We start from the raw sequence: 220271 nt of genomic DNA, 5'->3' as shown, positions 1-220271 counted from the left end.
AAGAATCACGACCTGTTCCACCACGACGTCTACCTGCGGACCGGCGATCTCGGGCGGATCGACGCGGACGGTTATCTCTGGATCACCGGACGTGCCAAGGATCTGATCATCCGCGGCGGGCACAATATCGACCCGGCGGAGATCGAGGAGGCGCTCTCCGGCCACGACGCCGTCGCCTTCGCCGGCGCGATCGGACAGCCTGACGCCCATGCCGGCGAATTGCCCTGCGCCTATGTGGAACTCGTCGACGGCGCCTCCGTGACCGCCGAGGAGCTCATGGCCTACGCCAAGATCCACATCCACGAACGCGCCGCGATCCCGAAACATATCGAGATCCTCGACGAGTTGCCGAAGACGGCGGTGGGCAAGGTCTTCAAGCCCGACCTGCGCAAGCGGGCGATCACGCGGGTCTACGACGATGCGCTCGAGAAGGCGGGACTTTCCACGCGTGTCGTCTCCGTCATCGACGACAAGAAACGCGGCCTCGTGGCACAGCTCGATCCGCAGACGCTGACGCAGGCCGATCGCGTGGAACAGGTGCTCGGGCAGTTCACGACGCCCTGGGAGCCGCGCCCGGAGTAACCCTTCCTTCCGACGGGGTCTGATGCTCCGGCGGATAAGCGGATGTTAAATATGGTTAACAAATGGAGATCGACGACATAAGAAAGGATGTGAAAATCGCATATATTTGACGCCTGTTAAACGATTCAGGCGTAAATCTGGTGACGTTATGCTGCTTGGTCTCATTATCTTCTCGATCTGCGTAGGCGCGATTGCTGCGCTGGTCGCCGTGTTCCTCGGTTATTCCTGGTGGGCTATCCTCTTGATTTACGCTGTGAGCACCTTCCTCGCCGGCACGACGCTGGCGGTGGTGCTCGCCGTGGCGCGGCTGGGCAGACGCAAATCCCGGCCCCGCGACACGTCCTCGGACGCCGAGGCGTCCGGCACCCGGTCCGGCCATCCCGAATCGCGCCGCTCCTGACCGTTTCGCTCCGCAAGAGCGGTCTCCCAAGGTCCCGGCGCCCCTTTCCCCTCCCCTCTGGCATCATGTGCCGTAACGTCATTTTCTCGATTTCCGCCGCGATTAACCCGGTCTCAACCTTTGGCGGCCATATTCGCCCTGTGATCGGCACCTGGCGTCCCGATACCGACATCGCTCCGACAGAAAGACAGGAAAAGGCTCATGGTCCTTGGTCAGACACTCATTTCCGTCCTCTTCGCAGCCGCCTTCTCCATCGCGGGCGGCGCCATCGGCATGCCGTTCCAGGTCGCAGCCCTGGCCTATCCGCTGGTGGGCGCCGCCACGCTGACGCTGCTCGTGACAGGCTGCTATGCAAGGCTGCGGGGGGAGAAGCTCGCAGCCTTCGGCCCGCCCATGTGAGTCCGCGCTGCCGGACCCGCTACCCCGCGCCCACGGCTCCCCCTGCCTCAGTCGCTCACGGCGGCGTCGGTGACGAGGCGCAGGCCGAGATGGGCGGGCGGGCTGCCGACGGCACAGCCCCCGCGCGCGGGATCGCGCACAAGAAACGGGATCGCCGCGACATGCTCCCCGCCGACGAAAAAGGCCGGGCACCGGTCCGGACCGGGCACCACGCCCCCGTCGCCGGCAAAACATTCCGACGTCCATTCCCACACCGACCCGTCGAGATCGGCGACCCCTTCCGGACTTACGGCGAAACTGCCGCTCGACCGCAGCCGCCGGGGCGCCAGGCCTTCGGTCAGATAGGCCGAGGCCCAGCTGAGCGCCGGATCGGTGAAGATCGGCTCCGGCGCCTCGGGGAGAACCTCCCTCGCCATGTGCTCCCATTCCGAAAGCGTCGGCAGGCGAAACGCATGGCGGCTGCGGCCATTGATCCACTCCAGGTACTGCATCGCGTCCACATGGCTCACCCCGGTCGCGGGCGTGAGCGCGGGATCGGCGCCCGCCGGTGCGCGGATGGCGAGCGCGCAGGCCCCGCTGTCGTGGCAGGCGCTCCATTCGGCGACCGTGACCTCGTATTTCTGGACGAAGATCCGGCGCCCGTCAGGCAGCACCACCGCATGTTCCGCCATCGCCGGCACATAACGCGGGTCGGGGCCGCGCAGGAACTCCCGCGCGACCCCGAGGAGGGCAGCCGCCGCCACGCAGAGCACCAGACCGGCGAGGGACAACCGAACGGCTCTCTTGCTGAAGGCGGACATGGCGCATGCCCCCGGCTCAGGTGTCCATGCTCCGCGGCGCGGCAACCTGTTCCATCAGGGAGTTGTCCCATTCGCCCTCGACGACGAAATGGGCAGTCGCGCCAAGCAGCGAGGCCTCGATGAGATTGTGGTTCACATAGGCATAGACCCCCGGCTGGCGGAACCGGTACATCGACGCCCCGGCGGAGCCGCCGCGGATGAACCAGCTTTCGAGCCCGGTCTGCGGCGCATCCGAGAACGACCCCGCCTCCCAGACGTAATCGCCGTGACCGCCGATCAGGTGCGGACGGGTGTCGCGATTGGCCTGGTTATGGATCATCAGCACCATGTCGCCCACCTTCGCGCGCAGGGCGTTCTCGCCGGTCAGCGCGCCCACCGATCCGTTGAAGACCGAATGCGTCGGCGTCAGCGTGCGCATCGCATCGAGGCTGTCGGCATAGTCGTCGCCCGCGAGCTCATAGGTCCTGAACGCGCCGGTTTCGTCGACCGGCAGGTAGAAATCCTGCTCCCCGATATAGGCGATGCTGTCGTAGACGAGCCGATTGCCGTCGCGGTCCTTCAGCCCGTCGCGGGGCAGCACCATCAACGCGCCGTTCATGCCATGGGTGACGTGATAGGGGATCATCGCCCCGCCCGGCGCGCAGTGATAGGTGAAGACGCCGGGTTTCGTCGCCTTCCAGCGCAACACGGTTTCCTCGCCGGGAAAGACATGGGTCAGCCCGCCGCCGCCCAGCGCCCCGGTCGAGGCGTGGAAGTCGATATTGTGCTCCATCATCGAGGCGTCGGGGTTGCGCAGCGTCAGCTCGACATAATCGCCCTCATGCACGATGACGAGCGGACCGGGCACGGAGCCGTTGTAGGTGAGCGCCCAGATTTCCGCGCCGGTGTCCTCGTCGACGGTCAGGAGCACCTCCTTCGTTTCCATGGTGATCTCGACGATCTTCGGTCCGCCCTGCGCCACCTGGTCATGGACCGGGGCAAAGGGCGGAGCGACGAGTTCCTGTTTCACGCGGGTATAACCCGACAGGTCGACCTGCGGTGCGGCGGCCTGCGCCTGTGCCTCGGCCTGAATGAATCGCGGGGCGACGGCACGGGACGCGGCGAGCGGCGCGGATTTGCGCACCGGCGCGGCCATGGCCGAATGCGCGCCGACCGCGGCGGCGGCACCGGCGAGCAGCGAACCGCGCAGCACATTGCGGCGGTTTGTCCTGACGAGACCGGGATTGATGTAACTGGTCATGTGACCCTCCAAGATATTCAGAGTTGTTTTTGTCTTGTGCGTAGGGTCGTTTTCGTTGTGGTTGTCGGAATGTGGTCAGAGATGGGAAAGCTGCGCCTCGAAGCGTTCCTTTGCCTTCTTCGGAACGCAGCCTTCGAGCAATCCCTCGGGCGCGGCGGCGGCATCGCCCACGGCGATGGTCATCACCATGCCCATGGCATAATGCGGCTTGCACATCACGGCATAGACGCCTTCGGTGTCGAGCGTGACGTCGAAAGCTTCGTTGATCTTCCCGCCGAAGGCGCTGGCGCCCTCCGGGATCATTCCGTCGAGGCTTTCGGCATTGTGGCCCTTGTCACTCGGCACGAAGCGGATCGTGTCACCCGGCGCGGCCTGAACGAAGGCGGGCTCGAAGACCATGCGGTCCTCGCCGCTCCTGTTGAGCATATGCACTTCGACGACGCCGGCGCTGGCGGCACTTCCCAGGAGTACGGCGACGAGGGTGGAAATCACGGGGCGGAACATGTTTTGTATCCTTTTCTTCCTATCCGTTCGCGCCCTGTATAGACCTGCGGCATATCGCGAATTTGCGTTGGCACAAACTTCGTGCAGTATTTTCGCGCCCGGCGGCGCAAGGAGGCGTTGGACGGGCGGACCTGGCTGTGCTTAGAGGGAGCCATGAACCCGACCAGCGCCCGCAAGACCCTGCCTCGCCTCGACGAGAGCCTCCTGAGCCACCTGCCGCCCTTTTCGCGGCTGGATCGGCGGCAGGTGCGCGAAATCCTCGATCTCGCAAGCGTCCGCCGCCTCGACGAAGGTGTCGCCGTGTTCGAGGAGGGCGCGCCGGCGGAGCGATTCTACATGCTGCTCGACGGCTATATCCGCGTGATGCGGATCACCCCGACCGGCGAGCAGGTGATCGCGCTGCATATTCCCGCCGGGCAGTTGTTCGGCATCGCGAAGGCGATCGGGCGCGACACCTATCCCGCGACCTCCGTCACCGCCTCGGAGGCGCTCGTGCTGAGCTGGCCGATGCGGGTCTGGGACGACTTCGTCGCCCGCTACGAGGGCTTCGCGACGGAGACTTACAAGACCGTCGGCCAGCGGCTCGGCGAGATGAACACCCGGATCGTGGAAATGGCGACGCAACAGGTGGAGCAGCGGGTCGCGAACGCGCTCCTGCGGCTCATCAACCAGACCGGTCGCAAGGTCGAAGGCGGGATCGAGATCGACTTTCCGATCACCCGCCAGGACCTGTCGGAAATGACCGGCACGACGCTGCACACCGTGTCGCGCCTGCTGAGCGGGTGGGAAAAGGACGGGATCGTCGCGAGCCGGCGCAAGCGGATCACGGTCACGGATCCGCACCGTCTCGTGCTCGTCTCGCAGGGGCACGCGCCGCGGTGATCGCGGCGGCCAGCGCGGCGGTGAAGGTCTCCCGCCCAAGGCGATATTCGGCACAGGCGTCGTCGATCGTGTGAAACGGGCTCACCAGGCATCCGACGCACAGCATCCTGTGACGCAGGAATACCTCCACGGTCGCGGGATGGCGCGCCATCAGTTCGGCAAGCGTGAGGTCGGGTGCGGTCAGGGCGTCATGCGGCATGGGACCTCCTCTCTTCGCACACCCTGCCACCGCGAAAGCGCCGGAACGTTGTGCTGGCGCAAACTTCCTCTCCGCCCCGCACGGTAGGGCTCGGGTCATCCGAAGACCAAGAGAGGCCCGACATGGCTGAGATTCTGACCAAGGCGCGCGCGCGCAACATCTTCTACGGAGGCTCCGTGTTCTTCGTCGTGGTGTTCATCGCGCTCACCGCACAGAGCCACAAATACATCGTGGACACGTCCACCGCCGGACTTCCGCTGACCGAGCAGGTCGCGCTCGGCAAGGCGGTCTGGGAACGCAATTCCTGCATCAACTGTCACACGCTGCACGGCGAGGGCGCCTATTTCGCGCCCGAAGTCGGCAATGTGATGACCCGCTGGGGCGTCGCCGACGACCCCGAAGGCGCCTTCGAAATCCTTCAGGGATGGATGGAGTCGCAGCCCTCCGGCATCGAGGGCCGCCGCCAGATGCCACATTTCGAGCTCACCGAAGAAGAGATCCGCGCCCTCGCGGAATTCCTGCGCTGGGCCGACCACACCGACACGCAAGGCTGGCCGCCGAACGAGGCAGGCTGAGGAGATCCCGATGAAATACCAGTCTCAATCCGTGGCGAAAGCCTATTTCTACTGTGCGATGGCGCTGTTCGGCATCCAGGTGCTCGGCGGGCTCCTCGCCGGCTGGATCTACGTTTCGCCCAACACGCTTTCCGAAATCCTGCCCTTCAACGTGATCCGCATGATCCACACCAACGCGCTGATCGTCTGGCTCCTGCTGGGCTTCTTCGGCGCGGCCTATTTCCTTGTCCCGGAGGAGGCCGAACGCGAACTCTTCTCCGTCAGGCTCGCCTATCTCCAGCTCATCATCCTGGTGGTCGGCACGCTCGGTGCGGTCCTCTCCTACCTCATGGGCATCCATGGCGGGCGCGAATTCCTCGAGCAACCGCTCTGGGTGAAATTCGGCATCCTCGTCGCCGCGGTGATCTTCCTCGTGAACATTTCCCTCACCGTCCTCGCCGGGCGCAAGACGGCGATCACCAACGTGCTGCTGATGGGGCTGTGGCTCCTGTCGCTCCTGTGGATCTTCGCCTTCATCAATCCCGAGAACCTGTCGCTCGACAAGATGTACTGGTGGATGGTCGTGCACCTCTGGGTGGAGGCCACATGGGAACTCGTGATGGCCGCGATTCTCGGCTACCTGATGCTGAAACTCACGGGCGTGGACCGCGAGGTGGTCGAGAAATGGCTCTACGTCATCGTCGCCACCGCGCTTTTCTCCGGCATTCTCGGCACCGGCCACCATTTCTACTGGATCGGCACGCCCGGCTACTGGCAATGGCTCGGCTCGGTCTTCTCCTGCTTCGAGGTCGTGCCCTTCTTCCTGATGATGTCCTTCGCCTTCATCATGGTCTGGAAGGGACGGCGCAACCACCCGAACAAGGCCGCGCTGCTGTGGTCGCTCGGCGCCTCGACGGTCGCCTTCTTCGGCGCGGGCGTCTGGGGGTTCCTGCACACGCTGCACGGCGTCAACTTCTACTCCCACGGCACGCAGATCACCGCCGCGCACGGCCACCTCGCCTTCTACGGGGCCTATGTCGCGCTGAACCTCGCGGTCTTCACCTACGCCATGCCGATGCTCAGGAACCGCGCGCCCTACAACCAGGTGCTCAACATGGCGTCCTTCTGGCTGATGACCGGCGGCATGGCCTTCATGACCTTCGTCCTGACCTTCGCGGGCACGATCCAGACGCATATGCAGCGCATCGTCGGCGCCTATTACATGGAGGTGCAGGACAGCCTGTCGGTCTTCTACCTGATGCGGTTCGGCGCGGGGGCCGCGGTGGTGATCGGCGCCCTGCTGTTCATCTATTCCCTCCTCGTCGTCCGCAAGCGCGAAATCATCGCGCCGGGCACCGCGACACCGCTGGCGGGAGAGTGAGAGATGAGCTTCGATCTGTCCCGGCCCCTGCCCTTCTACCGCCCGACCGGCCGCGAATGCGAGCTGTTCGAAACCGCCCATGATCACGGCCTGCCCCTTCTGCTGAAGGGGCCGACCGGCTGCGGCAAGACCCGGTTCGTCGAATACATGGCCGCGCGCCTCGGCAAGCCGCTCTACACGGTCGCCTGCCACGACGATCTGTCCGCCGCCGACCTGATCGGGCGCCACCTGCTCAAGGGCGGCGCGACGGAATGGGTCGACGGTCCGCTCACCCGCGCTGTGCGCGAGGGCGCGATCTGCTACCTCGACGAGGTGGTGGAGGCGCGCAAGGACGTGACCGTGGTGCTCCACCCGCTCACCGATTCACGCCGGACGCTCATGATCGACCGCACCGGCGAGGAACTCGCCGCGCCGCCGGGCTTCATGCTCGTGGCCTCCTACAACCCCGGCTATCAGAACGTGCTCAAGCGGCTGAAGCCCTCGACGCGGCAGCGCTTCCTGTCGCTCTCCTTCGACTTCCCGGCCGCGGAGACGGAGGTTTCCGTCATCGTGGAGGAAAGCGGCCTGCCCGCCGCCCGCGTCGCGCCGCTCGTCCGCCTCGCCGGGCACATCCGGGCGCTGTCGGGGATGGATCTCGAGGAAGGGGTCTCCACCCGTCTGCTGACCTATGCCGCGCGCCTCATGGCCGCGGGCATGGGTGTGGACGAGGCCCTCGACGTCGCGATCGTCGAACCGCTCAGCGACGAGCCGGACGTGCAGCAGGCGCTGCGCGACCTCATCGCCGCAGTCTATGGATAGGAGAGTGCCATGCGTCTGATGGACCTGATGGAACCGGAGGAGACGGTCGGCAATCTCTGGCACGGGCTGATCGAGGGGATGGGCGCGCAGCCGACTCACCCCGAGGCCGCCATGCGGCTCGCGGATCTGCGCCCGTCGCTCGCGCTGCTCCTGCGGGCCCTCGGGGCGCGTGCGGGCGTGGAGATCGTCGAGGCGCCCGCCACCCCCGTCCGCCATCGCACCGCATTGCGCCGCAGGATCGGATCGGGGCGCGAGAGCGAACATGTGGCGGCTTTCGACGGGGAGCGGTTGCGTCTTCCCCCATGTCTCGACCTCTTTCCCGAGGCACGGCTCAACCGCGCCGCCTATTTCTGGCTCACGGCCCTTGCGGCGGTGAGCGCGGAGGCTTTTCCCGACCTGCCCGAGAGCGACGGCCCTGCGATGGATTGCGCGCAGATCCGGGCCAATGCGTTCGCATGCGACCGCGCCTATCGTCTCTGTCCGGGGCTGCGGACCTCCTATCGCGATCTCGCCAGGCTGTCGCTCGCCCTGCGCACCGACCTGCCCCGCCCCGCAGCGGAAGCGGCGATGGAACAGGCCCTGCGCGACCAATTGGCGACCCGTCCCGGAGCAACGCAGCCCGCGGCGGAGACGGCCGGTCGCTACATGCCCCTCGCGCCCGTGCCGATCTGGCTGCGCTTTCTCCGCCGCGATGCGGGACCGGCCGCCGACGGGACCGAGGAGGAGGCCATGACGCCACCCCCGGCAATCGCGACCACCTCGCGCAAGCGGGCGACGCGCCGGGACCTCGACCAGACGCGCCGCAACGACGGCTTCATCATCCACCGTTTCGAAGCGATCCTGTCCTGGGTCGAGGCAATGAACCTCAATCGCTCCGTCGACGACGACGAGGACGACAACGCGGCCAAGGCTGCGGAGGACCAGGAGGAGATCGCGCTCACCCGCCACGACCGCAAGGCCGCGAGCCGGCTGAAGCTGCATCTCGACCTCTCGCCCGCCGACGCGCTGCACGAGGCGCTGGCGGGCTCCCATGTCTATCCCGAATGGAACCACCGCACGCGCAGCTACATGGAGGGCCATGTGCGTGTCCTCGACGCGCCTGCCCGCCCGGACGGCACCGGGAGCTTTCGCGCCGATCCCCGTCAGATCCGCGCCGTGCGGCGCCAGTTCGAAACCCTGCGCCCGCGTCGCCTGCTGCGCCCGCGCCAGGTCGACGGCAGCGAGATCGACCTCGACGCGCTGATCTGCACCCGCGCCGATCTCCTGGCCACGGGACGCGGCAGCGACCGGATCTGGCAGGAGGCACGGCAGGTGGAGCGCGACCTCGCCGTCGCCTTCCTCCTCGACACCTCGCGCTCAACGGAGGCCGCCATCGGCGACACATCGGTGATCGACGTGGCGCGCGCGGCGATGTCGGCACTCGCCTCCGGCCTCGATGCGGCGGGCGACCGCTTCGCGATCTGGGGGTTTTCCTCCCTGCGCCGCGACCGGGTGTTCCTGACGCGGGTGAAGGATTTCGCGGATCCGATGGGGGCGCCGGTGCTCGACAACATCGCCGCGCTGCGCCCCGGCCACTACACCCGCCTCGGCGCGGCGATCCGCCATGTGGGCGCGGAACTGGCCAGGGAGACGGCCGCGCGCCGGCTTCTCATCGTGCTGACCGACGGCAAGCCCAACGATCTGGATCATTACGAAGGCCGGCACGGGATCGAGGACAGCCACATGGCCGTGCGCGAGGCGCGCCGCGCCGGTCTCACGCTCCATGGCGTCATCGTGGACGAGGACGGGCAGGACTGGTTCGCGCGCATCTTCGGGCGCGGCGGCTTCACCCTCCTGCCCCATCCCGGACGCCTCACCCGCGCCCTCCCCGACATCTATCGCAGCCTCACACAGGAGACCTGACATGCGGCTTTTCATCTTCCTCGCCCTCCTCGCACCCGCCCCCGTCCTCGCCGCGTCCTTCGACCGGCCGATCCCGCAGGCGCAATCGGCCACGGCGGAACTCTGGTTCGCGCTGGCCTCGCTCGCGCTTTTCGCCGCGCTCGTGGCCGTCGCCCTTCTGGTCGCCCGCCGATGACCCGCCCCTGGTCACCCCTGCTGATCGCGCTCGTCCTCTATCCGTTCGGCTGGGGCGCGGCGGCGATCAACCTCTTCTTCGCCTCGCTCATCGGCTCCTGGCTCGGCACGCCGGTGGCCACGGCCCCCGTCGCGATCGGGTTCGGCGCGCTCGTCGCCCTGCCCGCGACCTATATATTCGCCTGTCACATCCGGCGCCTCATGGACGCCGCAGAGGCCTGAAAGGAATTCCCATGCCCGCTCTCACCTCCGCCGAACGCATGCGCCGCTGGCAAGGCCCCGCGATCCTGTCCTTCGGCTTCCGGCCCTTCTTCCTGTTTGGCGCGCTCTGGGCGGGGGTCGCGATGCTGCTCTGGATCCCTGCGCTGTCGGGCGCGCTCGACCTGCCCTCCCGGCTCGATCCGGTGAGCTGGCATGCCCATGCCTTCCTCTTCGGCTATCTCGGCGCGGTGGTCGCGGGCTTCCTGCTGACCGCCGTGCCGAACTGGACCGGCCGGCTGCCCGTCACCGGCGGTGCGCTGGCCGCACTCTTCGCGCTCTGGGCGGCGGGACGGTTCGGCATCCTCTTCTCGGGCCTTGTCCCCTTCGGCACCGTCGTCGCGCTCGATCTCGCCTTTCCGCTCGTGCTCGGCGCGCTGATCCTGCGCGAGATCGCGGCGGGAAAGAACTGGCACAACCTGCCGGTCCTCGGACTGCTCGCGACCTTCGCCCTTGCCGACCTCCTGTTCCTGCTCGAGGCGGCACGCGGCGGGGTTCCCGCCGACGGCGCCGGTATGCGGCTCGGCCTCGCCGCCGTCCTGATGATGATCGCGATGATCGGCGGACGGATCATCCCGTCCTTCACCCGCAACTGGCTTGCGAAGACACAGGATCCGGCCCGGCCCGCACCGCCGATGCAGCGGTTCGACAAGGCGGTGCTGCTCTCGACCCTGCCCGCGCTGGCGCTCTGGGTGGTGCGGTCGGACGCGCCGCTCACCGCGCTGGCGCTGATCGCGATCGGCGTGCTGCATCTGCTGCGCCTCGCCCGCTGGAAGGGCCCGCATACGCGCAGCGAGCCGCTGCTCGCCGTGCTGCATGTCGCCTATCTCTTCCTCCCGCTCGGCGCCTTCGCGGTCGCGGCGGCGATCCTCGCGCCCGCCGTCATCCAACCCACCGCCGCGCTGCATCTGTGGACGGCGGGCGCGGCCGGCGGCATGACGCTCGCAGTCATGACCCGCGCCTCGCTCGGCCATACCGGGCGCCCGCTGACAGCCTCGCGCATGACCTCGGCGATCTACCTGGCGATCCTGCTCGCAACCCTCCTGCGCGTCGCGGCCGGAATCGTGCCGCTGATGCTGCTCACCCATCTGTCGGGCGGATTCTGGTGCCTTGCATTCCTCGGCTTCGCGGCGAGCTACGGACCGATGCTCTGCACGCCGCGGCGGGCAAGGGCTGAGCGCGCCTAATCCTCGAGCAGGTGCTCGTAGCGCGCATCCGTCAGCGTCTTCATGAAGGCCACGAGCGCGTCGATGTCCCGGTCTTCGAAAGCCGGCCCGGTCTCGAGCTCCTCGAGCGACAGGTTCTCCGGCACTTCCGGCGGAAGGAAGGGCTCGCCGGTCTCGGGATTGATCTTCCGCGCCTCCGATTTCGTGTTGTAGGTGTTGTAGAACAGCACGACCGTGCGCAGATCCTCGAACACGCCGTTATGCATGTAGGGCGCCGTCACCGCCACATTGCGCAGCGTCGGCACCTTGTAGCGCCCGGAAAGGCCCGGCCGCCCCTCCACCGCCGCGTTCTGGCCGAGGCCGAGATCCACGAGCCCGACCCCGCCGTTCATCTCGCGCAGCCCCGTGTTCTCCGGCACGCCGATATTGTGGTATTCGTAATTGGTGAAGGTCTCCCCCTCCATCCCCGCGCGCGGGTTGAGCTGATGGCAGAGGTTGCAATTGGTGAACTGCTGGGAAAAGAACAGCGTCTCGCCCAAAAGCTCCTCGCGCGTCAGCTCCGCCTCGCCGCGCAGGTAGCGGTCATACTTGCTGTCGAAGGGCGAAAACAGGTCGGTGCGCTCGAAGGCGGCGATCGCCTTCGTCATCGCCGCATAGGCTTCGTCGTCGTCGTCGAAGATCTCCTCGCCGAACAGATCCCGGAAGGCCACGACATAGGCCGGGTTCTCCTCGAGCCGGTCGACCACATCGGCGGAGGAGGCCATGCCCATCTCGATCGGGTTGAGCGGCGGGCCGCCCGCCTGCTCCTCGAGCGTCGCCGCGCGCCCGTCGAGGAACTGCCCGCCGGCAAAGACACCTTCGGAGACCTCGGAGAAGACCGGCGCGAAATGCGCATAGGTGGCGGTGGGCGCGTTGCGGTCGCCCATGGACAGGCCGTCATCGCCAAAGGACGCGGGCCCGCGCGGGTCGGCAAAGGCGCTTTCGGGATCGTGGCAGGTGGCGCAGGACTGGGTCCGGTTCTTCGACAGGTTGACGTCGAAGAACAGCGCCTCGCCCAGATCCTCCAGCGTCGCAAGCTCCTCCGCCGCGACCGGCAGCGCCGCAAGCGAAAGCGGGAACAGGAGGGCGAGGGTCTTCATCGTCATCGTCGCGGGGGGCCTTATGCGGGACTTTGGCAAGCCACCATAACCGACTGTTTCGCTCAGACTTGGGCCCGGCGTCAATGGCACCGGGGCAAAACGTGATCGCCCCGCCCGCGACAGATTGTCAGCCCAGCGCCCCGCCGAAGGTGAAGCCGATGACCAGCAGCCCGCAGATCCGCGAGATCCGGTCCCTGACGGCGAAGACGATCGGATCGTCATCCATCTCCCCGCGATGGGTCGTCATGACGATCCAGCTCACCCAGAACAGGAGCACGAGACAGATGCCCCAGAGCGCTGCGGGATTGGCATAAAGCACGGCAACAGCGGGAGAATTCATGTAGAGCGCGAGAACGAGCACGGAGATATAGCCCGCGGCCAGCGCCATCTGCGAGATGATCGAAAGGTCCTCCACATGATAGCCGCGCCCGCTCGCGCCGAGCTTCCCGGCTTTCGCACTGTCCACGAGTTCCGCCTGCCGCTTGACCGCGGCGAGCGAGAAGAACAGGAAGATCGAGAAGGCAAGGAGCCACACCGAAAGCGGCACGGCGGCGGCCACCCCGCCCGCGATGAGGCGCATCGTGTAGAGCCCGGCGAGGACACAGATGTCGATCACCATGCGGCGCTTGAAATAGAGCGAATAGCCGGTGGTCATCGCGTAATAGCTCAGCATCACGAACAGGAACAGCGGCCCGAGCGCGAGCGACAGCAGGACACCCGCCGCGAACAATCCGCCGGCAAGCCATGTTCCGTGCGCAAGCGGCAGGCGACCCGAGGCGAAGGGCCGGTTGCGCTTGCGCGGATGGGCGCGGTCGGCGGCGAGGTCGAGCAGGTCGTTGAGCACATAGACGGAGGAGGCCACGAGCGAGAAGGCCGCGAAAGCCATGAGCGAAGCGAAAAAGGCACCGACGGTGAGCTGGTGGCCGAGCAGCATCGGAAGGAAGACGAGCAGGTTCTTCATCCACTGATGCGGGCGCAGCGCCTTCGCATAGGCGGCCGGATCGCGCCGTGCGGTGCCGATGTGCCCGACCTCGACCGGCAGCGCCTCCACCCGCCTCCGCAGCGCGGCCGGCGCGTTCACCGTCACCGCCCGTGCCGCGCCGGCCCAGACAGGGAGATCCGCCGCGTGATCGCCGAGGTAGACATAGCCGCCCGCGCCGTAGCGTTCCACGAGAAAGGCCGCCTTGTCCGCGCCCTTCAGGTTATGTCGGCCGTCGGAGGCATGGACTTCGTCGAACAGGCCGAGATGGGCCGCGATCCGGTCCGCGATCCCCCGATCCGACGCGGTGACGAGCGCGGTCGGACAGCCCTCGGCCCTTGCGGCGCGGAGGCAGGCGAGCACCTCCTCGTCATAGGGCAGGCTCGCGACCTCGACCGCGGAGGCCTCGGCGAGCGCGCGCTTGAGCGCCGCCTTCCCATGCGCCAGCGCGCGCAGCGTGCCGAGGGCGGACGGCCAGTCCTTCGAAGCGGCGGACCAGAAGCTTTCATGGAGCATATCCGACCGGACCAGCGTCCCGTCGAGATCCACCGCCAGAACCGGGCGGGGCAGGCCTGCATCGCTCACGTCGTCGTCCTCGCTTCCCCGCGCACCGTTTCCCGGCGCGCCCGTCTTTGGCGCGAGAATGCACAACCCGCACCGTCCCGCAAAGCGCGAAACGGCCGGCAGCCCGGTTTTCCCGCGCGAGAGGGACATATCCGTCACGCGGTTTCGGCTTGACCCTCCGCGCGCGCTGACATACCAACGACGACGACCGAGCGCGGGTATGGTGAAATGGTATCACACGAGCCTTCCAAGCTCTTGGTGCGGGTTCGATTCCCGCTACCCGCTCCACGGTCCCTTCCCCTTCCCTCTCCCCGGACATCCGCCGTCCCGACCCCACCGCGCCCGCGCGTGCTCATGTCCTCCGGGCCGAATACCGGGACACCGAAAATGGGCGGTTATCCTTGAAAAGGAGCTTCGCGTGGTGCCGCATGGTCAGCCGAGATGGTCTGTTTCCCGGTGACGATTGAACAGATCACCGATACAGCCTGCGGCCGCACCGAATCCAACATCATGAATGCGTCAGACGCCGCGCTTGCGGAAGGTGCCCACCGCCGTCGCGATCAGCTCGCCCGTCTCGTCGGTGAGCCGCCCCTCGGTGAAGAAGGTGCGCGCCCCGCCTCCGGTGCGCCGTCCCTCCGCGATGAGCCGCTGTCCCTTCGGCCGTGAGAGATAGTTGACGGTCATCGACAGGGTGAGCGTCATCTGCCGATCCTCGAGCCGTCCGGTATAAGCGCCCGAATATCCCATGGCGGTGTCGAGCATCGTGGCGTAGATGCCGCCATGCGGAATGCCGGAGCGATTCAGCAGGACGGGGGTGATCTCCGCCTCGACCTGCGCGAAATCCTCCGTCCAGGCGGTCTGACGGATGCCGAGATGCCGCAGGACGGCGGAAGGCTCTTCGATCCGGTCATCCCTGTCGTTCATATGTGTCGCTCCTACGCAAATTCATCGCCTGCGGTTCTCCGGCGGACAGATCTTCTGCCGCGGAAGCCCTCTCGGACCTTGCCACGCAAATGGCGGACCATCGGCGGCAACTTGCCGCGTGGCCCCGCGATCTGCAAGCGGGCAGCCTCAAAATGGCGCGACGCTCACCGCTGCGCCTTCCGCGCGATGTCGATCCGCGCCTCCATCATCGACATGGCCTTCAGGATCTCATGGCGCTGCGTGCGGTCCCCGGTTTCGCGCAACTCCGCACGCAGCCTGTCGAGCTCGCGCTTGAGCGACACGAATTCCGGCACGCCGCCGTTTTCCCGGATCACCCGGCTCAGCAGCGCATTCTCGGGATCCTCCTCACGCGGCAGCGGCTTGCCCGCGCCCGGCAGGTTGTCGAACTCGCCCCGCGCCTCCGCCTCGGCGATCTTCTGGTTGATGAGGTCGATCAGCGGATGGTCCATCACGCCTCCCGCGCCGCCCGGAACCGGGCGAGGCTTTCGGGCGGCCAGACCTCCTTCGGGGAATAGAAGCCCTCGAAGACGCGCGCGCCTTCGGGCAGCACGACCCAGGGCAGCTTCGTTTCCGTGAAGATGTGCACGTCCGGCACGATCCCGGCCCGCTCGTCCAGCACGCCCGCGCGGACGAAGGCGAAGGCCGCGCCCGAGCCCGCGTAATGCGACCAGAGCGCGACATGGCAGGTCGGACAGCGCGCGACCCTCTGGCCCTTGCCGGAATTGGACGGCGTCACGACCATTTCCGGCGCGCCGGAGACCATGGAGATTTCCGAGCTTTCCACGTAACAGTTCACCGCAAAGGCCGATCCCGTCTCCCTCTGGCACCAGGTGCAATGGCAACAATGCACGATCAGCGGCGGCGCCGTCACCTCGAACACGATCTCTCCGCAGGTGCAGCTCCCGCGCATGTCAGGCCTCCCATGGAAAACGCCCCCGATGATCGCGGGGGCGCGGGGAATTGTCCAGAGAGCGGCGCTCATCGCACGGTGATGCGGCCGTCCGTATAGGGTTCGTAGGGCGCGTTCTCGATAAGATAATCCGCCAGGACATCCGCGAGGTCGGGACCGAAGTCATAGGCATTCGCGGCGTCGATGAACATGGAATAGCCGTCGCCGCCGTTGCGCACGTAGTTGTTCGAGACCACGCCATAGGTGGCTTCGGGGTCGATCGGCTCGCCGCCGACCGTCACCTCGGAGATCCGGCTGCCCGCCTCGGCGGAGGGATCGACGGTATAGGACAGCCCCGCCACCTGCGCGAAGCGGCCTGCGCCCTCCTCCATCTGCGACGCACCGTTCTCGAGCGCCTCGACGACGGTCGCACCGCTCACCTCGAAGGTCGAGAGCGTGTTTTGGAAGGGCAGCACGGAGAGGATGGCGCCCATCGTCACCTCACCCGCGGGAATGGACGCGCGCAGACCGCCGCCGTTCTCGATCGCGATCTGGATCCCCTGGTCCTTCACCCGCTCGAGCATCGCATCGGCGACGAGCGTCCCCATCTCGCATTCGACCGCACGGCAGCTTTCCCGCGAGCCGTCGATCTCGGCGGCAGCTTCCGCCACCACCTTTTCCTTCAGCTCGTTGATCGGACCGGCCAGTTCGGCCACGCGCGCCTTGATCTCCTCGTCCTCGGCGACGGAGGCATCAAGCAGGATCGGCTCACCATTGACCGAGATCAGCGTGCCGACATCGTCGAAGGTCAGCACGAGATGGCCGAGATATTTCGAATAGGCATAGGCGGAAACCACCGGCACCTCGCCGACCATGGTCGGATAGGCCATCGCGCCCTCGATCTCGTTGGAGAAGAGCGTATGCGAATGCCCGCCGACGACCGCGTCGATCCCAGCGACGCTCTCCGCGATCGCAAGGTCCTTGGTCACGCCCACATGGGTGAGCGCGATGATCTTGTTGACGCCCTGCTCCTCGAGCGCGGCGACATCGGCGGCGAGGCTGTCGGCCTCGTTCTGGAAGATCACGTTCGGACCGGGGCTCGAGGTCTCGGGCGTGTCCACGGCGAGCGCGGAGATGATGCCGATCTTCTCGCCCCCCACTTCGAGGATCGTGTAATCCTCCACCTTGTCCTTGAGCACGTTCGACTGGCTCACATCGAGATTGCCGGAGATCACCGGGAACCCCACCGTGTCGATCAGCTTGAGCGTGCCTTCCGGACCGTCGTCGAATTCGTGGTTGCCGAGCGCCATCACGTCATAGCCGATCTTCTCCATCATCTCGGCTTCGACATCGCCCTTGTAGGTCGTATACATGAGCGAGCCCTGGTACTGGTCGCCCGCGTCGAGCAGGATCACGTTCTCCCCGTCGAGCTCGTCGCGCAGTTCGGAGACCTTCGTCGCGAGACGGGCGTAGCCGCCGAAACATTCCCCCGCCGCGTCCTCCTCCGCCGTGCAGGTGTTGTCATATGCGCTGATCGGCTCGATCCGGCTGTGCAGGTCGTTCGTATGCAGGACATGCAGCGTGTATTCCGCATGCGCCGCGCCGGCGAAAAGCGCCATGGAGGCGGAGGTCATAAGAAGAATGGTCTTGAACATGTCTGGCCCCTGTTGACTGATGCTCCAACCCTGACGAGAGTTGATCGCGGAGTCAAAGCCTCTGACCCGCCCCGGCGCGCAATCGTCGCGTGCCGGCGACCGGTGCCGGCCCACCGGGCAGGTCACGCCGGGGCGGCAATCCATCCGCCGACCACCGCATGCGCGAGATCGTCCGCCTCCGCCGGGTCGAAACGGCGCGTCAGCAGGCGCATCCAGGCCATTGCCACGACCGTCTCCGCGAGACGGCGGGAGTCGACGCCGGGGGCGAGCTCCCCGCGCGCCCGTGCCCGTTCGATCACCGCCGTCGTCGCCGCGAGCCGCTCGAGCCGGTACCCCTCGAGCGCCTCGGCCACGTCCGCGTCATATTGCGCCTCCGCGATGATCAGGGCGAAAAGCCCGCCTTCCGGCCGCGCCCAGAGCGAAAAGAGGTGGCGGTAGAAGGCTGCGACGGTGTCGATCAGGCTGCCCCCCTCCTCGTAGACGTAGCCGCCCTTCGCCCGCTCGTAGACCGCCACGATCAGCGCGCCCCGGTTCGGCCACCATTTGTAGAGCGTCGCCTTCCCCGCGCGCGCGCGTTTCGCCACCGCCTCCATCGTGAGGCCACGGGCGCCCTTTTCCGCGACCAGCGCCGCCGCGGCGTCCAGGATCGCGGCTTCGGTCGCCGGATTGCGCCGCGCACCGATCGAACGCCTCTGCGGCTTTGCACAGAGCCCTGTGTTGTTTGACACAGCTTTCCTCCCTTTACATATCGGAACGCATCGTTCATATGTGCCAACGAAACGCGCCGTTCCGTTTGGAGTACCACATGTCCGCGACCGCCGCCAGCCCGTCCCGAAAACCCTCCCGCCTCCGCTTTGCGCTTTTCGTGTTCGCCGGGGTGTATCCGCTCGTCACCTTCCTCATCTATGTGCTCGCGCCCTTCACCTCCGGCTGGGCGATCTGGCAGCGCAACCTCATCATGGTGCCGCTGATCGTGCTCGTGATGAATTTCGCGATCATCCCCTTCATCCACACCCGCTGCCGTCGCTGGATCTGAGGGCGCGCGCCCACATGCCCCATTGACCGCGCCTGCGCGACAGGGCATCCCGATCCCATGCTGATCTACAAAATCTTCCGCGCCCCCGAATGGGCGGCGATGCAGGCGGGCGGCGAAACCCTCGGCGCCCCCGTGGACCGCGCCGATGGCTATGTCCATTTCTCCACCGCCGCGCAGCTGCGCGAGACCGCCGCGAAATGGTTCGCGGAGGAAGGGAACCTCCATCTCCTCGCCGTCGAAAGCGACCGGCTCGGCCCCCATCTCAAATGGGAGCCGTCGCGCGGCGGGGCGCTGTTTCCGCATCTCTACCGGCCGTTGCGGATCGGGGATGTCGAATGGGTGAAACCCCTGCCCCTCGGCCCCGAGGGCCATGTCTTTCCCGAGGAGATCGCATGAGCCTGTTCGAACAGATCGGCATGACGCTCCTGCGCCGGGTCGATCCCGAACGCAGCCACGCGCTCGCTCTGGCCGCGCTGCGGGCAGGTCTCGCCCCGCTTCCCGGCCCCGTCAGCTCACCGCGGCTGAAGACGACGGTGGCGGGCATCGACATGCCCAATCCCGTCGGTCTTGCCGCGGGGTTCGACAAGAACGCCCAGGCGCTGCCACAGCTCGCCCGCGCGGGCTTCGGCTTTCTCGAGATCGGGGCAGCCACGCCGCGCCCGCAGGCCGGCAACCCGAAACCGCGCCTCTTCCGGCTCGGCGAGGACCGCGCGGTGATCAACCGCTTCGGCTTCAACAATGACGGAATGGAAGAAATCGCCAGCCGCCTCGCGCGCACGCGCAGCTCGGGACACCGGCTCGAGATCCCCGTCGGCCTCAATCTGGGCGCGAACAAGGACAGCTCCGACCGCGCCGCCGATTTCGCGCGCGTGCTGGCCCATTGCGGCAATTTCGTCGATTTCGCGACGGTGAACGTCTCCTCGCCCAACACGGAGAAGCTGCGCGATCTCCAGGGGCCGGAGGCGCTCGAGGCGCTGCTCGCGGGCGTGCTCGACGCGCGCGCGGCGCTCAACCGGGAGATCCCCGTCTTCCTCAAGATCGCGCCCGATCTCGGCGGTGCGGAGATCGCGGAGATCGCGGAGGTCGCGCGCAAGTCCGGCATCGACGGCGTGATCGCCACCAACACGACCCTGGCGCGCGACGGATTGAAATCCCCGCACAGGTCCGAGGCCGGCGGACTTTCGGGCGATCCCCTGTTCGAGAAATCCACGCGCGTGCTGGCGCAACTGTCCCGCGTCCTGGAGGGGGAGCTGCCGCTCATCGGGGTCGGCGGGATCTCCTCCCCGCTCGATGCCTATACGAAGATCCGCGCGGGCGCCGCGGCGGTGCAGCTCTATTCCGCGATGGTCTATCACGGCCTCTCGCTCGCCCCTCGCATCGCGCAGGGCCTCGACGACCTGCTCGCCCGCGACGGCTACGACACCGTCGCGGAAGCGGTCGGCACCAGGCGCGGCGACTGGCTCTGAGGCGCGCGCCTCAGACCGCCGCATCGCGTTCGAGGCCGGGATATTTCCACAGGAGCGTGCCCCCGCGCGCCACGTAACTCACCATGAGCGCGGCCCAGAGCCCGTGATTGCCCCAGAGCGGGACAAGCGCCCAGACCGCGGCGAGATAGGCCAGAAGCGACAGCGCCGCCATGTTGCGCATGTCGCGCGTGCGCGTCGCGCCGATGAAGACGCCGTCGAGCATCCAGGGACCGAGCCCCACGAGCGGCACGGCCACCATCCACGGCAGGTAGTCGCGGGCCACCTCGCGCACGCCGGGCGCGGTGGTCATCGTGTCGATGATCGCACCGCCGAAGCCCCAGAAGGCCAGCGTCATCACGCCCGCGCTCACCAGCCCCCAGAAGGAAGCCAGGAGCGCCCCGCGCCTCAGCCCCGCCACCGACCGCGCGCCGAACGCCTGGCCCACGATCGCCTCGGCGGCAAAGGCGAAGCCGTCGAGCGCATAGGCGGTGATGGAGACGAACTGCATCAGGATGTTGTTCGCCGCGAGGGTCACGTCGTCGAACCCGGCGCTGAAGAAGGTGAAGCTCACCATGATCCCCAGCAGCATGACCGACCGGATGAGGATGTCCGTGTTGACTCGCGCCATGTGAAGGAGCCGTGCCGCCGAAAGGACGAGCGCGCTGTCGCGCCAGGCGGGGTGGACAAAGGCGTCGCGGCAGAGCCAGAGCCCGAAGGCGGCACCCGAGCTCTCCGCGATCACCGTGGCGACGGCGACGCCCTGCACGCCCCAGCCGAGGCCGAGGACGAACCAGAGATCCAGCAGGATGTTGAACCCGTTCATCCAGAGCTGGAGCGCCAGCACCCCCCGCGTGCGCTCCTGCGCGATGAGCCAGCCGGTGAGGCCGAAGACGGCGATGTTGAACGGCGCCGACCAGATACGGATCGCGATATAGCTGCGCGCGAGCGCTTCGACCTCCTCCGAGGCCGGCGCCAGCCGGAAGGCGGCCCAGAGCACCGGCACCTGGAACAGGATGAGCAGGAGTCCGCCCGCGACGGCGGCGAGCAATACGCGGGTCAGGAAGGCGGAGACCTCCGCCTCGTCGCCCGCGCCGCGCGCCTGCGACACGAGCCCGGTCGTGCCCATCCGCAGGAAGCCGAAGATCCAGTAGATCGAGGCCAGGATCACCGAGCCGAGCCCCACCGCACCGATGGGCGCAGCCTCGCCCAACTGGCCGACGACGCCGGTATCGACCGCGCCGAGGATCGGGACGGTCGCGTTCGACAGCACGATCGGCACGGCGATGGAGAGGACGCGCCGATGGGACAGCGGGCGTGCTTCAGTCATCGGCAGGGAGCTGGTCGGGCATCAGGAAATGCCCCGTCGCCTGCACCGTCGGCCGCGCCCGGTTGTCCTGCCAGGCCTCGACCCGGACGGAGGCATAACGGCGGCCGGCGCGGGTGATCTCCGCCCGCGCATAGGCATCGCGCGGCAGGCCGGAGCGCAGGTAATCCACCGTGAGGTCGATCGTCTTCGGCAGGGCCGGCTGCGTCTCGAGCACCTCCCCCGCCTCGATCCGCGGCCAGATGACCGACCAGCCGAGCGAGATGATCGCCGTGACCTCGAGAAAGGCCGCGAGCGCGCCGCCGTGAAGCGCGGGCAGCAACGGGTTGCCGATCATGTCCGGCCTGTAGGGCATCACGCAGGTCAGCTCGTCGCCCCGCCGTTCGAAGGCGAAGCCCATGAACCGGATATAGGGCACGCGCTCCACCAGCGCCGCAAGCGCGGCATCGCGCCGTTCCTTGACGACCTGGACGGGTTCGGGCGTGCGCCGGCTCATCGCTTGCGCTCCACGGTGAAGGCCCCGGTGGCGGCGGCCACGGGCACGTCGGAGGTGCCGTCCGTGGCGGAGACGCGCACGAAGGCGACGGAACGGGTCATGTGGAAACAGATGCCATGCGCGGTGACGGTCGCGCCGGGACGGGCGCTGCGCATGTAGTCGATGCGCAGATCCAGCGTCGCGGTGGCGATGCCCGCGTTCGGATGGCTCATCACCGCCGCCCCCGCGCAGGTATCCATGAGCGCGGAAACCGCGCCCCCGTGGATGACCCCGGTTTCGGGATCCCCGATCAGCTCCGTGGAATAGGGCATGAACAGCTCCGCCTCTCCCTCCCCGATCGTGTCGAGCACGATCCCGAGCGCGCGGCAATGCGGCAGGTTGTCGATGAAATTCCGTGCGATTTTCGTGCGGTCGTCACTCATGGCAGAAAGGGGTCATTCCAGGCAGATCGGCCCCATAATGTGCCTTGCCGGTGCGGCTGCAAGGCTTAACTCCGCGAGTGAGACTTATTCTCAATTGACGTCGCGGAACGCCTCGGGCTTTGCCCCGCGACGCCCGCGCGCACGATCCCGGCCTTGATCCTCCGCCACGCGGTTCACTATGGTCTTCCTGACCTGCCGAATTGGGTTGCCAAACCGAATTCGCCCGTCTTAGGTGCCGCGTGAGGAGAGAAACAACGCATGTCCGACCAACGGCTCACCTTCAAGGAAATGTGCGCGGCCTTCGATGTGACCCCGCGCACCCTGCGGTATTACGAATATATCGAGCTTCTGGCGCCGGAGAAGGAAGGCCGTTCGCGGTTCTACACCCCGCGCGAGGTCGCCCGGATGACGCTGATCCTGCGCGGGCGCAAATATGGATTTTCGCTCGAGGAAATCCGGCAATGGCTGCTGATCTACGAGGAAAAGGGCACGCAGGCCCAGGCCCAGGCCTTCCTCGAGCTGGCCGACCGCCAGCTCGTCGCGCTCGAGACGCAGAAACACGAGCTCGAACGCGCCATCGCCGAACTGCGCGACCTGCGCGAGACGACCGCCCAGGCCCAGACGGAAAGCTGAGCGCCGGCCGCGGCGCCGCCCGGACCGGCCGCGGCGTGCCGGCCGGGACAGCAGACCTGAAACCGCTTTGAGACGGATTTTCCCGCGAAAACCGCCTGTGCGCTGAAACGCGCCCAAACCGTTTGCAACCATATTCTTGAATGTCTACCTTCTGGCTGACGAGCGGACCTCGTCGGACCGGGACGAAAAGAATGACGTCACGTTTCGATTAAAGAGGCGTTGCGGATCTGACTAGGATGGGCGCGAAGGCACTGCTTCGCGCCCCGAAGGCAGCTCGCATCGGACGGATCGTCCGGGCGGTTGTGCGGGATGCGGAGAAGGCCGGAAGATGACGAAAGAGGTGATGACCATCCGCGAAATGTGCGATGCGGTCGACGTGACGCCCCGCACGCTGCGCTTCTACGAAGCCAAGGAACTGCTCTTCCCGATCCGCGAGGGCCAGAAGAGGCTGTTCACCCCCCGCGACCGCGCACGGCTGAAACTCATCCTTCGGGGCAAGAGATTCGGCTTCGCCCTCGAAGAGATCCGGCAACTGCTCAATCTCTATTCCGAGGAGGATCGCGGACAGGCCCAGATGCGCGAGGCGCGCGAGGCCTGTCGGCAGAAGCTGGCGGAGATGGAAGTCCGCAGGACGGAACTTCTACAGGTCATGACCGAGCTTGAGGACGCGATCGACTGGGTGGAGACCCGGCTCGAGACCACGACATCCGCGGGGAAGGACGGCTGACCCTCTTTCCCCGCGCGAGACAGCAAAGGGAGAGACGCCATGCCGAGCTACACGGCACCGACCAAAGACATCCAATACGTTCTGCACGAGGTGCTGAACGTGTCCGGGTCCGACATTCCGGGCTATTCCGACCTCGAACCCGAGTTCACCGAGGCCATTCTCGAGGCCGCCGGACAGCTCGCCGCCGAGGTGATCGCGCCGCTCAACCCCGTGGGCGACAAGGAGGGCTGCACGCTGCAAAACGGCGTCGTCTCCACGCCGAAGGGCTTCCGGGAGGCGTTCGAACAGGTGAAGGAGGGCGGCTGGCCCGGCCTCGACATGCCGGAGGACTTCGGCGGCCAGGGCATGCCCTACCTCATGGGCACCGCGGTGGGCGAGATGTTCTCCGCCGCGGGCCAGGCCTTCACCATGTACCAGGGGCTCACCCATGGCGCGGCCTCCGCGATCCTCGTCCACGGCACCGACCAGCAGAAGGCGACCTACCTGCCCAGGATGGTCTCCTGCGACTGGACCGGCACGATGAACCTTACCGAACCGCATTCCGGCACCGATCTCGGCCTCATGCGCACGAAGGCGGAGCCGCAGGCGGACGGCAGCTACAGGATTTCCGGCCAGAAGATCTTCATCTCCGCGGGCGATCACGACCTGAGCGAGAACGTGATCCACCTCGTGCTCGCGCGGATCGCGGGCGGACCCGAGGGGATCAAGGGCGTGTCGCTCTTCATCGTGCCGAAATTCATGGTGAACGAGGACGGCTCCCTCGGCGCGCGCAACGGCGTCTCCGTCGGTTCGCTCGAGGAGAAGATGGGCATCCACGGCAACGCGACCTGCGTGATGAACTACGACGAGGCGACCGGCTACCTCCTGGGCGCCGAGCACAAGGGAATGCGCGCGATGTTCACGATGATGAACGAGGCACGGCTCGGCGTCGGCATGCAGGGCCTCGCCCAGGCCGAAGCCGCCTACCAGAACGCGGTCGCCTATGCGAAGGAACGGCTCCAGGGCCGTGCGGTGACCGGGGCCGAAAACCCCGACGGGCCGGCCGATCCGATCATCGTGCACCCCGACATCCGCCGCAACCTGATGGACCAGAAGAGCTTCATCGAGGGCGCGCGCGCCTTCATGCTCTGGGGCGCGCAGCTCATCGACCAGAGCCACCGCGCCGGCGACGCCGAGGCCGAAGGCCTCATCTCGCTGATGACGCCGGTGCTGAAGGGCTTCCTCACCGACAAGGGCTTCGAGGCGACGGTGAACGCACAGCAGGTCTTCGGCGGACATGGCTATATCGAGGAATGGGGCATGTCCCAGTTCGTCCGCGACGCCCGGATCACCCAGATCTACGAAGGCGCGAACGGGGTGCAGGCGCTCGACCTCGTCGGCCGCAAGCTGGCGCAGGACGGCGGCAAGCATGTCATGGCCTTCTTCGAGATGGTGAAATCCTTCTGCAAGGAGAATGGCGAAGGCGAGATGGCGGCGTTCACCGATCCGCTCAAGACCGCCTCGAAGGACCTGCAATCGGCGGGCATGTTCTTCATGCAGCACGGGATGAAAACCCCGAACGCGGCGCTGTCGGGCTCCTATGATTTCATGCACCTGTTCGGCTATGTCTGCCTCGGCCTGATGTGGGCGCGCATGGCCAAGGTCTCGCTTGCCGCGCTCGCCAACGGCACCGGGGAACGCGCCTTCCACGAGGCGAAACTCGCCACCGCCCGTTATTACATGGCGCGGCAACTGCCGATGACGGGCACGCTGCTGAAGCGGATCGAAAGCGGCGCCGATCCGGTCATGGCGCTGCCGGTCGAGGCGTTCTAGCCCCGGACCGGCCCGAGACGACGGCCCCTGCCCCTCGCGGGCGGGGGCTTCCCCTTTGCGGCCCCGCGCGGCCGGACATGACGGAGCGTAACCATGCCGAAGCGGTTCAGAATGACGCGGCGTTTTCCTGTATCCATGACCGAAGACGGCTATCGTCGGCTCAGACAGTTCTCGCGGGAGGCGGGGCTCGACGAGGGAGAGGCGCTGTCCTTCCTGTTCGAGAATTTCTCTTCCGTGACGGACGAGGAGACGCTGACGCACCGGCTGCGTCTGTTCAATTCGGAACTCGAGACGAGGAAGCGATGACCCGCACCGCGCGCCAGAACCGGACGGCCGTCCTGGAACGGACCGCGCGCCATGAGTATTTCAGGCAGCAAAAAGCCGCGATTGCGCCATCCGGCTCCGGCAGTCCGGGCTTTTTGCTGCTGGAAATACTCAAATTCGCCGCCTGCCACCCTAACTCTACCGGGACGGGGAAAGCGCGCCGCGCCATCCTGCCCGGCCGCACATTTCCCCATGATTTGTTGCCCGGCACCCCAGCAGGCCGGGCGTGAGGAGGAGAGAATGACCGACGCCTATATCTACGATGCCCTGCGCAGCCCGCGCGGCAAGGGGCGCAAGGACGGGAGCCTGCACGAGGTGACCTCCGCGCGCCTCTCCGCGCAGATGCTGAACGCGGTGAAGGAGCGCAACAATCTCGACGGGCATGCCGTCGAGGACGTGATCTGGGGGAACGTGACGCAGGTCGGCGAGCAGGGCGGCTGCCTTGCGCGCACCGCGGTGCTGGCCTCCGATCTCGACGAGCGCATTCCGGGGCTGGCGATCAACCGCTTCTGCGCCTCCGGCATGGAGGCGGTGAACCTCGCCGCCAACCAGGTGCGGGGCGGTGCGGGCATGGCCTATATCGCCGGCGGCGTGGAGATGATGGGCCGTGTGGCCATGGGCTCCGACGGGGCGGCGATCGCGGTCGATCCCTCCATCGCGATGTCCACCTATTTCGTGCCGCAGGGCATTTCGGCGGATATCATCGCGACGCAATACGGGTTCAGCCGCGACGATGCCGACGCGCTGGCGGTCGAAAGCCAGAAACGCGCCGCCGCGGCCTGGGAGGACAGGCGTTTCGCGAAGTCCATCGTGCCGGTGACGGATATCAACGGGCTTCCGATCCTCGACCATGACGAATACATGCGTCCGGGCACCGACATGCAGGCGCTCGGCAGCCTCAAGGCATCCTTCCGCGAGATGGGCGAGGTGATGCCCGGCTTCGACAAGGTGGCGCTGATGAAATACCCGCATCTCGAGAAGATCGAGCATATCCACCATGCGGGCAATTCCTCGGGCATCGTGGACGGGGCCGCGGCGGTTCTGATCGGCAACAGGGAGTTCGGGGAGAAATGGGGCCTGACGCCGCGCGCGCGCATCCGCGCGACGGCGAAGATCGGCACCGATCCGACGATCATGCTCACCGGTCCCGTGCCGGTGACCGACAAGATCCTGAAGGACAGCGGCATGTCGATTTCCGACATCGACCTGTTCGAGGTGAACGAGGCCTTCGCCGCGGTCGTGCTGCGCTTCATGCAGGCGTTCGACGTGGACAGCTCCAGGGTCAACGTCAACGGCGGCGCCATCGCCATGGGCCATCCGCTCGGCGCGACCGGTGCGATCATCATCGGCACGCTGCTCGACGAGCTGGAACGTTCGGGCAAGGGCGTCGGGCTTGCCACGCTCTGCATCGCATCCGGCATGGGCGCGGCCACGATCATCGAGCGCGTGTAAGGGGAGGACAGAGGCATGACCGATTTTCATTATGACGTGGACGCGGACGGCGTCGCGACGATCACCTGGGACATCCCGAACAAGTCGATGAACGTCCTCTCGATGGAGGGGATCGCGGAACTCGACGCCTGTATCGACAAGGCGCTCGGCGACGCGGCGGTGAAGGGGATCGTGATCACCTCCGGCAAGGACAGCTTTGCGGGCGGGATGGATCTCAACATCATCGCGAAGATGAAGGACGCGGCGGGCGACGAGCCGGCGAAGGGTCTTTTCGACGGGCTGATGAACATGCACGCGATCCTGCGCAAGCTCGAACGCGCCGGGATGGACCCGAAGACCAGCAAGGGCGGCAAGCCCGTGGCCGCCGCCCTGCCCGGCACGGCGCTCGGCATCGGGCTGGAGCTGCCGCTCTCGTGCCACCGCATCTTCGCCGCCGACACGCCGAAGGCAAAGATCGGCCTGCCGGAGATCAAGGTCGGCATCTTCCCCGGCATGGGCGGCACCACCCGCGTCTCGCGCCTCCTCGGCGCGATGGCGGCGGCCCCGATCCTGCTCGAGGGCAAGATGATGGACCCGGCACAGGCGAAGGGCGCGGGCCTCGTCCACGAGATCGTTCCCGCCGAGGCGCTTCTCGCGAAAGCGAAGGAGTGGGTTCTGACCGCGAAGGACGCCGACCTCGTGAAGCCCTGGGACCAGAAGGGCTGGAAGATGCCTGGCGGCGCGCCCTATCATCCGGCGGGTTTCATGACCTTCGTCGGCGCCTCCGCCATGGTCAACGGCAGCACGCAAGGCGTGTATCCGGCGGCGAAGGCCCTGCTCTCCGCGGTCTACGAAGGCGCCATGGTGCCCTTCGACACCGCGCTGAGGATCGAGGCGCGCTGGTTCACCCATGTGCTGATGAACCCCTCCTCCTCCGCGATGATCCGCTCGCTCTTCATCAACAAGGAGGCGCTCGAGAAAGGGGCGAACCGGCCTGACGTCGCGGACCAGACCGTGAAGAAGGTCGGCGTGCTCGGCGCCGGCATGATGGGCGCGGGCATTGCCTATGTCTCCGCCAACGCGGGCATCGAGGTCGTGCTGATCGACCAGAAGCAGGAGGCCGCGGACAAGGGCAAATCCTATTCCGAGGGCATTCTCGACAAGGGCATCAGCCGCAAGAAGGTGACGCCGGAGAAGAAGGAAGAGGTGCTCTCGCGCATCACCGCGACGACGGATCTCGCGGCGCTGGCGGGCTGCGATCTCATCGTCGAAGCGGTGTTCGAGGACATGGCCGTGAAGGCCGAGATGATGCAGAAGGTCGAGGCGATCGTGGGCGAGGACTGCATCTTCGCCTCCAACACCTCGACCCTGCCGATCACCGAGCTGGCGAAGGCCTCCGCGCGCCCGGAGCGGTTCATCGGCATCCATTTCTTCTCCCCCGTGGACAAGATGCTCCTCGTCGAAATCATCAAGGGCAGGAAAACCGGCGATGTCGCCGTGGCGAAGGCGCTCGACTACGTGCGTCAGATCCGCAAGACGCCGATCGTTGTGAACGATGCGCGCTTCTTCTACGCCAACCGCTGCATCATTCCCTATATCAACGAGGGTGTGCGCCTCGCCGCCGAAGGGGTGGAGCTGCCGCTGATCGAGAATGGCGCGAAGCTTCTGGGCTTCCCGCTCGGCCCGCTGCAACTCATCGACGAGACCTCCATCGACCTCGGCGTGAAGATTGCGAAGGCGACGCGCGCGGCCCTGGGCGACGACTATCCCGACACCGCCGTGGATGAGGTGATCTTCTGGATGGCCGATAAGGGGCGGCTCGGCAAGAAGGCCGGAAAGGGCTTCTACGACTATGACGGGAAGGGCAAGCGCCAGGGGCTCTGGCACGGCTTCACCGATGAATTCCCGACCGCCGATGTGCAACCCGAACTCGACGAGGTGCAGCAGCGCCTGATGATGGCACAGGTGCTCGAGGCGGTGCGGGCGCTCGAACAGGGCGTTCTGACCGACATTCGCGAGGGCGACGTGGGCGCGATCCTCGGCTGGGGATTCGCCCCGTGGTCGGGCGGGCCGTTCAGCTGGCTCGACATCATGGGCGCGGCACGGGCGGCGGATATCTGCGACAAGCTCGCCGCCACCCATGGCCCGCGGTTCGAAACCCCGAAACTGCTGCGCGAGATGGCGGCCAGTGGCGAGACCTTCTACGGCCGCTTCGGCACGGGCGTGGACAGCAAGGCCGCCTGATCGCGCTCGCGCGCGACATGCTCCGGGCCCTCCCCTGCCGGGGGAGGGCCTTTTCGTTCGGCGGCGGTCTACCGCTCCGGCGTGAAGGGCGCGAAGGCGTAGCCGAACCGCGCGATATCCTCGGCCGCGATCCGCGCCACGGTCTCCGCATCCCGGTCGGAATAGTAGCGGCGGAAATCGGCCTCCCGATCGGATCGGTTGCGCGCCTCGACGGGCGAGAGGTCGAAACCGAGATGCGTCCAGAGCGGGGCGAGATCCGCCTCCAGCGCCTCGAGCCGGGCATAGAGCGTGGCACGCTCCGCCCCCCGTCCGTCGCTGAGATAGGCGCGGTAGGGCACCGACAGCGCCCGCAGCGTCTCCGGCGCGTTCAGGAAATCGGTGAACGCGGTCGCCTTCGCGAGGCGCACCGCCGGATGATCCCAGCTCTGCGCCCGCAGCCAGCGGTAATAGGACACGGTCCGGTCCCATGGATTGCGCACGAGGGTGAAGACGAAATAGTCCCCGAATGCCTCCGGCGCCACCAGCCCCTCGATGTCGCGAAGCTGCGCATGCTTCCACAACCGCCCTGCGGCGGACAATCCCTTGACCCGTCCCCGCCGCTTCACCGCCTTCGGCGTATCGCCGATCAGGATGTCATCGGCCATCGCGCGCGCCTCGAGCGCCGCGGACAGGGCGGTGCCCCCGGTTTTCGGAATATGGACAAAGATGTAGCGGCGTCCGTGGGAGATGATCATGCCCCGACCCTACCCCCTCGCGCAGCGATTGTCGCCCCCGGCAATCCGCGATAGATTGTCCTTCGGACAGGCAAGAAAAGAGCAGCCCGCGCATGATCGCGCTCACCGAATTCGAACGGCTCGAAGCCACGGCGCTCTGGCGACCGGAGGGGCAGACCCAGCGCGTCGAGGTGATCGTCTCGGTGGGCGAGGCGACGCTGACGCTGAGCGACCTGAACGGCGGCGCGCTGACCCATTGGTCGCTCCCGGCGGTGAGCCGGATCAGTCCGGCCGGCGAACTGCCCGCGATCTACAGCCCCGCCCCCGACACCGACGAGCAGATCGAGATCGAGGACGATCTGATGATCGACGCGATCACGCGGATCCGGCGGGCCATCGACCGGGGCGGGCCGCGCCACGGCCGCCTGCGCGCTGCGATGCTTGGCGCGGTGGCGGCGGGCCTGGTGGCGCTCGCCGTCCTGTGGCTGCCCGACGCGCTGATCCGGCAGGCGGTGACCATCGTCCCCGCGGTGACGCGCGCCGAGGTCGGCGCCGGGCTGCTGGCGCGGATGAAGCGCCTGTCGGGCGAGAGTTGCGAGACCGCACAGGGCGCCCGCGCGCTCGACCGGCTGCGCGCGCGGCTGTTCACCGGCGGCGGCGGCCAGATCGTCGTATTGCGCAGCGGGGTCGCGGTGAGCCAGCACCTGCCGGGCCGGATCGTCCTGCTGAACCGCGCCGTGGTCGAGGATCACGAGGATCCGGACGTGACGGCGGGCTATGTCCTGGCGGAGATCCAGCGCGCCGCAGAGGAAGACCCGCTCGAACGGCTGTTGCAGGAGGCGGGCCTCTTCGCCACGCTGCGGCTCCTGACCACGGGACATATCTCCCCCGAGGTGCTCGACGCCCATGCCGAAAGCCTTCTGACCGCGCCGCTCGCGACGCCGGACACCGATGCGCTGATCTCCCGTTTCGCGCGCACCGAGGTGCACAGCGCCCCCTATGCCTATGCACGCGACATCACCGGCCAGTCCACCCTCGCGCTCATCGAGGCCGACGGCCTGCGGATCGAGACGTCCCGCCCGGTCCTGTCTGACGGCGACTGGGTGGCGTTGCAGGGGATCTGCGGCGGTTGAGCCTGCCCTGAAAAAAGAAATCCCCCGCCGGATGCGAGGGTTTCTTTTTGTTGTTCTGCCTCGTTAACTCAACGCTACTTGCGTGCGAATGCGTCCCCGTAGCCGGCCCCGCGGACCTGCGCCAAGGCGGACAGCGTCTGCTCGGGCCGGGCGAAAGGACCGGCCAGAACAATCTTCACGGGTTTCCCGCCGCTCCGCACCATCTGCGAGGACACCGGAAAGCCCAGGGCCGAAAGGCGCGCGATCGTGCGCTCGGCATTGGCAGGCTCGGCAAAAGCGCCGGCCTGGACGTAGCGCACGCCGTCCGGCGCCGCCTTCGGTTGCGCGAGCCCGGTCTGCCCCTGGAGAGGCGTGCGGATCGGTGCAACGGATTTCGTGGACACGCGCGTGGCGGCGTCCCCCGCCTCGGCTGTCGAGGCGTAGACAAGCGTGGTGCGCGGCCGTGCGGGAAGGCCGAAGAGCCATTCGAAGAAGCTGCGCTTGCGCGGCAGGTAGAGATCGTGTGCCGGCGTTGTCTGCGACCAGATCCGCGCCTGTTCCGCATCGCCATGGGCCGTGCGCGGTCCACGATGGGGGTTGAGGCGCCCATCTGCCCAGGCCGGCGAATAGCCCGCCGGCACCGTCACGGGAACCGGGTTCGGCAACACGTACCGGCCAGCGCTCGACAGGCGCCCGACCTCCACCGGGCTGTGCGCCCGGATATAGGCGGAGGGGTGGACCGACTGGGGTCCGCAGCGGACCTTGTAGCGGCCGTTCGTGTTCATGTATTGCGCCGCCGCGGCCCCGAGCGCGGCGCATTGCGCCTCCGCGGCTTCCACGCTCGCGAGGGCAAGGGGTTCGGCCGCCGGCTGCGGCGCGACGACCGGCGCCTGCGCAACCGCCACACGCACGAGCGTCGGCTCGGTCGTGGTCAGCCGCCCGCCATCGGCAGTGCGCACCGTGACGCCCGCCGGCAGGCGTTTCAGGATATATCGGACCTCCTCCGTCTCGCACACCAGCCGCCCGGCATCGAGCCGCGCGACGCAGCCGCGTTCGCCCACGGTTTTCCCGGCCAGCGTCTCGAGCGGAGGGAGCGCCGGTCTCGGCGCCGCCGCAGCGGCCGTGATGCGTGGCGGTGCGGGCGTCGCGACCGCCGGGGCGGCGGGCTGCGGCGCCGGGGCGGAGGCGCGAAGGGTGCCGCCCGGACGCTCCGGTGCCGTCCTGGACGCATCGGCGACAGTGGAAACGGGGGCCGCAGGCTGCGGCGCAGGAGCCGGATCGGGGATGACCGGCAACGCCTCCCCGCCCGCGACGAGCGTCGGCTTGAAGCCGCAGAGCACCCGCCGGTCACGGCTCACCCGCGGCACCCAGTGCACCGCATCCCCTGTCCCGGTGCGCACATAGGCACAGCCCCGACTGTCGACATATTGCAGACCGGTATAGGAGGCGGGCGGAAATTCGGCGGGTTCGTCCGAGGACTGGGCCGCCGCCCCTCCGATGCCCGCCAGCCCCATCATCGCCACGAGAGCCACAAGGGATATCGTCTTCGTTGCCGGCATGAACTGTCCCCACAGACGGAATTGTCGAAGAGACTACCTCAGAACCGAATCGCTGTTAAGAGAAAAATCCGTTATTTTGTGCCGAACAGGCGGTCACCCGCATCCCCTAGCCCCGGAACAATATATCCATGCTCGTTGAGCTTTTCGTCTACTGCTGCTGTGACGATCGGGACGTCGGGATGGGCTTCGGCCATGCGTTTCACCCCTTCGGGAGCGGCCAGGAGACAGAGAAAGCGGATATTCTTCGCCCCGGCCTGCTTGAGCCTGTCAAGCGCCGCGACGGAAGAATTGCCGGTGGCGAGCATCGGATCGACCGCGATCACCAGCCGGTCGCCGAGGTCCTCGGGCACCTTGAAATAATATTCGACCGGCTCGAGCGTCTTCTCGTCGCGATAGAGCCCGACGAAACCGACGCGGGCCGAGGGCACGAGTTCGAGAATGCCGTCGAGCAACCCGTTGCCGGCGCGCAGGATGGAGATCAGCGCGAGTTTCTTGCCGTCGAGCGTCGGCGCCTGCATGGTCTGGATCGGCGTCTCGACGGTCTTTTCCGTCATGTCGAGTTCGCGGGTGATCTCATAGGCGAGCAGCAGCGAAATCTCCCGCAGGAGCTGGCGGAAGACCGCGGTGGAGGTCTCCTTGTCGCGCATGATGGTCAGTTTGTGCTGCACCAGCGGATGAGTCACAACGGTGAGGTGGTCAAGCATCGTCTCGCTCCAGTTTCTTGGCGACGGCCTCGCGGGTCGCATCGTCACAAAAGGCCGCCTCCAGCGCGGTCTCGTTGAGGGCGTCGAAATCCCCGGCCTCCCAGCCGAAGACCTCCGACAGGTCGTTGAATTCCCGGCGCATCGTGCTGTGGAAGAAGGGCGGGTCGTCGGTCGAGACCGTGACCTTCACCCCGCGCCGGCGCAGATCGGCAATCGGATGCCGCGCCAGCGACCGGCAGACCCCCAGCGCCACGTTCGAACCGGGACAGACCTCGAGCACGATCCCCGCCTCCGCGATCTCCTCGACGAGCGCCGGATCCTCGATCGCCCGCACACCGTGGCCGATCCGCGCGACGCGCAGGTCGCGGATCGCCTCGCGCACGCTCTCCGGCCCGCCCCATTCGCCCGCGTGGCTGGTGAGCCGGAGCCCCGCCTCCCGCGCCATGTCGAAGGCATAGGCGAAATCGCCCTGCCGCCCCATCGCCTCGTCCCCGCCCATGCCGAAGCCGGTCACGAACCGCCCCGCCGTTTCCTGCGCGCAGCGCGCCGTCCGCTTCGCCTGTTCCGGGCCGAAGTGGCGCACCGCGGTCGGGATCGCGCGCATCACGATCCCCGCCTCGCGCTCCATCTCCGCGGCCGCCTGTTCGATCGCGCCCAGATAGTCGCGCCACGCCGTAACGTCTCCTCCCCCGCAGAAATCGGGGGCGAGGAAGCTCTCCGTGTAGACGACGTTCGAGGCCGCGCTTTCCTCCAGCACGGCGCGGGTCAGGCGGTAATAATCCTGCGGCGTCTGCAAGACCTGCGTCGCCGCCTCGTAGACCCTCAGGAAATCGCGGAAATCGCGGTACCTGTAGGATCCGTCCCCGGCGAAGATGCCGGAAATGTCGATCTTCTTCTCCTGCGCCAGTCCACGGGCAAAGGCGGGCGGCATCGCGCCCTCGATATGCATGTGAAGCTCGATCTTCGGCAGGTCCGCAACGCTCACAGGAAGGACCTCCCCGGCCCGTGGCTCTCGATACCGAGATGGTCGGCGAGCGAGGCGGCGACATCCGCGAAGGCCACCCGCCCCAACGGCTTCAGCCCCCGCCCATATCCCAGAACCGGCACCATTTCGCGCGTGTGATCCGTCCCGCTCCATGTCGGATCGTTGCCGTGGTCCGCGGTGAAGATCAGCAGATCCCCCTCCCGCGCCCGCGCATAGAGCCGGCCGATCTGGGCGTCGAACCATTCGAGGTGGCGCGCATAGCCGGACACGTCCCGGCGGTGGCCATAGAGACTGTCGAACTCCACGAAATTGGCGAAGGTGAAGGAGCCGTCCGGCGCCGTCTCCATCAGGTCGCAGAGGTGGTCGAAGAGCACCGCGTCCGTGCCCTTGCGCACCTCGTCTATGCCCTGCATCGAAAAGATGTCCCCGATCTTGCCAACGGCATGAACCCTGCGCCCCGCCGCCTTCGCCCAGTCGCAGATCGTCGGCGCCGGGGGGGCGATGGCATAGTCATGGCGGTTGCCGGTGCGGGTGAAGCCTGCCTCCGGCGTCCCCACGAAGGGCCGGGCGATGACGCGGCCGACCTTCATCGCGTGCAGCGTGGGCGCGAGATCCTCGCAGAGCTTCAGAAGCCGGTCGAGCCCGAAATGCGCCTCATGCGCGGCGATCTGGAACACGCTGTCGGCGGAGGTGTAACAGATCGGCCAGCCGGACCTGATGTGCTCCGCCCCGAACCGTTCGATGATCTCCGTTCCCGAGGCATGGCAATTCGCGAGCGTGCCCCCCGCGCCGCAGAGCTCGGCGGCGCGCGCCATCAGGTCTTTCGGGAAAGCGGGCTGCTCGTTCGGGAAATAATGCCAGTCCCAGGGCACCGGAACGCCCGCAAGCTCCCAATGGCCCGAAGGCGTGTCCTTTCCTGGCGAGATCTCCGCCGCGACGCCGTAGATCCCTTCCGGCGCCGCCTCGAGCCCCGGTGCGGGGTCGGAGCTTGCATGCGCCATCGCCGCCCCGAGCCCCAGCGCATCGAGATGCGGCAGGCGCAGCGGGCCCGTGCGCCCCTTCTCGGCGCGCCCCTCCGCACAGGCCTGGGCGATATGGGCGATGGTGTTCGCCCCCGTATCCGGCCTGCCGTCGTTGAAAAACGCATCCGCATCCGGCGCCCCGCCGAGGCCCACGGAATCCATGACGATCAGAAATGCGCGGCTCATGCCCCAATCCTTTCGTAGATCAGCGGCGGTTCGTCGGGCGCCGCCTCCGCCAGCCGGATCGCGGCGCGCAGCTCCGCCTCCGCCCTGTCGGCCGCCTCTGTCGTGCGCGCATGGATCGTCGCGATCAGGCTGTCCTCGGCCAGCCATTCGCCGATCTCGCAGCAATTCGACACGCCCACGGCGGCGTCGATCTTCTCCCCGCCCCGGCGCCGCCCGCCGCCCAGATGCACCACCGCCATGCCGAGCGCGTGGCCGTCCATCTGCGCGACATATCCCGCCTCACGCGCGGTGACATCGCGCACCACCGGCGCCGAGGGCAGACGGTCGCGCCAGTTGTCCACGAAATCCGCCGGACCGCCCAGTTCCGCGACCATCCGGCCGAACCGCTCCGCCGCATGCCCGTCGCCCAGCGCCTCACGCAGGGCCCATGTCGCCTGGTCGACATCCTCCGCCATGCCGGACAGCACCATGAGCTCGCCGCCCAGCGCGCAGGTCACGTCGCAGAGGCGGTTGTCGATCTCCCCTGTCGTCAGCGCCTCCATCACCGCCATGACCTCAAGCGCATTGCCCATCGCCGGGCAAAGCGGTCCGTTCATGTCGGTGACGAGCGCCGAGGCCCTGCATCCCGCCCCGGTCGCCGTCCGCACGAGGCTCTGCGCAAGGGCCGCGGCCTCTTCGCGCGTGGTCATGAAGGCCCCGGAGCCGCACTTGACGTCCAGCACGAGCGCCTCCAAACCGGCGGCAAGCTTCTTCGACAGGATCGACGCGGTGATGAGGTCGATGCTCTCCACCGTGCCCGTCACGTCGCGGATCGCATAGAGGCGCTTGTCGGCGGGCGCGATCGCGCCGGTGGCCGAGACGATGGCACAGCCGACCTGCTCGACGATCTCGCGAAAGCGCGCCTCGCCGACCTCGGTCTTCAGTCCGGGAATGGATTCGAGCTTGTCAAGCGTGCCGCCGGTGTGACCGAGGCCCCGCCCGGACACCATCGGAACATAGCAGCCCAGCGCGGCCAGGGCCGGCGCGAGCAGGAGCGAGACACAGTCGCCCACACCGCCGGTCGAATGCTTGTCGATCGCCGGCGCCGGCAGGTCCCAGCGCATCACCTCCCCGCTGTCGCGCATGGCGAGGGTGAAGGCGACCCGCTCCTCGTCGGCCATGCCGTTCAGCAGCGCGGCCATGGCAAAGGCACCGGCCTGCGCGTCCGTGACCTCGCCCGAGGCGAGCCCGCGCGCGAACCAGCCAAGCGCCTCCGCGCCGAGCGGTCGCCGGTCCCTCACTCCTTCGATGACGTCGCGGGCATCCATCCGCTCATCCCATGTGATCGGTGGTGAAGGCACCGGGCAGAAGCTCGGCCACCGTCATCGTCCGCGTGTCGCCCGTGCGCGAAACCATCGTCACGCACACGTCGGGACCGGCGAATTCCCGGATCTTCTGGCGGCATCCCCCGCAGGGCGGCACCGGCGCGTCGCTGTCGCCGATCACCACCACCTCCGCGATCTCCCTGTCGCCGCCGAGCACCATGGCGGCGATCGCCCCGGCCTCGGCACAGGTGCCTTCGGGATAGGCGACATTCTCGACATTCACGCCGGTATAGACATGCCCGCTCTTCGCGCGGATCGCGGCGCCGACCCGGAAATTGGAATAGGGCGCATAGGCCCTGGCCTGGGCCGCCTTCGCATCGTCGATCAGCGACATCTTTCCCCCGAACCTGTTGGAGCCGGAATTCGACTGTTCAGTCAAAACTGCGCGCGCGCCGCGAAAGATGCAAGCGCGTTGCTCCCGCTCCGGGCCGCTCGCGGAGCTTTCCGCCGCGGCACTGGCGCAACCCGGCAAAAAAGCGCAGTCTTTCACCGTCATCGCATTTGTTTGACGCGCGGAGCGCAAAGAGCGCTTGCCTGAAACCCTGCGGCAGGCGTAGAGGCAAGGGCAGGCAGGGCCGCGAAGACTATAGTTTAGCCCTAAACAATATCGCGGACGCACGGATCGAAGAGGGACGGAACGCATGGCAGAAGATATCCGCAACGACAGCCTGAGGAAAGCGGCGCTCGATTATCACGAGTTCCCGAAACCGGGCAAACTCGAGATCCGCGCCACCAAGCCGATGGCGAACGGCCGCGACCTCGCCCGCGCCTACAGCCCCGGCGTCGCCGAGGCCTGCCTCGAGATCCGCGACGACCCGGCCACCGCCGCCCGCTACACCGCCCGCGGCAATCTCGTCGCCGTCGTCTCCAACGGCACAGCCGTGCTCGGGCTCGGCAATATCGGCGCGGCGGCCTCGAAACCGGTGATGGAGGGCAAGGCCGTCCTCTTCAAGAAATTCGCGAATATCGACTGTTTCGACATCGAGGTGAACGAAAGCGACCCGGAGAAGCTTGCCGACATCGTCTGCGCGCTCGAACCGACCTTCGGCGCGATCAACCTCGAGGACATCAAGGCGCCGGACTGCTTCATCGTCGAACAGATCTGCCGCGCGCGGATGAACATTCCCGTCTTCCACGACGACCAGCACGGCACCGCCATCGTCGTGGGCGCCGCGGCGCTGAACGCGATGCGGGTCACCGGCAAGCGGTTCGAGGAGATCAAGCTCGTCTCCACCGGCGGCGGGGCGGCGGGGATCGCCTGTCTCAACATGCTGCTGAAACTCGGGGTGAAGCGGGAAAACGTCTGGCTCTGCGACATTCACGGGCTGGTGCATGAGGGCCGCGCGGAGGACATGACGCCGCAAAAGGCGGCCTTCGCGCAAAAGACCGACCTGCGCACGCTCGAGGAGGCGATCGAGGGCGCGGACATGTTCCTCGGCCTCTCCGGCCCCGGTGTGCTCCGGCCCGAGATGGTGAAGAAGATGGCGAAACAGCCGGTCATCTTTGCCCTCGCCAACCCGACGCCGGAGATCATGCCCGACGAGGTGAAGGCGGTCGCCCCCGATGCGATCATCGCCACGGGCCGGTCGGATTATCCCAACCAGGTCAACAACGTGCTCTGCTTCCCCTTCATCTTCCGCGGCGCGCTCGACGTTGGCGCGACGGAGATCAACGACGCGATGCAGATCGGCTGCATCGAGGGCATCGCCGCGCTCGCCCGTGCCACCACCGCCGCCGAAGTGGCCGCCGCCTATCAGGACGAGCGCATGGATTTCGGCCCCGACTACCTGATCCCGAAACCCTTCGACCCGCGCCTCATGGGGGTCGTCGCCTCCGCGGTGGCGAAGGCCGCGACGGAAAGCGGCGTGGCGACAAAGCCGCTGCCGGACGCGAAAGCCTACAAGGACAGCCTCGACCAGTCCGTGTTCAAGTCCGCGCTCATCATGCGCCCGGTCTTTGCCGCGGCGAGCCAGGCGGAGCGCCGCATCGCCTTTGCCGAGGGCGAGGACGAGCGCGTGCTGCGCGCGGCACAGGGCATGATCGAGGAAACCACCGACAAGCCGATCCTGATCGGCCGCCCCGAGGTGATCGCGATGCGTGCGGAACGCGCCGGCGTGAAAATCCGCCCCGGCGCCGATTTCGAGGTGGTGAACCCGGAAAACGACAGCCGCTATCGGCAATACTGGCAGGCCTATTACAGCCTGATGGCGCGCAAGGGGATCACCCCCGACCTCGCCAAGGCGATCCTGCGCACCAACACCACGGCGATCGGCGCGATCATGGTGCATCAGGACCATGCCGACAGCATGATCTGCGGCACCTTCGGGCAATATCTGTGGCATCTCAACTACGTGACCCAGATCCTCGGCACGCGGGAGCACCAGCCGATCGGCGCGCTGTCGCTGATGATCCTCGAGGACGGGCCGCTCTTCGTCGCCGACACCCATGTCCATACCGAGCCGACGCCGGAACAGATCGCGGAGACGGTCGTCGCCACGGCACGCCATGTGCGCCGCTTCGGCGTCGTGCCCAATATCGCGCTCTGTTCGCATTCCGAATTCGGCAACCTGAACTGCATGACCGGCCGCAACATGCGCGCCGCGCTGGAGATCCTCGACAGCCAGCCGCGCGATTTCGCCTATGAGGGCGAGATGCACATCGACAGTGCCCTCACCCCCGACCTGCGCGCGCGCAACTTCCCGCATTCCCGCCTCGAGGGCCCGGCCAACGCGCTGGTCTTCGCGATTGCCGATGCCGCCTCCGGCGTGCGCAACATCCTGAAGACGAAGGGCGGCGGGCTCGAGGTCGGTCCGATCCTCATGGGCATGGCCAACCGCGCGCATATCGTCACCCCCTCGATCACCTCGCGCGGGCTGTTGAACATGTCCGCCATCGCCGGCACGCCGGTCGCGCATTACGGCTGAACGCGGGCGCCTCCGGGCGCCCGTTTCCTGCCATCTCCTCCCACACGCCCCCTGCGCCCTTCCGCGCCACCGGCCCCCCGGTCGGCGGCGCAAAGATGTTTGCAACAAGCCCCGTCATCGGGAATGTTTGCAAATTACTTATTCAGGGGTGTTTGCGAAATTTATGTAAACATTCGCATCTCTCTCTGATAACAACGCTGCCGAAGCCCGCCCGGCCCGCCTTTCCGGCGGCAGTGACATTCCACCGCAGACGACCCGCCTTGCGGGGAATCACTGACAGGGACCATCACGAGGTGTCAGTGAGGAGGATGCAGCGAGTGACTTACCAGGACGTTTATGAAGGCTGGAAAGCCGATCCGGACAAATTCTGGATGGAGGCCGCGGAAGAGGTTCATTGGTATCGGAAACCGTCGAAAGCCCTGTTCGACGACAAGGCCCCGATCTACGAGTGGTTTTCCGACGGGCTGACCAACACCTGCTACAACGCGGTGGACCGTCATGTCGAAGCCGGGCGTGGCGACGAACTGGCGATCATGCACGAAAGCCCGATCACCCACGCGACCAAGGGCATCACCTACCGGGAACTTCAGACCCGCGTCGCCTCGCTCGCCGGCGCGCTCAAGATGCGCGGCGTGGAAAAGGGCGACCGCGTCATCATCTACATGCCGATGATCCCCGAGGCGCTCGAGGCCATGCTCGCCTGCGCCCGGATCGGCGCGATCCACTCGGTCGTCTTCGGTGGCTTCGCGGCTCATGAACTCGCGGTGCGCATCGACGACTGCACCCCGAAGGCGATCATCGCCGCCTCAAGCGGCCTCGAACCGAACCGCGTGGTGCATTACAAGCCGCTCCTCGATCAGGCCATCGAGATGGCCGGACACAAGCCCGAATTCTGCGTGATCTTCCAGCGCGAACAGGAGGTGGCGAAACTCATCGAGGGTCGCGACTTCAACTGGCACGGCTTCCAGTACGGCGTGAAACCCGCCGATTGCGTTCCGGTAGAGGGCAATCATCCGGCCTATATCCTCTACACCTCCGGCACGACGGGCCAGCCCAAGGGCGTGGTGCGGGCGACGGGCGGTCACCTCGTGGCGCTCAACTGGACGATGAAGAACATCTACAACATCGAGCCGGGCGACCGGTTCTGGGCGGCCTCGGACGTGGGCTGGGTCGTCGGCCACAGCTATATCTGCTACGCCCCGCTCATCAAGGGCGCGCAGACCATCGTCTTCGAGGGCAAGCCGGTGGGCACGCCCCATGCCGGCGTCTTCTGGCGGATCATCCAGAACCACCGCGTCAAATCCTTCTTCACCGCCCCCACCGCCCTGCGCGCGATCAAGCGGGAGGATCCGAAGGGCGAATGGATCAAGCGCTACAGGCTGCACGATCTCCAGGCGCTCTTCCTCGCCGGCGAACGCGCCGATCCCGACACGATCAAATGGGCGCAGCAACACCTCAACGTGCCGGTGATCGACCACTGGTGGCAGACGGAAACCGGCTGGGCCATCGCCGCCAACCCCATCGGGATCGAGGAACTTCCGGTGAAGATCGGCTCCCCCTCCGTCGCCATGCCGGGGTACGAGATCGACATCCTCGACGAGGCGGGTCATCCCGTGGAAAACGGCGAACTCGGCGCGATCGCGATCAGGCTGCCGCTGCCGCCGGGCACGCTTCAGGGCCTCTGGAATGCCGAGGCCAGGTTCCGCAAGTCCTATCTCGACACCTTCCCCGGCTATTACGAGACGGGCGATGCGGGGATCAAGGACGAGGACGGATATTTCTACATCATGGCCCGCACCGACGACGTGATCAACGTGGCCGGCCACCGGCTGTCCACCGGCGCGATGGAAGAGGTGCTCGCCGCCCATCCCGACGTCGCCGAATGCGCCGTGATCGGTGTCGCCGACGAGCTCAAGGGCCAGATGCCGCTCGGCTTCCTGTGCCTCAACAAGGGCTGCGACCGCGACCATGCCGAGATCGTGAGCGAAGTCGTGCGCGACGTGCGCAACGAGATCGGGCCGGTCGCGGCCTTCAAGCTCGCCTGCGTGGTCGACCGCCTGCCAAAGACCCGCTCGGGCAAGATCCTGCGCGGCACGATGGTGAAGATCGCCGACGGCCAGCCGTTCAAGTTGCCCGCGACGATCGACGATCCGGCCATCCTCGACGAGATCCGGGCCGCGCTCCAGGGGCTCGGCTACGCGAAAGAATGAATTTTATTCAAAAAAGCACTATCCGAAACCTCGCGGTTGGTTAAAAAATTAAGCGTGGGGTTTCGGAGGGGGGACGCGGCCCCGCAGGGGTCGCGTTTCCGCCCGGAGCATCATGTATCGGGCGCATACAGGGGCAAATCGCGCATGGGTAAAGCAGGGGCTCGCAGCCACCAGTCGCTTCTGATCGAAGACGCAGGTCGAATATCCCTTCTGTCCCACGACATCCGCAGCGTCTTCGCCGAATTGCAAAGCGGCCTGACGACCCTCGACCAGTCGGCGATGCCGCTGCCCGTGCGGATGGACGTGTCACGGCTCATCCATGCCGGGGCGCATCTCGGCCGCCTGCTCAACGAGGTGTCGCAGCTCGTCTTCGACGACCACCTGCAACTCGCCGCGCCGAGGACCGTCGCCAATCCCCGCCGCACCCTGACCGGCCTCGTGCAGCGGTGGAAGCGGATCACGGCACAGCTCGGCTCGACCCTGCGGCTCGAGGGCGAGGAGACCCTTCCCGAGGCGGCGGAGCTCGATGTGCTCGCCCTCGAGCGGGTGCTCTCCAACCTCGTGTCCAACGCGCTGTTCCACGCCGGCCCCGGCGAGATCCTCATCCGGATCGACCGGCAATGCCGCAACCGCGAGGAGGAGATGGTGTTCCGGATCCGCGATTCCGGTCCGGGCTATCCGGCCCATGTCCTCCGGGAGGATCGCGAGAACAGCCCCATTCCCATCGGCTCGGGCGAGCCCGGCTCCGGCTTCGGGCTGCGGGTGGCGCAGGACGCGGTGATGCGCCTCGGCGGGACGCTGCTCCTGCACAACCCGCCCGAGGGCGGGGCGGAGGCCCGGCTGAGCCTGCCGCTCAAGCGCAGCCCCGCGTCCCGGCGGCTCGACCGGCTGCCGCGCGGCCATCGCGCGCTCCTCGTCGAGGACAGCCCCGCCCTGCGCTTCGAACTGCGCCACGACCTCGAGACCCTGGGGCTCGAGGTGATCGAGGCGGGCGACGGCTCCGTCGCGCTCGACATCCTCTCCGCCGCGGATGCCGACATCGACATCCTCTTTCTCGACATCGAACTTCCGCTGATGTCGGGAATGCAGCTCATCTCGACGCTGAAGCGGCTCGGCCGTCCCCTGCCGCCGATCATCGCCGTGACCTCGCATGTCTTCGCCCCCAGCATCGCCGCGATCCGCGCCCTCGGCGTCCATGACATCCTGAGCAAGCCCTATCCCCCGCTCGAGCGCATCGACCGCACCGTCCGCGCCGCGCTCGGCCTCGACCATGCCGCGCCCCCGGCCCACGCAGCCGATCCCGTCCCGCCGCAGGGCCTCGAGGCCCTGATGCGCAAGCTGCCGCCCGATTTCACACGCGATTTCCTGTCGCGGCTCCACCAAGATTTCGACCGGTATCTCGGCCAGATCGGCGACATGCTCGATCACGAGCCGACACCGCAGAGCCGCGCCCGGCTCCGTCATGCCGCCCATGCGCTCGCTGGCCTGTTCGCCACGGCCTATGCGCGCGCCCCGCAGGAGCGGGCCGCACGGCTGTCGGAGCAGGCCGATCAATTGCCCGCGGAAGAGATGATTGCGCTGCTGCGCCGACTCCGCCAAGATGTTTCAGATATTCAAATCTCGATAATTAAACTTTTGGACAGTGAGATTACCCCAAATGTCGCAAAGACAGATTTTGATCGTTGATGATGTCGATACGCATCGGAGCCTTTTCACCGCGACGCTTCAGGCGGGAGGATATTCGGTGCTCGCGGCGCGCTCGCGGGAAGAGGGCCGGACCCTCGCCGAATCCCACAGACCGGCGATCGCGCTCATCGACATCGTCCTGCCGGATGGCGACGGCATAGAACTGATCCGCCAGATCAGGGATCACGATCCCGCAGTCAAGCCGATCGCCGTCACCGCCTTTGCCTCCGTCGACCGCGCGGTCGCGGCGATGCGCGGCGGCGCGGTCGATTTCCTCGTCAAGCCAGTCGAACCGGACCAGCTGCTCTCCACCGTCGCCAATGCGCTCTCCGGGCACGGCGTCAGCGAGACCGCCGCTCCTCCCGCCCGGCCGACGATCCACGGCTTCGACGGGCATGCGAGCGCGTCACGGATCATACGGGACATCTGCGCCACGCTCTCCTCCGTCGCGGGCTCCGCCGCGCCGGTCTTCATCACCGGCGAAAGCGGCACCGGAAAGGCCAAGTCCGCCGGGGCGATCCACGCGCAATCCGGCTTCCGCGACGGGCCCTTCGTCACCTTCGACTGTTCGACGGCCGCGCCCGACACGATCGAGACCGAGCTGATGGGCGCGATCGGCGGCCAGGGCGGACAGGATGGGGTCGGCGCCGTGGAACGCGCCAATGGCGGCACGCTCCTGCTCGACGAGATCTGCGCGCTCTCGCCGCCGATGCAGGCGCGCCTGCTGCACCTCATCCAGTCGGGAACGGTCACGCCCGTCGGCGCGGTCACCGGCCGGCCCGTGGATTTCCGCCTGATCTGCACCAGCACCGTCAATCCCCGCGAGATGGTCGAGGCGAAACAGTTCCGGCCGGACCTGTTCTACCGGCTCAACGTGCTGCCGATCCACCTGCCGCCGCTGCGCGAACGGGGGCTCGACGTGATCGAGATCGCGGAGATCGAGCTCGACCGGCTCTGCGCGCAGGAGGGACGCCAGTTCCGGACGCTGTCGGCAGAGGTGAAGGCGGCCTTCCTCGACTACCGCTGGCCGGGCAACCTGCGCGAGCTGATGAACGTCCTGTGGAACATCGTCCTGCTGCACGACGGCCCGGTCGTCGAACTCCCCGACCTGCCGCTCTACCTGCGGGACAACATGTCCGGCGGTGCGGTCCCCGCATCCGCCGTGACGGAGCGCGACCAGGATCCTTTCGCGGGGCGCACGCTCGCCGCGATCGAACGCGCCGCGATCGAGGCGGCGATCGACCGGGCCAAGGGATCCATCCCCACCGCGGCCTGCGCGCTCGGCGTCTCGCCCTCCACGCTCTATCGCAAGCTCGAGAGCTGGGGACAGCCGGTGCGCAGCTCCCGCAATCCTCACCGCTAGACGAATTGCTCGCGCAGGAGCCGCTCCTCGAGACCGTGACCGGGATCGAACAGGATGCGATGCTTCACCTTCGGCTCGGAGGCGATCTCGACCCAGAGCACGTTCCCGGCGTGGCGGCTGTCGGCATCCGCCATGACCGGCCTCTTCGCCGGTTCGAGCACCTCGAACCGCACCTTCGCGCTTTTCGGCAGGAGCGCCCCGCGCCAGCGGCGGGGGCGAAAGGCGGCCATGGCGGTCAGCGCCAGGACGTCGGAGCCGATGGGAAGGATCGGCCCGCGCGCCGAGTAGTTATAGGCCGTCGATCCCGCCGGCGTCGCCACGAGGACGCCGTCGCAGACAAGCTCCTCCATCCGCACCTTGCCGTCGACCGAGACGCGCAGCTTCGCCGCCTGCGGGCCGGCGCGCAGCAGCGACACCTCGTTGATCGCAAGCGCGCGCTGCATCTGCCCGTCGACGCCTTCGGCCACCATCGAGAGCGGGTTGATCACCTCCTCCTCGGCGGCGCGCAGCCGTTCGACCAGCGCCTCCTCGTGAAAGGCGTTCATGAGAAAGCCGACCGTGCCGCAGTTCATGCCGTAGACCGGGGTATCGAGATGCATCGTGCCGTGCAGCGTCTGGAGCATGAACCCGTCGCCGCCGAGCGCCACGATCACCTCCGCCTCCTCGAGCGGCACATGCGCATAGCGCGCGTTCAGGCGTTCGAGGGCGCGTTGCGCGATCTGCGCGTCGCTCGCGGTGAAGGCGATCCTGACCATGTCCGATCCTGCTCGTTCTCTGCCGTCCTCTGCGGACCGTTCCTCCGTTATCAAAGCCTCGGGGCGATTTCACGCGTTTTCGCACAGCCCCTCCCCGTGGCGCGGAAACGCCCGCCGCGGCACCCATCGCGCCGCCATGGCGCGGATCGGAAACCGCGGTCCCCGCAGGAAACGGCGCCCGCGGCGTTTCAACATCATTATGCGACGGATAAGGGTTTTCCAAATGTGACGGAATGGCTAAGACACGCGCGACACTCCCATGGCTGCCAAGGAGCAAAGCATGACCGCCAATGTCCGCGATTCCGGGTTCTTCACCGAAGCCCTCGCCGAGCGCGATCCAGAGCTGTTTTCGTCGATCACCCAGGAGCTTGGCCGTCAGCGCCACGAGATCGAGCTGATCGCCTCGGAAAACATCGTCTCCGCCGCCGTGATGGAGGCGCAGGGCTCGGTTCTGACCAACAAATATGCCGAGGGCTATCCGGGACGCCGCTACTACGGCGGCTGCCAGTTCGTCGACATCACCGAAAACCTCGCCCGCGACCGCGCGAAGGAGCTGTTCGGCTGCAAATACGCGAATGTCCAGCCGAATTCCGGCTCGCAGGCCAACCAGGGCGTGTTCAATGCGCTGCTGCAACCCGGCGACACGATCCTCGGCATGAACCTCGCCTCCGGCGGCCACCTCACCCACGGCGCGCATGTCAACCAGTCCGGCAAATGGTTCAACGCCGTGCAATACGGCGTGCGCCAGCAGGACCAGCGCATCGACTACGACGCGGTGGCCGAGCTTGCGCGCGAGCACAAGCCGAAACTCATCATCGCCGGCGGCTCCGCCATCCCGCGCCAGATCGACTTTGCGAAATTCCGCGAGATTGCCGACAGCGTCGGCGCCTGGCTGATGGTGGACATGGCGCATTTCGCCGGGCTCGTCGCGGGCGGTGCGCATCCCTCGCCCTTCCCCCATGCCGACGTGGTCACCACCACCACCCACAAGACCCTGCGCGGCCCGCGCGGCGGCATGATCCTCACCAACGACGCCGAGATCGCGAAGAAGGTGAATTCCGCCATCTTCCCCGGCATCCAGGGCGGTCCGCTCATGCATGTGATCGCCGCCAAGGCGGTGGCCTTCGGCGAGGCGCTGCGCCCGGAATTCAAATCCTATGCCGCCCAGGTGGTGAAGAACGCCCAGGCGCTCTCCGACCAGCTCATGAAGGGCGGGCTCGACATCGTCACCGGCGGCACGGATACCCATGTCCTGCTCGTCGACCTGCGCCCCAAGGGCGTGAAGGGCAACGACACCGAGAAGGCGCTCGAGCGTGCGCATATCACCTGCAACAAGAACGGCATTCCCTTCGACCCGGAGCCGCCGATGGTCACCTCGGGCGTCCGCCTCGGCACGCCGGCCGGCACGACGCGCGGCTTCGGTGAGGCGGAATTCCGCCAGATCGCGGACTGGATCGTCGAAGTGGTCGACGGGCTCGCCGCGCATGGCGCCGACGGCAACGACGCGGTCGAGGCAAAGGTGAAGGCGGAGGTCGAGGCGCTGTGCGGCAAATTCCCGCTCTACCCCACCCTCTGAGACGCGGCGCGCGTCACGCGAAGGGGCCTCCGGGCCCCTTTTTCGTCAGACGAGACCCCGCCAGACCAGCACCGTCAACACCAGCGCCCCGGTCACGAAAAGCGCGAAGGCGATGCCGGTGATGATGTCGAGAACCCGGTTGCGCACGCGCAGGCGCGGATTCTGCCGCATCAGGAAATACCGAAGGTTCTTCAAAGCCTTGTCGACCCTTGCCCGGTCGATCTGTTGTGCGAGCTTCGGATGGGTTTCCATGCCGAGGGCTTCGGCGATCACGCGCCCGTCGCGCCGCGCCCAGCGCGGCAGGCGGCGCCCGGCCTTCGCGAGCCTCGCTTCGAACCCGTCCCCGAGCTTCACACCGAGACGGTCGCGCATCAGCGCGTTCAGTTCCTCTGCCCTGTGCGAAATCGACGTTTCCATACGGCTGTTTTAGGGGCTTTGACCGGGCGGGCCAAGCGGCTATCTCTGACCCATGCTCAACACCGTGTTTATCGGTCAGCCCACCGACCGCCCGCCGCTCCTCATCGTCCATGGCCTGTTCGGGTCCGCCCGCAACTGGGGCGTGATCTCCAAACGCCTTTCCGATCAACGGCTTGTGGCCGCGGTCGACATGCGCAACCACGGCGAGAGCCCGCGCTTCCCGACCCAGAGCTATCCCGACATGGCGGGCGATCTGGCCGAGGTGCTGGAGCCGCTGGTGGCCGACCACGGCCCCTGTCACGTCATGGGGCATTCGATGGGCGGTAAGGCCGCGATGGTTCTTGCCCTCACCCGCCCGCAGCTCCTCAAGTCCCTGATCGTGGCGGATATTTCCCCCGTCAGCTACAGCCACGACAACACGCCGCTCATCCACGCGATGCGCGGGCTCAACCTGTCGAAGGTGGAGAAACGCTCGGATGCCGACCGGCAGCTCGCCCGTGAGGTGCTCGATGCCGGCGTGCGGGCGTTCCTGCTGCAAAGCCTTGTGGTAAAAGAGAAAAGATGGCTCCTCAACCTCGATGTGCTGGAGGCGGAGATGCCGAAGATCGTCGCCTTTCCCGAGGTCTCCGGCACGTTCGGGGGGCCGGCCTTCTTCCTGTCCGGGGGCGAGAGCACCTATGTCGAGCGCGACCACAGGGATCGCGCCAAAGCCCTGTTTCCGAAGGCGAAATTCGCCTCCATTCCCGGCGCGGGCCATTGGCTCCATGCCGAGAAGCCCCGCGAATTCGAGGCGGCCTGCCGGACCTGGATGGAGACGGTGGAGGCGGCGCGCTGAACCGGCGGGCTCCCCGCCCGCCCCGCCTCACACCTCCGGTTCCGAGGCGGCCCAAACCGCTGCAATGACAAGAAGAAATCCGATCCCCGTCGCGATCAGGAGCGGCTGGAGAATGGCCTTGCCCATGGCGAGCGCGGTCACCACGCCCACAGCCATCAGCACGCTCAAGGCCACTGCGAAAACCCGACTTGCGAACCGTCCCATGACGTCCTCCTCACATGCGTACACGCGCATGTGATCTTACCGGAGGCCGGACCGGCCGCCTTGATCGGCATCAAACGGGCTGTCGGACAAGCGGCGGACATCCGTCGGGCAGCCCGACCGGGGGAACCGCCTGCGCGGCCGGAGCGTTGAGCGAGCGAAGTTTGGAAAAAGGAGACTGATATGAAACGTGTTCTCGTGATCGGACTGATGCTTTTCGGCCTCGCCGCCTGTGAAACCGTCGAAGGCGCCGGTCAGGACATCTCGCATGCCGGCAGCGCCCTGTCGCAGGAAAGCCGCGAGGCGCAATCGGGCATGTGATCCCCCGCCCTCCGCCAACGCAAACGCCCGCCGGACCGGCGGGCGTTTCCTGTGCGGGCCTGCGCGGCGGGCGCGGTCGGCGGGAGGCGGTCAGAGGACCTTGCCCCCGGCGGGCCGATCCTTGCGCCAGTTCGGATCGTCGCGCCGGATCTTCTTGGCATTCCACATGGCGAGCGGAATACCGACGAGCCCGACGATGCCGGCGACCACGAAGGTCAGCCATGTCATGAAGCCGAGCGCGAGACCCACGATCACGATCGCCCCCGCGATGGACAGCACCCAGAGCGGGGTGAGAAAGGCCGTCAGTCGGTCGAACATGGTATGCTCCTTTCCGAAGGGGTTGGAAAGGAAACGCGGCAGGGGCGCGCGGAGTTCCGGTGCGGGCGCGTTTCCCACCGGCAAAACGCATCCGCCCGCGGCCACCCAGGCCGGGCAGCCTCAGCTGTCCATCTTCAGCGCGCTGATGAACGCTTCCTGCGGGATCTCGACCTTGCCGAACTGGCGCATCTTCTTCTTGCCGGCCTTCTGCTTTTCCAGAAGCTTCTTCTTCCGGGTCGCATCGCCGCCGTAGCATTTCGCGGTCACGTCCTTGCGCAGCGCCGAAAGCGTCTCGCGCGCGATGACCTTGCCGCCGATCGCCGCCTGGATCGGGATCTTGAACATGTGGCGGGGGATCAGCTCCTTGAGCTTTTCGCACATCGCCCGGCCGCGTTGCTCCGCCCGGTCGCGGTGGACCATCATCGACAGCGCGTCGACCGGCTCGTCGTTCACGAGGATCTGCATCTTCACGAGGTTGTCCTCGCGATATTCGGTGAACTGGTAGTCGAAGGAGGCATAGCCTTTCGTGACCGATTTGAGCCTGTCGTAGAAGTCGAACACGACCTCGTTGAGCGGCAGGTCATAGACCACCATCGCGCGCGGCCCAGCATAGGTCAGGTCGAGCTGGATGCCGCGGCGGTCCTGGCAGAGCTTGAGCACGTCGCCGAGATATTCGTCGGGCACGAGGATCGTCGCCTTGATCCGCGGCTCCTCGATATGGTCGACATAGGTCAGGTCCGGCATGTCGGCGGGGTTGTGCAGCTCCTGCATCGTCCCGTCCTTCATGTGGATGTGATAGACGACGGAGGGCGCGGTGGTGATCAGGTCGAGATCGTATTCGCGTTCCAGCCGGTCGCGGATCACCTCGAGGTGCAAGAGCCCGAGGAAGCCGCAGCGGAAGCCGAAGCCGAGCGCCGCCGATGTCTCCATCTCCGAGGAAAAGGAGGCGTCGTTGAGTTGCAGCTTCTCGATGGCGTCGCGCAGGTCGTCGAAATCGTTGGCATCGACCGGGAAGAGGCCGCAGAACACCACCGGGATCGAGGGCTTGAAGCCCGGAAGCGGCTTGTCGCAGGGCTTCTTCTCATGGGTGATCGTATCGCCCACCTTGGTGTCGCGCACCTGCTTGATCGAGGCGGTGAAGACGCCGATCTCGCCCGGCCCCAGTTCCGCGATATCGACCATCTGCGGCTTGAGGACCGAGAGCTTGTCGATCTTGTAGGTGGCGCCGGTCTGCATCATCTTGATCTGGTCGCCCTTCTTCACCACGCCGTCGATGACGCGGATCATCACGACGACGCCGAGATAGGGGTCATACCAGCTGTCGACGAGCATCGCCTTGAGCGGTGCCGCGGCGTCGCCGGTCGGCGCGGGAAGGCGATGGACGATGGCCTCCAGCACGTCGGGAATGCCGAGCCCGGTCTTGGCGGAGATCTCGACCGCCTCCGAGGCGTCGATGCCGATCACGTCCTCGATCTGTTCCTTGACCCGCTCCGGCTCGGCGGCGGGCAGGTCGATCTTGTTGAGCACGGGGACGATCTCGTGGTCGGCGTCGATGGCCTGATACACATTGGCGAGCGTCTGCGCCTCCACCCCCTGCGTGGCGTCGACGACGAGGAGCGAGCCTTCGACCGCCTGCATGGACCGCGACACCTCATAGGCAAAGTCGACATGGCCGGGCGTGTCGATCAGGTTGAGGATATAGGTCTGGCCGTCCTTCGCCGGGTATTCGATCCGCACGGAGTTGGCCTTGATCGTGATGCCGCGCTCGCGCTCGATGTCCATGGCGTCGAGGAGCTGCTGTTTCATGTCCCGCTCGGCCACGGTGCCGGTGAGCTGGATCAGCCGGTCGGCAAGGGTCGATTTCCCGTGGTCGATATGGGCCACGATGGAAAAGTTGCGGATGTTTTTCAGCTCGGTCATGGATGGCCTCAGCGCATGAGAATGAGCCTGTTTCTATGGGGGGAAACGGGCGAATTGGCAAGGGTGCTCATGCGTCGCGGAGCCTTCGCGCGCGGAGAAAGGCGCGTCAGCCCATCCGGCCGGAGAGCATGTCGGCAATGCGCACCGCATAGCGGTCCGTCATGCCGGAGACGTAATCGGCAAGGCTGTGAAGCGCGCTGTAATCGTCCCCGACATCGCGCAGGTCGACCTCCGCGGCGGCGGCGAGCTGGCGGTGGTAATCCGACAGGCGCGCGGCATCCCAGCCCTGCGCCTTGAGATCCTCGTAGACCGGCAGGACGCCCGAGAGCACGCGATGGAGGATGTTGCGCCCGGTGACCTCGAGCTGGGTCTTGCGCGGCGCGTTGAAGATCCGGCTCCGCGCGGTCGCCTCGATCTCCGCGAAGGCGGCGGCGACCTCCGACCGCGAGACGAGCGAGGCGGAGAAGCTGCCCGCCATGATCGAGTCGTAATTGGCGATGAAGGCGGCCACGGCGGCCCGGATGGAGGCGGAAATCGACCGCGCCCGGTAATAGGTGATCTCCTCATAGCCGGTCGCGGCGGAGACATCCCGGTTCGTCCCGCCGAACAGCGCGCCGAGCAGCGACTTGACCTGGTCCGCGCCGAGATCGCCGGCGACATAGGCATCCTCGAGATCGAGGATGTTGTAGCAGATGTCGTCCGCCGCCTCGACGAGGAAGACGAGCGGATGGCGCCGCCACCAGCGGCCGGAGGGATCTTCGACCGCCAGCAGGCCGCAGCGCGCCGCGACCTGCTCGAACAGCGGCATCTCCGCGCGGAAGATCCCGAATTTCGCCAGTCCCTTGTAGGGGCGCGTGCCGGCGTCCCGTGCCCTGTCGCGCGCCGCCCCGGCGGTCGCGGCAAGCGCCGGATATTTGGTGAAGGCGCCGAGCGTCGCATGGCTCAGGCGCATCCCGCCGTCGTTGCGATACATCTCGAGCCGGGTGATGAGGCGGAACCCCTGGGCGTTGCCCTCGAACCGCTCGAATTCGGCCCGGTCCGCCGGCGCGATCCCGGCGAAGATCCCGCGCCCCTCCGCAAAGCGGTCGGCAAACCACGCCCCGATCGCCGCCTCCCCGGAATGGCCGAAAGGCGGGTTGCCGATGTCATGCGCGGCACAGGCGGCCTGCACCACGCCGGAGACGACATGCTTCGCCCCCGGTTCGAGATGGCCCTCCTCCTCGAGCCACTGGCCCGCCTCGATGCCGAGCGAGCGGCCGACGGAATTCGTCTCGACCGAGTGGATCAGGCGGTTGTGGATATGGTCATGGGCAGAGAGCGGATGCACCTGCGTCTTGTTCGCGAGCCGGCGGAAGGGCGCGGAGAACACGATCCGGTCGTAATCCTGCGCATACATCGGACGGTTCGGCGCCGCGACGCGGTCCGCCTCCCCCAGAAGGGTCGTGTCCAGAAGCCTGTCCCAGCGCATCCGTGTCATCCCGTCTCCCCTCGCGCTCTGCCCGCCCGCGCCGGACAGTAGGCGGGACCGGGGGCGATGGCCAGAGCCGATGCGCCGATCACATTTTTCCCGCCGCCCGGATCCTCAATTGCCCGTGAGCCCGTCTTGAGGCATAGTTCACCTCGTCTTAACCATCCCCATGCAGCCTGCCGAGGCGACTCACCCGTCCCGAAGGCCCGACAAGAGGCCAGGCAGGCGCAGGATCTGGAAACGAGGTAGAGCAAGTATGAAGACCCCCGTCATGACCCTCGCCGCGCTGGCCACGGCGGCCGCCGCGACACTGTCTCCCCTGGCCGCGAGCGCCGGCGCGATCGAACGCGCCTGCCTGCAATCGGACCGCGCCGCCGGAAACCGCAGCCTCTGCGGCTGCATCCAGCAGGTCGCCGATGTGACGCTCTCGAACCGCGATCAGCGCCAGGCCGCGAAATTCTTCAAGAACCCGCAGAAGGCGCAGGACATCCGCCAGTCCGACAACCGCAGCCACGAGGAATTCTGGCGCCGCTACAAGGCCTTCGGCGACGCCGCCTCGAATTTCTGCGGCTGAGCGGAACGGACGGCGCTCAGGTCCGGCCGAGCTCCGCGACGAGCCCGTCCACGGCCCGCTCGATCAGGTCGAGCGCCTCGCCGAAATCGCGGGTGTAATAGGGATCCGGCACGGTGTTCGCCCCGGCCTGCGGCGCATAGCTCATCATCTGCCGCACCGGCGTCGCGCTGCCCGCGGGACGCAGGCGCTCGACATCGCGCTCGTTCGTCTTGTCCATCACCACGATCAGGTCGAAGGCGGCGAAATCGCGGGCGGTGAACTGCCGGGCGCGCAGGCCGGAAAGGTCGTAGCCGCGGGCGGCGGCGGCCCGGCTCATCGGCCCATAGGCCGGCTCGCCCACATGCCAGTCGCCGGTGCCGGCGCTGTCGATCCGCAGCGAAAGCCCCGCCGCCGGGGCCTTGGCGGCAAGCACCGCCTCCGCGGCGGGAGACCGGCAGATATTGCCGAGACAAACGAAAACGATCTTCTGCATCGGGGGCCTTCTCTCTGGCGCCAGCCTAGCCGCGTGCTATGGTCCCCCGCAAGACCGGCAGGGGCCAAGATCGGAGGGATGCGATGAGAGGCGGGATCTTCATACTGTCCGGCGCGGGGCTTTCGGCCGAAAGCGGGCTGAGGACCTTCCGCGCCGCGGACGGGCTCTGGGAAGATCACCGGGTGGAGGACGTCGCCACGCCCGAAGCCTTTGTCCGCGATCCCGCGCAGGTGCAGCGTTTCTACAACATGCGCCGCGCCCAGGCCGCGCTGGCGGAACCGAACGCCGCCCACCGCGCCCTCGCGCGGCTCCAGGCCGAACATGACCGGCCCGTCCATCTCGTCACGCAGAATGTCGACGACCTGCTCGAACGCGCCGGCGCGCGCGAGGTGATCCACATGCACGGCGCGCTCGCGGGCGCGCTCTGCGCCGCCTGCGGCAGCCGCTGGCCCGCCCCGGCGGCGATGGCGGTCGGCGACCCCTGCCCCTCCTGCGGCGCGGCGCGCACCCGGCCGGATATCGTCTGGTTCGGGGAAATCCCCTATCACATGGACCGGATCGAGGAGGCGCTGGAGGAAAGCGACCTCTTCGTCGCGGTCGGCACCTCCGGCACGGTCTACCCGGCGGCAGGCTTCGGCCGGATGGCGCGGGCGCTCGGCATCCGCACGCTGGAACTCAACCTCGAGGCCTCGGGCGCGCGGTTCGACGAGCAGCGCGAAGGGCCGGCGAGCGCGGTGGTCCCGGCCTGGGTGGCGGAGGTGCTGGGCGGCTGAGGGGCTTCGAGTATTTGGGCAGCAAAGGAGACCGCGCGGCGCGGTAACCCTTTGTCAGGACATTCCGGTATAGGCTCGGCAGGCGGTACAGGCGGGAGCGCCGATGACCGCCAGCGAAGGAGACGCCCCGGCCCGTGTGGCCGAAAACCCTTCCGGTGACGTCACTGCACCATGAACCGGCGGCCGGGGCGCAATCCGGTTTCCTTTGCTGAAAAAATACTCATCTCAGCGGAAGGCGGGCCCATGCACCCATGTGGAGAGGGAGAATCGCTCCCCGGCGGTGACCGGTGTCACGCGGTGGAGCACGAAGGAGGGAAAGAGCACGGCGGAACCGCGGGCGCGGTCGGCGGTGCGGATATGGCTGTCCGGCTGCAATTCGAGCGCGCCGCCCTCGTAGTCCGACGGGTCGGAGAGCTGCACGACCAGGGTGAGCTTGCGCCGGGAGGCGAGCGCGCCCTCGCCGATGTCGGAATGCCACGCGAAATGTCCCGCCCGTTCGGCGCCGTAGCGCGCGACCTGCGGGCTTTCGCCGAATTCGGTCAGGGCGAAATCGAAATGGCTGCGGTTAGCCTCCGCCACGAGGCGCATGATCCGCTCCATGATCCAGCCGCCGCCCTCGCGCTCGTCGAGCCAGGCGAGATCGGCGCGCCGCAGGCCGTGGTCGGAGCGGTTCTTCACGAGCCCGGCGTCGGCAAGCTCCTCTTGCCGGGCCAGGGCGACGATGGCATCGCATTCGGCGGGCGAAAACGCCGCCTCGAAGGCATGGACGCTCAGCATGAAACGGCTCTTCGGTTGTCATGGACCTGCCCGGCACGCGCAAAAACCGACGGGCCGGGTGCCGCTTCCTTTATCCGAATACGCGCCTCGCGCAAGAAAAAAGGCGCCCCCGGCGGGGACGCCCCGATGCGGTGGCGGATGCTTGCCTCAGTGGTCGTGATGCTGCGGCATCGCCTCCCCGGCGCCGCGCTCGAGGTCGACGGGGATCTCGACGGTGATGTCGCCCGCCGTCTCGAAGGTGAGGGTCACGGTGACGGTGTCGCCCTGTTCCAGGGGGCCGTCGAGCCCCATGAACATCACATGGTCGCCGCCGCGGGCGAGGGCATGGGTGCCGTGGGCCGGCACCTCGAATCCTTCGGGGACAGGCATCATCTTTACCACGCCGTCGCCCATGTCCTTGTGGGTGTGCAATTCCGTGACCCTGGCGACCTCGGAATGCGCGGCGACGAGCCGGTCCGGCGCATCCCCGTCGTTGCCGATGGTGAAGAAGGCGGCGCCGGTCTTGGCCATCGCCCCGGCGGAGCGGGCATAGGCGTCGGAAATGGTGATATCGGCCAGGGCGGGGGCCGCGAGGGCAAGCGCGGAGAGCCCCGCGAGAAGGGTGGTTTTCAGCATTGGATCATCCTTTGGTGTATCTGTGCAGTGAAGGAAGCGTTCACGCCGAAGGAGGATCGCGGGCCTGCGCGGCCGGCGCGCGCGCGGATCGGAAGACGGGCTGTTGCACCGGCGCGACGAAGCGGAGGAGCCCCTGGGCCGGCGGCGCGAGGACGAAGGCCACGCCCGTCCCCGCAAGGATCGAGAGCGCCGCCTCCGGGCAGATATGCCGCGGTCCCATCGGCCTGCCGCTCTCGTCGACATAGACCATGGTCGGGCCGCTGCCCGTGCACAGGATCATCGCCCCCGCGGGATCGCGCATCGTCCCGCGCGCCACGGCCATGGACTGCGACGTGACGATCAGGAGAAGGGCGACGAGGCCGGCATGTATCGGGGGCGAGCGGCGCATGCCGCGGAGAGTGCCGCCTGGCGCGTATCTTGGCAAGGGCGCGCGGCGAGGCTGCGGCAGAATGACAAGACCCCGCGAGGCGCGCCTCACGGGGTCTTGCGATGTCATCCGGTCCGAAAGGATCAGGCGGCGGCCGTCTGGGCCTTCGCGATCTCTTTCTTGATCTTCAGCGCGTTCGCGGAGAGTTCCTCGTCACGGGCCTTCGCGAGGAAGGCGTCGAGGCCGCCGCGGTGGTCGACGGAGCGCAGGGCCGCGGCGGAGATCCGCAGCTTGAAGGAGCGGCCGAGGGTATCCGAAATCAGCGTCACATCGTTGAGGTTCGGAAGGAAACGGCGGCGGGTTTTGTTGTTGGCGTGGCTGACATTGTTGCCAGTCATCGGGCCTTTACCGGTCAGTTCGCAACGACGCGACATGGGCTTTTCCTCGTTTCACTGGCGAAAGCGCCGAACGCCCCCGCGAATTCATGGACTCAGGTTTCCGTCTGGATCGGCGCTTCATATGGCGCGGGTGCCGGCCGGACGCAAGTCCGAAGTGACCCGTCAGACCCGAAAGAGGCCCGAATTCAACGGAGAAAGACACCACCCGAGAGCGGCGCCCGAAATTCAGTTCGCGGTGCATAGTGGATCGCGGGAGAATCGTCAAGCCCGGTCGCCCAATTGTCAGCTGACAATCGCGGCCTGTCGACGGGGCGCGTCCCGACCCATGCCGTCGCCGGCGTTCAGCCAGCGTCCTGCCTGAGCGCCCGGAGCACCTCGGCCGCCGCGTTGCCCGGCGTGCTCTCTCCCGCCGCGACCTTTGCGGCGAGCGTGCCGATGAGCGATTTGTAGGGCTCCCGTTCGAGCTGTCCCAGAAGCCCGTAGCGGATTTCCTGGCCGAACCAGTATTCCGCCTGCTCCGCCCGGCGCCGGTCGAAGAACCCGTTCTCGCGCCGCCAGGCGACGAGCGCCTGCATTTCCTGCCAGGCGGTCGCGAGACCCTTCTCCTCCAGCGCGGAGACGGTCATCGCCTTGGGGAAGCCTTCGGGATCCTGCGGCCGCTTGCGCAGGAGACGCAGCGCGCCGGCGTAATCGGCGCGGGTGCGCTGCGCCGCGGCCTTGAGATCGCCGTCGGCCTTGTTCACGAGGATGATGTCGGCCATTTCCATGATCCCGCGCTTCACGCCCTGCAACTCGTCGCCGCCCGCGGGCGCGAGCAGCAGCAGGAAGACGTCCGACATTTCGGCCACGACGGTCTCCGACTGGCCGACGCCCACCGTCTCGATCAGGATGAGATCGTATCCCGCCGCCTCGCAGAGCGCCACCGCCTCCCGCGTGCGCCGGGCGACGCCGCCGAGTTCGGAGCGCGAGGGCGAGGGCCGGATGAAGGCATTCTTTTCCCGCGACAGATACTCCATCCGGGTCTTGTCGCCCAGGATGGACCCGCCGGAGCGCGAGGAGGAGGGATCGACGGCGAGCACCGCCACCTTCAGCCCCTCGCGGATGAGCATCATGCCGAAACTTTCGATGAAGGTCGACTTGCCCACGCCGGGCGTTCCCGACAGCCCGAGGCGGAGGGCCTGGCGCCCCGATCTGCCGATCTCCTCCATGAGCGCGGTGGCCTGTTCGCGGTGGTCGGACCGGACGCTTTCCACAAGGGTGATCGCGCGGGCGAGCGCGCGGCGATTGCCGGCGATGACCTGCCGGGCAAGCTCCGTGATCTCCATGACGGGCCTCTCTGCTCATCTCGTCGGCCTCTGACTTGCACGTTTCGCGGCCGGCTGTCCAGTGAGGCGGGATGTCCCGGCGGCGCGAGACGGCGCTTTCCTCCCGCGGCGCGATGGCCGATAAGGGCGGCATGGACAGGCTGCCGATCGACGAGGTGTTGGAAGAGCTGGTCGCCGCCGTGCGGGCGGAGGGCCGGGCGGTGCTCGTGGCCCCGCCGGGGGCGGGGAAGACGACGCGCGTGCCGCTGGCGCTGCTGCCCGCGGTGAGCGGACGGATCGTCATGCTCGAACCGCGCCGCCTTGCCGCGCGGTCGGCGGCAGAGCGGATGGCGGAGACGCTCGGGGAGCGCGCGGGGGAGACCGTCGGCTACCGGATGCGCGGCGAGGCGAAGGTCGGGACGGCGACGCGCATCGAGGTGGTGACCGAGGGCATACTGACACGAATGCTGCAATCCGACCCGGAACTGACCGGAATCGGGGCGCTGATCTTTGACGAATTCCACGAACGCAGCCTCAACGCCGATCTCGGCCTCGCGCTCGCCATCGAGGCGCGGCAGGCGCTGCGCGAGGATCTGGCGCTGGTGGTGATGTCCGCGACGCTCGATGCCGGGCCCGTCGCGGCCCTGCTCGACGATGCGCCCGTCCTGCGGTCCGAAGGCCGCGCCTATCCGGTGGAGACCCGCTGGCGCGAGACGCCGGTCGCGAAGGCGCGGCGCTTCGAGGAGGCCGTCGCGGATCTGGTGGCGGAGGCGGTGCGGGCGGAGCCGGGATCGGCGCTCGTCTTCCTTCCCGGCGAGGGGGAGATCCGGCGGGTCGAGGCGCTGTTGCGCGGGCGTGTGCCGGAGGACTGCGCGATCCGGCCGCTGTTCGGCGCGATGCCCTTTGCCGAGCAGCGGGCGGCCATCGCGCCCGCGGCGACGGGGCGCAAGGTCGTGCTCGCCACCGCCATCGCGGAGACCTCGCTGACCATCGAGGACGTGCGGATCGTGGTCGATGGGGGCCGGGCGCGGCGGGCGCGGTTCGATCCGGGCTCCGGCATGTCGCGCCTCGTGACCGAGCGCGTCTCCAGGGCCGAGGCGGAACAGCGGCGCGGGCGCGCCGGGCGCGTCGCCGAGGGGGTGTGCTACCGGCTCTGGACGAAGGGCGAGGAGGGCGCCCTGCCCGCCTTCGCGCCGGCGGAGATCGAGACGGCGGACCTGACCGGCCTCGCGCTCGAACTGGCGCTCTGGGGCGCGTCGGAGGCGGAGCTGTCCTTTCTGACACCGCCGCCCGCGGGTCCGCTTTCGGAGGCGCGGGCGCTGCTCGAAGGTCTCGGCGCGCTCGATCGCGAGGGCCGGATCACGGCGCATGGCAAGGCGCTCGCGGGTCTTCCGCTCCATCCGCGGCTTGCACATATGCTGCAAATTGCCGGGATTCAGGCGGCAGAACTGGCCGCGCTCTTGAACGAACGCGATCCCCTGCGCGGTGCGGGCGTGGATCTGTCGCTGCGGATGCGGGCGCTGCGGGAGCCGGGGAATGCGGATCGCGGGGTGATCGCGCGGGTGAAGCAGGAGGCGAAGCGGCTGCGGCAGGGGCTTCGCGAGGCGCCGCCGATGAGCCTCGGGGAAATGGCGGCGCTGGCCTATCCCGACCGGGTCGGGCTCAGGCGCAGGGGCGACCAGCCGCGCTATGTGCTCTCCGGCGGCAAGGGCGCGGTGATGGCGGAGGAGGATGCGCTCGCGGGCGCGCGGCTCATCGTCGTGACCGACACGGACGGGGCGCCGCGGGAGGCGCGGATCCGGCAGGCGGTCGAGATCAGCGAGGCGGAGCTGCGCGGGCTCTTCGGCGCGCAGATCGCCTGGCACGAAATCTGTCGCTGGGACAGGCGCGAAAAGCGCGTCGTGGCGCGGCGGCAGGAGATGTTCGGCGCGCTGGTGCTCGACGACCGTCAGTGGAAGGACGCGCCGGCGGAGGCGATGGCGCGCGGCGCGCTCGAGGGGCTGCGGCAGATCGGCCTGCCCTGGAGCGATGCCGCCCGGCGGTTCGCGGCGCGGGTGCGCCTGATGGGAGAGGGGTATCCCGACATGCGCGAGGAGGTGCTGCTCGACACTCTCGAGGACTGGCTCCTGCCCTACCTCGGGGGCGCGCGGACAGAGGCGCAGCTGCGCGCGCTCGACATCACCGGGGCGCTGCGGGCGATGCTCGACTGGGACCGGATGCAGCGGCTCGACCGGGAGGTGCCGGCGCAGTTCGAAAGCCCGGTGGGGCGGAAGCTGCCGATCGACTATTCGGGCGCCGACCCGGAAGTGACGGGGCGGTTGCAGGAGTTCTTCGGCACCACCGTCCATCCGACCGTCGGCCCGAACCGCGTGCCGCTGAAGGTCGTGCTCACCTCCCCCGGCCATCGCCCGGTGCAGGTCACGATGGACCTGCCGAATTTCTGGAAGACCTCCTATGCCGATGTGCGCAAGGAGATGCGCGGGCGCTATCCGAAACATCCCTGGCCCGAGGATCCGACGGCGGCCGATCCGACGCTCCGGGCAAAGCCGCGCGGGACGTGAGGCGAAAGGTTTCGTTCAGGAGTGTGACAGCCGCCGCTGCGGCATGTGACGGGCGGTTCACCTTTTGCCCCGGTTCGTGACAGGATGTTCACCCGTCACCGCGACGCCACGAGTTCGCGCCAGAACAGCGGCGCGAGGAGCGCGTAGACCGTCGCCATCTCCAGCCGGCCGACATACATGCCGAAGATCAGGACGAGTTTCGGCGCGGTGTCGAGCGTCGCGAAATTTCCCGCCGGGCCGATGATGTCGCCCACCCCCGGCCCGACATTCGCGAGCGCGGTGAGCGCGCCCGAGGTGGCGGTCTCCATGTCGAGCCCGAGGAAGCTCAGGAGCGAGGCGAGCACGCCGAAGGTGGCCGCGAAGAGCACGAAGAAGGAGATCACGCCGGAGAGCGCGTCGGGGTCCACTCGGCGGCCCTGGTACTTGACGAAGGTGACGCGGTGGGGTGCGTGGCTCTGGCGGATCTGCGCGATCATGGCGCGGCCGGCGACGAGCCAGCGCATCGCCTTCGCCCCGCCCGCGGTCGATCCGGTCGAGCCGCCCACCGCCGTCAGCACGACGAAGGTGGCGACGGCGAAGGGGCCCCAGAGCGTGTAGTCGGTCGTGGCATAGCCCGTGGTGGTGACGACCGAGACGACGTTGAAGGCGACGAGGCGCAGCGCCTCGAACGGCGCGCGCTCCTGCCGCAGGATGAGCCAGAGGGTGAGCACGAGGATCGTGACGCCGAGCGAGCGGAGCATCGCCACCACCTGTTCGGACTGCCAGACGCGGCGGCGTATCCCCCGGATATACCAGGAGAAGGGCAGCGCGCCGGCGAGCATAAACAGGGTGCAGACCCATTGCAGAAAGGGGCTGGTGAAATGGCCGAAGGACGCGTCGTAGCCCGAATAGCCGCCGGTGGAGAGCGTCGTCATCGCATGGGTCGCCGCGTCGAAGGGCGACATGCCCCCGAGCAGGTAGAGCAGCCCGCAGAGGAAGATCAGCGCGAAGTAGATCTGGAGCGTAGCGGAGGCGAACATGGTGGCGTTGCGCAGTTCCCGTTCGCCGGTTTCCGAGCTTTCGGACCGGAAAAGCTGCATCCCGCCGACCTTGAGGATCGGCAGGAGCGCGATGCCGGTCACGATGAAGCCGACGCCGCCCACCGCCTGAAGGATGGCGCGCCACAGGATGACGCCGTGGGGCACCCGGTCGAGCCCGGTCATGACGGTGGAGCCGGTCGTGGTGATGCCCGACATCGCCTCGAAGAAGGCGTCGGTCAGCGGCAGGCCGTAGAAATAGAGCGGGCCGGCGCCGCAGATCGCCGCGGTCATCCAGACGGAGGAGGTCAGCAGGAAGGTGTGGAGCGGCCGCAGGTGTTCCGCCCGCGGCGTCGCGGCCAGCACGAGCGCGCCGCCCAGGAAGCCGAACAGGAAGCCCGGCTCTTCGAAGACGGGGGCGGTGGCGGGAAAGCCGACCGCGACCCCGCCCATGAGCACGGCGAAGGCGACCATGACCAGCCCGTTAATGAAGATGACGAAACTCATGCCCGCCGGCTCCGGAGGAGGTTACCGCCCCTTCAAGAGCACAAACCCCGCCGCGCGACAAGGGGGCGACGGGATCGGGGGGCGGTCAGCTGTGGGAGACCGGACCGGCCCAGGGGCCGTGCCGGTTGGTGCCGCCATCGACGCGGTCGAAGCCATGCGCGCCGAAGAAGTCGCGCTGCGCCTGCACGAGGTCGGTGGTGCCGCGCGCCTGCCGCATCGTGTCGAAATAGGCGAGCGCATTCGCCAGCGCCGGGAGCGGCAGCCCGGCACAGGCGCCATAGGCGACGACACGGCGCAGCGCCACCGCCCCCGCGCGCATCAGCCCGGCGAAGCGCGGGGCGAAGATGAGCCGGCCCTGCGGCAGGCCCTCGCGGATCGCGCCCGCCATGTCGTCGAGCAGGGCAGAGCGGATGATGCAGCCTTCCCGCCAGACCTCGGCGGCGGTGGCGAGGTCGATCCCCCAGTCGAAGGCCTCCGAGGCGGCGGCGAGGATGCCGAAGCCCTGGTCGTAGGCGATGAGCTTCGCGGCGAGGAGCGCCTGTTCGAGATCCTCCTCCGGCGGCACGGTGCCGGCCTCGGCGGGCAGGTCCCCGAACAGCGCGGCGCCGGCGGCGCGGGTGTCGCGTTCGGACGACCAGGCGCGGGCGGCGACGGCGGCCTCGATCGCGGAGGGCGACTGGCCGAGCCTGATCGCCTCGATCGCGGTCCAGCGCCCGGTGCCCTTCTGCCCGGCGCTGTCGACGATCATCTCGACCATGGGCAGGTCGGTCTCCGGGTCGGTGGTCTGGAGCACGCGCCCGGTGATCTCCACGAGATAGGATTTGAGCGGGCCCTTGTCCCAGCCTTCGAAGAGGTGGCCGATCTGCGCCGGCGAGCGCCCTGCCCCGTCGCGCAGGATGCCGTAGATTTCGGCGATCATCTGCATGTCGGCATATTCGATGCCGTTGTGCACCGTCTTGACGAAATGGCCGGCGCCGTCGGGTCCGAAATGCGCCGCGCAGGGCACGCCGTCGTGCCTGGCGGCGATGGCCTCGAGGATGTCGCGGATCGCGGCGTAGCTCGCGGGATCGCCGCCGACCATGATCGAGGGGCCATGCCGCGCGCCCTCTTCCCCGCCGGAGATGCCCATGCCGAAGAAGTTGAGCCCCTGCGCGCGCAGCGCGGCTTCCCGGCGCCGCGTGTCGTGGAAATCGGCATTGCCCGCGTCGATGATCATGTCGCCCTCCTCGAGCAGCGGCTCGAGATCGGCGATCACCGCATCGACGGGCGCGCCGGCCTTGACGAGGAGGATGATCGCGCGCGGGCGGGCGAGGGACGCGACGAGATCCTCATAGCTTTTCGTCGGGATCACGCGCTCTGCCAGGGCGCCGGCGGAGGCGATGAAGGCGTCGGTCACGCTGTGCGTCCGGTTGTAGACCGCGACGGGAAAGCCCTTTTCCGCGATGTTGAGCGACAGGTTGGCCCCCATGACGCCCAGTCCGACGAGTCCGATGCGAGCCTGTGTCATGCGAAGTCTCCTTGTTCAGCGCGAAACCGGACGAAGGCCGGAGCGCAGCCGAAGGGCATGCGCGGCCTTCGTCCCGGTGATACCGCAGGAGGCGGAGGACGCAAGCCGCAAAGGCAAACAGGTCGTTTGTGCGAACAATCGGGAGGGCGGCCTCCGGGGAGAATGCTTGAAACCGGCGGGGGTCTATCGTATGTATATACAACAATCACAAGAACAGGCACATTCGGTTTCACATGGTTACTCTGTTGAAAAATGCGTGGGAAGGCGTGATCGACCCGATCCTGCGCCGCCCGGACCGGGTCCAGGCGGCTGCTCTCTGCTGGCGCAAGGGCAAGCGCGGCAAGGAGGTGCTCCTCGTCACCTCGCGCGACAGCGGGCGCTGGATCCTCCCGAAAGGCTGGCCGATCGACGGGCTCGACGGGCCGGGCACCGCCGCGCAGGAAGCCTGGGAGGAAGCGGGCGTTCGCGCGGCGAAGGTCACGCCGCGGCCGGTCGGCCGCTATCATTACGTCAAGAAGCTCGACAGCGGCGTGCCCGCGCCGGTCGAGGCGACGGTCTATTCCGTCAAGGTCGCGCGCCTGGAAGACGCTTTCCCCGAGGCGGCGCAGCGCCGCCGCTGCTGGATGGCGCCGGCGCAGGCGGCCGAACTGGTGGACGAGCCGGAACTCAGGGACCTGTTGCGCGCGTTCTGAGTCCATGCGGATCCCGCAGAGGGCATCTCAGGAAAAGCTTGAAAACGGGGCCGCAGCGGGTTAGCGCTGCGCCGCCCGTGAACCTTTCATGACAGTCGCCCCGAAGGCGAAGGATCCGAGATGACCGACCAGCCCGGAAAAGAGTGGACCACACTCGACAAGGACCTCAACCGCATCAGCCAGGTCGAACACGCGACGATCTACATTTCCCGGCCCCTCGTGGGGCTCGGGGTGGCGCTCGCCTTCATCATCGTGGCGGGGCTCGCGGCGGCGGTGCTCTTCGGCGGGCAGTCGGGATCGGCCCCGGTGGTCGCGGCGGCCGCACTCGGCGCCTACATGGCGCTCAACATCGGCGCCAACGACGTCGCCAACAACATGGGCCCCGCGGTCGGGGCGAACGCGCTCACCATGGGCGGCGCCATCGTCATCGCGGCCCTCTGCGAAAGCGCGGGGGCACTCCTTGCGGGGGGCGATGTGGTTTCCACCATCTCCAAGGGCATCATCGACCCGGCGGCCGTGGCGGATACGCGCGTCTTCATCTGGGCGATGATGGCGGCGCTGCTGTCCTCGGCCCTCTGGGTCAACCTCGCGACCTGGATCGGCGCGCCGGTCTCCACCACGCATTCGGTGGTCGGCGGGGTGATGGGCGCGGGCATCGCGGCGGCGGGCTTCGCCTCGGTGAACTGGGGCTCGATGGGCACGATCGCCCTGAGCTGGGTCGTCTCGCCGCTGCTGGGCGGGATCATCGCGGCGGGCTTCCTGTGGTTCATCAAGGCGCGGATCATCTATCAGGCGGACAAGATCGCGGCGGCGCGCCGCTGGGTGCCGGTGCTGATCGGGATCATGATGGGCACGTTCACGACCTATCTCGCGGTGAAGGGGCTGAACCGGATCCTCACGGTGGACCTGTCGCTCGCCGCGCTCATCGGGCTCGGCGTGGGGGCGGTCTGCTATATCGGCTCGGCCCCGCTGGTGCGCCGCCAGTCCCGCGGCCTCGAGAACCGCAACAGGTCGCTCAAGGCGCTGTTCGGCCTGCCGCTGGTGATTTCCGCCGCGCTCCTGTCCTTTGCCCACGGCGCCAATGACGTGGCCAACGCGGTCGGGCCGCTGGCGGCCATCGTGCACGCGAATGCCTATGGCAGCTTCGCGGGCAGCGTGACCATCCCGCACTGGGTCATGGTGCTCGGCGCCTTCGGCATTTCCTTTGGCCTCATCCTCTTCGGTCCCAAGCTCATCCGCATGGTCGGCAGCCAGATCACCAAGCTCAACCCGATGCGCGCCTTCTGCGTGGCGCTGTCGGCGGCGGTGACGGTGATCGTGGCGAGCTGGCTCGGCCTGCCGGTCTCCTCCACCCATATCGCGGTGGGCGGGGTGTTCGGCGTCGGCTTCTTCCGGGAATGGTATCACGAGAAGCGCCTCGACGAGACGGCGCGTTCGAAGAAGGTCAAGCGCATCGCCGCGGAGGAGCGCCAGCGCCGCAAGCTGGTGCGCCGCAGCCATTTCATGACCATCGTGGCGGCCTGGGTGATCACGGTTCCGGCGGCGGCGCTGATGTCGGCGGCGCTGTTCTGGCTGCTGTCCCACCTTCTCTGACAGGAAAAGGCTCTGACAGGAAAAGGGCGCCCCGAGGGGCGCCCCGGTCCGGGCGAAACGGCGCGTCCGCGCGGCTCAGCCGGTCACGCACCAGCGCATGATCGCCTTCTGCGCGTGGAGCCGGTTCTCCGCCTCGTCGAAGATCACGGATTGCGGGCCGTCCATCACGGAATTCGTCACCTCGTCGCCACGATGCGCCGGCAGGCAGTGCATGAACAGCGCCTCGGGACGGGCGAGGCTCATCAGCTTGCGGTCCACGCGGTAGGGGCGCAACTGGTTGTGGCGCCGTTCGCGCGCGGAGGCCGGGTCGTGCATCGACACCCATGTGTCGGTGACCACGAGATCCGCCCCCTTCACCGCCTCGTGGGCGTCGCGCACGACCTCGACGCGCGAGCCCCTGGCGCGGGCCTCCTCGATGAACTCGCGCTCGGGATCGAGCGGTTCCGGCCCGGTGAAGGTCAGGTCGAAGCCGAACTGGCCGGCGGCATGGATGAAGGAGGCGCAGACATTGTTGCCGTCGCCGCACCACACCACCTTCTTGCCGGCGATCGGTCCGCGATGTTCCTCGAAGGTGAGGATATCGGCCATGATCTGACAGGGGTGGGTGCGGTTGGTCAGCCCGTTGATGACCGGAACGGAGGCGTGTTCGGCCATCTCGAGCAGGGTCTGCTCCTCGAAGGTGCGGATCATGATCATGTCGACATAGCGCGACAGCACGCGGGCGGTGTCGGCGATGGTCTCGCCATGGCCGAGCTGCATGTCGGCGCCGGAGAGCACCATGGTCTGCCCGCCCATCTGGCGCACGCCGACATCGAAGGACACGCGCGTGCGGGTCGAGGGTTTCTCGAAGATCAGCGCGACCATCTTGTCGCGGAGCGGCAGTTCGGCGTCGGGCGCGGCCTTCGGCTTGTCGTGGCGGGCCTGTTTCGTCGCCTTGGCGGTTTCGATGATCCGGTGCAGGTCCTCTGCGCCGGTCTTGTGGATGTCGAGGAAATGTCTCATGTCGTCGTCTCGTTCCTGGGCGGGGTCAGGGGGCGCTGCCCCCGCGCCTGCGGCGCTCCCCCGGAATATTTTCAAGCAGATGAAGACAGCGCGGCGGCCGCCTGTTCGAGGCGCGCGACGGCCTCGGAAATGTCGTCGTCGGAAATGTTGAGCGCGGGCAGGAGGCGCACGGTATCGTCGGCGGCGGGCACGGTCAGGAGCCCCGCCTCATAGCCCTTTGCCACGAGATCGGCGGGGGCGATGCGGCATTTGAGGCCGAGCATCAGCCCCTCGCCGCGCACCTCCTCGAAGAGGTCGGGATGGGCGGCGGTGAGGCCCTCGAGCTTCTGGCGCAGGAGCGCGCCCTTGCGGTTCACCTCTGCGAGGAAGCCGGGATCGGAGACGATGTCGAGCACCCTGAGCCCGACGGCGCAGCCCAGCGGGTTGCCGCCATAGGTCGAGCCATGGCTGCCCGCGGTCATGCCGGAGGCGGCCTCCTCCGTCGCGAGCACCGCGCCGAGCGGGAAGCCGCCGCCGATGCCCTTGGCGATCATCATGATGTCGGGGGTCACCCCCGCATATTCATGGGCGAAGAGGCGGCCGGTGCGCGCGACGCCGCATTGTACCTCGTCGAGGATCAGCAGGGCGCCCTTTTCGTCGCAGATCCTGCGCAGGGTCTTCAGCGCCGCATCGGGCACGACCCGGATGCCGCCCTCGCCCTGCACCGGCTCGATCAGGATCGCGGCGCTGCTGTCGGTGACGTGATCGGCCACGCTGTCCCAGTCGCCGAAGGGGAGGTGGACGAAGCCGGGCATGAGCGGGCCGAAGCCCTTCACCATCTTCTCCGATCCCGAGGCGGCGATCGCGCCGGTGGAGCGGCCGTGGAAGCAGCCCTCGAATGTGATGATCCCGGTCTTTTCGGGATGACCCTTCTCGTACCAGTATTTGCGCGCCATCTTGATCGCGAGCTCGGCCGCCTCCGTGCCGGAATTGGTGAAGAAGCAGGTGTCCGCGAAGGTCAGTTCGACGAGCCTGTCGGCCAGCGCCTCCTGCGCCGGGATCCTGTAGAGGTTCGAGACATGCCAGAGCGTGTCGGCCTGGTCCTTCAGCACCTGCGCGAGATCGGGGTTGGCATGGCCGAGCGTGTTCACCGCGATGCCGGCGCCGAGGTCGAGGAAGCGTCGTCCGTCCGCCTCCACGAGCCAGGAGCCCTCGCCCTTCACGAAGGAGAGCGGAGCCCGGTTGTAGGTCGGCAGAACGGAGGAAATCATCGCATTTGTCCTCTGGATGGGAAGAGCCCCTGAAGTGGCGCGTTTCGCCACGGGCGTCAACGGTTTATGGGTTTTTGGGGGTGGTTTGCGCCGATCTGGCGCGAAAGTGCCGCAACGGGGTGCGGATGAACGGACGTCGGGGACGCGCTCAGCGTCGACGTCGGGACTCGGAGGTGGAGAGGCGGGTCGTGTTCATGGGCCTGTGCAATAGCGCCAAAACCGGGGCCTGTCAAAGGCCCTGAGGCATTTCGGCCCGAGCCTGGGACCGAGCCTGGAACGAAGGCAGGTCGAGCCGCGAAGCATCGTCCATGCGGTGTGGACGTTTCGGGGACACATCCCGCCCGCGGCTGTCCTGACGGACGTCAGCGCGCCGGGAGGAATTTCGCGTTTCCCACGGTCCGGTCGGCCGCTCCGGCGTCGAGGCGCCTTGCCGTGACGGGCGGGGGCGGAGCGGCGGGGGCGCCGAGGGCGAGCTGGCGTTCGAGGGCGGGAACGGCGTCGGCCAGCGCCATGCCGAAGCCCAGCTTGCGCCCGTCGCGCGTGCCCATGGCGGAGACGACCGAGAGGATCGCCGGCCGCACCCCGTCATGGGCGAAGACCGGCGCGCCCGAGGAGCCGAAGGTCACGTCGCAATCGAAGGCGTAGATGCCGCTTTCGTGGTCGAGGACATGGCATTCGCGCTGGATCGACAGGACGGAATTCCGGCCCTGCCCGTAGGAGGCGACCATGAGTTCGCCGCGCGGCTGCGGGCCGCGGTGGATCGGGAAAGGGCGCGCGAGGGCGGCGGGGATCGGAGAGGCGAGCCGGATCAGCGCGAGGTCGTGGCGGATGTTCTGGGCCGTGATGTCGCCGGTGACGTCATAGCCCGGCGCGACCGCGAGCGCGATGGCGCGGGAGGCGGCGATGGCGTCGCCGTTCCTGAGCCCCGCCCGGAACAGGATCTGCCCGGCCGGCACGGGGACATTCACGGTATCGACCACGCAATGGGCCGCGGTCAGCACGAGATCGGCGGCGATGAGCGTGCCCGAACAGGTGGAGCGCCCGGCGATGTCGAGCCGCCCGACCGCCTCCCAGCCGAGGAGTTCGGCGCGGCGCTCCGCGGCGTCGAGTTCGGAGGGCAGGCTGTCGGCGGCGGGAAGCGCGGCGGGCAGGATGAGTGCGAAGACGAGCCCGCGGACGAGCGCGGCCGGACTGCGGCAAAGGGCCAATGACACCTCCCGTGGCGGATGATCCCCCCGGTCTAGCCGCGCAATCCGGCGGAAATTGGGCGGGACGGGAGAAAATGGCCGTCCGGCGAACAGCCCGACGCCGGACGGCCCAGGGAACCTCACATGCCTTCAGACAACAGCGCGCGCGCCTCATAGGCCCGGAGCGAAACACGGGCGGCGCGGCCGTAGGCGTGCCAACCTGCGGCGAGCTGCGGAAACAGTGCGAGGATTTCGTCGCGCGCGGCCCGGTCGAGGGCCGTCGCGCCGGTGTCGCCCGGATGGAAGCTCTCGGCGGGCGCGCCATCGGCGAAGACGACCTCGTGCCGGTCGAAGAGGATGTGGAAATATTCCACCTCCCCGCCTTCGCGGATGCGCACGGTGTCGTGGTTGACGAGATGTTTGGCCGGAACGAGAACCTCGTGATCTCCGTGGTTCAGTTCCGCCTTCGGATCCGCGATCAGGATCCGGTGCTGCTGGGACACGCGCAGCGTGCGGTGGTTGCCACAGGTGTTCCGCGCGATCTCGACCGGGGCGAAGGCGCCCTCGGCCCTGACCCGCGTCGATCCGATCCAGCGGATCTCCTGCGGGCCGTGGTCATAGGTGATGGCGAGATCGCCGGCGCGCAGCTCCTCGACCGGCACGGCGCCGTAGACGGTCTGGATGAGCGTGCCGCGTCCGAAACAGACCGGGAGGGCCATCTCTCCGGGATCGGTCAGGGTGAAGTTCAGGAGGGCGTTCTGCGAGATCAGGTTGGTGAGCCGGGTCACGCCCAGCAGCCGCAGGAAGGGCGTGTTGAGCGCCTGGGTCAGGAGCCCGTCGAGCAGGGCGGCCGGATCGCCCTCGGGATATTCGACATAGGTGCGCCCGCCCGCCGACCAGAGATTGACCGGCACGGTGGAGCCGAGGTTGATCGGAATCCCGAGGATGGAGACCCCGGCCGAGGAGGTGCCGCTGCCGATCAGGGTGGCGTCGGCGCCGTTCCACTGGGCCGCCTCGCCCGCGTCCCAGCTCAGGTCGCGGTCGGTGTCAGTGACGCCGAGCGTGCCGCTGGTCGGCCCGGAAAAGGACGAGAGGGCGACGGTGCGCAGCAGCCCGTTGCTGTGGAGCAGGGCCCCGTTGTAGACATAGACATCGTCGATCGTGCGCTGAACCATTCCGCGGCGCTCTCCTTCCGCCCTGTTCCAAAAGCTATCAGATCAACCTATCGTTGAGGAAGCGACAAAAATTCACCAACGACATTGCACAATGATACTCGACACGGGGCAGATCGCTCATCCGATCCGCCCCGAGGCCCTATCTTAAAGAATATTTATGGGGAAAAGTCTACGGCAAAAAGGGGGGATACCCCCTTTCCGCGGCGGATCAGGACTTGAGCTTCGTGCCGCGCCGGAAGAAGAGCCAGTTGAGCAGGACCACCGCGGCCGTGACCGCGCTCATCACGGCGAGGCCGAGCCAGGGCGAGCTGTCCGACCGTCCGATGATGCCATAGCGCACCCCGTCGATCAGGTAGAACACCGGATTGAGGTGGGTGAGCACGCGGAACCAGTGCGGCAGCGTCTCGACCGAATAGAACGTGCCGGAGAGGAAGGACAGCGGCGTGATGATGAAATTGGTGATCGCCGCCATGTGGTCGAATTTCTGGCTGACGATCCCGGCGAGCACGCCGAGCCCGCCGATGAAGAGCGTGCCGAGCAGGACGAAGGCGAGGGCGAAGAGCGGGTGGGCGAGCGGAAGCCCCACGGAGACCGCCATGCCGAGCCAGATCGCCACGGCCACGACGAGCCCCCGCGCCGCGCCGCCCGCGAGATAGCCGATCACCAGCTCGAAGGGCGCGAGCGGCGGCATCAGCGTGTCGACGATATTGCCCTGCACCTTCGAGATCATGATGGAGGAGGACGTATTGGCGAAGGCGTTCTGGATCACCGTCATGGTGAGAATGCCGGGGGCGAGGAAATGCACGAAGGGCATGCCCATCACCGGCCCGCGCGACGGGCCGATCGCAAGGGTGAAGATCGTGAGGAACAGCCCCGCCGTCACCAGGGGCGCGAGCAGGGTCTGGGTCCAGACGCTGAGGAAGCGGTTCACCTCGCGCAGGACCAGCGTCCACAGGCCGAGCCAGTTGACCCTGCCGAAGCGGCGCACGCCCATCTGTCCTGCATCCTGTACCATTTTCATCGGCCGTCCCCCTTGCTATAGTGCCGCATCGCCGTTCCCGAACTTGTATCCGGTGCGTCGCGCTTTTAAATAGGGAGCGAGAGGAATTTTAAAGTGGCTCCGCCCGCAAACGGGTTGTGCGGGGTCGCTTTTTGCGGCCCTGGTTCCGGTGCGCCCCCGCGCGCGGCCCCCGCATGAGACAAGCGAAGGAAAAAACGATGTCCTGGACTGACGAGCGCGTCGAGTTGTTGAAGAAAATGTGGGGCGAAGGGCAATCCGCCTCCCAGATCGCCAAGGAGCTTGGCGGCGTCACCCGCAACGCGGTGATCGGCAAGGTGCATCGCCTCGGCCTGTCCAACCGCGCGGGTGCGACCGGCGCCCCGGCGGCGAAGCCGGCCGCCGCGCCGAAGGCGAAGCCTGTGCCGAAGCCGAAACCCGAGGTGAGAGCCAGGACGGCAAGGCCCGCCGCCGTGGACATGCCGGAGGATATCGCCGAGGAGGCCGAGGCCGCGCCCAAGGCCGCCGCCCCCGCCCGCCGGCAGATCATTCCCGCGGGCCAGCCGCTGCCGCCGCAGCCCTCCACCAACGAGATCCCGGCAGAGGCGCTCGCCAAGGTCAGCGAGATCGAGAAGAAGGCAAAGCGGATCTCCGTCATGGAACTGACCGAGCGGACCTGCAAATGGCCGGTCGGCGATCCGGCGACGGAGGATTTCTGGTTCTGCGGCCTGCCCTCCCAGCCCGGCAAGCCCTATTGCGAGGCCCATGTCGGCGTCGCCTTCCAGCCGATGTCGACGCGCCGCGACCGCCGCCGCTGAGCGCCCGGCCCCTCCCCATCCCGACGGACCCGGTGCCCCGCGGCGCCGGGTTCTTTCATGCGGCTCCTGTCCTGTGGCGCCGACTGTGCGCAGGTGATTGTGCGCAGGTGACGGGGCGTGACGCACCGCCGCCCCCTTGCTTGCCCCCGAGCCGCCTCTACATTGGGTCCACATGCGACGCGGGAGGACCATGTGGGCGCGATCATTTCCATCACGGATCTCAGAAAATCCTATGACAACGGGTTCCAGGCGCTCAAGGGCGTGTCGCTCGACATCGAGGAGGGGGAGATCATCGCGCTTCTCGGCCCGAACGGCGCGGGCAAGACCACGCTGATCGGCGCGGTCTGCGGCCTCGTGCGGATCACCGGGGGCACGGTGACGGTCGGCGGTCATGACGTGGTGCACGATCCGCGCCGCGCCCGCAGCCAGATCGGGCTCGTCCCCCAGGAGATCGCGCTCGACATCTTCGAGACCGTGTGGAAATCCGTGCGCTACACGCGCGGCCTCTTCGGCCTGCCGCCCGACGACGCCCATCTCGAACGGGTGCTGAAGTCCCTGTCGCTCTGGGACAAGCGCGACAACCAGTGCAAGGAACTGTCGGGGGGAATGAAACGGCGGGTGATGATCGCCAAGGCCCTGTCGCACGCGCCGAAGGTGCTGTTCCTCGACGAACCCACCGCCGGCGTGGACGTCAACCTGCGCCGCGACATGTGGGCCCTCGTGCGCGAGCTGCGCGCCTCCGGCGTGACCGTGATCCTGACCACCCATTACATCGAGGAGGCCGAGGAGATGGCCGACCGCGTCGCCGTCATCAACAAGGGCGAGATCCTCCTCGTCGAGGACAAGGCGCATCTGATGAAACGCTTCGGCAGGAAGCTTTTGACGCTCGAACTGGCCGAGCCGGTCACCGCGCTGCCCGCAGGGCTCGAGGGCCGCGGTCTGACCCTGTCGGAGGACGGCGCGCATCTCGTCTATGGCTACGACACGGCGGCCGAACATACCGGCATCACGCGGCTCATTTCCGACCTGGCGGACGCGGGCCTGCGGGTCCGCGACCTCGACAGCGAGAAAAGCAGCCTCGAGGACGTGTTCCTGCGGCTGGTCGAGGAGGAACAGGCATGAACTGGCGCGGCATAGTCGCGATCTACCGCTTCGAGATGTCGCGGTTCTTTCGCACGATCTACCAGTCCATCGTCTCGCCGGTGCTCTCGACCGTGCTCTATTTCGTCGTCTTCGGCGCGGCCATCGGCGGGCGGATCGAGACGGTCGAGGGCGTGCCCTACGGCGCCTTCATCGTGCCCGGCCTCGTGATGCTCTCCCTGCTCCAGCAGTCGATCACCAACGCGGCCTTCGGCATCTATTTTCCGAAATTCACCGGCACCTCCTTCGAACTCTTCACCGCGCCCCTCTCCTTCTTCGAGGTGACGCTGGGTTTCGTCGGCGCGGCGGCGACGAAAAGCCTCTTCGTCGCGGTGCTCATCATCGCCACCTCCTTCGTCTTCGTCGACCTGACCATCGCGCACCCGTTCTGGGCGGTGCTGTTCCTCCTGCTCACCGCGCTCAGCTTCTCGCTGCTGGGCTTCATCCTCGGGATCTGGGCGCGGACCTTCGAACAGCTCAACATCGTCCCGATGCTCGTGATCACGCCCCTCGTCTTCCTCGGCGGCGCCTTCTATTCCGCCTCCATGCTGCCGGGGCCCTGGCAGGTGGTGGTGAAGTTCAACCCGGTGCTCTACCTCATCTCCGGCTTCCGCTGGTCCTTCTTCCAGGTCGCCGACGTCCCCGTGGGCCTGTCGCTCGGCGCGATCGCGGTGTTCCTCGCGCTCTGCCTCGCGGTGATCTCCCGGATCTTCCGCACCGGCTGGCGGCTGAAAAGCTGACCCCTGCGATTTTCCCACAGCGTTCCGCGATTTCCGCAGGGATCTCCGCAGCGGCGCACAGAATTTGTGTGCGCTTTCCGGGTTGTGCGCCGCGCAGGGCAGGTTAGCCTTGGGACACGTTCAACCGACGTCCAAAGAGAGCCTTGTCATGAAACATCTCCTCCTCTCCTCCGCCCTGGTCCTTGGCGCCACCGCCGCCGTCGCGGAGCCCGTGGAATACACGCTCGACCCCGGCCACAGCCAGATCGTCTTCCAGTACGAACATCTCGGCTTCTCCACCACGACCGGCATGTTCTCGGGCTTCAACGGCACGATCCTGTTCGACGAGGAGGATCCCGCGAACTCCTCCGTCGAGGTCGCCTTTCCGACCGACAGCCTGATCACCGGCTTCGACGCCCGGACCCAGCATTTCCTGGGCGGCGATTTCTTCGGCGCGGAGGAGCATCCGGAAATCACCTTCCGCTCCACCTCGATCACCATCGAGGACGAGGACGAGGGCGAGATCACCGGCGATCTGACGATCAACGGCATCACGAAATCCGTCACGCTCGACGCGGAGCTGACGCAGCAGGGCATGCACCCGATGGAGAACAAGCCCTGGCTCGGGTTCAAGGCGGAGACCACCATCCTGCGGTCCGATTTCGACATGGGCATGTTCGCCCCCGCCGTCTCCGACGAGGTGGAGATCGAGATTTCCATTGAGGCGATGATCGCCGGGTAACTGTCCGGCCGACAGATCCGGGCCGCCCCCGTCACAGGGGGCGCTGCCCCCTCTGGCGCGTGCCGCGCCATTCACCCCCGAGATATTTCCGAGCAGATGAAGCGCGCGGAAAGGATTTCTTAACCGCGGCGTGATCTACCGGAAAGGCGGAACAGGCGGGGACGCCGATGGCCGCAGCAGGTGAAGGCGCACCCGCCCGGTTTCGCCGGCCCAGCCCGGATGCGGTCGGGTCGGGTGCGCGACCTGCCCCTTCATCTGCTCGGAAATATCCCCGCCGGAGGCATCCGCCGACGGCCACACGCGCATCTTCCCGAGCGGCGCGAGTCGATATACAAGCGCGCCATGAGCACCAACCCTCCGAATCTCCGCCCCGACCTCGCCCCGCAGGCCGTCTTCGACCCGAACCGGCGCGAGGGCCAGCCGACCATCGGCATGGTCTCCCTCGGCTGCCCGAAGGCGCTGGTGGACAGCGAGCGCATTCTGACGCGGCTGCGCGCGGAAGGCTACCAGATCAGCCCGGACTATTCCGGCGCCGATGCGGTGATCGTCAACACCTGCGGGTTTCTCGATTCGGCCAAGGCCGAAAGCCTCGAGGCGATCGGCGAGGCGCTCCAGGAGAACGGCAAGGTGATCGTCACCGGCTGCCTCGGCGCGGAGCCGGACTATATCACCGGCGTGCATCCGAAGGTCCTCGCCGTCACCGGCCCGCATCAATACGAGCAGGTGCTCGACGCGGTACATGGGGCGGTGCCGCCCGCGCCCGATCCCTTCGTCGACCTCCTGCCCGCCTCCGGCGTCCGGCTCACGCCGCGGCATTTCAGCTATCTCAAGATTTCCGAGGGCTGCAACCACGCCTGCAAGTTCTGCATCATTCCCGACATGCGCGGCAGGTTGCAGTCGCGCCCGGTCCATGCGGTGCTGCGCGAGGCCGAGAAGCTCGTGGAGAGCGGCGTGCGCGAGCTTCTGGTGATCTCGCAGGACACCTCCGCCTACGGGCTCGACCGCCGCTACGAGGGTTTCCCGTGGAAGGACCGCGTGGTGCGGTCGCATATCACGGATCTGGCGCGCGAGCTCGGGCAGTTCGGCGCCTGGGTGCGGCTCCATTACGTCTATCCCTACCCGCATGTGCGCGAGCTGATCCCGCTCATGGCCGAGGGGCTGGTCCTGCCCTATCTCGACATCCCGTTCCAGCACGGCCACCCGGAGGTGCTGAAGCGCATGGCGCGGCCGGCGGCTTCCTCGAGGGTGCTCGACGAGATCGCGGCCTGGCGGGAGGTCTGCCCGGAGATCACCCTGCGCTCCACCTTCATCGTCGGCTATCCCGGCGAGACGGAGGCGGAATTCGAGTATCTTCTCGACTGGCTCGAGGAGGCGCAGCTCGACCGCGTCGGCTGTTTCCAGTACGAGAACGTCGCAGGCGCCCGATCGAACGCGCTGCCCGACCACGTTCCGGACGAGGTGAAGCAGGCGCGCTGGGACCGTTTCATGGAGACGGCTCAGGCGATTTCCGAGGCGAAGCTCCAGGCGAAGGTCGGCAGTCTCCAGGAGGTGATCGTCGACGAGATCGACGAGGAGGGCATCGCCACCTGCCGCACGAAGGCGGATGCGCCGGAGATCGATGGGAACCTGTTCATCGACGAGGGGACGGAGGGGCTTCGCGTCGGGGATATCGTGACGGTCGAGGTGGACGAGGCCGGCGACTACGACCTCTGGGGCAGGCGCGTCTGAGCCGCCCCCCGCTCAGGGCAGCGGGGAGACGCCGATGACCGGGCCGTGGAGCGTCAGCAGCACGCCGTAGAGCACGAGCCCCGCGAGCAGCCGTCCCGCCACCGCCGGCCACTCCCCGCGCGGCGGGATCACCCGGCCCTTGCGGCTGCGCGCCCGGAGCGCGTCGTAATCCGGCAGGGTGCGGCGCTTGCGGCGGTCGATCATCCGGCCGCCGAGGAGTGCGAAGCCCGCGAAGGCGCCGAACAGGATGACATGGGCGAGATCGCCGTTCGCCAGGAGATGCGCGAGCGCCCAGACGCCCAGCGCCACGAGCAGCGGGTGGCGCATGTAGCGGATCAGCCCCGGACGGTCGGGATCGAACGCCGCGTTTCGCGCGCCGCCGAAGGAAAACGGGTTCGGGCGCCCGAGCGTGAGCGCGAGGAGCAGGCAGACCCCGAGCATGACGGTGAGCGCCAGATGGCTCATCCAGACCGGCGCGAACCAGAGCGGCACGAAGGGCGCGCGGTTCGCCGCGACGATGAGCCAGGCGAGGATCGCGAGGGAGAGGACCGAATAGGCGGCGGTGAAGCCGCGCGGCCCGAGGCGCGCGACGAGCCAGGGCCGGACCGGCGGGCGCACCGGGATGGCATGGCTCAGGAAGAAGACGGCGAAAGCCGCCGCGAATATGCCCCAACCCTGCATGGCGATCCTCCCGGAATGCTGTTCGCGGCGCAACAAACCATCCTTCGCCGCCAAGGTCAAAGCGATCGTCGCGCTCAGCCCCCGGCCACGCGCGCGCGATAGGCGGAGGGGGTTTCCCCCATGCGCGCCCGGAACCGGCGCGAGAAATAGGACGGGTCGGCATAGCCGAGGCGGTAGCCTACCCCGGCCACCGGCAGGCGGGTGAAGGCGATGAGGCGGCAGGCCTCGGTCATCACCGCCGTCTCCAGATAGGCGGTGAGGCTCATTCCCGCCGCGCGGCGCACGATGCGGTTGAGATGGCCGGGGGTCATGTGGAGCGCACCGGCATAGTCGCGCGCGGTCCACCCCTCCCCCAGATGCGTCGCGAGCAGCGCGTCGAGCCGCTGCATCTGCCGGTCCGGCGCCGGTGCGGCGGGATGGCGCGTCGCGCTGTCCTCGGCCAGCGCCGCGAGCAGCATATGGGTCAGCGCGACGAGGCGCTGTGCGCGAAATATGCCAGTTTTCTCATAGGTGCCGGCCAGCATCGCGATCAGCGGGGCGATTTCGCCGGACAGGGGGCCGCAGCAGGGTTCGGAAAGCCAGCGCGCGAGTGCGGCGCTTTCGGGACCGAGCCGTGCCACCACCGGAGAGGGGAAGGAGAGCACGACGCCCTCCGTGCCGCGGGTGAAGGCGAAACCGTGCACGATCTGCGGCGGGACATAAAGGTATTCGCCGCTTCCGAGCGGCCGCTCCCGCCCGTCGAGCACCACCCGCGCGGCGCCGCGTTCGATGTGGAGCACCTGCGCCATCTGGCTGTGGCGATGCGGCGAGATGGTCCAGTCGTGCAGCCGCGCGCGGTCGAAGATGCGTTCGCAATGGATAACGTCGGGGAAGGCCGAGGTCTCTCCGAAAAGCGTGAAATGCGGGATCAGCGTTCCGTCCGTCATGCCCGGAAAGTACCAGACTATGCCGGGCGCGTCCATTCAGCCGCCCCTTCCGCGGCGCTAGATTGGCCCCGATCTCCGGGAGGACGGGACCATGACCAGATTGATCACTGAAGTCGCCATCATCGGAGGCGGGCCATCGGGCCTTCTCCTGTCGCAGCTGCTCAACCGCGCCGGGGTTGCGACGGTGATCCTCGAAAGGTCGACGCGCGCGCATGTGCTGGGACGGATCCGGGCCGGGATCCTCGAATGGGGCACGGTCGGGCTGTTGCGCGAGGCGGGCGTCGGGGCGCGGATGGATCGCGAGGGGATCGCGCATGACGGCTGTGTCCTGAGCGACGAGGATCTGATGGTGCATGTGAATTTCAGGGCGCTCACGGGACAGCAGGTCATGGTCTATGGCCAGACCGAGGTGACGCGGGATCTCTACGATGCGCAGGACGCGCAGGGGACCACGATCCTGCACGAGGTGACGGATGTCGAGATCCGGGATCCCGAGCGGACGGGATCCCATGTGGAATTCACCCATGAGGGGCGGCGCAAGCGGCTCGACTGCCTCTATGTCGCGGGCTGCGACGGGTTCCACGGCGTCTCGCGCCAGACGATTCCGGCGCAGAAGCGGCGCGACTTCGAGCGGGTCTATCCCTTTGGCTGGCTCGGGATCCTGGCGGAGGTGCCGCCGGTCCATGACGAGTTGATCTATTCGAACTCCCGCCACGGTTTCGCGCTCGCCTCGATGCGCAACGAGCGGCTCGTGCGCCACTACGTGCAGGTGCCGCTCTCCGACAGGATCGAGGACTGGTCCGATCAGCGGTTCTGGGAGGAATTCTCCCGCCGCATCCCGGCGGAAGCGGCAGGACGCCTTGTCACCGGACCGTCGATAGAGAAGAGCATCGCGCCGCTGCGCTCCTTCGTTTCCGAGCCGCTGCGCTGGGGCAACCTGTTCCTCGTCGGGGACGCCGCGCATATCGTGCCGCCGACGGGGGCGAAGGGGCTGAATCTCGCGGCCTCGGACGTGTTCTATCTCCACGGCGCACTGACCGACGCGGTCAAGGGCCGGGGCACCGCGGGGATCGACGCCTATTCCGCCCGCGCCCTCGCCCGGATCTGGAAGGCGATGCGCTTCAGCTGGCAGATGACGACAATGCTGCACCGGTTCGAGGGCGAGGACGCCTTTGCCGAACGGATGCGCAAGGCGACGCTCGCCCATCTCGCGCAGTCGGAAACCGCGCGGCGCGAGATGGCGGAGAATTACGTCGGCCTGCCGTTCTGACCTCCGGGCCGGCTATGCAACGGTCCCGATCCGCGTGATCCGCTGCGACATGTCGATGGCCACGGCGAGCGCGCGCCCCGTGGTCATCAGCATCTGCGGCAGCACCATCCATTCGAGCGTCCAGGCCGTGCCGGAGCGTTCCTGTTCGTGGACGAGCGCATGGTGCATGGCGGAGACCTGTGTCGCATTGAAGCGCGCGAGCGTCACGAGCAGTTCCGCCGCCACCGGGTTCTGCTTGTGCGGCATGGCGGAGGAGCCGCCGCCACCCGACATGGCGATTTCCTCGAGACCCTGCTGCGCCATGAGCACGACGTCCTGGCCGAACTTGCCGAGGCTGCCGGTGATGAGCGACAGGAAGGAGGCATAGCCCGCGATGCCGTGGCGCATCGTGTGCCACGCCTTGTCTGTCGGCGCGAGATCGAGCGCCTCCGCCACCGCCGCGACCACCGTCCCGGCCTTGTGGCCGAGTGCCTTGCGGTCGCCCGACGCGCCGCCGATCTGGACCTTTTCCACATCCGCCCGCTTCTGTTCGAGCGTCATGAGGTGATCCGCGATCGGCAGCCGCCATGCGAGAAGCCGATCGCGCACGGTGATCTCCGTCGCCGCCTGCATCCGCGTGCGGCCCATCAGCGGCGCATCGCCAAAGCGCGCCTCGAGCGAGACCAGCGCGGTGTCGAGCGTCGTCAGCCGCTCCGCGATGAGGCCGGAGGCCTCGCGCAGCGTGAGCACCAGCGCCGTGTCCACCACGTCCTGCGAGGTGGCGCCCTTGTGCACGGCCTCGGCGGGGGCGATGGCCTTGAGCTGCTTGACGAGGCGCGGGACCGGCACGCCGTCCTCGGCCATGCCCGCGGCGATGTCCGCGAGGTCGATCCGCGCCGCCGCGATGGCGGTCGCGGCCTCTTCGGCGCGGGCCGGGTCGAACAGCCCGGCCTTGCCGCAGGCGCGGCTCCACGCGGCCTCGAAGGCGAGCATATGCGCCATCTGCCGCTCGGGCGCGAGGATCGCGGCCATTTCGGGATCGCCGAACAGCCCCCCGAGCCACGGATGGTCGAAAACGGAAACGCTCATGTCACATGCTCCTCCTCATGGCGAAAGGGGCGGTCTGCACCGCCCCTTCATAATCGCTTTTGTCATATCTTTACAGGTCGAGGAAGACCGTCTCGCCCTGCCCCTGGAGGCGGATGTCGAAACGGTAGGTCTTTTCCCCGGTCTTCTTCGCGATCAGCGTATCGACGCGCGGGCGCTGTTCGATCCGGGCGAGAAGCGGGTCGGAGGAATTGTCCTCGTCCTCGAAATAGATCCGGGTGTTGAGCCCGATATTGATCCCGCGCGCGACCACCCAGAGGGAGATATGCGGCGCGCTCGCGACCCCGCCGCGGCCCTTGTAGCCCGCGGGCTTCACGGTGCGGAGGGTGAACTCGCCGGTTTCCGCATCGGCGGCGAAACGGCAATGGCCGGTGAAATGCGGATCCGCACCTTCCTGGCCCGGAAAGATCCCGTTGCCGTCGCATTGCCAGCTTTCGATGAGCGCATCGCGCATCGCCCAGCCGGTGCCGTCGAAGACGGATCCGACGATCTCGATGATCTCGCCTTCGGCCTTGCTTTCGTCGAGGAAGGGCGTGGTGCCGATTTCCTCCTCGTAATAGCCGCCATTGCCCGCATAGGTCGGCATCAGGCCGATATGGACATAGGGGCCGGCGGTCTGGGACGGGGTTTCTTGCAGGACGTCGAGTTTCTGGACCATGATCACATACCCTCCAGCTTGTTCTCGAACATGGTCTGGCGGCGGCCGCGCAGAACGATGTCGAATTTGTAGGCGAGGAAGTCGAGCGGGCGCGACTTCGAGAAATCGAGCGGCGCGACGAGACGGTCGAGCTGGCTGCGATCCTTGATCGTCGCCGCGATCGGGCAATGGTCGATCAGCGGATCGCCCTCGAAATACATCTGGGTGATGAGGCGCTGGCCGAAGCTGTGGCCGTAGACCGCAACGTGGATGTGCATCGGCCGCCAGTCGTTCGCGCGGTTCGGCCAGGGATAGGCCCCCGGACGCACCGTCAGGAATTCGTAATAGCCGTTCTCATCCGTGATCGTGCGCCCGCAGCCGCCGAAGTTCGGGTCGAGCGGGGCGAAATACGTGTCCTTCTTGTGCCGGTAGCGCCCGCCGGCATTGGCCTGCCAGATCTCGATCAGCGTGTTCGGCACCGGACGGGTGTTCTCGTCGAGCACGCGGCCGTGCATCAGGATGCGCTCGCCCACGGCGGGGGCCTCGCCCTTGGTCCAGTTCAGGATCAGGTTGTTGTCGAGCGCCCCGAGCCGGTTATGGCCGAAGGTCGGGCCGGTTTCCTCCGACGGGGTGCTTTCCATCGACAAAAGCGGCAGGTTCGGCGAGCGTGCGACGCTCGTCTTGTATCCCGGATCGTAGGGCTCGGGATGGATCGCCCGGTTGCGTGGGATCAGCGGTCCCTGATCCTGCGTGATGAGGTCTGTCATTCTTCACTCTCCTCCATTTCCGCGTAGGTCTGCCTTGCAAGCTTCAACGCGTGGTTGGCTTTCGGCACGCCCGCATAGATCGCCACATGTTGCAGCGCCTCCGCCACATCTTCCTTCGATGCGCCGGTGCGGGCGGTGGCGCGGATGTGCATCGGAATTTCCTCGAAATTTCCCGTCGCCGCGAGAAGCGCGAGGGTCAGCATCGACCGCTCCCGCCGGGTGATGCGGTCAGAGGCCCAGACCGTGCCCCAGGCGCTTTCGGTGATCAGCGTCTGGAACGGCAGGTCGAACTCCGTCTTCATCGACTCGGCGCGGTCCACATGCGCGTCGCCCAGCACCTCGCGGCGCACCTTCATTCCCTTGTCGAACGTGTCGTTCACGAATTGATCCTTTCGACGAATGTCACAAGCGCCGCGGTGAAATCCGCGGGCGCCTCGATGGCGGGCAGATGGCCCGTGTCCCCGAACATCACGAGATCGGCGCGGGGCAGCGCGCGGGCGAGCTTTTCCACCACGTCGGGCGGGGTCGCCAGGTCGTGCTTGCCGCCGATCACGAGGGCGGGCCGGGCGATCTCGCCCAGGCGGTCGGTGATGTCGGTCCCGGCGATGGCCGCACAGGTGGCGATATATCCCTCCCGGTCGGTGCGCGCGAGCAGGGTGCGCCACAGCGCCGCCTCGGGCCGCGCGAGCATCCGGGGGCCGAACCAGCGCGGCAGGATGCCCTCCGCCATCGCCGCCATGCCGTTCGCGCGCACCCCATCGATGCGCGCGTGCCAGCCCTCGGCCGCACCGAGCATCGGCGCCGTGTTCGACAGGACGAGCCCCGCGACCCGCTCCGGCGCCATCAGCGCCACATGCTGCGCGATCAGCCCGCCGATGGAACAGCCGACGATCACCGCGCGCCCGATTCCGGCATGATCCATCGCCGCGAGCACGTCGCCGGCGAGATCGGGAATACCGTAGCCTTCCGGCGCGGTCTCGCTCAGGCCATGGCCGCGCTTGTCCATGCGCAGGCTCGACCATCCCTCCGGCAGACGCGCGACGACCTCGTCCCACATCCGCAGGTCGGTGCCGAGCGAGTTGATGAAAACGAGCGTCGTGCCCTCTTCCGCGCCGCCGTCGGCGCGCAGGTGCATCGTGCCCCAGTCACATGTCAATGCCTGCATGAGATCCTCCTGAGCAGAGATTGCCATAATATTTCCATTTCATAAAATACAAATTCATGCGATAAGCATAACCAAATGGATATACCGAACGGCATGAAACTGCGCCATCTCGAGGCGTTTCTGACCGTGGCCCAGTCGGGAACGATCTCGGCGGCCGCGCGGGCGAGGAACGTGTCCCAACCCGCGCTCTCCAAGACGATCTCCGAGCTCGAGACGCTGCTCGGCGCGCAGCTCTTCGAACGCACCGGGCGGCGCGCGGTCCTCACCCCGGCGGGAGAGGCGTTCCGCCGCCACGCGCTGTCCTCGCTGCAAAGCCTCGAGGCCGGGGTGCGCGTTCTCAAGGGCGGCGCGCGCACCGATGTGGTGAAGGTGGGCGTGCTGCCCACGGTGGCGAGCGGGCTGTTTCCGACCGCCGCGCTGGAATTCTCGAGGCTGCGCCCGGATGCGCGCATCGCGGTCATCACCGGGCCGAACCGGTACCTGATCGAGCGGATGCGCTCCGGCGGGCTCGATCTCGTCGTCGGGCGCATGGGGCCGGCCAACGAGATGGCCGGCCTGTCCTTCGAATATCTCTATGACGAAACCGTCTATCTCGTGGCGCGCAAGGATCATCCGGGGCGCGCCCTGCCCCCGGTCGAGGCGCTCAGGCGCTATCCCGTGATCCTGCCCAACCCCGGCTCGATCATCCGCCAGCAGGTCATGCAATACCTGATCGCGACCGGCCTCACCGACAGCCTGTCGGTGCGGTTCGAGACGGTGGCGCGGCCGGTGGGGCTGCAACTCGTGGAGCAATCCGACATGTTCTGGTTCATCTCGCGCGGGGTGGTGGAGCGCGAGCTGTCGGAGGGACGCCTTGCCACACTCGATCTCGGCGTGGATTACATGACGGGGGCGGTGGGGCTGACGCGGAAATTCGATTTCACGCGCGACAGCCCGGCGGATTTCCTCGCCGGGCTGCTGCATCGGCGGGCGAAGGACTTCTCCGCCCGCTGAGAGGGGGCAAGGCCGTCTTCAGACCGCTTCGAGCGCGATGGCGATGCCCTGCCCCACGCCGATGCACATGGTGGAGAGCGATTTCTCCCCCGGCTTCAGGTCGAGCATCGCCGTCCCGGTGATCCGCGCGCCGGACATGCCGAGCGGATGGCCGAGCGCGATGGCGCCGCCGTTCCGGTTCACCCGCGCGTCGTCGTCGGCAATGCCGAGATCGCGCAGCGTCGCGAGCCCCTGCGAGGCAAAGGCCTCGTTGAGTTCGATCACCGCGAAATCCTCCTGCCCGAGGCCAAGGCGCGCCATCAGCTTCTTCGACGCCGGCGCCGGGCCGAAGCCCATGATGCGCGGGGCGACACCAGCGGTCGCACCGCCGAGCACCTTCGCGACGGGCGTGAGGCCGTGTTTCTCCGCGGCTTCCTTCGTCGCCAGGATGAGGGCGGCCGCGCCGTCGTTCACGCCGGAGGCATTGCCCGCCGTGACCGTGCCGTCCGCCTTCACGAAGGTCTTGAGCTTTTGCAGCGCCTCGAGCGTCGTGGACGGCCGGGGATGTTCGTCCTCGGAGACCACGACCGGATCGCCCTTGCGCTGGGGGATGGTCACCGGGACGATTTCCCGCGCAAGGCGTCCGTTCGCCATCGCGGCGCCGGCGTTCTGTTGCGACCGCAGGGCGAAGGCGTCCTGATCCTCGCGGGAGATGTTGAAATCCTCCGCGACGTTCTCGGCGGTTTCCGGCATGGAGTCGACGCCATATTGCGCCTTCATCAGCCTGTTGACGAACCGCCAGCCGATCGTCGTGTCGTAGACCGCGTTCGAGCGCGAGAAGGCGGTTTCTGCCTTCGGCATCACGAAGGGCGCGCGCGACATGCTCTCGACGCCGCCGGCCACGATCAGTTCGGCCTCGCCCGCCTTGATCGCGCGGGCCGCGGTGATGACCGCGTCCATGCCCGACCCGCAAAGCCGGTTCATCGTCGTGCCCGGCACGCTGTCGGGATAGTCCGCGAGCAACAGCGCCATGCGCGCGACGTTGCGGTTGTCCTCGCCGGCCTGGTTGGCGCAGCCGAGGATCACCTCGTCGATGGCGGAAAGATCCATCTGCGGATTGCGCTCGGCCAGCGCCTTCAGCGGGATCGCGGCAAGATCGTCGGCCCGCACCGGGGAGAGGGCGCCGCCGTAGCGACCGATCGGGGTACGGATATAGTCGCAGATATAGACGTCGGTCATCAGATGTCCTCCGGGACGATGAGGTCGCCGACCGGCCCGTCGGTGTGAAGCGTGGCGCCGGTGACGGATTGCAGATCCTCCAGGGAGATGCCCGGAAGCTTTTCGCGAAGCACGAAGCCCTTCGCCTCGATGTCGATCACGGCGAGGGAGGTGTAGACGCGGGTGACGCAGGCCACGCCGGTCAGCGGGAAGGTGCAGGTCTCCACGAGCTTCGGCTTGCCGTCCTTCGTGACGTGATCGGTGACGACCGCCACCCGTTTCGCGCCATGCACGAGATCCATCGCGCCGCCGACGGCGGGAACGCCCTTGGACCCCACGCGCCAGTTCGCCAGGTCGCCGGTCTGCGCGACCTGGTAGGCGCCGAGCACCGCAAGGTCGAGATGCCCGCCGCGCACCATGGCGAAGCTGTCGGCATGGTGGAAGAAGGACGCGCCGGGATTGAGCGTGATCGCCTTCTTGCCGGCGTTGATGAGATCCCAGTCCTCCTCGCCCGGTGCGGGCGCCTTGCCGAAGCCCAGCACGCCGTTCTCGGTGTGATAGGTCACTTCGCGGCCCTCGGGCTGGAACTTCGCGATCATCTCGGGAAAGCCGATGCCGAGGTTCACGTAGGATCCGTCCTCGAGATCCTGCGCCGCGCGCCAGGCGATCTGGGCATTCGTCAGCTTGTCTTCCATCAGGTCGAAATCGGACATCAGTAGACCACTCCTTCGCGCACGAGCACTTCTTCCTGTTGCGGGGCGGGCACCTCGACGACCATGTCGACGAAGATGCCCGGCGTGACGACCTGTTCGGGGTCGATCGAGCCGGGCGCACCGAGATCCGCCACCTGCGCGATGGTCTTCGCCGCCGCCATCGCCATCAGCGGGTTGAAGTTGCGGCCGGCGAGGCGATAGGTCAGGTTGCCCGCGTGATCGCCCTTCTGGCCCTTGATCAGCGCATAATCGGCCTTCAGCCAGAGTTCGCGCACATACATCTTACCGTCGAATTCCTCGACCGGCTTGCCTTCGGCGAGTTCCGTACCGTAGCTCGACGGGGTGTAGAAGGCGGGAATGCCCGCCCCCGCCGCGCGGATGCGTTCGGCCAGCGTGCCCTGCGGCACGAGTTCGAGGGCGATCTCTCCGGCGAGGTATTTCTCGTTGAACGCCTCCGCGTTCGAGGAGCGCGGGAAGGAGCAGATCATCTTCGCGACCATGCCCGCCTTGATCATCGCGGCGATGCCGATCGCACCGTTGCCGGCGTTGTTGTTGATAACGGTGAGGTTTTTCGGGCTTCCGGTTTCCCGGAACCGGTCGATGAGGGCGTGGATCAGCTCGATCGGCGCGCCGGAGCCGCCGAAACCGCCGATCATGACCTGGGCCCCGTCCGGGATCTCCGCGACCGCCTCGGCCACGGTGGATGTGACTTTCTTCATGCTGGTTCTCCCTTGACTGGCCCTGACATACTCTTCCTGCCCCCCCGACCGCGAGTCACATTGTTCATATGTTGATATTTGTTCAATTCATGGATAGCCTCGTGCGCATGTTGAACAAACCCACCGACTACGTCGCCTCCCTCGTGAAGGGGCTGAGGGTGATCGAAGCCTTCGGCGCGGAGACGCCGCGCCTCTCGATCTCCGAAGCCGCCGGCGCGAGCGGGCTCGACCGCGCCACTGCGCGCCGGGTGCTGCTGACGCTGCACCGGGAGGGCTATGCGGAGTATGACGGCAAGTTCTTCACCCTCACGCCGCGGGTGCTGCGCCTCGGCATGGCCGCGCTCGCCTCGCTGCCGCTGTCGCAGATCGTCCAGCCCTGGCTCGACCAGCTTTCCGAACAGATCGGGCAGAGCTGCTCCGTCGCGCTGCTCGACGAGACGGAGATCGTCTATATCGCCCGCGCCGCACAGAAGCGGGTGATGTCGATCGGCCTGATGCCGGGCTCGCGGCTTCCGGCCTATTGCACCTCGATGGGCCGGGTGCTGCTCGCCGCCCTGCCGCGCGAGAAGGCGCGGGCGCTCGTCGAGGCCTCCGACCTCACCCCGCGCACCCCGCGCTCCGCGACCGATCCCGAGGAGATCATGGCGCGGATCGACCGGGCGCGGGCGCAGGGGTTCGCGATCCTCAGCGAGGAGGTCGAAACCGGCCTGTGCTCCATCGCCGTGCCGCTGATCGACGGGCGCGGGCGGGTGGTCGCGGCGCTCAACACCGGCATGGCGGCGGGCCAGCAGACCGACGGGGAACTCGAGGAGACCTATCTCCCGAAGCTCCTGAAGGTACAGGCGGGGCTGAGACGGGTGATCTGACCGCGCTCAGGCCGAAAAGGCGCGGGCCATCGCCTCCCGGATCGCGCTTTCCGAAAACGGCTTCTGCACGATCTCGCGGCGCGGATAGGCCGTGACCGGATCGCCGTCCGCGCCATAGCCCGTCGCGAGCGCGAAGGGCACGCCGGCCGCCGCGAGGCGTTCGGCCACCCCATAGGATTGAACGCGGCCGAGAAGGCGGATCGGTTCGCGGTCGCAATTCGTCAGGTCGACGCGGGCGCCGGCGTCATGTCCTCGTGGGACGCTTGGTCATCCTGGGCTGTCCTGGGCCGCCGCGGCTCTCTCGAACAGCGCAAAACCTTTTCTCGTATCTTCGAAAATGCGGCGCGCGCGGGACGATCCCGGTGCGATGCCGTCGAGCGCATCACAATGTTTCTTCCACAGCCGCCCGTCCGAGCCGGCGAGGAAATAGGTCGGGATCTGTTCGCGCGGGACCTCCGCAAAATGTTTCCGGCGGATGGCTTCGGTGCCGAGCCGCGACCCCAGAACGAGATAGTCCACGGCCAGGCAGTCGAGCACGCAATCCGGCTCGAGCGACCGCGGCCGCACATCCTCGATCGCGAGATCGAAGTCGAGCCGTTCGATGAGGTCGATGAGCGCAGGGCCGCAGAGCAGCCGGTCGCGATTGCCGCAGGACTCGTAGAGCGCCCAGAGGCCGGCGCGCTGCGCCGCGAGGAACCAGGAAAGATGGCGGGTGCCCTCTTGGTCGAACCGGGCGAAGACACGTTCGGTCGCATCGTGGTCGGCCTGGACCGCCTTGCGCAACGCATGCCGAAACCGGAGATTTTCCTTCACGGCGATCTCCATCATGCTCATTCCGTCTCCCCCCGCTTATGTTCTTCTTGTCTTGCGTTGCCGCCTTCAACGCCTGAACCGTGCGAAGGTTCCCGCGCGCGGGGCGATTTTTTTCGCATCGTCCGGCCCGGCCTGTCCCGCGCCGGAACGCCTTCGGCGATTGCGGGGAACGGATCGGTCGCTACGCCGTTGGACTGGAAGAAAAAGAACGGAGATCTCTCGTGACCCCATCCGCCCCGGCCCCTGATTTCGACAGCATCGTCATCGGCGCAGGCTCCGCCGGCCTCGCCTTTGCACAGGAGGCGGCGCAGAACGGCGCCCGGATCGCGCTCGTCGAGCGGGGCGCGATCGGGGGGACCTGTGTGAACCGCGGCTGCGTGCCCAAGAAGCTGATGTGGGAAGCGGCCTCCCTGATGGCGCGGACGACGGAGACCGCGCGCCTCGGCCTGTCGGACGCGGCGCGGTTCGATCTCCGCACCCTGCGCGAGGCGATCCAGCGGCGCCTGTCGGACATCCACGACGATTATGCCACGAAGCTCGCGGAAAAGGGCGTCACGCTCCTGCGCGGCACGGCGCACCTGCCAGAGCCGGGCTGCGTCGAGATCGACGGAAAGCCCCATCGCGCCCGGCAGATCGTGATCGCGACCGGCGCCCGGCCGCAGCAGCCCGATCTCGACGGCATCGGACTTGCGGCGACAAGCGACCAGGTCTTCCACTGGACCGCCGTGCCGGAACGGCTCGCCATTCTCGGCGGCGGCTATATCGGGGCGGAATTCGCCTCCATCTTCGCGGCGCTCGGGGCAAAGGTGACGCTGATCGAGCCGGGAGACCGCATCCTGTCGGAATTCGATGCGGAACTCGTCGCGACCGTGAGCGAAATGCTGGAGGCGCGCGGGATCACGCTGCGGCTCGGCACCGCCCCGACCTGCCTCGCACAGAGTCCGGAGGGGCTTCAGGTCGTGCTCGGGGACGGGCCGCCGGTCACGGCGGACCGGGTATTGAGCGCAGTCGGACGGCAGCCGAATGTCGACACGCTCGGCCCGCTGGTCGCCGGGCTCGACCGTGCGAAAAGCGGCGCGCTTGCCGTCGACGCACGGTTCGAGACCTCGCAACCCGGCCTCTTCGCGATCGGCGACGTCGCGGACCGCCTGCCGCTCACGCCGGTCGCCGTGCGCGACGGGGAAACGCTCGCGCACATGCTCCATGGCAGGGGCGGCACGCAGGTCGACCTGTCGCTGGTCGCGACCGCCTGTTACACGATCCCGCCCATGGCGCAGGTCGGACACCTGTCGCCGGAGGGCGGACGGACGGAGGAGACGACGCTCCACCCGCTCGAGACCTGGGTGCTCGCGCGGGAGGGATCGGGGCTCGACCGCAGCCGCTCGCGCCTCGCCTATGACGCGGAGGGGCGACTGACGGGGGCGGGGCTTCTGAGCAAGGCGGCGCCCGATCTCATCGCGGGATTCGCAGCACTCCTCGCCGCGGGGGCGACGCGGGAGACGCTGTCGCAGGCCACCGGCACCCATCCGAGCTTTGCCGAAGACGTGATCGGCCGGAGCTGAGCCTCCGGGTGCGCGGCTGTTGCACTTGCCGCGGCAGGAACATATCGTGAACAAATGGTAAAGAGATCCCTTTCCGACAAGCTCGCGATTCTTGCGGATGCGGCAAAATACGATGCGTCCTGTGCCTCCTCCGGCGGAGAGCGGCGCGACTCCAGCGACGGGGCCGGCCTCGGCTCCTCCGGCGGAGCCGGGATCTGCCACGCCTATGCGCCGGACGGACGCTGCATCTCCCTGCTGAAGATCCTGATGACGAATTTCTGCATCTACGACTGCGCCTATTGCATCAACCGCGCCTCCTCCCGCGTCGAGCGGGCGCGGTTCACCGTCGAGGAGGTGGTCGGGCTCACGCTCGAATTCTACCGGCGCAACTATATCGAGGGGCTGTTCCTGTCGTCCGGCATCATCCGCTCTCCCGACGACACGATGGCCGACATGGTCCGCATCGCCCGCACCCTGCGCGAACGGGAGAATTTCTGCGGTTACATCCACCTGAAGACCATTCCCGACGCCGCGCCGGAGCTTCTGGAGGAGGCGGGAACATGGGCCGACCGGCTGTCGATCAACGTCGAGATGCCCACCGAGCGCGGGCTCGCCGCCTATGCGCCCGAGAAGAGCGCCCGGCAGATCCGCAGCGCCATGGCGGAGCTGCGCCGCCGGCACGAGGCGGCGCGGGAGACGAGCTTCACCGGCCGCCGCGCCCGCCCCTTCGCCCCCGCGGGACAGTCGACCCAGATGATCGTCGGCGCGGATGCGGCGAAAGACAGCGATATCCTCGCGAGCGCCGCGCGGCTCTACACCGGCTACAGGCTCACGCGGGTCTACTACTCCGCCTTTTCGCCGATCCCCGACGCCTCGAAGCTCCTGCCGCTCCGGCGCCCGCCGCTGATGCGCGAACACCGGCTCTACCAGGCCGACTGGCTGATGCGGTTCTACGGGTTCGATGCCACGGAACTCGCACCCGCGGGCGGGATGCTCGATCTCGACATCGACCCCAAGCTCGCCTGGGCGCTCGCGCACCGGGACCGTTTTCCCGTGGAGGTGAACCGCGCGCCGAAGGACATGCTGCTGCGTGTGCCCGGCTTCGGCACCCGCTCCGTTGCCCGCATCCTCGAGGCACGGCGGCACGGAACGCTGCGCTACGAGGACCTTTTGCGCCTGGGCTGCGTGATGAAACATGCGCGGCCCTTCATCGCCCTGCCCGGCTGGTCGCCCCGCGGCCTTACGGATGCCGCGGACCTGCGCGCCCGCGTCGCGCCGCCGCCCGAGCAACTGAGCCTGTTCTGATGCACGAGGTGATCCTGCCGGAGACCGGCACCGTCGCCGCCTGGCGGCGCGAGGCGCGCAGGCTCGCCGCCGCCGGCGTGCCGGGCGCGGAGCTGCGCTGGAGCGTGGGGCGGGCCGAGCCGGACCTGTTCGGCAAGGCGCGGCCCGCCGCAGTTCCCGCCGCAGATCCCGTCGCGCTCACCCTGCCCCGCGCGGCCCTTCCCGTGCTCGAGACCGCGCTCCATCATCGCGACCCGGAGCGCTTTGCCCGCGCCTATGAGATCGTGCTGCGGCTGGCGCGCGGGGAGCTGCGCTGGGGCGACCGGACCGACCCCGCGCTCTGCCGCCTGCTCGCCCAGGAAAAGGCGGTGCGGCGCGAGATCCACAAGATGCACGCCTTTGTGCGCTTCCGCGAGATCGGCGTCCCCGGCGCTCCGCGCCGCAGCTTCGCGGCGTGGTTCGAGCCGGACCATCCGGTGCTCGAGGCCGCCGCGCCCTTCTTCACCCGGCGCTTCGGCGACATGGACTGGATCATCGCCACCCCCAGGCTCACCGCCCGGTTCGAGGCGGGGAAGCTCTCCTTCGGGAGCGCGCGCGGGGCCGACCGGCCGCCCGAGGACGCGACCGAGGAGCTGTGGCGCGTCTATTTCGCGAATATCTTCAATCCTGCGCGGCTCAGGATCTCTGCCATGACCTCCGAAATGCCGCGCCGATACTGGAAGAACCTGCCCGAGGCCGCGCTCATCGAAGGGATGATCCGCAGCGCGCCCGGCCGCGCCGGGGCGATGCAGGCGGCCCTGCCCACGGAACCCCATCCCCGCGCCGGGCGTATTCGTTCTGACCGACCGAAGTCGCTGATGGAGAGTGACGTGACGCTTGAAACTTTCAAATCCGCCCTCGATGCCTGCCACCGCTGCCCGATCGGAGATTGCGCCACCCAGGGTGTGCCCGGCGAGGGCCCCGAAGGCGCGCGCCTGATGGTGGTGGGCGAACAGCCCGGAGATCAGGAGGATCTCGCGGGCCGGCCTTTCGTCGGGCCGGCGGGCCGGCTGTTCGACGCCTGTGCCGAGGAGGCCGGCCTCGACCGTGCCCAGACCTATGTCACCAATGCCGTCAAGCATTTCAAGTTCACCCCGCGTGGCAAGCGGCGGCTGCATCAGCGTCCCAATGCGGGGGAGATCAAGGCCTGCCGCTGGTGGCTCGACCTCGAACGGAAGGCGGTGCGTCCGAAGGCGCTGCTCGCGCTCGGGGCGACGGCCGCGCGCGCCCTCACCGGCTCCGGCGAGGCGATGACGAAGCGGCGCGGCAAGGTGGAGGAGGCCGAGGACGGCACGCCCGTCCTGCTGTCGGTGCATCCGGCCTATCTCCTGCGCCTGCGCGACGCGGGGCAGCGGGCGGAGGCGCGGGCGGCCTTCGTCGAGGATCTGCGCAAGGCGGCGAGGCTGAAGTGATCGCGGACACGCATATTTTCGCCGGGCTCAGGAACAGGGGCGCGGCGAAACCGTTGACTGTGGAACGTCACATCCAGACAAGGGAGAGATCCATGAACGCCCATAAAGCCGTCGAGAAAGATCCCCGCGAAGCCCTGATCAAGGAGATGAAGGACCTGCGCGCCGGGATGCTCGGGGTCGAGGGAACGCATCAGCACATGCAGCCCATGACCCATTATCCGGACTGGGACCGCAACGAGATCTGGTTCCTGACCTCGAAGGACACCGATCTGGTGAGATCCCTGTCGCCGGGGGCGAAGGCGCATTTCTGCGTGATGAGCGCCGATCAGGATTTCGACGCCTGCCTGCGCGGGACGCTGACGGAAACGCGCGATCCCGGCAAGCTCGAGGAGATCTGGTCGCCGGTCGCCGCCGCGTGGTTCCACGGCGGAAAGGAGGATCCCGACCTCACCATGCTTCGCCTCGCGCTCGAGGATGCGGCGCTCTGGGGCAGTTCCGCCAGTGCGCTCAAGTTCGGGTTCGAGATCGCCAAGGCGAATCTCAACGAGGACGAGAAGCCCAACATCGGCACCCACAGGGTCATCACCTTCTGAGCCGGACCGCGCCGCCCGAGGCCGGCGCCGCAACCGCGGGAGCACGCCTGTTCCCGCGGACCCCGCCCAAGGAGGATCCCCGATGCGCCGCACCTCCTGCCCGACCTGCGGGCACGGCCTCTATCCCGGCAACACCGCCTGCCTGCGCTGCGGCACCGAAGTCGTCTTTGACCCGGCCGCGGGGTTCCTCGCGCTGACGACCGACAGGCCGGGCTGCGCCAACCGCGCGCTGATCGGCTGCAACCGCCCGGCCCAGGCCGCCGGGGCGCTCTGCGACGACTGCCGCCACACCACCGTCATTCCCGACCTGTCGCGCGAGGGCGCGGCGGCGAAATGGGCGCGGCTCGAACGGGCCAAGCGCGCCGTCCTGCTCCAGGTGCGCGATCTCGGCCTGCCGCTGGCCGATGCCAGCGGCGCCCCCGCCCCCCGGTTCGAATTCCGCGCCGATCCGCCCGACGAAACCGCCCCGCGCGTGCTGACCGGGCACGAGAACGGGACGATCACGCTCAACATCGCGGAGGCCGACGATGTGGAGCGCGCGCGCATCCGCCAGCAGATGAACGAGCCCTTCCGCACCCTTTTCGGCCATTTCCGCCACGAGATCGCGCATCATTACTGGGATGTGCTGACGGCGGCGGAGCCGGGCTGGACCGATCGGCTGCGCGCGGCCTTCGGCGACGAGCGGCAGGACTACGCCGCCGCCCTCGCGGCCCATTACGAAAACGGCCCCCCCGCCGACTGGGACGAGACCTTCATCTCTGCCTATGCCACGGCCCATCCCTGGGAAGATTTCGCGGAGACCTGGGCGCATGTGCTGCACATGCTCGGGGGGCTCGAGACCGCGCAGGCCTACGGGCTTCTGGAGGGCACGGGGGCACAGGATCCCGCCGCCCTCCTGCACCACCCCATGTCCCGCCTCGCCGGCGACTGGGTCGCGCTCACCATTGCGCTCAACGCCGTCAACCAGGCGATGGGGCATGAAACCTTCTATCCCTTCGTGCTCTCGCCGGGGGTGATCGACAAGATGGAGACGATCCGCGGGGCGCTTCTCGCCCTCGCCGCGCTGCGCCGCTGAGCGCAGCGCCCGCTCCACACCGGCCTCCATCAGCGCGTTTCCGCCCGGAAGTCGCGTCACGGGAAATTCATGTGCATCAATAATTTGCAATCGTTGCCGGAATATTTCCGCAATATGTCAACATAGAACCTTTCAATCCGACGCATCGGCGAAAAATTTCCGTAAACTTCGGAACTCTGCCCAAGGCTTCGTGTTGGTCACTCACATGGCGACGCGGAGGAGAGCGTCGCGGGACGGCCCGTCCTGTTCAGGGCGAAAACAAACGGAGTATGAGTATGAAAAAGCTGTTCGCTACCACGGCATTGGGCCTTTGTCTGGCGATGCCCGCCGTCGCTCAGGACACCGCCCCCGATCCGAATCCCGCCACGGACGAACCGGCCGCCACGACCGACATGACCACCGATCAGAACATGTCCGCGCAAACCGGCGGCGACGTCTTCTATGGCTCCGTCGAGCACGCCGTGATGGCGTCCGACTTCATCGGCAAGCGCGTCTACTCGACCGAAAGCGATGTCGACACTTCCGCCAACATGACGGATGCCGACGAGAACTGGGAAGACATCGGTGAAATCTCCGATGTGGTGATCAGCCTCAACGGCGATGTCGAAGCGGTGCTCGTCGACGTGGGCGGCTTCCTCGGCATGGGCGAGAAGACCGTCGCGGTCAATCTCGACGAGCTCAACATGGTTCCCGACGGCGACAGTGCCGACGACTATTTCCTCGTGCTGACCGGCTCGCGCGCTGCGCTCGAGGAGGCGCCCGAATATCAGGAGCAGACCAATGACACCATCGGGGCTGACGGGAGCACCACGCTCGACGGCACGACCGACGGCGCGGCCGTGACCGGCACTCCCGGCACCACCACCGACCCTGCGGCCGATCCGCTCAACAACGAAACCGGCGCGACCGATCGGGCCATGACGGAAGATCGCACGGACGGCACCGCGGGCACCGGCGCGGCGATGACCGACGAGGACCAGCTCGCCGCCTGGGACGAGTTCACCGCCGAAGACCTGACCGGCCAGACCGTCTACGGCACCAACGGTGACGAGATCGGCGAAATCGGCGATGTGGTGCTCGACGATGAGATGAAAGTGTCGCAGATCATCGTCGACGTGGGCGGCTTCCTCGGGATCGGGGAAAAGCAGGTCGCTCTCGATCCGTCCCAGATCCAGCTTCAGCAGGACGGTGACAACATCACGCTGCATGTGGAGTCGACCGAGGAAGAGCTCGAACAGATGCCGGAATACGACATCTGACCGGCCCGGCCAGGACGACATGCAACGCCCCGCTGCCCAGGCAGCGGGGCGTTTTCCGTTGAGCAGGGGCCGCATCTCCCTGCCGGGACGGGACCGCAGGTGCCGCGTCGCGACCCGCCTCGTCCTGGCTCCTGCCGGTCGTGCAGCCGCCTTGCCTGCCGCAGATCTGAAAAGGAGGCCGGAGAGGTGTGGCGCGGAGCCGGCGAACGCCTGCGGCGGGGGAAACTCCGCTCAGGCAAGGACCCGGTCACGGGAGGGAGCCCCCTCCCCGTCACGGGAGGGAGCCCCCTCCCCGTGGTCCCGCCTCGGATCATCACCCCGCCTGCGCTCTCACCGCCGCTCACGGGGGCTGCGGGGCCAGGTCTGCGGCTCGTCCTCCTCATGGACGACCTCGTTCTTCACCTGGCCCCATGTGGTGAGCGTGAAGATCGCCGTCCCGCCGATCACATTGCCCGCGAGCACGGGCAGGAAGAAGCGGAGCACGGCATCGGCGAGCGTGATCTCCCCGCTCCAGGCCAGGAGCCCCGCCTCCACCGAGCCCGCGATCACATGGGCGAAACCCGCGACCACGATGAGCCAGGTCAGCATCAGTATGATGAAAAAGGAATTGCTCTGCACCGCGGGCAGGAGCCAGACGAGCGCGGCGATGACGACGCCGGCCGGCATGGCGCGCAGGAAATTCGCCCCCGCATCGCCTTCCACCGCGTGACGCGAGACTGCCAGAGCGCTCTCGAGGATCTCCGCGGGCAGCACCCCCGGCACGCTCAGGGCAAAGGAGGCGAGCGTCGTGCCGAGGATATTCGCCCCGAGCACGATCCCCCAGAGCCGCAGCATCCGCAGGACGCGGCCCGGCAGGCGTCCGGCCACGACCGGCAGGACGGTGGTGATCGTGTTTTCGGTGAACAGCTGCATCCGTCCGAAGATCACGATCATGAAACCGACGGAATAGCCGAGGCTCTCGACGAGGATCGACCAGTCCGCCTCCGGCAGATAGGCATGCAGGACCGCCTGCGCGACGACCGAGAAGCTGATGAGGATGCCGGCGGCGAGGCCCGACCAGATCAGCGAGATCGCCGGCCGCCCCAGTTCCGCCTCCCCGTCGCGTCGGATCACCTCATAGATGAGACGGGCCGACAGCCGCGCCGCGCTCGCGACCGACCGTTCCTCGGATGGTTTTTGCACCGCTTCGGACTGTTCCTCCGGGGGATCGGACGCCGGATCGTCATGTTTCTCTGGCATGGGCGCTCAACGCCATCCGGCCCTGCCGGTTCCCGGTGCGCGCGAGAAAACCTGTGCCCCCTTTCGGAGCGGCCGCGCCGCCGTCTCCGCGCGCGGCGCATCACACCGGAAGGACGATCCTGCGCCCGCCCGTCTCGATCACCTCGACCTCGGTATCGTAGAGCTCGGAGAGGGGACCGGAGGCCAGCACCTCCCCGACCGGGCCGACGGCCTGGACGCGCCCCGCCTTCATCGCGACCACATGGTCGGCATAGGCCGCGGCGACCGTCAGGTCGTGCAGCACGACGACGACGGTCCGGCCCGCCTCCGCCTCCTCCCGTGCGATGCGCATCACCCGCCGGGCATGGGCCAGGTCGAGATTGTTCAGCGGCTCGTCGAGCAGGATCGCGCCGGTCTGCTGCGCCAGCGTCATGGCGATCAGGGCCCGCTGCCGCTGGCCGCCGGAAAGCGTGTCGAGATAGCGTCCGGCGAAATCCTCCAGGTCGAGCCGCAGGATGGCACGCCGGACCTCCGCCCGGTCGGCGTCGGTCATTCGTCCGTGAGAATGTGGATAGCGGCCGAAGGCGACCAGATCCTCCACGGTGAGCCGGGGCGCGATGGCCGTGTGCTGGCGCAGGATCGCGAGCTTGAGCGCGACCTGCGCCTTCGGCCAGTCTTCGAGGGGCCGGCCCTCCAGCCGTACCTCCCCGCGCCGGGGCTCGACCAGCCGGCCGAGCGCGGCGAGCAGCGTCGACTTGCCCGCCCCGTTCGGTCCCACCAGCGCGGTGAGCCGGCCCGCGGGCACCGTCACGGAGATATCGTGGAGAACAGGCGTGCCGCCGAGCGAGACGCAGAGGTTGCGCGTGTCGATCATCAGGTGCGTCCCTTGAGGATGAGCATGAGGAAAAGCAGTCCGCCCAGCGCCTCGATCACCACGGAAACCGAGGTTTGCAGCGACAGGACACGCTCGAACAGGGTCTGGCCGAGGATCAGCATCGCGGCGGACACGAGGCAGGAGAGCGGCAGGAGCACCCGGTGTCGCCAGGTTCCGGCGAGGCGATAGGTGAGCGCGGAGACGAGGAGGCCGAAGAAGATCACCGGCCCCACGAGGGCGGTCGAGACGGAGACGAGCAGCGCGACGACCACGAGCAGCACACGGGTCTCGCCGGCATGGTCGAGCCCGAGGGAGACCGCGCTGTCGCGGCCGAGCGCCAGCACGTCGAGCCGTCGCGCGCGGACGAAAAGCAGCAGGCCGCATCCTGCGGTGACGAGTGCGGCGATCCAGGTCAGCGACGGATCGGCCGAGGTGAACCGCGCGAAGCTCGCCGACTGGACGACGGAATATTCCGACGGGTCGATCATCCGGTTCAGAAGCCCGGTGAGGGAGCGGAACAGCACGCCGAAGATGATCCCCGTGAGCACGAGACGCGACAGGTCGCGCGCGTCGCGCAACACCATGCCGAACAGCGCGAGCGAGGCGCCGAGCATCAGGACCACCTCGGCGGCGAACTTGGCGAGCGGCGGCAGGCCGGCGTAGCCCGCGCCGGTGAGCGAGAACACGAGCAGGGTCTGGAGCAGCAGGTAGAGCGCGTCGAAGCCCATGATCGAGGGTGTGAGGATGCGGTTCGCCGTCAGGGTCTGGAAGACCACGGTGGAGAGCGCGACCGCGACGGCGACGGTGACGAGGGCGAGCAGTTTGCCGCCGCGGAAGGTCAGGACGAAATCCCAGTTGCCCCGCGCCCCGAGCGTCATGAAGGCGCCCGCGGCGAGCAGCGTCACCAGACCCGTGAGGATGAGCGGACGGCTAGCGACGGGCATGGAGCAACCACAGGAAAAGCCCCGCACCGAGCACGCCCAGCACCGTGCCGACGGGAATTTCGTAGGGATAGCGGATCACCCGCCCGAGGATGTCGCAGGCGAGCACCAGCGCGCCGCCGGAAAAGGCGACGAGCGGCAGGGTGCGGCGCAGGTTCTCGCCGTGGAGCCGCGCGACGATATTGGGGACGACGAGCCCGACGAAGGGGATCATGCCGACGCTGACCACCGTCACGGCGGTGGTGACCGAGACGATGAGCAGCCCGAGCGCCATTACCGCGCGATAGTCGAGGCCGAGGCCGGTCGCGGTCTCCTCCCCCATGCCGACGATGGTGAAGCGGTCGGCATAGAGATAGGCGAGCACGCCGAGGGCGCCGGCGATCCAGAGGAATTCGTAGCGCCCGAGCATGACGCCGGAGAACTCTCCCGACATCCAGACGCCGATATATTGCAGCAGGTCGCGTTCGAAGGTGACGAAGGTCGCGACGGCGCCGAGGATGCCGCCATAGACGATGCCGGTGAGCGGCACGAGCAGCGGATCGCGCCGCGGCAGGCGCTGGACGAGCGCGAGGAAGAGACCGGTGCCGAGGAGCGCGCCGAAAGTGGCGGCGGCCATCTTGACCCAGATCGCCGCGCCGGGGGCGAGCAGCGTGACGGCGACGAGCCCGAGCCCCGCCGCCTCTCCCGTTCCGGCGGTGGCGGGCTCCACGAAACGGTTGCGCACGAGCATCTGCATGATGACACCGGAGATCGCGAGGGAGGCGCCGGCGAGCAGCGCGGCGAGCGTGCGCGGCAGCCGGCTCACCGACAGCAGGAACAGCCCGTCCCCCGACAGCGAGGCGACCCCCGTGAGCAGGCTCGCGAGGATCAGCCCCGCCAGGAGCGAGGCCGGAAGGACGCGCTCCCGGATCATCAGGCGCCGTCGCCGAAGGCGTCCGCGATGAGATCGAGCGTATGCGTCAGCGAGGTATAGCCGCCGCCCGCGATATACAGTTCGCCGGCGTTCAGATAGACGACCTGGCCGTTTTTCCAGGCCGTCGTATCGGCCACGAGCGGATTGTCGAGCGTGGCCGCGGCCCCCGCCCCCTCCGCACCGATGGCGGCGACCCGGTCGATCACCAGGAGCCAGTCCGGATCGGTCTTGCGGATGAATTCGAAGGAGACGGCCTCTCCGTGGTTCGCTTCCGCGTCCAGATCCTCCGCGGCCTGCGGCAGTCCGAGCGACTCGTGGAGCCAGCCGAAGCGGCTGCCCGCGCCATAGGCGGAGATCTTCGGGCCGTTGGTGAGGATGACGAGGCCGGTCCCCTTGCCCGCGATCGCGCTCCGCGCCGCCTCGAGCCGGGCGTCGAGCTCCCGGCCGAGCGCCTCGGCCTCCGCCTCCCGGCCGAAGAGCGTGCCATAGGCTGCGAGCCGCGCCTTCGCGTCGCCGACGATGTCGGTGCCGATGGTCATGTCGATCGTGGGCGCGATGCGCGACAGCGCGCCGATCTGGGGGCCGGAGCGGCCGCCGGCGATCACGAGATCCGGGGCAAGCGCGTTCAGCGCCTCGAGATCCGGCTCGAACAGCGTGCCGAGGTCGCCCTCGTATTTCTCCAGATAGGGCAGGAACGTGTCGTTCGTCGCCCCGGCGACCGCCCCGACCCCGAGCGCATCGAGCGTGTCGAGCGCGGCCATGTCGTAGACCGCCACCCGCTCCGGGCGGCTGTCGAGCCGGACCTCGCCCGCGGCGGTCGCGACGGTAACCGGATCCGCGAAGGCGGTCGCGGCGGGCAGGAGGAAGGTGGCGGCGCAGAAGGCGCTGGCGAGAATGCGTTTCATCAGGAACTCCCGGATCTGATGCGGTGCTGTAATCGGTTCAACAATCCGAGTATTTCGATAAGATATAGACGCGGACAGGTCCAGCCTGTATTCCCGCAAGAAAGATTGGAGAACCGCATGCTCAGCTCGACCGGTCGTTTCCAGACCGAAAACGCCCAGAAATATCTCACCCAGCTCGCGAAGCACTTCGGCCACAAGCTCGACGTGAAGGAAGAGGGGAACACCGCCCACTTCCCGCTCCCCGTCGGTCCCGCGACGGGCGTGGCGCATCCCGATGCGCTCGTCTTCGACGTCACTGCGGAGGACGAAGAGGGGCTGGTCCGCGCAAAGGCGATCGTCGACAATCATCTCGAACGCTTCGCGTTCCGCGAGGAGTTCAAGGGGATGGACTGGTCCTGACCCCCGCCCCGCCGCGGCGTTCGGTCGGCCCTCCGCCGGCCTTCGCCAGCGGGATCACCGGACGCGCGTGCCGCAGGGGGCGCAGGGCGGTGTCCTGCGGCTGACGGCGGCCGCGGCGCAGGGTGCGTCCCTCGCGCCGCCCCCTTTCTGCCGAAAGAGATTTGATTTTTCCGCCCGCGGCCATAGGTCGAGCAGGGCGCGCGGGATGATCCCGCCCGCACAGGACGCAAGACGAAGGCGACCCAACGCCGCCGCTTGCGGGTCCGGGGCCTTGCGGGCTAGGGTCGGGGCGGTTTTCCGGGAGGCGGCATGGCCGAGATCGACGGCACCGGCATTTCAGACCTGTTCATCATCGGCGGCGGCATCAATGGCTGCGGCATCGCGCGCGACGCGGCGGGGCGCGGTCTGTCCGTGACCCTCGCGGAGATGGGAGATCTCGCCTCCGCGACCTCCTCCGCCTCCACGAAGCTCTTTCACGGCGGGCTGCGCTACCTCGAATATTTCGAGCTGCGGCTGGTCCACGAGGCGCTGAAGGAACGCGAGGTTCTGCTGCGCGCCATGCCGCATATCAGTTGGCCCATGCGCTTTGTCCTGCCCTATCACGAGGACATGCGCTTCGAGAGCACCACCCCCACCTCGCGCCTGCTTGGCCTGACGATGCCCTGGCTCAGGGGACAGCGGCCGGCCTGGCTCATCCGCCTCGGGCTTTTCCTCTACGACACGCTGGGCGGGCGGAAGATCCTGCCCGGCACGCAGACCCTCTCTCTCGCAGGCACGCCGGAGGGCGCGCCGCTTCAGGAGCGGTTCGAACGGGCTTACGAATATTCCGACTGCTGGGTGCAGGATTCGCGCCTCGTCGCGCTCAACGCCCGCGACGCCGCGGCGCGCGGCGCGGCGATCCTCACGCGCACGAAGGTCGTCCGCGCGGCCCGCGAGGGCGCGCTGTGGCGGATCGAGACGGAAGACATGGAGACCGGCGGGACGGCGACGCATTCCGCGCGCCTGCTCGTGAACGCCGGCGGGCCCTGGGTCGGAGAGATCCTGCATGACAGGATCGACCTGCCCTCCCGCGAGGGCGTGCGCCTCGTGCGCGGCAGCCATATCGTCACCCGGCGCCTCTACGATCACGACAAGTGCTATTTCTTCCAGGGCACCGACGGGCGCATCATCTTCGCGATCCCCTACGAGGGCGACTTCACCCTGATCGGCACGACCGAGGCGGATCATCCGGCCCCGTCGCAGCCGCCGGTCTGCACGCCGGAGGAGCAGCGCTATCTCCTTGATTTCGCCAACCGGTATTTCAGGACGCCCGTCACGGAGGCGGACATCGTCTGGACCTATTCCGGGGTGCGCCCGCTCCATGACGAGGGTGCGGCGTCCAACACGGCGGCGACGCGGGACTACACGCTGAAATTCGCCGCCGGGGACGGCGCTCCGCTGCTCAATGTCTTCGGCGGCAAGATCACCACCTATCGCCGCCTCGCGGAGGCCGCGCTGGAGAAGATCGGGACGCACCTGACCGTCACCCGCGGCCCCTGGACCGCCGGGGCACCGCTTGCGGGCGGGGATTTCCCGGTGGACGGGGCCGCGGCGCTGGTGACGGATCTCCGGGGTCGCTTTCCGTTCCTGACGGAGGCATGGGCATGGCGGCTCGTGCGCAGCTACGGGACCGAGGCGGTGCTGATCCTCGGCACGGCCGCGACGGCCGGGGAACTGGGCGAGGCCTTCGGCGCGACGCTGACGGAGGCGGAGGTGCGCTGGCTGATGCGCCACGAATTCGCCCGGCGGGCGGAAGACGTCGTCTGGCGGCGCACGAAACTCGGCCTGCGGCTCGACCCGGCACAGGTTGCCGCGCTGGACCGCTGGATGACGGCCGAACGGCGCGCGGAGGAGGCCGCGGAATGAGCGTCGCGGGCGCGGCGGCGAAGGGCAAACACGGGAGAGGAACCGAATGACACCGGAACGGCAAAGGATGATCCGGGACGCGCTCGACGCGCAGCCCGAGGGAACGTTTCACCTGTCGGAGGCGGTCGGAGCGCGATGGAACGACCTCTCCATCGGGGAAAAGGTCCGGCTCGGCAACGCAGTCCTGCGCGGGGTGCGCGCCGGCGCCTTTCCCGGCATCGAGGACACCGGGCGCAAGACGAGGGGCGGGCGTCTCTACAGGAAGCAGGCAAGCGGGAGGACAACGTGACCCATATTCTCGCCATCGACCAGGGCACCACCTCGACCCGTGCGATGCTGTTCGACGACAGCTTCTCCGTCGCCGCCTCGGCACAGGCGGAATTCGCGCAGCATTTTCCGCAAAGCGGCTGGGTCGAGCATGACGCCTCCGACCTCTGGTCGACGACGGCGGCGACCTGTCGCGCGGCGATCGAGAAGGCGGGCACGGATGCGGCAGGGATCGCGGCGATCGGCATCACCAACCAGCGCGAGACCACGGTGGTCTGGGACCGCAGGACCGGCAAGCCGGTCTACAATGCGATCGTCTGGCAGGACCGGCGCACCTCCGAGATGTGCCGGCGGCTGAAGGCGGAGGGCTTCGAGGACGTGGTGACGGAAAAGACCGGCCTCCTGCTCGATCCCTATTTCTCCGCGACGAAACTCGCCTGGATCCTCGAGAATGTGGACGGCGTGCGGGCGCGGGCGGAGGCGGGAGAGCTTGCCTTCGGCACGGTGGACAGCTGGCTGGTCTGGCGCCTCACGGGCGGGAAAGTCCATGCCACCGACGTGACCAATGCCGCCCGCACGATGCTCTACGACATTCGCGCGCAATGCTGGTGCGACGAGATCTGCGAAAGGCTCGGCATTCCGATGGACATGCTCCCCGAGGTGCGCGACTGCGACGCGCACTTCGGGGAGGCGCGGGCCGATCTCTTCGGGCGCCCGATCCCGATCCTGGGCATCGCGGGCGATCAGCAGGCGGCGACGATCGGCCAGGCCTGTTTCACGCCGGGCATGGTGAAATCGACCTACGGGACGGGCTGTTTCGCGCTCCTGAACACGGGCGATACGCCGGTCATGTCGCAAAACCGCCTGCTCACGACCATCGCCTATCGGATCGGGGGCGAGACCACCTATGCGCTCGAAGGCTCGATCTTCGTCGCGGGGGCCGTGGTGCAATGGCTGCGCGACGGGCTGGAGATCATCCGCAACGCCGCCGAGACCCAGCCCCTCGCGCACCGGGCCGATGCGACACAGGAGCTTGTCCTCGTGCCCGCCTTCACCGGGCTCGGCGCGCCCTACTGGAACGCGGACTGCCGCGGCGCGATCTACGGGCTGACGCGCAATTCCGGGCCGCGGGAATTCGCCCGTGCCGCGCTCGAGAGCGTGGGCTACCAGACCCGCGACCTGATCGAGGCGATGCAGGCCGACTGGGAGGCCGCCCGCGGCACGGTGCGGATGGAGACGCTCCGGGTCGATGGCGGGATGAGCGCCTCGGACTGGGCGATGCAGTTCCTCTCCGACATCCTCGACCAGCCGGTCGAACGGCCGAAGGTCCTCGAGACGACCGCGATGGGGGCCGCCTGGCTCGCCGGGCAGAAGGCCGGCGTCCTGCCGGACAGGGAGGCCTTTGCCGCGCGCTGGCAGAAGGATGCGGATTTCACCCCCGCCATGCCGGAGCCCGACAGGGCGCGAAAATACGCCGCGTGGAAGCGGGCGATCGAGGCGACGATCACCTTCGCCGGGTGAAGGAAGCAGCCCGCACGCCCCGCCCCTGCCCCGGTCGCGGCGTCATGCGACTTGGCGGCCATGCGCCCAGACCCCGCGGATCACCGGCATTCCGTCGATGCGCGTCACCCGCACGAGATCGGCATGGAGGCCGGGCGCGATCCGGCCCCGGTCGTCGAGACCGACCGCCTCCGCCGGGTTGCGCGTGACCGTCGCGACCGCGCGCGGCAGGTCGTCCCAGAGATCGGCCAGCAGGAAGGCCGCGCTCATCAGGGCGGAGGGCACGTAGTCGGAGGACAGGATGTCGAGCAGCCCGCGCTCCGCCAGCTCATGCGCCGCCACGTTGCCGGAATGCGACCCGCCCCGGATCAGGTTCGGCGCCCCCATCATCGCCGCGATGCCATGCAGCTTGCAGCCCTGCGCGGCCTCCACGGTGGTGGGGAATTCCGCGACGCGCACGCCATGCCGGCGCGACACCTCGACATGGTCGGCCGTGGTGTCGTCATGGGAGGCGAGCACCGCGCCATAGCGCCGCGCCTCCGCCACGGCGACGGTTTCATGCCGCGCGGCATAGCGATCGCGCAGGTCGTAGAGATGGTTCACGTGATCGTCGAACTGGCTGTCGGTCATGCCGCGTTTCTTCTGCACGTAATTCCGGAGCTTAGACAGGTCGCGGAATTGCCGCTGTCCGGGCGTGTGATCCATGAGCGACACGAGGCCGACGCGGTCCTCGGGGCCGAACTCGGCCATCTCCTCCTCGAGCGTTTCGGAACAGAGCTCGGCGCGCAGGTGCAGGAAATGGCTGATCCGCAGCGCGCCTAGATCGCGCAGGCCCATGATCTCGCGCGACAGCGCGCGGGCGTATTTGCGATAACCCGCATCGCCGACGGTGTGGATCGAGCCCACGCGCAGCGCGTCGAAGACCGTGGTGATGCCGACCGAGGCGAGTTCGGCATCATGGGCGAGGATCGCCGCCCTGTGCGGCCAGTCCACCTTCGGGCGCGGCTCGATATGGCGTTCGAGATTGTCGGTGTGCAATTCGATGAGGCCCGGAATGAGCAGGTCGCCGGCGCAATCCACGGCGGAGGGGCCGGAAATCCGCCCGGTGCCCACATCCGCGATTCTGCCCCTTTTCACATGCAGGCTGCCATGGATAAGCTCGCTGTCGAGAACGATCCGGGCATTCGTCAGGATCAGGTCGGTCATGGATACGGTCCTTTGCAAAGACGCCCCCCGGCGGCGGCGGTGTCACAGGACTGTGATCCGCACGGGATAGGGAGAGCGTCATGGATGAATTCAAGAGATATGCGATCTATTACGCACCCCGGCCGGGCGGCTTCGCGGAGTTTTGCGCCGACTGGCTCGGATGGGATCCGTTCGAAGGCGTGCCGCGGGTGCACCCGGCGGTCGACGGGCTGCCCCGCCCGATCCCGGAGATCACCGAAGCCCCCCGCAAATACGGCTTTCACGGCACGATCAAGCCGCCGTTCCGGCTGACGGGCAGCCGCGCCGAGCTCACCGCCGATCTCGAAGCCTTCTGCGCGAGCCGGGCGCCCGTCGAGATGCCGGGCCTGCGCCTGAGCCGTCTCGGCGGCTTCCTCGCGCTCGTGCCGGAGGGGGATACCGCCGCGCTGTCCGACCTCGCGGGGGCGGCGGTCGCGACGCTCGACCCGCATCGCGCGCAGCCGGGGGAGACCGAGCTTGCCCGTCGCCGCGCCGCCGGGCTGACCCCGCAACAGGATGCCTATCTCGTGCAATGGGGCTATCCCTATGTGATGGAGGAATTCCGCTTCCACCTCACCCTGACCGGCAACCTGCCGCAGGAAGAGGCGGAGGCGGTCCGCGCCGCCCTCGCGCCGCACCTCGCACCGCTCCTGCCGGTCCCGTTCCGCATTGAGGATCTGTGCCTCTTCGGTGAGGCGGAGGACGGGCGCTTCCACCTGCTGCACCGCTACACCCTCTCCGGCTGAAGCGCCGCGAGAAAGGCGGTGACGGCATCCTCGAGATCGCCGTCGTTGTTCACGCGCCGCACCGGCAGGCCCGGCGCGATGTCGTATTCCGCACGCGCCAGCCGCTTCTCGATCTGCGCGCGGCTTTCGCGGCCGCGTTTCGCCAGCCGTTCGGCCAGCACCCGCGGCGAGGCGGTGACGAGCAGCACGCCCATGTTGGGATAGAGCGCATAGGCTTCGGGCAGAACGGCGCGGGAACCGTTGAACAGCACGTCCCGCCCCTCTGCAAGGGCATCGTCCACGCTGAGCGGCACGCCGTATCTGAGGCCATGCGCCTCCCAGTGCAGGGCGAATTCCCCGGCCTCCGCGCGCCGGTCGAATTCGGCCTCGCTCACGCTCTCGAACTCCTCGCCTCCGGCATCGGCGGGCCGGGTGATGACCCGGCGGACCACGGCCAGATCGCCGCGCTGCGCCAGAGCCGCCTCGATCAGCGTGTCCTTGCCCGCGCCCGAGGGCCCGACGACGGCGTAAAGACGTCCCACCATTTCAGGCCGCCTTCGCCGGTGTGAACGCGGCGACATCCATCACCCGGTCGGCCACCCGGTCGCGGGCCGGCGCGTCGTGGAAGATGCCGACGATCGCCGCGCCGCGCGCCTTCGCCTCCTCGATGAGGGCCAGCACGGTCTCGCGGTTCATCGCGTCGAGCGAGGCGGTCGGCTCGTCCAGGAGAAGCGCGGGATAGGGATGGGCAAAGCCGCGCGCGATGTTCACCCGCTGCTGCTCCCCGCCGGAGAAGGTGGTGGGCGAGAGGCCCCAGAGGGTTTCGGGGATGTTGAGCCGAGAGAGCAGGTCGCGGGCGCGTCCGAGAGCCTCCGCGCGCGGACGACCCAGCGCGCGGAGCGGTTCGGCCACCACCTCGAGCGTCGGCACGCGCGGCACGACGCGCAGGAATTGCGACACATGGCCGAGCGTCTTGCGGCGCAGCGCGATGATCTCGCGCGGGGCGGCGGAGGCGACGTCGGTTCCGCCGACGAGGATGCGCCCGGATTGCGCGAGGTAATTGCCGTAGATCATCCGCATCAGCGTCGATTTGCCCGCCCCGGAATTGCCGGTGAGGGCCACGCATTCGCCGGGCGAGACGCGGAGCGAGGCGCCCGCCATCACCGGGATCTCCGCGCCACCCTGGTTGTGCAGCGTGAAGGATTTGTAGACATTTTCGATCTGGATCATCGGATCACAACCATTTTTGCCATTTGGAAAGGAGATAGGTGCCGAGCGCCGATCCGATCATCAGCGCCGTGGCGATGAGATAGCCATGCGGGTTCTCAAGTCCGGGAATGAAGGGAAAGTTCATCCCGTAGACCGAGGCGACGAGCGTCGGCGGCAGGAACAGGACCGCCACCACCGACAGGATGCGGCTCGTGTCGCTCTGTTCGAGATTGATGAGACCCAGCGTCACATCCGTGAGCTGGGCAACCCGGTTGGCAAGGAAATCGCCGTGCACGGTGAGGGCCTGGATATCCCCCACCTGCGCCTTGAGGATGTCGCGCAGGATCTTGTCCCGCTCGATCTTCAGTCCGAGGCCGAAGTTCGACAGCGCCCGGTCGAGGGTCAGCAGCGCGTGCCGGTACTTGGCGACCTGTTCGCTCTGCCGGCCGAGCGCGCGCAGCACATCGGCAAGGTCGTCGCCGCGCGGCGGCGGATCCCGGAACGCGATATGCGATTGCGCATCCACCGATTGCCCGACCCCTTCGAGAAGGTCGGCGAGCCTCGCGATGATCTCCTCGGTGAGGCCGAGGAAGAGGCGGCGGCGCCCGGCGAACCCCGCGCTGGTCTGCGCGGCATGGGCGGCGAAGGTCTCGAACGGGCGCGGGGTGTGATAGCGCACGGTGAACAGCCGCTCGGGCGTGATCAGGAAGGCGACGGGCCCGAGCTTCGGCCGCTTCTCCTTGTCGAGGCCCGGCAGCACGATGGTAAGCACCTCCGTCTCCCCGTCGCGGTAGAGCCGGTTCGAGACCTCGATTTCCTCCATGTCCGCGAGCGAAGGCACGGTGACGCCGAGCCGTTCGACCGCCGCCACCTGCTCGGGAAGGGGATTGAGCAGATCGACCCACAGCGCCTCCGCCAGATCGTCCCCCGCCGGCAGGCGTTCGAGTTGGGAGGCAGTCGGGCGATAGGCATATAGCATGTCTCAAACCTGTAGCACGGAGGAGACGAGCAGCTGGCTGTAGGCGTGCTGCGGATCGTCCAGCACCTGATCGGTGAGACCCGTCTCCACCACCCGTCCCGATTTCATCACCATGAGACGGTCGGCCAAAAGCCGCACGACCGCAAGGTCATGCGTGACGATGATGGCCGAGAGCCCCATGTCGCGCACCAGTCCGCGGATCAGATCGAGCAGGCGCGCCTGAACCGAAACGTCCAGACCCCCGGTTGGTTCATCCATGAAGACGAGGCGCGGCCCGGTGACCAGATTGCGCGCGATCTGGAGCCGCTGCTGCATGCCGCCGGAGAACTGGGCCGGACGGTCGTCCACCCGGTCGGCCGCGATCTCCACCCGGTCGAGCCAGTCGACCGCCTTGCCCCGGATCTCGCCGTAGTTGCGCGCGCCCACGGCCATCAGCCGTTCGCCCACGTTGCCGCCGGCGGAGACCGACATGCGCAGCCCGTCGCGCGCGTGCTGGTGGACAAAGGCCCAGTCGGTGCGTCCGAGCATCCGGCGTTCCGGCTCGGACATGGTGCGCGTGTCGCGCGGGCCGCGGTCACGGGTGTCGAAGACCACCTGCCCCCGGTCGGGCGCCAGATGCCCCGCAAGGCAGCTCAGGAGCGTCGACTTCCCCGACCCGGATTCGCCGACGATGCCCATCACCTCGCCGGGCCAGAGATCGAAGGACACGTCGGTGCAGCCGATGCGCCCGCCGTAGCTTTTCGCGATGTCGCGCACCGACAGGAGCGGCGTTTCGGAACCCTGAGCGGTCATTCTGCGGCCTCCTCCGCGGGCGACATCCGGCCACGGTGGCCCGAGGCCCGGCGGGTCGCGCAATAGTCGGTATCGGAACAGACGAACATCCGCCCGCCCGCGTCATCGACGATCACCTCGTCGAGATAGCTGTCCTCCGCGCCGCACAGGTCGCAGGCGTGATCGGCCTTCGAGGCGACGAAGGGGTGATCCTCGAAATCGAGGCTCACGACCTTCGTATGGGGCGGCACGGCATAGATCCGCTGCTCGCGCCCCGCGCCGAAGAGCTGGAGCGCGGCCATCTCCATCTTCGGGTTGTCGAACTTGGGGATCGGGGACGGGTCCATCACATAGCGCTCCTCGACCTTCACCGGATAGGCGTAGGACGTGGCGATATGGCCGTGGCGGGAAATGTCCTCGTAGAGTTTCACATACATGAGCCCGTAGTCCTCGAGCGCGTGCATCTTCCGCGTCTCCGTCTCGCGCGGTTCGAGAAACCGCAGCGGCTCGGGGATCGGCACCTGATAGACGAGGATCTGTCCCTCGGTCAGCGGCTCCTCGGGGATGCGGTGGCGGGTCTGGATGAGCGTCGCCTCCCCCGTCCTCTCCGTCGTGTCCACCCCGGCGGTGCGTTCGAAGAACTTGCGGATCGAGACCGCGTTGGTGGTATCGTCCGCGCCCTGGTCGATGACCTTGAGCCTGTCTTCCGGCGTCAGGCAGGCCGCCGTGACCTGCACTCCGCCCGTGCCCCAGCCATAGGGCATGGGCATCTCGCGCGAGGCGAAGGGCACCTGATAGCCGGGGATCGCCACGCCCTTGAGGATCGCGCGGCGGATCATCCGTTTCGTCTGTTCGTCGAGATAGGCGAAATTGTAGTCGCTCATATCAGGCCCCTTTCGGTCAGGTCGCGTTCGAGCGCCGGCGCATCGGTGAAGAGCAGCGCCTCCATGCCCGCGGCGCGCGCGCCGTCGACGTTCTTCGGGCTGTCGTCGATGAACAGGCAGTCCCCCGGCGCCACACCGGCCCGCGCGCAGAGCAGGTCGAAGATCGCGCGCTCGGGCTTCATCATCCTTTCCGTCCCGGAGACGACGATGGTGCCGAAACTTTCCGCCAGCGCGGGGTAGAGCGCGAGCGCGGCGGGCCATGTCTCTTCCGACCAGTTGGTGATCGCATGCAGCGGCACCCCCGCCGCCTTCAGCCGCGCGAGGATCTCCCAGCTTCCCGGCACCCGCTCCGCGATGGTCAGGTGAAACCGCTCGGGATAGCTCGCGAACAGCGCGCGGTCCTCCTCGTCCGCGATCTCCGCGGCCAGTTCGGAAAAAAGTGCCCCCCGGTCCGCACGCGCGTTCAGCCCGGCAAACCCCATCCGGGCGAGGCAGGCCCCCGCCGCCTCGGCCCCGCCGAAGGCATCCGCGAAGGCATGGAGGGGATCCCAGCGGATCAGCACGTTCCCGATGTCGAACACCACATGGGTCATTCCGCCGCCTCCTTCGCCCGACATGCCGCGATCTCCGCGCGCATCTTCCGCACCAGCTCCATTTCCGACTGGAAATCGACGTAATGCGGCAGCTTGATATGTTCGAGGAACCCCGTCGCCTGGATGTTGTCGCAATGCGACAGGACGAATTCCTCGTCATGGGCGGGCGAACCGGAGACCTCCACGCCCAGCTCCTTCGAGCGCAGCGCACGGTCCACGAGCGCCATCGAGAGCGCCTTGCGCTCCGACTGGCCGAAGACGAGGCCGTAACCGCGGGTGAATTGCGGCGGCTCGACCCTGGAGCCGGCGAACTTGTTGACCGTCTCGCATTCCGTCAGCCCGATCTCCCCGATCCCGACGGCAAGGCCGAGCTCCGGGATCTCCATCTCCACCGCGACCGTGCCGATGCGCAGCTCGCCCACGAAGGCATGGCTGTTGCCGTAGCCGCGCTGCGTCGAATAGGCGAGCGAGAGGAGGAAGCCTTCGTCGCCGCGCGCAAGCGCCTGGAGCCTCAGCGCGCGGTCGGCCGGAAGCTCGAGCGGCGCGCGGGTCAGGTCGGGCGGCACCTCATCGCCCTCGGGTTCACTCTGGATGAGGCCTTCGCGGTTCAGGAAGGAGGTCACATGCGGCACCGGCTCGTCGCGCGGCGCGGCGGTTTCCGCCTCCGGCACCCCGCCCTCCGCCATCAGCTTGAAATCCAGAAGCCGGTGTGTGTAGTCGAAGGTCGGCCCGAGCACCTGCCCGCCCGGCACGTCCTTGAACGTCGCGGAGACCCGCCGGTCGCAGGCCATCTCCGCCGTGTCCACCGGCTGCGCATGTCCGAACCGCGGCAGCGTCGTGCGATAGGCGCGGATGAGGAAGATCGCCTCGATCAGGTCGCCGCGCGCCTGCTTGATCGCCAGCGCGGCGAGATCGGGATCGTGGAGCGAGCCCTCGGCCATGACGCGGTTCACCGCGAGGCGCAATTGCTCACGGATCTGCGCCACCGACAGTTCCGCGACGGAGGGGTCGCCCCGCCGCTCTTCCGCGAGCCAGGCATGGGCGTTGTCGATCGCCCGTTCGCCACCCTTGACCGCCACATACATCAGTCCGCCTCCACATGGGTGCTGCGCGGCAGGCCGGCGAGGCGCGTGCCGCAGGTGAAGTAGAAATCGAGCCCGAGCGGGAAGAGCGCGGCATTCTCCCGCACGGCCGCCACATCGGGCAGCGGGAATTGCGCGCTGTCGCGAATGCCCGGCCCCGTGAGCCGCGCCGCCCCCTCCGTCCCGAAGGCGTCGCATTCGACGATCAGCGTCGCGGAGCGGTCGGGATAATCCGCCGTGCCGATGGCGAACCGCCCGAGCGGCGCGAGCGCCTCCCATGTGCCGAGGGCGAAGACCGCCTCTTCCGCCCCGACCAGCGGAGCCCCGGTGTGGAAGGCGATCCAGTCCCGGATCTCCCGCCTGTCATGCGCCCCGGCGAGGCAGAGCGGCGTTTCGGGATCGCAGAGCGTCAGCAGGAGCGTCGCGGCCGCCTCGGAGACCGGCGCGGGAGCGGCAGCGCCGGAGACCTCCTGCACCGTGCCGGGGCGCGCCATCGCCTCGAGTGCGGCGCGGAAGGCGCGGGCGGACTGCGCGGGGGGATCCCGGAATCCTCCGGACAGGCTTTGCATGTTCCTTTGCCTCTCCATCAGTCCTCTCCCCGTACCATGGTAAAGAAATCGACCTTGGTCGCCGCCGCCTTCGCGGCGCGCGCGGCGCGGGCGGCCGACCGCATCCGGGCCAGCGGCACGAGCACCGCCTCGCGCAGCGCCGCGGCCTGCGGGCCCTGCATCAGCGCGTCGACGAGCGCCGCGCGTTCGGCATGGGCCTTGTCGCGCCCCTGCACATAGGCATGCCCGACCTCTCCCGTCGTCAGCCGCAGCGAACAGCGGGTGACGGTCATCTCCCCGAGGTTGAAGGGCGCCCCGGTCCCGCCCGCACGCCCGCGCACCATCACGCCGCCCACCTCCGGCGCGCGCAGCCATTCGAAGGCCGGAAGCTCGCCCAGCGCGGCAAGCCGCGCCGCGAGTGCCCCCGGATCGGCGGCGGCCAGCAGGCCCATCCAGCCCTGCCGCGCCGTCAGCCCGGTCATCTCGTCTTTCTCCGGATCATCCATCTAGACACCTTGCGGATTTGTCGGGTTTACTATACAACTAGACAAATAATGCGCCGCATTCGGCCACAAGGCAAGCGCGGTTTCGTGAAACTTCAGTGACGGAGCGAAAAGATGCCCAGGACGCCGATCTGGAAATCCATCGCGGAAAGCCTCGGCGAGGACATCGCCAGGGGCCGGTACCGGCCGGGGGACAAGCTGCCGACCGAGGCGGCGCTCTCCGCACGGTTCGGGGTGAACCGGCACACGGTGCGCCATGCCCTCTCCGACCTCGCGGAACGCGGGATCGTGCGCTCCCGCCGCGGGGCGGGCGTCTTCGTGCAGAGCGCGCCGGTCGATTACGCGCTCGGCCGGCGGGTGCGGTTTCACCGCAACATCCGCGCCGGCGGGCGCCTGCCGCAAAAGACCGTGCTGCGCCGGGAGACCCGGCCCTGCGACGCCGCGGAGGCCGCCGCGCTCGCCCTCGCGCAGGGCGATCCGGTGATTGTCTACGAGGGGCTGTCGCTGAGCAGCGACCTGCCGGTCGCGCTCTTCGTCTCCGTCTTTCCCGCCGCGCGCCTGCCGGGGCTCGCACAGGCGCTCGAGGAGAACACCTCCGTGACCGAAGCGCTGAAATCGGCAGGCATCGGCGATTACATCCGCGCCGAGACGCGGGTCAGCGCGGAACGCGCCACGGCGACCCAGGCGCTGCATCTCGGGCTGCGGGAAGGCGACCCGCTCCTGCGCACGGTGAGCCTCAACACCACGCCGGAGGGCGTGCCGATCGAGCACGGCCTGACGTGGTTCGCGGGAGACCGCATCACGCTCACTGTCACACCGGACTGATCCTGCCGTCACGCGCCCGACACAGAACCCGCCTAGGTTCAGTCGAAAGACGTGTTTCAGGTGTCGAGCGATGTCAGTCCTTCCTCCCCTGCGCTTCACCGGCGCGACGATCCTGTGCGACGGGGTGCTCCAACGCCGGTCGCTGTCGGTCGAGAACGGCCGGATCGCACGCGGCCCCTTTCCGGCGGTGGACCTTACGGGCTATCTGCTGCTGCCGGGGATCGTCGACCTGCACGGGGATGCCTTCGAGCGCCATATCGCCCCCCGCCCGCGCGCGCCCTTCCCGATCCGCGCGGGCCTGTCCTCCGCCGCGCGCGACGCTGCCGCGCACGGGGTGACGACGGCCTGGTTCGCGCAGTGCTGGAGCTGGGAAGGCGGGCTCCGGGGGCCGGACTATGCCGAGACGCTCCTCGCGGAAGCCGCCGATTACGCGCCTCGCGCGCCGATCGACATCCGGATCCAGATCCGCTGCGAGATCCACATGATCGACAGCCGCGACCGGCTCCTCTCCGCGATCCGGCGGCACGGGGTCGATTACGTGGTGTTCAACAACCACCTGCCCGAAGCGATCGAGATCGCCCGCAGGGAGCCCGGTGAATTCGCCGGCTGGGCAAAGCGCGGCGGGCGCACGAGCGAGGAGTTCATCCGGGTCCTGCGTGCGGCCAAGGACCGCCAGGGAGAGGTGCCGCGGCATCTCTGCACGCTCGCGGAAGCCTTCGACACGCTCGGCGTGACCTATGGCAGCCATGACGATCCCGACGCGGAAACGCGGGAGGAATTCCGCCTCCTCGGCGCGCATGTCGCGGAGTTCCCGCTGTCGGAAAGGGCGGCAGCGGCGGCGAAGGCGATGAACGACCCGGTGCTGCTGGGCGCACCCAACGTCGTCCGCGACGGATCGCAGGCGGGCAATGTGAGCGCCCGCAGGCTGGTCGAGCGCGGGCTCTGCGACGCGCTCGTCTCCGACTATCACTATCCCGCGCTCCCCGCGGCGGCCTGGGCGCTGGTCGATCAGGGGCTGAAGACCCTGCCCGAGGCCTGGGCGATGATCTCCACCCGGCCGGCACGGATCATGGGACTGTCCGATCGCGGCACGCTCGGGACCGGGAAACGCGCCGATCTCGTGATCGTGAATGCCGAAAGCCGGGAGATCGAGGCGACGCTCTCCCATGGCCGCTTCGCCTATCTCGCCGGCGGCGTGGCACAGAGGCTGGCGCGCGCGGGCCGCGATCTCGCGCTTGCCGCCGAATAGGCGCTATTCGTATTTCTCGAGGAAGGCCTCGGCGGTCAGCGCGCGGAAATCCCCGAGCGCCGCGCGCAGCCGCTCATGGCTCCAGTCCCACCAGCCGAGCGCCTCGATCCGCTCGGCGATCCCGTCGGGATAGCGCGCCCGCAGCGGCGTGGCCGGCACGCCGGCGACGATCATGTAGGGCGCGACATCCTTCGTCACGACCGCGCCCGAGGCAACGATGGCGCCGTTGCCGATGGTGACCTCCGGCTTCACGATGGCGCCGTGGCCGATCCAGGTGTCATGGCCGATGACGGCGCGGCGGGCGGCGCGGCGGGCGAAGAAACCGGCATCGTCCTCCACATCCTCCCAATACCAGGAGGAGCGGTAGAGGAAATGGTGCAGCGAGGCGTGGTCATAGGGATGATCGGTCGGCCCGATCCGAGCGAAGGCCGCGATATTGGCGAACTTGCCCACCCTGGTGTTCGCGATATCCGCGAAACGCTCGCAATAGGCATAGTCGAGGAAATCGGAATTCAGCACCCGCGCCCCCTCGCCGACCTCGCAATAGGCGCCGAAACGAGACCCCGCCACGGAAGCGCCGGGATGGAGGAAGGGATCTGTCGCGCTCAGTTTCGGCATGTGTCACCTGTGACGAGGAGAGGAGCCTCCGGCGGGAGTATTTCCCGCACAAAGGAGACCGGATGCAAGGCCCGTGTCGGCCGGTCAGTCGCCGCGGATCAGCTTGCGCCGGAGCCAGCCCGACAGGCTGTCCATCGCCATGACCAGGAGTACGATGAGGATGATGTAATAGCTCACCTCCTCCCAGTCCTTCTGGGTGATCATCGCCTGGGTCAGCAGCAGGCCGATCCCGCCGCCGGTGATCGCGCCGATGATCGTGGCGGAGCGGGTGTTGCTTTCGAGGAAATAGAGCACCTGCGAGAGCAGGACGGGGACGAGCTGCGGGATCACGCCGAAGCGATAGCGCTGGACCGGGCGAGCGCCGGTGGAGGCGAGGCCTTCGATCTGCCTGCCATCGACATTCTCGAGCGCCTCCGAGAAGAGCTTGCCGAAGGAGCCGGTGTCGGTGAACAGGATCGCGAGCGCGCCGGTCATCGGGCCGGGGCCGAAGGCGCGCGACAGCAGGATGGTCCAGATCAGCCCGTCGACCCCGCGCAGGAAGTCGAACAGCCGCCGCGCGGCGAGGCGGATGGCGATCAGCGGCGCGAAGTTGCGCGCGGCGAGGAAGGCGAGCGGCAGGGCGACGACCGCCGCGCCGAAGGTGCCGAGGAAAGCCATGAGGACCGTCTCGAACAGGGCCCAGGCGGTGTCGCCGTGCCGCCAGATCGAATTGCCCCAGAAATCCTGCCAGGCCCCGGCGATGTTGCCGCGCGCGGGGTCGATCTGCGGGCCGAACAGGATGTTGCGCAGGGACTCGCCGTGATAGGGGCTGTCGAGGGTGAAGAAGAAGAGCTCCCAGCCGAAGGCGTAGACGAAGACCTCGGTCCGCGCCCGCGTCAGCGTGAGCCGCGCCTCGGGCGTGGTGACCATCAGCCGCGTGTCGGAATAGGAGATCCAGTCGGGAAGCGTGCCGGCGTCGAGGTTCGTCGTCACCCCCTCCGCCTGCGTCTGGCGCGCCTCGATCAGGCCGAAGCCCGGCACATCGTAGCGCACGGTGTCGCCGTCGATCTCGATCCGTCCGCCGTCGTCGAGCGTGACGTCGGCACGGCCGTCACCGAGCGCGACCCAGCCGGGCAGGTTCGTGTCGTCATAGGTGCCCTTGCGCTCGCCCTCGACGGCGACGGTGAAGGCGCCGGTGCGGTTGTTGCGCTCGACATGGGTCTTGTAGCTGTAGCTGTCGGAGACGAGGATCCGCGCGTTGTCCCAGCGGGCGCGCTGGGCGAGGCCCGGAATGTCGAAGGCGAAGAAGACATAGACGAGATAGGCGAGCAGGAGAAGCGGGAGGGCGATGGCCACGACCCGCTTGCGCGCGATGAGGCGGCGCGCGGCCGCGTGCATGTCGGGGGCCGGCATTCCGGCGGAAGCGAGGGTCACGGGCGCGTTTCCTTGCGGGCGCCATGGGTGAGGCGATGGCGCAGGACGGAGGAGAGCTGGTCGAACAGCACGATGGTGAGGAAGAGGAGGATGAAGACGGCGGCCGCCTCGTCGAACCGTCCCTGGCCGAAGGAGATCGCGTTCCTGAGCTCATAGCCGATCCCGCCCGCGCCGACGAAGCCGAGGATGGCGGAGGCGCGGATGTTGATCTCGAAGCGCAGGAGCGCATAGGAGAACCAGTTGGGCGCGACCTGCGGCAGGAGGCCCAGCATCATGCGCTGAGACCAGGTGGCGCCGGCGGAGGCGAGCCCCTCGAGCGGTTTCGTGTCGGCATTCTCGTTGACTTCGGAGAAGAGCTTGCCGAGCGCGCCGACGGTATGAAAGCCGATGGCGATGGCCGCCGGGACGGGCCCGCCGCCCAGCACGAAGATCAGCACGAGCGCGATCACCAGTTCGGGAACGGCCCGCATCAGGTCCATCATCCGCCGGAACAGCGGGATGAGGCGCGGCCAGGGCGCGAGGCCGGCGGTGGAGAGCAGCGAGAGCACGATGGCCCCGGCGGCGCCCGACAGGGTCGCGAGGGCGGCGATGTTGATCGTCTCGATCAGCGCGGGCAGCGCGTCGCGGAGATGGCCGGGAAGGTTCGCGCGCTTCTGCCAGGCCTCGGCCACGACATCGGCCGGGAAGTCGAAGATATGCGGCAGTCCCGGAAGGAAGCCACCGGCATTGCGGTCGTTGGCGATGCCGAAGCCGGCGGCGAGCAGCAGGAGAAAGATCGCCAGCATCAGCCCGCCATAGAGGCGGCGCTGGCGCACGAGCGCGAGATAGGCGGCGCGGGTCTCCGCGAGCGGCGTGTCGGCGAAATGGGCCATGGGCGCGATCCTCGAACGGAAGGCTCCGCGCGGGTCACGCGCGGAGCCGATGGGCCGGAGCGGCTCAGTTCGAGACGGCCTGGCGCGCCGCGACGATGGAGGCGTAGGTGTCGTGTTCGACCGGGATGAAATCCTTCGCCTCGCCCGCGGCCACGCCATAGGCGCAGTCCGGGTCTTCTTCCCAGAGGTTCCCGGTCAGCTCGGTGACGCTGTCCTTCACGTCCTGCGGCAGCGCCTTGCGGATCACGAAGGGGCCTTCGGGGATGATGTTCGACTGCCAGATCTGGACCATGTCGTTCATGTCCACGAGGCCCGCATCCACCGCCTTGCGCAGCGCGCCGGAATTGTAGCCGTCTTCCCAGGCGCCGAGGCCGTCGGCCCAGGTCACGCCGGCGTCCACGTCGCCGTTGCCGACCGCGACGATGGTCTGCTCATGGCCGCCGGTGAAGACGACATCGCCGAAATACTCGCCCGGCTGCATCGAATAGCCGCCGTTCGAGATCTCGATCGAGGGGATGAGATAGCCCGAGGTGGAGTTCGGGTCGCCGAAGCCGAAGACCTTGCCTTCCATGTCGTCGAGCGAGGTCACGCCGCTGTCCTTGCGGGCGATGCCGATGGAATAATAGCCGATGGAGCCGTCGAGGTTCTGTTTCACCAGCACCGGCTCGACCGCTTCCGGGTCGGCGAGATAAGTGCCGGCATAGCCGGAGGCGCCCATCCAGGCCGCGTCGATCGTGCCGCCCAGGAGACCCTGCATCACGCCGTTGTAGTCGGCGGGAGTGAAGATCTTCACCTCGACGCCCAGCGCCTCCGCGATCTTCTCGGCGAAGCACTGGTTGGAGGCGACGCGGTCCTGGGCGTTCTCGCCGCCGAGGATGCCAAGGCGGAATTCGGTGATCTCCTGCGCACAGGCGGCACCCGCGAGCGCGGTGGAGGCAAGAGCAGCAGCAATGAGGTATTTCATCTCGTTCTCCGGTGGTTGTGTCCCGCCATCGTCCGGTTCCGGGCGGGCCTTGTGAAAAGGGTCAGACGGTCACTTTCGCGAGCCGGCGTTCGACCGCCGCGACCGGCGCCGTGTCGCGGATCTCGGTCGAGGTGGCGGCTTCGGAAAAATCGGTCCCCGCGCCGTAGATGTCGCGCGCGACGCCCGTGGTGAGTTGTTCAGGCGTGCCGTCGAAGACGATGCGTCCGTCACGCATGCCGAGGATGCGGTCGCAATAGCGCCGCGCCGTGTCGAGCGTATGCAGGTTCGCGATCACCATGCGCCCGTCCTCGTCATGGATGCGGCGCAGCGCCTCCATCACGGTCTGGGCGTTCATCGGGTCGAGCGAGGCGATGGGTTCGTCGGCGAGGATCACCTTCGGATCCTGCATCAGCGCGCGGGCGATGGCGACGCGCTGCTGCTGGCCGCCCGAAAGCGCCTCGGCGCGCTTGGCGGCATGCTGGGCGATGCCGAGGCGATCGAGGATGTCGATGGCGGTGTGGATGTCCTCCTCGGGATAGAGGCTGAACATCGTGGCAAGGGTCGAGCGGCGGCCGAGCGTGCCGTGGAGCACGTTGGAGACGACATCCATGCGCGGCACGAGGTTGAACTGCTGGAAGATCATCGCGCAGTCGGACTGCCAGCCGCGTTTCTCCCGGCCCGTGAGCGAGAGCACGTCGCGCCCGTCGAACAGGATCTCCCCGCCGCTCGCCTCCGTCAGCCGGTTCATCATCCGCAGGAGGGTCGACTTGCCCGCGCCGGACCGCCCGATGACACCGATCATGCAGGGCCGGTCCACGGAAAGGCTGACCGCGTCGACCGCGACATTGGCGCCGAAACGCTTCGTCAGCCCCTTGACCTCGAGCATGTCCCACCCTCCTGGTTCTTGCGCGGCATAAGGCACCGGTTGTGAAACCCGGACGTGACGGTTTCGAAAAACTTTTATGACGTCTCCCCGGTGCCTGCCCCGGCCCTGCGCGACGGGTTTCGCACAGCCCCTCCGCAGGGATCCGGCACGGCCTGCGCCCGCTGTTGCGCTTGCCTTCGGGACCGTGCGCGTTAGAGTGCGCCCGCAGCCACATCCCCCCGGAGGTCCGCATCCTTGCCCGTCCTGCCCACCCCCCGACAGCTCTCGCTCATCGCACTGACACTCGGGATCGGTACGGCGGGGGGCATCGGGTTCTACGTGGCGGGCCTTCCCCTGCCGTGGATGCTCGGGCCGATGCTCGCGATCTTCGCCTGCGTCATGTTCGGCGCGCCGCTCGAGGCGCCGGACCGCCTGCGGCCGGTCGTCATTCCGGTGATCGGCGTGATGCTGGGATCGAGCTTCGACACGAACACATTCGCCCACCTGACCCAGTGGAGCCTGTCGCTGGCCGGGCTCGCCGTCTATCTCGCGCTCGCCGCGGCGCTCGTCGTGCCGCTCTACATCCGCATCGGCCGGCTTGATCCGGTCACCGCCTTCTTCTCCGCCATGCCGGGCGGGCTCAACGAGATGGCCGTGATCGGCGGTGCGCTCGGCGGCGACGAGAAGCGCATCATCCTCGCCCATGCCGGGCGGATCGTGGTGTCGATCTCGGTGATCGCCATCTGGTTCCGGGTGATCCTCGGCTATGAGGTCACCGGCATCACCATCTCCCGCGACGGACCGGGGCTGACGCTGGCGGCGGCGGCAATCCTTCTGGGCTGCGCGGTGGTCGGGACCTGGGTCGGGGACAAGCTGCGCCTGCCCGCGCCGGGGCTTCTCGGGCCGATGATCCTTTCGGGCGTGGTGCATATGGCCGGCATCACGCACAGCTCGCCCCCCGCCCTGCTCGTGATCGCGGCGCAGATCGTGCTCGGCAGCTCCATGGGCACACGCTTCCGCGGCGCACAGTCCTCCCTCGTCTTCGGCATGCTCGCGCTCACCTCCGTCGGCACGCTGGTCATGCTCGCGCTCTCGCTCGGCATCGCGGTGCTGATGCACGGCTTCTTCGGGCAGACGGTCGAACAGGTGCTGCTCGCCTACGCGCCCGGCGGGCTCACGGAGATGTCGCTCGTCGCCCTCGCGATGCACGCGGAGGTGGCCTATATCTCGATCCACCACCTCGTGCGGATCGTGATGCTTCTGGCCGTCGCGCCCACCCTCCTCACGCGGATCGCCAGCCGCCTGGGGTATTGAGCCGCGCATCCGGGCTCGGGCGTCGTCGTCCCGCTCAGCTCTTCGCCTTCGCCTCGAACAGATCCGCCGCCCCGGCGACGATCCGGTCGCGGCAGTCCTTCACGAATTTCCGGTCCACCAGATAGTCGCGACAGATCTTGTCCATCGACAGCTCCCCGCGGATCGCGGCGAGCCCCACCTCGGCCTGGAAGGCGGGATCGTCCGTCGGCGCCTTCGCATTGGCGTTGGCCCGTTTCGCCGGGATCGGCGCGGCGGCAGGGTCGATCGCGTGCGTCTTCAGCAGGCCCTCCATGAAGGAGCCGCGCCGGGGCGTGTTCCCTTCCTTCTCCTCGAGCCGCGGCTTCATCCGCCGCGCCCAGAAATGCACGCCTCGCGTGTCGGGAGTGAACTGCTCCTCGGGCCGGAACCGGCTCAGGATCAGGTGGTTTCGCTCCTTGAAGCCCACCGGATAGAAGGCCGCCTCCGGCTGCGCATGTTCGATCTCGCCCGTCTCGATCAGGAAATGCGTGACCGAGGCCGGACCGGTAAAGCCCCAGGTCTGTTCCGTGATATGCACCGGCCTGCCCCGGTCCCGCTCGGCCTCGAGCTCGGCGATCTGTTCCGGCTTGAGCCAGGGGGCGATGGCATATTGATCCTCGAAGAACTCCAGAAGCCCGCTCAGCGCCGCGCTGTCCGGCGGCAGTCCGAGGACCGCATTGCAGACCAGCCCCGGCTTTTCCCAGCCGAAGACATAGGGCGAGGCATAGTCGAACGGCCGGTAGCAATACATGTCCGCATCGACCCAGATCTTCGCGGTCTTCTTCAGAAGGTTGAGCCGCCACATGTCGGCATGGATCGCGGGGCTTCCGGTGCGCGCGTGGCGCAGCATCGGCGTGCCGGGATAGATCTCCCCGGCATCCGCCGTATGGACCCCCGGCGGGACGTTCGGGATCGGCTCGTAGGAATAGAGCGTGATGTGATGCCCCGCATCCGCAAAGCTCTTCAGGCAGAGCTGTTCGAGCCAGCTGAGCCGTCCGCCGATCCAGAGCGACGCGATTTCGGGGAGTCTGTCCATGTCCTGCTTTCCCGCTCCTGCCAAAGCCCTGGCGAGATTATCACATATGGATCTCGGGTCCAGCCGGGGAAAGGGTGCAAACTTGACTTGACCCTGGTCCTGTGAGACCCATTTTCCGGGGCAGAACAAGCGCGAAGACGTGTCGGCGTCGCACGGGGGACAGGCTGGTTTGACGACACTCGCGATCACTTGCGTCCGCGACGAGGGGCCCTGGCTTCTCGACTGGATCGCCCATCACCGGGCGGCGGGATTCTCGCATTTCCTCATCGCCTCCCATGAGTGCAGCGACGGGACGGATGCGCTTCTCGACGCGCTCGATGCGGCGGGGGTGGTGACCCATGTCCCCTTCACGCCGGAGGGCGGGAAATCGGTGCAATGGCAGGCGATGAAGCTCCTGTCGAAACACCCCGCCTATCTCGGCGCGGAACGGGCGATGTTCTTCGACGTCGACGAATACCTCGTGCTCGACGGCATCTCCCTCGACACGCTTCTGCCCGAGGGGGCGGATGCCGTGCCGCTGCGCTGGCATCTCTTCGGCAACAGCGGCCTCGGGAGCTGGGACGACCGCCCCGTGCCCGACCGCTTCACCATGGCGGCGCCCGATGGCATCGCGCTGCCGCTCGCGCATTTCTTCAAGACGCTGCACCGTCCCGCCGCCTTCAAGGGGCTGGGCGTGCACCGCCCGAAGGGCAAGGCCGCCCGCTGGGTGAGTGCCCGCGGGCGGGACCTGCCGAACGGATTCGCGGAGCAGACCGCCCGCATCAACCTGTTCGGCACGGAACCGGAGGGTGAGCGGGCCTGGCTCAATCATTACTCGGTCCGGTCGATCGAGGAATTCGTGCTCAAGGCGGTGCGCGGCCTGCCCAACCACATGGACCGCCCGATCGGCACCGGCTACTGGGCGGAACGCAACTTCAACGTGACCGAGGACCGGCGGATCGCGCCCATGCGCCCGGCGCGCGAGGCGGCGCGGGCGGAGCTTTCCGCGTTCGAGCCGCTGCACGAGGCGAGCATCGCCGCCCAGCGCGCCCGGCTCCGGGAGCTGGTGACGCGCCGCCCGGTGGTCGAACTGATGTGGCAGCTCACGCTCATGGCAGGATCGACGCCCCCCGGACCGACGCAGCTCGCCGGCCATCTCGCCCGGCTGAAGGCCGCGCAGAGCAGGGATGACGCGAGGGAGTGACATGGCTGAGCTGATCCGACGCATGATGACGGCCCGGCACCTCGGCCCGGCGGTGCTGCTCGGCGCGGTGGCCACGGGCGAGGACCGCGCCGAGCTGTTCTTCAGCCATGACAGCCACCTGTCGGAGGCGATGGCCGGGACCCTGCTCGAGGAGGCGGACATCGCCTCGGTCGGCGAGGCACCCTGGCTCCGGGGCCGGATGCGGCCGGAGGGCATCGACGCTTTCGTCGACAGCCGGCGGGTGGAGATCCGGCCGCTGACGCCCGACCCCGAGCTTCTTCGCGGCCGGAACGTCGCCCTCGCGACGCGCAACGGGGAAAGCGCGGCGACCGTGCTCGACTGGCTGCGCTTCAACGGTGCCCATCAGGGCATGGACGGCGCGGTGATCCTCGACCGCGCGGCGCCGGAGGCGGCGGAGCGTTTCGCGGCTGAGCTGGAGGCCGGCCTGCACGCCCTCCCGCCCGGCCTGCGCGTGCTGCTCGTGAGCTTCGACGTGCCGCTCGGCCTGCGCGACACCGGACCCGAGGCCCACCCGTTCCTGACCCCCGGCGCGCCGGGCAAGGACCGGATGGAGCAGCCGGAACCCGATCCCTGGTCCGCGCCCTTCGCGGAGATCCTGCTCTACGAATTCCTGCGCCGGATGTACCTCCAGACCGCGCGCGCCGTCGCCAATATCGACGTCCACGACCTGATCCCGCGGCAGGGCGCGATAAGCGTGTTCGACCTCGCGCAGGAGGCCGGGAACGGGGTGGTGCAACTCGCCGGACGCCAGGTCTATCCGTGGCGCGTCCGCGACGGGGAGTGCGTGCGCTTTGCCGATCACGTCTGCGTCCAGTTCGACGAGACGAAACGGCGCGGGCGCTGGTGCGTGGCCCCGTCCCGCCTGCCCGAAGGCGCGGTATTGCGGCTGGTGCGGGTCGGCGGCATCGTCCCGGCCGCCGCCGGGGAATTCTATCGCTACATGGCGCTGCGCCACCACGCGCCGACGGTCTCGCGCATCGTGCCGAAAGCCTCGCTCATCCACCACCCGCCGCTGATCGCGCTGGCAGAGAGCGAATGGGGGCACAAGCCGATCCTGATGCCCGAAGAGAAGGTCGAGGCCCCGCCGCGCGGCGACAATTCGGTGACCATCGTCACCTGCATGAAAAACGAAGGCCCCTTCATCCTCGAATGGCTCGCCTATCACCGCGCCATCGGGATCGAGGGATTTCTCGTCTACACCAACGATTGCACCGACGGCACCGATGCCTTGCTCGAGCTGTTGCAGGCGAAGGGGTATGTGGAACACCGCGACAACCGCTTCCACGGCACCGGGCTGAAGCCGCAGCACCACGCGCTCCAGAGCGCGGAGACGGAGCCGGTCGTCACCGAAAGCGACTGGGTGATCTCGATGGACGTGGACGAATTCGTCAATGTGAAGGTCGGCGACGGGACGATGGCGGCGCTGTTCGGCACCCTGCCCGACGCCAATCTCATCTCCTGCACCTGGCGGCTGTTCGGCAACAACGACGTGCATGGCTACCGCGATGACTTCCTGCTCGACCAGTTCTTCCGCTGCGCCCCCGAATTCGCCAACAAGCCGCACCAGGCCTGGGGCTTCAAGACCCTCGCCAAGAACGTCGGCCTGTTCAAGAAGCTCGGCGTGCACCGTCCGAAGGGGCTGAAACCGCAGATCTGGGACAGGATCCGCTGGTACAACGGCTCCGGCAAGCCGATGCCGAAAGAGGAATACCGCAATGCCTGGCGGTCGAATGCCTCGACCTATGGCTATGACATGGTGCAACTCAACCACTACGCCGTGCGTTCGGCTGAGAGCTTTCTGGTGAAACGCGACCGCGGGCGCGTGAACCATGTCGACCGCGATCAGGGATTGGCCTACTGGTTTCGCATGAACAACAACGCCGAGGAGGACCGTTCGATCCAGCGCATGATCCCCCGCGCGCGGGCGGAATTCGACCGGCTGCTCGCGGATCCGGAGATCCGCGCGATGCACGAGGCCTGCGTCGCCGCCCACCGGGCGAAGATCGACGCGTTGCGCGCGACGGAGAGCTACGCGGCCTTCTATGCCGAGCTCACCGGCGCGCGGATGGAAAAGCTGAGCCGGCTGCACGGCCATTTCGGCGCGAACGTGTTCCTTTCGGGACCGGAGAGCGTGCCGGACGAGGTGATCGCGCGCGACCCGGAGGAGGCGTTCTTCTTCACGGTAGAACGCGGAGAGACGGCGCATTGAGCGCCGCATGAGAGGCAGGAGAAGCGATGCAGGTCCATCTGCATATCGGGGCATATTTCACGACGACGACGCAGGTCTTCAACGCGTTGCGGACGAATGCGGCACAGAGCGGCACGGCGCTACCCGTGCGGCGGGTCTACCGGCAGGCGGTGCGCGCGCTCATCGACCGGCTCGACGGGCTGCCCCCGATCGACGCCGAAGAGGCGGAGCTGATCTCCACGATACTCGGGGGGCGGAGCGCCGAGCGGATGGTCCTGTTCGACGTCAACTGGGCCTCGCCGCTGCCGGAGGCACTGGGCACGAGCGGGCGGCTCTATTCCGGCATCGCCTCCCATGCGGCCACGGTGGCCGAGCTGTTTTCCTCCCAGGACCTCTCGGTCAGCATGGCGCTGCGCAATCCGGCGAATTTCCTCCAGACGGCGATCGAGGCGAAGACCGCGCGCGGCGCGCTCGACGCCTTCCTGCGCGCGGCCGATCCGGCGGAGGTCGGCTGGCTCGAGGCAGTCGTGGACCTGCGCGCCGCCCTGCCCGCCAAGGTGCCGCTGACGCTGTGGTGCGAGGAAGACCTGCCGCTGATCTGGCCGCGCCTCCTGCGCAGCCTCGCGGGCCTGCCGGAGGGGGCGCCGGCGACCGAAAGCCTGCTCCCGCTCGGCCAGGTGATGAAGCCCGAGGGGCTGTCGCGGCTCGAGATCTTCCTCAAGGCTCACCCGCCGCGCACGGATGAGCAATACGAGCGCACGGTGCTGGCCTTTCTCGACAAATATGCCCTCGAGGAGGTGCTCGATCCGGTCTGCGACATTCCCGGCTGGGACGCGGCGGCGCTCGCCGCGGTCACGGAACGCTACGAGGCGGATGTCGCCACGCTCGCCGCCCGCGACGACCTGACGATGATCCTGCCGGTGACCGCCGGCTGAGCCGGCTCAGCGCGCGTCTTCGGCGGCGGCGCGGATGGCGCGGATGTTGCGGCCGTAGGGCGCGGGATCGCCGACCGATCCGCCCTTGAACACTGCGGAGCCCGCGACGAGCGCATCCGCCCCGGCCGCCGCCACGAGCGGCGCGGTGGAGGGATCGACGCCGCCGTCCACCTCGATGTGGACCGGACGGTCGCCGATCATCTCGCGCAGGCGGCGCACCTTTTCCACCTGGGAATGAATGAATTTCTGCCCGCCGAAGCCGGGGTTCACGGTCATCACGCAGACGAGGTCGATCATGTCCAGCAGATGCGCGACATGCTCGGCCGGCGTACCGGGATTGAGCGCCACACCCGCCTTCGCCCCCGCGCCCCGGATCGCCTGGAGCGTGCGGTGGATATGCGGCCCGGCCTCGACATGGGCGGTGATGATATCGGCGCCCGCCTCCGCAAAGGCCTCGATATAGGGATCGACCGGCGAGATCATCAGGTGGACGTCCATCACCGTGGTGATATGCGGGCGGATCGCCTTGCACATCGCCGGGCCGAAGGTGAGGTTGGGCACGAAATGCCCGTCCATCACGTCGACATGCACCCAATCGGCCCCCTGCGCCTCGATGGCCTCGATTTCCTGTCCGAAAGCGGCGAAATCGGCGGAGAGGATGGAGGGGGCGATCTTGATCGAACGGTCGAATATCTGGGCGGTCATCGGGCGATTCCTCGGGCTCTGTGCTCTGCCCGGAGGCCTTAGCCGTTTTGCGTCACCCTGTCACGCGCTGCGGTCTGCACGGGAATGCGGCAGGGGGCGCGGGACATGGGCGAAATGACGCCGCAACTGCGTAATTTCCCGCGATGAAGGCGGAGCGCTATGATAGCTTCGCGCCATGACAGCCGCCACTCTGTTTCAATCCGAGATCCTGGCGCCCGGCGAAGAATTCCATTTCTCCCGCTCGGTGCTCTCGCGTGCCCGTCCGAAGGCGCTGCACGACCAAGACTATTACGAGATCTTCTGGCTGCACAACGGCCGCGCGCGGCTCGTGACCGAAGGCGGGCGTATGTCCCTGTCGGAGGGCGATGTGGTCTTTCTCTCGCCCGGCCTGCCGCACGGGCTTCAGGGCGTGGGCGAGGAAAGCCATATCGTCAACATCGTCATCCGGCCGGAGCGCATCGCCTCCCTCGTCGCGCGGTTTCCGGAGATCTCCAGCTATTTCCCCGCCGCCGGAAACGCGCCGGTGCAGTTCCACCGCGACATCCGCCACCTCTCGCGCCTGTCGAGCTCGGCCAAGGCGCTCGAGGCGGCGCCGCGCAGCGCGCTCTATCTCGAGGCCTTCCTGCTTCCGCTCATCGCGGAACTCGCCAGCGAGGCGCGCGGGGAGGCGGCGAAGGTCCCGCCCTGGCTCGCCGACGCACTGATCGCCGTGGAGAGCCCGGCCGTGTTCCGCGACGGCGCCGCGGGGCTCGTCGCGCAGTGCGGCAAGGCCCATGCCCATGTCGCGCGCACGATGCAGGCCTGTCTCGGACAGACCCCGTCGGATTACGTCAACCGGCTGCGCATGGATTATGCCGCGCGCCAGCTCAAGGGCACGCCGGATTCGCTCACCGAGATCGCCGAGGAGATCGGGATCCAGAACATGAGCCATTTCCACCGGCTGTTCCGCACCCGCTTCGGCATGACGCCACGGCAATACCGCGTGAAGCACCAGAAGGGCGTGGTCCAGCCGCTTTGACCGGGCGGTCAACGATTGCCAAATCCCGCCCCGCGTGCCAGCCTGTCCCCCGACCGAGAACGGAGCTTTCGATGGGCACGACCGACATCTCCCCGGCGGCGCAGGCCGGCGCGACCGCGCATCTGCCGCAGTTGCACGAGCCGCGCAATCCGGGCCAGCCGCTCGACCTCGACGTGATCGCCGCGCAGCGGGTCAACACCTCCGCCGTGGAGCGCCGCTGCGCGACCCTGCCCGGACGGCGCAGCGTGAAGAAGGACCACCAGGCCGCCTGGCTTCTGAAGGCGATCACGATGATCGACCTCACCACGCTCGCGGGCGACGATACGCCGGGGCGGGTGCGGCGGCTCTGCGCGAAGGCCGCCCATCCGGTGCGCGCCGACATCCTCGAGGCGCTCGGGATGGGGCCGATCACGACGGGCGCGGTCTGTGTCTATCACGAGATGGTGGAAACCGCGGTCGAGGCGCTCGAGGGCACCGGCATTCCGGTGGCCGCCGTCTCCACCGGCTTTCCCGCCGGGCTGTCGCCCTTTCCCCTGCGCGTGAAGGAGATCGGGGAGAGCGTGAAGGCGGGCGCGCAGGAGATCGACATCGTGATCTCCCGCCGCCATGTGCTCACCGGCGACTGGCAGGCGCTCTACGACGAGATGCGCGCCTATCGCGAGGCCTGCGGCGAAGCGCATGTGAAGGCCATTCTCGCCACGGGCGAACTGGGCAGCCTGCGCAACGTCGCGCGCGCCTCGCAGGTCTGCATGATGGCCGGCGCCGATTTCATCAAGACCTCGACCGGCAAGGAGAGCGTCAACGCCACCCTGCCCGTCTCGCTCGTGATGATGCGGGCGATCCGGGACTATCACCGCCGCACCGGCTACCGCATCGGCTACAAACCGGCGGGCGGCATCTCGAAGGCGAAGGACGCGCTCGTCCACCTTGCGCTTCTGAAGGAGGAGCTCGGCAATCACTGGCTCTCCCCGCATCTGTTCCGCTTCGGTGCCTCGTCCCTGCTGGGCGACATCGAGCGGCAACTGGAACATCATGTGACAGGCCGCTATTCCGCCGCATGGCGCCACCCTCTCGGCTGAGCCCGCCAGAAGGACAGAAAGATGACCGTGAAAGAGATTTTCGACACGATGGACTATGGCGCGGCGCCCGAGAGCGCGGCGGAGGCGCTGGCCTGGCTGGTCGATGGCGGCGACCGCTTCGGACATTTCATAGGTGGCGCGATGACGGAGCCCGGCGAGGTGTTCGAGGCCCGCAATCCCGCGACGGGCGAGGTTCTGGCGCATCTGACGCAGGCGAGCGCGGCCGATGTCGACGCCGCCGTCGCCGCCGCACGGCGCGCACAGGGCAGATGGGCGCGGATCGGCGGGAAGGCGCGGGCGAAATACCTCTACGCCCTCGCCCGGCTCGTCCAGAAGCACGGCCGCCTCTTCGCGGTCCTCGAAACGCTCGACAACGGCAAGCCGATCCGCGAGAGCCGCGATATCGACGTTGCCCTGGTGGCGCGGCATTTCTACTATCACGCCGGCATGGCGCAGCTCATGGAGGAAGAGCTGCCGGGGCGCGAACCGCTCGGCGTCTGCGGTCAGATCATCCCGTGGAACTTCCCGCTGCTGATGCTCGCCTGGAAGATCGCGCCCGCCATCGCCATGGGCAACACGGTGGTGCTGAAGCCTGCGGAATACACCTCCCTCACCGCGCTGCTGTTCGCGCAGATCTGCCAGGAGGCGGGCCTGCCGAAGGGCGTGGTCAATATCGTGACCGGCGACGGCACGGTGGGCGAGCGGATCGTGGCACACCCGGAGGTGGACAAGATCGCCTTCACCGGCTCGACCGCCGTGGGTCGCCGCATCCGCAAGGCCACCGCCGGATCGGGCAAGTCGCTCACGCTCGAGCTTGGCGGCAAGTCGCCCTATATCGTCTTCGACGACGCGGATATGGACAGCGCCATCGAGGGGCTGGTCGATGCGATCTTCTTCAATCAGGGGCAGGTCTGCTGCGCGGGATCTCGGCTTCTGGTGCAGGAAGGGATCGCGGGGGAGTTCGCGGCCCGCCTCGTGGAGCGCATGTCGAAGCTGCGGATCGGCAACCCGCTCGACAAGTCGATCGACATCGGCGCCATCGTCGATCCCGGACAGCTCCGCCACATCGAGGGGCTGATGGCCAGGGGCGGCGGCGAAGGTCATGTGCATCAGCCGGTCCCCGCGCCCGAAGGCTGTTTCTACCCGCCCACCCTCGTCACCGGGCTCTCGCCCTCCTCGCTCCTGATGCAGGAGGAGATCTTCGGTCCCGTGCTCGTCTCCACCACCTTCCGCACGCCGACGGAGGCGGTGCAGATGGCGAATGACACGCGCTACGGGCTGGCCGCCTCGGTCTGGAGCGAGAACGTGAATCTCGCGCTCGACATCGCGCCGAAACTCGTCGCGGGCGTGGTCTGGGTCAACGGATCGAACATGTTCGACGCCGCCGCAGGGTTCGGCGGGCTGCGCGAAAGCGGCTTCGGACGCGAAGGCGGCTGGGAAGGGCTCATGGCCTATACCAGACCGGCGGGACGGGCCGCCCCGGTGAAACCCGCGAAACCCGCCGCCAAGCCCGAGGAGATGGAGGTGGGCGGCCTCGACCGCACGGCGAAACTCTATATCGGCGGCAAGCAGGCGCGGCCCGACGGCGGCTATTCCCAGGCGGTGTTCTCACCGAAGGGCCGGCTCCTCGGCCATGTCTCCCTCGCCTCACGCAAGGACGTCCGCAACGCGGTCGAGGCCGCACGCGCGGCACGGGGCTGGGCCTCGGCAACGGCGCATAACCGTGCGCAGGTGCTCTATTACATCGGGGAGAACCTGTCGGCGCGGGCGGAGGAATTCGCGGCGCGCCTTCGCGACATGACCGGCACGACGGCGGCAAAGGCCGGGGCGGAAGTGGCGGAGGCGATCGACACGCTCTTCACCTTCGCGGCCTGGGCCGACAAGCTCGACGGCGCGGCGAAACCCGTGCCGATGCGCGGCGTCGCGCTGGCGATGAACGCACCCGTCGGCGTGATCGGCGCGCTCTGCGACGACCGGCCGCTCGCCGGGCTCGTGAGCGTGATCGCCCCCGCCATCGCCATGGGCAACCGGGTGATCGCGGTGGCTTCCGAAGCCTGGCCTCTTGCGGCGACGGATTTCTACCAGGTGCTCGACACCTCCGATGTGCCGGGCGGCGTGGTGAACATCCTGACCGGGCCGCACGAGGACCTCGCGAAGACGCTCGCCGGGCATATGGATGTGGAGGCGGTCTGGAGCTTTTCCTCCGCCGATCTCTCCGGCCGGATCGAACGGGAAAGCGCCGGGAACCTCAAGCGCACATGGGTGAACAACGGCCTTGCCCGCACATGGCCGGCACGCGACTGGCTTGCGCAGGCGACCGAGGTCAGGACGATCTGGGTGCCCTACGGCGAGGGATGAGGGGACTGTGCCGCCTCACTTGCGGCGGAACCAGCCCTTGATCCGCTCCACCGCGTTGTCCTTCTTCTCGTCGACGGCGTCCCAGGCCTCCTCGACGTCCTCGACCAGCGGGTCGATCGCGCGTTCGCGGAATTGCGCGAGCATGCGCCAGACCAGCAGCAGCACGATGGCGAGAAACACCAGGATGATGGCGCTGACCCAGGGCACGACCGTCACCTCCGGCCCCGCCACCGGCTTGATCGCCATGGCGTTGGGGAAGGTCGACAGGATCTCCGAACGCCAGCCGTAGTGGGTGATCACGACCCATTCCGGGTTCGCCTTCGTGGAGATCGCGTCATTCGCCTCGGTATAGAGGTTGGCGGTGTCGAACTTGAAATAGGGCGGCCAGCCCCAGCCCGTGTCCTCGTTGCGATAGACCCGCGTCCGGCCCTCCGGCGTCACCGCCTGGATGAACTGCACGTCGCGGCTCTGGATCGTCGCGGTGCCGTTGTCGGGCGCCTGCCAGAAGATCGAGGTCCAGCCGGAGATGTCCTGGCGTTCCTCATAGGTGTTCACGATCCGCACGATGTCGTGCTGCGGCAGCGTGTAGTGAAGGAATCCGCCGACGAGGAGGATCAGAAGGGTGACGAGAACGAGTTTGACATAGCGCATCGGGCGGTAGCCTCAGGTGAAATTCGTGATGTAAAAGACCGCGGCGAAGACCGCCACGGGCACGATATAGACGAGGAGCAGGAGCTTCGGCCGCAGCGAGGCCTCGTACTCCCGTATCCCCTCCTCCACATAGGCGTCGCGCGCGCCGATGGAACCCTCCGCCTCCCAGGCCTCCTCCAGCCGTTCGCGGGTGAGGGAGCGCACGTAGAGGCGCAAGAGGACGTAGATCACGGTCAGGACCACGAAACCGATGATCATGAAGCGCAGAAATCCGATCATGGCGAAACCGCCCCTTCGCGCCGGGGAAAGACTGTTGCCGGCCAGTCTATCCGCCCCCGCCATGATTTGCGAGGGGGATCAGTCGGTTGCCTCTCCGATTTCCGCAGCCGCGTCCGCGGCGCGGATGCCGTCGCGCGTGCGCAGCGTCTCGATCCGGCGTGCGAGACCCAGCCAGGAGAGCGCGAGAAGCGGCACCCAGACCAGTGCGGCGAGGGCCGAACGGCGCAGCAGGAAGACGAGCGTCGGCCCCGGCGCCTCCCGCAACGCCACAAGAACGGGACTGCCGCCGCGCGCATAGAGCAGCCCGAAGAGCACCGCGCCGAGAGCCAGCAGGACCAGCGCGCTCGACAGGACGGAAAGCGCGAGCCGCCGCTGCGAGCGCGTGCCGCGCGGCGTGAGCAGGCCCGGCAGGACGAGCGCGGCAAGCCCGATCAGCAGGACCGGAAGGGCGATGGAGGTGAGCGTGCTCATGGTCGGTCGGGTGCCTCTGTTGGCCGGGGCAGGAAGGCCGCGCGGCCGGAAAACTTCCCCTTGCACCGGGGCGACAGGGTGGTTTGGGTGGCGGCGATGCAACCTTAACCCGGAGAGGACGATGAAGACGACCCTTTCTGTGCCGCGATGGCCGCCGCCGCGATGGCCGACGAGGTGTCCGATACGCTGGGAAACGCGCTGAAAGCCTATGGCGAGGGGGATGTGACCTATGCGCTCGAGGAAGTGACTATGCCCGGAACCTGATGCGGGAGATGCAGACCTCCGCACTCGGCGACCTCTTCCCGCCCGCGCCCGAGGGCTGGCAGGCGGCTGAGGACGCGGACGCGGGAGTCTCGATGATGGGCAGCGGCACTGCGGACGCGAGACGCTATTTCAACGATGCGGCGAGGAATTCACCCTCGCCTATGTCGTGGACAGGCCGATGATCGGGATGATGGGCGGCATGATCCAGAACGCGGGCGCCATGGGGATGAAGGTGGAGCGCGTCGGGCGCGAGAAATTCCTCGACAAGGACGGCGAGATGTCCGGCCTCGTCGAGGGGCGCGTGCTGGTGCAGGCCTTCGGCGCCGACACGGCGGTGATCCTTCCGGTCCTCGAACAGATCGACTTCCGCGCACTCGGGCGCTTCGGCTCCTGAGGCGCCCGCCCCGTTTGATCTCGACAGGGGGCGGCCTAGCTTCCCCCTGTCCCGCGATCCAGAGGAGGTGTTCATGCCCGTTTCCGTCTCAGACGCTCTCAAGGCCCGGCTGAAGGATCCCGGCCTTCTGAACGCACATGCCTATATCGGCGGGGAATTTCTCGTCGCCGGATCGGGAAAGACCTTTGCCGTGACGAACCCCGCCACCGGGGAGGAGATCGCGCAGGTCGTCGACCTCGACCGCGCCGATATCGCCAAGGCCATCGCCGGCGCCAAGCTCGCGCAACGGGACTGGGCCGCCAAGACCGGCAAGGAGCGCGCCGCGCTCCTGCGCACATGGTTCGACCTCATGGTCGCCGCGAAGGACGATCTCGCCGAGATCCTGACCGCCGAACAGGGCAAGCCGCTCGCCGAGGCGGCGGGGGAGATCCTCTATGGCGCCTCCTTCGTCGAATGGTTCGGGGAAGAGGCAAAGCGGGTCTATGGCGAGACCGTTCCCGGCCATCAGGCCGACAAGCGGATCATGGTGATCCGCCAGCCGGTCGGCGTGGCCGCCGCGATCACGCCGTGGAACTTCCCGAATGCGATGATCACGCGCAAGGCCGCGCCCGCGCTCGCCGCCGGGTGCAGCTTCCTCTCGCGCCCGGCCGCGCTGACGCCGCTCTCGGCCATCGCGCTCGGCGTCCTCGCGGACCGGGCGGGCATTCCGGCGGGGGTGTTCAACGTCGTCCCCTCCTCGGATTCCTCCGGTGTGGGCAAGGAATTCTGTGAGAACCCCGACGTGCGGAAGCTGACCTTCACCGGCTCCACCGAGGTCGGGCGCATCCTGCTGGGCCAGGCGGCGGATCAGGTGAAGAAGGTGTCGATGGAGCTTGGCGGCAACGCGCCCTTCATCGTCTTCGACGATGCCGACCTCGACGCGGCGGCGGACGGGGCGATCCTGTGCAAGTTCCGCAACAACGGCCAGACCTGCGTCTGCGCGAACCGGATCTACGTTCAGGACGGCGTCTATGAGGCCTTCACCGAAAAGCTCACCGAGCGGGTGGCGAAGCTTCGGATCGGGAACGGGACCGAGGAAGGCGTCGATCTCGGTCCGCTCATCGACACGGATGCGGTGGAAAAATACCGCACCCATGTGGAGGACGCGACCTCGAAAGGCGCAAAGGTCCATGCCGCCTGCGAAACCGATCTCGGCGGCACGTTCGTCGCGCCGACCATACTCACGGAGGTGACGCAGGACATGCTGGTGACCAGGGAGGAAACCTTTGCTCCCCTGGCCCCGCTCATCCGTTTCAGGGACGAGGGACAGGTGATCGGCATGGCGAACGACACGATCTTCGGCCTTGCCTCCTATTTCTACGCGAAGGACCTGAGCCGGGTCTACAAGGTCGCGGAGGCGCTTGAATACGGCATCGTCGGCGTCAATACCGGCCTGATCTCGACCGAGATCGCCCCCTTCGGCGGGGTGAAGCAATCCGGCCTCGGGCGCGAGGGCTCGCGCCACGGGATCGAGGAATATCTCGAGATGAAATATATCTGCCTTGCGGTGTGACACGGTCGTCCTTTCGCGGCGCGAGCGGCATGCGCCGCCGTCCGGGAATGGGCCGGACATGCCGCCGGGGGCGTGAATATCCGGGATCCTGACACGTTAACCCTAACGTAGATTAAGGTTAACGCGGGCACGGGGTATGGGGGCGAAAGATTGGTGCACGCAGCCCCGCTCACATCGCCGCGCGGATCACCTGGCCGAGCCGGGCGACGCCCTCCTCGATCCTGCCGGGGCCGGACATGGAGAAATTGAGCCGCAGCGTGTTGGCACGGGAGCCGTCGGCATAGAAGGCGCCGCCGGGAACGAAGGCGACCTTCGCCTCCAGCGCCCTCTTCAGAAGCTCCGCGCCGTCCATCTCCGCGGGCAGCGTGAGCCACACGAACATCCCGCCGTCCGGCCGGGTCCAGTCGATCTCCGGCGGCATGTGGCGCTCGAGCGCGGCGAGCATCGCGTTCAGCCGCGCGCCATAGACTTCGCGCAGCTCCGCGACATGGCTGTCGAACACCTCCCGCGCCACTTCGGCGACGGCAATCTGGTTGATCGTCGCGGTCTGGAGGTCGGCGGCCTGCTTCGTCAGCACCAGTTGCGAGATCACGGGCTTCGCCGCCACGACCCAGCCGACGCGGAGGCCGGGGGCGAGCGTCTTGGAAAACGAGCCGAGATAGATCGTGCGACAGTCCTCGATCGTGCCCTTCGCCCCGATCTCGAGCGCGAGGATCGGTTTCACCGCCTCGCCGCGATAGCGCAACTCCTGATAGGCCGCATCCTCGATCACCGCGCAGCCGAGCGCCTCGGCGCGCGCGATCACCGAGCGGCGCTGATCCTCGGTCAGCGTGACGCCGGTCGGATTGGCGAAATCGGAGGAGAGGTAGGCGAATTTCACGCGCCCGCCCGCCGCCTCCGCCTCGGCCGCGATCTCCTCCACGGGGCGGTTCGCCTGCGGGTCGATCCGGTCATAACGGGGCTCATAGGCGTTGAACGCCCCGAGCGCGCCCATATAGGTCGGCCAGGTCACGAGCGCCGTGTCGCCCGGATCGAGAAAGATCTTTCCCAGATAGTCGAGCGCCTGCTGGCTCCCCGCGGTGATCAGGATGTTGTCGCGGGTACAGGGCACCCCGTGCCGCGCCATGTAATCCGCGATCCAGTCGCGAAGCGGCGTATAGCCCTCCGAGGTCGAATATTGCAGCGCCACCCCCGCCGCCTGCGCCTCTGTCGCGCGCGCCATCGCCTGCGCGAAGGCGGCCCGCGGGAAATGGGCAGGATCGGGAATGCCGCCGGCAAAGGAGATGATGTCGGGCTGACCGAGCAGCTTCAGAAGCTCGCGGATCTCGGACGCCTTCATCCTGCGCGTGCGGCGGGCGAAGAGGGGTTGCAGACTCATGGATAAACCTCCGTTCGGCGGGCAGGTGTCGCGCGTCTGCGCAATCAAGTCAATCTGACGGACATGGATCGTGATCCAAAGTTGCGCACAGGGCCGTTTCACAAAAATGAATCCGCAGGGTCATGGAAAGGTTACCAACGCGCTTCACACCCGCCTCGGGACACACAAACCCGAGGGACTTCCATGAAAAGACAATTGCTGCTCGCCGCCTCCGTCCTCGCGCTCGGCGCAGGTGCGGCCGAGGCCGAGATGACATTCAACCGCATCGCCTCCTTCGCGACGCCCGACAACATGGCCGAGGGCGAGGATCGCACGCGCGAAACCTCGTCGGAGATCATCGCCGCGTCCGAGGACGGCATGACCCTGATCTACACCGACAGCCCGCTCGGCGTGGTCGGGCTCGTGGACATCACCGATCCGAAGGCGCCCAGGCCGCTCGGCAATATCGCGATGGCGGGCGAGCCGACCTCGGTGGCGGTGACAGGCTCTACCGCCTTCGTCGCGGTGAACACGTCGGAAGACCATGTGAACCCTTCCGGCCGGATGGTCGAGATCGACCTCGAGACGCAGGAGGTCGTGGAAAGCTGCGCGCTCGGCGGCCAGCCCGATTCCATCGCGCTCTCGAAGGATGGCGGCTTCCTGTCCATCGCGATCGAGAACGAGCGCGACGAGGACGCAGGCGACGGGCGCACCGGCCAGATGCCGGCGGGTTTCCTCACGATGATCCGGATCGCGGACGGGAAGGCCGATTGCGCCACCGCGCAGGATGTCGACCTGACGGGCCTTGCCGACATCTCTCCCGAGGATCCCGAACCGGAATTCGTGGATGTGAACGAGTTGGGCGAGACCGTCGTCACGCTCCAGGAAAACAACCATATCGCGATCGTCTCGGCGGAGGGCGAGGTGATCCGTCACTTCTCCGCCGGCACCGTCGATCTCACGGGCATCGACACGAAGGACAATGGCGAACTGCTCTTCACCGGCACGCAGGAGGGTCGCCTGCGCGAACCCGACGCGGTGAAATGGATCGACAACGACCATTTCGCGATGGCGAACGAGGGCGACATGGACGGCGGCTCGCGCGGCTGGACCATCATGAACAAGGACGGCTCCGTGGTCTACGAGAGCAATTCCGACTTTGAACACGCGCTTGTCCGGATCGGCCATTATCCCGACAGCCGCTCGGATGCGAAGGGCGTCGAGCCCGAAAGCATCGAATTCGCGGACTATGACGGTACGCCCCATGTCTTCGTCGGCTCCGAGCGTGGCTCCGCGGTGGCGGTCTACGACGTGACCGACCCGGCGAACCCGGTCCTGAAACAGGTTCTCCCCTCGGGCATCGGGCCGGAAGGTTATGCCGCGATTCCGGCGCGCAACCTGCTCGTCTCCGCCAACGAGACCGACCTCGGCGCCGATGGGCTGGCCCGTGCGCATGTGATGATCTTCGAACGTGCCGAGGGTGAGGCGGTCTATCCGACGCTGACCTCCGAAGGCACCGACGAGCTGATCGGCTGGGGGGCGATCTCCGGCATGGTGGCGGACGAGGACGGCATGATCCATGCCGTCAGCGACAGCGTCTATGGCAGCCAGCCGACCATCTTCACCATCGACCCGTCGCAAAAACCGGCGCGCATCACCGGCGCGCTGCGCATCACCCGCGACGGCCATCCGGCGCAGAAGCTCGACCTGGAGGGCGTCACGCTCGATGGCGAAGGCGGCTACTGGGTCGCCTCCGAAGGGCGCACCGACCACCTGATCCCGCATGCGATCTACCATGTCGGCGCCGATGGCGGGATCGACGAGGAAATCGGCCTGCCTGCCGAGCTTCTTGCCCACGAACTGCGCTACGGCTTCGAAGGCATCACGAAGATCGGCGACACGCTCTGGATGGCGGTTCAGCGCGAGTGGAAGGACGATCCGGAAAACACGGTGAAGCTCGTCGCCTACGATCTCGAAACCGAGGAATGGGGCGCGGTGCGTTACGAGAAGGCGGAGCCGGAAACGGGCTGGGTCGGCCTGTCGGAAATCGTCGCCCATGGCGACTGGGTCTATGTCGTGGAACGCGACAACCAGATCGGCGAGGCTGCCGTGACGAAAATGATCTACCGCATCCCCGTCTCCGAGATGCAGCCGGTCCCGCTCGGCGGCGATCTTCCGGTGGTCTCCAAGGAAGAGGTGCGCGACCTGATCCCCGACCTGAAATCCTTCGGCGGCTATGCCGTCGACAAGATCGAGGGGCTCGCGGTCACGCCGGAGGGCGAGATCTTCGTCTCCACCGACAACGACGGTGTGGACGACAGCTCGGGCGAGACCTTCTTCTGGTCGATCGGCCGGATGTAACCCGGCCTTCCGCCCCGGAAACAGCAACGCCCGCCGGATCGGCGGGCGTTTTCTTTCGGATGCCGGACGGCGTCGGCGCGGGCTCAGACCTCGGCGGTCTTCTCGCCCTCGAGCACCTTCGTCTCCACGGTGTCGGGTCCGGCGATCGCGATCCGGCGCGGCTTCAGCGCTTCGGGCACTTCGCGTTGCAGGTCGATATGCAGCATGCCGTTCTCATGGGACGCACCCGTCACCTTCACATGGTCGGCGAGGTGGAAACGGCGTTCGAAGGCGCGGGTGGCGATGCCGCGATGGAGATAGGTCCGGCCCTTCTCCTCCTCCGTCTCGGATTTGCGCGCGGACACGATCAGGGCATGTTCACGCTGCTCGATCGAGATGTCCCCGGTCGAGAACCCGGCCACGGCGAGCGAGATGCGCCAGCCGTCCTCGGCGGTCTTCTCGATGTTGTAGGGCGGGTAGCTGGGCTGGCTGACATCCTGGGTCAGCACACGGTCCATGAGGTCGGCGATCTGGTCGAAGCCGACGGTCGCACGGTAAAGCGGCGCGAGGTCAAAATTGCGCATGGGTATCCTCCATTGAGCGATTCCGATGTGAATGCCTTCCGCTTCGCGGACAGGCGACATGCCGGACCCTGTCGCAGGCGCCCGACATCAGGAATCTGGGAAGGCCCGGAGGCGGTTTCAAGGGGTCTGATGCCCCGCGCGCTCCGTCATGAACCGCGTGTCGGACAGGACGGGAAGACGGCCCGGCGCGGCCTCCCCCGCCGGCGCCCCGCCGGCCCCGGCAAGGGCCATGAGCGCGTCGAGCGCCTCCCCGACCGCGGTGCCGACGGAAACCTTCCGCCCCTGGAAGACCGCCTTCGCGGAAACCACCGAGACGATGCGCGGCTCCGGCCCCGACAGGTCGAGGATCGGCGCGCCCGAGGCGCCGAAATCGGCGGCGCAGGTGGTGATGAGCACCCCGCCCTGACGCGCCACCACATCGCAGCTTTCCTGGAGCAACGGCGTCTCGCTGCGGTCATGGGCGTAGGAGACGACGCCCAGCGCCGCCCCGGCCTGCGGACCGGAGGAGGAGACCGGCAGCGGCGGGATGGTCGCGTCCGGCACCGGCCGGTCGAGTTCGACCAGCGCGAGATCCATCGCCAGCCGCCCGGCGCGCGCGGGGTCGGCCATGGAAAACCCCGGATGGACATGGACCGCACGGGCGGCGCGGATCGCGAAGGCGCTCCCCTCGCTCCAGCCGGCCTTGAAGGTGATGTCGGCCGGCGCGTGGCGGCGATGGGTGTCGAGGTCGAACAGGCAATGCGCCGCGGTGAGCACGAACCGCGCGGAAATGAGGGAGCCGGTGCAGAAGCTCCTGTCGGCAAAGTCGATGCGCCCGACCGCGTGCCACTCCTGCTCCGCCCCGGTCGCCATCGGCGCGCCCCCGGCCCGGACGGGCAGCGCGGTCATCGCCAGAAAGAAGATCGTCAGCCATCGTGTCATCGGTCCACCCCACCCTGTTCCCATATCAGACTTCAGCGATCTTGGGGGCGCGCTCATGTCCTCCAGGCGGACAGTTTCGGCGATTTCGCGCCGCCCGTCCATCCCGCGGCGCGTCCCCTGCGGCCTGCGGACAGGGCCGCCTGTCCCGCCGGCGACCGACCGGCGCTGTCCGGACGCGATATTCCGGCCTGACAAAGGCCGCGGGATCGGGCATCAGTGGGGCATGACGATCTTTGCGCAATTCCAGTTCTTCACCCTGCTCGACCTCCTCGCGGTGGTCTATCTCGTTCTGGCCTGGGGGGTGCTCGGGCATGTTATCGAGAATCCGCCGGCGTCGCGCGTTTCCACCTCGCTCCTCGTGGCGCAGTACCGGCGTGACTGGATGGTGCACATGATCTCGCGCAAGCCGCGGATCTTCGACGCGACGGTGCTGGCGACGCTGCGCGAGGGGACGAGCTTCCTCGCCTCCGCCTGCCTCATCGCCATCGGCGGCGGGCTCGCGGCCATGTCGAATGCCGAGCGGCTGCGCGGGGTGGCGGCGGATCTGTCCATCCAGGCGCCGGAGATCATCTGGGAGGTGAAGATCCTCCTGCCGCTCTTCTTCGTCACCAACGGATTTCTCAAGTTTATCTGGTCGAATCGCGTCTTCGGCTATTGCGGCGTGGTGATGGCCTCGGTCAGCAATGACGAGGACGATCCGCAGGCGCTGCCGCGGGCGCAGAAGGCGGGGGAGCTCAACATCACCGCGGCGAAGGCGTTCAATTCGGGGCTGCGGTGCATCTATTTCGGGCTCGGGGCGCTCACATGGCTTCTGGGGCCGGTGGGGCTTCTCCTCGGGACGACGGTGGCGATCTACATCATGCTGCGGCGGGAATTCTTTTCGCAGACCCGGTCGATCCTGATGCGCGAGGATCTCTGAACCGGGCGGCGGGACGTGTCGGACGTGCGTCGGCTTTCCGTCGGGCATCCCGCGCCGGGGTGCGGACCGGCGCGAAACGGCTACCGCCTGCCCTCGCGCAGCCAGGCGAAGACGCTCAGGGCGGCGAGCGCCAGCAGCCAGACCCAGCCCGGAAGAAGCGGCGTGAGCCGCGTCGACTGAGTCACATAGGCCTCCCGCGGGGTGATCCCGATCCAGCCGCGCCCGGCGGCGTTGCGCCCCTCGGGCACGGTCCGCAGGTTCGGCACGCCGCCCGAGAGCGCGAGCACGCCCCCCTCCGTCCCGCGCACATAGCTCGCGAGCTTCTCGCCGGTCGCGATCGTCTCCTCGAATTCGCGCGGCGCGGCGGGGCCGAGCACGATCACCGCCTCCTGGTCGCCCTCGCGCAGCCGGTAGAGGCCGAGCTCCGCCCCCTGGTATTCCGCCACGAAGCGGCCGGGGGTGATCTCCTCCATCGGCACGGTCGTCTCCGTCCCGTCGGGCGCCTCGATGGTCACGGACCGCGCGCCCTCGGTGAGGCTGCGGCGGGTGATCGTCATCGTCTGGCCCTCGGCCGTGGCGGTCAGCGCCTCCTCCTCGAGCTCGGGCTCCTTCATCATCCAGTGTGCGAGCCGGCGCAGCAGTTCGAGCTGCGGCCCGCCGCCGTCGAGGCCGCGCGTCCAGAGCCAGGCGTGATCGGACCCGAGCACCGCGACGCGCCCCTCCCCCACCCGGTCGAGCACCAGAAGCGGGCGGTCGTCCACGCCCGACATGACCACCTCGCCGGCCTGCGGGTCGAGGTCGATCTGGCGGAACCAGCGCCCCCAGGAGGGCGTGTCCTCCGGCCCGTGCAACCCGCCGAGCCCCTCGGTCACCGGGTGGCGCGCGCCGAGATCGGTGAGGCGCGGGCGAAAGCCCTGTTCGATCACACGGCCGGTGGGCGCGGTCGGAATCACCCGCGCGAGCGGCGAGCGGTAGAGGCTGTCCGCGGTGGCGAAATCGGGACCGGCGGCGAACAGCACGGCGCCGCCGTTTTCCACATATTGCGCGATGTTCTCGAGATAGGAGGCCGGCAGGATGCCGCGCAGCTTGTAGCGGTCAAAGATGATGAGGTCGAAATCGTCGACCTTTTCCATGAACAGCTCGCGCGTCGGGAAGGCGATGAGCGACAGCTCGGTGACCGGCACCCCGTCCTGTTTCTGCGGCGGGCGCAGGATGGTGAAATGCACGAGATCGACCGAGGCATCGGATTTCAGCAGGTTGCGCCAGGTCCGCTCGCCGTTGTGCGGCTCGCCGGAGACGAGCAGCACGCGCAGCCGGTCGCGCACCCCGTTGATCCGAACCATGGCGGAGTTGTTGCGCGTCGTCAGCTCGTCCTCCGCCTCGGGCAGGGTGAACTGGATCACGTTCATCCCGCCATGGGGCAAGGTAACCGGCACCTCCATCGTGCGGCCGACGGGGATGGTGAATTCCTGCGCCTCGCCGCCGTCGATCGACACGAGAAGCGGCGTCGTGCTCCCGATGTCGCGCGGGACGTCGCCCTGGTCCTCGACCCTGAGCCGGAGCGTCACCTCCTCGTCGAGGATCGCGAAGGCGGGCGCATTCTCCACGACGAGGCGGCGGTCCCAGTCCTCGGGCGCGCCGGTCAGCAGCAGGTGCACGGGCGCGGGGAAATCGGGCGAGACCTCGAGATCGTGGAGCTGCCCGTCAGATAGGAGGATCGCGCCCGCGAGCCGGCCGCGGGGCTCGTCGGCCATCGCCTCCGACAGCGCGGTCATCAGCAGCGTGCCGCGATCGTCGGGCGCATCGGTGAGCGGCACCACGCGCAGCTCCGTGTTCGGGAGGGCGGCGACGCGGGCGGTCAGCGCCTCCACCGCCTCCGAAAGCTGGGCGGGGCGGTCGGAGAGATCCTGCGACGCGCTTTCATCCACCACGAGCAGCACGATATCGCTCAGCGGATCGCGCTCCTCCTCCTGGAGCGAGGGGCCGGTGAGCCAGCCGAGGATCAACAGCGCCGCGAGCGTGCGGAAGGGCCAGCCGGAGAGGCCGCGAAACGCGGCGAAGGCCAGAAGGACGACAGCCACCCCGGCGAGGACCGCGAGCACGGGCAGGGGCAGGATCGGGGAGAAGACGATGTCGCGGATCATTGGCCGAGCCTGTCGAGAAGGGCAGGCACATGGACCTGGTCGGATTTGTAGTTGCCGGTCAGCACATACATCACGAGGTTGACGCCGAAGCGGTAGGCCAGTTCGCGCTGGCGCTCACCGGAGAACCCGCGCCCGACCGGAAGGCGCGGATATCCGTCCTCGCCCACCGCCCAGGCCGACGCCCAGTCACCTCCGCCGATGATCACCGGCGTCACGTTGTCGTTGAGGTTGCGGAACGGCATGCCCTCCGCGCGTTCGGTTTCGGGCGAGGCCTCGACCCAGACCGTGCCCTCGGCATGGCGGCCGGGGAATTCGCGCAACAGGTAGAAGGCGCGGGTCAGGACGTGATCCTCCGGGATCTGTTCGAGCGGCGGAATGTCGAGCGGGCGCGCGAGCGCCTGGAGCTTTGCCCCGGTCGGCGTCGCCGCGCCGAAGCCTGCGACATCCGCATCGCGCGTGTCGAACAGGATCATCCCGCCGGTGCGCAGATAGGCGTTGAGCCGGGCATAGGCCTCTGCCGAGGGCTGCGGCTGATCCGGGGTCACGGGCCAGTAGAGCACCGGGAAGAAGCCGATCGGATCGGTTTCGAGGTCGACCCCCATCGGCGGTGCGGGCTCGACCGAGGTGCGGGCGTTGAGCACGGCGGACAGCCCGCGCAGCCCCGCCTCCGACGTGCCGTCGAGCGCGGCATCGCCGGTTTCGACATAGGCGAGCACCACTTCCTCCGTCGCGGCGAGGGCGAAGGCCTCGTAGTCGTCCTGCGCGCGGGTCTGGCCCGGCAGCGCGAGGAACCCGAGCAGGACGAGCGGCAGCGCCCGCGTGCCGAACAGCCGGCCGGAGAGCGCGAGCGAGGCGATGAGGTCGATCCCCAGGAGCGCGAGGGCGGCCAGCAGGAGATGCGGCGTGAGCGGACGCTCGGCCCGGCTTTCGACGCCCGTCACGGGAACGTCGGCGGGCCAGTCCGCCGGCAGCAGTTCGGTGTCCGGCGCCACGGCGTTGAGCGCGCGCAGGCTGTCGCGCCCCTCGTAGATCCCCGGCGGCGTGGCGGCGGAGGCGCGGGCGGTGGCGAAGTCCTCCCCCGCGACCGGCGCGCGCGTGCCCGCATCGAAGAGATCGCCGAACCCGTCGAGCAGGCGCAGCGGCTGGAGCGTCTGGCCCGTCAGGTCCTCCGCCGTGACCTCCTCGGCGCGCGAGGTGACGGCGAGCCGGTCGAGCATGGAGACGAAGAGGCCGGAGAGCGGCAGGGTGGACCATTCGGCATTCGCGGTCACATGGAACAGCACCACCTGCCCCTGCCCCACGGCGTTGCGGGTGACGAGCGGGGTGCCGTCGGCAAGCGTGGCGATGACGCGGGCGGCGAGATCGGGATCGGGCTGCGCCATGACCTGTGCGGAGACGGTCACGTCGGGCGGGAGGGGCAGGCCGTAGAAGGGTGAGCTGTCGGCAAAGGCGCGCAGCGTCTTCGGCTCTCCCCAGCTCATCGCCCCGCCGATGGTGCGGCCGCCGGCGCGCAGGCGCACGGGCAGGAGCGGATCGCTGTCGTCCCGCGCCACGTCCGAGGCGGCGAGGTTCGGTCCGGCGAAGCGCAGCAGGAGCCCGCCCTCGTTCACCCAGTCGAGCAGCGGCGCGGTCTCCCCCTCGGCAAGCTGGGCGATGTCGGCGAGGATGATGACATCGGGATTGGCATTTATGAGATCGGTGAGCCCGCCCTCGACCACATCGGCCTTTCCGGCGAGCGCGGCGCGCAGGTAGTGCAGTTGCGAGAGAAGTTGCAGCCCCTCGCGGTTTTCGCGCACGGTGACGAGCCCCACCTCGCGGCGGCGCAGGCTGTCGTCGGCGAGGTGTTTCGCGCCTGCGGAGCGCTGGCCGTCGATCTCGAACCGGTCGATCCGGTTGCGCAGCTCGGGCGGCAGGTCGAAGGAGACGGTGCGGGCGGTTTCCCCCGCGTCCATCACCACCTCCTGCCGGGCGAGGATGCGCGCGACACCGGCGGGGTCGGGACCGTGGGCGGCGAGCGTGAGCGTCGCCTCCCCCGCGCCGGCGCGGCGCAGGACGGTGACGTCGACGCCCGTCTCGGTCACCGCGGCGTCGGAGAGCGCATAGAGCGGGCGCGGATTCTCGAACACCGCCACCGGCCCGCGGTCCCCGAGCCGGGAGAGCACCGTGTCGCGCCCCTCGCGCGCGAGCCCGTCGGAGATCCAGAGCGTCGCGAACCCGCCGTCGATGCCGGCGAGCCGCGCGGCGAGCGCCTCCATGTCCGGCGCGTAGGGCGCGGGTTCGAGACCGGCGAGCCGGGCGCGCCAGTCGGCGGCGGAGAGGAAGTCGCAGCCCTCCGCCGCGGGGGAGGTGGCGACGAGGATGCAGACCGTGCGATCGTCCGCCTCGGCCTCCTCGAGCGCCTGTTCCACGCGACCGATGCGCAGCGCCCAGTCCTGCGCCGAAGCCCAGCTCGCATCCATCAGCACGACGAGCGGGCCGGAGGCCCCCGCCCGTTCGACGCGCGGGTGGAGCACCGGACCCGCGAAGGCGACGATCAGCGCGGCGACGGCGAGCATGCGCAACAGCAGCAGCCACCAGGGCGTGCGGTCGGTCTCCACCTCCTCGTCCTTCAGCCCCAGCAGCAGCGCGACGCCGGGAAACCGGCGGCGGATCGGCGCCGGCGGCACGGCGCGCAGCAGCAGCCAGAGCACCGGCAGCGCGACCAGCCCGAGAAGCACCCAGGGCGCGGCAAATCCGATGGGGCCGACGATCCACATCAGCGCGGGCCCTCCATGGCCTGATAGAGCCACAGCAGCGCGGGCTGCGCCGCGTCGTTCGTGTGATGGGTGGCAAAGCGCCAGCCGGCGTGGCGGGCGACCTGTTCGAGCCGCGCCTTGCGTTCTGCCAGGCGGTCGAGATAGCGGTCGCGCAGGTCGGCGGCGCGCAGCGTCTCGTGCCGGATGCCGCCGGTCATGGAGGTGAAGACGGTGCGGCCCTGATAGGGAAAGGCCTCCTCCGCCGGGTCGAGGATCTGGCAGAGCGCGCCGCCGATGCCGCGATCGGCCGCCGCGCCGACCGCCTCCTCCACCCGGTCGAGCGGGCCGAGGAAATCGGACATGAACAGCGCACGCGAATGCGGCAGGAAGCGCGCCACGTCGGGCGCGCCGAATTCCTCCTCGCCGGGGGTGCGCAGGCCCTCCGCGATCCGCCGGAGCTGCAACGCGCCGATGCGCGGCGGTGTGCCGAGCGAGGCGAGCGCGACCCGTTCGCCGCCCTTCATGAGCAGGATGGAAATCGCCATGGCGAGCAGCGCGGCCCGCTCCCTCTTTGCCGGAAGGTTGCGGTCGGAGGCGAAGCCCATCGAGGCGGAGAGGTCGACCCAGAGATGCACCGATTGCGCCGCCTGCCATTCCTTCTCGCGCACGTAATGCCCGTCCGAGCGCGCCGAGCGGCGCCAGTCGATCGCGCGCCCCGGATCGCCCGCCTGCGCCGGCCGGTATTGCCAGAACTCGTCGCCCATGCCGGACTGCCGCCGCCCGTGCCCGCCGAGGAGCAGGGTCCGCGCGAGCTGTTCGGCCTGCGCCTGCAAGGGCGGCAGCGGGCCGGCGAGCGCCTCCGCGCGGGCGCGAAGGCCGGAGGGGGCGAGGCGGTCGGTCACGCGGCGGTCCGGTTTTCCGATGTGGTTTCAGCGACGGAGGCGATGATCGCGGCGAGATCGTCGCCGCGCGCCCGCGCCGCGAAGGTCAGCGCCATGCGGTGAATGAGCACGGGGCGGGCCATGGCCAGCACGTCCTCGGGCGAGGGCGCGAGCCGCCCGTCGAGCAGCGCCCGCGCGCGCGTCGTCAGCATCAGCGCCTGCGCGGCGCGCGGCCCCGGCCCCCAGGCGACAGAGGCATTCACGGTCTCGGTCGCCTCCGCTTCGTGCGGGCGGCAGGCGCGCACGAGATCGAGGATCATGTCCACGACCTGCTCGCCCACCGGCATCCGGCGCAGGAGTTTCTGCGCGGCGATGAGTTCGGCGGCGGTGAAGACCTGATGCGCCTCGCCCTCCTCCGCGCCGGTGGTGGCGATGAGGATGTCGCGTTCGGTCGCGCGGTCGGGATAGTCGACATCGACCTGCACAAGAAAGCGGTCGAGCTGCGCCTCGGGCAGCGGATAGGTGCCCTCCTGTTCGAGCGGGTTCTGGGTGGCGAGCACATGGAACGGCGCCTCGAGATCGTGGGCCTGCCCGGCGATCGTCACCGATTTCTCCTGCATCGCCTGCAACAGCGCGGATTGCGTGCGCGGCGAGGCGCGGTTGATCTCGTCGGCGAGCAGGAGCTGGCAGAAGACCGGCCCCTCGATGAAGCGGAAGGCGCGCGAGCCGTCCGGCGCGGTTTCGAGCACTTCGGACCCGAGGATGTCGGCGGGCATCAGGTCGGGGGTGAACTGCACCCGCGCGCCCTTCAGCCCCATCACGGTGGAGAGCGTGTCGACGAGCCGCGTCTTGCCCAGCCCCGGCAGGCCGAGGAGCAGCGCGTGGCCGCCGCACAGCATGGAGGACAGCACCAGGTCGACCACCGTATCCTGTCCGATGAACCGGCGCGTGATCGAGGATTTCGCCTCCGCAAGCTTCGCTCCCAGCGCCTCGATCTCCGCCACGAGATCGGTCTGGGCGAGGTCGGATTCGGTCATGGCTTCACCTCTCATGCACTATTGTGACACCATTAAGAACCGCTCTAGCTCAAAGCACAAATGACAAAAGGTTCAAGAGGAGGATTTTCGCATGGGCGCCTCGGCAGACAGCATCGCCGCCGCCATCCGTGCCGCCGAAGGGCGCGGGTTGCCGCCGGTCGACAGGTGGGATCCGCCGTTCTGCGGCGATCTCGACATCCGCATCGCGCGCGACGGCACATGGCACTATCTCGGCACGCCGATCGGGCGCGCGCCGCTGGTGCGGCTGTTCTCGACGGTGCTCAAGCGCGAGGGCGACGCCTATTTCCTCGTGACCCCGGTCGAGAAGGTCGGGATCACGGTGGAGGATGCGCCGTTTCTCGCCGTCGATTTCGACCGCGAGGGGACGGGGCGCGCGCAACGACTGACCTTCCTGACCTCGGTGGGCGACCGGGTGACGGCGGATGCGGACCACCCGATCCGCGTGGCGGAGCGCGACGGGGAGCCCGCGCCCTATGTCGAGGTGCGCGGCGGGCTCGAGGCGCTGATCGACCGCAAGAGCTTCTTTCGGCTCGTGGAGCTTGGCGGGACGGAGGAGATCGAGGGGGAGCGCCGCTTCGGCGTCTGGTCGGGCGGCGCGTTCTTTGCCATCGGCCCGGCGGGCGATCTCGACTGACGCCGGGCGGGCACGCGCCGTCAGACGGCGGGCCGGGGAGCGTCCTCCTCGGCACAGCCCTGTCCGGGCCTTTCGACCTCGAGCGTGGAATGGCCGATGTCGAACCGCTCGCGCAGCATCCGCTTGATCGCGGCGAGCACCGGGGCGGGGGTCCCGGCCACGACGACATGCGCCTCGACCGAGCGGCGGCGCTCGTCGATCTGCCAGAGGTGGACGTGATGGACGCTCTCCACCCCCGCGACCTCGGCCATGGCGGCGGAAAGCTCGTCGGTCTGCACGTCCTCGGGCGTGCCGAGCATGAGGATGCGGATCACCGGCCGGACCTCCGCGAGGGCATGCCAGAGGATATAGACGGAAATCGCGATCGTCAGGATCGGGTCGATCAGCCGCCAGTCCCAGATCAGGATCACCGCCCCGCCGAGGATGACGGCGACCGAGGTCGCGGCGTCGGCGAGGTTGTGCAGGAAGGCCGCGCGGATGTTCAGACTGTCCTTCGACATCGCGTAGGTGAGCGCGGCTGTGACGAGGTCGACGGCGAGCGCGATCCCGGCGATCACGACGACGGTCCAGCCGGCGATCTCGGGCGGGTTGAACAGGCGGGAGACGCCCTCGGCAAAGAGATAGACGGAGATCACGACGAGGGAGACGTAATTGACCAGCGCCGCGACCACCTCCGCCCGGCCGTAGCCGAAGGTCATTTCCTTGTCGCGCGGCTTGCGCGAGAGCTTGCGCGCCCCGAAGGCGATCACGAGGGAGACCGCGTCCGACAGGTTGTGGATCGCATCCGCGATCAGCGCCATGGAGCCGGAGATCACCCCGCCGACGATCTGCGCCAGCGTCAGGAGCAGGTTGACCGCCACCGCCGCGGCGACGCGCCGGTCGCCCGCATCCGGGTCGACGTGATGATGGTGCCGGTGGCTGTGGGCGTGGCCGTGGGCATGGTCGTGCCGGTGTCCGTGGGTGTGGTCGTGATCCTGCGCCATGCCGTGCTCCTGCCTCTTGCATTCTCTCCGCTTTCGGCCAGAATACGAGCAATTGCTCACATTTTCTACTCGCATTCCCGATGCCCGACCGTCCCGCGTCCAGACCCCGCAAATTCCCGCGTCAGGCGCGGGCGCGCGCGACTGTGGCCGTCCTCCTCGAGGCCGCGGCTCGCATTCTCGAGGAGGACGGGCCGGAGGCGCTGACCACCAACCACATCGCGCGGCGGGCGGGCGTGTCTGTCGGGTCGCTCTACCAGTATTTCCCCTCGAAGGAGGCGATCCTGGCCGAGCTCATCCGCGAGGTGCGGCGGGAGATGTGCGACGACATCCTGCGCGAACTGGCCTATGTCGCGGGACAGCCGCTGAACTTCGGCATCGCCCGGCTCATCCGCGCGGTGATCCACCACCATGTGCACCGCGCCCATCGCGCCCGCCTTCTGGAACATCTCGAGGAGCGCCTGCCGCCGGATCCGGAGAGCCGGGCGCTCGAGATCCGGGCGCGGGAGGCGGTGACGGCCTATCTCGCGGAGCACCGGGTGGCGGAGGCGGAGCACGCCGCCTTCGACCTGCTGAACCTCGTCGTCGGGATCGCGCATCCGGCCCTCCATGCCGGCGAAAGCGATTTCGAGGCGCTGGCGCGGCGGATCGAACCGGCGGCCTTCGGCTATCTCGGCCTGGCTCCCCTCCGGGGCTGAAGGGGGCGATCACAAAATCTTCACATTTACAGTCGCGGTGTTTTGATGTTCGCCAACGCACATTATGCGGTTCGTGAGAGCATAAATCTTCCCGTTTAAACATCCGGGCGGCTGCCTTACATACCATTTCACAAGACGCGAAACCATCCTCGCGCCAATAAGAGATTGAATTGAAAGGAAACCAAGATGACAAATGCTGTCAAAACCCTGTTCGCCGCCGCAATCGTCGCTGTTGCCGGCTCCGCCGCTTTCGCCGGCCCGAACTACATCCGCGCCGGTGAGGCCCAGTCGCTCGGCAAGGTCGTCAACCTCGACATCGTGCGGGCCGACACCGCCAGCACCGTCAATATCTACGACTTCCATGCCGGCCAGCGCGGTGAGCTTCTCGGCTCCGCCCATGTCACCGCCGGCGCCAACAGCGATGTGAAGGTGCATCTCACCCGCCCCGCCTTCCGGGATACGCTGGCCGTTCTCTCCAACGGCTCGTCCGAAGTGGCAATCACCGAGGTGAGTTCCAACCGCTGAGCCGATCAGTCCTCCAGATCGCCTACAGCGAAAGCCCCGCGGGACGAACCCGCGGGGCTTTTATCTGTCCAGCCGACGGAAAGAGGGCTCAGTCCCCGAGCTTTGCGTGGACCTCCGCGAGGTCGATCTCCCCCAGCGGCATCTTGTTGGCCGGGTTTTCGAAATCGTACCGGAAAAGCTGGAAGTCGCGCTTGTAGATCTCCCACATCAGGTGCATCGACAGGTCGTCGAAATAGGCGTCGACCGGATGGGCGCGTTTCGGACCGTGGCCCTCGCTCTCGTTGAAGCGCGGGATGGCCGCCAGATCGACGGGACGCGGCGTCTCCACCGCGTCGAGCACCCGCTGCATGCCCTCGTTGAACTTCTCGGTGAAGAAGATGCTGTCGTAGGTGCCGCCGTTCAGGATGAAGGTGGAGATATGGCCGGACATGGCCGACCAGTGGATGTCCGGCTCCATCGGCCGCCGCCAGCGGATCGTGTCGCGCACGAACAGGAGGAAGCGGCGGAAGCTCGCGATCTGGTCGAACTCCTGCTTGCCGTCCTCGCCGCCGACCTCGATGCCGTATTTCTGGATGATCTGCGGCACGAGATTGCCCCTGTAACGCCGGCCGTTGCGCTGGATCCCGCAGATCTTGTCGAAGAAGGAGGACAGGATGCGGGTATAGGGATTGCGCACGCAGGTGAAGGCATAGGACCGGTGCCCGAGCACATTCGCCTCGATCAGCGGCTGGCTGGCGTCCTGGGACCATTTGTGCATGCGGTCCTTGCTGTCGTGGATGTCACCGTCGAAGAACTCGCCGTGATCCGAATAGAACATGATCTGTCCGATGGTCGAACAGGCGCATTTCGGGACGACGCGATAGACCATGCTCTCGCTCTCCGTCATCCAGGTTCCCGGAAACCCCATTTCACCCCAACTCCCGATAGGTCGCGCCCATTTGCGCGTCTTTTCGCTTTAAAAGCAAATTCCCCTTGTTTATTCAATAATTGGTTACAGCTCCGCATGAACAATCGGGCAAGAAGAGGATTACGGTTTCCAATATGGCACGAATTGCCTTTATCCTTCTGTGCCACAAGGATCCCGAAGCGATCATCGACCAGGCCCGCCGCCTCACCCGCGCGGGCGATTACATCGCGATCCATTTCGACGCGCGCGGCGGCAGGGAGGCGTTCGAGGCGATCCGCAAGGGGCTCGCGAACAATCCGAATGTGACCTTCGCCACGAAGCGGATCAAATGCGGCTGGGGCGAATGGAGCCTCGTGCAGGCCACGCTCCATGCCATCGAGGCCGCGGAACGGGACTTTCCGCGCGCGACGCATTTCTACATGATGTCGGGCGACTGCATGTCGGTGAAGACGGCCGAATACATGCACGACTATCTCGACCGCGAGGAATGCGACTATATCGAGAGCTTCGATTTCTTCGACAGCGACTGGATCAAGACCGGGATCCGGGAGGAGCGGCTGATCTACCGGCACTGGTTCAACGAGCGCCGGCACAAGTGGCTGTTCTACCAGAGCTTCCGGATGCAGCGCGCCCTCGGCCTCGCGCGGGGGATTCCCGCGGACCTCCAGGTGATGATCGGCTCGCAATGGTGGTGCCTGAGGCGGCGGACGATCGAGGACATCCTCGCCTTCATCCGCGAGCGCCGGGACGTCATGCGCTTCTTCCGCACCACATGGATTCCCGACGAGACCTTCTTTCAGACGCTCGTGCGCCATCTCGTGCCGGAAAGGGAAATCCGCTCCCGCACGCTCACCTTCCTGATGTTCACCGACTACGGCATGCCGGTCGTGTTCTACAACGACCATTACGACCTGCTGCTCGCGCAGGACTACCTCTTCGCGCGCAAGATCTCGCCCGACGCGAAGGAGCTGAAGAAACGCCTCGGCGATCTCTTCGCCGCGACCGGGGTGGAGTTCCGGATCTCCAACGAGGGCCGCTCCCTGTTCCGCTTCCTCACAGGGCGCGGGCGCGTCGGACGCCGCTTTGCCCAGCGGTTCTGGGAAACGGAAAGCTCGCTCGGCCGCGACCGAGAGCTCCTGATGATCGTGTGCAAGAAATGGCATGTCGCCAAGCGGCTCGTCTCGCAGATCCGGTCGCACACGGATATTCCCTGCGTCGAATACCTGTTCAACGAGGAGAACACCCCCCTGCCCGACCTCGGCGGCATCGAGAAGAGCCTCGAGAAACGCACGCGCCACCGGCGGGCCTGGGTGCGGATGCTGTTCGATTATTTCGACACGGATCGCATGGTGGTCTGCATCGACCCCGGCGGGATCGACCTGATCCGCGATTTCTACTCCGACCGTTCGGGCACGCGGCTGCTGGACATCGACTGCGAGTTCAGCGACGCCTACCTGATCGGCCATGCCCGGCGCACCGGGCTGGCGGGCGACACCACGCCGCAGAGCGCGCTGGAACGGCTGCTGCCGACGATCCGTTCGGACATCAACAGCGAGAGCGACACGATCCGGGACGCGGAATTCGAACATTGCTACCGCATCTCGGAGAGCAACGCGCCGGAGGAGAATGCCCGCCCGCTTGCAAGATTCCTCGGCATCTCCGAAGATGAGGCGCGCGAGATCGCCTCGATGCACTATCTCTTTTCCGACTGATCCGGGACCAAACGAGGGAGGCCCCTTTGCCCTACGCCTATGACGACCAGAACGTGTTCGCGAAGATCCTGCGCGGGGAGATTCCCTGCACCCCGGTCCACGAGACCGAGCACACGCTGGCCTTCCCCGACATCTCCCCCAAGAAGAAGACGCATGTGCTGGTGATCCCGAAGGGCCCCTACCGCTGCTACGACCATTTCATGCTGGCGGCGGGCGCGGAGGAACAGCTCGATTTCTTCCGCGCGGTGGCGAAGGTCGCGGAGATCACCGGCCTCGCGGAAAGCGCGGGCGGACAAGGCTTTCGCCTCATCTGCAACTCCGGCGCACATTCGCATCAGGAAGTGCCGCATTTCCACGTCCACCTGCTCGGCGGGGAGCCGGTCGGGCCGCTCGTGCTCGAGTAAGCGCCCGTCCCCGGAAAGACGGCGAAGCCCCGCGGAACGCGGGGCTTTTTCAATCCGGCCGGCGCGCGTCCCCCGCGCCGGTCACTTTCCCGAGGTCAACTCGACGAAGACATCCTCGAGATCGGGCTCCTTCGTGCGCACGTCCCCGATGACCACGCCCGCCGCGCGCACCGCGTCGAGGATCGCATTGGCGGAGGTGCGGCCGCGCGAATAGTCGAAGGCGAGCGTGCCGTGCCGGTCCCGCGTCAGCCGCACGCCCTCGGGCAGCGCGATCGCCTCGGGCGTCGGGCCTTCCGGCTCGATCAGCAGGGTTTTCGCATCCATCAGGCTCAGGAGGTTCCGCGTCGTGTCCCGCTTCACGAGGCGGCCGTGGTTGATGATGGCGATCTCGTCGCACATCTCCTGCGCCTCCTCGAGGTAGTGGGTCGTGAGGATGATCGTCATGCCGCGTTCCTCGTTCAGCCGCCGCACGTTGTTCCAGAGCATCTGGCGCAGCTCGATATCCACCCCGGCGGTCGGCTCGTCGAGCACGAGGATCTGCGGGTTGTGCACCAGCGCCTTGCCCAGCAGGAGCCGCCGCCGCATCCCGCCAGACAGGGTGCGCGCATAGGCGTCGGCCTTGTCCGACAGGCCGATGAGATCGAGGATCTCGGCGGTCCGGCGTGCGCGTTTCGGCACGCCGTAGAGACCCGCCTGCACCTCGAGCGCGGCGCGGGGCGTGAAGAACGGGTCGATGTTGAGCTCCTGCGGCATGACCCCGATCGCGGCGCGCGACTGACGCGGGTTCACGTCCTGGTCGAAGCCCCAGATCCGCACCCGTCCCGAACTCTTGATCACGAGCCCGGCGAGGATGTTGATGAGCGTCGACTTCCCCGCCCCGTTCGGCCCGAGGAGGCCGAAGACGGACCCCTGCGGGATCGCGAGGTCGATGCCCCCGAGCGCCTCCTTCGGCGGCTGGCCGGCCGCCGCGCGGTAGACCTTCCTCAGCCCCTCGATCTCGATGGCATTGCCTTTGGGTTCGGTCATCGCTTCTCCTCAGTGACACGTTTCGCGGGGCCCGAGCCCCCTTGTCCGCCGGACGCGGATCGCTATCATTCGGCCTTGACTTAAGCGGCAAAACGGCGTTCGACAACCGCATAGCCTGCGGACCCCGAACCTGAAAGCCGCACACCTCGTCCCACGGCGAACCGAAGCGAGAAGGTAGCGAAAGAAGATGACGATCGAAGCCCCCGAAACCGAAGTTGTCTCCAAATGGAAAGTCGCCTGCGACGGTGGCGAGGGCGCGCTCGGGCACCCGCGCGTCTGGCTCGTGATCCCGCACGAGACGGGCTATGTCGAATGCCCCTATTGCGACAAGAAATACATCCACGAAAGCGCCCGCCTCAGCGAAGTCTGAGGGCGGTGCGCCCTTTTCCGTCGCGGAACGTGCCCGGCGGGCGGGGTGACCCTGGCCGCGGGGGACGGAGCCGGACCGCCCGAGCCTCGCGAGGCGACGGGGCGACCTGACGCTCCATCCCCGAAAGCTCCGGCTGCCGCCGGCCTGCCGCATGCGCCGGGCGGCCGTTCGCACGGGGCGGGCCGTTAGGCGCTTGCAGCCCCTCTGTCCTTCCGTGTTATCAAGGCGCCAACGCAAATTCACGGGGGACCGCGCGCCATGACATTCGGCAAGGGCAGCCATCTTCATCTCATCGACGGCTCCGCCTTCATCTTCCGCGCCTATCACGCGCTCCCCCCGCTCACGCGCAAGTCCGACGGCCTGCCGGTCGGGGCGGTCAGCGGGTTCTGCAATATGCTGTTCAAATATATCGAGGACAGCACCGGCGCGGATGCGCCCACCCATGCCGCCGTCGTCTTCGACAAGGGCAGCCATACGTTCCGCAACGATCTCTATCCGGCCTACAAGGCCAATCGCGACGCGATGCCCGAGGACCTGCGCCCGCAGATCCCGCTGACGCGCGAGGCGACCCGCGCCTTCAACATCGCCTGTCTCGAACAGGACGGGTTCGAGGCGGACGACATCATCGCCACGCTCGCCTGCCGCGCCCGCGACGCGGGCGGGCGCGTCACCATCATCAGCTCCGACAAGGACCTGATGCAGCTCGTGGGCGACGGTGTCGAAATGCTCGACGCGATGAAGAATCGCCGGATCGACCGCGAGGGCGTGTTCGAGAAATTCGGCGTCTACCCCGAACGGGTCGTCGATGTGCAGGCGCTCGCGGGCGACTCGATCGACAACGTGCCCGGCGCGCCCGGCATCGGGATCAAGACCGCAGCGCTTCTGATCAACGAATTCGGGGACCTCGACACGCTTCTGGCGCGTGCCGGGGAAATCAAGCAGCCGAAGCGGCGCGAGACCCTGATCGGGAAGGCCGAACAGATCCGCCTGTCGCGCGATCTCGTCTCGCTCACCTGCGACATGCCGCTCGATTACGACCTCGACAGCCTCGAGGTGCAGGAACCGGATGCGGAGACGCTTCTCGAATTCCTGTCGAAAATGGAATTCCGCACCATCGTGAAGCGCATTTCCGAGAAGATGGGCGTGGAAGCGCCCGCCATGCCGGATCCCGTGCAACCCGCCCATGCGGCGCACGCGGCCGACGCCCCCGCCGCGCCGGAGGCGCGTCCCTTCGACGTCTCCGCCTATGAGAAGGTGACGACCATGGGCGCGCTCGAGCGCTGGATCGACCGGATCCGGGCGCGCGGCTACGTCGCCGTGGATACGGAGACCACGAGCCTCGACGAGATGGCGGCGGAGCTCGTCGGCATCTCGCTCTGCGTCGAGCCGGCCGAAGCCTGTTATATCCCGGTGGGCCATACGATCGGGGACGACGATCTCTTCGGCGGTTCCAACCTGGTGGACGGGCAGTTGCCCAGGGCGATGGTGCTCGACGCGCTGAAGCCGGTGCTGGAGGACGCCTCGATCCTCAAGATCGGCCAGAACATGAAATACGATGCCAAGATCTTCGCGCGCAACGGCGTGGCGGTCGCGCCCTACGACGACACGATGCTTCTGTCCTACGCGCTCCATGCGGGGCTGCACGGGCATGGGATGGACACGCTGAGCGAGCGCTATCTCGGCCATACGCCGATCCCGACGAAGGAGCTTCTGGGCAGCGGCAAGTCGATGATCACCTTCGACCGGGTGGATATCGCGAAAGCGGTGGATTATGCCGCCGAGGATGCGGATGTGACGCTGCGCCTGTGGCAATTGTTCAAGCCACAGCTTCACGCCGAGCGGGTGACCACGGTCTACGAAACGCTCGAGCGCCCGCTCTCCCCGGTGCTCGCACGCATGGAAATGGCCGGGGTGAAGGTCGACCGCGACGTGCTTTCGCGCATGTCGAACGCCTTCGCGCAGAAGATGGCGGGGCTCGAGGCGGAAATCCACGAGCTCGCGGGCGAGCCGTTCAACGTCGGCAGTCCGAAACAGCTCGGCGAGATCCTGTTCGACAGGATGAGCCTGCCCGGCGGAAAGAAGGGCAAGACCGGCGCCTATGCGACCGGGGCGGATATTCTCGAGGATCTTGCCGCCGAGGGCCACGACCTGCCCGCCCGCGTGCTCGACTGGCGGCAGATCTCGAAGCTGAAGTCCACCTATACGGATGCGCTCCAGGGCTATATCAACCCGGAAACGGGACGGGTCCACACCTGCTACGTCCAGTGCGGCGCCGTCACCGGGCGGCTCGCCTCCGCCGAACCGAACCTCCAGAACATCCCGGTGCGCTCGGAAGAAGGCCGGCGGATCCGCGAGGCCTTTGTCGCCCCGGAGGGGCGCAAGCTCATCTCGCTCGACTACAGCCAGATCGAGCTGCGCATCCTCGCCCATGTCGCGGGCATCGACAGCCTGAAACAGGCGTTCCGCGACGGGCTCGACATCCACGCGATGACCGCCTCCGAGATGTTCGGCGTGCCGATCGAGGGCATGGACCCGATGGTCCGCCGCCAGGCGAAGGCGATCAACTTCGGCGTGATCTACGGCATCTCGGGCTTTGGCCTCGCGCGCAACCTGCGCATCCCGCGCGGCGAGGCGCAGGGCTTCATCGACCGCTATTTCGAACGCTTCCCCGGCATCCGGCAATACATGGACGAGACCGTGGAATTTGCCAAGGAGCACAAGTTCGTCGCCACGCTCTTCGGCCGCAAGATCCACACGCCTGAGATCGGCGCGAAGGGGCCGCAGGCCGGATTCGCGAAACGCCAGGCGATCAACGCGCCGATCCAGGGCTCCGCCGCCGACATCATCCGCCGCGCGATGATCCGCATGCCCGAGGCGATCCGCGACCTGCCCGCGACGATGCTGTTGCAGGTGCATGACGAATTGATTTTCGAGGTGGACGAGGACGCCTGCGACGCGGTGATCGCCGTGGTGCGCGAGGTGATGGAGGGCGCGGCGGAACCGGCCGTGAAGCTCGACGTCCCGATCGAGGTGGACGCGGGGATCGGCGACACCTGGGCCGCGGCGCATTAGGCACGCGCGACGGGGGCCGGCCAGCCGGTCCCCCGCGCCTCAGCGCACCGGCACGCTCACCCGGAGCAGCACCGTCTCCATGCCTGGATTGTCGCTCGCGGTATTGGCGTTCGAGCGGTGATCGACGCTCAGGCCGAGCCGCACGCCGTTGTCCCATTCGTAGCCGAGTTCCAGCCCGGAGCGGAATTCGAGCGCGCTGCCGAGATCGGCATCGCCGCTGTTGTCGTAGAGCCCGGCCATCACGGACAATTCGCCATAGAAGCCGTCGAGATCGAAGAGGTTCCAGGCGCCGCCGAACCCGGCCCAGAAATTCCCCGTATCGGCATAGGAGAGGCCGACGATCGGCTGGAACGGCCCATAGCGCCGGTCGAACCCATAGCGGAGGTAGACCTCGCCATAGTCGAATTCCTCTTCGAAGCGCATCGGCCCCGCGGCGAAGGAATAGACCGGCGTTTCCTCCACCCGTCCGAAGCATCCGCCGGGACTGTGGCAGGCCTGCCATCCTTCATGCGCGATGCTGGCGAGGAACAACGCGACGATCACGCTACTGCCCATGTCAATCTCCCTTTGCAGATGAGGTCACGTCAGATCAGGCCTTCTTTGCGGAACAGGTGTCTGAGATCCGACTCGGGACGCGGCCCGATATGGGAGATCACCTCGGCCGCTGCGATGCAGCCCATCCGCCCGCAGACCGCGAGCGGCTGGCCGGTGGCATAGCCATAGAGGAACCCCGCCGCGAACTGGTCGCCGGCGCCGGTGGAATCGACCGGGGTCACGCGGTGGACCGGCACCACGGCCTCCTCCGCGCCGCGCACCAGCACGACATCGGCGCCCGAGCGGGTGCAGACCACGAGGCCGCATTCCGCCGCGGCGGTTTCCAGCGCCACGGAAAGATCGGCCTCATAGAGGCTTTCCCACTCGTGTTCGTTGCCGATCACGAAATCCATTTCCCTCACGAACTTGCGGAAGTCCGCGCGATGGCGGTCGACGCAGAACGGATCGGACAGCGAAATTCCGACCTTCCCCCCCGCCCCGTGCGTCAGTTGCGCGGCGCGGTCGAAGGCCTCCTTGCCCTTCGGCTTGTCATAAAGATAGCCCTCCAGGAACATGATCTCCGTATCGGCGGCCACGTCGGGAGCGACGTCCAGCGAGGAGATTTCCGAGGAAATGCCGAGGTAGGTGTTCATCGAGCGTTCGCCGTCGGGAGAGACGAAGATCATCGAGCGCGAGGTCGGAAGCTCCCCGCCCGGCACCGGCGCGTTGACGAAGGCGGTGCCGTCCGCCTCCATCTCCGCCGCGTAGAACCGGCCGAGCGCGTCGTCATGCACCCGCCCGATGAACCCGGTCCGGAGTCCCAGCCCGCCGAGACCCGCGAGCGTGTTCGCGACCGAACCGCCCGGCGCCTGCACCCGGTTGGTCATCGCGCCATAGAGCATCTCGCCCCGGTTGCGTTCGACGAGCTGCATGATGCCCTTTTCGATCCCCATGAGGTCGAGGAAACTGTCATCGGCCTGCGTGATCACGTCAACGATGGCATTGCCGATGCCGACGACCTGATAGGTTTTAGTCAAGATTCTTCTCCTCGAAAGCACAGAGATCGCGGATGAGACAGGCTGCGCATTTCGGCTTCCGTGCCGTACAGACATAGCGCCCGTGCAGGATCATCCAATGGTGCGCGTGTTGCTGGAATTCCGCCGGGACATGATCCTCGATCGCGCGCTCGACTGCGGCGACATCCTTGCCCACGGCCACACCGGACCGGTTGCCGAAGCGGAAGATATGCGTGTCCACGGCCTGCGCGGGATGGTGGAACCACATGTTGAGCACCACATTCGCCGTCTTGCGCCCCACGCCCGGCAGGCTTTCGAGCGCCGCGCGCGAGGAGGGCACCTCGCCGCCGTAGTCGTCGACGAGGATGCGGCTCATCTTCATCACGTTCTTCGCCTTGTTGCGGTAGAGGCCGATGGTCTTGATATGCTCGATCAGCCCCTCCTCGCCGAGCGCGAGCATCTTCTCGGGCGTGTCCGCGATCCCGAACAGCGCCCGCGTCGCCTTGTTCACCCCCTTGTCGGTGGCTTGCGCCGACAGGGCGACGGCGACGAGCAGCGTATAGGCGTTGACATGCTCGAGCTCTCCTTTCGGCTCCGGCTCGGCGGCGCGGAAGCGGGCAAAGATCTCGTGGATGGTCTGATAGTCGAGCTGGCGTGTCATGTCGTCCGGTGATGCTGGCGTGTCATGTGGTTCTAATGCCCTGTCGGGAAGCGCCGGGCAAGGCATTGCGCGGCAAGGGCAGGATTTCGAAAGGGTTTGTCGAGGCGGTGCCATTTTGCCGTGCGGGTTAATCGGCTGTTCAGACCCGTCTGCCAGACTGGGCGCGAAAGACCCGATCCGGCCCCCCCGCATGGCGCCGGGCCGGGGCGGAGACAGGAATGGGAACCGTAACGGGGACAGGGAGAGGGACGTGAACAGCACCAGCGACATGGAGCGCGACGCCGCGCCCGGCCTGCCGGGCATCGGACCGGCCGTGATGGTCGAGACGCGCCTCGGCCCGCAGCCGGCGGAATGGCTGCGGCCCGGCGACCTGCTGCTCACCCGCGACCACGGATATCGTCCGCTGCTGTGGACCGGACGGAGCGCGACGACGGGGCCGGGCGTCGTGCCGCCGCTGCACATTCCCGCCGGCAGCCTCGGCACGGGCGTGCCGGAGCACGACCTCACCCTCTCGCCCGGTCACCACCTGTTGCTGCGCGGGCCGCAGGTCGCGCTGCATTTCGGGGAGGAGGAGGTGCTCGCCCCGGCCCGCGACATCGCCACCGGCGCAGGCCCCGCCGCCGACATGCCGCTGCCGCCCGGACATGCCCTCTGCCACCTCCTGACGGCGGAGCACGAACTCCTTCTGGCGGAGGGGATCTGGCTCGAAAGCCTGCTGCCCGACCCGGCGGCGCTGGACCGGTTCGGCCCCGCGGCGGCGGCGGAGATCGCGGCGGCGCTCGGTCCCGCCCTCGCCACGGGACAATGCGCGCGGATGGTGCTGCGGCCCGGAGAGGCGGGCGTCCTGCACCCCCGGACGGCGGTCGCGACCCGGCGCAGGGCGGCCTGAGACGGGAGCGCCGTGCCCCCCGGTCCCAGCCCGGCGGCGCTTCCGCACAAGTTCCGGGTCGGCAGGGCGCGCCGGATGGGATAGATTGGGGCACAGCCATTCACCAGGACCCGCCCGTCATGTCCCTTTCCGCCCGCCCCGCCGAAGACCGCTACCATTTCCACGTCGTCCGCCGCGTGATCGAGCTCATCGACGGCGCGCGCGAACCGCTCCCGCTCGGGACGCTCGCCGCCGCGACCGGGCTCAGCGCGCCGCATCTGCAAAAGGTGTTCTCGCAATGGGCGGGCGTCTCGCCGAAGCGGTTCCAGCAATATCTGACGCTCGGCCACGCGAAGGCGCTGATCGACGACCGCCGCCCGCTCGCGGAGGTGGCGGATGCGGCGGGCCTGTCGGGCACCGGCCGGCTCCACGACCTGTTCCTGCGCTGGGAGGCGATGACGCCGGGCGACTATGCCCGCAGGGGCGCGGGGCTCACGATCTTCCGCGGTCGGGTCGACACCCCCTTTGGCGAGGCCATCGCGATGGCGACGGAGCGCGGGCTCTGCGCGCTCGGCTTCACCGCGGAAATGACGCCCGACGCGGTGATCGCGGATCTCTCCGCCCGCTGGCCGGAAGCCCGCCAGGTAGAGGCGCCGGACAGGGTCGCGCCCTTCGTCGAGGCCGCGCTCGCCGGCCAGACGGTCGACCTGCACCTCATGGGCGGTCCCTTCCAGATCAAGGTCTGGGAGGCGCTCCTGTCGATCCCGCCGGGAGAGGTCGCCACCTATTCCGACATCGCCGGGGCGATCGGCACGCCGAAGGCTGTGCGGGCGGTCGGCACCGCGGTCGGGCGCAACCCGGTGGCCTGGCTGATCCCCTGCCACCGGGTGCTGCGCAAGACCGGCGGGCTCGGCGGCTATCACTGGGGCCTTGGGGTGAAACGCGCGCTGCTCGCCCGTGAAGGCGCGCGCAACCTCCCCGCCGCGGCTGAGCAGAAACCCGCCACATTTTCGTGAACTGTCAAAATCACGGGTGTTTGAACCCGCGGAGAACGATAAAATCGCCGCGAAACCAGTCTTGAATAAGAGGCAGAGCATATGAAGACCCGGATTTTCGTCGTCGCCCCCCTTCTGGCGGCGATGGGCCTGTCGGCCTGTACCCAGGGGTACACCTACGACCCGAACAGCAAGACCACGCAGGGCGCGGCCATCGGCGCGGCGCTGGGCGGGCTCGCGGCGGGCCTGTCTTCCGACGACGACCGTCTGGCGAAGACCGCCGTCGGCGCGGTGATCGGCGGCGCGGTCGGCGGCGCGATCGGCCAGCAGCTCGAACGCCAGGCGCAGGACCTGCGTCAGGATCTCGGCAACAATCAGGTGCAGATCGTCAACACCGGCTCGCAGCTCATCGTGACGATGCCGCAGGACATCCTCTTTGCCATCGACAGCGCCGTGGTGGTGCCCTCGCTTCAGGAAGACCTGCGCGCCCTGGCCTACAACCTTCAGGACTATCCGAACACGACGATCCGGATCGTCGGCCATACCGACAACACCGGCTCGGCCACCTACAACCAGAACCTGTCGACCCGCCGCGCGGAATCCGTGGCGACGATCCTGCGCGCCAACGGTGTGACGCCGGGCCGCATCCAGGCCATCGGCCGCGGCGAGGACGCCCCCGTCGCCTCCAACCTCACCACCGAGGGCCGGGCGCTGAACCGCCGCGTGGAAATCGTGATCACGCCGATCACCTGACCGACAGGGCATGCGGAATGCTTGCAGGGCCGGGCCTTATGCCCGGCCCTTTTTCATGACCGCTTCATGGCCGCGCGGCGCGCGCACCGCCGCCCCTGTCTCCGCGCGAATATGCAGAAATCTCCATATTGTTGCCCTCTGCGAGACTTCTTAAAGCGTTTCGGCTTGAACTTGAATCGGCGGGGGTTTCCTTGAGGTGGCTGATGTGATTCATCCTGTTTGGGAGGATGGATCATGTCAGCACCTTTGCCGAATGCGCTTCGGGCGCGGTTTCAGGAGTATATTGAGGAAGGGTTAAGCGGGCGGGCGGCGGCGTTGCGCCTGAAAGTGTCTGCGGCGACAGGCGCGCGGTGGGCGCGTCAGGTTCGGACCAAGGGCCATGCGGAGCCCGCACCGCAAGGCCCGCCACGTGGTCGGGGAAAGCTGGCAGCGCATCAGGCTTTCCTGAAGGAACTGGTCGCGCAAGACCCCGACATCACGCTCTTTGAGTTGCGCGACGCGCTGGCGGCCGCGGCAGGCGTGCGGGTGCATCATTCCTCCATCGCCAACCTGCTGTCCCGGCTCGGTTTCACATACAAAAAAAGTCGCTGGTCGCCACCGAGCGCGGTCGCGCCAAGGTAAGACAGCAGCGGACTGAGTGGTTCAAGCATCGGCTGCCTGCCATTGCGGCCTTTCCCGAACGCGTTGTCTTTATTGATGAAACGGCAGTGAAGACCAACCTGACCCGTCTGCGTGGCCGGGCCAAGCGGGGTCATCGCCTGACCATGGATGCACCGTTTGGCAGTTGGGGAACCCAAACGCTGATCGCCGGGCTGGCCTCGGATGCTTTGATCGCACCATGGGTCATCAAGGGTGCCATGGATGGCCCCGCCTTTGCCGTCTACATCCGAGAAGTGCTTGTCCCGGAGATCGCCCCCGGCACCGTTGTCATCCTGGACAATCTGGCGACCCATCGGAACAAGGAGGCGGCTCAGGCCTTGCACGACCACGGCTGCTGGTTTCTGTACCTCCCGCCTTACTCGCCGGATCTCAATCCCATCGAGCAAGCATTCTCCAAACTGAAAGCTCACCTTCGAAAGATCGGCGCCAGAACCTTCACCGAAGTCTTCGACGCCATCGGCGCAATCTGCGAGCTCTACGACCCAACAGAGTGCTGGAACTACTTCAAGGCTGCCGGATATGTCTCAGGTTAAAGCCGAAACGCTTTAGCCTTGGATAACGGTTTGAAACGCCCCCTTGAGCTAACCTGATTTCCACCGGGACTGGTTTGATGAAGTCTTTCGACGACACGCTGAACCCGCTTTCGCCACGACAGGCGCAGATCCTGTGCCTGATGGCGCAGGGATACCGGCTGAGCGAGATCGCGGACCGGCTGGGGATCAGCGGCTCGGCCGTCAATCTCTACCTCTCGAACACAAGACAGAAACTCGGCCTCAAGACGAAGGAGCACTGTCTCGCGCTGGCCATCGAGAAGGGCTGGCTCGCCACCTCCTGCGCGGAGGCGCGAAAGACCGGCTCCCGCTGACCCGGCAGCCTCCCCGGATCCCAGTTCAGGATATTCGCAATGATCCTCGGTCTCGGTTATCTCTCCCTCATGGCGGCGGTTTTCGCGGGGCTGCTGAGCTGGGCATATTTCTTCTTCGCCCGCTCCGCCACGCTCCCGCGCCTCCAGCTCGGCGCGCTCGCCCTCCTCGCGGCGCTGTTCCTGGCGCTGAGCCTGTATTTCGGCCGGCTGATGCTCTCCTTCCCAATATAGAAAAGCCCCGCCGAGCCGGCGGGGCTTTCGCAATCGGGGCCGATCGGTCCGGTCAGGAGACCGATCAGTGAAGCTTTTCGCCCACTTCCGCGATGGAGGCGTCGATGAGGGTGCTCGCGTCTTCCGCGGTCATCTTCTTCGCGATGACATCGGCCGCGGCGGCGGTCGCGACCGTGATCGCCGTGTCGCGCACTTCGCGCACGGCGGCGGCCTCGGCGGCGGCGATCTGTTCCTCCGCGGCGGCCAGGCGGCGCGCGATCGAGGTCTTCAGATCCCCCCGCGCCTTTTCGGCCGCGGCCTCGGCATCCTTCTTCGCCTGGGCGACGATGGCATCAGCCTGGTCCTGCACCTCGCGCTGCTTGCGCTCGTAGGAGGCGAGAATCGACTGGGCCTCCTCGCGCAGCGCGCGCGCCTCCTCGAGATCGCGCCGGATTCCGGCGGCCCGCTCGTCGAGCATCCGGCCGAGCAGCGCGGGAACCTTCTTCCACACGAGAAGCAGGATGAAGACGATGAAGCCGAGCAGGACGATGAGATTCGTGTTCGTGAGCGTCCAGAACTCGCCCGCGAAGGGGTTCGAACTCGCGGCGAGCGCCGGGCTCGCGGCGGTGAGGGCGAGGAGGAGAGAAAGTTTCTTCATGTCCCTAGCCTTTCATCCGCGCGTTGACGGCCGCAGTGATCGTCCGGGCGTCGGCAGACACGCCGAGGGCCGCGACGATTTCCTTCGCCGTGTCCTTGGCCACGTCCTTGACACTCTCGAGCGCGCCGTCGCGGATCTCTGCAATCGCCTTTTCCGACTCGGCGGCCTTCGCGGAAATCTCCGCATCGGCCTTGGCCGTGGCGGCGTCGAGATCGGCCTGGATGGCGGCGCGGGTCTCGTTGGAGATGCGCTGCGCTTCGGCCTTCGCCTCGGCGAGAGCGCGGTTATAGGCCTCCTCGGCCTCCTTCGCCTTGAGCTTGAGCTCCTCGGCGGCGGCAATGTCGTTCATGATCGTGCCGGACCGCTCCGCGAGCACTGCGGAGATGCGCGGCAGGGCGATTTTCGACAGCACGAAATAGATCACGACGAGCGTGACGAGCAGCCAGAAAATCTGGTTGGGGAAGGTGCTGAAATCGAGCTGCGGCATCCCCGCGCTCTCAGCCGCCCCGTGTACGTCTGGTTCCATCTTCTTCTCCTGGCTCTGACCCTGATCCCCCGAGCGCGCCGGGAGACCGAAACCCCCGGTCTACGCGAGGGCGGGTCCGCGACGGACCCACCCTGCCGTAAGGATGGAGCGTCCGATCAGACGGCGAACATCAGCAGGAGCGCGACGAGGAACGAGAAGATCCCGAGCGCTTCCGCGAAGGCCATGCCGATGAAGAGGGTCGCGGTCTGCGACGCGGCGGCGGACGGGTTGCGCAGAGCACCGGACAGGTAGTTGCCGGCGACGTTGCCCACACCGATGGCAGCGCCACCCATGCCGATGGCGGTCAGGCCGACGCCGATGTATTTGCCGAGTTCTGCGATATTGCCTTCCATTGGTGTATCTCCTTACGTTGGAATGGGCTTGAAAAGGGTTCGGACCTTTGGCCCCGGATCAGTGAGCCGGGTGCAGCGCGTCCTTGAGATAGACGCAGGTCAGAATGGTGAACACATAGGCCTGGATGAAGGCCACGAGCACTTCGAGGCCGTACATGGCGGTGATGGCCAGCACGGAGACGGGCGAGATCGCGGCGATGGCGGCGAAGCCCGCGAAGACCTTGATCACGGCGTGCCCCGCCATCATGTTGCCGGCGAGACGAATGGAATGGCTCACCGGACGCACGAAGTAGGAAATCAGCTCGATCACCGCAAGCAGCGGGCGCACGGCGAGCGGCGCGGAGCTGACCCAGAAGAGGGCGAGGAATTTCGATCCGTTCTTCACGAAGCCGAGGATCGTCACGAACAGGAAGACGAGCAGCGCCAGCACGCCGGTGACGGCGATATGGGAGGTCGTGGTGAAGGCCATCGGCAGCAGGCCCAGCATGTTCGCGAAGACGATGAAGATGAACAGCGTCATGACGTAGGGGAAATAGCGCACGGCATCCTTGCCGGTCACGTCCTCGACCATCTTGTAGACGAAGCCGTAGGTCAGTTCCGCGATGGACTGGCCCTTCGACGGCACCATGGCGCGGCCGCGCGATCCCGCCACGAGCAGGAGGAGGACGCCGATCACCGAGACCGCCATCCAGAGCGTCACGTTGGTGATGGTGTACCAGTGCACCGGACCGTCGCCGAAGAGCGGCAGGACCTCGAACTGGTCCATCGGGTGGAAGGTCAGGCCGCTTTCGGACCCATGCGCTTCAGTCGCCACGTTCAATCCCTCTCGTCACTTGCGGGCGTCCCCGCGTTGTTCTCTCCGGCCGCTCGGGCCTGATCCTTCTCGATCTCCCTGGCGGTGCGCATCATCGTCTTGACGCCGGCCGCGAGACCCAATCCGATAAACAGCACGAGGAAGATCGGGGACGTCCCGAGGAGCCGGTCGAGGCCCCACCCCATGCCGAGACCGATCAGGAGACCGGCCACGAGTTCCGTCACCATCCGCCAGGCCATGTTCGCCTGGGAAAAGTGCTCTTCGCCGCGGGAGACCTTCGGCTGGTGCGCCGCCCTCGCCTTCTCGAGCCGCTCTTCCAGAGCGCGCAGACGCCCAGGATCGTGCGGATCGGTCATGGAGAAAGCCCCCTCGGTCAGTTGGCGGCAAGCTATGCGGGGGGTGGATCAGAGTCAACGCTGAATCGGCCGGCGGGGATGCGCGTTATGATGTTGTTATAATTGAGTATTTTTGGCAGCAAAAAGCACAGGCCGGGGACGCGGCGGGTCGGGCGGCGCCGGGGACGCAGGTTTTCGTCATTCAACCGGATGGTTGACCAAACTGCGGCGCGGTTCTAACGCTCATGCCATGGCACAGGATCTCGATCTCATCTTCGCGGCACTCGCGGACCCGACGCGGCGGGCGATCCTGACCATGCTGCTCGAGGACGACATGGCGGTGACGGATGTGGCCGACCCCTTCGAGATGTCGCTCGCGGCGGTGTCCAAGCATCTCGCGATCCTGACGCGGGCCGGGCTGATCGCGCAGGAGAAGCGCGGCCGGGTCAAATGGTGCAAGCTCGAGCCCGACGCGATGCGCGCGGCCTCGGTCTGGATGAAGGGGTTCGGACAGATCGAGGAGATCGACCTCGACGCGCTCGAACGCTTCCTCGCCGCCGAACTGCCGGAGGGCTGAGGCCGGAAACGGGAAACGCGCGCAAACCGGGCCGGTCCGCGCGCGCTTGCCGGAATACCGCTGTCGATCTTTAAAACACGAAGCTGAGGATCGCGCCCACAACCACAATCAGACCGACAAGATAGATGATGCTGTGCATGAGGTCTCTCCTGTCTGGTGTCTGGGGCAAAACGTGCCGGGCGGGGCGAAGGTTCCCTCAGCCCTCCCGCCCGCGGTCCTCGTGCTTGAGCAGCAGCAGCAGGGCAAGCACGGTGAGGCCGACGCCACCGAGCAGGCGCGGGGCCGGGACGCCGTGTCCGAGCAGGACCTCCCAGACGATGACCCAGGTGGGGACGAGATAGGTATAGGCCATCACCTTCGCGCTCTCGAGCCGGACGGAGGCGAAGGCCAGCAGCGAGGCGGTGATCGTCGTGGCGAAGAATGTGATATAGCCGAGGGCGATCCAGACGATCGCGGGCAGATGCGCCCAGTCGGTCGCGACGATGTCGCGCCAGCCGAACAGGAGGATGGCGAGCGCGGCGCCCGAGAGGATGAAGAAGGTGAAGACGAAGGTCCCCTCGCCGCGATGCAGGCGCGGCACGAGCGGGGTGTAGAGCGCATGGGCGACGACGCCGATGAAATAGAGCGCCTCGCCCCGCCCGACATGGAAGGCCATGAGCGCGCGCAGATCGGCCCGGAAGATCACCCAGAGCGCCCCCGCCGCGCCGATGACCAGCGCGGCGGCGATGCGCGGCGTGGTGATCTGGCGCATGAGAAGATAGCCGAAGCCCGCGGCGATGAGCGGGGTGAGCGTGAACACGGCGGAGGCGGAGACCGGCTCGGCCGTCTTCAGCCCGACGAACATCATGACGAAATAGAGCGCGAAGATGCCGCCGAGCACGATGTAGCGCCAGGGCTGGTGCAGGGCGGCGCGCGGGATGCCGCCCGTCACCTGCGCGAGCACGCCCACGATCACGGCGGCGGCGGCAAAGCGCACGCCGTTGAGGGCCAGCGGCGAGATCTCGTTGGCGGCCATCGCGCCGAGCGAGAAGGAGCCCGCCACGAGACAGGAGAAGGCGAGCATCGCCAGATGCCCGTTGCGCCGGTCGGCGGCGGTTGCGTGATGCGCCAAGGGAGATCTCCGGATTGCGTCTGCGCAGGAGGGTCTAGACGACGGCCGCGGCGGCGTCCAGCCTCTGGTTCACGCCCCGCCCGGCCAGGATTTCGCCCGCGTCTTGAGGAAGCTGAGGAAGGCCTGGACCTTCGGCGTGCGGTGCAGGTCGACATGGGTCACGAGCCAGGTCTGGCTGCCCCAGGCCTCGCGCGGGGCCTTGAGCTCGACGAGATCGGGTTCGTTCAGCGCCAGCCAGGTCGGCAGGAAGCCCGCCCCCGCCCCCGACAGGATCGCCTGCACCATGGCGTCGAGATCGGAGACGCGGAAGGCCGCGCGTTCGGGCGCGATGTTCTCCCGGAACCAGACCATGAAGGGCGCCCGGCTTTCGAGATTGTCGAGCGCGACGAAGTTCAGGTCGCAGGCGAGCCGCTCCGGCCCCGGCCGACCGCAGCGGTCGAGATAGTCCTTGTGCGCGTAAAGGCCGTATTGCTGGAAATAGAAGGGCTGCACGACATTGTCGGGCTCCTGCGGCGGCCGCCCGCCCCGGATCGCGACATGCGCCTCCCCGTATTCGAGGCGGAAGACGCGCTCTCCCGCAAGGTAGCGCACCACGAGATTGGGATGCTCGCGCTGGAAATCCGCCAGCACCGGCGCCATGAGCCCGGCCATGCCGGGCAGGGTCGTGATGACGATCTCCCCCGCCACCTCCTCGCCGCGCCCCTTGATGCGGGAGACGAGCTGGGAAAACTGGTCGTCGGTGGTCTGCGCGACCTTCAGCAGGTCGAGCCCGGCCTCGGTCGGCGTGTAGCCGCGCGCGTGGCGCTGGAACAGCTTCACCCCGAGGCGGGCCTCGAGCGCGTCGATATGGCGGATAACGGTGGCATGGTGGACGCCGAGCACCTGCGCGGCCCCCGACACGGTGCCGAGTTTCGCCACCTGGAAGGCGGTGCGGAATTCATCCCAGTTTTCGACGGACATAGGCGCGGCCTCATGTGCGGAAAGGAACACTCTGCTGGGGTTCTGACGCCAGACGTTCGAAGATGCAAGGGGGCTACCCCCGGCGCAGCGCCGACCAGCGCCTTGCCGCCTCCGGCAGCACACCCGCCCATTCCTCCGCAAGCGCCGCCCGCTCGACCCGCAGCAGGTCGCCCGGCGTGGAGATCCGCTCCGTTCCCGCGCGCATGTGATCCTGGAGCCGGTGCGAATGCAGGATCGTCGGCACGGCGTCGAGCGGTTCCCAGGCGTCGAGATGCGTCACCCGCCGCAGGTTGAACTCCGGCGGCAGCACGTAGAAGCGCAGGTCGCTTTCCCACAGGAGGTCCTTGAGGATCACCTGATCGCGGGAGATCGTGTCATCCGCGAAGAAGCGCGCCGCCCATTCCGCGAGGAAGGCGAGCATCGCCTCGGAACGACGATAGAGGAGGACGCCCGAATTGTGCTGGGGAAAGGCATAGGGCGTGACATGGTCCCGCCCCTGCCGGATCAGCTCCCAGTCGCGCCGCACGTCATGGGCCAGCGCGCAGTCGAAACGGTCGAGAAGGCCGAAGAGATCGCCGAGCGGGGCGAGAAAGAGCGTATCGCAATCCACGTAGAGCGTGCGTGCGAACCGGGTCGCGGGCATCGCGCGCAGCTTTTCGCGCGGGTGCATATCGGGGCAGGCGCTCACCCGGTCGAAAAGCCCGGCAGGCAGGTTCTCCGGCAGGTCGGTGACGAGGTCGATGGCGATCCCCGGCTCATGCGCGCGCAGCGACCGCGCGGACTGGACCGCAAGGTCGACGTAATCCGGGCCGCTGGCGACGAAGAGCACCCCCGCCTCCGGAGCGGCGGTCTCGAACGCGGCGCGATGGGCAGTCTCCATCCGAATACTCCCGCGAATAGTCCCGGACCTGGTCGCGCCACAGCCTAGCGCGGGATCGCGCGCCGGAACAGGGTTTTCCACCGCCTCCCTTGACTCGTCCTGCGCACGCGCGTAGAGAGCGGTCCAAATTTCCCGGAAGCGTCAGACCTTCCGGTCCTCAGGCTGAGGCCAGGATCGCCCCCCGTCAGCGCGTTGCGCCCACGGGGGCAACCTGTGTTGGCCTTTCAATTTCGCCGCTTCGTCCCCAGATGGAGCACAACGTCAATACGGCAGGGAGACCGCCAATGTTTGAAAATCTGTCCGACCGCCTCTCCGGCGTCTTCGACAAGCTCACCAAACAGGGTGCCCTGTCCGAGGACGATGTGAAGACCGCCCTGCGCGAGGTCCGCGTCGCGCTTCTCGAGGCCGACGTGTCTCTCTCCGTCGCGCGCGATTTCGTCAAGGCGGTGCAGGACAAGGCCACCGGCCAGGCGGTGACGAAATCCGTCACCCCCGGCCAGCAGGTCGTCAAGATCGTCCACGATGAACTCGTGCATGTGCTGGCGGGCGACGAGGAGGAGATCGGGACGCTCAAGGTCGACAACCCGCCTGCCCCGATCCTCATGGTCGGCCTTCAGGGCGGCGGCAAGACGACCACCACGGCAAAGCTCGCCCGGCGGCTGAAGGACCGGCAGGGCAAGCGCGTGCTGATGGCCTCGCTCGACGTCTACCGCCCCGCCGCCATGGACCAGCTCAGGATCCTGGGCGAACAGATCGGGGTCGACACCCTGCCGATCGTGCCCGGCCAGTCCCCCGCCGACATCGCCCGACGCGCGAAACAACAGGCGACCATGGGCGGCTATGACGTCTACATGCTCGACACCGCCGGCCGCCTGTCCATCGACGAGGCGCTGATGGCGGAAGTCGAGGAGGTGAAGGCCATCACCTCCCCGCGCGAGACGCTGCTCGTGGTCGACGGCCTCACCGGCCAGGACGCGGTCAACACGGCGGAGAATTTCGACGACCGCATCGGCATTTCCGGCGTCGTGCTGACCCGGATGGACGGCGACGGGCGCGGCGGCGCGGCCCTGTCGATGCGCGCGGTCACCGGCAAGCCGATCAAGTTCGTGGGCTTGGGCGAGAAGATGGACGCGCTCGAGGAATTCCACCCGGAGCGGATCGCCGGCCGCATCCTCGGCATGGGCGACATCGTGGCCCTCGTCGAGAAGGCGCAGGAGACGATCGAGGCCGAACAGGCCCAGCGGATGATCAAGCGCTTCCAGAAGGGTCAGTTCAACATGAACGACCTGAAGATGCAGCTCGAGCAGATGCAGAAGATGGGCGGCATGGAAAGCATCATGGGCATGATGCCGGGCATGGGCAAGATGGCGAAGCAGGTGCAGGACGCGGGCTTCGACGACAAGATCATCGCCCGCCAGATCGCGCTGGTGAATTCCATGACCAAGAAGGAACGCGCCAATCCCGCCCTGTTGCAGGCGAGCCGGAAGAAGCGGATCGCGGCGGGGGCGGGCCTCGAGGTGTCCGAACTCAACAAGCTTCTGAAAATGCACCGCCAGATGGCGGACATGATGAAGAAGATGGGCAAGATGGGCAAGGGCGGCATGCTGAAACAGGCCGTGAAGGGCATGTTCGGCAAGGGCGGTCCGCAAGGTCTCGAAGACATGGATCCGGCGAAGATGGCGGAGGCCACCAAGGCGCTGCAAGGCGCGATGCCCAAGGGCATGCCGGGCGGGCTTCCGGGGCTCGGCGGCGGCGGCATGGGCCTTCCCTCCAACCTCTCGGGTCTCGGCAAGAAGAAGTGAGCCGATGAGCGACGCCCCGGTCATAGAAACTCAGCGCCTCAGGCTGCGCGCGCACCGGATCGAGGATTTCGGGCCCTATGCCGACGTCTTCGCCTCCGAACGCTCGCAGCACATGAACGGGCCGCTGACCCGGCGCCAGGCGTGGTTCGCCTTTTGCAGCGATATCGCGCAATGGCACCTCTTCGGCCACGGCGCCTGGGGCGTGGAGGAGCGCGGCACCGGCGCCTTCGTCGGGCAGGTCGTGCTCGGCAGGCTCCCGCATTTTCCCGAGCTCGAACTGGGCTGGTTCCTCGTCGAGGGGTTCGAGGGCCGGGGCTATGCGCAGGAGGCGGCGCAGGCCGCGCGCGACTATGCCTATGGGGAGATGGGGCGCGACACGCTCGTCTCCTATATCGCGCCGCGGAACGCCCGCTCCATCGCACTGGCCGAACGTCTCGGCGCGACCCCCGACCCGGAGGCCGCGCGGCCCGAGGGAGAGAACGCGGACCACTGCGTCGTCTATCGCCACCCCTCGCCCGACGCGCTCGGGGACGGGGGGATGGAGGCCTACGCATGATCCGCTTTGCCCGACAGAAGTCCGACGCATGTCAGACGCCGATCCGACAGGGAGAACTGCCCCGATGAGCCATGACATGACCGACGACACGCAACGCGCCGCGGCGATCCTGAAGGAGCACCGCGAGAGCATCGACCGGCTCGACGCGATCCTTGTCTACACGCTGGGCGAGCGGTTCAAGCACACCCAGGCCGTCGGCCGGCTCAAGGCCGAGAACGACCTTCCCCCCTCCGATCCGGCGCGGGAAGCGAAACAGATTGCCCGGCTCGAAGACCTCGCCAAACGCGCGGATCTCGACCCGGAATTCGCAAAGGCCTTCCTGAAATTCATCATTCGGGAAGTCATTCACCACCACGAGAAACACCAGGACGACGGGGTCGAATGACCCCATCAAATAGCTGATATCAAGGAGAAATCACCATGGCTATGAAAATCCGTCTCGCCCGCGGCGGCTCCAAGAAGCGCCCGTTCTACCGCATCGTCGCCTCCGATTCGCGCATGCCGCGCGACGGCCGCTTCATCGAGAAGCTCGGCGTCTACAACCCGCTCCTGCCCAAGGACAACGAGCAGCGCGTCCAGATGGACATCGACGCCGTGAAAGCCTGGCTCGACAAGGGTGCCCAGCCGACCGACCGTGTGGCCCGCATGCTCGAGGCCGCCGGCGTGCTCGAGAAGAAAGAGCGCAGCAACCCGAAGAAGGCCGTTCCGGGCAAGAAGGCCCAGGACCGCGCCGAAGAGAAGGCCGCAAAAGCCGCCGCCGCCGAAGAAGCCGCCAACGCCCCGGCTGAAGAGGCCGCTGCCGAGGAGTGACCAGGTGCGCCCCGCGCCCCAGCGATCATTCGCCTTCCGGGCGCAGGCGGACCTGCCTGCGCCCTTCTCGTCTTCGCCCATCCCCACGCACCCCCGTCCCGGACCGGGCGCGAGAGACACGGGCGGAGCGACCCCCGCCAAGGACCCTGTGACATGACGCCTTTTGCGCCAGCCGGACAGTTCTCCACCGCCTTCCGCAACGATTTCGCCACGCTTCTGCGCTGGCGGCGGGACGTGCGGCGGTTCCGGACCGATCCCGTCGACCCGGCCACCCTCGCGCGCTGTCTCGATGCCTTCACCCTCTCCCCCTCCGTGGGCCTGTCGCAGCCCTCGCGGATCGTGCGCGTGCAAAGCGCCGCGATGCGCCAGGCCGCGCTCGACAATTTCGAGGCCGCGAATGCCCGTGCACTCGCCGGCTACGAGGGCGACGCCGCGCGGAAATACGCCACGCTGAAGCTCGCGGGCATGCGCGAGGCGCCGGTGCAGCTCGCCGTTTTCTGCGACGAGGCGACCCGCTCGGGCAAGGGGCTGGGCATCCAGACCATGCCCGAAATGCTGCGCTATTCCGTTGTCTCCGCGATCATGCAGTTCTGGCTCATGCTGCGGGCCGAGGGGATCGGCCTGGGCTGGGTGTCGATCCTCGAGCCGGAGGCGCTGAGCGCCGCGCTCGCCGTGCCCGCCGGCTGGCGGCTGGTCGGCTATCTCTGCATCGGCTATCCCGAGGCACAGAGCGAGGAACCGGAATTGCAGGCCGAGGGCTGGGAAACACGCGCGGCTTGCCCGGAAATCCTGGAACGCTAATCTGGCGCGCGACAGGCGCCGGGAGGGACCGCAACATGAGCGAGACGAAGATCATCGTGGGAGCCATCGCGGGCGCTTTCGGCGTCCATGGCGAAGTGCGGATCAAGAGCTTCTGCGCCGAACCGGAGGCGATCGGGGAGTATTCCCCGCTGACCTCCGAGGACGGGAAGACCGAATATGTCCTCACCCTCACCCGCGCGATCCCCAACGGCTTTGCCGGGCGCATCACGGGCGTGGAGACAAAGGAGGAGGCCGACGCGCTCAGGGGCGTGACCTTGTTCGCCGACCGCGAGGCCCTGCCCTCCCTGCCCGACGACGAATTCTACCACGCGGACCTGATCGGGCTCACCGTGCTCGACACGGGGGGCGCGGTGCTCGGGCAGGTGCGCAACGTGCTGAACCACGGCGCGGGCGATCTTCTGGAGGTACACGGGCCGGGGCTGAAGGCGCCGGTGCTGCTGCCCTTCACGCTGAAGAACGTGCCGACCGTCGATCTCTCCTCCGGGCGCATCATCGCGGACCCGCCCGAAGGGCTGTTCGAATGAGCGGCGCCCCGGAGACCCCGAAGTCCCATGGCCGGATCGCCGTGCGCCCGACGCTGCGCCCGCGCGAGCTGATGACGGACAGGCCGGACCTTGCCGGCGCCTGGCGGGCGAAGATCATCACCCTCTTTCCCGAAGCCTTCCCCGGCGTGCTGGGCGAAAGCCTGACCGGCAAGGCGCTCGACGAGGGCAAATGGCAACTCGAGACCGTGCCGCTGCGCGACTTCGGGGAGGGACGGCACCGCAATGTCGACGACACGCCCGCGGGCGGCGGCGCGGGCATGGTGCTGCGCCCCGACGTGATGGGACGGGCCATCGACTTCGCCATGGAAGGCACGCCGGAGACCCGCGCCGACTGGCCGCTCGTCTACCTCAGCCCGCGCGGGAAACGCTTTGACCAGGCCACGGCGCGGCGCTGGTCGCGGGCGCGCGGCATCACGATGATCTGCGGCCGCTTCGAGGGGCTCGACGACCGGGTGCTGTTCCACTACGGAATCGAGGAGGTGAGCCTCGGGGATTTCGTCCTGACCGGCGGCGAGATCGCCGCGCAGGCGATGATCGACGCGACCGTGCGGCTGCTGCCCGGCGTTCTGGGAAATGCGGAGAGCCTCGAGGAGGAAAGCCACGCGAGCGGCCTGCTGGAGCACCCCCAGTTCACCCGCCCCGCCGAATGGCGCGGCCTGCCGATCCCGGAGGTTCTGATGTCCGGCCATCACGGCAGGATCGCCGAATGGCGCCGGAAGATGGCCGAGAAGATCACCCGAGAGCGTCGTCCGGACCTTTGGGCTGCCCATGAGGCGCGGAAAGACCGCGACACGCCTTGATCCGAAGGGGATTTGGACTTATAGAGCAGCGGTCCGCGAACGGGATTCGTTCAGCGGGCCGTTTTGCCTTTGTCCGGGTGCTTTCTTCGGCGGCCGGGATGGACGGGGCGGGATGGTAAAGTAAAGCGTTCGAACACTCCCGCGGGCCTCACCTGATGGACCCGGAAGAAGGCAGGGAGCTCTGGGACGGATGAAACCTTCGTGGCATACCACGAGCAATCTGGAGAACAGCGATGGATCTTATCGCACAGCTTGAAGCCGAGCAGATCGAAACGCTCGGCAAGACGATCCCGGACTTCAAGGCCGGTGACACCGTTCGCGTCGGTTACAAGGTGACCGAAGGCACGCGCACCCGCGTGCAGAACTACGAAGGTGTCTGCATTTCCCGCAAGAACGGCAAGGGCATCGCCGGCTCCTTCACCGTTCGCAAGATTTCCTTCGGTGAGGGCGTCGAGCGCGTCTTCCCGCTCTACTCGACCAACATCGAATATATCGAGGTGGTGCGTCGTGGCCGCGTGCGCCGCGCGAAACTCTACTACCTCCGCTCGCGCCGCGGCAAATCCGCCCGTATCGCGGAAGTTTCCAACTACAAGCCGCTCAACACCGGCTCCGACGCGTAAGGATCTGACCGATGAAAAAAGATACCCATCCCGACTACCACTTCATCGACGTCAAGATGACCGACGGCACCGTGGTGAAGATGCGCTCCACCTGGGGCGCCGAGGGCGATCAGCTCGCGCTCGACATCGACCCGTCGGTGCACCCGGCCTGGACCGGTGGCTCCTCGCGCCTGATGGACGCCGGCGGCCGCGTGTCGAAGTTCAAGAACAAATACGCCGGCCTCGGCTTCTGAGCCGCCGCGCAGATCAATATGGAAAGGCCCGCCTCGATGGCGGGCCTTTTTCGTTGGCGCGTCGGACCGCTTACCGTGACGCCGTCGTCACATCGCCCAGAAGCGGCGTGATGATCCGGACGGCGGCGCGGCGGTTGGCGCGTTCGGCCCCGCTCGAGGGAACCTTGAGATACCGTTCGCCATAGCCCTGCACCACCATGTTCTCCGGCGGCACCTGGAAATATTCCGTCAGGGCGAGGGCGAGGCTTTCCGCCCGCCGGTCGGACAGCGCAAGGTTCATCGCCGCGGACCCGACCGCGTCCGTATGGCCTTCGACGAGGAAGACCTCCCGCGGATTTTCCGTGATCGCATCCCGCATCGTCCGTCCGAGCGCCGCGAGTTCCTCGGCCTCCGAAGGCGTGATCGCGGAGGAGCCGGTGGCGAAGTTGACGTTGGTCAGTTCGATCTCCGGCGCCAGTTCGCGCACCGCCCGGATCGAGCGGATCTGGCTGAGCGAGAAGTGCCGGTCGAGCGCCTGACCCTGCGCCTGGCTCGCGGCAAGTGCGGCGCGCAGCGCCTCCTCGTCGCTGCCCTGCTGGTAGACCACCGACGTGTTCGAGGGCGCCGGAAGGGCGGAGACATCCACCCGCTCGTAGGTCTGGGTATCATCGAACAGCACGACCCGTGTGCCGTCCGCCAGGATCCGGTCGCGGCGCAGCACCCGTCCATCGGCGGCGCGGATCGTCACGACCTGCGTGCCGTCCTCGCGGTTGAGCGTGGTGCGGGTCGAGCCGTCCTGGAAGGACTCCGTCCTCACTTCGGCGCCCGGCTGGCGCAGGAGCGCGTCGTCGTTCTTGAGCACCCGGAGCTGGCCGTCACGTTCGACCACCACGCGGTCACCGGTGTTCTCGACCACCTGATCGTTGCCGGAAAGCACCTGGCCGACCACGGCGGCACCGACCGCGCCGAGCAGGAATTTCTCGAGGTTGGACATCCCGCCGTCGTTGTCGTCGTCATCGTCCGAGGCGGTCGCCTGCATCGGCTGCTGGCGGAATTCCTCGTCGGAGGCGCGGGAATTCTCCTCCGTCACCGTCTCCGTCTGGACCTCGACACCCGTCTCCGCCTCGGGATTTTCCACTGCCTCCGCGGCAGCGGCCGCAGCGGTTTCCCCGTCGGAGATCTCGGCCTCGGCGGCGGCTTCCTCCTGCGCCTGGGTCGCCCGCGCCTCCGGCGTCATCTCCACGCCTTCGGCCTCGCCGGCGGTGCTCGCCGCCTCGGACGCGGCGGCATCGCCCGTCCCCTCCTGCGCGCTTTGGGCCGGGTTTTCACCCTCGGTCAGGGAATTGAGCGCGTCGCCGAGCGCGTCCTCGTCCTGATCCTCCGTCGCGGCATCCGCCGCGGTGTCAGTGTCGGCCTGGTCGCCCGCCGTCTCCGGCTTCGGCTGCGGCGCGGTCCGCGGGGCCTCCCCCGTGACGGTGCCGGGGTCCGTCGCCTCCGTTTCGGGAGCGACCTCCTCCTCCGTCCCGGCCTGCTGGGCCTCCTCCGGCGGAAGATCGTTTTCGAGCTCCTGGGCGAGGTTTTCCTCCTCCGCCGCCTGCTCGCTCTCGATGTCGGAGGCCGCTTCCTCCCCGACGGTGGCGGGGGGCGCTCCCTCCGCGGGTGCGGCCTGCGTGTCGGACTCCGTCTCCGGGATGACCTGCGTGTCGACTTCCGGGACAACCGGCGCCTCTACCTCCGGCGCCACCGGCGGCTCCGCCCCCGGCGCGGGCTCCATGTCGGGCAGGGGCTCCACCTCGGGCAGGGGCTCCACCTCGGGAGCGGAGGGCATCTCCGTCTCCGGCGCGCCCTCCAGCCCGTCGCGGGGCGGGGCGATCCCCAGCGCCTCGAGCGCCTCGCTCTGCGTCACGACCGAGCCGTCCCCCAGTTGCACCTGGCCATCGGCCGTCAGACAGGGAGGCTGCACCTCGCTGCACGCCTCGAGATTGAGCCCGCCGGCGCCTTCCAGCCCCTGTGCCGTGACCGGCGCGGTAAGCCCGAGGCTGACGAGACCGAAGCCGGTGGCAGCGGTTCCGAGTATGATGCGTTTCATGAATGTAGGTCCTCCGGTTGTCGCGATGCGCCGGGCGCATGCCATTGCCGCCCAACGCGCGAAACCGCAAAAATGTTTCGCACGAGCAGGTCGGCAACAGGTGCCCCAAGAACACGGAGGGTGGGACGAAACGCACTTGCACGGCTTCGGAAAACATCGGCATACAGTGGCCGAGGGAACGCGAGCGCGCGAAACAAGGCGCGCCGGACAGAACGGGAACCGAGGACGTGGCGCATATCATCATCGTGGGCAATGAAAAGGGCGGAGCGGGGAAATCGACCATGTCGATGCACGTCGCGACCGCGTTGTCGCGGCTCGGGCACCGCGTCGGCGCGCTCGATCTCGACCTGCGGCAAAAGACCTTTGCCCGCTATCTCGAGAACCGGCTGAGCTACTGCCTGCGCGAGGGGATCGAACTGCCGACCCCGGACTATCGCGACCTGCCCCAGGTGGATGCGAGCGAGCTTGCCGAGGGCGAGAACATCTACGACCGGCGGCTGTCCATGGCCGTGACCGGGCTCGAGGAAAGCTGCGATTTCATCCTGATCGACTGCCCCGGCTCGCACACCCGGCTGAGCCAGGTGGCACACACGCTCGCGGACACGCTCATCACGCCGATGAACGACAGTTTCATCGACTTCGACCTCCTCGCCCGCGTCGACCCGGATACGAACAAGATCCTCGGCCCCTCGGTCTATTCGGAAATGGTCTGGAACGCGCGGCAGTTGCGGGCGCAGGCCGGGCTGAAGCCGATCGACTGGGTCGTGCTCCGCAACCGCCTCGGCGCGCAGGCGATGCACAACAAGAAGAAGATCGGCGACGCGATGACCGAGCTGTCCAAGCGCATCGGCTTCCGCGTCGCGCCCGGCTTTTCCGAGCGCGTGATCTTCCGGGAGCTGTTCCCGCGCGGGCTGACCCTGCTCGATCTCAAGGACGTCGGGGTGAAATCGGCGCTCAACATCTCCAACGTCGCCGCGCGCCAGGAATTGCGCGACCTGATGAAGGAGTTGCGCCTGCCGGGGGTCGAGGTCGAGTTCTGATCCCGGCGCGCAAAGGGCGCTTCGGCCGGAGGCCGTCACGCCCCGCCGCGTCGCCCTTCGCTCAGGCCAGCCTGTCGAGGCGGCTCAGGAAGGCATCGTCCTTGCGTCCGGTCTTCTTCGGAGCCACCATGTGCCGTTCGCCGGGGAGGTGGCGCGGGGCGCTGTCGGCGAAGGTGCCGCGCCTGAGCGCGGCGGAGGGAGCGGCCGGCCTGCGCTGAAGAAGCAGTGCGGCACCGGCAAGGACGATCAGCCCGACACCCGCCGCCATCATCATCAGGTGATCGGTGGCATCCAGACCGGCGAGCCACAGATCGAAAGTGTCTTTCGCAAAGGCGAGGCGTTCCACGGGCATCCCTCCCTGTCCTGAACCACGCATCGAGCCTTGCGCGACAAACCGGCGAAAATGCGGCGCCCGCGCGGTGAAAATCGGGGCATTCCGCGACCCGCCCGCCCGTCTCAGCCGTGGCGGTCCGCCCAGAGCGCCGCGGCACGCGCCTCCGGCTCCGCCACCCCGAGCGTGTCGAGCGCGAGGGCGGCGGTGGACAGCACGACGGCCTCGGCAAAGGGATCCCCGATCCGCCCGTCCCAGAGCGCCGTCAGACGTGACAGCTCCGTCTCGCCGTCGTTCAGCCGCCGGCTGTCCTCCATCACGGGCGGAATCAGCCGCTCCCAGCTTTCGCCCCCGCGCAGCCCGAAGGCCTGGATATCCTTCGAAGGATTGCGCTCGAACTCCCCGCCGCCGCCCTTGATGACGGTCATCGCCGGCAGGCCGAGGAGCTTCGAGGCATCGGCCTGAAGCTCCCGGTAGGGCGGATGGAACACCCCCTGCACCGAGGCCCCCGCCCCGCCCGGATTGAGCATCCGCGCCACCGTGTTGAGACAGGAGCGCAGGCCGAAATCCGCGCGCAGCTGCAAGAGGCGCAGGAGTTCGGGAGAGAAGGTTTCGAGCGGCAGGTAGGCGATCCGCTCGCGATCGAGGAGGACCCGCGCCTCGTCAGGGGAGGCACAGGTGGAAATGCCGGCATGGGGCAGACCCGCGCGGACGAGATAGCCGCTTTCGCCCAGCCCGTTCCAGCCGTGCAGCAGCACCCTGTGCCCGCCCCGCGCGACGAGGCGCGCCGACAGGAGGAACCACGGAAGACCCCGCGTGCGTCCCGCCGCGTAGGACGGCCAGTCGAGATCGGGCATCGGCACCGCGCCGAGCGTGTCACGCAGCGCGCGGGTGAAGCCCGCGATCTCGCCCGGCACCTCGCCCTTCATGCGCATGAGCATGAGCATCGCGCCGACGCTTTCGGGCGCGGCCGCGCCCCTCAGGACGCGCGCCATCGCCTCCTGCGCCTCCTCGAAGGTGAGGGAACGGGACCGGCCGGGACCGCGCCCGAGGATGCGGACGAATTCGGCAATGCTCATGCGACGGTTTCTCTTCCTGTGCCCGCAGGAGGAGGCGGCGCGATCCGGGCCGCCCGAGGCGCCGCGCGCCCCCGGACCCGTCCGCCGTCATCCCGCCCGCGCGTTACGAACGCCCGCACGATAGTCCCCCTGCCCGAGCCGAGGCAAGTGCGGAACACCGGCCCTGCGTCACGACGGCGGCACGAAAAAAAGCCGCCGATAAACCGTCCGGGAGGAGAGGAGACGGTCTATCGAGCGGCTTTGAAGGCGCCCGAGACATCGGAACGCTGTCTTCTATCGCGGCAGTGCCTTGCGATGTCTCCACTATGCGGCGAACATGCTGCGGGTGCAAAATCTCTCCGGCCGTCGTGGCTGCGGGATCCGTTGCAATCGGTTACTTTGCTCAACATTTGACCGAATTTAAAGCATAAGCGCAAGAATTAGGCGATTGTGAGGCGAACCGGGCAGGAAGACGCCTCAGATCTGCGGCTCCCGGTCGGGGGCGAGATGACAGGCACACCAGTCGGCAAGCCGCGCCGCATCCGGCGCGACCGGCTCCGCGAATGCGCCCGCGAACCCGAGAAATCCCTCGAGGTTCTGCGCGTTCAGACCCACGAGCACGGGAATCCCGCGCATCAGCGCCTCCCCGATCACGCCGCGGAAGCCGCGACCCGCGATCTCCTGCTTGCCGAACTTGTTGACGATCAGCAGCTCCGGTGCGGCCTCCAGCGCGGTTTCGGCCGCCGCCACCGCATATTCGAGCCCCGCGGGATCAAGCCGGCAGCCGCGCGCGAGCGGGCCGAGGCTCTGGGAGATGGTGACGGTCGCGCCGGAGGGCAGAAGCCGCAGGTCCATCGCGCAGCGGGCCTGTCCCGGCACATCGCGGTTGATCTGAACCGCCCCGGCAAGCCGGCGCCCCTGCGCTAGGAGCCGCTCGGCCAGCCCGGCCAGAAGCTCGTCCGTGCTGCCCGCTTCGGTGCCGATGACATAGCCCAACATGTCCTGCCCCTTGATCTGTCCCTCCACGGGCATACAGAATGGCGGGCAACGGGAAAAGGACAAAGCGAGCGGGCAGATGGAACAGGTGGCGGGCGTCGTGCTGGCGGGCGGACAGGGCCGGCGGCTCGGCGGGATCGACAAGAGCCTCGTGACGCTCGGGGGCGTGCCCCTCGTCGCGCGGGTGCTGGCGCGGCTCGCCCCGCAATGCGCCCGGCTCGCGATCAGCGCGAATGGCGACCCCGCGCGCTACGCCGCCTTTGGCTGTCCGGTCCTCCCCGACGCCGATGGCGAGTTGCAGGGGCCGCTCGCCGGCGTGCTCGCCGGCCTCGACTGGGCCCGTCGGGAGGGGTTTGCCGCACTCGTCACCGCCGCCACGGACACGCCGTTCCTCCCCGAAGATCTGGTCGCCCGCCTCTGCGCGGGGGCGTCCCGGAGCGGACTTGCCGTGGCCGCGGAGGAAGAGGCCGGAGGCGTGCTGCGCTGGCACCCGACCTTCGCGCTCTGGCCGGTCGCGCTGCGCGGGGATCTGCGCGCGGCGCTGCGACAGGACGAACGGCGGATGCGGCGGTTCGCCGAAGGACAGGGCGCGGTGCCGGTGGTCTTCGCCTCCGGTCCGGTGCCGCCCTTTTTCAACATCAACACGCCGGAGGATCTGGCGGAGGCCGAGCGCCTGCTCGCGCAACTCTAGCCGCGGCGGATAAGATAGCGCCGGACCCCCTCCGCCGTCTCTTCCACGCCGAGGAAGTCATGCCCCGCCTCCGCACAGAAATGCGGTACGTCGATCACCGCGGCGGGGTCGGAGGCCACAAGGCACAGCACCGCCCCCCGCTCCATCGGGAGAAGCGCCTTGCGCGCCTTCAGCACCGGCAGCGGGCAGATCAGCCCGACCGCGTCGAGCTCGGCATCCCAGGAAGGGGTCTCGTCCGTCATGTGCCGAGGCTTAGGCCGTCCCGCGCGCCCTGTCCAGCACGCTTATTGCGCGGCCTCGGCGGACAGATAGGTCTCGTCGAGCCGTGCGCGCAGATAGTCGGCGGCGCGGACGGGCGCGTAGTTCGGCGGTCCCATCCGCGGCAGCGGGGCAATCAGGCTGTCCGGGTTCGGATCGAGGTAGAAGGCGGCAAGCCGGCGCGGGGTCTCGGGCGTCAGGATCCGGTGCGCGGCCGCACGATACTGGTCGTTCGACCAGCGCATGAGGCAATCCCCCACGAGCACCGCGAGCGTGCCGGGGATCTCCGGCAGGTCGACCCACTCCCCGCGCGGCGTCAGGACCTGAAGCCCGGACGCACCATCCGTGAGCACGACGGTGAGCGAGCCGTAATCCGTCTGCGCCGGCCCCTGCCGCGCCTCGGGCGAAAGCTCGGCGGGCGGCGTGCCGTGGTAGTGCGACAGGCGCAGCGTCGCCATCGGCTCGGAGAAATGCGGCTGGAAAAACCCCGCGGGAAGCTCGAGATCCCGCTCCACCGCCTTCAGCAGGAACCGCCCAAGGCCCAGCATCTCCTTGTAGTAGTCTCGCATCGCGTCGCGGAACGTGTCGATCTCGGGCCAGAGGTTCGGCGCGCGGAACGGCTCCCCCGCCAGCACCCGCGGATCCTCCGGCGTGAGGTCGAGCCCCATGCTGAAACTTTCCTTGCGCAGGTGGGCCCGCGTGATCTCCACCCCGACCCCCGCCCAACCGCGATTTGCCTTCGAGCGGCGGATGTCGAGCTGCGACTTCTCCGCCTCGGGCAGGGCGAAGAAGGCGTCGGACGCCTCCCGCACCTCTGCGAGCAACCCGCGCGGTATGCCGTGATCGGACAGGAGAAAGATGCCATTGGTGCGGCAGGCGGCGCCAAGACTTGCCGTGAAGGCGTCCGGATCCTTGCCGGTGACGAAAAGCTGCCAATTGAGTACCGGTATCATATCACTCTCTCAAAATTGTGCCTGCGCCCTCCTCCCCAGGCGACCAGCAGGCAGGATCGCGCGGATGCCGTTCAGGATAGGACCCTGCCCGGTTCCTGCGCATGACAACCCAGAGGCGAGCGCCCCGCTTCGGCCTGTTTGATCATTCGGGATGCGGAATTTCCGGGCCGGGATCAAAAAAGGGGCGCGCCGGAGACGTGACGGCCCCGTCCGCGCCCTCCGGTCCCGTGGGGGCGCCTGTGATCGTCATGGGCTAGACGGGCGGCTAGACGGACGCGCGGTCCTCCCCGGTGCCGTAGCGGGCGAGGAACAGGTGCACGGCACTCGAGACGACCCTGTCCAGCTCTGCGGGATCCGGCGCCTCGCGGATCTTGCCGAACAGGCGCGGTCGCCAGAGGCCCGCAGTGGCGAGTTCGACGAATTGCGCGCTCGCCAGTTCGGGATCCTCGATCCGGAGCCGCCCCGCCGCCACCTCCCGCTCGAGGAAGGCGCGCAACTGGCCCTGCGTCTGCGTCGCCCCGCCAGTGAAGAACCGGGCACCGAGTTCGGGCATTTTCTCGACCGCGCCGAGGACGATCCGCTGCGCCTTCAACACCCGCTCGGAACAGAGGATCGCGACGAGGTGCCGGGCGAAGCCCGCGAGCTTCTCCCCGATCGGGGCCTCACCGTCGAGGATCACGCGCATCCCGGCGAAATGCCGGTCCCGCTCGCGCGCGACGATGGCGCTGAAGAGGTCGACCTTGTCCGCGAAATAGACGTAGAGCGTGCCCTTGGAGACGCCTGCCGCGCGGCAGATGTCGTTCATGCTCGCCCCGTCGAAGCCGCGCTCGAAAAAGACTTCGGCGGCACCGTCGAGAATCCGGTCGCGCTTGTCGGGATCGGCGCCGGCGGCGTGGCGGCGGCGGCCTGCGGATGTGCTCGGCGGAGGTCCGTTGGTCATATTGGGCGCTCCTGTCATGGGGCTTTGGCGACGGCACATATCTAATCGAACCGATCGGTTCGATAAAGACTTGAACAACGCCCCTCCTCCCCCTAGTTAGGGATCCGAACGGTTCGGTTCAGTTGGGACGTTCCGAACCGCGGACACGCCCGCAAGGCCGGGCCCACGCATGAAAGACAACCGACATGAAGCAGGACCGCCAGAGCGCGGAGGACGCAGAGCCCGTCGCCGCCGAGACCGTGACGCAGACCGGCTCCGGGGCGCCGGACAGTCCGCAGGTGCCGAAGCGCCGCCGCAAGGCGATCCTGGGCGCGCTCGGACTTGTCGTGGTTCTGGCGGGCGCGGTCTTCGGCTATGGCTGGTGGACCACCGGACGCTTCATGGTCGAAACCGACGACGCCTATGTGCAGGCGGACATCACCGAGATCTCGAGCCGGGTGCAGGGCTATGTGACCGGGCTCGGCATCACCGCCAACCAGCATGTGCAGGCGGGCGACGTGCTTGTGCGGCTCGACGACGGCGACTACCGCCTCGCCCTCGAAACCGCCCGGAGCCGGTATGAAAGCGCGGGCGACACGCTCGTGCGGATCGACGCCCAGATCGAGGCGGCGCAGGCCGCGGTGGCGCAGGCCGAAGCCGGGCGCGATGCCGCCAGGGCACAGCTGACGAATGCCGGCACGAGCCTCGACCGCGCCCGCAACCTCGCCGAACGGAACGTGACCGCGCAGAGCACCCTCGACGCCGCGACCGCCGCCCATGACACCGCGCGCGCCAATCTCGCGAGCGCGGACGCCGCGATCACCAGCGCCGAAGCGCAGATCGCCGTGCTGCGGGCCCAGCGGGCCGAAGCCGAGGGCACGCAGCGCCAGCTCGCCATCGCCGTGCGCCAGGCGGAAAGCGACCTCGACAAGACGGTGCTGCGCGCGACCGCCGACGGGATCGTCGCCAATATCGCGGTGGAACGCGGCGACCTCGTGCAGCCGGGCGCGCGCCTCGCCGCGCTGGTGCCGGACGACGGTCTCTATATCGAGGCGAATTTCAAGGAGACGCAGATGGACGGCGTCAGGCCGGGCGCCGAGGTGCACCTGTCCTTCGACGCCCTGCCGGGCCGTGACTTCGAGGCGACGGTCGCCTCCGCCGCCCCGGCGACGGGATCGATCTTCTCGCTGCTGCCCGCCGAGAACGCCACCGGCAACTTCACGAAGATCGTCCAGCGCGTGCCGGTGCGCATCGAGGTGCCCCAGGACGCCCTCGAAACGGGCCAGCTCCGTGCGGGACTTTCGGTGATCGTGGAGGTGGACAGCCGCACGGGCACCGCCCCCGGCCACGGCACCGAGGCGCCCGCCCACCAGATCGCCGCCACCGCGGAGTAACCCGTCATGGCCGAAGACATGGCCGAAGAGCCGCAGCTCACGCCCCGCCGCGTCGTCGCGTTCCTCGTGATGGTCTTCGGCATGTTCATGGCGATCCTCGACATCCAGATCGTCTCCGCCTCTCTCACCGACATCCAGGCCGGGCTCGGCGCCAGCCCGGACGAGATCAGCTGGGTCCAGACCAGCTATCTGATCGCCGAGGTCATCATGATCCCGCTGTCGGGGTTCCTCGCGCGGATGATGTCGACGCGGATCCTGTTCACCCTCGCCGCGGGCGGCTTCACCCTCGCGAGCTTCCTCTGCGCCACCTCCACCTCGATCAACGAGATGATCCTGTGGCGCGCGCTCCAGGGATTCATCGGCGGGGGGATGATCCCCTCGGTCTTCACCGCCGCCTACACGATCTTCCCCGCCTCACGGCGCAACATCGTCTCGCCGATCATCGGGCTCATCGCGACGCTCGCGCCGACGATCGGCCCAACGGTCGGCGGCTATCTCAGCCATGCGTTTTCCTGGCACTGGCTCTTCCTCGTGAACGTCGTGCCCGGCGTCCTCGTCACGCTCGCCGCCTTCGCGCTGATCGACTTCGACGAGCCCGACTGGAAGCTCTTCGACCGGTTCGACTGGATCGGCCTCGGCGCGCTCGCGGCCTTCCTCGGCGGGCTCGAATACGTGCTCGAGGAAGGGCCGGGCAACGACTGGCTCGCCGATGAAACCGTGGCGGCGCTGGCCGTCGTGATGGTGATCGGCGGCATCGTCAGCTTCTACCGCGCCTTCACCCGCGACGAGCCGATCGTGGACCTGTCGGCCTTCGGCAACTCCAACTTCGCGGTCGGCTCGCTCTTTTCCTTCGTCATGGGGATCGGCCTCTACGGCCTGACCTATCTCTATCCGCTCTATCTCGCGCAGATCCGCGGCTACGACAGCCTCATGATCGGGGAGACCGTCTTCGTCTCCGGCCTCGCCATGTTCTTCTCCGCGCCGCTCGCCGGGATCCTCGCCTCGAAGATCGACCTGCGGGTGATGCTGCTGATCGGCTTTCTGGGCTTCGCCTCCTCGACATGGATGCTCACCGGCATGACGGCGGAGTGGGATTTCCGCGAACTGTTCTGGCCGCAGGTGCTGCGCGGCATGTCGCTCATGCTCTGCATGGTGCCGATCAACAACCTCGCGCTCGGCACGCTCGCCCCGGAGAAGATGAAGGGCGGATCGGGCCTCTACAACCTGATGCGCAACCTTGGCGGCGCGGTCGGGCTCGCCATCATCAACACGCTGCTCACCAACCGCGGGGACCTGCATTACGCGCGGCTCGCGGAACATGTGAGCTGGGCCAATCCCGAGGCGGTCGATCAGCTCGACATGATGGCGCGGAACCTGACGGCGCAGGGGGTGGAGGGCCAGGCGGGCGCGCTCGCCCAGATGGCCGGCCGGTTGCAGCAGCAGGCCACCGTCATGTCCTTTGCCGACGTGTTCTACCTTCTCGCGATGCTCTTCGCGCTGCTCGCGGCGGCCGCGCTCCTCATGAAGACACCGCCGGCGGACAAGGAGGTCGCGGCGCATTGAGCGACGTGGCGGGACGTGCCGCCGCCTCGAACCGCCGCTGCATCTGTGCCTTCGCCCGCCCCACCGCCTCGGCCGGCGGAACCGCGCGCGACAGGTGCACGGCGACGGCGCTGGCGAGCTGACATCCCGTCCCGCGCAGGGTCGCATCGACACGCGGCGCGCAAAACCGTTGCACCGGCATACCGGGCCGGTGGAGCCGGTCCTCGACCACCGCGCCCCCTGCCGCATGGCCGCCCTTCACCAGAACCGCACGGCAGCCGCGGCGCATCAGCGCCTCCACCGTGGCGCTCTCCCCGGCGGTCCCGAGGTGCCGGCCCAGCGCGCCGAGTTCCGGCAGGTTCGGCGTCAGCAGGTCGCAGCGCGGCACGAGCAGCTCGACCAGCGCCGCACGGCCCGCCGGGTCGAGAAGATCGCGCCCGGAGCTCGACCGCAGCACCGGGTCGATCACGAGCGGCGTCTCGGGCAGGGAGCGTGCCACCGCCGCCACGATCTCCGCCGCGCCGAGCATCCCGAGCTTCACCGCGCCGACCGCCCCGGCGGCGGCGATCTGCGCGACGACGGTCTCCGACGGCACCGGGTGCAGCGCGCTCACCGCCTGGTCCGTCTGGGCCGTCACGGCGGTGGCGGCGACCCGCGCGGGCGCGCCGAGCTCCGCCGCCGTCGCACAGTCCCGCAGGATCCCGGCGCCGCCGCTCGAATCCAGCCCGCCGACGAAGAGGACCGGAGCGTTCATCCGCCGTCTCCGATGACGGCCACGCGCGGATGTCCCTGCGCCCGCAGCGCCTGCGCCGCGCGCCAGGCCCGGAGCCCCGTGGAACAGACGAAGACGACCCGCTGGCCGGACGCGGGCCGCGGCGCCGGCCCCGGCACCTCGCGCAGGTCGATCACCAGATCGCCGGTGCCGATCTGGGCCGGGGACAGGATCTCCGGCGCCACAGCCTCCGGTTCCGGCGCGGTGTCGAAGCGGAACCCGCCGAGCCGCCAGGAGGCGAGATCCACCGTCAGGATCTGGCCGAGCGGCGAGGGTGCATGCCCGAGCAGGACGGCGAGCGCCATCTGCGCCTGAAGCGCGCCCAATGTCGCGACCACCGGCCCCATGACACCGCCCGTGGCACAGTTCTGCGCCCGCGCCGGCAGGTCGGGAAAGACCGCCCGGACGCTCGGCGCGCCGCCGCAGAAGCCCCCGGCATAGCCCGCGCGGGCAAGCACGGAGGCGCTGACGAGCGGCGTGCCGGTCGCATGGCAGAGATCGGAGAGCGCATAGGTGACGGCAAAGCTGTCGGCGGCGTCGATCACCAGGTCCATCCCGGCGGCCTCCGCCCGCGCCGAGAGCGGATCGAGCCGGAGGACGCGCGGCACGACCTCGCATTCGGGATTGAGCGCGGCGAGGCTGTCCGCGGCGACCGCGGCCTTCGGCTGGCCGAGATCGGACATGCGGTAGAGCGTCTGGCGGTGCAGGTTGGACTCCTCGACCACATCGGGATCGACCACGCGCAGATGGCCCACCCCCGCCCCGGCGAGAAGCGGCAGCAGATGCGCGCCAAGCCCGCCCGCCCCGACAACGAGCACGCGCCCGGCGGCGAGCCGCGCCTGGCCCTCCGCACCGATCTCCGGCAGCACGGTCTGGCGGGCGTAGCGGTCCGGGGCGTTCATCGCCAGGCCTCCGTCGCCGCGATCCACTCCGCACAGCGCACTTCGGGATCCTCGGCCTGCTGGATATCGGTCACCACCGCGGCGCTGTCGGCGCCGGCCGCGAACACGCCCGGCAGGCGCTCCGGCGTGAGGCCGCCGATGCCGACGAGCGGCACCTGCCCGGCGGCCTCCTTCCAGGCGCGAACGCGGTCGAGGCCCTGCGGCCCCCATTTCATCTTCTTCAGGAGCGTCGGATAGACCGGGCCGAGCGCGACATAGGCGGGATCGAGCGCGAGGGCGCGGTCCAGTTCCGCCTCGTCATGGGTCGAAAGGCCATAGCGCACGCCCGCCCGGCGCAGGGCGGCGAAATCGGCCTCGTCCATGTCCTCCTGTCCGAGATGGACGAACGTGCAGCGCAGGTCCAGCGCGGTCTTCCAGTGGTCGTTCACCACGAGCTGCGCGCGATGCACGGCGCAGAAATCGCGGGCGCGGCGGATCTGGCGGGCGACTTCCGCCTCCGGCTGATCCTTGATCCGCAATTGCACGAGGCGCACGCCGAGCGGCACGAGCCGTTCGAGCTGCCCGACATGGCCGACGATGAGATAAAACGGATCGAGCGCCATCACAGAAGCTCCGCCATGCCGAAGATCGGGGTGGAGGCGACCGCCATGTCGCGCGCGGGCATCAGCCCGGCGAGATGCGCGTCCCGCCCCGCCGCGACGGCCTGCCCGAAGGCGCGCGCCATGGCGACGGGATCGACCGCCTTCGCCACGGCGGTGTTCAGCAGCACCGCGTCGAAGCCCATCTCCATCGCGAGCGCCGCCTGCGAGGGGGCACCGATGCCGGCGTCGATCACCAGCGGCACATCGGGGAAATGCGCCCGCATGGAGCGCAGCGCCGCGAGATGGCGCAGCCCCTGCCCCGACCCGATGGGCGCGCCCCAGGGCATCAGAACCCGGCACCCCGCCTCGATCAGTTTCTCACCGACGATCAGGTCCTCGGTCGTGTAGGGGAAGACCTCGAACCCCTCGGCACAGAGGATGCGCGCGGCCTCCACCAGTGCGAAGGGATCGGGTTGCAGCGTGTCGGCATGGCCGATCACCTCGAGCTTGATCCAGCTCGTGCCGAACACCTCGCGCGCCATCTGCGCGGTGGTCACCGCCTCGCGCACGCTGTGGCATCCGGCGGTGTTGGGCAGCAGGCGACAGCCGCTGTCCTTCAGGAGGTCGCGGAACGCCCCGCCGCCCTCCCCTTCGCGGCGCAGCGAGACCGTGATGACCTCCGCGCCCGAGGCGGCGATGGCCTCGCGCAGGATCCGGGGCGAAGGGTATTGCGCGGTGCCGAGCATCAGCCGGCTTCGCAATTCCGTGCCATAGAACATCGCTCAGCCCCCCTGCATCGGGGAAAGCACCTCGACCTTCGACCCCTCGGCGAGCAGCGTGGCCTCGCGTTCGGGGCGCGGCACGAACACGCCCTCGAAGGCGGTGGCGACGGAGGCGGCGTCGAACCCCCGCTCCGCCACGAGATCGGCCAGCGTCGCCGCTTCCGTCTGCTCGATGGTTCCGTTCAGTTCAATGCGCATGGGTCATCTCCTCGGTCATGATCGCCGCCAGATCCGTCGCCAGCACGGGCGCCATCAGGAAGCCGTGGCGATACATCCCGTTCACATGGATGCGGTCGCCCGCGCGCCGGATCGCGGGAAGGTTGTCGGGAAAGGCCGGGCGCAGGCCCGCGCCCGTGGCGATCAGTTCGGCCTCCGCGAAAGCCGGGTGGACGGTCCAGGCGGCGGAGAGCAGTTCCATCACGGCACGCGCGGTGACCGGACCAGAGCGCGCGCTTTCGACCATCGTCGCCCCGATCATGAAACGCCCCGCGCCGCGCGGCACGATGTAGCAGGGGAAGCGCGGATGGATGAGGCGCACGGTGCGGGTGAGCGCGACCTCGGGCGCCATCACCTCGACCATCTCGCCCCGCACGGCCCGCAGGTCGGGAAGCCGGTCGGCGGCTGCGATGCCGCGACAGTCGACGATCCGGCCGCGCGGCGCGCCGGCACCGAAGGGCACGCCCCGCGACAGCAGGCGCTGGCGCAAGTCGTCGAGGGCGGCGCGGGGGTCGAGATGCGCCTCCCCGGCAAAGAACAGCCCGCGCGCGAAACGGCCCGACAGCTCGGGTTCGAGCGTCTCCGGCACGATCCAGCGATGGCCGCGCGTCGCACGGGCGAAACGGTCGAGTTCGACCGCGTCCCGCGGCGGGGCGAGGACGAGCGTCCCGCGCCGCTCCACCCCGGCCACATGCCCAACCCACCAGTCCACGGCGGCCTGCCCCCGCGTGACCACGAGATCGGGCGCGCTCTCGCCCTCGCAGAAGGGCGCGAGCATCCCGCCCGCGAGATGCGAGGCCGGCGCCGGGGCGTCGTCGGGGGCGATCACCTCGACCTCATGCCCCGCCTCCGCGAGCGCGGTCGCGGCGCAAAGCCCGACCACGCCACATCCCAAGACGGAGATCATTCCGCCGGCTCCTCCGCAGAGGGAACATAAAGCTCGCCCCCCTCGCGGAATTTCGCGGCCATGGCCTCCATCCCCTCGCGTTTCTCGGCCTCGGCGCGGATGTCGTGGCTGATCCGCATGGAGCAGAATTTCGGCCCGCACATCGAACAGAAATGCGCGACCTTATGCGCCTCCTTCGGCATGGTCTCGTCGTGCATCTCCCGCGCGGTGTCCGGGTCGAGGCCGAGGTTGAACTGGTCTTCCCAACGGAATTCGAACCGCGCGCGGCTGAGCGCGTCGTCGCGCATCTGTGCGCCGGGATGGCCCTTCGCGAGATCGGCGGCATGGGCGGCGAGCTTGTAGGTGATGACGCCGGTCTTCACGTCATCGCGGTCGGGCAGGCCGAGGTGCTCCTTGGGCGTCACGTAGCACAGCATCGCCGTGCCGAACCAGCCGATCATCGCCGCCCCGATGGCGGAGGTGATGTGGTCGTAGCCCGGCGCGATGTCGGTCGTGAGCGGCCCGAGCGTGTAGAACGGCGCCTCGTGGCAATGCTTCAACTGCTCGTCCATATTGGCCTTGATCTTGTGCATCGGCACATGGCCCGGCCCCTCGATCATCACCTGACAGTCCTTCGCCCAGGCGATCCTGGTCAGCTCGCCCAGCGTGCGCAGCTCCGCGAATTGCGCCTCGTCGTTGGCATCCGCGATGGAGCCGGGGCGCAGCCCGTCGCCGAGGCTGAAGCTCACGTCGTAGCGGCGGCAGATGTCGCAGATCTCGTCGAAATGCTCGTAGAGGAAGCTCTCGCGGTGATGGTGCAGGCACCATTTCGCCATGATCGAGCCGCCGCGCGAGACGATCCCCGTCACCCGCTTCGCGGTCATCGGGATCATGTGAAGGCGCACCCCGGCGTGGATGGTGAAGTAATCCACCCCCTGCTCGGCCTGTTCGATCAGCGTGTCGCGGAAGATCTCCCAGGTCAGGTCCTCGGCGATCCCTCCGACCTTTTCGAGCGCCTGGTAGAGCGGCACGGTCCCGATCGGCACCGGCGAATTGCGCAGGATCCAGTCGCGGATGTTGTGGATGTTACGGCCGGTGGACAGGTCCATCACCGTATCGCCGCCCCAGCGGATCGCCCAGACCATTTTCTCCACCTCCTCCTCCATCGAGGAGGTGACGGCGGAATTGCCGATATTGGCGTTGATCTTCACCTTGAAATTGCGGCCGATGATCATCGGCTCCAGCTCGCGGTGATTGATGTTGGCGGGGATGATGGCCCGGCCTTCGGCGATCTCGCGGCGCACGAATTCCGGCGTCACGAGGTCGGGAAGCTCGGCCCCGAAGGCCTCGCCATCGCGCCGATACGCCTCCATCCTGCCTTCGTTTTCCCGGATGGCGACGAATTCCATCTCCGGCGTGACGATGCCGGCGCGGGCATAGGCGAGCTGCGTCACCGCGCGGTCCCCCACGGCACGCAGCGGCGCGCGGCGGACGGGGAAGGCGGGGGTCAGGCGTGCGCCGGAGGCAAAGCCGTTGTCGGCATCCGTGATCTCGCGGCCTTCGTATTCTTCCACATCCCCGCGCGCCTGGAGCCAGCCGCCGCGCACCTCGGGCAGCCCCCTGGCGATGTCGATCTCCGCCTCCGGGTCTGTGTAGGGGCCGGAGCTGTCGTAGACGGTGAGCGGCGCCTCGCCGGTCACGGCGATCTCGCGCATCGGCACGCGGATGTCGTGGCTCTCGCCCTGAACGTAGATCTTGCGGGAGGCGGGCAGGCCGCCGGTGGTGATCGTCGGGATCGTATCTTTCATTCCGGTCTCCTCTCTCGATGAGACCCAAGCGAAACTTTCGGCAGAAAGGGACCGCGACGGCCCGACAGCGACATGCGCAAAGGGCCAAGAGCGGCCCGAAAGGACCGCCCTCATCTGACAGAGGTCTGCGGAAATGCCCTTCGGTCTTCCTACGCCAGCATCAACTGGGTCAGGTTCTAAGGGTCGCATCACCTCCACCGGATCTCCCCGGCGGATATCAGCCTCTCAGTCCCTTCGGCGGGACTCCCCTGACGTGTTGCAATCATCCCGGCGGGCAGCCCCGCTGTCAACCACGAAAAGATCTCCTTTCCCCGCTCGCATTTCGCGCCACCGCTGCTATCTTCGCGCACGGCGGGACGCTGCGTCGCTTTTCACCGACGAACCTTATGTGCAGCCGGAAGATCGAGGAGATACGCTTGCCGCAGGACAGGAACAGGGCGCAGGGGCTGAGGAACGGGGCGCTGTGGCTTCTTTCGGCGGTCGGCTTCATCGCGTTTTCGATCTTCGGCCTCTCGCTGGCCTCCCGCTTCTTCGGCGGAGAGATACCCGCGCTCGACCCGCGCCTCTTCGAACTCTCCTCCCTCGCGTGGATCGGCCTGTTCCTGCTGATCTATTTCCTCGCGGACGGGCTGCGCCTCTACTACGTCCTGCTGTCGCTCGGCGCGCAGGTGAGGTTCCGGGAAGTCTTCCCGCTGGTCTTCGTCAACATCCTGTTCTCGAACGTCACGCCGCTGGCCACCGGCGGCGGGTTCGCCCAGGTATGGTACCTGCAACGGCGGGGCGTGGCGGTGGGCACCTCCGCGGCCGCGACGCTGATCCGCACCATCCTCGCGATGCTCGTGATCTTCACCGCCGCGCCGCTGTTTCAGCTCCTTCGCCCCTCCCGCGCGGGCGCGGGGCTGGTCGATATGGTGATCCAGTCGCTGTCCGCCTTCATCGCGCTCTACCTGATCGGCTTTCTCATCGTGCTCCTGCGCCCGCAGTGGCTCGGGAGTGTCATCGACGGACTCGTCGGGCTGCTCGCCCGCGTCCGGCTTCTCAACCTGCGGCGGCGGGTGCGCTGGGGCCGGGCCATCCGGCGCGAGGTCACCGAATTCTCCGAGGGTTTCGGCCGCTTCCGGCGCGGGCCGCTGCGGTATTCGCTCGGCTCCGCCGTCTTCACGGTGATCTTCCTGCTGACGCTCTTCGCCTTTCCCGCCCTGCTCATGAGCCTGCTCGGATACGAGGTGGACTGGATACGGGTGATCGGAACGCTGTCGATCGTGACATTCCTCATGTATTTCGCCCCGACGCCGGGCGGCGCGGGTTTTTCCGAACTGGCCTTCGCCGCCCTCATGTCGGGGCAGATCGACAGCCCGCACCTCCTGCTCGTGATCCTTGCCTGGCGGTTCCTCACGATCTATCTCGGCATGGCGCTCGGCCTCGTCGTGTCGATCTTCGCCCTGCGACAGCCAAAGGCCGCAACATGAAGCGCCGTCACCTCCTGTCCCTGATCTTCTACGCCAACCTCGCCATCGTGCTCTCGATCCTGAGCTACCGGGTCTATCTCTACGCGACCGCCCCCGAGGCGAGCGCCCTCCTCGTGCACCAGATCGACCGGATCGAAGCCGCGGACCGCAACGCGCCGGACGGCATCAGCTTTGCCGTCGTCGGCGAGGCGAACAATTCGATCGGCGTGTTCGAGAAACAGATCATCCCGCGGATCAATGCCTCCGACGCCGCCTTCGTCGTCTCCGCCGGCAATCTGGTGAGCGGCGGCGGCGAGGACAAGTACCGCGCCCTGCTCGGCACCCTGTCGCGGCTCGACCGGCCCTATCTTCTGACCTTCGCCAACAACGAATACGACGAATTCGGAAGCGGCCGCTTCTACCAGCGCTTCGGGCCGCATTTCTACTCGGTGACGCTCAGCAACCTGCGCCTCATCTTCCTCGACGGCACCGGCCGGACCCCGACGGACTGGCAGGAGCGCTGGCTCGCCGACCTGCTCGAGGACGACAGCACACGGCCGGTGATCGTCTTTCTCGGCCATGCGCTGATCGAGCCGGAACCCGAAACCATCTTCGGCACCGACCGCGGCGCCTGGTCGGCGCCGGAGGACCGCGACCGGCTCCTCGGCCTGCTGCGCGCGCTGGAGGTGGACATGGTGATTTCCGCGGGGGCGGCGACCTATTCCGATCAGACCGTGGACGGCCTCCGCCATATCCTCACCGGCGGCGCGGGCGGTTTCGTGCTCAACGACGAGACCAGCTTCTATCACTACCTGACTCTCACCGTCTCTCCACAGGGCGAAATCTCCGTCGCGCTCGAGCGGATCGACACGGCGCCGACCCGTCTCGCCCGGCGCATCGAGGGGCTTTGGTTCTTCATCTATTCGCTGTTCTATGTCGGGATCTGGAATTTCCTGCTGATCTTCTCCGGCTTCGTCATCATCGGCGTGCTGCTGTTCAACCGCCTGTTCCGCGAGCGCGAATATTATCCGAACACGCGGATGGGCGGGCCCGTCGATCTCGGGCGGCCGATGCGGATCGCGATGTTCACCAATTCCTACCTGCCCTTCCTCGGCGGGGTGCCCGTCTCCGTCTCCCGGCTCAAGGCGGGGCTCGAGAGCCAGGGGCACGAGGTGCTGATCATCTGCCCGAGCTACGGCAGGGAAAGCCCGGAGCCGGGCGTCTTCCGCCTGCCGGCCCTGTTCCGATCGGGGACGCTGGTGCGGATCGCCAACCCGTTCCGCATCGCCATGTGGCGCGCGGTGCGGGAATTCGATCCCGACGTGATCCATCTCCACCACCCGTTCTGGCTCGGCTCGCTCGGCCTGCGGATCGCCCAGCGGCTCGACGTGCCCACGGTCTTCACCTATCACACGCGGCTCGAGAAATACGCCCATGTCGTCCCCCTGCCCGGCGCGCTGTTCCGCAACGTGGTCGCGCACGGGATCATCAGCCGTTTCGCCAACCGCTGCGATCAGGTGATCGTCCCGACGCCGGTGGCCCGCGACTACATCCGCCTCATCGGCGTGACCTCGCCCGTCACGGTGCAGCCGACCGGCGTGGAGGTCGAGCGCTACCGCGACGTGGACCGCGCAAAGGTCGACCGGCTGCGCGAAACGCTGAACCCGGACGGACGGCTGCTGCTCATCTCCGTCTCCCGGCTGTCGAAGGAGAAGAACATCGACTTTCTCATCGACGCGATCACCGACCTGAAGCGGCGGGGCGCGCCGCCCTTCCGCCTCCTGCTCCTCGGCGAGGGAGAGGAGCGCGGACATCTCGAGGACACGATCGGCAGGCGGGGCCTCGGGAACGAGGTGACCCTCGTCGGCGCGGCCCCGGCGGAGGACGTGCCTGCCTATCTCGCGCTCGCGGACATCTTCGTCTTCGCCTCCGTCTCGGAGACGCAGGGAATGGTCGTGCTCGAGGCGATGGCGGCGGGTCTGCCGGTGGTCGCGGTGCAGTCGAGCCCGATCGAGGCCTTCGTGGAGAACCACGAGACCGGCCTCGTCACCCCCGAGGACGTCTGTGTCTGGACGGATGCGCTCCATGCGCTGATGGTTAACCGGTCGGACCGTCACGCGATGGGAGCCGCCGCGCGCGATGCGGCGCAGCAATATTCGGTGGAGAGCTTCTCCGCCGATGTCCACAGGATCTACGAGGCGGCCCTGCGGGGCCGGATGCCGACGGAGGCGGCGGCGGGCGAGCCCAGGGACCTCACGGTATGAGCCGCAGCGCCAGCGTGCCGACCCCCTCGCTGATCCACTGGCGGGACTGCACGATGCGCCCCGTGCCCCGTTCGACCCAGAAGAGGTTGCGGAACGCGGTCTCGCCGTTGCGGCAGTCCTCGTGAAAGAAGGTCGTCGACGCGGTATAGCGGCCGAGATCGACCGGGGCGGCCCCTTGTGGCGTGACGCGGCAGCGGAAGGACAGGGTCACGGCGTGATCCTCCCCGTCGAGCAGGGTCGCGAAGCGCTCGGTCACGCCGCCGCGCCCGGCGCGCAGGGCCGCGCGCGTCGCGGTCGCCTCTCCGGCGAGCATGTCGCCGCCGAGCCCGCGGGTGGCGATGACCATCCCCTCCCTCATCCCGAGGGAAAGCCCGTCGCCGGAGATCCAGCTCTCCTCGCCCTTCGCGTTCACGCTCTGGCGCAGGAAGGTGGCATAGGCCTCGCCGCGCTCCTCGATGGAGACGATATAGGCGGGCGCGCCGCTTTCCGCGAGCGCGATGAAGGCCGGGCCGGGCACCACCGGCTCCGGGCCGAGGAGCAGGCGCCGTGCGATGCGGACGCTGTCGTCATTGGTGGAGGAGCACCCGCCGAGGGCGAGCAGGAGGGCGCAGAGCGGTGCGAGGATGCGGGGTCTCGTCATCTCCAGAACCGCCCCCACCGGTCTTCGAGTTCGTTTGCGTGGCCGTCGCGGGTCAGCTCATAAAGCCGGTTCGGCATCTCGATCCGGGCGCCGCCGTCGCGCTGGACCGGGCGGATGGTCGTACCGAAGCCCGCCTGGCTCGGCGTGCCGGAAATCCAGTCGATCGGCACGGAGAAGCGGATGCCCTTGTCGAAGGAGCCTTCCCCGAATTCGTCGGAGGAGACATCGGTGAGCGTGAAGAAGGCGCCGAGCCGGAAACCGTTGTCGAATTCGCGGTCGAGCGAGAAGGTCGCGCCGTAATCGCCCGCGAGATAGCGCCCGACGTCGATCTGGCCGAGATAGCCCCTGCCGAAATCATAATAGGCGGAGGCATGGCCTGTGACGATGTCGTAATCCCGGAAGCCGAACATCTGGTCGAAGTCGCGTTGCCGGGCATAGGTCACTTCGGCGCCCAGCGCGAGCGGACTGTCCACCGGCTTCCAGAGCAGTTCGCCCGACACGCCGCCGAACATCGTCTCGAAATACCCCGCGCTGACCCGGCCATAGAGGTCGGGGCCGGGGCGGAAGACGTAATCGGCCAGGAACTGCTTGATCTGGAAGTCAGACTCCTGGGCATAGGACACGGCATCGCTGCGGACATGCGGCAGGACGGAATTCGACCGGCGCCTGCTCTCGTCGAGATTGCCGGCCACCGGCTGCCGCACGATCCCGGTCAGCATGAGCCCCCGCACGGGTTCGAAGAAGGCCCCGGCCTGGATCCCGACATCCGCCCGGATCGGATCGTCCGGGTCGAAGAGCGCGGGGTCGAGATAGGGGCTGAGCGACCAGTTGAACCTTGGATAGACACCCGCGACACCGGCCGCCCGCGTGGGGGCGGCATCCGCGATCTCCGCCCGCGCGAAGCTGCGCCAGCTCCCCTCGAGATCGTATTCGAGCGCCTCGAGATCGGCGCGCCGCAGGGAGACGCGCGAGACCGGCATGCCGCGGGCGGCGAGTTCGATGTCGAAGCGTTCGACATCCGCGGGAAGGCTGTTGGCGAGCACGCGCGCGGTGCGCCCGAGCGCCTGCGTCTCCGCGCTGTAACGGGTGTTGGCGACGCGCACCGCGGCAATGTCGCCCCGGCGCGAATATCCTTCCAGCGTCACGCCCTGCTCCGCAAGCGCCGTGGCGAGCGAACCGTCCTCCTGCCGCACGGAGGCCTCGTCCCAGGACAGGGCGGCGGCGCTCCGCCGCGGCAGGAGCACGGGCGGCGCCTCCTCGATCCCGCCGGGAACGCGGGCTTCACGCGGATCCACCGGCACGCTGAGGAGGATGCCGAGTTCGGACCCGTGCAGCGCATAGGCCGACACCCCGCCGCCGCCGCGGAACCCGTAGGTCAGCGCGACGTTGATCGGGGTGTTGTGCTCGAACCCCGCGTTGGCGACCTCCCTCTCATAGGCGTCGGAGGAATATTCCGCCTTGAAGGTCAGGCGCGGTGTCAGCTGGTAGGCGATCCCGCCGAACAGCGCCGCGTCGCCCCGGAACCACTGGTCCGTCTCGAGCTGTCCGACATCGGAGATCGCGTCGGGCCCGCCGCCGCGCGTCTTGAACCTGTCGGAAAGAATCCCGAGCGGATTGTCGAAACCGCCATGGCTGGCGAGCCGGCCCCAGCCGATCCCCGCGGTGACGGCGAGCCGGTCGTCGAGGAAATGCTTCGTGCCGGCGACGAATTCGCTACCGAAGACGCCCGTGCCGCCGAAATCGCGCAGCCCGACGACGACGGAGGGGCGCAGCATCGTCTCCTCGGCCAGCAGATAGCCCAGATCGAAGCTGCGGTCGTAGCGGGTCGGCTGGGTCACGTCGAGGTCGTCGATGATCGAATAGCGGAACGATCCGAAGAGCCGGGGCGTGATCTGGAAACTCATCGTGTAGCGCTGCGAGCCGTCATGGAAGGCGGTGGAGATCTGGAGCGTCCCGTCCTCGAACACCTCGCCGCTCGGCATGTCGATCAGACCGGGCGTGCCGAAGGTCGAGACCGGAAAACTCAGCCGGACATCCTGGGCGAGGGCGGGCGGGGCCAGCCCCAGCGCGGTGAGGACGCAAACTCCGAGAAGGGCGTGGGGTGCGGACACGGGCTCGATCCTCAGTTTTGCGTGAACCATACGTGAACCGCCGCGTGATCCGAAACGGATTTTACTGCGGTGCGGCGACGCCGGCGGAAAACCGGGCGGGCGCGCGCCTTCTCCGCTCCGCCGACGGTGACGAAAACCGCATGGCAGCCTCGGCAGGATCGCGCCGAAACGCGGGCGCGGCGGCGCGGGGACGCGCGCAACCGGCGCGAAAACCGGGATTTCATGCAAGTTTTCAATCCGCTTCGCCCTCACGCCCGCCACCCGGCCCTTGGCAAGACAGGCCGCGCGGGTATTACTACCTAAAGATGAAACATAATTCAACGAATCAGCCCAAGGAAGAGGTTCGCCGGTTTGCCCCGCCCCTTCGCACCTGGTCCGGAGCCGTCTCGCGCGGCTCACGCAACCGCCCGGAAAGCGGCGCCGGATGCCCGCTTCGCACGCAACGGGCCATCCCCGGCAGGATCCACGCAAAGAAGGTTTGCCCGCGCACCCCGCCCTCTGCCAGATATGTTCCATGCACCGTTTCCCAATGACCCCTCCCGACACGCCGCAACGCGGCATCCGCGCCCCTCTTGCCCCGGCGACCCGGCGCCGGGCACCGCGCCCCGTCCTGCCCGGTCATTCCCCCGCCACAGCCGCCCGCACCGCTGTGGCGCGGATCAGCCTTACGGAGGTTCAGCCATGATCACCGCCACCGCCCTGCCCGGCGTCTGCATCATCACGCCGCCGCGGTTCGGCGATCATCGCGGCTTCTTCTCCGAGAGCTGGAACAAGGCGAAGCTCGCCGCAGAGGGGCTCGACCTGCCGGAATTCGTGCAGGACAACCATTCGCTGTCGCATGAGACGGGGACGGTGCGGGGCCTGCATTTCCAGAGCCCGCCGCATGCGCAGGGCAAGCTCGTGCGCTGCGGGCGCGGGCGGATCTTCGACGTGGCGGTGGATGCGCGGGCCGGCAGCCCGACCTACGGCAACTGGGTGGGGGAGGAGCTGTCCTTCGAGAACGGACGCCAGCTCTGGATCCCGGCGGGCTTCCTGCACGGGTTCATGACCCTAGAGCCCGACAGCGAGATCATCTACAAATGCACCGACCACTACGCCCCGGACTGCGACGGTGCGGTGAGATGGAACAGCTGCGGCATCGACTGGCCGCTTGCAGGCATCGCCCCGGTCATCTCTCCGAAAGACGAATCAGCGCAAAGTTTCGCGGAGTTCGACACGCCCTTCACATATGAGGAATGAGCGATGAAGTTACTTGTCACGGGAGGCGCGGGGTTCATCGGGTCGGCGGTCGTGCGTCTGGCCGTCGCCCGCGGGCACCGGGTGGTGAACGTCGATGCGCTGACCTATGCGGCCTGTCCCGACACTCTCGCGGCGGTGGCCGACAGCCCGCTCTACGCCTTCGAACATGTCGACATCCGCGACCGCCCGGCGCTCGACGCGGTCTTTGCCAGGCACCGCCCCGACGCGGTCATGCACCTGGCCGCCGAGAGCCATGTCGACCGCTCCATCGACGGGCCGGCGGATTTCATCGGCACCAACATCACCGGCACGTTCAACATGCTCGAGGCCGCGCGCGCCTGGTGGATCCGCGCCGGCCGACCGGAGGCGTTCCGCTTCCACCACATCTCGACCGACGAGGTGTTCGGCTCGCTCCCGCCCGATCCGGCGGTGCGGTTCACGGAGGACACGCCCTACGATCCGCGCTCGCCCTATTCGGCGTCGAAGGCCTCCTCCGACCACCTGGTGCGGGCCTGGCACGAGACCTACGGCCTGCCCGTCCTGCTCACCAACTGCTCGAACAACTACGGCCCGTTCCACTTCCCCGAAAAGCTCGTGCCGGTCATCATCCTCAACGCGCTCGCCGGAAAGCCGCTGCCGGTCTATGGCGACGGCTCGAACGTCCGCGACTGGCTCTATGTCGAGGATCACGCCGACGCGCTGCTGCTCGTCGTGGCGGAGGGCCGGGTCGGGCGCAGCTACAATATCGGCGGCGAGAACGAGCGCAGCAACCTCGAGCTGGTGAAGACGCTCTGCGCCATCCTCGACCGCAAGCGCCCGAAGGCCCAGGGCTCCTACGCCGAGCAGATCACCTTCGTCACCGACCGTCCCGGCCATGACGCCCGCTATGCCATCGACCCCTCGCGGATCCGCGAAGAGTTGGGCTGGCGTCCCTCGGTCACGGTCGACGAGGGGCTCGAGAAGACGGTCGAGTGGTATCTCGCCAACGAGGCATGGTGGCGCGCGGTGCAGGACCGGCAGGGCGTCGGGGAGCGGCTGGGGGTGTCGGCATGATCCTCGTCTTCGGCAGGACCGGACAGGTGGCGCGGGAACTGCGCGCGCGCCTGCCCGAGGCGCGGTTCCTCGGACGCGACGAGGCGGATCTGGCCGATCCGGCGGGCTGCGCGGCGCGGATCGCGGAACTCGCGCCCGAGGCGGTGATCAACGCCGCCGCCTATACGGCGGTGGACCGGGCGGAAAGCGAGGAGGATCTGGCGCGCCTCGTCAACGGCGCGGCCCCCGCGGCGATGGCGCGGGCCTGCGCGGCGCGCGGCATTCCCCTCGTCCATCTCTCGACCGACTACGTGTTCGACGGCGCGGGGGAGACGCCTTTCGCCCCCGACCACCCGACCGCGCCGCTCGGCGCCTATGGACGCACGAAGCTCGCCGGGGAAGAGGGCGTGCGCGCCGCGAACGGCCCCCATGCGATCCTGCGCACCTCCTGGGTGTTCTCCGCCCATGGCGGGAATTTCGTCAAGACGATGCTGCGCCTCGGCGCCGGGCGCGAGCGCCTCACCGTCGTCGCGGACCAGGTCGGCGGCCCGACCTCCGCCGCGGCCATCGCGGAGGCCTGCATCGCCATCCTGCGCGCCGTACAGGACACACCGGCGCGCAGCGGCACCTATCACCTGTCCGGCGCGCCGGACGTGAGCTGGGCGGAGTTCGCGCGCGAGATCTTCGCCCGGTCGGGCCTCCCCTGCGCGGTGGAGGACATCCCCGCCTCCGCCTATCCCACCCCGGCGCGGCGGCCGGCCAACTCCCGCCTCGACTGCGCGGCCACGACCGCCGCCTTCGGCCTTTCCCGACCCGACTGGCGGCGCGACCTCGACGACGTTCTGCACGAGCTGGAGGCTCTCCCATGACGCAGCGCAAAGGCATCATCCTCGCCGGCGGATCCGGCACACGGCTCTACCCGCTGACCATGGCCGTCTCGAAACAGCTCATGCCGGTCTATGACAAGCCGATGATCTACTACCCGCTGTCGGTGCTGATGCTGACCGGGATCCGCGACATCGCGGTGATCACCACGCCGCAGGACCAGGCGCAGTTCCGGCGGCTCCTGGGCGACGGCAGCCAGTGGGGCCTGTCGCTGAGCTACATCCCCCAGGCCTCCCCCGACGGGCTCGCCCAGGCCTATATCCTCGCGGAGGATTTCCTCGCCGGCGCGCCCTCGGCGATGGTGCTGGGGGACAACATCTTCTTCGGGCACGGGCTTCCCGACATGCTGCTGGCGGCGGATGCGAAGACAGGCGGCGGAACCGTCTTCGGCTATCACGTCGCCGATCCCGAACGCTACGGCGTGGTCGATTTCGACGGCGACGGGACCGTGCGCCAGATCATCGAGAAGCCCGAGGTGCCGCCCTCGAACTACGCGGTGACCGGGCTCTATTTCCTCGACGGCGAGGCCCCCGCCCGCGCGCGCCGCGTCGAACCCTCCGCCCGCGGCGAGCTCGAGATCGTCACGCTCCTGGAAAGCTACCTGCACGACTGCACCCTCTCGGTCGAACGGATGGGGCGCGGCTATGCCTGGCTCGACACCGGCACCCATGCCTCGCTGCTCGACGCCGGGAATTTCGTGCGCACCCTCTCCATGCGGCAGGGCATGCAATCCGGCTGCCCCGAGGAAATCGCCCACAACCAGGGCTGGATATCGGACGATATGCTCGCAAAACACGCCGAAACCTTCAGAAAAACCGAATATGGAAGGTATCTTGGCGCCCTGCTCGGGCCGGAGCGCCGGTGAGATGATCGCGGCGCAGACCGCCTCCGGACCGCAGCCGGGCATGGCCGCGACGGGCTGGAGGCTCAGACCCGAGACCAACGACCTGCTCACCCTCGATTTCCTGCGCTTCGCCGCAAGCCTCGGCATCGTCTATTACCACCTCAACGAATTCTTCTTTGCCCCCGAACGCCGACAGGCGATCATCGCGGCGCAGGGCTTCGGGATGTTCGTGGACCTGTTCTTCATCATCTCGGGATACGTGCTGGCCCATGTCTACATCGGCCGGCTGAGGACGGCGGGCGATTACGGCAAGTTCCTCTGGCGGCGCGTGGCCCGGCTCTATCCGCTTCATCTCGTCGTCCTGGGGATCAACATCGCGATCTGGTGGGGGCTGCTGCAAAGGGCGGGTTCGGAGAACGCGCCCTCCTTCGATCCGCTCTGCATCCTCCACACGGCGCTGCTGGTCCAGGAATATCTCGACTGCGGCTCGCCCTACTCCTTCAACGGGGTGACCTGGTCGATCAGCATCGAGATGGGGCTCTATGTCCTGTTCCCGCTCTTCATGCTGCTCGCGCTGCGGGGCGCGCGCTGGATCGGGGCCTTCAGCGCGGTGACACTGGCGGTCGCGGTCCTGCTGCTGCGCGATCACGACGGCTGGGGCCATCTGCCGCCGATCCTGCGGGGTCTGACCGGTTTCTCCTTCGGCATCTTCCTGTTCCGCATCCGCGGCCGGCTGCCAGACCTGCGGGACAGGGGCGTGGTGAGCCTCGTCCTCCTGCTCGCGCTTTTCCCGCTGCTGCTGCTGCCCGCCCCGGACTGGCTGCGCATGGCCACGATCCTCGCCCTCGCGACGAGCGCCGTGGCGAGCGACCTGCACCGCAACCTCAATCCGGTGGTCCTGCGCCTCGCGCCGCTCGGACAGCTCACCTACGCGATCTACATCTGGCACAGGGCCGTCATCCTCGTGCTGATGAACGCGATCGCCGACAAGATGCTGGGCGGCGCCCCCCTCGCGCTGGCGGCGATGGCGGTCATGTCCGTCGCCACGATCTTCGCCCTCAGCTACCTTGGCTATTTCCTGATCGAAACGCCCGCACGGCGCGTGCTGACGCGGATCACCCGCCGCCGCGACACGAAACGGAACAAGGAATTTTCAACATGACCCTCCCGCATCTCCGCATCTGGTTCGTCGGCCAGTGTCCGCCGCCGATGAGCGGGCAGACGGTGTTCAACGCGCGGATGCGCCGCTGTCTGGAGAGCGCGGGAGAGGTCGTCGAGCTGCCGCTCGGCGGAACTGCCGGGGCAAAGCTGTGGCGCGCGCTGGTGACCCCGGTGCGCCTGATTTTCGGCCTGCGCCGGGGCGACATCGTCTACACCTCGCCGCCCGGACAGGCGGGGATCTGGCTCTTCCTGCTCACCGTGCTGGCGCTGCGGCTCCGGGGCGTGCGGTTCTACGTTCACCATCACAGCTATCGCGCCATCGCGCTCGGGCCGCTGCCGCCGGTGCGGATGCTCGGGCGGATCGCGGGCGGGCTCGCGACGCATGTCCTGCTGTGCGAGCGGATGCGCGACGCCTATGAGGCGCTCTATCGTACCAGCCCGCGGGAGCGGTTCCTCTGCCTGCCGAACGCGGCCTTCTTCTCCGGCACGGGGACCGCGCCGCCGGCGCCGCGCGAGGGGCCGGTGACGGTCGGGCACATGAGCGTGATGACGCGGGAAAAAGGCGTGCCCTACCTGCTGGACCTGTGGCGCAGGGTGGCGGACAGGGCACCGGGGGCGCGGCTCGTCCTGGCCGGGCCGGTGCACGATCCGGCGCTCAGGGCAGAGGTGGAAACAGCCGTGCGCGAGGGCGGCGGGCGCGTCGCCTGGCTGGGGCCGGTCTCCGGGCGGGAGAAGCGGGCCTTTCTCGAGACGGTCGATCTTTTCGTGCTGCCGACACAGCTCGTCGACGAGGCCGATCCACTCGTCCTGCTCGAAGCCTACAGCGCCGGGGCGGCGGTGCTCGCGCCCGACAGGGGCTGTATCCGTTCGCGGCTGGTTTCCCCTGACTGGCTCATGTCCATGGACGCCGCGCAGGACGTCGAACTGCTGGCGACCAGAATTGCGGAGACGGGCCGCGCACGGGCGGAACTGCCCGGCAGGCTCGTCGCCCATGCGCAGGATCTGCGCACGCAGGCGGAAGACCGCGCGCTCGCCTTCCTCGCGGAATTCGGCCTCAGCGCAGACGACGCGCGGGCGGCGCTCGCGCGGGTGCGCGCGTGATCAGACGTTCTTGAAGAAGCCGCGGTGCATCGCGAGACGGCGCGACAGGTTCGGGCCGAGCCGGTCGTGCATCAGCCCGAGCTTGTAACCCGCATATTTCGACGCCGCGGTCACCACCGCACGCGGAAGATAGCGCCAGTCCCCCCGCCGCGCCAGAAAGCCCAGCTGGTCGAGCGTGACCCGCACGCCCTCCGCCTCCGGCCGGCCGAACTCCTCGAGGATCCAGGTCGCCTGACGGTGGAAGACGCCGATATCGAAATAGCGGCGGAATTCCTGCTGCACCGTGTAATTGTGCGAATGACGCACCGTGGCCTCGGCCGCATAGGCGACTTTCCAGCCCGCCTTCAGGATCTTCGCAGCGACGAACATGTCCTCGGAGAGGATCACGTTGGTGGGGAACCCGCCGACCGCCTCGAAGGCCGTGCGCCGGTAGGCCGCGAAGGAATTCGACAGGAAACACTTGCGGATACCGGAGGGATAGCTGCTGTCCATGTCGGTCACATAGGTCGACGTGCCATAGCTGTTGAAACGGGCATGGGCCGCGAGCGGATTGGCGTCGCGGTGCGGAAGCTGCCGGCCAAAGGCCGCGCCCACCTCGGGATCCCGGAAAGGCTCGACGAGGCGGGAGATCGAATCCGGGCTGTCGAGGATCGCGTCCTGGGTCAGAAAGACGACGATGTCGTCCTCGACCATGCCGACCGCCCTGGAGCGGGTGCCGCCGTGGTTGAACGTACCGGCGGGAACGTCGTGAACCTCGAAGCCGTGCGCAAGCGACAGCGCACGCGAGTCATCGGTCGACCCGCTCTCCATCACCAACCTCCGGTTGAGGGTATGGCGCTGCATCTCTATCGCCTCGAGGCAGTCCCGGTAGATGTCGCCGCCGTTGTAGACGGGAATGATCAGGGCAACCATTTCGCTGTCCTCCGGTAGGGAAAAGACGAATTCTTTGTTAACTTTTCGTTAACTTATAAGGACATACCGAACCCTTCCGATCGCGTGAGTCCCTCCGATTTGGTGCATCCATGCGCCGGCATGTCAAGCACGAAGCCTCGCGTCGGCGCATTCATGCTGCAAGTGCACGGTTTTCCGCTACTCGCGCTTAAATTGTTTTCCATCCTCCCTCCGAGGCTTGTCGAACGGTGCAAAACCGGCCATGATTCCGGGACAGACCTCAGCCGGAAGACCGCGTGCTCGCATTCTTGATCAAATCGCTGACAGGGCGGGATTATTCCCTCAGGTCTTCCGACCTGGGCTATCTCGCCGGAAAGGCGCTGGGACCCGGCCTTCGCGGGCTGTGGCGCTACGGCCTGTGGCGCGGGCGGCTGGTCTTCATCGGCCGCGGCGTGGTGATGATCTCGCGAGGCAGGCTCGACCTCGGCCGCGGCGCCTCGATCGGTCATTTCTCCTATATCGACGCCTCCTCCCGCGAAGGGGTCCGGATCGCCGCCGGGGCGACCCTGCGCGAATATTGCTGGATCCAGTGCCGCAGCGGGCTCAACGCCATCGGCGAGGGGCTGGAGATCGGCGAGCGCGCCTATGTCGGCCCGTTCAGCTCGATCGGGGTCGGCGGCAAGGTGGTGATCGGCGCGGGCACGCAGATCGGCGCCGGGCTGCGCCTGTCGGCGGAGGCCCACGAACTCGGCTCCGACCACACCTTCACCGACGGCACGGTCCGGCGGGCGGGCATCGAGATCGGCAGGAATGTCTGGATGGGCAACAGCGTCACGATCCTCGACGGCGTGACCATCGGCGACGGCGCGGTGATCGGCGCGGGCGCCGTCGTGACAAGATCCATCGGCGCCGGCATGGTCGCCTTCGGCGCGCCCGCCCGCGAGGTCCGGCCCGTCGCCCCGGTCTCTCCCCTCCCCGACAAGGAGATGTCCGCGTGACCGGCGTCCTGTTCGACTGCCGCCCGGTGCGCCCGCCGATCAGCGGGGTTGCGCGCTATTGCCTCGGCCTGTCCGAAGCCCTGGCGCGCACCACCGGCTATGAGATGGCCGCCTTCGTGCAGGAGGAGGGCGGCACGAACGCCTTCGTCGACCTGATCTCACCCGAGGTGCGGAAAGTCCCCGCCAGGCTCCTTGCCGACAGGCGCCTCGCCCAGAATCTCCTGCTGGAATTCCTGCCCCCCGCGGCGGGGCTGATGTTCGAGCGGGGCTATGACATCCTCCACGAGACCTATTTCGCGAATCTGGGACATGCGCGGCACGCGGCAAAGATCGCGACGATCCATGACGTCATCCCGCTCGACCGGCCGGAGCTGTTCTCGCGGCGCAACGCCGTCTTCGCCCGGCGCAATTTCCACCGGCAGGTGCGCGAAGCCGATCATATCATCTCCGTCTCGGCCTATACGAAACAGCGCATCCTCGATTTCCATCCCGAGGCGGCGGGCAGGATCACGGTGATCGGCAACGGTGTCGACCGCAGGATCGTCGATGGCCCCGCCGTCGCGCCGCTCGCCGCCGGCGACCTGCTGGCGGAGCGGCCCTTCGTGAGCTTCGTCGGCAACGTCGAGCCGCGCAAGAACCTCCTGACCATGGCGCAGGGATTCGACCTGGCCTTTCCGGCCGGAAGCGACTGGCGGCTCGTGATCGCCGGGCGCAGGAATTTCGACGCCGACCGGATTCTGAGGGAGATCGGGGAGATCCTCGGGGAGCGGTTCCTCTATCTCGGTCCGGTGGAGGAGGCGCGCAAATGGCAGGTTCTGGCCCATGCACAGGCGACGGTCATGTCTTCGGAATACGAAGGCTTCGGCATCCCGATTTTCGAAAGCTATGCCGTGGAAACGCCGGTGATGATTGCCGACAACAGTTCCATGAGCGAGTTGGCCGTGGCGCCCGAACAGCTCTTCGGGACGTTTTCGCCCGAGCGGCTCGCCGAGGGTCTGCGCGAGATCGCGGAAGGCGCCCGATGGGTCGCGCCCGCCGTCGCGACGGGAAAGCGGCTGGTCGCGCAATATACCTGGGATGCGATCGCGCGGGACACGGCCGCGGTCTATGCGGCACTGCGCTGAGGGCGCCGAAGGTTAACGGATCGTGACCGGCGGGCGCGGCCTGTTTGCGGGATATTGAGGTTTTTCCTTCAGGATCAGAGGGACACGGCAACAAGGAGCCCGCCATGCCCTCTGACAAGTTCATGCACCAGGCCGCCGGCCTGACCGCCCCCGCGCGCAACGCCTTTCCCGTCACGGCAAGCGACACTGCGGACCTGCCCCATGTGACGCGCGGCCTCTATCTCGGCGGGGGCGGCAGCGTGACCCTGCTGCTCGCCGGCGACGACAGTCCCGTGACCTTCGGGAACATGGCCGCGGGGGTCGTGCACCCCCTGCGGGTAAAGCGTGTGCTGGCGAGCGGCCTTACGGCCAGCGGTCTCGTGGGGATCTTCTGATGGAGATCGGTCTGTCGCTCGCCCTTGCGGCCCCGCGCGCATGTCCCGCCTCTCCGCCGGCGCTGGATCTGGATTTCATCGCCCGGTCCTTTCGCCGCGGCGGGACCGAGGTGCCGCTTGCAACCGTGATGAGCTTCGCGCGCGCCTCCCCGGCCTCCTATGTCGACGCTGCGGGCGTGGCCCGGATCGCCCCCGCGGACACGCCGCGCGTCGACCACGAGCTTTCGGGAAGGCCGCGCGGCCTGCTCCTAGAGGCGGCCGCCGCCAACAGGGTCTATCCCTCCGACCTCGGGAGCGGATGGAACGTGAGCGGGGGCACGAGCCTGCCCGCGCCGGACGGCAGCGCCGCGCGCCTTCTGACGGTAAACGCGGGGGCGGGCGACTGCTACCTGTCGCGCAGCGTCTCCCTGACCCTGGGGCAGCCCCATACCGTCAGCCTCTGTTGCCGCCGCGACCAGACCCGCTATGCAATGCTCTATGGCTTCGGCAACGGGCCGGCGGGGGTGGGTTTCGACCTGTGGGCCGGCACGGCGCGGGTGAACGCCAACTGGACCGGCGCGGAGATCGAGATCCTGAGCCCGCAGGTCGCGCGGATCGCGGGCACGCTCAGCCCGGCGTCCAACGGCCTTCTCGCCCTCGGACCGGCGACGAGCGACACCGGAGAGAAGGCGTTTTCCGGCGGCGAGGCCCTGACGGTCTGGAATGCGCAGGTCGAGACGGGGCTATGCGCGACCAGCCCGATCCCCACCTCCACGGCGGAGGCGGAGCGGACGGCGGACCGGGCCGGGCTGATCGGCATCTCGGGCCTCCACGACGTCGAGATCGCCCATGACGACGGCACGAAGACGGTCCTGCCCGCACAGGAGATCGCGGAGGGATGGTGGTCCGCCGCCCTCCCCCGTCCGCACATCGCGCGGCTCACCCTGCACAGGGTCTAGAGCCTGTCGCGCACATCCTGCAAGGCGCCTCACGACAGTCCCGGCGCCAGAATTTTCAAGGGAGATCCCTCAATGAAAGATATTGTCCGGCCGACCGAAGAAGCGTTGGGAAAACAGAAGGTTCGGCGCCTCGAACCGGGCCCGGATCGCCGCCGCCTCGGGAAACTCCAGCCTGCCGATACGCGCAAGGCCGGAAAGGACGGCGGCCCGCATGAGCCCGTCGCGCAGCCGGTTGCGCCCGCCGCCGGGCCAGAACTGCGGCAGCGTCGCGTTCAGGCCGCGCGCGATCAGCACACCGGCCGCCCCGAGCGAGCGGTTGGATTCGGTGACGACGAAGGTCAGATCGGAGAGATCGTCGAGTTTCAGCGCCTCCGCCGCGAAATCCCTGCGCACGTCGCCGCCGTGCAGCGCATCGCGGCGGTAGAGCCGCGGACGGAAGGAATCGTGCCCGAAAGCGGCGGACCACATCTCCGCGAGGGCGCAATAGTCATAATAGGGGTTTCCCGGCATCGCCTCCTCACAGAAGCGCGCGAGCGAGGCGGACCCTCCGCCGCCCTCCACCCAGGTGGAGTAATTGCTCTTCACGAGGCTCGCCTGTTCGCGGAAATAGCCGAAGACCTCGATCCCGGTGAAATGCGGGGCGAGAAATTCCCGGAGGGCGGCGACCTCCTCCGGGCTGCGCAGACGCGAATGCAGGTGTTCGGAGGAGACGAGGCACAGATCGTGCGAGGCACGCGCGGCCTCCACCTCGGACAGGAATCGCTCGAGGATCGGGGAAAAATGCGCCTTCTGCGCCTCAAGGGAGGGGATCCGCAGGCGCCGGCTGAGATCGTCGAGCCGGCCCTGGAAACACGCCGGCAGGGCGCGGTTGTTGCCGCGGCCGAGCGCCTTGCTCACCATCACCCCCTTGCGCGACAGCGCCGCCCGGTTGAGGACGAGGAAGTCCTGGATCGAGGTGCTGCCGGTCTTTTCCGTGCCGATATGGAGAAGGCATTTCATGGCTCGGACCTTTCGGGAGCCTGCGATTGTCGCCATTGATTGATCCGCTGGCCGTGGAAATAACCGGCGATGATCCAGAGCGTCGAACTGACCTTCGAGGCGACGGCCGCGTCGATGAAGATGCAGCTGAGCGCCATGGTGAGGAAACCGAGGCGGTAGGGCAGCGGCGAATCCCGGCCCAGCAGGCTGAAGCCGAAGAAGATGAGCGCGGTGAGCAGGCCGATGAGCCCCCCCTCCCCGAGGAAGCGCACGTAATGGCCGTCGACGGCGAGCCCCCATGCCCCCGGCCCCCAGCCGAGAAGCAGATGCTGCGCATCCGCGGTGAGCGACTTGAGGATGAGCGCCCATTTGTAGGCCCGGACCTGGAAACTCGCATCGCCGGCGGTGAAATCGACATTCCGGCGCAGGCCCTGGGCGACCAGGGCGCGGAAATCCTCGAGCGAGCGGATCTGCGGCACGTTGTCGATCCGGCCGACGAGATCGGAGGCCATGCTCGAAAGCGACTGGGTCTGGCTGAAACGCGACTCCGAGACGGATTGCGGATCGAAGGCCAGGACGAGCAGGACCACGGGCACGAGCAGCAGGAGAAGGAAGGTGTTGCGCGCGGGACGGGAGATCTGCCAGACCACGATGGCCGCGGCGATGGTGATCCGCGACTGCGTGGCCAGGAGCACGCCGATCATTCCGATCTTCTGCCATCTCTTCGGTGCGAGGATGAGCACGAGCACGGCGAGGATCGCCGTCTCGTAGGGGCCGGAGGTGTTGAGGGTGATGCGCTCGTCCACGACCGCGAAGCGTCCGATCTTCGGCACGAGGCCCGAGGCTTCGCCCAGCCACCAGACAAGGAGGACGGAGGCGATGATGCCGAAGGCGCGGCGGAACCGGGCTTCGGAGATGCGGGGGGCGAATTCCGCGGCGATGAGGAACCACAGGAAATACTGCACCTGCCGCCCGGTAAAGACGAGGCCGGTCAGTCCCATCTCGCCCAGGTTCACGATCGCGGAGAGAAACGAGGCGGCCATGAAGGCGAAGAAGGCCCAGACATAGCTCGGAAAGGGATGCGCCCGGCGGCGGTAGCGCCAGAACACCACGGGAAGGGCGGCGAAGAGGATGAAATCCTCGGTCCGCAAGCCCGAGTCGCCGAAGGAGACGATGTTGACCTTCGGCGCGAGGATGAAGGCGATCGCAAAATAGAACAGGAGCCGCGTGCGGTGGATCCCGCGGACGGCGGGGCCCTTTCGCGGGCTCCGGTCCGCGCCCGCATATGCCTCGGTCATGGAGATGTCACTCATGGGCGGGGCGCCTTTGCTCCTGGGGTCCGATCATAGGTCAAACCACCGTCGGCCGGAAATGCAAAGTCCGCACGCAGAGCAGCGCGAGCACGCATCGGCCGACGACCGTGCCGAAGGCGACGGCGAACGCCGCCCCCGTCGCTCCGAACGCAGGGGCGAGCGCGAGGGCCAGCGCGAAGACGATCACGAGCGTCAGCGCCTGTCCGCGGAAGGCCGCCTTTTCATGTCCGGCCATCGACAGGAGCATCGCCACCGGCCCCACCGCGACATTGCCGAGATGGCCGAAGGCGAGGATCTGGAGCGGGAGGGTGGCGGTCGCGACGTAATCGGGACCGAAGGTCAGTGCGAGAATCGGCGCGGCGAAGAGGATGAGCGGGATGCCGGCGAGGGCGGAGACGAGAAAGGTGATGCGGGCGAAGCGGCGGGTGCGCGCCTTCAGCGCGTCGATCTCGCCGGATCTGAACATCTGCGCGGCCTGCGGCGCGAGGATCATGTTGTTGATGAAAAGCGGAAAGCTCAGGAGCTGTGCGCCGCTCGTGGCCACCCGCAGCGCGGCCGTGGATCCCTCCATCCCGTAGGCACCGAGCACGAGGATGCCGATCTCGGCATTGAACGTGTTGGTGAAAGCGATGAGGGCGAAGGGCAGGACCGCCGCGCGCCAGGCCCGGTCCTCGTAGCGCGGCGCGGCGCGGGCGAGTTCGGGCGGCGCGAGGCGGCGCAGGATCCAGAGGCTTCCCGCGAGCGCGACGAGCGTCGCCGCGATCTGCGCGGCAAGCGCTTCCCCGAGGGTGAATTCCGGCAGCAGGACAATGCCCCCGAGCACGAAGAGCAGGCCGAGACCGGGGCGCAGCGCGAGCTGGCCGACCTGCGAGGCGAAGGGGTGATGGAGCCCCTGCAACAGCCCCGCCTGGATCGCCAGGAGAGAGACGGGAGGGAACAGCAGCATCGCCCCCAGGAGCGTCGCGCTGTCGCGCGCGTCCCCGTCCAGGATCGTGAGCGCATAGACGAGCCCGGCGAGCCAGATGGCCCCGGTGCAGAACACCGCGGCCTGTCGCGCGCGCCGCTGCACCCCGGCCATGAGCGCGAAATCTTTGGCCTGCGCCGCCTGCGCCGTCTCCCGCAGCACGAGCGCGTTGATGCCCGGCCCCGCCGGCAGCGCGAGCACGGTGGCGAGCGAGACCGCGAAGGCGTAGCGCCCGTAATCCGCCGGCCCGAGCGCCCGCGCGAGCACGATCGACAGCAGGATCGTCAGCGGCAGCGTGGCGACCTTGAGCGCACCGATGCCGAGCGCCGATTTCACATGCCGGGATCTGGGCGGGCCGGAGGACACGAGGGTCAAGGTCTCACACTCTTTGTGGCGCGTGGGATGCACGCGCAGGACAGGGTGCGCCCCGTCCTCTGCCGCAGGGGCGGGAGGAAAAGGCGGGAGGAACATTGTGCAGCCGCAGAAAATGCGCAACTTGCGGTTGCATCTAAACAAGCTTCCTCTGACAATGCACGAGGAAACTCATACCGTGGGCGCGATTGCACCCGTTTTCCGCCATGCGGCATCCGCATGGTTCCTTTCGGAGACAAATTTCGGAATCAAGATGGCCGTGACCACGATCTCCCCGGACATTCTGCGCCAAGAGGCCACCGGCCTGCGCGTGCCCCCGCCCCACGACCTCCTGCGCAACGACGGGGCGAGGGGGCGCTTCCTGCCCGAGGCGCTTTTCATCCGGGCCCGGCTGGTCTACCGGCGACGCGCCTATGCCTCGGGGCGGAAGACCTCGCCCTTCGCGCTCTACCGCAGGGAGGACATCGTCTTCGTCCACGTGCCGAAGAATGCGGGCACCTTCATCAACAGCATCGTCTATCCCGGCCTTCCGGCCGAACGCTCGACCGAGATCAACGCCCATCACTCCGCGCAATATCTCGCGCGGCTCGACCGCAGGGCATTCGAGGCCTTGCCGAAATTCGCGATCCTGCGCCATCCGGCGGCGCGGCTGAAATCGGCCTTCAACTACCTGAAGTTCAAGACGCCGTTCGAGACCGACAGGGCCTTCGCCGCGCGGGCGCTGGCGCCTTTCGCCGATTTCGAGGCCTTCTGCCGCACGATCACGCCGGAGGGGTTCGCGGCGCTGCTGGACTGGCCGCATTTCCAGCCGCAGGTGAGTTTCCTCTGCGATCCGGCGGGGCGGCTGATGGTCGACGCGCTCACCACCTTCGAGGGGATGGAGACCGGCCTCGCCCGGCTGGGCGCGGCCTTTGGAAAGCGCTGGCCGGCCATCGAGGTCAGGACGGACACGGAGCGGCCATCGCAGCCGGCGATGGACTTTGTCACGCGCTGGTACGCGGGCGACTTGCGTCTGTGGGAAATTGTGCGGGCGGCGCCCGAAGACTTCTGCCAAGTCGCCGCCGCACCCTCCGTGACACGGCGGGCCGGCTGACGCGGCCGGGAAAAATCTGGTTGCGACGGACTGCAAGGGCCTTCACAACAGCAGTTCAATCAGGGCCTTTGACATGAAGATCTGCATCGCCACCGGCGGCTATCACAAACCCGGCGAAACCTTCGTCAACCGACATATCTCCGAGCTGTTCGGCGGCAATACCTGCGTGATCTGCAACAAGTTCTCCGGGACCAACCCCTATGACAAGAGCGTCGCGGTGCGCCGGAACGACAGTGGCGTGAGATCCGCCCTCAGCCTGGGGGCGCTGCGCGACAAGCTGCGCTACAAGACGCTCCGCGCCCCCCGCGGCGAGGCGAAACAGCGCCTGATCCGCTTTCTGGCCGAGGAGAAGCCCGATGCCATCCTCGCCGAATTCGGCCCGGAGGCGGTGGCGCTTTCCCCGCTCGCCCATGAGCTCGGCCTGCCGATCTTCAGCTATTTCCGCGGCTATGATGCCTCCAAGGACCTGCGCAAGGCGTCGAATGTCCGGGCCTATCGCCGCTGGATTCCCGAACTCGCGGGGGTGTTCGCCGTCTCGCAATTCCTGCTCGACAACCTCGCGCGCCACGGCATTTCCAATCCGCGAAGCCTCGTGATCCCCAGCGGGGTCAATACCGCGCTTTTCCGCCCCGCGGAGAAACGCCCGTCGAGCTTCCTGTTCGTCGGGCGGCTGATCGAGAAGAAATCGCCCGATCACATGATCCGCGCCTTCTGCGACACGGCCGAACGGGTCCCCGAGGCCCATCTGACGGTGATCGGCGAGGGGCCGCTGTCCGAAACCTGCGCGCGGATCGCCCAGGAGCGCGGCATGGCCGGGCGCATCACCCTGACGGGGCCCCTGCCCCATGAGGAGGTCCGCGCCCATATGGCCCGGACCGCGGTTCTCATCCAGCATTCGGTGACCGCCGCGAACGGCAATACCGAGGGCCTGCCGACCTCGATCCAGGAAGCGCTGGCCGCGGGCATGGCAGTCGTCTCGACACGGCACGCGGGCATTCCCGAGGCGGTGATCGAGGGCCAGAACGGGCTGCTCGTCGAGGAGCGGGATTTCGCGGGCTTCGGCGCGGCGATCACGGCCCTCGCGGAGGATCCTGAACGGGTGGCGCGCTTCGGCGCCCGCGGTCGCGCACTGGCGGAGGAGAGGTTCGACAACCGGATGCTCCTCGCGAAGCTCGAGACACAGATTTGCGCTTGGAGTGCGGCGTGACATCTCCGCGGGGCGGCCGTCCGGGGGCTATCCGGCCAGCCGGTCCAACAGCGACCGGCGCAGGTCGTCGCGCGCAAAGGGACAGCTTTCGATGAGCTTTTCCTGAAGCGGCCCCGCCTGCGGAAGCCAGCCGCCGTCCATCATGCGCTCGAAGAACAGCGCCTCCGGCGGCCCCTCCGGCACGGCCAGCATGGGCAGGTCGGCGGTTGCGGAAAAAGCCTCGGCATAGTCCGCGAATTTCACGCCATCGCCCTTGATCCGCTCGGAGAACACGAGGCGCATCGCCGGCACCCCATAGGCATGCGCGACTATGATGCCATGCAGGGAACTGGAGGCGATCCGCCGGCAGGAGGCGATCTCCCGTGCCACCTCGACCGGAGAGGCGCGCACATTTATGAGCTTCACGTCGCTCCGCCCGGCAAAGAGAGTGCGGGCAATGTCGAAATCGACGAAATGCGGCACGATCCCCAGTTCGCAGGTCTTTTGCCCGTCCACCGGAAACAGCAGCGGCAGGAGCAGGGCCGGATCGCCATAGGTTTCGGGGCAGTCATAGCCCAGTTCCAGCATGCGCGCGCGCGTGCGCGGTCCCCGCACGGCATGTGTGTGTCGCGGTCGTTCGAAACGCGTATCGGCGCTGATGATCCCGCTGCCCCAGACATCGACCCGGTCCGGCACGGTGATCCAGTGCAATATGCTTCCGACGGTGAAGGTGACGTAACCTCTCACGAGCCGTCTGGGCATACAAAAGATCGCTTGCCGTCCGCTCATCTCCTCGAACAGGAGCGGCCCCGCCCAATCGCCGAAATTCATCTCGTCCCGGCAGGACCAGTAAAGGTTCCGGGAGGCCTGGAAACCGAATTTCTGCCGGATCCGGCAGGCGCGAGAGGGATAGGCAATGGGCATTCTCTGGACATCCTGAACTGACCGGTCGCCCCAAGCACTAGCGGGTCTGCCCGGCAGGGGTCAAAGCCTATCGTCCCCGCGTATGTCCGTCGGGCCGGAACCGCAAGGCCCGCAGGACCTGCCATGCGTCGTGGGTCACGGTTGATCGTGGGGGAAGCCGTTTCGGGAGGGAGATCCTGAAGAACCTTCGATCCGCGCCTCGCGCACCGCAGTCAGGAGGCGATGCACAGGGATGTTGTGGTTGAACTCCATCCCGTCGTCAGGTTCGAACTCGGGGCAGCGGCGGAGATTTCTCCGCTCGGATCGCGAGGCGGACTGGCCAGATCCTCGAAGAGGTCGAGCGCTGCACGCGGAAAACCAATCGAAAAAGGATGACAGCGGGGGACAGATAAGGAACAGCGTAGAAAATGCCGCGCAACGTGTAGAAAACGGCAGTTTTCTATTTAAAATCAATATACTTTGGAGAAGTGGCGCGCTGGGGAGGATTCGAACCCCCGACCCCTTGATTCGTAGTCAAGTACTCTATCCAACTGAGCTACCAGCGCGCGGGGTAGGGGCGATTTACCGAGAGTCGGAAGGGGGCGCAAGGGGCGAAATCCATTTTGCGGGAAAAAACCCTCTACTCCGCCGCCTGTGCCGGTTCGCTCGCGGGTGCCGGCGTCATCGCGAAGCCTTTCGGCAGATGGATCGCGAAGGCGGTGCCGGTTTCGTCGCTGCGCTCGAGCAGCAGGCGGCCGCCATGCCCGCGCACCAGTTCCGCGGCGATGGCAAGGCCGAGGCCGAAGCCCCCCTTGCGCGTGCCGCCGTGGAAGGGCTGGAACAGGTGCTCGCGCGCCTTGGGCGGCAGGCCCGGTCCGGTGTCCGTCACCGTCAGCACCCATTCCCCGTCGTCCTCATAGGCGGCGACGGCAATCTCGCCGGGCTTGCCCGTCGCCATGATCGCCTGGCGCGCGTTGCGCACGAGGTTCGAAAGCACACGGTGCATCTGTTCGAAATCGGCACGGATCACCATCGTCGCCGGGACGTCTTCGGCAAAGGACAGGTCGAAATCGTCGATGGAGAGACGCTCGCCCTCGATCACCTCGCCCACGAGCTCGGCGACGCGCACACCGGACAGGACCGGAGCGGGCTCCTCGGCCTTGCCGAAGGCGAGCGTGGTCTCGCAAAGGTTGACCGCCCGCTGGATCGAGTTGACGAGCTTCGGCGCGGCGCGGGTGACCGCGGGATCGTTCGACATCTCGAGCCGGTCGGTGAAGAGTTGCGCCGTGGTGAGGATGTTGCGCAGATCGTGCGACACCTTCGCCACCGCGCCCCCGAGCTGGGCCAGGCGCTCCTTC

The 220271-nt window shown here is 67.8% G+C and carries 227 protein-coding genes, 2 tRNA genes and 1 riboswitch (2 of these 230 running past the window's edge); of the genes, 108 read left to right on the top strand and 121 right to left on the bottom strand.

The window, feature by feature from the left end; translation table 11 throughout:
* The 3 genes from P73_RS04685 to P73_RS04675 form a co-directional block, all read left to right on the top strand.
* Nucleotides 1-582 carry the 3' end of an acyl-CoA synthetase gene (locus P73_RS04685; protein ID WP_043868681.1) on the top strand. Its footprint begins 1320 nt before the window's first position, so the window shows 582 of its 1902 coding nt (coding positions 1321-1902); its start codon lies beyond the left edge, outside the window; the stop codon is at nt 580-582.
* Nucleotides 583-730: 148 nt separating this feature from the next.
* Nucleotides 731-982, top strand: coding sequence for an NfeD family protein (locus P73_RS04680; RefSeq protein WP_043868680.1), 252 nt, complete (start codon nt 731-733; stop codon nt 980-982).
* 201 nt (nt 983-1183) lie between these two features.
* Complete coding sequence (locus P73_RS04675) at nt 1184-1381, top strand: hypothetical protein (RefSeq protein ID WP_043868679.1); 198 nt, start codon at nt 1184-1186, stop codon at nt 1379-1381.
* 47 nt (nt 1382-1428) lie between these two features.
* Here P73_RS04675 and P73_RS04670 read toward each other — a convergent pair whose 3' ends face one another.
* The 3 genes from P73_RS04670 to P73_RS04660 all read right to left on the bottom strand — a co-directional run bounded on the left by P73_RS04670 (nt 1429) and on the right by P73_RS04660 (nt 3925).
* The gene (locus tag P73_RS04670; protein ID WP_245629232.1) at nt 1429-2151 is read right to left on the bottom strand and encodes a formylglycine-generating enzyme family protein; all 723 of its coding nucleotides are present in this window, start codon (nt 2149-2151) and stop codon (nt 1429-1431) included.
* Nucleotides 2152-2197: 46 nt separating this feature from the next.
* Nucleotides 2198-3421: a copper-containing nitrite reductase gene (nirK, locus tag P73_RS04665; protein ID WP_043868677.1), complete on the bottom strand. Its 1224-nt coding sequence runs from the start codon at nt 3419-3421 to the stop codon at nt 2198-2200.
* A gap of 75 nt (nt 3422-3496) precedes the next feature.
* Nucleotides 3497-3925 carry a pseudoazurin gene (locus P73_RS04660; RefSeq protein ID WP_043868676.1) on the bottom strand — a complete coding sequence of 143 codons (429 nt, stop codon included), beginning with the start codon at nt 3923-3925 and terminating at the stop codon, nt 3497-3499.
* A 153-nt stretch (nt 3926-4078) separates the two neighbouring features.
* On the opposite strand from P73_RS04660, the gene P73_RS04655 reads away from it, so the two are divergent.
* The gene (locus P73_RS04655; protein WP_139267134.1) at nt 4079-4807 is read left to right on the top strand and encodes a Crp/Fnr family transcriptional regulator; all 729 of its coding nucleotides are present in this window, start codon (nt 4079-4081) and stop codon (nt 4805-4807) included.
* Here P73_RS04655 and P73_RS04650 read toward each other — a convergent pair.
* The gene (locus P73_RS04650; RefSeq protein ID WP_043868675.1) at nt 4755-5006 is read right to left on the bottom strand and encodes a DUF1858 domain-containing protein; all 252 of its coding nucleotides are present in this window, start codon (nt 5004-5006) and stop codon (nt 4755-4757) included. The two genes, P73_RS04655 and P73_RS04650, sit on opposite strands and share 53 nt — an antisense overlap.
* Before the next feature lie 122 nt (nt 5007-5128).
* Between P73_RS04650 and P73_RS04645 the strand changes: the two genes are divergently transcribed.
* Genes P73_RS04645 through P73_RS04615 form a run of 7 tightly spaced genes read left to right on the top strand, consistent with a single transcriptional unit; the run spans nt 5129 to nt 11260 of the window.
* A complete protein-coding gene (locus tag P73_RS04645) occupies nt 5129-5581 on the top strand; it encodes a c-type cytochrome (RefSeq protein WP_043868674.1) in 453 nt (150 codons plus the stop codon).
* Nucleotides 5582-5591: 10 nt separating this feature from the next.
* A complete protein-coding gene (locus P73_RS04640; protein ID WP_043868673.1) occupies nt 5592-6941 on the top strand; it encodes a cbb3-type cytochrome c oxidase subunit I in 1350 nt (449 codons plus the stop codon).
* A 3-nt stretch (nt 6942-6944) separates the two neighbouring features.
* Entirely contained in the window at nt 6945-7739 is a 795-nt protein-coding gene (locus P73_RS04635; protein ID WP_043868672.1) for a CbbQ/NirQ/NorQ/GpvN family protein, read from the top strand.
* 9 nt (nt 7740-7748) lie between these two features.
* The gene (locus tag P73_RS04630) at nt 7749-9641 is read left to right on the top strand and encodes a nitric oxide reductase activation protein NorD (RefSeq protein ID WP_043868671.1); all 1893 of its coding nucleotides are present in this window, start codon (nt 7749-7751) and stop codon (nt 9639-9641) included.
* Nucleotide 9642: 1 nt separating this feature from the next.
* Complete coding sequence (locus tag P73_RS04625; protein WP_043868670.1) at nt 9643-9816, top strand: hypothetical protein; 174 nt, start codon at nt 9643-9645, stop codon at nt 9814-9816.
* Nucleotides 9813-10037: an NnrT protein gene (locus P73_RS04620; protein ID WP_043868669.1), complete on the top strand. Its 225-nt coding sequence runs from the start codon at nt 9813-9815 to the stop codon at nt 10035-10037. The genes P73_RS04625 and P73_RS04620 overlap by 4 nt, the downstream gene beginning before the upstream one ends.
* Before the next feature lie 11 nt (nt 10038-10048).
* Nucleotides 10049-11260 carry an NnrS family protein gene (locus P73_RS04615; RefSeq protein ID WP_043868668.1) on the top strand — a complete coding sequence of 404 codons (1212 nt, stop codon included), beginning with the start codon at nt 10049-10051 and terminating at the stop codon, nt 11258-11260.
* Here the strand turns inward: P73_RS04615 and P73_RS04610 are convergent.
* Nucleotides 11257-12378, bottom strand: coding sequence for a cytochrome-c peroxidase (locus tag P73_RS04610; RefSeq protein WP_043871385.1), 1122 nt, complete (start codon nt 12376-12378; stop codon nt 11257-11259). The genes P73_RS04615 and P73_RS04610 overlap by 4 nt on opposite strands.
* A gap of 127 nt (nt 12379-12505) precedes the next feature.
* Complete coding sequence (locus tag P73_RS04605; protein ID WP_043871384.1) at nt 12506-13942, bottom strand: UbiA family prenyltransferase; 1437 nt, start codon at nt 13940-13942, stop codon at nt 12506-12508.
* A 193-nt stretch (nt 13943-14135) separates the two neighbouring features.
* Between P73_RS04605 and P73_RS04600 the strand changes: the two genes are divergently transcribed.
* Nucleotides 14136-14209: transfer RNA gene (locus P73_RS04600), tRNA-Gly, on the top strand.
* 231 nt (nt 14210-14440) lie between these two features.
* Here P73_RS04600 and P73_RS04595 read toward each other — a convergent pair.
* From P73_RS04595 to P73_RS04575, 5 genes are all read right to left on the bottom strand, one after another.
* A complete protein-coding gene (locus P73_RS04595; RefSeq protein ID WP_043868667.1) occupies nt 14441-14845 on the bottom strand; it encodes a PaaI family thioesterase in 405 nt (134 codons plus the stop codon).
* Nucleotides 14846-15009: 164 nt separating this feature from the next.
* Entirely contained in the window at nt 15010-15315 is a 306-nt protein-coding gene (locus P73_RS04590) for a DnaJ family domain-containing protein (protein ID WP_043868666.1), read from the bottom strand.
* Nucleotides 15315-15776, bottom strand: coding sequence for a GFA family protein (locus P73_RS04585; protein WP_043868665.1), 462 nt, complete (start codon nt 15774-15776; stop codon nt 15315-15317). The genes P73_RS04590 and P73_RS04585 overlap by 1 nt, the downstream gene beginning before the upstream one ends.
* A 68-nt stretch (nt 15777-15844) precedes the next feature.
* Complete coding sequence (locus tag P73_RS04580) at nt 15845-17410, bottom strand: bifunctional metallophosphatase/5'-nucleotidase (protein ID WP_043868664.1); 1566 nt, start codon at nt 17408-17410, stop codon at nt 15845-15847.
* A gap of 122 nt (nt 17411-17532) precedes the next feature.
* Nucleotides 17533-18138: a TetR/AcrR family transcriptional regulator gene (locus tag P73_RS04575; RefSeq protein ID WP_043868663.1), complete on the bottom strand. Its 606-nt coding sequence runs from the start codon at nt 18136-18138 to the stop codon at nt 17533-17535.
* A 77-nt stretch (nt 18139-18215) separates the two neighbouring features.
* Here P73_RS04575 and P73_RS04570 point away from each other — a divergent pair, with 77 nt between their 5' ends.
* Genes P73_RS04570 through P73_RS04560 form a run of 3 tightly spaced genes read left to right on the top strand, consistent with a single transcriptional unit; the run spans nt 18216 to nt 19912 of the window.
* Complete coding sequence (locus P73_RS04570; RefSeq protein WP_043868662.1) at nt 18216-18446, top strand: putative antibiotic biosynthesis monooxygenase; 231 nt, start codon at nt 18216-18218, stop codon at nt 18444-18446.
* A gap of 57 nt (nt 18447-18503) precedes the next feature.
* On the top strand, nt 18504-18842 hold the full coding sequence (locus P73_RS04565; protein ID WP_043868661.1) for a DUF952 domain-containing protein: 339 nt from the start codon (nt 18504-18506) through the stop codon (nt 18840-18842).
* Nucleotides 18839-19912 (top strand): quinone-dependent dihydroorotate dehydrogenase, encoded by a 1074-nt coding sequence (locus P73_RS04560; RefSeq protein WP_043868660.1) that lies wholly within the window; start codon nt 18839-18841, stop codon nt 19910-19912. Before P73_RS04565 ends, P73_RS04560 begins: the two co-directional genes overlap by 4 nt.
* Before the next feature lie 10 nt (nt 19913-19922).
* Here P73_RS04560 and P73_RS04555 read toward each other — a convergent pair whose 3' ends face one another.
* The 3 genes from P73_RS04555 to P73_RS04545 are packed head-to-tail and all read right to left on the bottom strand — an operon-like array spanning nt 19923 to nt 22154.
* Nucleotides 19923-21239, bottom strand: a complete 1317-nt coding sequence (locus P73_RS04555) for an MATE family efflux transporter (protein ID WP_043868659.1) — start codon at nt 21237-21239, stop codon at nt 19923-19925.
* The gene (locus tag P73_RS04550; RefSeq protein WP_043868658.1) at nt 21232-21732 is read right to left on the bottom strand and encodes a PaaI family thioesterase; all 501 of its coding nucleotides are present in this window, start codon (nt 21730-21732) and stop codon (nt 21232-21234) included. The genes P73_RS04555 and P73_RS04550 overlap by 8 nt, the downstream gene beginning before the upstream one ends.
* Nucleotides 21729-22154 (bottom strand): PaaI family thioesterase, encoded by a 426-nt coding sequence (locus P73_RS04545; RefSeq protein WP_043868657.1) that lies wholly within the window; start codon nt 22152-22154, stop codon nt 21729-21731. The genes P73_RS04550 and P73_RS04545 overlap by 4 nt, the downstream gene beginning before the upstream one ends.
* A 258-nt stretch (nt 22155-22412) precedes the next feature.
* Here P73_RS04545 and P73_RS04540 point away from each other — a divergent pair, with 258 nt between their 5' ends.
* The 7 genes from P73_RS04540 to P73_RS04515 all read left to right on the top strand — a co-directional run bounded on the left by P73_RS04540 (nt 22413) and on the right by P73_RS04515 (nt 29325).
* The gene (locus P73_RS04540; RefSeq protein ID WP_043868656.1) at nt 22413-22787 is read left to right on the top strand and encodes a MerR family transcriptional regulator; all 375 of its coding nucleotides are present in this window, start codon (nt 22413-22415) and stop codon (nt 22785-22787) included.
* A 328-nt stretch (nt 22788-23115) separates the two neighbouring features.
* Entirely contained in the window at nt 23116-23514 is a 399-nt protein-coding gene (locus tag P73_RS04535) for a MerR family transcriptional regulator (protein ID WP_043868655.1), read from the top strand.
* Nucleotides 23515-23553: 39 nt separating this feature from the next.
* Nucleotides 23554-25326, top strand: coding sequence for an acyl-CoA dehydrogenase C-terminal domain-containing protein (locus P73_RS04530; protein ID WP_043868654.1), 1773 nt, complete (start codon nt 23554-23556; stop codon nt 25324-25326).
* Between the two features lie 93 nt (nt 25327-25419).
* Nucleotides 25420-25632 carry a hypothetical protein gene (locus tag P73_RS04525; protein ID WP_043868653.1) on the top strand — a complete coding sequence of 71 codons (213 nt, stop codon included), beginning with the start codon at nt 25420-25422 and terminating at the stop codon, nt 25630-25632.
* Nucleotides 25629-25880 (top strand): hypothetical protein, encoded by a 252-nt coding sequence (locus tag P73_RS25460; protein ID WP_139267135.1) that lies wholly within the window; start codon nt 25629-25631, stop codon nt 25878-25880. Before P73_RS04525 ends, P73_RS25460 begins: the two co-directional genes overlap by 4 nt.
* A gap of 10 nt (nt 25881-25890) precedes the next feature.
* Nucleotides 25891-27102, top strand: a complete 1212-nt coding sequence (locus tag P73_RS04520; protein ID WP_043868652.1) for an acetyl-CoA C-acetyltransferase — start codon at nt 25891-25893, stop codon at nt 27100-27102.
* A 15-nt stretch (nt 27103-27117) separates the two neighbouring features.
* Nucleotides 27118-29325: a 3-hydroxyacyl-CoA dehydrogenase NAD-binding domain-containing protein gene (locus P73_RS04515; RefSeq protein ID WP_043868651.1), complete on the top strand. Its 2208-nt coding sequence runs from the start codon at nt 27118-27120 to the stop codon at nt 29323-29325.
* 68 nt (nt 29326-29393) lie between these two features.
* Here the strand turns inward: P73_RS04515 and P73_RS04510 are convergent, their stop codons facing one another.
* Nucleotides 29394-30059 (bottom strand): sulfotransferase family 2 domain-containing protein, encoded by a 666-nt coding sequence (locus P73_RS04510; protein WP_043868650.1) that lies wholly within the window; start codon nt 30057-30059, stop codon nt 29394-29396.
* Between the two features lie 92 nt (nt 30060-30151).
* On the opposite strand from P73_RS04510, the gene P73_RS04505 reads away from it, so the two are divergent.
* Complete coding sequence (locus P73_RS04505) at nt 30152-31171, top strand: hypothetical protein (protein WP_043868649.1); 1020 nt, start codon at nt 30152-30154, stop codon at nt 31169-31171.
* A gap of 74 nt (nt 31172-31245) precedes the next feature.
* Here P73_RS04505 and P73_RS04500 read toward each other — a convergent pair whose 3' ends face one another.
* From P73_RS04500 to P73_RS04475, 6 genes are all read right to left on the bottom strand, one after another.
* Nucleotides 31246-32709, bottom strand: a complete 1464-nt coding sequence (locus P73_RS04500) for an SPOR domain-containing protein (protein WP_043868648.1) — start codon at nt 32707-32709, stop codon at nt 31246-31248.
* 71 nt (nt 32710-32780) lie between these two features.
* A complete protein-coding gene (gene upp / locus P73_RS04495; RefSeq protein ID WP_043868647.1) occupies nt 32781-33413 on the bottom strand; it encodes a uracil phosphoribosyltransferase in 633 nt (210 codons plus the stop codon).
* The gene (locus tag P73_RS04490; RefSeq protein ID WP_043871383.1) at nt 33406-34362 is read right to left on the bottom strand and encodes an adenosine deaminase; all 957 of its coding nucleotides are present in this window, start codon (nt 34360-34362) and stop codon (nt 33406-33408) included. The genes upp and P73_RS04490 overlap by 8 nt, the downstream gene beginning before the upstream one ends.
* 32 nt (nt 34363-34394) lie before the next feature.
* Nucleotides 34395-35606, bottom strand: a complete 1212-nt coding sequence (locus P73_RS26390) for a phosphopentomutase (protein ID WP_043868646.1) — start codon at nt 35604-35606, stop codon at nt 34395-34397.
* A complete protein-coding gene (locus tag P73_RS04480; protein ID WP_043868645.1) occupies nt 35603-36913 on the bottom strand; it encodes a thymidine phosphorylase in 1311 nt (436 codons plus the stop codon). Before P73_RS04480 ends, P73_RS26390 begins: the two co-directional genes overlap by 4 nt.
* A 4-nt stretch (nt 36914-36917) precedes the next feature.
* On the bottom strand, nt 36918-37304 hold the full coding sequence (locus P73_RS04475) for a cytidine deaminase (RefSeq protein WP_043868644.1): 387 nt from the start codon (nt 37302-37304) through the stop codon (nt 36918-36920).
* Between the two features lie 307 nt (nt 37305-37611).
* On the opposite strand from P73_RS04475, the gene P73_RS04470 reads away from it, so the two are divergent.
* The 4 genes from P73_RS04470 (at nt 37612) to P73_RS04455 (ending at nt 45153) form a co-directional block, all read left to right on the top strand.
* Nucleotides 37612-39894: an NADP-dependent malic enzyme gene (locus P73_RS04470; RefSeq protein WP_043868643.1), complete on the top strand. Its 2283-nt coding sequence runs from the start codon at nt 37612-37614 to the stop codon at nt 39892-39894.
* 317 nt (nt 39895-40211) lie between these two features.
* The gene (locus P73_RS04465; RefSeq protein WP_043868642.1) at nt 40212-42104 is read left to right on the top strand and encodes an AMP-binding protein; all 1893 of its coding nucleotides are present in this window, start codon (nt 40212-40214) and stop codon (nt 42102-42104) included.
* A gap of 144 nt (nt 42105-42248) precedes the next feature.
* Nucleotides 42249-43790: a hybrid sensor histidine kinase/response regulator gene (locus tag P73_RS04460; protein ID WP_082033116.1), complete on the top strand. Its 1542-nt coding sequence runs from the start codon at nt 42249-42251 to the stop codon at nt 43788-43790.
* A complete protein-coding gene (locus tag P73_RS04455) occupies nt 43780-45153 on the top strand; it encodes a sigma-54-dependent transcriptional regulator (protein ID WP_052453039.1) in 1374 nt (457 codons plus the stop codon). The genes P73_RS04460 and P73_RS04455 overlap by 11 nt, the downstream gene beginning before the upstream one ends.
* On the opposite strand, the gene P73_RS04450 is transcribed toward P73_RS04455, so the two are convergent.
* Complete coding sequence (locus P73_RS04450) at nt 45150-45908, bottom strand: NAD kinase (RefSeq protein WP_043868639.1); 759 nt, start codon at nt 45906-45908, stop codon at nt 45150-45152. The two genes, P73_RS04455 and P73_RS04450, sit on opposite strands and share 4 nt — an antisense overlap.
* 280 nt (nt 45909-46188) lie before the next feature.
* Here P73_RS04450 and glyA point away from each other — a divergent pair, with 280 nt between their 5' ends.
* Nucleotides 46189-47484 (top strand): serine hydroxymethyltransferase, encoded by a 1296-nt coding sequence (glyA, locus tag P73_RS04445; protein WP_043868638.1) that lies wholly within the window; start codon nt 46189-46191, stop codon nt 47482-47484.
* 45 nt (nt 47485-47529) lie between these two features.
* Here the strand turns inward: glyA and P73_RS04440 are convergent, their stop codons facing one another.
* Nucleotides 47530-47901 carry a hypothetical protein gene (locus P73_RS04440; RefSeq protein ID WP_052453038.1) on the bottom strand — a complete coding sequence of 124 codons (372 nt, stop codon included), beginning with the start codon at nt 47899-47901 and terminating at the stop codon, nt 47530-47532.
* A 52-nt stretch (nt 47902-47953) separates the two neighbouring features.
* Between P73_RS04440 and P73_RS04435 the strand changes: the two genes are divergently transcribed.
* Nucleotides 47954-48736, top strand: a complete 783-nt coding sequence (locus tag P73_RS04435; protein ID WP_043868637.1) for an alpha/beta fold hydrolase — start codon at nt 47954-47956, stop codon at nt 48734-48736.
* A gap of 27 nt (nt 48737-48763) precedes the next feature.
* Here the strand turns inward: P73_RS04435 and P73_RS25900 are convergent, their stop codons facing one another.
* Nucleotides 48764-48940, bottom strand: a complete 177-nt coding sequence (locus P73_RS25900) for a hypothetical protein (RefSeq protein WP_158401911.1) — start codon at nt 48938-48940, stop codon at nt 48764-48766.
* A 180-nt stretch (nt 48941-49120) separates the two neighbouring features.
* Between P73_RS25900 and P73_RS24745 the strand changes: the two genes are divergently transcribed.
* Nucleotides 49121-49258: an entericidin A/B family lipoprotein gene (locus tag P73_RS24745; RefSeq protein ID WP_074743224.1), complete on the top strand. Its 138-nt coding sequence runs from the start codon at nt 49121-49123 to the stop codon at nt 49256-49258.
* 90 nt (nt 49259-49348) lie between these two features.
* On the opposite strand, the gene P73_RS04430 is transcribed toward P73_RS24745, so the two are convergent.
* The 3 genes from P73_RS04430 to dgt all read right to left on the bottom strand — a co-directional run bounded on the left by P73_RS04430 (nt 49349) and on the right by dgt (nt 52973).
* Nucleotides 49349-49576 (bottom strand): hypothetical protein, encoded by a 228-nt coding sequence (locus tag P73_RS04430; protein WP_043868636.1) that lies wholly within the window; start codon nt 49574-49576, stop codon nt 49349-49351.
* A 120-nt stretch (nt 49577-49696) separates the two neighbouring features.
* Nucleotides 49697-51496 (bottom strand): translation elongation factor 4, encoded by a 1800-nt coding sequence (lepA, locus tag P73_RS04425; RefSeq protein WP_043868635.1) that lies wholly within the window; start codon nt 51494-51496, stop codon nt 49697-49699.
* 106 nt (nt 51497-51602) lie between these two features.
* Complete coding sequence (gene dgt, locus P73_RS04420) at nt 51603-52973, bottom strand: dGTP triphosphohydrolase (RefSeq protein ID WP_245629231.1); 1371 nt, start codon at nt 52971-52973, stop codon at nt 51603-51605.
* Between the two features lie 247 nt (nt 52974-53220).
* Here dgt and P73_RS04415 point away from each other — a divergent pair, with 247 nt between their 5' ends.
* Nucleotides 53221-53538: a hypothetical protein gene (locus P73_RS04415; RefSeq protein WP_043868633.1), complete on the top strand. Its 318-nt coding sequence runs from the start codon at nt 53221-53223 to the stop codon at nt 53536-53538.
* 16 nt (nt 53539-53554) lie between these two features.
* On the opposite strand, the gene P73_RS04410 is transcribed toward P73_RS04415, so the two are convergent.
* Nucleotides 53555-54010 carry a low molecular weight protein-tyrosine-phosphatase gene (locus tag P73_RS04410; RefSeq protein WP_043868632.1) on the bottom strand — a complete coding sequence of 152 codons (456 nt, stop codon included), beginning with the start codon at nt 54008-54010 and terminating at the stop codon, nt 53555-53557.
* An 83-nt stretch (nt 54011-54093) separates the two neighbouring features.
* On the opposite strand from P73_RS04410, the gene P73_RS04405 reads away from it, so the two are divergent.
* The gene (locus P73_RS04405; protein ID WP_043868631.1) at nt 54094-54783 is read left to right on the top strand and encodes an NAD-dependent deacylase; all 690 of its coding nucleotides are present in this window, start codon (nt 54094-54096) and stop codon (nt 54781-54783) included.
* Nucleotides 54784-55008: 225 nt separating this feature from the next.
* Here P73_RS04405 and P73_RS04400 read toward each other — a convergent pair whose 3' ends face one another.
* The 5 genes from P73_RS04400 to meaB all read right to left on the bottom strand — a co-directional run bounded on the left by P73_RS04400 (nt 55009) and on the right by meaB (nt 58265).
* Nucleotides 55009-55560 (bottom strand): 2OG-Fe(II) oxygenase, encoded by a 552-nt coding sequence (locus P73_RS04400; RefSeq protein ID WP_043868630.1) that lies wholly within the window; start codon nt 55558-55560, stop codon nt 55009-55011.
* A 147-nt stretch (nt 55561-55707) separates the two neighbouring features.
* Entirely contained in the window at nt 55708-56175 is a 468-nt protein-coding gene (locus P73_RS04395) for a copper chaperone PCu(A)C (protein WP_043868629.1), read from the bottom strand.
* 40 nt (nt 56176-56215) lie between these two features.
* Nucleotides 56216-56563, bottom strand: coding sequence for a hypothetical protein (locus P73_RS24270; protein WP_052453037.1), 348 nt, complete (start codon nt 56561-56563; stop codon nt 56216-56218).
* A 122-nt stretch (nt 56564-56685) separates the two neighbouring features.
* Nucleotides 56686-56976 carry a 50S ribosomal protein L28 gene (rpmB, locus tag P73_RS04385; RefSeq protein WP_043868628.1) on the bottom strand — a complete coding sequence of 97 codons (291 nt, stop codon included), beginning with the start codon at nt 56974-56976 and terminating at the stop codon, nt 56686-56688.
* Nucleotides 56977-57281: 305 nt separating this feature from the next.
* Complete coding sequence (gene meaB / locus P73_RS04380) at nt 57282-58265, bottom strand: methylmalonyl Co-A mutase-associated GTPase MeaB (protein WP_043868627.1); 984 nt, start codon at nt 58263-58265, stop codon at nt 57282-57284.
* Between the two features lie 131 nt (nt 58266-58396).
* Between meaB and hrpB the strand changes: the two genes are divergently transcribed.
* Complete coding sequence (gene hrpB, locus P73_RS04375; protein WP_043871380.1) at nt 58397-60805, top strand: ATP-dependent helicase HrpB; 2409 nt, start codon at nt 58397-58399, stop codon at nt 60803-60805.
* Between the two features lie 95 nt (nt 60806-60900).
* Here hrpB and P73_RS04370 read toward each other — a convergent pair whose 3' ends face one another.
* Complete coding sequence (locus tag P73_RS04370) at nt 60901-62328, bottom strand: TrkH family potassium uptake protein (protein WP_043868626.1); 1428 nt, start codon at nt 62326-62328, stop codon at nt 60901-60903.
* A gap of 85 nt (nt 62329-62413) precedes the next feature.
* Nucleotides 62414-63835: an NADP-dependent phosphogluconate dehydrogenase gene (gndA, locus tag P73_RS04365; RefSeq protein WP_043868625.1), complete on the bottom strand. Its 1422-nt coding sequence runs from the start codon at nt 63833-63835 to the stop codon at nt 62414-62416.
* 233 nt (nt 63836-64068) lie between these two features.
* On the opposite strand from gndA, the gene P73_RS04360 reads away from it, so the two are divergent.
* Nucleotides 64069-64527: an NUDIX hydrolase gene (locus P73_RS04360; RefSeq protein WP_043868624.1), complete on the top strand. Its 459-nt coding sequence runs from the start codon at nt 64069-64071 to the stop codon at nt 64525-64527.
* 120 nt (nt 64528-64647) lie between these two features.
* The gene (locus P73_RS04355; RefSeq protein WP_043868623.1) at nt 64648-66120 is read left to right on the top strand and encodes an inorganic phosphate transporter; all 1473 of its coding nucleotides are present in this window, start codon (nt 64648-64650) and stop codon (nt 66118-66120) included.
* A gap of 75 nt (nt 66121-66195) precedes the next feature.
* Here P73_RS04355 and argF read toward each other — a convergent pair whose 3' ends face one another.
* The 5 genes from argF to P73_RS04330 all read right to left on the bottom strand — a co-directional run bounded on the left by argF (nt 66196) and on the right by P73_RS04330 (nt 71755).
* Nucleotides 66196-67122 (bottom strand): ornithine carbamoyltransferase, encoded by a 927-nt coding sequence (gene argF, locus P73_RS04350; protein ID WP_043868622.1) that lies wholly within the window; start codon nt 67120-67122, stop codon nt 66196-66198.
* 71 nt (nt 67123-67193) lie between these two features.
* The gene (locus P73_RS04345) at nt 67194-68372 is read right to left on the bottom strand and encodes an aspartate aminotransferase family protein (RefSeq protein WP_043868621.1); all 1179 of its coding nucleotides are present in this window, start codon (nt 68370-68372) and stop codon (nt 67194-67196) included.
* A 362-nt stretch (nt 68373-68734) separates the two neighbouring features.
* Nucleotides 68735-69580 carry a trypsin-like serine peptidase gene (locus P73_RS04340; protein WP_052453036.1) on the bottom strand — a complete coding sequence of 282 codons (846 nt, stop codon included), beginning with the start codon at nt 69578-69580 and terminating at the stop codon, nt 68735-68737.
* 119 nt (nt 69581-69699) lie between these two features.
* On the bottom strand, nt 69700-70734 hold the full coding sequence (locus P73_RS24265; RefSeq protein ID WP_052453035.1) for a Hint domain-containing protein: 1035 nt from the start codon (nt 70732-70734) through the stop codon (nt 69700-69702).
* Nucleotides 70735-70942: 208 nt separating this feature from the next.
* Entirely contained in the window at nt 70943-71755 is an 813-nt protein-coding gene (locus P73_RS04330) for an ABC transporter permease (RefSeq protein ID WP_139267137.1), read from the bottom strand.
* 197 nt (nt 71756-71952) lie between these two features.
* On the opposite strand from P73_RS04330, the gene P73_RS04325 reads away from it, so the two are divergent.
* The 5 genes from P73_RS04325 to rimO all read left to right on the top strand — a co-directional run bounded on the left by P73_RS04325 (nt 71953) and on the right by rimO (nt 76878).
* Nucleotides 71953-72549, top strand: a complete 597-nt coding sequence (locus P73_RS04325; RefSeq protein ID WP_043868620.1) for a GcrA family cell cycle regulator — start codon at nt 71953-71955, stop codon at nt 72547-72549.
* 192 nt (nt 72550-72741) lie between these two features.
* The gene (locus P73_RS04320) at nt 72742-73671 is read left to right on the top strand and encodes an ABC transporter ATP-binding protein (protein WP_043868619.1); all 930 of its coding nucleotides are present in this window, start codon (nt 72742-72744) and stop codon (nt 73669-73671) included.
* A complete protein-coding gene (locus tag P73_RS04315; protein ID WP_043868618.1) occupies nt 73668-74429 on the top strand; it encodes an ABC transporter permease in 762 nt (253 codons plus the stop codon). The genes P73_RS04320 and P73_RS04315 overlap by 4 nt, the downstream gene beginning before the upstream one ends.
* Before the next feature lie 148 nt (nt 74430-74577).
* Nucleotides 74578-75150 (top strand): YceI family protein, encoded by a 573-nt coding sequence (locus P73_RS04310; protein ID WP_043868617.1) that lies wholly within the window; start codon nt 74578-74580, stop codon nt 75148-75150.
* 342 nt (nt 75151-75492) lie between these two features.
* Nucleotides 75493-76878, top strand: coding sequence for a 30S ribosomal protein S12 methylthiotransferase RimO (gene rimO, locus P73_RS04305; RefSeq protein ID WP_043871376.1), 1386 nt, complete (start codon nt 75493-75495; stop codon nt 76876-76878).
* Nucleotides 76879-76890: 12 nt separating this feature from the next.
* On the opposite strand, the gene P73_RS04300 is transcribed toward rimO, so the two are convergent.
* Together P73_RS04300 and P73_RS04295 are read right to left on the bottom strand one after the other, a co-directional pair.
* Nucleotides 76891-77559, bottom strand: coding sequence for an NnrU family protein (locus P73_RS04300; protein ID WP_043871375.1), 669 nt, complete (start codon nt 77557-77559; stop codon nt 76891-76893).
* Between the two features lie 74 nt (nt 77560-77633).
* A complete protein-coding gene (locus P73_RS04295; protein ID WP_139267138.1) occupies nt 77634-78521 on the bottom strand; it encodes a helix-turn-helix domain-containing protein in 888 nt (295 codons plus the stop codon).
* A 55-nt stretch (nt 78522-78576) separates the two neighbouring features.
* Between P73_RS04295 and pobA the strand changes: the two genes are divergently transcribed.
* Nucleotides 78577-79755 (top strand): 4-hydroxybenzoate 3-monooxygenase, encoded by a 1179-nt coding sequence (gene pobA / locus P73_RS04290; protein ID WP_043868615.1) that lies wholly within the window; start codon nt 78577-78579, stop codon nt 79753-79755.
* A gap of 12 nt (nt 79756-79767) precedes the next feature.
* Here the strand turns inward: pobA and P73_RS04285 are convergent, their stop codons facing one another.
* The 5 genes from P73_RS04285 to pcaD form a co-directional block, all read right to left on the bottom strand.
* Entirely contained in the window at nt 79768-80823 is a 1056-nt protein-coding gene (locus P73_RS04285) for a 3-carboxy-cis,cis-muconate cycloisomerase (protein WP_043868614.1), read from the bottom strand.
* Nucleotides 80824-80893: 70 nt separating this feature from the next.
* Nucleotides 80894-81499: a protocatechuate 3,4-dioxygenase subunit alpha gene (gene pcaG, locus P73_RS04280; protein ID WP_043868613.1), complete on the bottom strand. Its 606-nt coding sequence runs from the start codon at nt 81497-81499 to the stop codon at nt 80894-80896.
* Nucleotides 81500-81501: 2 nt separating this feature from the next.
* Nucleotides 81502-82245 (bottom strand): protocatechuate 3,4-dioxygenase subunit beta, encoded by a 744-nt coding sequence (pcaH, locus tag P73_RS04275; protein ID WP_043868612.1) that lies wholly within the window; start codon nt 82243-82245, stop codon nt 81502-81504.
* Nucleotides 82242-82601: a 4-carboxymuconolactone decarboxylase gene (pcaC, locus tag P73_RS04270; protein WP_420836130.1), complete on the bottom strand. Its 360-nt coding sequence runs from the start codon at nt 82599-82601 to the stop codon at nt 82242-82244. The genes pcaH and pcaC overlap by 4 nt, the downstream gene beginning before the upstream one ends.
* A gap of 20 nt (nt 82602-82621) precedes the next feature.
* The gene (pcaD, locus tag P73_RS04265; RefSeq protein WP_043868610.1) at nt 82622-83410 is read right to left on the bottom strand and encodes a 3-oxoadipate enol-lactonase; all 789 of its coding nucleotides are present in this window, start codon (nt 83408-83410) and stop codon (nt 82622-82624) included.
* Between the two features lie 75 nt (nt 83411-83485).
* Here pcaD and P73_RS04260 point away from each other — a divergent pair, with 75 nt between their 5' ends.
* On the top strand, nt 83486-84403 hold the full coding sequence (locus tag P73_RS04260; protein ID WP_043868609.1) for a LysR substrate-binding domain-containing protein: 918 nt from the start codon (nt 83486-83488) through the stop codon (nt 84401-84403).
* An 18-nt stretch (nt 84404-84421) separates the two neighbouring features.
* Here P73_RS04260 and pcaF read toward each other — a convergent pair whose 3' ends face one another.
* The 3 genes from pcaF to P73_RS04245 are packed head-to-tail and all read right to left on the bottom strand — an operon-like array spanning nt 84422 to nt 87032.
* Nucleotides 84422-85621 (bottom strand): 3-oxoadipyl-CoA thiolase, encoded by a 1200-nt coding sequence (pcaF, locus tag P73_RS04255; protein WP_043868608.1) that lies wholly within the window; start codon nt 85619-85621, stop codon nt 84422-84424.
* The gene (locus P73_RS04250; RefSeq protein ID WP_082033343.1) at nt 85621-86295 is read right to left on the bottom strand and encodes a 3-oxoacid CoA-transferase subunit B; all 675 of its coding nucleotides are present in this window, start codon (nt 86293-86295) and stop codon (nt 85621-85623) included. Before P73_RS04250 ends, pcaF begins: the two co-directional genes overlap by 1 nt.
* A gap of 17 nt (nt 86296-86312) precedes the next feature.
* A complete protein-coding gene (locus P73_RS04245) occupies nt 86313-87032 on the bottom strand; it encodes a 3-oxoacid CoA-transferase subunit A (RefSeq protein ID WP_043868606.1) in 720 nt (239 codons plus the stop codon).
* A gap of 107 nt (nt 87033-87139) precedes the next feature.
* On the opposite strand from P73_RS04245, the gene P73_RS04240 reads away from it, so the two are divergent.
* Nucleotides 87140-87898, top strand: a complete 759-nt coding sequence (locus P73_RS04240; protein WP_043868605.1) for an IclR family transcriptional regulator domain-containing protein — start codon at nt 87140-87142, stop codon at nt 87896-87898.
* Nucleotides 87899-87904: 6 nt separating this feature from the next.
* Here the strand turns inward: P73_RS04240 and P73_RS25895 are convergent, their stop codons facing one another.
* Both P73_RS25895 and P73_RS04235 read right to left on the bottom strand, forming a co-directional pair.
* Nucleotides 87905-88066, bottom strand: coding sequence for a response regulator (locus P73_RS25895; protein ID WP_158401910.1), 162 nt, complete (start codon nt 88064-88066; stop codon nt 87905-87907).
* A 99-nt stretch (nt 88067-88165) separates the two neighbouring features.
* Complete coding sequence (locus P73_RS04235; RefSeq protein ID WP_139267139.1) at nt 88166-88732, bottom strand: heme oxygenase-like domain-containing protein; 567 nt, start codon at nt 88730-88732, stop codon at nt 88166-88168.
* A 200-nt stretch (nt 88733-88932) separates the two neighbouring features.
* Here P73_RS04235 and P73_RS04230 point away from each other — a divergent pair, with 200 nt between their 5' ends.
* The 6 genes from P73_RS04230 to P73_RS04205 all read left to right on the top strand — a co-directional run bounded on the left by P73_RS04230 (nt 88933) and on the right by P73_RS04205 (nt 95914).
* Entirely contained in the window at nt 88933-90273 is a 1341-nt protein-coding gene (locus tag P73_RS04230) for a dihydrolipoyl dehydrogenase family protein (RefSeq protein WP_043868604.1), read from the top strand.
* A 54-nt stretch (nt 90274-90327) separates the two neighbouring features.
* Nucleotides 90328-91557, top strand: a complete 1230-nt coding sequence (locus tag P73_RS04225; RefSeq protein WP_043868603.1) for a putative DNA modification/repair radical SAM protein — start codon at nt 90328-90330, stop codon at nt 91555-91557.
* Nucleotides 91557-92987: a UdgX family uracil-DNA binding protein gene (locus P73_RS04220; RefSeq protein WP_043868602.1), complete on the top strand. Its 1431-nt coding sequence runs from the start codon at nt 91557-91559 to the stop codon at nt 92985-92987. The genes P73_RS04225 and P73_RS04220 overlap by 1 nt, the downstream gene beginning before the upstream one ends.
* Nucleotides 92988-93079: 92 nt before the next feature.
* The gene (locus P73_RS04215; RefSeq protein ID WP_043868601.1) at nt 93080-93580 is read left to right on the top strand and encodes a pyridoxamine 5'-phosphate oxidase family protein; all 501 of its coding nucleotides are present in this window, start codon (nt 93080-93082) and stop codon (nt 93578-93580) included.
* An 82-nt stretch (nt 93581-93662) separates the two neighbouring features.
* Complete coding sequence (locus tag P73_RS04210; protein WP_043868600.1) at nt 93663-94655, top strand: zinc-binding metallopeptidase family protein; 993 nt, start codon at nt 93663-93665, stop codon at nt 94653-94655.
* 275 nt (nt 94656-94930) lie between these two features.
* Complete coding sequence (locus P73_RS04205; RefSeq protein ID WP_043868599.1) at nt 94931-95914, top strand: PRC-barrel domain-containing protein; 984 nt, start codon at nt 94931-94933, stop codon at nt 95912-95914.
* A 330-nt stretch (nt 95915-96244) separates the two neighbouring features.
* On the opposite strand, the gene P73_RS04200 is transcribed toward P73_RS04205, so the two are convergent.
* The 5 genes from P73_RS04200 to P73_RS04180 form a co-directional block, all read right to left on the bottom strand.
* Entirely contained in the window at nt 96245-97153 is a 909-nt protein-coding gene (locus P73_RS04200; protein ID WP_052453033.1) for a formate/nitrite transporter family protein, read from the bottom strand.
* 100 nt (nt 97154-97253) lie between these two features.
* Nucleotides 97254-98006 (bottom strand): iron ABC transporter ATP-binding protein, encoded by a 753-nt coding sequence (locus P73_RS04195; protein ID WP_043868598.1) that lies wholly within the window; start codon nt 98004-98006, stop codon nt 97254-97256.
* Nucleotides 98006-98950: an iron chelate uptake ABC transporter family permease subunit gene (locus P73_RS04190; RefSeq protein WP_043868597.1), complete on the bottom strand. Its 945-nt coding sequence runs from the start codon at nt 98948-98950 to the stop codon at nt 98006-98008. The genes P73_RS04195 and P73_RS04190 overlap by 1 nt, the downstream gene beginning before the upstream one ends.
* Complete coding sequence (locus P73_RS04185; protein WP_043868596.1) at nt 98937-99860, bottom strand: ABC transporter permease; 924 nt, start codon at nt 99858-99860, stop codon at nt 98937-98939. Before P73_RS04185 ends, P73_RS04190 begins: the two co-directional genes overlap by 14 nt.
* A complete protein-coding gene (locus tag P73_RS04180) occupies nt 99860-100765 on the bottom strand; it encodes a siderophore ABC transporter substrate-binding protein (RefSeq protein WP_043868595.1) in 906 nt (301 codons plus the stop codon). Before P73_RS04180 ends, P73_RS04185 begins: the two co-directional genes overlap by 1 nt.
* A 117-nt stretch (nt 100766-100882) precedes the next feature.
* On the opposite strand from P73_RS04180, the gene P73_RS04175 reads away from it, so the two are divergent.
* The 4 genes from P73_RS04175 (at nt 100883) to glpK (ending at nt 104857) form a co-directional block, all read left to right on the top strand.
* Nucleotides 100883-101164 (top strand): DUF2218 domain-containing protein, encoded by a 282-nt coding sequence (locus P73_RS04175; protein WP_043868594.1) that lies wholly within the window; start codon nt 100883-100885, stop codon nt 101162-101164.
* 309 nt (nt 101165-101473) lie between these two features.
* Nucleotides 101474-103069, top strand: coding sequence for a glycerol-3-phosphate dehydrogenase (gene glpD, locus P73_RS04170; RefSeq protein WP_043868593.1), 1596 nt, complete (start codon nt 101474-101476; stop codon nt 103067-103069).
* 46 nt (nt 103070-103115) lie between these two features.
* Nucleotides 103116-103358: a DUF1413 domain-containing protein gene (locus P73_RS04165; RefSeq protein WP_043868592.1), complete on the top strand. Its 243-nt coding sequence runs from the start codon at nt 103116-103118 to the stop codon at nt 103356-103358.
* Entirely contained in the window at nt 103355-104857 is a 1503-nt protein-coding gene (gene glpK, locus P73_RS04160; protein WP_043868591.1) for a glycerol kinase GlpK, read from the top strand. The genes P73_RS04165 and glpK overlap by 4 nt, the downstream gene beginning before the upstream one ends.
* Before the next feature lie 42 nt (nt 104858-104899).
* On the opposite strand, the gene P73_RS04155 is transcribed toward glpK, so the two are convergent.
* The gene (locus P73_RS04155) at nt 104900-106042 is read right to left on the bottom strand and encodes an alpha-D-ribose 1-methylphosphonate 5-triphosphate diphosphatase (RefSeq protein ID WP_043868590.1); all 1143 of its coding nucleotides are present in this window, start codon (nt 106040-106042) and stop codon (nt 104900-104902) included.
* An 80-nt stretch (nt 106043-106122) separates the two neighbouring features.
* On the opposite strand from P73_RS04155, the gene P73_RS04150 reads away from it, so the two are divergent.
* Complete coding sequence (locus P73_RS04150; RefSeq protein WP_043868589.1) at nt 106123-106806, top strand: DUF1045 domain-containing protein; 684 nt, start codon at nt 106123-106125, stop codon at nt 106804-106806.
* On the opposite strand, the gene phnN is transcribed toward P73_RS04150, so the two are convergent.
* Genes phnN through phnG form a run of 9 tightly spaced genes read right to left on the bottom strand, consistent with a single transcriptional unit; the run spans nt 106788 to nt 113333 of the window.
* The gene (phnN, locus tag P73_RS04145) at nt 106788-107330 is read right to left on the bottom strand and encodes a phosphonate metabolism protein/1,5-bisphosphokinase (PRPP-forming) PhnN (RefSeq protein WP_043868588.1); all 543 of its coding nucleotides are present in this window, start codon (nt 107328-107330) and stop codon (nt 106788-106790) included. The two genes, P73_RS04150 and phnN, sit on opposite strands and share 19 nt — an antisense overlap.
* 1 nt (nt 107331) lies before the next feature.
* Nucleotides 107332-108015, bottom strand: a complete 684-nt coding sequence (gene phnL, locus P73_RS04140) for a phosphonate C-P lyase system protein PhnL (protein ID WP_043868587.1) — start codon at nt 108013-108015, stop codon at nt 107332-107334.
* A 4-nt stretch (nt 108016-108019) separates the two neighbouring features.
* Complete coding sequence (locus tag P73_RS04135) at nt 108020-108973, bottom strand: CorA family divalent cation transporter (protein ID WP_043868586.1); 954 nt, start codon at nt 108971-108973, stop codon at nt 108020-108022.
* 3 nt (nt 108974-108976) lie between these two features.
* The gene (phnK, locus tag P73_RS04130; RefSeq protein WP_043868585.1) at nt 108977-109765 is read right to left on the bottom strand and encodes a phosphonate C-P lyase system protein PhnK; all 789 of its coding nucleotides are present in this window, start codon (nt 109763-109765) and stop codon (nt 108977-108979) included.
* Nucleotides 109762-110628: an alpha-D-ribose 1-methylphosphonate 5-phosphate C-P-lyase PhnJ gene (locus tag P73_RS04125; RefSeq protein WP_043868584.1), complete on the bottom strand. Its 867-nt coding sequence runs from the start codon at nt 110626-110628 to the stop codon at nt 109762-109764. Before P73_RS04125 ends, phnK begins: the two co-directional genes overlap by 4 nt.
* Nucleotides 110625-111221, bottom strand: a complete 597-nt coding sequence (locus tag P73_RS04120; protein ID WP_043868583.1) for an HAD family hydrolase — start codon at nt 111219-111221, stop codon at nt 110625-110627. The genes P73_RS04125 and P73_RS04120 overlap by 4 nt, the downstream gene beginning before the upstream one ends.
* On the bottom strand, nt 111218-112306 hold the full coding sequence (locus P73_RS04115; protein ID WP_043868582.1) for a carbon-phosphorus lyase complex subunit: 1089 nt from the start codon (nt 112304-112306) through the stop codon (nt 111218-111220). The genes P73_RS04120 and P73_RS04115 overlap by 4 nt, the downstream gene beginning before the upstream one ends.
* The gene (gene phnH / locus P73_RS04110; protein ID WP_043868581.1) at nt 112306-112872 is read right to left on the bottom strand and encodes a phosphonate C-P lyase system protein PhnH; all 567 of its coding nucleotides are present in this window, start codon (nt 112870-112872) and stop codon (nt 112306-112308) included. The genes P73_RS04115 and phnH overlap by 1 nt, the downstream gene beginning before the upstream one ends.
* 17 nt (nt 112873-112889) lie before the next feature.
* Nucleotides 112890-113333 (bottom strand): phosphonate C-P lyase system protein PhnG, encoded by a 444-nt coding sequence (gene phnG, locus P73_RS04105; RefSeq protein WP_082033342.1) that lies wholly within the window; start codon nt 113331-113333, stop codon nt 112890-112892.
* A gap of 135 nt (nt 113334-113468) precedes the next feature.
* On the opposite strand from phnG, the gene phnF reads away from it, so the two are divergent.
* On the top strand, nt 113469-114179 hold the full coding sequence (phnF, locus tag P73_RS04100) for a phosphonate metabolism transcriptional regulator PhnF (RefSeq protein WP_043868579.1): 711 nt from the start codon (nt 113469-113471) through the stop codon (nt 114177-114179).
* A 70-nt stretch (nt 114180-114249) separates the two neighbouring features.
* Nucleotides 114250-115428: an alpha-D-ribose 1-methylphosphonate 5-triphosphate diphosphatase gene (locus tag P73_RS04095; RefSeq protein WP_043868578.1), complete on the top strand. Its 1179-nt coding sequence runs from the start codon at nt 114250-114252 to the stop codon at nt 115426-115428.
* Nucleotides 115429-115431: 3 nt separating this feature from the next.
* On the opposite strand, the gene P73_RS04090 is transcribed toward P73_RS04095, so the two are convergent.
* From P73_RS04090 to phnC, 5 genes are all read right to left on the bottom strand, one after another.
* Nucleotides 115432-116046: an LbetaH domain-containing protein gene (locus P73_RS04090; protein ID WP_043868577.1), complete on the bottom strand. Its 615-nt coding sequence runs from the start codon at nt 116044-116046 to the stop codon at nt 115432-115434.
* Nucleotides 116047-116130: 84 nt separating this feature from the next.
* The gene (gene phnE / locus P73_RS04085) at nt 116131-117438 is read right to left on the bottom strand and encodes a phosphonate ABC transporter, permease protein PhnE (RefSeq protein ID WP_043868576.1); all 1308 of its coding nucleotides are present in this window, start codon (nt 117436-117438) and stop codon (nt 116131-116133) included.
* A gap of 17 nt (nt 117439-117455) precedes the next feature.
* Nucleotides 117456-118331, bottom strand: coding sequence for a phosphonate ABC transporter, permease protein PhnE (gene phnE, locus P73_RS04080; RefSeq protein WP_043868575.1), 876 nt, complete (start codon nt 118329-118331; stop codon nt 117456-117458).
* A gap of 64 nt (nt 118332-118395) precedes the next feature.
* Nucleotides 118396-119295, bottom strand: a complete 900-nt coding sequence (gene phnD / locus P73_RS04075; protein WP_043868574.1) for a phosphonate ABC transporter substrate-binding protein — start codon at nt 119293-119295, stop codon at nt 118396-118398.
* Between the two features lie 61 nt (nt 119296-119356).
* Complete coding sequence (gene phnC, locus P73_RS04070) at nt 119357-120181, bottom strand: phosphonate ABC transporter ATP-binding protein (protein ID WP_043868573.1); 825 nt, start codon at nt 120179-120181, stop codon at nt 119357-119359.
* 234 nt (nt 120182-120415) lie between these two features.
* Between phnC and P73_RS04065 the strand changes: the two genes are divergently transcribed.
* On the top strand, nt 120416-121474 hold the full coding sequence (locus P73_RS04065; RefSeq protein WP_052453032.1) for an AbrB family transcriptional regulator: 1059 nt from the start codon (nt 120416-120418) through the stop codon (nt 121472-121474).
* A 34-nt stretch (nt 121475-121508) separates the two neighbouring features.
* On the opposite strand, the gene P73_RS04060 is transcribed toward P73_RS04065, so the two are convergent.
* Entirely contained in the window at nt 121509-122528 is a 1020-nt protein-coding gene (locus tag P73_RS04060; protein ID WP_052453031.1) for a glycosyltransferase family 32 protein, read from the bottom strand.
* 169 nt (nt 122529-122697) lie between these two features.
* On the opposite strand from P73_RS04060, the gene P73_RS04055 reads away from it, so the two are divergent.
* From P73_RS04055 to P73_RS04045, 3 genes are read left to right on the top strand one after another with little or no spacing between them, the layout of a single operon-like run.
* Nucleotides 122698-123711, top strand: coding sequence for a glycosyltransferase family 2 protein (locus P73_RS04055; RefSeq protein WP_043868572.1), 1014 nt, complete (start codon nt 122698-122700; stop codon nt 123709-123711).
* A gap of 1 nt (nt 123712) precedes the next feature.
* A complete protein-coding gene (locus P73_RS04050; protein ID WP_245629230.1) occupies nt 123713-125941 on the top strand; it encodes a glycosyltransferase family 2 protein in 2229 nt (742 codons plus the stop codon).
* A gap of 26 nt (nt 125942-125967) precedes the next feature.
* Nucleotides 125968-126855: a hypothetical protein gene (locus P73_RS04045; RefSeq protein ID WP_043868570.1), complete on the top strand. Its 888-nt coding sequence runs from the start codon at nt 125968-125970 to the stop codon at nt 126853-126855.
* Between the two features lie 6 nt (nt 126856-126861).
* Here the strand turns inward: P73_RS04045 and rpe are convergent, their stop codons facing one another.
* Nucleotides 126862-127560: a ribulose-phosphate 3-epimerase gene (gene rpe / locus P73_RS04040; protein ID WP_043868569.1), complete on the bottom strand. Its 699-nt coding sequence runs from the start codon at nt 127558-127560 to the stop codon at nt 126862-126864.
* Nucleotides 127561-127735: 175 nt separating this feature from the next.
* Here rpe and P73_RS04035 point away from each other — a divergent pair, with 175 nt between their 5' ends.
* The 3 genes from P73_RS04035 to P73_RS04025 all read left to right on the top strand — a co-directional run bounded on the left by P73_RS04035 (nt 127736) and on the right by P73_RS04025 (nt 132015).
* Nucleotides 127736-128578 (top strand): helix-turn-helix domain-containing protein, encoded by an 843-nt coding sequence (locus tag P73_RS04035; protein ID WP_043868568.1) that lies wholly within the window; start codon nt 127736-127738, stop codon nt 128576-128578.
* 71 nt (nt 128579-128649) lie between these two features.
* Nucleotides 128650-129657: a deoxyribose-phosphate aldolase gene (deoC, locus tag P73_RS04030; RefSeq protein WP_052453030.1), complete on the top strand. Its 1008-nt coding sequence runs from the start codon at nt 128650-128652 to the stop codon at nt 129655-129657.
* Nucleotides 129658-129678: 21 nt separating this feature from the next.
* The gene (locus P73_RS04025; protein WP_043868567.1) at nt 129679-132015 is read left to right on the top strand and encodes an aldehyde dehydrogenase family protein; all 2337 of its coding nucleotides are present in this window, start codon (nt 129679-129681) and stop codon (nt 132013-132015) included.
* Nucleotides 132016-132030: 15 nt separating this feature from the next.
* Here the strand turns inward: P73_RS04025 and P73_RS04020 are convergent, their stop codons facing one another.
* The 3 genes from P73_RS04020 to P73_RS04010 form a co-directional block, all read right to left on the bottom strand.
* Complete coding sequence (locus P73_RS04020; RefSeq protein ID WP_043868566.1) at nt 132031-132666, bottom strand: DUF1523 family protein; 636 nt, start codon at nt 132664-132666, stop codon at nt 132031-132033.
* Between the two features lie 12 nt (nt 132667-132678).
* Nucleotides 132679-132945: a hypothetical protein gene (locus tag P73_RS04015; RefSeq protein ID WP_043868565.1), complete on the bottom strand. Its 267-nt coding sequence runs from the start codon at nt 132943-132945 to the stop codon at nt 132679-132681.
* A 78-nt stretch (nt 132946-133023) separates the two neighbouring features.
* Nucleotides 133024-133416: a hypothetical protein gene (locus tag P73_RS04010; protein WP_043868564.1), complete on the bottom strand. Its 393-nt coding sequence runs from the start codon at nt 133414-133416 to the stop codon at nt 133024-133026.
* A 442-nt stretch (nt 133417-133858) separates the two neighbouring features.
* Here P73_RS04010 and P73_RS26385 point away from each other — a divergent pair, with 442 nt between their 5' ends.
* Nucleotides 133859-134074 (top strand): hypothetical protein, encoded by a 216-nt coding sequence (locus P73_RS26385; protein WP_052453028.1) that lies wholly within the window; start codon nt 133859-133861, stop codon nt 134072-134074.
* Nucleotides 134075-134147: 73 nt separating this feature from the next.
* Nucleotides 134148-135626, top strand: a complete 1479-nt coding sequence (locus P73_RS04000; RefSeq protein ID WP_043868563.1) for an NAD-dependent succinate-semialdehyde dehydrogenase — start codon at nt 134148-134150, stop codon at nt 135624-135626.
* 169 nt (nt 135627-135795) lie between these two features.
* On the opposite strand, the gene P73_RS03995 is transcribed toward P73_RS04000, so the two are convergent.
* Entirely contained in the window at nt 135796-137004 is a 1209-nt protein-coding gene (locus P73_RS03995; RefSeq protein WP_043868562.1) for an aminotransferase-like domain-containing protein, read from the bottom strand.
* 183 nt (nt 137005-137187) lie between these two features.
* Between P73_RS03995 and P73_RS03990 the strand changes: the two genes are divergently transcribed.
* Nucleotides 137188-139344 (top strand): esterase-like activity of phytase family protein, encoded by a 2157-nt coding sequence (locus P73_RS03990; protein ID WP_043868561.1) that lies wholly within the window; start codon nt 137188-137190, stop codon nt 139342-139344.
* An 83-nt stretch (nt 139345-139427) separates the two neighbouring features.
* Here the strand turns inward: P73_RS03990 and P73_RS03985 are convergent, their stop codons facing one another.
* Both P73_RS03985 and P73_RS03980 read right to left on the bottom strand, forming a co-directional pair.
* A complete protein-coding gene (locus P73_RS03985) occupies nt 139428-139907 on the bottom strand; it encodes an Hsp20 family protein (RefSeq protein WP_043868560.1) in 480 nt (159 codons plus the stop codon).
* Nucleotides 139908-140024: 117 nt separating this feature from the next.
* A complete protein-coding gene (locus P73_RS03980; RefSeq protein WP_043868559.1) occupies nt 140025-140828 on the bottom strand; it encodes a trypsin-like serine peptidase in 804 nt (267 codons plus the stop codon).
* A gap of 223 nt (nt 140829-141051) precedes the next feature.
* On the opposite strand from P73_RS03980, the gene P73_RS03975 reads away from it, so the two are divergent.
* Nucleotides 141052-141747 carry a DUF599 domain-containing protein gene (locus P73_RS03975; RefSeq protein WP_043868558.1) on the top strand — a complete coding sequence of 232 codons (696 nt, stop codon included), beginning with the start codon at nt 141052-141054 and terminating at the stop codon, nt 141745-141747.
* An 80-nt stretch (nt 141748-141827) separates the two neighbouring features.
* Here P73_RS03975 and P73_RS03970 read toward each other — a convergent pair whose 3' ends face one another.
* Genes P73_RS03970 through P73_RS03955 form a run of 4 tightly spaced genes read right to left on the bottom strand, consistent with a single transcriptional unit; the run spans nt 141828 to nt 148544 of the window.
* Nucleotides 141828-143891, bottom strand: coding sequence for a membrane protein (locus P73_RS03970; RefSeq protein WP_043868557.1), 2064 nt, complete (start codon nt 143889-143891; stop codon nt 141828-141830).
* Nucleotides 143888-146647: a DUF4159 domain-containing protein gene (locus P73_RS03965; RefSeq protein ID WP_043868556.1), complete on the bottom strand. Its 2760-nt coding sequence runs from the start codon at nt 146645-146647 to the stop codon at nt 143888-143890. The genes P73_RS03970 and P73_RS03965 overlap by 4 nt, the downstream gene beginning before the upstream one ends.
* Nucleotides 146647-147528, bottom strand: coding sequence for a DUF58 domain-containing protein (locus P73_RS03960; protein WP_043868555.1), 882 nt, complete (start codon nt 147526-147528; stop codon nt 146647-146649). The genes P73_RS03965 and P73_RS03960 overlap by 1 nt, the downstream gene beginning before the upstream one ends.
* Nucleotides 147525-148544: an AAA family ATPase gene (locus P73_RS03955; protein ID WP_043868554.1), complete on the bottom strand. Its 1020-nt coding sequence runs from the start codon at nt 148542-148544 to the stop codon at nt 147525-147527. The genes P73_RS03960 and P73_RS03955 overlap by 4 nt, the downstream gene beginning before the upstream one ends.
* Nucleotides 148545-148635: 91 nt before the next feature.
* Here P73_RS03955 and P73_RS03950 point away from each other — a divergent pair, with 91 nt between their 5' ends.
* Entirely contained in the window at nt 148636-149199 is a 564-nt protein-coding gene (locus tag P73_RS03950; RefSeq protein WP_043868553.1) for a DUF1285 domain-containing protein, read from the top strand.
* Between the two features lie 20 nt (nt 149200-149219).
* On the opposite strand, the gene P73_RS03945 is transcribed toward P73_RS03950, so the two are convergent.
* On the bottom strand, nt 149220-150182 hold the full coding sequence (locus tag P73_RS03945; RefSeq protein ID WP_043868552.1) for a cation diffusion facilitator family transporter: 963 nt from the start codon (nt 150180-150182) through the stop codon (nt 149220-149222).
* A gap of 143 nt (nt 150183-150325) precedes the next feature.
* On the opposite strand from P73_RS03945, the gene P73_RS03940 reads away from it, so the two are divergent.
* On the top strand, nt 150326-150877 hold the full coding sequence (locus P73_RS03940) for a TetR/AcrR family transcriptional regulator (RefSeq protein WP_052453027.1): 552 nt from the start codon (nt 150326-150328) through the stop codon (nt 150875-150877).
* A 186-nt stretch (nt 150878-151063) separates the two neighbouring features.
* Nucleotides 151064-151402 (top strand): hypothetical protein, encoded by a 339-nt coding sequence (locus tag P73_RS03935; RefSeq protein WP_043868550.1) that lies wholly within the window; start codon nt 151064-151066, stop codon nt 151400-151402.
* Nucleotides 151403-151490: 88 nt separating this feature from the next.
* On the opposite strand, the gene P73_RS03930 is transcribed toward P73_RS03935, so the two are convergent.
* The gene (locus tag P73_RS03930; protein WP_043868549.1) at nt 151491-152309 is read right to left on the bottom strand and encodes a sulfotransferase family protein; all 819 of its coding nucleotides are present in this window, start codon (nt 152307-152309) and stop codon (nt 151491-151493) included.
* A gap of 134 nt (nt 152310-152443) precedes the next feature.
* On the opposite strand from P73_RS03930, the gene P73_RS03925 reads away from it, so the two are divergent.
* Both P73_RS03925 and P73_RS03920 read left to right on the top strand, forming a co-directional pair.
* On the top strand, nt 152444-154021 hold the full coding sequence (locus tag P73_RS03925; protein ID WP_043868548.1) for a DUF5928 domain-containing protein: 1578 nt from the start codon (nt 152444-152446) through the stop codon (nt 154019-154021).
* A 26-nt stretch (nt 154022-154047) separates the two neighbouring features.
* Nucleotides 154048-154425, top strand: a complete 378-nt coding sequence (locus P73_RS03920) for an HIT domain-containing protein (protein ID WP_043868547.1) — start codon at nt 154048-154050, stop codon at nt 154423-154425.
* An 81-nt stretch (nt 154426-154506) separates the two neighbouring features.
* Here the strand turns inward: P73_RS03920 and P73_RS03915 are convergent, their stop codons facing one another.
* Nucleotides 154507-155451 carry an ABC transporter ATP-binding protein gene (locus P73_RS03915; protein WP_043868546.1) on the bottom strand — a complete coding sequence of 315 codons (945 nt, stop codon included), beginning with the start codon at nt 155449-155451 and terminating at the stop codon, nt 154507-154509.
* Between the two features lie 187 nt (nt 155452-155638).
* Between P73_RS03915 and P73_RS03910 the strand changes: the two genes are divergently transcribed.
* Together P73_RS03910 and polA are read left to right on the top strand one after the other, a co-directional pair.
* Nucleotides 155639-155821, top strand: coding sequence for a zinc-finger domain-containing protein (locus tag P73_RS03910; RefSeq protein WP_043868545.1), 183 nt, complete (start codon nt 155639-155641; stop codon nt 155819-155821).
* Nucleotides 155822-156079: 258 nt separating this feature from the next.
* The gene (gene polA / locus P73_RS03905) at nt 156080-158893 is read left to right on the top strand and encodes a DNA polymerase I (RefSeq protein WP_043868544.1); all 2814 of its coding nucleotides are present in this window, start codon (nt 156080-156082) and stop codon (nt 158891-158893) included.
* 39 nt (nt 158894-158932) lie between these two features.
* Here the strand turns inward: polA and P73_RS03900 are convergent, their stop codons facing one another.
* The 3 genes from P73_RS03900 to nth are packed head-to-tail and all read right to left on the bottom strand — an operon-like array spanning nt 158933 to nt 161104.
* Nucleotides 158933-159448 (bottom strand): acyloxyacyl hydrolase, encoded by a 516-nt coding sequence (locus tag P73_RS03900; RefSeq protein WP_043868543.1) that lies wholly within the window; start codon nt 159446-159448, stop codon nt 158933-158935.
* A 29-nt stretch (nt 159449-159477) separates the two neighbouring features.
* Nucleotides 159478-160464, bottom strand: coding sequence for an adenosine kinase (locus P73_RS03895; RefSeq protein ID WP_043868542.1), 987 nt, complete (start codon nt 160462-160464; stop codon nt 159478-159480).
* Nucleotides 160457-161104, bottom strand: coding sequence for an endonuclease III (nth, locus tag P73_RS03890; RefSeq protein ID WP_043868541.1), 648 nt, complete (start codon nt 161102-161104; stop codon nt 160457-160459). The genes P73_RS03895 and nth overlap by 8 nt, the downstream gene beginning before the upstream one ends.
* Nucleotides 161105-161354: 250 nt before the next feature.
* Between nth and P73_RS03885 the strand changes: the two genes are divergently transcribed.
* The 6 genes from P73_RS03885 to P73_RS03855 all read left to right on the top strand — a co-directional run bounded on the left by P73_RS03885 (nt 161355) and on the right by P73_RS03855 (nt 165476).
* Nucleotides 161355-161993: a Hint domain-containing protein gene (locus P73_RS03885; protein WP_052453026.1), complete on the top strand. Its 639-nt coding sequence runs from the start codon at nt 161355-161357 to the stop codon at nt 161991-161993.
* 119 nt (nt 161994-162112) lie between these two features.
* Entirely contained in the window at nt 162113-162988 is an 876-nt protein-coding gene (locus P73_RS03880) for a methylated-DNA--[protein]-cysteine S-methyltransferase (RefSeq protein ID WP_043868540.1), read from the top strand.
* An 81-nt stretch (nt 162989-163069) separates the two neighbouring features.
* Nucleotides 163070-163720 (top strand): YiaD family glycine zipper/OmpA-like lipoprotein, encoded by a 651-nt coding sequence (locus P73_RS03875; RefSeq protein WP_043868539.1) that lies wholly within the window; start codon nt 163070-163072, stop codon nt 163718-163720.
* A 234-nt stretch (nt 163721-163954) separates the two neighbouring features.
* Nucleotides 163955-164913 (top strand): IS630 family transposase gene (locus tag P73_RS24735; protein ID WP_144401203.1). Its coding sequence is split into 2 segments (ribosomal slippage): nt 163955-164296 and nt 164299-164913, totalling 957 coding nucleotides; the frame shifts between segments, so codons are not numbered across the junction.
* 77 nt (nt 164914-164990) lie between these two features.
* Nucleotides 164991-165245, top strand: coding sequence for a response regulator transcription factor (locus P73_RS03860; RefSeq protein ID WP_043868538.1), 255 nt, complete (start codon nt 164991-164993; stop codon nt 165243-165245).
* Nucleotides 165246-165284: 39 nt separating this feature from the next.
* The gene (locus tag P73_RS03855) at nt 165285-165476 is read left to right on the top strand and encodes a hypothetical protein (protein ID WP_043868537.1); all 192 of its coding nucleotides are present in this window, start codon (nt 165285-165287) and stop codon (nt 165474-165476) included.
* A 64-nt stretch (nt 165477-165540) separates the two neighbouring features.
* On the opposite strand, the gene P73_RS03850 is transcribed toward P73_RS03855, so the two are convergent.
* The 5 genes from P73_RS03850 to P73_RS03830 form a co-directional block, all read right to left on the bottom strand.
* On the bottom strand, nt 165541-166113 hold the full coding sequence (locus P73_RS03850) for a F0F1 ATP synthase subunit B (RefSeq protein ID WP_043868536.1): 573 nt from the start codon (nt 166111-166113) through the stop codon (nt 165541-165543).
* Between the two features lie 4 nt (nt 166114-166117).
* Nucleotides 166118-166639, bottom strand: a complete 522-nt coding sequence (locus P73_RS03845) for a F0F1 ATP synthase subunit B' (protein ID WP_043868535.1) — start codon at nt 166637-166639, stop codon at nt 166118-166120.
* A gap of 116 nt (nt 166640-166755) precedes the next feature.
* Nucleotides 166756-166992, bottom strand: a complete 237-nt coding sequence (locus P73_RS03840; RefSeq protein WP_009572193.1) for a F0F1 ATP synthase subunit C — start codon at nt 166990-166992, stop codon at nt 166756-166758.
* Nucleotides 166993-167050: 58 nt separating this feature from the next.
* Nucleotides 167051-167806 carry a F0F1 ATP synthase subunit A gene (locus P73_RS03835; RefSeq protein WP_043868534.1) on the bottom strand — a complete coding sequence of 252 codons (756 nt, stop codon included), beginning with the start codon at nt 167804-167806 and terminating at the stop codon, nt 167051-167053.
* A 2-nt stretch (nt 167807-167808) separates the two neighbouring features.
* A complete protein-coding gene (locus tag P73_RS03830) occupies nt 167809-168162 on the bottom strand; it encodes an AtpZ/AtpI family protein (RefSeq protein ID WP_043868533.1) in 354 nt (117 codons plus the stop codon).
* 229 nt (nt 168163-168391) lie between these two features.
* Here P73_RS03830 and P73_RS03825 point away from each other — a divergent pair, with 229 nt between their 5' ends.
* A complete protein-coding gene (locus P73_RS03825; RefSeq protein ID WP_043868532.1) occupies nt 168392-168718 on the top strand; it encodes an ArsR/SmtB family transcription factor in 327 nt (108 codons plus the stop codon).
* 196 nt (nt 168719-168914) lie between these two features.
* Here P73_RS03825 and P73_RS03820 read toward each other — a convergent pair whose 3' ends face one another.
* From P73_RS03820 to P73_RS03810, 3 genes are all read right to left on the bottom strand, one after another.
* Complete coding sequence (locus P73_RS03820) at nt 168915-169781, bottom strand: DMT family transporter (RefSeq protein WP_043871368.1); 867 nt, start codon at nt 169779-169781, stop codon at nt 168915-168917.
* A gap of 117 nt (nt 169782-169898) precedes the next feature.
* Nucleotides 169899-170789, bottom strand: a complete 891-nt coding sequence (locus P73_RS03815) for a LysR family transcriptional regulator (protein WP_043868531.1) — start codon at nt 170787-170789, stop codon at nt 169899-169901.
* 73 nt (nt 170790-170862) lie between these two features.
* Nucleotides 170863-171669 carry a glycosyltransferase family protein gene (locus tag P73_RS03810; protein ID WP_052453025.1) on the bottom strand — a complete coding sequence of 269 codons (807 nt, stop codon included), beginning with the start codon at nt 171667-171669 and terminating at the stop codon, nt 170863-170865.
* 284 nt (nt 171670-171953) lie between these two features.
* Here P73_RS03810 and ffh point away from each other — a divergent pair, with 284 nt between their 5' ends.
* The 9 genes from ffh (at nt 171954) to rpmE (ending at nt 177857) form a co-directional block, all read left to right on the top strand.
* Nucleotides 171954-173471 carry a signal recognition particle protein gene (gene ffh / locus P73_RS03805; protein WP_043868530.1) on the top strand — a complete coding sequence of 506 codons (1518 nt, stop codon included), beginning with the start codon at nt 171954-171956 and terminating at the stop codon, nt 173469-173471.
* A 4-nt stretch (nt 173472-173475) separates the two neighbouring features.
* A complete protein-coding gene (locus P73_RS03800; protein WP_043868529.1) occupies nt 173476-174027 on the top strand; it encodes a GNAT family N-acetyltransferase in 552 nt (183 codons plus the stop codon).
* Between the two features lie 76 nt (nt 174028-174103).
* Nucleotides 174104-174412 carry a chorismate mutase gene (locus P73_RS03795; RefSeq protein ID WP_420836129.1) on the top strand — a complete coding sequence of 103 codons (309 nt, stop codon included), beginning with the start codon at nt 174104-174106 and terminating at the stop codon, nt 174410-174412.
* 35 nt (nt 174413-174447) lie between these two features.
* A complete protein-coding gene (gene rpsP, locus P73_RS03790; protein ID WP_043868527.1) occupies nt 174448-174837 on the top strand; it encodes a 30S ribosomal protein S16 in 390 nt (129 codons plus the stop codon).
* Between the two features lie 153 nt (nt 174838-174990).
* On the top strand, nt 174991-175638 hold the full coding sequence (gene bluB / locus P73_RS03785) for a 5,6-dimethylbenzimidazole synthase (RefSeq protein ID WP_043868526.1): 648 nt from the start codon (nt 174991-174993) through the stop codon (nt 175636-175638).
* A 35-nt stretch (nt 175639-175673) separates the two neighbouring features.
* Nucleotides 175674-176183, top strand: a complete 510-nt coding sequence (gene rimM, locus P73_RS03780; RefSeq protein WP_043868525.1) for a ribosome maturation factor RimM — start codon at nt 175674-175676, stop codon at nt 176181-176183.
* Nucleotides 176180-177004 (top strand): tRNA (guanosine(37)-N1)-methyltransferase TrmD, encoded by an 825-nt coding sequence (trmD, locus tag P73_RS03775; RefSeq protein ID WP_043868524.1) that lies wholly within the window; start codon nt 176180-176182, stop codon nt 177002-177004. The genes rimM and trmD overlap by 4 nt, the downstream gene beginning before the upstream one ends.
* A gap of 233 nt (nt 177005-177237) precedes the next feature.
* Nucleotides 177238-177624: a 50S ribosomal protein L19 gene (gene rplS, locus P73_RS03770; protein ID WP_043868523.1), complete on the top strand. Its 387-nt coding sequence runs from the start codon at nt 177238-177240 to the stop codon at nt 177622-177624.
* Nucleotides 177625-177635: 11 nt separating this feature from the next.
* Nucleotides 177636-177857: a 50S ribosomal protein L31 gene (gene rpmE, locus P73_RS03765; RefSeq protein WP_043868522.1), complete on the top strand. Its 222-nt coding sequence runs from the start codon at nt 177636-177638 to the stop codon at nt 177855-177857.
* Between the two features lie 70 nt (nt 177858-177927).
* Here rpmE and P73_RS03760 read toward each other — a convergent pair whose 3' ends face one another.
* Nucleotides 177928-179925: an OmpA family protein gene (locus tag P73_RS03760; RefSeq protein ID WP_052453024.1), complete on the bottom strand. Its 1998-nt coding sequence runs from the start codon at nt 179923-179925 to the stop codon at nt 177928-177930.
* Between the two features lie 227 nt (nt 179926-180152).
* Between P73_RS03760 and P73_RS03755 the strand changes: the two genes are divergently transcribed.
* Entirely contained in the window at nt 180153-180965 is an 813-nt protein-coding gene (locus P73_RS03755; RefSeq protein WP_043868521.1) for a division plane positioning ATPase MipZ, read from the top strand.
* Nucleotides 180966-181026: 61 nt separating this feature from the next.
* Here the strand turns inward: P73_RS03755 and P73_RS03750 are convergent, their stop codons facing one another.
* From P73_RS03750 to P73_RS03740, 3 genes are all read right to left on the bottom strand, one after another.
* Nucleotides 181027-181317 carry a hypothetical protein gene (locus P73_RS03750; RefSeq protein ID WP_043868520.1) on the bottom strand — a complete coding sequence of 97 codons (291 nt, stop codon included), beginning with the start codon at nt 181315-181317 and terminating at the stop codon, nt 181027-181029.
* 104 nt (nt 181318-181421) lie between these two features.
* Nucleotides 181422-182375, bottom strand: a complete 954-nt coding sequence (locus P73_RS03745; RefSeq protein ID WP_043868519.1) for a glycosyl transferase family protein — start codon at nt 182373-182375, stop codon at nt 181422-181424.
* Between the two features lie 456 nt (nt 182376-182831).
* Nucleotides 182832-183353 carry a DUF2478 domain-containing protein gene (locus tag P73_RS03740; protein WP_043868518.1) on the bottom strand — a complete coding sequence of 174 codons (522 nt, stop codon included), beginning with the start codon at nt 183351-183353 and terminating at the stop codon, nt 182832-182834.
* 76 nt (nt 183354-183429) lie between these two features.
* On the opposite strand from P73_RS03740, the gene mobA reads away from it, so the two are divergent.
* Nucleotides 183430-184041, top strand: a complete 612-nt coding sequence (gene mobA, locus P73_RS03735; protein WP_043868517.1) for a molybdenum cofactor guanylyltransferase MobA — start codon at nt 183430-183432, stop codon at nt 184039-184041.
* On the opposite strand, the gene P73_RS03730 is transcribed toward mobA, so the two are convergent.
* The 3 genes from P73_RS03730 to P73_RS03720 form a co-directional block, all read right to left on the bottom strand.
* Nucleotides 184038-184283 (bottom strand): sulfurtransferase TusA family protein, encoded by a 246-nt coding sequence (locus P73_RS03730; RefSeq protein ID WP_043868516.1) that lies wholly within the window; start codon nt 184281-184283, stop codon nt 184038-184040. The genes mobA and P73_RS03730 overlap by 4 nt on opposite strands.
* A 42-nt stretch (nt 184284-184325) precedes the next feature.
* The gene (locus P73_RS03725) at nt 184326-185252 is read right to left on the bottom strand and encodes an isopenicillin N synthase family dioxygenase (protein ID WP_043868515.1); all 927 of its coding nucleotides are present in this window, start codon (nt 185250-185252) and stop codon (nt 184326-184328) included.
* A gap of 265 nt (nt 185253-185517) precedes the next feature.
* Entirely contained in the window at nt 185518-186192 is a 675-nt protein-coding gene (locus P73_RS03720; protein ID WP_043868514.1) for a TetR/AcrR family transcriptional regulator C-terminal domain-containing protein, read from the bottom strand.
* 185 nt (nt 186193-186377) lie between these two features.
* Between P73_RS03720 and P73_RS03715 the strand changes: the two genes are divergently transcribed.
* On the top strand, nt 186378-187565 hold the full coding sequence (locus P73_RS03715) for an HlyD family secretion protein (protein WP_052453023.1): 1188 nt from the start codon (nt 186378-186380) through the stop codon (nt 187563-187565).
* Between the two features lie 6 nt (nt 187566-187571).
* Nucleotides 187572-189128, top strand: a complete 1557-nt coding sequence (locus P73_RS03710) for a DHA2 family efflux MFS transporter permease subunit (protein WP_043868513.1) — start codon at nt 187572-187574, stop codon at nt 189126-189128.
* Here the strand turns inward: P73_RS03710 and thiD are convergent.
* The 7 genes from thiD to thiC are packed head-to-tail and all read right to left on the bottom strand — an operon-like array spanning nt 189085 to nt 195054.
* Nucleotides 189085-189861 (bottom strand): bifunctional hydroxymethylpyrimidine kinase/phosphomethylpyrimidine kinase, encoded by a 777-nt coding sequence (gene thiD, locus P73_RS03705; RefSeq protein WP_052453022.1) that lies wholly within the window; start codon nt 189859-189861, stop codon nt 189085-189087. The genes P73_RS03710 and thiD overlap by 44 nt on opposite strands.
* Complete coding sequence (locus tag P73_RS03700) at nt 189858-190781, bottom strand: HesA/MoeB/ThiF family protein (RefSeq protein ID WP_043868512.1); 924 nt, start codon at nt 190779-190781, stop codon at nt 189858-189860. The genes thiD and P73_RS03700 overlap by 4 nt, the downstream gene beginning before the upstream one ends.
* Nucleotides 190778-191383 (bottom strand): thiamine phosphate synthase, encoded by a 606-nt coding sequence (locus tag P73_RS03695; RefSeq protein WP_043868511.1) that lies wholly within the window; start codon nt 191381-191383, stop codon nt 190778-190780. Before P73_RS03695 ends, P73_RS03700 begins: the two co-directional genes overlap by 4 nt.
* The gene (locus tag P73_RS03690; RefSeq protein ID WP_043868510.1) at nt 191383-192141 is read right to left on the bottom strand and encodes a thiazole synthase; all 759 of its coding nucleotides are present in this window, start codon (nt 192139-192141) and stop codon (nt 191383-191385) included. Before P73_RS03690 ends, P73_RS03695 begins: the two co-directional genes overlap by 1 nt.
* A 3-nt stretch (nt 192142-192144) precedes the next feature.
* Nucleotides 192145-192342, bottom strand: coding sequence for a sulfur carrier protein ThiS (thiS, locus tag P73_RS03685; protein ID WP_043868509.1), 198 nt, complete (start codon nt 192340-192342; stop codon nt 192145-192147).
* Nucleotides 192332-193267, bottom strand: coding sequence for an FAD-dependent oxidoreductase (locus P73_RS03680; protein WP_043868508.1), 936 nt, complete (start codon nt 193265-193267; stop codon nt 192332-192334). The genes thiS and P73_RS03680 overlap by 11 nt, the downstream gene beginning before the upstream one ends.
* Nucleotides 193264-195054: a phosphomethylpyrimidine synthase ThiC gene (gene thiC, locus P73_RS03675; protein WP_043868507.1), complete on the bottom strand. Its 1791-nt coding sequence runs from the start codon at nt 195052-195054 to the stop codon at nt 193264-193266. The genes P73_RS03680 and thiC overlap by 4 nt, the downstream gene beginning before the upstream one ends.
* A 129-nt stretch (nt 195055-195183) precedes the next feature.
* Nucleotides 195184-195314, bottom strand: a riboswitch (TPP riboswitch).
* A gap of 156 nt (nt 195315-195470) precedes the next feature.
* Between thiC and P73_RS03670 the strand changes: the two genes are divergently transcribed.
* Nucleotides 195471-196523, top strand: a complete 1053-nt coding sequence (locus P73_RS03670; protein WP_158401909.1) for a lysylphosphatidylglycerol synthase transmembrane domain-containing protein — start codon at nt 195471-195473, stop codon at nt 196521-196523.
* Nucleotides 196520-198766, top strand: coding sequence for a glycosyltransferase (locus tag P73_RS03665; protein ID WP_074743254.1), 2247 nt, complete (start codon nt 196520-196522; stop codon nt 198764-198766). Before P73_RS03670 ends, P73_RS03665 begins: the two co-directional genes overlap by 4 nt.
* On the opposite strand, the gene P73_RS03660 is transcribed toward P73_RS03665, so the two are convergent.
* A complete protein-coding gene (locus P73_RS03660) occupies nt 198756-199406 on the bottom strand; it encodes a YjbF family lipoprotein (protein WP_074743252.1) in 651 nt (216 codons plus the stop codon). The two genes, P73_RS03665 and P73_RS03660, sit on opposite strands and share 11 nt — an antisense overlap.
* Nucleotides 199403-201517, bottom strand: coding sequence for a YjbH domain-containing protein (locus tag P73_RS03655; protein ID WP_052453020.1), 2115 nt, complete (start codon nt 201515-201517; stop codon nt 199403-199405). The genes P73_RS03660 and P73_RS03655 overlap by 4 nt, the downstream gene beginning before the upstream one ends.
* 681 nt (nt 201518-202198) lie before the next feature.
* On the opposite strand from P73_RS03655, the gene rfbC reads away from it, so the two are divergent.
* The 6 genes from rfbC to P73_RS24250 are packed head-to-tail and all read left to right on the top strand — an operon-like array spanning nt 202199 to nt 207779.
* On the top strand, nt 202199-202756 hold the full coding sequence (gene rfbC, locus P73_RS03650) for a dTDP-4-dehydrorhamnose 3,5-epimerase (protein ID WP_043868505.1): 558 nt from the start codon (nt 202199-202201) through the stop codon (nt 202754-202756).
* A 3-nt stretch (nt 202757-202759) separates the two neighbouring features.
* Entirely contained in the window at nt 202760-203809 is a 1050-nt protein-coding gene (gene rfbB, locus P73_RS03645; RefSeq protein WP_043868504.1) for a dTDP-glucose 4,6-dehydratase, read from the top strand.
* Nucleotides 203806-204657 carry a dTDP-4-dehydrorhamnose reductase gene (gene rfbD, locus P73_RS03640; protein WP_043868503.1) on the top strand — a complete coding sequence of 284 codons (852 nt, stop codon included), beginning with the start codon at nt 203806-203808 and terminating at the stop codon, nt 204655-204657. Before rfbB ends, rfbD begins: the two co-directional genes overlap by 4 nt.
* On the top strand, nt 204654-205538 hold the full coding sequence (rfbA, locus tag P73_RS03635) for a glucose-1-phosphate thymidylyltransferase RfbA (protein ID WP_043868502.1): 885 nt from the start codon (nt 204654-204656) through the stop codon (nt 205536-205538). The genes rfbD and rfbA overlap by 4 nt, the downstream gene beginning before the upstream one ends.
* Nucleotides 205495-206679: an acyltransferase family protein gene (locus P73_RS03630; protein ID WP_082033110.1), complete on the top strand. Its 1185-nt coding sequence runs from the start codon at nt 205495-205497 to the stop codon at nt 206677-206679. Before rfbA ends, P73_RS03630 begins: the two co-directional genes overlap by 44 nt.
* On the top strand, nt 206676-207779 hold the full coding sequence (locus P73_RS24250; protein WP_052453019.1) for a glycosyltransferase family 4 protein: 1104 nt from the start codon (nt 206676-206678) through the stop codon (nt 207777-207779). Before P73_RS03630 ends, P73_RS24250 begins: the two co-directional genes overlap by 4 nt.
* Here the strand turns inward: P73_RS24250 and P73_RS03620 are convergent, their stop codons facing one another.
* The gene (locus tag P73_RS03620) at nt 207780-208691 is read right to left on the bottom strand and encodes a glycosyltransferase family 2 protein (protein ID WP_043868500.1); all 912 of its coding nucleotides are present in this window, start codon (nt 208689-208691) and stop codon (nt 207780-207782) included.
* Between the two features lie 275 nt (nt 208692-208966).
* Between P73_RS03620 and P73_RS03615 the strand changes: the two genes are divergently transcribed.
* From P73_RS03615 to P73_RS03600, 4 genes are all read left to right on the top strand, one after another.
* On the top strand, nt 208967-209668 hold the full coding sequence (locus P73_RS03615; RefSeq protein ID WP_052453018.1) for an acyltransferase: 702 nt from the start codon (nt 208967-208969) through the stop codon (nt 209666-209668).
* On the top strand, nt 209665-210792 hold the full coding sequence (locus P73_RS03610) for a glycosyltransferase family 4 protein (RefSeq protein ID WP_043868499.1): 1128 nt from the start codon (nt 209665-209667) through the stop codon (nt 210790-210792). The genes P73_RS03615 and P73_RS03610 overlap by 4 nt, the downstream gene beginning before the upstream one ends.
* A 104-nt stretch (nt 210793-210896) precedes the next feature.
* Nucleotides 210897-211166 (top strand): spike base protein, RCAP_Rcc01079 family, encoded by a 270-nt coding sequence (locus P73_RS03605; protein WP_043868498.1) that lies wholly within the window; start codon nt 210897-210899, stop codon nt 211164-211166.
* Nucleotides 211166-212104, top strand: coding sequence for a phage head spike fiber domain-containing protein (locus tag P73_RS03600; protein ID WP_043868497.1), 939 nt, complete (start codon nt 211166-211168; stop codon nt 212102-212104). Before P73_RS03605 ends, P73_RS03600 begins: the two co-directional genes overlap by 1 nt.
* Before the next feature lie 69 nt (nt 212105-212173).
* Here the strand turns inward: P73_RS03600 and P73_RS03595 are convergent, their stop codons facing one another.
* From P73_RS03595 to P73_RS03585, 3 genes are read right to left on the bottom strand one after another with little or no spacing between them, the layout of a single operon-like run.
* Nucleotides 212174-213103: a hypothetical protein gene (locus tag P73_RS03595; protein WP_043868496.1), complete on the bottom strand. Its 930-nt coding sequence runs from the start codon at nt 213101-213103 to the stop codon at nt 212174-212176.
* Nucleotides 213100-214395 carry a hypothetical protein gene (locus tag P73_RS03590; RefSeq protein ID WP_043868495.1) on the bottom strand — a complete coding sequence of 432 codons (1296 nt, stop codon included), beginning with the start codon at nt 214393-214395 and terminating at the stop codon, nt 213100-213102. The genes P73_RS03595 and P73_RS03590 overlap by 4 nt, the downstream gene beginning before the upstream one ends.
* Before the next feature lie 37 nt (nt 214396-214432).
* Nucleotides 214433-215725 (bottom strand): oligosaccharide flippase family protein, encoded by a 1293-nt coding sequence (locus P73_RS03585; RefSeq protein WP_245629268.1) that lies wholly within the window; start codon nt 215723-215725, stop codon nt 214433-214435.
* Between the two features lie 259 nt (nt 215726-215984).
* Here P73_RS03585 and P73_RS03580 point away from each other — a divergent pair, with 259 nt between their 5' ends.
* Nucleotides 215985-216824 (top strand): sulfotransferase family protein, encoded by an 840-nt coding sequence (locus P73_RS03580; RefSeq protein ID WP_139267153.1) that lies wholly within the window; start codon nt 215985-215987, stop codon nt 216822-216824.
* A 73-nt stretch (nt 216825-216897) separates the two neighbouring features.
* Nucleotides 216898-218031 carry a glycosyltransferase gene (locus P73_RS03575; RefSeq protein ID WP_043868492.1) on the top strand — a complete coding sequence of 378 codons (1134 nt, stop codon included), beginning with the start codon at nt 216898-216900 and terminating at the stop codon, nt 218029-218031.
* A gap of 27 nt (nt 218032-218058) precedes the next feature.
* Here the strand turns inward: P73_RS03575 and P73_RS03570 are convergent, their stop codons facing one another.
* The 3 genes from P73_RS03570 to P73_RS03560 all read right to left on the bottom strand — a co-directional run.
* Nucleotides 218059-218934, bottom strand: a complete 876-nt coding sequence (locus P73_RS03570; RefSeq protein ID WP_052453017.1) for a polysaccharide pyruvyl transferase family protein — start codon at nt 218932-218934, stop codon at nt 218059-218061.
* A 468-nt stretch (nt 218935-219402) separates the two neighbouring features.
* Nucleotides 219403-219479 (bottom strand) — tRNA-Arg (locus P73_RS03565).
* Between the two features lie 74 nt (nt 219480-219553).
* Nucleotides 219554-220271: the final stretch of a sensor histidine kinase gene (locus tag P73_RS03560; protein WP_043868491.1), read on the bottom strand. Its footprint extends 719 nt past the window's final position; the window shows 718 of its 1437 coding nt (coding positions 720-1437); its start codon lies beyond the right edge, outside the window; the stop codon is at nt 219554-219556.

The sequence above is a fragment of the Celeribacter indicus genome (genome assembly GCF_000819565.1).
In the GTDB taxonomy this organism is placed as follows: domain Bacteria; phylum Pseudomonadota; class Alphaproteobacteria; order Rhodobacterales; family Rhodobacteraceae; genus Celeribacter; species Celeribacter indicus.
Note: the sequence above shows the minus strand (reverse complement) of the source record. Positions and strands in the feature narration are given on the sequence as shown.

What these genes read in the sequence shown, in the direction of transcription:
- polA (WP_043868544.1), top strand. Translation starts at nt 156,080, where the DNA reads ATGACATTCGGCAAGGGCAGCCATCTTCATCTCATCGACGGCTCCGCC.
- P73_RS03840 (WP_009572193.1), bottom strand. Translation starts at nt 166,992, where the DNA reads ATGGAAGGCAATATCGCAGAACTCGGCAAATACATCGGCGTCGGCCTG.
- P73_RS04550 (WP_043868658.1), bottom strand. Translation starts at nt 21,732, where the DNA reads ATGAGCCGGCGCACGCCCGAACCCGTCCAGGTCGTCAAGGAACGGCGC.
- rpsP (WP_043868527.1), top strand. Translation starts at nt 174,448, where the DNA reads ATGGCTATGAAAATCCGTCTCGCCCGCGGCGGCTCCAAGAAGCGCCCG.
- P73_RS04300 (WP_043871375.1), bottom strand. Translation starts at nt 77,559, where the DNA reads ATGCAGGGTTGGGGCATATTCGCGGCGGCTTTCGCCGTCTTCTTCCTG.
- P73_RS04435 (WP_043868637.1), top strand. Translation starts at nt 47,954, where the DNA reads ATGCTCAACACCGTGTTTATCGGTCAGCCCACCGACCGCCCGCCGCTC.
- P73_RS04250 (WP_082033343.1), bottom strand. Translation starts at nt 86,295, where the DNA reads ATGGAAGACAAGCTGACGAATGCCCAGATCGCCTGGCGCGCGGCGCAG.
- rfbC (WP_043868505.1), top strand. Translation starts at nt 202,199, where the DNA reads ATGATCACCGCCACCGCCCTGCCCGGCGTCTGCATCATCACGCCGCCG.
- P73_RS03930 (WP_043868549.1), bottom strand. Translation starts at nt 152,309, where the DNA reads ATGGGGTTTCCGGGAACCTGGATGACGGAGAGCGAGAGCATGGTCTAT.
- P73_RS04000 (WP_043868563.1), top strand. Translation starts at nt 134,148, where the DNA reads ATGCCCGTTTCCGTCTCAGACGCTCTCAAGGCCCGGCTGAAGGATCCC.
- P73_RS04095 (WP_043868578.1), top strand. Translation starts at nt 114,250, where the DNA reads ATGTCAGTCCTTCCTCCCCTGCGCTTCACCGGCGCGACGATCCTGTGC.
- nth (WP_043868541.1), bottom strand. Translation starts at nt 161,104, where the DNA reads ATGACACGCCAGCTCGACTATCAGACCATCCACGAGATCTTTGCCCGC.
- P73_RS03660 (WP_074743252.1), bottom strand. Translation starts at nt 199,406, where the DNA reads ATGACGAGACCCCGCATCCTCGCACCGCTCTGCGCCCTCCTGCTCGCC.
- P73_RS03810 (WP_052453025.1), bottom strand. Translation starts at nt 171,669, where the DNA reads ATGGAGACTGCCCATCGCGCCGCGTTCGAGACCGCCGCTCCGGAGGCG.
- P73_RS04240 (WP_043868605.1), top strand. Translation starts at nt 87,140, where the DNA reads ATGTTGAACAAACCCACCGACTACGTCGCCTCCCTCGTGAAGGGGCTG.
- P73_RS04115 (WP_043868582.1), bottom strand. Translation starts at nt 112,306, where the DNA reads ATGTATGTGGCGGTCAAGGGTGGCGAACGGGCGATCGACAACGCCCAT.
- P73_RS04315 (WP_043868618.1), top strand. Translation starts at nt 73,668, where the DNA reads ATGAACTGGCGCGGCATAGTCGCGATCTACCGCTTCGAGATGTCGCGG.
- P73_RS04165 (WP_043868592.1), top strand. Translation starts at nt 103,116, where the DNA reads ATGACACCGGAACGGCAAAGGATGATCCGGGACGCGCTCGACGCGCAG.
- P73_RS04530 (WP_043868654.1), top strand. Translation starts at nt 23,554, where the DNA reads ATGCCGAGCTACACGGCACCGACCAAAGACATCCAATACGTTCTGCAC.
- P73_RS03795 (WP_420836129.1), top strand. Translation starts at nt 174,104, where the DNA reads ATGACCGACGACACGCAACGCGCCGCGGCGATCCTGAAGGAGCACCGC.
- P73_RS04515 (WP_043868651.1), top strand. Translation starts at nt 27,118, where the DNA reads ATGACCGATTTTCATTATGACGTGGACGCGGACGGCGTCGCGACGATC.
- P73_RS03815 (WP_043868531.1), bottom strand. Translation starts at nt 170,789, where the DNA reads ATGTCCGTCGAAAACTGGGATGAATTCCGCACCGCCTTCCAGGTGGCG.
- P73_RS03720 (WP_043868514.1), bottom strand. Translation starts at nt 186,192, where the DNA reads ATGACCAACGGACCTCCGCCGAGCACATCCGCAGGCCGCCGCCGCCAC.
- P73_RS04360 (WP_043868624.1), top strand. Translation starts at nt 64,069, where the DNA reads ATGGTTACTCTGTTGAAAAATGCGTGGGAAGGCGTGATCGACCCGATC.
- P73_RS04595 (WP_043868667.1), bottom strand. Translation starts at nt 14,845, where the DNA reads ATGAACGACAGGGATGACCGGATCGAAGAGCCTTCCGCCGTCCTGCGG.
- P73_RS03945 (WP_043868552.1), bottom strand. Translation starts at nt 150,182, where the DNA reads ATGGCGCAGGATCACGACCACACCCACGGACACCGGCACGACCATGCC.
- P73_RS04010 (WP_043868564.1), bottom strand. Translation starts at nt 133,416, where the DNA reads ATGAGCACGCTCACCTCCATCGCCCTTCCGGTCCTGCTGATCGGGCTT.
- nirK (WP_043868677.1), bottom strand. Translation starts at nt 3,421, where the DNA reads ATGACCAGTTACATCAATCCCGGTCTCGTCAGGACAAACCGCCGCAAT.
- gndA (WP_043868625.1), bottom strand. Translation starts at nt 63,835, where the DNA reads ATGACACAGGCTCGCATCGGACTCGTCGGACTGGGCGTCATGGGGGCC.
- P73_RS04490 (WP_043871383.1), bottom strand. Translation starts at nt 34,362, where the DNA reads ATGCATATCGAGGGCGCGATGCCGCCCGCCTTTGCCCGTGGACTGGCG.
- P73_RS03910 (WP_043868545.1), top strand. Translation starts at nt 155,639, where the DNA reads ATGACGATCGAAGCCCCCGAAACCGAAGTTGTCTCCAAATGGAAAGTC.
- P73_RS04430 (WP_043868636.1), bottom strand. Translation starts at nt 49,576, where the DNA reads ATGTTCGACCGACTGACGGCCTTTCTCACCCCGCTCTGGGTGCTGTCC.
- meaB (WP_043868627.1), bottom strand. Translation starts at nt 58,265, where the DNA reads ATGGAGATCACGGAGCTTGCCCGGCAGGTCATCGCCGGCAATCGCCGC.
- P73_RS04125 (WP_043868584.1), bottom strand. Translation starts at nt 110,628, where the DNA reads ATGAGCGACTACAATTTCGCCTATCTCGACGAACAGACGAAACGGATG.
- P73_RS04405 (WP_043868631.1), top strand. Translation starts at nt 54,094, where the DNA reads ATGAGAGGCGGGATCTTCATACTGTCCGGCGCGGGGCTTTCGGCCGAA.
- P73_RS03800 (WP_043868529.1), top strand. Translation starts at nt 173,476, where the DNA reads ATGAGCGACGCCCCGGTCATAGAAACTCAGCGCCTCAGGCTGCGCGCG.
- lepA (WP_043868635.1), bottom strand. Translation starts at nt 51,496, where the DNA reads ATGACCGAGCTGAAAAACATCCGCAACTTTTCCATCGTGGCCCATATC.
- P73_RS04630 (WP_043868671.1), top strand. Translation starts at nt 7,749, where the DNA reads ATGCGTCTGATGGACCTGATGGAACCGGAGGAGACGGTCGGCAATCTC.
- P73_RS03915 (WP_043868546.1), bottom strand. Translation starts at nt 155,451, where the DNA reads ATGACCGAACCCAAAGGCAATGCCATCGAGATCGAGGGGCTGAGGAAG.
- P73_RS04295 (WP_139267138.1), bottom strand. Translation starts at nt 78,521, where the DNA reads ATGGACGCGCCCGGCATAGTCTGGTACTTTCCGGGCATGACGGACGGA.
- phnK (WP_043868585.1), bottom strand. Translation starts at nt 109,765, where the DNA reads ATGACCGCTCAGGGTTCCGAAACGCCGCTCCTGTCGGTGCGCGACATC.
- phnG (WP_082033342.1), bottom strand. Translation starts at nt 113,333, where the DNA reads ATGACCGGGCTGACGGCGCGGCAGGGCTGGATGGGCCTGCTGGCCGCC.
- P73_RS04545 (WP_043868657.1), bottom strand. Translation starts at nt 22,154, where the DNA reads ATGAGTGACGACCGCACGAAAATCGCACGGAATTTCATCGACAACCTG.
- P73_RS03595 (WP_043868496.1), bottom strand. Translation starts at nt 213,103, where the DNA reads ATGAAATGCCTTCTCCATATCGGCACGGAAAAGACCGGCAGCACCTCG.
- rfbD (WP_043868503.1), top strand. Translation starts at nt 203,806, where the DNA reads ATGATCCTCGTCTTCGGCAGGACCGGACAGGTGGCGCGGGAACTGCGC.
- P73_RS03605 (WP_043868498.1), top strand. Translation starts at nt 210,897, where the DNA reads ATGCCCTCTGACAAGTTCATGCACCAGGCCGCCGGCCTGACCGCCCCC.
- P73_RS03950 (WP_043868553.1), top strand. Translation starts at nt 148,636, where the DNA reads ATGGGCGCCTCGGCAGACAGCATCGCCGCCGCCATCCGTGCCGCCGAA.
- P73_RS03970 (WP_043868557.1), bottom strand. Translation starts at nt 143,891, where the DNA reads ATGATCCGCGACATCGTCTTCTCCCCGATCCTGCCCCTGCCCGTGCTC.
- upp (WP_043868647.1), bottom strand. Translation starts at nt 33,413, where the DNA reads ATGCTTGACCACCTCACCGTTGTGACTCATCCGCTGGTGCAGCACAAA.
- P73_RS03855 (WP_043868537.1), top strand. Translation starts at nt 165,285, where the DNA reads ATGATCCTCGGTCTCGGTTATCTCTCCCTCATGGCGGCGGTTTTCGCG.
- P73_RS03570 (WP_052453017.1), bottom strand. Translation starts at nt 218,934, where the DNA reads ATGCCCATTGCCTATCCCTCTCGCGCCTGCCGGATCCGGCAGAAATTC.
- phnC (WP_043868573.1), bottom strand. Translation starts at nt 120,181, where the DNA reads ATGCTCGAGGTCAAGGGGCTGACGAAGCGTTTCGGCGCCAATGTCGCG.
- P73_RS04015 (WP_043868565.1), bottom strand. Translation starts at nt 132,945, where the DNA reads ATGATCGGATTTCTGCGCTTCATGATCATCGGTTTCGTGGTCCTGACC.
- P73_RS03900 (WP_043868543.1), bottom strand. Translation starts at nt 159,448, where the DNA reads ATGGGCAGTAGCGTGATCGTCGCGTTGTTCCTCGCCAGCATCGCGCAT.
- P73_RS04410 (WP_043868632.1), bottom strand. Translation starts at nt 54,010, where the DNA reads ATGCAGAAGATCGTTTTCGTTTGTCTCGGCAATATCTGCCGGTCTCCC.
- P73_RS03725 (WP_043868515.1), bottom strand. Translation starts at nt 185,252, where the DNA reads ATGATACCGGTACTCAATTGGCAGCTTTTCGTCACCGGCAAGGATCCG.
- P73_RS04200 (WP_052453033.1), bottom strand. Translation starts at nt 97,153, where the DNA reads ATGCCAGAGAAACATGACGATCCGGCGTCCGATCCCCCGGAGGAACAG.
- P73_RS03880 (WP_043868540.1), top strand. Translation starts at nt 162,113, where the DNA reads ATGTCCCTTTCCGCCCGCCCCGCCGAAGACCGCTACCATTTCCACGTC.
- P73_RS04565 (WP_043868661.1), top strand. Translation starts at nt 18,504, where the DNA reads ATGCTGATCTACAAAATCTTCCGCGCCCCCGAATGGGCGGCGATGCAG.
- P73_RS04620 (WP_043868669.1), top strand. Translation starts at nt 9,813, where the DNA reads ATGACCCGCCCCTGGTCACCCCTGCTGATCGCGCTCGTCCTCTATCCG.
- pcaD (WP_043868610.1), bottom strand. Translation starts at nt 83,410, where the DNA reads ATGCAGGCATTGACATGTGACTGGGGCACGATGCACCTGCGCGCCGAC.
- P73_RS04120 (WP_043868583.1), bottom strand. Translation starts at nt 111,221, where the DNA reads ATGACCCATGTGGTGTTCGACATCGGGAACGTGCTGATCCGCTGGGAT.
- P73_RS04245 (WP_043868606.1), bottom strand. Translation starts at nt 87,032, where the DNA reads ATGAAGAAAGTCACATCCACCGTGGCCGAGGCGGTCGCGGAGATCCCG.
- bluB (WP_043868526.1), top strand. Translation starts at nt 174,991, where the DNA reads ATGACGCCTTTTGCGCCAGCCGGACAGTTCTCCACCGCCTTCCGCAAC.
- P73_RS04635 (WP_043868672.1), top strand. Translation starts at nt 6,945, where the DNA reads ATGAGCTTCGATCTGTCCCGGCCCCTGCCCTTCTACCGCCCGACCGGC.
- rpmE (WP_043868522.1), top strand. Translation starts at nt 177,636, where the DNA reads ATGAAAAAAGATACCCATCCCGACTACCACTTCATCGACGTCAAGATG.
- P73_RS04135 (WP_043868586.1), bottom strand. Translation starts at nt 108,973, where the DNA reads ATGCTATATGCCTATCGCCCGACTGCCTCCCAACTCGAACGCCTGCCG.
- P73_RS04675 (WP_043868679.1), top strand. Translation starts at nt 1,184, where the DNA reads ATGGTCCTTGGTCAGACACTCATTTCCGTCCTCTTCGCAGCCGCCTTC.
- P73_RS03925 (WP_043868548.1), top strand. Translation starts at nt 152,444, where the DNA reads ATGGCACGAATTGCCTTTATCCTTCTGTGCCACAAGGATCCCGAAGCG.
- P73_RS04020 (WP_043868566.1), bottom strand. Translation starts at nt 132,666, where the DNA reads ATGCGCTATGTCAAACTCGTTCTCGTCACCCTTCTGATCCTCCTCGTC.
- P73_RS03590 (WP_043868495.1), bottom strand. Translation starts at nt 214,395, where the DNA reads ATGAGTGACATCTCCATGACCGAGGCATATGCGGGCGCGGACCGGAGC.
- mobA (WP_043868517.1), top strand. Translation starts at nt 183,430, where the DNA reads ATGGAACAGGTGGCGGGCGTCGTGCTGGCGGGCGGACAGGGCCGGCGG.
- P73_RS04225 (WP_043868603.1), top strand. Translation starts at nt 90,328, where the DNA reads ATGGTAAAGAGATCCCTTTCCGACAAGCTCGCGATTCTTGCGGATGCG.
- glyA (WP_043868638.1), top strand. Translation starts at nt 46,189, where the DNA reads ATGACCGCCAATGTCCGCGATTCCGGGTTCTTCACCGAAGCCCTCGCC.
- P73_RS04400 (WP_043868630.1), bottom strand. Translation starts at nt 55,560, where the DNA reads ATGCTGAGCGTCCATGCCTTCGAGGCGGCGTTTTCGCCCGCCGAATGC.
- P73_RS03990 (WP_043868561.1), top strand. Translation starts at nt 137,188, where the DNA reads ATGAAAAGACAATTGCTGCTCGCCGCCTCCGTCCTCGCGCTCGGCGCA.
- P73_RS04615 (WP_043868668.1), top strand. Translation starts at nt 10,049, where the DNA reads ATGCCCGCTCTCACCTCCGCCGAACGCATGCGCCGCTGGCAAGGCCCC.
- P73_RS04475 (WP_043868644.1), bottom strand. Translation starts at nt 37,304, where the DNA reads ATGTCGCTGATCGACGATGCGAAGGCGGCCCAGGCCAGGGCCTATGCG.
- P73_RS04610 (WP_043871385.1), bottom strand. Translation starts at nt 12,378, where the DNA reads ATGAAGACCCTCGCCCTCCTGTTCCCGCTTTCGCTTGCGGCGCTGCCG.
- P73_RS03745 (WP_043868519.1), bottom strand. Translation starts at nt 182,375, where the DNA reads ATGAGCATTGCCGAATTCGTCCGCATCCTCGGGCGCGGTCCCGGCCGG.
- P73_RS04195 (WP_043868598.1), bottom strand. Translation starts at nt 98,006, where the DNA reads ATGATCGACACGCGCAACCTCTGCGTCTCGCTCGGCGGCACGCCTGTT.
- P73_RS04215 (WP_043868601.1), top strand. Translation starts at nt 93,080, where the DNA reads ATGAACGCCCATAAAGCCGTCGAGAAAGATCCCCGCGAAGCCCTGATC.
- P73_RS04585 (WP_043868665.1), bottom strand. Translation starts at nt 15,776, where the DNA reads ATGCGCGGGAGCTGCACCTGCGGAGAGATCGTGTTCGAGGTGACGGCG.
- hrpB (WP_043871380.1), top strand. Translation starts at nt 58,397, where the DNA reads ATGGACAGGCTGCCGATCGACGAGGTGTTGGAAGAGCTGGTCGCCGCC.
- P73_RS24250 (WP_052453019.1), top strand. Translation starts at nt 206,676, where the DNA reads ATGACCCTCCCGCATCTCCGCATCTGGTTCGTCGGCCAGTGTCCGCCG.
- P73_RS04460 (WP_082033116.1), top strand. Translation starts at nt 42,249, where the DNA reads ATGGGTAAAGCAGGGGCTCGCAGCCACCAGTCGCTTCTGATCGAAGAC.
- P73_RS24265 (WP_052453035.1), bottom strand. Translation starts at nt 70,734, where the DNA reads ATGGTTCAGCGCACGATCGACGATGTCTATGTCTACAACGGGGCCCTG.
- rfbB (WP_043868504.1), top strand. Translation starts at nt 202,760, where the DNA reads ATGAAGTTACTTGTCACGGGAGGCGCGGGGTTCATCGGGTCGGCGGTC.
- P73_RS04660 (WP_043868676.1), bottom strand. Translation starts at nt 3,925, where the DNA reads ATGTTCCGCCCCGTGATTTCCACCCTCGTCGCCGTACTCCTGGGAAGT.
- P73_RS04395 (WP_043868629.1), bottom strand. Translation starts at nt 56,175, where the DNA reads ATGCTGAAAACCACCCTTCTCGCGGGGCTCTCCGCGCTTGCCCTCGCG.
- P73_RS03980 (WP_043868559.1), bottom strand. Translation starts at nt 140,828, where the DNA reads ATGACACGATGGCTGACGATCTTCTTTCTGGCGATGACCGCGCTGCCC.
- P73_RS03665 (WP_074743254.1), top strand. Translation starts at nt 196,520, where the DNA reads ATGAAGCGCCGTCACCTCCTGTCCCTGATCTTCTACGCCAACCTCGCC.
- pcaF (WP_043868608.1), bottom strand. Translation starts at nt 85,621, where the DNA reads ATGACCGACGTCTATATCTGCGACTATATCCGTACCCCGATCGGTCGC.
- P73_RS25460 (WP_139267135.1), top strand. Translation starts at nt 25,629, where the DNA reads ATGACCCGCACCGCGCGCCAGAACCGGACGGCCGTCCTGGAACGGACC.
- P73_RS04555 (WP_043868659.1), bottom strand. Translation starts at nt 21,239, where the DNA reads ATGACTGAAGCACGCCCGCTGTCCCATCGGCGCGTCCTCTCCATCGCC.
- argF (WP_043868622.1), bottom strand. Translation starts at nt 67,122, where the DNA reads ATGAGACATTTCCTCGACATCCACAAGACCGGCGCAGAGGACCTGCAC.
- P73_RS04345 (WP_043868621.1), bottom strand. Translation starts at nt 68,372, where the DNA reads ATGATTTCCTCCGTTCTGCCGACCTACAACCGGGCTCCGCTCTCCTTC.
- P73_RS03965 (WP_043868556.1), bottom strand. Translation starts at nt 146,647, where the DNA reads ATGTGGATCGTCGGCCCCATCGGATTTGCCGCGCCCTGGGTGCTTCTC.
- P73_RS04505 (WP_043868649.1), top strand. Translation starts at nt 30,152, where the DNA reads ATGATCGCGCTCACCGAATTCGAACGGCTCGAAGCCACGGCGCTCTGG.
- P73_RS26390 (WP_043868646.1), bottom strand. Translation starts at nt 35,606, where the DNA reads ATGAGCCGCGCATTTCTGATCGTCATGGATTCCGTGGGCCTCGGCGGG.
- P73_RS04525 (WP_043868653.1), top strand. Translation starts at nt 25,420, where the DNA reads ATGCCGAAGCGGTTCAGAATGACGCGGCGTTTTCCTGTATCCATGACC.
- P73_RS04210 (WP_043868600.1), top strand. Translation starts at nt 93,663, where the DNA reads ATGCGCCGCACCTCCTGCCCGACCTGCGGGCACGGCCTCTATCCCGGC.
- rfbA (WP_043868502.1), top strand. Translation starts at nt 204,654, where the DNA reads ATGACGCAGCGCAAAGGCATCATCCTCGCCGGCGGATCCGGCACACGG.
- P73_RS03830 (WP_043868533.1), bottom strand. Translation starts at nt 168,162, where the DNA reads ATGACCGATCCGCACGATCCTGGGCGTCTGCGCGCTCTGGAAGAGCGG.
- P73_RS03875 (WP_043868539.1), top strand. Translation starts at nt 163,070, where the DNA reads ATGAAGACCCGGATTTTCGTCGTCGCCCCCCTTCTGGCGGCGATGGGC.
- P73_RS03600 (WP_043868497.1), top strand. Translation starts at nt 211,166, where the DNA reads ATGGAGATCGGTCTGTCGCTCGCCCTTGCGGCCCCGCGCGCATGTCCC.
- P73_RS04480 (WP_043868645.1), bottom strand. Translation starts at nt 36,913, where the DNA reads ATGGATGCCCGCGACGTCATCGAAGGAGTGAGGGACCGGCGACCGCTC.
- P73_RS03630 (WP_082033110.1), top strand. Translation starts at nt 205,495, where the DNA reads ATGGAAGGTATCTTGGCGCCCTGCTCGGGCCGGAGCGCCGGTGAGATG.
- glpD (WP_043868593.1), top strand. Translation starts at nt 101,474, where the DNA reads ATGGCCGAGATCGACGGCACCGGCATTTCAGACCTGTTCATCATCGGC.
- P73_RS03715 (WP_052453023.1), top strand. Translation starts at nt 186,378, where the DNA reads ATGAAGCAGGACCGCCAGAGCGCGGAGGACGCAGAGCCCGTCGCCGCC.
- ffh (WP_043868530.1), top strand. Translation starts at nt 171,954, where the DNA reads ATGTTTGAAAATCTGTCCGACCGCCTCTCCGGCGTCTTCGACAAGCTC.
- P73_RS04185 (WP_043868596.1), bottom strand. Translation starts at nt 99,860, where the DNA reads ATGATCCGGGAGCGCGTCCTTCCGGCCTCGCTCCTGGCGGGGCTGATC.
- P73_RS04205 (WP_043868599.1), top strand. Translation starts at nt 94,931, where the DNA reads ATGAAAAAGCTGTTCGCTACCACGGCATTGGGCCTTTGTCTGGCGATG.
- P73_RS04155 (WP_043868590.1), bottom strand. Translation starts at nt 106,042, where the DNA reads ATGACCGACCTGATCCTGACGAATGCCCGGATCGTTCTCGACAGCGAG.
- P73_RS03820 (WP_043871368.1), bottom strand. Translation starts at nt 169,781, where the DNA reads ATGCTCGCCTTCTCCTGTCTCGTGGCGGGCTCCTTCTCGCTCGGCGCG.
- P73_RS04355 (WP_043868623.1), top strand. Translation starts at nt 64,648, where the DNA reads ATGACCGACCAGCCCGGAAAAGAGTGGACCACACTCGACAAGGACCTC.
- P73_RS04640 (WP_043868673.1), top strand. Translation starts at nt 5,592, where the DNA reads ATGAAATACCAGTCTCAATCCGTGGCGAAAGCCTATTTCTACTGTGCG.
- P73_RS03995 (WP_043868562.1), bottom strand. Translation starts at nt 137,004, where the DNA reads ATGAGTCTGCAACCCCTCTTCGCCCGCCGCACGCGCAGGATGAAGGCG.
- pobA (WP_043868615.1), top strand. Translation starts at nt 78,577, where the DNA reads ATGACCAGATTGATCACTGAAGTCGCCATCATCGGAGGCGGGCCATCG.
- P73_RS03710 (WP_043868513.1), top strand. Translation starts at nt 187,572, where the DNA reads ATGGCCGAAGACATGGCCGAAGAGCCGCAGCTCACGCCCCGCCGCGTC.
- P73_RS26385 (WP_052453028.1), top strand. Translation starts at nt 133,859, where the DNA reads ATGATCGGGATGATGGGCGGCATGATCCAGAACGCGGGCGCCATGGGG.
- P73_RS03620 (WP_043868500.1), bottom strand. Translation starts at nt 208,691, where the DNA reads ATGGTTGCCCTGATCATTCCCGTCTACAACGGCGGCGACATCTACCGG.
- P73_RS03825 (WP_043868532.1), top strand. Translation starts at nt 168,392, where the DNA reads ATGGCACAGGATCTCGATCTCATCTTCGCGGCACTCGCGGACCCGACG.
- thiS (WP_043868509.1), bottom strand. Translation starts at nt 192,342, where the DNA reads ATGCGCATTGAACTGAACGGAACCATCGAGCAGACGGAAGCGGCGACG.
- P73_RS04035 (WP_043868568.1), top strand. Translation starts at nt 127,736, where the DNA reads ATGACAGCCGCCACTCTGTTTCAATCCGAGATCCTGGCGCCCGGCGAA.
- phnE (WP_043868576.1), bottom strand. Translation starts at nt 117,438, where the DNA reads ATGCCGGCCCCCGACATGCACGCGGCCGCGCGCCGCCTCATCGCGCGC.
- rimO (WP_043871376.1), top strand. Translation starts at nt 75,493, where the DNA reads ATGAGCACCAACCCTCCGAATCTCCGCCCCGACCTCGCCCCGCAGGCC.
- pcaH (WP_043868612.1), bottom strand. Translation starts at nt 82,245, where the DNA reads ATGACAGACCTCATCACGCAGGATCAGGGACCGCTGATCCCACGCAAC.
- P73_RS04175 (WP_043868594.1), top strand. Translation starts at nt 100,883, where the DNA reads ATGCTCAGCTCGACCGGTCGTTTCCAGACCGAAAACGCCCAGAAATAT.
- P73_RS04180 (WP_043868595.1), bottom strand. Translation starts at nt 100,765, where the DNA reads ATGAAACGCATTCTCGCCAGCGCCTTCTGCGCCGCCACCTTCCTCCTG.
- P73_RS03760 (WP_052453024.1), bottom strand. Translation starts at nt 179,925, where the DNA reads ATGAAACGCATCATACTCGGAACCGCTGCCACCGGCTTCGGTCTCGTC.
- P73_RS04450 (WP_043868639.1), bottom strand. Translation starts at nt 45,908, where the DNA reads ATGGTCAGGATCGCCTTCACCGCGAGCGACGCGCAGATCGCGCAACGC.
- rpe (WP_043868569.1), bottom strand. Translation starts at nt 127,560, where the DNA reads ATGACCGCCCAGATATTCGACCGTTCGATCAAGATCGCCCCCTCCATC.
- P73_RS03575 (WP_043868492.1), top strand. Translation starts at nt 216,898, where the DNA reads ATGAAGATCTGCATCGCCACCGGCGGCTATCACAAACCCGGCGAAACC.
- P73_RS04045 (WP_043868570.1), top strand. Translation starts at nt 125,968, where the DNA reads ATGCAGGTCCATCTGCATATCGGGGCATATTTCACGACGACGACGCAG.
- P73_RS03850 (WP_043868536.1), bottom strand. Translation starts at nt 166,113, where the DNA reads ATGAAGAAACTTTCTCTCCTCCTCGCCCTCACCGCCGCGAGCCCGGCG.
- P73_RS03935 (WP_043868550.1), top strand. Translation starts at nt 151,064, where the DNA reads ATGACAAATGCTGTCAAAACCCTGTTCGCCGCCGCAATCGTCGCTGTT.
- pcaC (WP_420836130.1), bottom strand. Translation starts at nt 82,601, where the DNA reads ATGAAGGTGCGCCGCGAGGTGCTGGGCGACGCGCATGTGGACCGCGCC.
- P73_RS03860 (WP_043868538.1), top strand. Translation starts at nt 164,991, where the DNA reads ATGAAGTCTTTCGACGACACGCTGAACCCGCTTTCGCCACGACAGGCG.
- P73_RS04285 (WP_043868614.1), bottom strand. Translation starts at nt 80,823, where the DNA reads ATGAGCGTTTCCGTTTTCGACCATCCGTGGCTCGGGGGGCTGTTCGGC.
- P73_RS03845 (WP_043868535.1), bottom strand. Translation starts at nt 166,639, where the DNA reads ATGGAACCAGACGTACACGGGGCGGCTGAGAGCGCGGGGATGCCGCAG.
- phnD (WP_043868574.1), bottom strand. Translation starts at nt 119,295, where the DNA reads ATGAAATACCTCATTGCTGCTGCTCTTGCCTCCACCGCGCTCGCGGGT.
- P73_RS03750 (WP_043868520.1), bottom strand. Translation starts at nt 181,317, where the DNA reads ATGCCCGTGGAACGCCTCGCCTTTGCGAAAGACACTTTCGATCTGTGG.
- P73_RS04520 (WP_043868652.1), top strand. Translation starts at nt 25,891, where the DNA reads ATGACCGACGCCTATATCTACGATGCCCTGCGCAGCCCGCGCGGCAAG.
- P73_RS04220 (WP_043868602.1), top strand. Translation starts at nt 91,557, where the DNA reads ATGCACGAGGTGATCCTGCCGGAGACCGGCACCGTCGCCGCCTGGCGG.
- P73_RS03955 (WP_043868554.1), bottom strand. Translation starts at nt 148,544, where the DNA reads ATGACCGAATCCGACCTCGCCCAGACCGATCTCGTGGCGGAGATCGAG.
- P73_RS03730 (WP_043868516.1), bottom strand. Translation starts at nt 184,283, where the DNA reads ATGACGGACGAGACCCCTTCCTGGGATGCCGAGCTCGACGCGGTCGGG.
- thiC (WP_043868507.1), bottom strand. Translation starts at nt 195,054, where the DNA reads ATGAAAGATACGATCCCGACGATCACCACCGGCGGCCTGCCCGCCTCC.
- P73_RS04680 (WP_043868680.1), top strand. Translation starts at nt 731, where the DNA reads ATGCTGCTTGGTCTCATTATCTTCTCGATCTGCGTAGGCGCGATTGCT.
- P73_RS04060 (WP_052453031.1), bottom strand. Translation starts at nt 122,528, where the DNA reads ATGGACAGACTCCCCGAAATCGCGTCGCTCTGGATCGGCGGACGGCTC.
- P73_RS04645 (WP_043868674.1), top strand. Translation starts at nt 5,129, where the DNA reads ATGGCTGAGATTCTGACCAAGGCGCGCGCGCGCAACATCTTCTACGGA.
- P73_RS04050 (WP_245629230.1), top strand. Translation starts at nt 123,713, where the DNA reads ATGGCTGAGCTGATCCGACGCATGATGACGGCCCGGCACCTCGGCCCG.
- deoC (WP_052453030.1), top strand. Translation starts at nt 128,650, where the DNA reads ATGGGCACGACCGACATCTCCCCGGCGGCGCAGGCCGGCGCGACCGCG.
- P73_RS04025 (WP_043868567.1), top strand. Translation starts at nt 129,679, where the DNA reads ATGACCGTGAAAGAGATTTTCGACACGATGGACTATGGCGCGGCGCCC.
- P73_RS04535 (WP_043868655.1), top strand. Translation starts at nt 23,116, where the DNA reads ATGACGAAAGAGGTGATGACCATCCGCGAAATGTGCGATGCGGTCGAC.
- P73_RS04310 (WP_043868617.1), top strand. Translation starts at nt 74,578, where the DNA reads ATGAAACATCTCCTCCTCTCCTCCGCCCTGGTCCTTGGCGCCACCGCC.
- P73_RS03680 (WP_043868508.1), bottom strand. Translation starts at nt 193,267, where the DNA reads ATGATCTCCGTCTTGGGATGTGGCGTGGTCGGGCTTTGCGCCGCGACC.
- P73_RS03975 (WP_043868558.1), top strand. Translation starts at nt 141,052, where the DNA reads ATGACGATCTTTGCGCAATTCCAGTTCTTCACCCTGCTCGACCTCCTC.
- P73_RS04190 (WP_043868597.1), bottom strand. Translation starts at nt 98,950, where the DNA reads ATGCCCGTCGCTAGCCGTCCGCTCATCCTCACGGGTCTGGTGACGCTG.
- P73_RS04590 (WP_043868666.1), bottom strand. Translation starts at nt 15,315, where the DNA reads ATGGACCATCCGCTGATCGACCTCATCAACCAGAAGATCGCCGAGGCG.
- phnH (WP_043868581.1), bottom strand. Translation starts at nt 112,872, where the DNA reads ATGCAAAGCCTGTCCGGAGGATTCCGGGATCCCCCCGCGCAGTCCGCC.
- P73_RS03740 (WP_043868518.1), bottom strand. Translation starts at nt 183,353, where the DNA reads ATGTTGGGCTATGTCATCGGCACCGAAGCGGGCAGCACGGACGAGCTT.
- P73_RS04650 (WP_043868675.1), bottom strand. Translation starts at nt 5,006, where the DNA reads ATGCCGCATGACGCCCTGACCGCACCCGACCTCACGCTTGCCGAACTG.
- thiD (WP_052453022.1), bottom strand. Translation starts at nt 189,861, where the DNA reads ATGAACGCTCCGGTCCTCTTCGTCGGCGGGCTGGATTCGAGCGGCGGC.
- P73_RS04150 (WP_043868589.1), top strand. Translation starts at nt 106,123, where the DNA reads ATGGATGAATTCAAGAGATATGCGATCTATTACGCACCCCGGCCGGGC.
- P73_RS04415 (WP_043868633.1), top strand. Translation starts at nt 53,221, where the DNA reads ATGAAGACCCCCGTCATGACCCTCGCCGCGCTGGCCACGGCGGCCGCC.
- P73_RS25900 (WP_158401911.1), bottom strand. Translation starts at nt 48,940, where the DNA reads ATGGGACGGTTCGCAAGTCGGGTTTTCGCAGTGGCCTTGAGCGTGCTG.
- P73_RS04625 (WP_043868670.1), top strand. Translation starts at nt 9,643, where the DNA reads ATGCGGCTTTTCATCTTCCTCGCCCTCCTCGCACCCGCCCCCGTCCTC.
- rimM (WP_043868525.1), top strand. Translation starts at nt 175,674, where the DNA reads ATGAGCGAGACGAAGATCATCGTGGGAGCCATCGCGGGCGCTTTCGGC.
- P73_RS03580 (WP_139267153.1), top strand. Translation starts at nt 215,985, where the DNA reads ATGGCCGTGACCACGATCTCCCCGGACATTCTGCGCCAAGAGGCCACC.
- trmD (WP_043868524.1), top strand. Translation starts at nt 176,180, where the DNA reads ATGAGCGGCGCCCCGGAGACCCCGAAGTCCCATGGCCGGATCGCCGTG.
- P73_RS04235 (WP_139267139.1), bottom strand. Translation starts at nt 88,732, where the DNA reads ATGAGCATGATGGAGATCGCCGTGAAGGAAAATCTCCGGTTTCGGCAT.
- rplS (WP_043868523.1), top strand. Translation starts at nt 177,238, where the DNA reads ATGGATCTTATCGCACAGCTTGAAGCCGAGCAGATCGAAACGCTCGGC.
- P73_RS04540 (WP_043868656.1), top strand. Translation starts at nt 22,413, where the DNA reads ATGTCCGACCAACGGCTCACCTTCAAGGAAATGTGCGCGGCCTTCGAT.
- dgt (WP_245629231.1), bottom strand. Translation starts at nt 52,973, where the DNA reads ATGACACGGATGCGCTGGGACAGGCTTCTGGACACGACCCTTCTGGGG.
- phnN (WP_043868588.1), bottom strand. Translation starts at nt 107,330, where the DNA reads ATGGTGGGACGTCTTTACGCCGTCGTCGGGCCCTCGGGCGCGGGCAAG.
- P73_RS04330 (WP_139267137.1), bottom strand. Translation starts at nt 71,755, where the DNA reads ATGAAAATGGTACAGGATGCAGGACAGATGGGCGTGCGCCGCTTCGGC.
- P73_RS04440 (WP_052453038.1), bottom strand. Translation starts at nt 47,901, where the DNA reads ATGGAAACGTCGATTTCGCACAGGGCAGAGGAACTGAACGCGCTGATG.
- P73_RS04325 (WP_043868620.1), top strand. Translation starts at nt 71,953, where the DNA reads ATGTCCTGGACTGACGAGCGCGTCGAGTTGTTGAAGAAAATGTGGGGC.
- P73_RS04655 (WP_139267134.1), top strand. Translation starts at nt 4,079, where the DNA reads ATGAACCCGACCAGCGCCCGCAAGACCCTGCCTCGCCTCGACGAGAGC.
- P73_RS04510 (WP_043868650.1), bottom strand. Translation starts at nt 30,059, where the DNA reads ATGATCATCTCCCACGGACGCCGCTACATCTTTGTCCATATTCCGAAA.
- P73_RS04470 (WP_043868643.1), top strand. Translation starts at nt 37,612, where the DNA reads ATGGCAGAAGATATCCGCAACGACAGCCTGAGGAAAGCGGCGCTCGAT.
- P73_RS04260 (WP_043868609.1), top strand. Translation starts at nt 83,486, where the DNA reads ATGGATATACCGAACGGCATGAAACTGCGCCATCTCGAGGCGTTTCTG.
- P73_RS04570 (WP_043868662.1), top strand. Translation starts at nt 18,216, where the DNA reads ATGTCCGCGACCGCCGCCAGCCCGTCCCGAAAACCCTCCCGCCTCCGC.
- P73_RS04560 (WP_043868660.1), top strand. Translation starts at nt 18,839, where the DNA reads ATGAGCCTGTTCGAACAGATCGGCATGACGCTCCTGCGCCGGGTCGAT.
- P73_RS04500 (WP_043868648.1), bottom strand. Translation starts at nt 32,709, where the DNA reads ATGCCGGCAACGAAGACGATATCCCTTGTGGCTCTCGTGGCGATGATG.
- P73_RS04580 (WP_043868664.1), bottom strand. Translation starts at nt 17,410, where the DNA reads ATGTTCAAGACCATTCTTCTTATGACCTCCGCCTCCATGGCGCTTTTC.
- P73_RS04370 (WP_043868626.1), bottom strand. Translation starts at nt 62,328, where the DNA reads ATGAGTTTCGTCATCTTCATTAACGGGCTGGTCATGGTCGCCTTCGCC.
- P73_RS03985 (WP_043868560.1), bottom strand. Translation starts at nt 139,907, where the DNA reads ATGCGCAATTTTGACCTCGCGCCGCTTTACCGTGCGACCGTCGGCTTC.
- P73_RS03700 (WP_043868512.1), bottom strand. Translation starts at nt 190,781, where the DNA reads ATGAACGCCCCGGACCGCTACGCCCGCCAGACCGTGCTGCCGGAGATC.
- phnL (WP_043868587.1), bottom strand. Translation starts at nt 108,015, where the DNA reads ATGATCCAGATCGAAAATGTCTACAAATCCTTCACGCTGCACAACCAG.
- rpmB (WP_043868628.1), bottom strand. Translation starts at nt 56,976, where the DNA reads ATGTCGCGTCGTTGCGAACTGACCGGTAAAGGCCCGATGACTGGCAAC.
- P73_RS03690 (WP_043868510.1), bottom strand. Translation starts at nt 192,141, where the DNA reads ATGTTCTATGGCACGGAATTGCGAAGCCGGCTGATGCTCGGCACCGCG.
- P73_RS03695 (WP_043868511.1), bottom strand. Translation starts at nt 191,383, where the DNA reads ATGGCGCTCGATCCGTTTTATCTCATCGTCGGCCATGTCGGGCAGCTC.
- phnE (WP_043868575.1), bottom strand. Translation starts at nt 118,331, where the DNA reads ATGGCCCATTTCGCCGACACGCCGCTCGCGGAGACCCGCGCCGCCTAT.
- phnF (WP_043868579.1), top strand. Translation starts at nt 113,469, where the DNA reads ATGCCCAGGACGCCGATCTGGAAATCCATCGCGGAAAGCCTCGGCGAG.
- pcaG (WP_043868613.1), bottom strand. Translation starts at nt 81,499, where the DNA reads ATGGTCCAGAAACTCGACGTCCTGCAAGAAACCCCGTCCCAGACCGCC.
- P73_RS24745 (WP_074743224.1), top strand. Translation starts at nt 49,121, where the DNA reads ATGAAACGTGTTCTCGTGATCGGACTGATGCTTTTCGGCCTCGCCGCC.
- P73_RS24270 (WP_052453037.1), bottom strand. Translation starts at nt 56,563, where the DNA reads ATGCGCCGCTCGCCCCCGATACATGCCGGCCTCGTCGCCCTTCTCCTG.
- P73_RS04090 (WP_043868577.1), bottom strand. Translation starts at nt 116,046, where the DNA reads ATGCCGAAACTGAGCGCGACAGATCCCTTCCTCCATCCCGGCGCTTCC.